The 172747-nt window shown below is 64.7% G+C and carries 177 protein-coding genes, 1 tRNA gene and 6 pseudogenes; 122 read left to right on the top strand and 62 right to left on the bottom strand.

Translation table 11 applies throughout. The annotated features are described in order from the left end of the window. On the top strand, nucleotides 1-862 hold an 862-nt coding region (locus tag BME24068_RS22620), incomplete at its 5' end, for a lipase secretion chaperone (protein ID WP_174927441.1). 9 nt (nucleotides 863-871) lie between these two features. Here BME24068_RS22620 and pdxR read toward each other — a convergent pair. Continuing rightward, nucleotides 872-2395: a MocR-like pyridoxine biosynthesis transcription factor PdxR gene (pdxR, locus tag BME24068_RS22625; protein ID WP_096504021.1), complete on the bottom strand. Its 1524-nt coding sequence runs from the start codon at nucleotides 2393-2395 to the stop codon at nucleotides 872-874. 109 nt (nucleotides 2396-2504) lie between these two features. Between pdxR and BME24068_RS22630 the strand changes: the two genes are divergently transcribed. From BME24068_RS22630 to BME24068_RS22650, 5 genes are all read left to right on the top strand, one after another. After that, nucleotides 2505-3602, top strand: a complete 1098-nt coding sequence (locus BME24068_RS22630; RefSeq protein WP_174927442.1) for an ABC transporter ATP-binding protein — start codon at nucleotides 2505-2507, stop codon at nucleotides 3600-3602. A gap of 78 nt (nucleotides 3603-3680) precedes the next feature. Beyond that, on the top strand, nucleotides 3681-4727 hold the full coding sequence (locus BME24068_RS22635; RefSeq protein ID WP_096504017.1) for an ABC transporter substrate-binding protein: 1047 nt from the start codon (nucleotides 3681-3683) through the stop codon (nucleotides 4725-4727). A 99-nt stretch (nucleotides 4728-4826) separates the two neighbouring features. Further along, entirely contained in the window at nucleotides 4827-6092 is a 1266-nt protein-coding gene (locus tag BME24068_RS22640; protein ID WP_174927559.1) for an ABC transporter permease, read from the top strand. 61 nt (nucleotides 6093-6153) lie between these two features. After that, nucleotides 6154-6990, top strand: a complete 837-nt coding sequence (locus BME24068_RS22645) for an ABC transporter permease (protein WP_096504013.1) — start codon at nucleotides 6154-6156, stop codon at nucleotides 6988-6990. A gap of 240 nt (nucleotides 6991-7230) precedes the next feature. Next, nucleotides 7231-8649, top strand: coding sequence for an MFS transporter (locus tag BME24068_RS22650; RefSeq protein WP_096504011.1), 1419 nt, complete (start codon nucleotides 7231-7233; stop codon nucleotides 8647-8649). A gap of 54 nt (nucleotides 8650-8703) precedes the next feature. On the opposite strand, the gene BME24068_RS22655 is transcribed toward BME24068_RS22650, so the two are convergent. Next, nucleotides 8704-10443, bottom strand: coding sequence for a S53 family peptidase (locus BME24068_RS22655; RefSeq protein WP_174927443.1), 1740 nt, complete (start codon nucleotides 10441-10443; stop codon nucleotides 8704-8706). A gap of 702 nt (nucleotides 10444-11145) precedes the next feature. Here BME24068_RS22655 and BME24068_RS22660 point away from each other — a divergent pair. From BME24068_RS22660 to BME24068_RS22670, 3 genes are read left to right on the top strand one after another with little or no spacing between them, the layout of a single operon-like run. Further along, nucleotides 11146-11469 (top strand): ArsR/SmtB family transcription factor, encoded by a 324-nt coding sequence (locus tag BME24068_RS22660; protein WP_039319058.1) that lies wholly within the window; start codon nucleotides 11146-11148, stop codon nucleotides 11467-11469. Then, complete coding sequence (locus BME24068_RS22665; protein ID WP_174927444.1) at nucleotides 11466-11897, top strand: SRPBCC family protein; 432 nt, start codon at nucleotides 11466-11468, stop codon at nucleotides 11895-11897. The genes BME24068_RS22660 and BME24068_RS22665 overlap by 4 nt, the downstream gene beginning before the upstream one ends. Next, a complete protein-coding gene (locus BME24068_RS22670) occupies nucleotides 11894-12328 on the top strand; it encodes a DUF1801 domain-containing protein (protein WP_174927445.1) in 435 nt (144 codons plus the stop codon). The genes BME24068_RS22665 and BME24068_RS22670 overlap by 4 nt, the downstream gene beginning before the upstream one ends. 136 nt (nucleotides 12329-12464) lie before the next feature. On the opposite strand, the gene acnA is transcribed toward BME24068_RS22670, so the two are convergent. The 5 genes from acnA to BME24068_RS22695 all read right to left on the bottom strand — a co-directional run bounded on the left by acnA (nucleotide 12465) and on the right by BME24068_RS22695 (nucleotide 19606). Continuing rightward, nucleotides 12465-15182 (bottom strand): aconitate hydratase AcnA, encoded by a 2718-nt coding sequence (gene acnA, locus BME24068_RS22675; protein WP_174927446.1) that lies wholly within the window; start codon nucleotides 15180-15182, stop codon nucleotides 12465-12467. Between the two features lie 52 nt (nucleotides 15183-15234). Then, entirely contained in the window at nucleotides 15235-16686 is a 1452-nt protein-coding gene (locus BME24068_RS22680) for a bifunctional 2-methylcitrate dehydratase/aconitate hydratase (RefSeq protein ID WP_096504001.1), read from the bottom strand. Between the two features lie 19 nt (nucleotides 16687-16705). Continuing rightward, nucleotides 16706-17209, bottom strand: a complete 504-nt coding sequence (locus BME24068_RS22685) for a hypothetical protein (RefSeq protein ID WP_096503999.1) — start codon at nucleotides 17207-17209, stop codon at nucleotides 16706-16708. A 215-nt stretch (nucleotides 17210-17424) separates the two neighbouring features. Beyond that, a complete protein-coding gene (locus tag BME24068_RS22690; protein WP_174927447.1) occupies nucleotides 17425-18432 on the bottom strand; it encodes an HpcH/HpaI aldolase/citrate lyase family protein in 1008 nt (335 codons plus the stop codon). 187 nt (nucleotides 18433-18619) lie between these two features. Continuing rightward, complete coding sequence (locus BME24068_RS22695; protein WP_014899969.1) at nucleotides 18620-19606, bottom strand: malate dehydrogenase; 987 nt, start codon at nucleotides 19604-19606, stop codon at nucleotides 18620-18622. A gap of 298 nt (nucleotides 19607-19904) precedes the next feature. Between BME24068_RS22695 and BME24068_RS22700 the strand changes: the two genes are divergently transcribed. The 7 genes from BME24068_RS22700 (at nucleotide 19905) to gltA (ending at nucleotide 25829) form a co-directional block, all read left to right on the top strand. Then, the gene (locus tag BME24068_RS22700; protein ID WP_172441897.1) at nucleotides 19905-20720 is read left to right on the top strand and encodes a GntR family transcriptional regulator; all 816 of its coding nucleotides are present in this window, start codon (nucleotides 19905-19907) and stop codon (nucleotides 20718-20720) included. A 170-nt stretch (nucleotides 20721-20890) separates the two neighbouring features. Next, entirely contained in the window at nucleotides 20891-21307 is a 417-nt protein-coding gene (gene sdhC / locus BME24068_RS22705) for a succinate dehydrogenase, cytochrome b556 subunit (protein ID WP_096503993.1), read from the top strand. Between the two features lie 4 nt (nucleotides 21308-21311). Then, nucleotides 21312-21680 (top strand): succinate dehydrogenase, hydrophobic membrane anchor protein, encoded by a 369-nt coding sequence (gene sdhD, locus BME24068_RS22710; protein ID WP_096503991.1) that lies wholly within the window; start codon nucleotides 21312-21314, stop codon nucleotides 21678-21680. Nucleotides 21681-21683: 3 nt separating this feature from the next. Next, complete coding sequence (gene sdhA / locus BME24068_RS22715; protein ID WP_096503989.1) at nucleotides 21684-23459, top strand: succinate dehydrogenase flavoprotein subunit; 1776 nt, start codon at nucleotides 21684-21686, stop codon at nucleotides 23457-23459. 21 nt (nucleotides 23460-23480) lie between these two features. Next, the gene (locus BME24068_RS22720) at nucleotides 23481-24182 is read left to right on the top strand and encodes a succinate dehydrogenase iron-sulfur subunit (protein ID WP_038570896.1); all 702 of its coding nucleotides are present in this window, start codon (nucleotides 23481-23483) and stop codon (nucleotides 24180-24182) included. Nucleotides 24183-24188: 6 nt separating this feature from the next. Continuing rightward, nucleotides 24189-24461: an FAD assembly factor SdhE gene (locus tag BME24068_RS22725; RefSeq protein WP_011548107.1), complete on the top strand. Its 273-nt coding sequence runs from the start codon at nucleotides 24189-24191 to the stop codon at nucleotides 24459-24461. A 66-nt stretch (nucleotides 24462-24527) separates the two neighbouring features. After that, nucleotides 24528-25829, top strand: a complete 1302-nt coding sequence (gene gltA, locus BME24068_RS22730) for a citrate synthase (RefSeq protein ID WP_096503987.1) — start codon at nucleotides 24528-24530, stop codon at nucleotides 25827-25829. An 89-nt stretch (nucleotides 25830-25918) separates the two neighbouring features. Here the strand turns inward: gltA and BME24068_RS22735 are convergent, their stop codons facing one another. Beyond that, on the bottom strand, nucleotides 25919-26899 hold the full coding sequence (locus tag BME24068_RS22735; protein ID WP_174927448.1) for a helix-turn-helix domain-containing protein: 981 nt from the start codon (nucleotides 26897-26899) through the stop codon (nucleotides 25919-25921). Between the two features lie 71 nt (nucleotides 26900-26970). Here BME24068_RS22735 and BME24068_RS22740 point away from each other — a divergent pair, with 71 nt between their 5' ends. From BME24068_RS22740 to BME24068_RS22765, 6 genes are all read left to right on the top strand, one after another. Continuing rightward, entirely contained in the window at nucleotides 26971-27360 is a 390-nt protein-coding gene (locus BME24068_RS22740; protein ID WP_174927449.1) for a VOC family protein, read from the top strand. A 108-nt stretch (nucleotides 27361-27468) separates the two neighbouring features. Further along, nucleotides 27469-28719, top strand: coding sequence for a DUF1479 domain-containing protein (locus BME24068_RS22745; protein ID WP_174927450.1), 1251 nt, complete (start codon nucleotides 27469-27471; stop codon nucleotides 28717-28719). Between the two features lie 219 nt (nucleotides 28720-28938). After that, nucleotides 28939-29697 carry a dimethylarginine dimethylaminohydrolase family protein gene (locus tag BME24068_RS22750; protein ID WP_174927451.1) on the top strand — a complete coding sequence of 253 codons (759 nt, stop codon included), beginning with the start codon at nucleotides 28939-28941 and terminating at the stop codon, nucleotides 29695-29697. A gap of 101 nt (nucleotides 29698-29798) precedes the next feature. Further along, nucleotides 29799-30263, top strand: a complete 465-nt coding sequence (locus tag BME24068_RS22755) for an Lrp/AsnC family transcriptional regulator (RefSeq protein WP_174927452.1) — start codon at nucleotides 29799-29801, stop codon at nucleotides 30261-30263. Between the two features lie 138 nt (nucleotides 30264-30401). Then, complete coding sequence (locus BME24068_RS22760; protein WP_096503977.1) at nucleotides 30402-31934, top strand: amino acid permease; 1533 nt, start codon at nucleotides 30402-30404, stop codon at nucleotides 31932-31934. Between the two features lie 44 nt (nucleotides 31935-31978). After that, a complete protein-coding gene (locus BME24068_RS22765; protein WP_174927453.1) occupies nucleotides 31979-32377 on the top strand; it encodes a DUF4440 domain-containing protein in 399 nt (132 codons plus the stop codon). Nucleotides 32378-32433: 56 nt separating this feature from the next. Here the strand turns inward: BME24068_RS22765 and BME24068_RS22770 are convergent, their stop codons facing one another. Further along, on the bottom strand, nucleotides 32434-33159 hold the full coding sequence (locus BME24068_RS22770; RefSeq protein ID WP_174927454.1) for a glutathione S-transferase: 726 nt from the start codon (nucleotides 33157-33159) through the stop codon (nucleotides 32434-32436). Nucleotides 33160-33689: 530 nt separating this feature from the next. Here BME24068_RS22770 and BME24068_RS22775 point away from each other — a divergent pair. Continuing rightward, nucleotides 33690-34700, top strand: coding sequence for an ABC transporter substrate-binding protein (locus tag BME24068_RS22775; RefSeq protein WP_096503971.1), 1011 nt, complete (start codon nucleotides 33690-33692; stop codon nucleotides 34698-34700). Between the two features lie 9 nt (nucleotides 34701-34709). Next, nucleotides 34710-36470: a GMC family oxidoreductase gene (locus tag BME24068_RS22780; protein ID WP_174927455.1), complete on the top strand. Its 1761-nt coding sequence runs from the start codon at nucleotides 34710-34712 to the stop codon at nucleotides 36468-36470. Between the two features lie 190 nt (nucleotides 36471-36660). Here the strand turns inward: BME24068_RS22780 and BME24068_RS22785 are convergent, their stop codons facing one another. Genes BME24068_RS22785 through BME24068_RS22810 form a run of 6 tightly spaced genes read right to left on the bottom strand, consistent with a single transcriptional unit; the run spans nucleotide 36661 to nucleotide 42969 of the window. Then, nucleotides 36661-38088, bottom strand: coding sequence for an aldehyde dehydrogenase family protein (locus BME24068_RS22785; protein ID WP_174927456.1), 1428 nt, complete (start codon nucleotides 38086-38088; stop codon nucleotides 36661-36663). A gap of 7 nt (nucleotides 38089-38095) precedes the next feature. Then, nucleotides 38096-38893: an ABC transporter permease gene (locus tag BME24068_RS22790; protein ID WP_096503965.1), complete on the bottom strand. Its 798-nt coding sequence runs from the start codon at nucleotides 38891-38893 to the stop codon at nucleotides 38096-38098. Beyond that, nucleotides 38890-39759 (bottom strand): ABC transporter permease, encoded by an 870-nt coding sequence (locus BME24068_RS22795; RefSeq protein WP_174927457.1) that lies wholly within the window; start codon nucleotides 39757-39759, stop codon nucleotides 38890-38892. The genes BME24068_RS22790 and BME24068_RS22795 overlap by 4 nt, the downstream gene beginning before the upstream one ends. A gap of 47 nt (nucleotides 39760-39806) precedes the next feature. Next, nucleotides 39807-41120, bottom strand: a complete 1314-nt coding sequence (locus BME24068_RS22800) for an NAD(P)/FAD-dependent oxidoreductase (protein WP_174927458.1) — start codon at nucleotides 41118-41120, stop codon at nucleotides 39807-39809. 16 nt (nucleotides 41121-41136) lie between these two features. Then, entirely contained in the window at nucleotides 41137-41850 is a 714-nt protein-coding gene (locus tag BME24068_RS22805; protein ID WP_174927459.1) for an HAD-IA family hydrolase, read from the bottom strand. 42 nt (nucleotides 41851-41892) lie between these two features. Beyond that, nucleotides 41893-42969: an ABC transporter ATP-binding protein gene (locus tag BME24068_RS22810; RefSeq protein WP_096503959.1), complete on the bottom strand. Its 1077-nt coding sequence runs from the start codon at nucleotides 42967-42969 to the stop codon at nucleotides 41893-41895. Nucleotides 42970-43070: 101 nt separating this feature from the next. On the opposite strand from BME24068_RS22810, the gene BME24068_RS22815 reads away from it, so the two are divergent. Next, nucleotides 43071-44027, top strand: coding sequence for a LysR family transcriptional regulator (locus BME24068_RS22815; RefSeq protein WP_174927460.1), 957 nt, complete (start codon nucleotides 43071-43073; stop codon nucleotides 44025-44027). 212 nt (nucleotides 44028-44239) lie between these two features. Here the strand turns inward: BME24068_RS22815 and BME24068_RS22820 are convergent, their stop codons facing one another. Next, on the bottom strand, nucleotides 44240-44572 hold the full coding sequence (locus BME24068_RS22820) for a cupin domain-containing protein (protein WP_174927461.1): 333 nt from the start codon (nucleotides 44570-44572) through the stop codon (nucleotides 44240-44242). Between the two features lie 407 nt (nucleotides 44573-44979). Between BME24068_RS22820 and BME24068_RS22825 the strand changes: the two genes are divergently transcribed. The 20 genes from BME24068_RS22825 to BME24068_RS22920 all read left to right on the top strand — a co-directional run bounded on the left by BME24068_RS22825 (nucleotide 44980) and on the right by BME24068_RS22920 (nucleotide 65315). After that, nucleotides 44980-45801 carry a hypothetical protein gene (locus BME24068_RS22825; RefSeq protein WP_174927462.1) on the top strand — a complete coding sequence of 274 codons (822 nt, stop codon included), beginning with the start codon at nucleotides 44980-44982 and terminating at the stop codon, nucleotides 45799-45801. 32 nt (nucleotides 45802-45833) lie between these two features. After that, on the top strand, nucleotides 45834-46592 hold the full coding sequence (locus BME24068_RS22830; protein WP_174927560.1) for a Tat pathway signal protein: 759 nt from the start codon (nucleotides 45834-45836) through the stop codon (nucleotides 46590-46592). A gap of 161 nt (nucleotides 46593-46753) precedes the next feature. Next, a complete protein-coding gene (leuC, locus tag BME24068_RS22835) occupies nucleotides 46754-48163 on the top strand; it encodes a 3-isopropylmalate dehydratase large subunit (protein ID WP_096503953.1) in 1410 nt (469 codons plus the stop codon). 3 nt (nucleotides 48164-48166) lie between these two features. Continuing rightward, complete coding sequence (locus BME24068_RS22840) at nucleotides 48167-48313, top strand: entericidin A/B family lipoprotein (protein WP_124826391.1); 147 nt, start codon at nucleotides 48167-48169, stop codon at nucleotides 48311-48313. 65 nt (nucleotides 48314-48378) lie between these two features. Continuing rightward, on the top strand, nucleotides 48379-49029 hold the full coding sequence (gene leuD / locus BME24068_RS22845; protein WP_174927463.1) for a 3-isopropylmalate dehydratase small subunit: 651 nt from the start codon (nucleotides 48379-48381) through the stop codon (nucleotides 49027-49029). Nucleotides 49030-49108: 79 nt separating this feature from the next. Continuing rightward, nucleotides 49109-50176 (top strand): 3-isopropylmalate dehydrogenase, encoded by a 1068-nt coding sequence (gene leuB, locus BME24068_RS22850; RefSeq protein ID WP_174927464.1) that lies wholly within the window; start codon nucleotides 49109-49111, stop codon nucleotides 50174-50176. 105 nt (nucleotides 50177-50281) lie between these two features. Beyond that, complete coding sequence (locus BME24068_RS35105) at nucleotides 50282-50401, top strand: hypothetical protein (RefSeq protein ID WP_047901343.1); 120 nt, start codon at nucleotides 50282-50284, stop codon at nucleotides 50399-50401. Between the two features lie 82 nt (nucleotides 50402-50483). Continuing rightward, nucleotides 50484-51605, top strand: a complete 1122-nt coding sequence (gene asd, locus BME24068_RS22860) for an aspartate-semialdehyde dehydrogenase (RefSeq protein ID WP_096503945.1) — start codon at nucleotides 50484-50486, stop codon at nucleotides 51603-51605. 387 nt (nucleotides 51606-51992) lie between these two features. Further along, nucleotides 51993-54026 (top strand): FimV/HubP family polar landmark protein, encoded by a 2034-nt coding sequence (locus tag BME24068_RS22865; RefSeq protein WP_174927465.1) that lies wholly within the window; start codon nucleotides 51993-51995, stop codon nucleotides 54024-54026. After that, nucleotides 54026-54838 carry a tRNA pseudouridine(38-40) synthase TruA gene (truA, locus tag BME24068_RS22870; protein WP_162826172.1) on the top strand — a complete coding sequence of 271 codons (813 nt, stop codon included), beginning with the start codon at nucleotides 54026-54028 and terminating at the stop codon, nucleotides 54836-54838. Before BME24068_RS22865 ends, truA begins: the two co-directional genes overlap by 1 nt. Beyond that, entirely contained in the window at nucleotides 54835-55536 is a 702-nt protein-coding gene (locus BME24068_RS22875) for a phosphoribosylanthranilate isomerase (RefSeq protein ID WP_096503939.1), read from the top strand. Before truA ends, BME24068_RS22875 begins: the two co-directional genes overlap by 4 nt. A 54-nt stretch (nucleotides 55537-55590) precedes the next feature. Continuing rightward, nucleotides 55591-56784 (top strand): tryptophan synthase subunit beta, encoded by a 1194-nt coding sequence (gene trpB, locus BME24068_RS22880; protein ID WP_174927466.1) that lies wholly within the window; start codon nucleotides 55591-55593, stop codon nucleotides 56782-56784. 9 nt (nucleotides 56785-56793) lie between these two features. Next, a complete protein-coding gene (locus BME24068_RS22885; RefSeq protein WP_174927467.1) occupies nucleotides 56794-57645 on the top strand; it encodes a DNA-methyltransferase in 852 nt (283 codons plus the stop codon). 89 nt (nucleotides 57646-57734) lie between these two features. Then, complete coding sequence (gene trpA, locus BME24068_RS22890; RefSeq protein WP_096503933.1) at nucleotides 57735-58550, top strand: tryptophan synthase subunit alpha; 816 nt, start codon at nucleotides 57735-57737, stop codon at nucleotides 58548-58550. A gap of 64 nt (nucleotides 58551-58614) precedes the next feature. After that, the gene (gene accD / locus BME24068_RS22895) at nucleotides 58615-59487 is read left to right on the top strand and encodes an acetyl-CoA carboxylase, carboxyltransferase subunit beta (RefSeq protein ID WP_009691548.1); all 873 of its coding nucleotides are present in this window, start codon (nucleotides 58615-58617) and stop codon (nucleotides 59485-59487) included. A gap of 100 nt (nucleotides 59488-59587) precedes the next feature. Further along, the gene (gene folC, locus BME24068_RS22900) at nucleotides 59588-60898 is read left to right on the top strand and encodes a bifunctional tetrahydrofolate synthase/dihydrofolate synthase (protein WP_096503931.1); all 1311 of its coding nucleotides are present in this window, start codon (nucleotides 59588-59590) and stop codon (nucleotides 60896-60898) included. 29 nt (nucleotides 60899-60927) lie between these two features. Further along, nucleotides 60928-61779: an SPOR domain-containing protein gene (locus tag BME24068_RS22905; RefSeq protein ID WP_174927468.1), complete on the top strand. Its 852-nt coding sequence runs from the start codon at nucleotides 60928-60930 to the stop codon at nucleotides 61777-61779. Nucleotides 61780-61785: 6 nt separating this feature from the next. Further along, nucleotides 61786-62280 carry a CvpA family protein gene (locus tag BME24068_RS22910; protein WP_096503927.1) on the top strand — a complete coding sequence of 165 codons (495 nt, stop codon included), beginning with the start codon at nucleotides 61786-61788 and terminating at the stop codon, nucleotides 62278-62280. Nucleotides 62281-62331: 51 nt separating this feature from the next. Continuing rightward, nucleotides 62332-63864 (top strand): amidophosphoribosyltransferase, encoded by a 1533-nt coding sequence (gene purF / locus BME24068_RS22915; RefSeq protein ID WP_096503925.1) that lies wholly within the window; start codon nucleotides 62332-62334, stop codon nucleotides 63862-63864. A 257-nt stretch (nucleotides 63865-64121) separates the two neighbouring features. Further along, nucleotides 64122-65315 carry an O-succinylhomoserine sulfhydrylase gene (locus BME24068_RS22920; protein WP_096503923.1) on the top strand — a complete coding sequence of 398 codons (1194 nt, stop codon included), beginning with the start codon at nucleotides 64122-64124 and terminating at the stop codon, nucleotides 65313-65315. Nucleotides 65316-65409: 94 nt separating this feature from the next. On the opposite strand, the gene BME24068_RS22925 is transcribed toward BME24068_RS22920, so the two are convergent. Genes BME24068_RS22925 through BME24068_RS22935 form a run of 3 tightly spaced genes read right to left on the bottom strand, consistent with a single transcriptional unit; the run spans nucleotide 65410 to nucleotide 68517 of the window. Continuing rightward, nucleotides 65410-66384 (bottom strand): NAD-dependent epimerase/dehydratase family protein, encoded by a 975-nt coding sequence (locus tag BME24068_RS22925; RefSeq protein ID WP_174927469.1) that lies wholly within the window; start codon nucleotides 66382-66384, stop codon nucleotides 65410-65412. Continuing rightward, on the bottom strand, nucleotides 66371-67417 hold the full coding sequence (gene gmd / locus BME24068_RS22930; protein WP_096503919.1) for a GDP-mannose 4,6-dehydratase: 1047 nt from the start codon (nucleotides 67415-67417) through the stop codon (nucleotides 66371-66373). The genes BME24068_RS22925 and gmd overlap by 14 nt, the downstream gene beginning before the upstream one ends. 35 nt (nucleotides 67418-67452) lie before the next feature. After that, a complete protein-coding gene (locus BME24068_RS22935) occupies nucleotides 67453-68517 on the bottom strand; it encodes an acyltransferase family protein (protein ID WP_174927470.1) in 1065 nt (354 codons plus the stop codon). A gap of 493 nt (nucleotides 68518-69010) precedes the next feature. Here BME24068_RS22935 and BME24068_RS22940 point away from each other — a divergent pair, with 493 nt between their 5' ends. From BME24068_RS22940 to BME24068_RS22950, 3 genes are read left to right on the top strand one after another with little or no spacing between them, the layout of a single operon-like run. Next, a complete protein-coding gene (locus BME24068_RS22940) occupies nucleotides 69011-71203 on the top strand; it encodes an NHL repeat-containing protein (RefSeq protein ID WP_174927561.1) in 2193 nt (730 codons plus the stop codon). A gap of 19 nt (nucleotides 71204-71222) precedes the next feature. Next, nucleotides 71223-72689, top strand: a complete 1467-nt coding sequence (locus BME24068_RS22945) for a flippase (RefSeq protein ID WP_174927471.1) — start codon at nucleotides 71223-71225, stop codon at nucleotides 72687-72689. Continuing rightward, nucleotides 72686-75151 (top strand): glycosyltransferase family 4 protein, encoded by a 2466-nt coding sequence (locus BME24068_RS22950; protein WP_174927472.1) that lies wholly within the window; start codon nucleotides 72686-72688, stop codon nucleotides 75149-75151. The genes BME24068_RS22945 and BME24068_RS22950 overlap by 4 nt, the downstream gene beginning before the upstream one ends. 413 nt (nucleotides 75152-75564) lie before the next feature. On the opposite strand, the gene BME24068_RS22955 is transcribed toward BME24068_RS22950, so the two are convergent. Further along, the gene (locus tag BME24068_RS22955) at nucleotides 75565-76740 is read right to left on the bottom strand and encodes an acyltransferase family protein (protein WP_174927473.1); all 1176 of its coding nucleotides are present in this window, start codon (nucleotides 76738-76740) and stop codon (nucleotides 75565-75567) included. Nucleotides 76741-76954: 214 nt separating this feature from the next. On the opposite strand from BME24068_RS22955, the gene BME24068_RS22960 reads away from it, so the two are divergent. Continuing rightward, a complete protein-coding gene (locus BME24068_RS22960) occupies nucleotides 76955-77098 on the top strand; it encodes a hypothetical protein (RefSeq protein ID WP_172441895.1) in 144 nt (47 codons plus the stop codon). A 229-nt stretch (nucleotides 77099-77327) separates the two neighbouring features. Next, a complete protein-coding gene (gene galU / locus BME24068_RS22965) occupies nucleotides 77328-78215 on the top strand; it encodes a UTP--glucose-1-phosphate uridylyltransferase GalU (protein ID WP_096503905.1) in 888 nt (295 codons plus the stop codon). 479 nt (nucleotides 78216-78694) lie between these two features. On the opposite strand, the gene BME24068_RS22970 is transcribed toward galU, so the two are convergent. Then, nucleotides 78695-79813 (bottom strand): acyltransferase family protein, encoded by a 1119-nt coding sequence (locus tag BME24068_RS22970; RefSeq protein WP_174927474.1) that lies wholly within the window; start codon nucleotides 79811-79813, stop codon nucleotides 78695-78697. Nucleotides 79814-80071: 258 nt separating this feature from the next. Between BME24068_RS22970 and BME24068_RS22975 the strand changes: the two genes are divergently transcribed. The 3 genes from BME24068_RS22975 to BME24068_RS22985 all read left to right on the top strand — a co-directional run bounded on the left by BME24068_RS22975 (nucleotide 80072) and on the right by BME24068_RS22985 (nucleotide 81551). After that, nucleotides 80072-80521 carry an HU family DNA-binding protein gene (locus BME24068_RS22975; RefSeq protein WP_011548077.1) on the top strand — a complete coding sequence of 150 codons (450 nt, stop codon included), beginning with the start codon at nucleotides 80072-80074 and terminating at the stop codon, nucleotides 80519-80521. Nucleotides 80522-80819: 298 nt separating this feature from the next. Further along, nucleotides 80820-80975, top strand: coding sequence for a hypothetical protein (locus tag BME24068_RS22980; RefSeq protein ID WP_162826175.1), 156 nt, complete (start codon nucleotides 80820-80822; stop codon nucleotides 80973-80975). A gap of 264 nt (nucleotides 80976-81239) precedes the next feature. Then, nucleotides 81240-81551 (top strand): hypothetical protein, encoded by a 312-nt coding sequence (locus BME24068_RS22985; protein WP_096503898.1) that lies wholly within the window; start codon nucleotides 81240-81242, stop codon nucleotides 81549-81551. A 180-nt stretch (nucleotides 81552-81731) separates the two neighbouring features. Here the strand turns inward: BME24068_RS22985 and BME24068_RS22990 are convergent, their stop codons facing one another. Together BME24068_RS22990 and BME24068_RS22995 are read right to left on the bottom strand one after the other, a co-directional pair. Beyond that, on the bottom strand, nucleotides 81732-82205 hold the full coding sequence (locus BME24068_RS22990; RefSeq protein WP_096503896.1) for a VOC family protein: 474 nt from the start codon (nucleotides 82203-82205) through the stop codon (nucleotides 81732-81734). Between the two features lie 379 nt (nucleotides 82206-82584). Continuing rightward, a complete protein-coding gene (locus tag BME24068_RS22995; protein WP_096503894.1) occupies nucleotides 82585-83745 on the bottom strand; it encodes a porin in 1161 nt (386 codons plus the stop codon). A gap of 203 nt (nucleotides 83746-83948) precedes the next feature. On the opposite strand from BME24068_RS22995, the gene BME24068_RS23000 reads away from it, so the two are divergent. Then, entirely contained in the window at nucleotides 83949-84119 is a 171-nt protein-coding gene (locus BME24068_RS23000; RefSeq protein ID WP_174927475.1) for a hypothetical protein, read from the top strand. A 64-nt stretch (nucleotides 84120-84183) separates the two neighbouring features. Here BME24068_RS23000 and BME24068_RS23005 read toward each other — a convergent pair whose 3' ends face one another. Then, a complete protein-coding gene (locus BME24068_RS23005; protein ID WP_096503892.1) occupies nucleotides 84184-85128 on the bottom strand; it encodes a YihY/virulence factor BrkB family protein in 945 nt (314 codons plus the stop codon). A gap of 138 nt (nucleotides 85129-85266) precedes the next feature. On the opposite strand from BME24068_RS23005, the gene fdnG reads away from it, so the two are divergent. From fdnG to BME24068_RS23040, 7 genes are all read left to right on the top strand, one after another. Next, nucleotides 85267-88338 carry a formate dehydrogenase-N subunit alpha gene (fdnG, locus tag BME24068_RS23010; protein ID WP_174927476.1) on the top strand — a complete coding sequence of 1024 codons (3072 nt, stop codon included), beginning with the start codon at nucleotides 85267-85269 and terminating at the stop codon, nucleotides 88336-88338. A 10-nt stretch (nucleotides 88339-88348) separates the two neighbouring features. Next, complete coding sequence (gene fdxH / locus BME24068_RS23015; RefSeq protein WP_096503888.1) at nucleotides 88349-89263, top strand: formate dehydrogenase subunit beta; 915 nt, start codon at nucleotides 88349-88351, stop codon at nucleotides 89261-89263. Further along, a complete protein-coding gene (locus tag BME24068_RS23020) occupies nucleotides 89260-89886 on the top strand; it encodes a formate dehydrogenase subunit gamma (protein WP_096503886.1) in 627 nt (208 codons plus the stop codon). The genes fdxH and BME24068_RS23020 overlap by 4 nt, the downstream gene beginning before the upstream one ends. A 107-nt stretch (nucleotides 89887-89993) precedes the next feature. Beyond that, on the top strand, nucleotides 89994-90929 hold the full coding sequence (fdhE, locus tag BME24068_RS23025; protein ID WP_174927477.1) for a formate dehydrogenase accessory protein FdhE: 936 nt from the start codon (nucleotides 89994-89996) through the stop codon (nucleotides 90927-90929). 75 nt (nucleotides 90930-91004) lie between these two features. Beyond that, nucleotides 91005-92444 carry an L-seryl-tRNA(Sec) selenium transferase gene (gene selA, locus BME24068_RS23030; protein ID WP_174927478.1) on the top strand — a complete coding sequence of 480 codons (1440 nt, stop codon included), beginning with the start codon at nucleotides 91005-91007 and terminating at the stop codon, nucleotides 92442-92444. Continuing rightward, nucleotides 92441-94366 (top strand): selenocysteine-specific translation elongation factor, encoded by a 1926-nt coding sequence (gene selB / locus BME24068_RS23035; protein WP_174927479.1) that lies wholly within the window; start codon nucleotides 92441-92443, stop codon nucleotides 94364-94366. The genes selA and selB overlap by 4 nt, the downstream gene beginning before the upstream one ends. A 38-nt stretch (nucleotides 94367-94404) precedes the next feature. After that, a tRNA-Sec gene (locus tag BME24068_RS23040) sits at nucleotides 94405-94500 on the top strand. Nucleotides 94501-94587: 87 nt separating this feature from the next. Here BME24068_RS23040 and BME24068_RS23045 read toward each other — a convergent pair. After that, the gene (locus BME24068_RS23045) at nucleotides 94588-95577 is read right to left on the bottom strand and encodes a tyrosine-type recombinase/integrase (RefSeq protein WP_174927480.1); all 990 of its coding nucleotides are present in this window, start codon (nucleotides 95575-95577) and stop codon (nucleotides 94588-94590) included. A 210-nt stretch (nucleotides 95578-95787) separates the two neighbouring features. Between BME24068_RS23045 and BME24068_RS23050 the strand changes: the two genes are divergently transcribed. Continuing rightward, nucleotides 95788-95997, top strand: coding sequence for a hypothetical protein (locus tag BME24068_RS23050; RefSeq protein ID WP_174927562.1), 210 nt, complete (start codon nucleotides 95788-95790; stop codon nucleotides 95995-95997). Here BME24068_RS23050 and BME24068_RS23055 read toward each other — a convergent pair. The 28 genes from BME24068_RS23055 to BME24068_RS23185 all read right to left on the bottom strand — a co-directional run bounded on the left by BME24068_RS23055 (nucleotide 95981) and on the right by BME24068_RS23185 (nucleotide 111955). Then, nucleotides 95981-96631 carry a hypothetical protein gene (locus BME24068_RS23055; RefSeq protein ID WP_174927481.1) on the bottom strand — a complete coding sequence of 217 codons (651 nt, stop codon included), beginning with the start codon at nucleotides 96629-96631 and terminating at the stop codon, nucleotides 95981-95983. The genes BME24068_RS23050 and BME24068_RS23055 overlap by 17 nt on opposite strands. Beyond that, nucleotides 96628-96960 (bottom strand): DNA-binding protein, encoded by a 333-nt coding sequence (locus BME24068_RS23060; RefSeq protein WP_174927482.1) that lies wholly within the window; start codon nucleotides 96958-96960, stop codon nucleotides 96628-96630. The genes BME24068_RS23055 and BME24068_RS23060 overlap by 4 nt, the downstream gene beginning before the upstream one ends. A gap of 1 nt (nucleotide 96961) precedes the next feature. After that, nucleotides 96962-97351 carry a Lar family restriction alleviation protein gene (locus BME24068_RS23065; RefSeq protein ID WP_174927483.1) on the bottom strand — a complete coding sequence of 130 codons (390 nt, stop codon included), beginning with the start codon at nucleotides 97349-97351 and terminating at the stop codon, nucleotides 96962-96964. Next, a complete protein-coding gene (locus tag BME24068_RS23070) occupies nucleotides 97348-97539 on the bottom strand; it encodes a hypothetical protein (RefSeq protein WP_174927484.1) in 192 nt (63 codons plus the stop codon). The genes BME24068_RS23065 and BME24068_RS23070 overlap by 4 nt, the downstream gene beginning before the upstream one ends. Next, nucleotides 97536-97844 carry a hypothetical protein gene (locus BME24068_RS23075; protein WP_174927485.1) on the bottom strand — a complete coding sequence of 103 codons (309 nt, stop codon included), beginning with the start codon at nucleotides 97842-97844 and terminating at the stop codon, nucleotides 97536-97538. Before BME24068_RS23075 ends, BME24068_RS23070 begins: the two co-directional genes overlap by 4 nt. Beyond that, nucleotides 97841-98077, bottom strand: a complete 237-nt coding sequence (locus BME24068_RS23080) for a hypothetical protein (protein ID WP_174927439.1) — start codon at nucleotides 98075-98077, stop codon at nucleotides 97841-97843. The genes BME24068_RS23075 and BME24068_RS23080 overlap by 4 nt, the downstream gene beginning before the upstream one ends. Further along, nucleotides 98074-98589: a hypothetical protein gene (locus BME24068_RS23085; RefSeq protein WP_174927486.1), complete on the bottom strand. Its 516-nt coding sequence runs from the start codon at nucleotides 98587-98589 to the stop codon at nucleotides 98074-98076. The genes BME24068_RS23080 and BME24068_RS23085 overlap by 4 nt, the downstream gene beginning before the upstream one ends. Further along, nucleotides 98582-98872: a hypothetical protein gene (locus tag BME24068_RS23090; RefSeq protein WP_174927487.1), complete on the bottom strand. Its 291-nt coding sequence runs from the start codon at nucleotides 98870-98872 to the stop codon at nucleotides 98582-98584. Before BME24068_RS23090 ends, BME24068_RS23085 begins: the two co-directional genes overlap by 8 nt. Beyond that, a complete protein-coding gene (locus BME24068_RS23095; RefSeq protein ID WP_174927488.1) occupies nucleotides 98865-99107 on the bottom strand; it encodes a hypothetical protein in 243 nt (80 codons plus the stop codon). Before BME24068_RS23095 ends, BME24068_RS23090 begins: the two co-directional genes overlap by 8 nt. Continuing rightward, entirely contained in the window at nucleotides 99097-99885 is a 789-nt protein-coding gene (locus BME24068_RS23100; RefSeq protein ID WP_174927489.1) for a hypothetical protein, read from the bottom strand. Before BME24068_RS23100 ends, BME24068_RS23095 begins: the two co-directional genes overlap by 11 nt. After that, nucleotides 99875-100645, bottom strand: a complete 771-nt coding sequence (locus BME24068_RS23105) for a hypothetical protein (RefSeq protein WP_174927490.1) — start codon at nucleotides 100643-100645, stop codon at nucleotides 99875-99877. The genes BME24068_RS23100 and BME24068_RS23105 overlap by 11 nt, the downstream gene beginning before the upstream one ends. Then, on the bottom strand, nucleotides 100642-101421 hold the full coding sequence (locus BME24068_RS23110; protein ID WP_174927491.1) for a Lar family restriction alleviation protein: 780 nt from the start codon (nucleotides 101419-101421) through the stop codon (nucleotides 100642-100644). The genes BME24068_RS23105 and BME24068_RS23110 overlap by 4 nt, the downstream gene beginning before the upstream one ends. Next, nucleotides 101418-102356 (bottom strand): hypothetical protein, encoded by a 939-nt coding sequence (locus BME24068_RS23115; protein ID WP_174927492.1) that lies wholly within the window; start codon nucleotides 102354-102356, stop codon nucleotides 101418-101420. Before BME24068_RS23115 ends, BME24068_RS23110 begins: the two co-directional genes overlap by 4 nt. Beyond that, nucleotides 102346-102732: a Lar family restriction alleviation protein gene (locus tag BME24068_RS23120; protein WP_174927493.1), complete on the bottom strand. Its 387-nt coding sequence runs from the start codon at nucleotides 102730-102732 to the stop codon at nucleotides 102346-102348. Before BME24068_RS23120 ends, BME24068_RS23115 begins: the two co-directional genes overlap by 11 nt. Continuing rightward, nucleotides 102729-103217 carry a hypothetical protein gene (locus BME24068_RS23125; protein ID WP_239008007.1) on the bottom strand — a complete coding sequence of 163 codons (489 nt, stop codon included), beginning with the start codon at nucleotides 103215-103217 and terminating at the stop codon, nucleotides 102729-102731. Before BME24068_RS23125 ends, BME24068_RS23120 begins: the two co-directional genes overlap by 4 nt. Continuing rightward, the gene (locus BME24068_RS23130; RefSeq protein ID WP_174927494.1) at nucleotides 103214-104014 is read right to left on the bottom strand and encodes a hypothetical protein; all 801 of its coding nucleotides are present in this window, start codon (nucleotides 104012-104014) and stop codon (nucleotides 103214-103216) included. Before BME24068_RS23130 ends, BME24068_RS23125 begins: the two co-directional genes overlap by 4 nt. A 9-nt stretch (nucleotides 104015-104023) precedes the next feature. Further along, entirely contained in the window at nucleotides 104024-104830 is an 807-nt protein-coding gene (locus tag BME24068_RS23135) for a DNA cytosine methyltransferase (RefSeq protein WP_174927495.1), read from the bottom strand. Beyond that, complete coding sequence (locus BME24068_RS23140) at nucleotides 104827-105945, bottom strand: DNA-methyltransferase (RefSeq protein ID WP_174927496.1); 1119 nt, start codon at nucleotides 105943-105945, stop codon at nucleotides 104827-104829. The genes BME24068_RS23135 and BME24068_RS23140 overlap by 4 nt, the downstream gene beginning before the upstream one ends. A 175-nt stretch (nucleotides 105946-106120) precedes the next feature. Further along, nucleotides 106121-106816: a hypothetical protein gene (locus BME24068_RS23145; RefSeq protein WP_174927497.1), complete on the bottom strand. Its 696-nt coding sequence runs from the start codon at nucleotides 106814-106816 to the stop codon at nucleotides 106121-106123. Between the two features lie 50 nt (nucleotides 106817-106866). Next, nucleotides 106867-106989, bottom strand: a complete 123-nt coding sequence (locus BME24068_RS35315; protein ID WP_275405003.1) for a hypothetical protein — start codon at nucleotides 106987-106989, stop codon at nucleotides 106867-106869. 293 nt (nucleotides 106990-107282) lie between these two features. Continuing rightward, a complete protein-coding gene (locus BME24068_RS23150; protein WP_174927498.1) occupies nucleotides 107283-107459 on the bottom strand; it encodes a hypothetical protein in 177 nt (58 codons plus the stop codon). Nucleotides 107460-107485: 26 nt separating this feature from the next. Continuing rightward, nucleotides 107486-107779, bottom strand: a complete 294-nt coding sequence (locus tag BME24068_RS23155) for a hypothetical protein (RefSeq protein WP_174927499.1) — start codon at nucleotides 107777-107779, stop codon at nucleotides 107486-107488. Between the two features lie 90 nt (nucleotides 107780-107869). Then, complete coding sequence (locus BME24068_RS23160) at nucleotides 107870-108664, bottom strand: DNA adenine methylase (RefSeq protein WP_174927500.1); 795 nt, start codon at nucleotides 108662-108664, stop codon at nucleotides 107870-107872. A 202-nt stretch (nucleotides 108665-108866) separates the two neighbouring features. Continuing rightward, nucleotides 108867-109031, bottom strand: coding sequence for a hypothetical protein (locus tag BME24068_RS23165; protein WP_174927501.1), 165 nt, complete (start codon nucleotides 109029-109031; stop codon nucleotides 108867-108869). A 33-nt stretch (nucleotides 109032-109064) separates the two neighbouring features. Continuing rightward, entirely contained in the window at nucleotides 109065-109223 is a 159-nt protein-coding gene (locus BME24068_RS23170; protein ID WP_174927502.1) for a hypothetical protein, read from the bottom strand. 28 nt (nucleotides 109224-109251) lie between these two features. Continuing rightward, nucleotides 109252-109488: a hypothetical protein gene (locus BME24068_RS23175; protein ID WP_174927503.1), complete on the bottom strand. Its 237-nt coding sequence runs from the start codon at nucleotides 109486-109488 to the stop codon at nucleotides 109252-109254. Between the two features lie 1088 nt (nucleotides 109489-110576). Then, a complete protein-coding gene (locus BME24068_RS23180; protein ID WP_174927504.1) occupies nucleotides 110577-111215 on the bottom strand; it encodes a hypothetical protein in 639 nt (212 codons plus the stop codon). A gap of 26 nt (nucleotides 111216-111241) precedes the next feature. Continuing rightward, nucleotides 111242-111955, bottom strand: coding sequence for a S24 family peptidase (locus BME24068_RS23185; RefSeq protein ID WP_174927505.1), 714 nt, complete (start codon nucleotides 111953-111955; stop codon nucleotides 111242-111244). Between the two features lie 85 nt (nucleotides 111956-112040). On the opposite strand from BME24068_RS23185, the gene BME24068_RS23190 reads away from it, so the two are divergent. From BME24068_RS23190 to BME24068_RS23425, 49 genes and pseudogenes are all read left to right on the top strand, one after another. Further along, entirely contained in the window at nucleotides 112041-112283 is a 243-nt protein-coding gene (locus BME24068_RS23190; protein ID WP_239008008.1) for a transcriptional regulator, read from the top strand. Between the two features lie 312 nt (nucleotides 112284-112595). Further along, nucleotides 112596-112973, top strand: a complete 378-nt coding sequence (locus BME24068_RS23195; RefSeq protein WP_174927506.1) for a helix-turn-helix domain-containing protein — start codon at nucleotides 112596-112598, stop codon at nucleotides 112971-112973. Nucleotides 112974-113253: 280 nt separating this feature from the next. Continuing rightward, on the top strand, nucleotides 113254-113427 hold the full coding sequence (locus tag BME24068_RS23200; RefSeq protein WP_174927440.1) for a hypothetical protein: 174 nt from the start codon (nucleotides 113254-113256) through the stop codon (nucleotides 113425-113427). Between the two features lie 108 nt (nucleotides 113428-113535). Then, on the top strand, nucleotides 113536-114405 hold the full coding sequence (locus BME24068_RS23205; protein WP_174927507.1) for a ParB/RepB/Spo0J family partition protein: 870 nt from the start codon (nucleotides 113536-113538) through the stop codon (nucleotides 114403-114405). Nucleotides 114406-114413: 8 nt separating this feature from the next. Further along, a complete protein-coding gene (locus BME24068_RS23210) occupies nucleotides 114414-115688 on the top strand; it encodes a replication protein (RefSeq protein WP_174927508.1) in 1275 nt (424 codons plus the stop codon). Nucleotides 115689-115699: 11 nt separating this feature from the next. Next, nucleotides 115700-116365: a RusA family crossover junction endodeoxyribonuclease gene (locus BME24068_RS23220; protein ID WP_239008009.1), complete on the top strand. Its 666-nt coding sequence runs from the start codon at nucleotides 115700-115702 to the stop codon at nucleotides 116363-116365. 337 nt (nucleotides 116366-116702) lie between these two features. Continuing rightward, nucleotides 116703-117104 carry a winged helix-turn-helix domain-containing protein gene (locus BME24068_RS23225; protein ID WP_174927509.1) on the top strand — a complete coding sequence of 134 codons (402 nt, stop codon included), beginning with the start codon at nucleotides 116703-116705 and terminating at the stop codon, nucleotides 117102-117104. Further along, nucleotides 117101-117544, top strand: coding sequence for a nuclease domain-containing protein (locus BME24068_RS23230; protein ID WP_174927510.1), 444 nt, complete (start codon nucleotides 117101-117103; stop codon nucleotides 117542-117544). The genes BME24068_RS23225 and BME24068_RS23230 overlap by 4 nt, the downstream gene beginning before the upstream one ends. A gap of 62 nt (nucleotides 117545-117606) precedes the next feature. Further along, nucleotides 117607-117879: a hypothetical protein gene (locus BME24068_RS23235; protein WP_420887564.1), complete on the top strand. Its 273-nt coding sequence runs from the start codon at nucleotides 117607-117609 to the stop codon at nucleotides 117877-117879. Next, nucleotides 117876-118385 carry a hypothetical protein gene (locus BME24068_RS23240; protein ID WP_174927511.1) on the top strand — a complete coding sequence of 170 codons (510 nt, stop codon included), beginning with the start codon at nucleotides 117876-117878 and terminating at the stop codon, nucleotides 118383-118385. Before BME24068_RS23235 ends, BME24068_RS23240 begins: the two co-directional genes overlap by 4 nt. Next, nucleotides 118382-118630 (top strand): hypothetical protein, encoded by a 249-nt coding sequence (locus BME24068_RS23245; RefSeq protein ID WP_174927512.1) that lies wholly within the window; start codon nucleotides 118382-118384, stop codon nucleotides 118628-118630. The genes BME24068_RS23240 and BME24068_RS23245 overlap by 4 nt, the downstream gene beginning before the upstream one ends. Then, on the top strand, nucleotides 118627-118875 hold the full coding sequence (locus BME24068_RS23250) for a phage portal protein (protein ID WP_174927513.1): 249 nt from the start codon (nucleotides 118627-118629) through the stop codon (nucleotides 118873-118875). Before BME24068_RS23245 ends, BME24068_RS23250 begins: the two co-directional genes overlap by 4 nt. A gap of 44 nt (nucleotides 118876-118919) precedes the next feature. After that, nucleotides 118920-119345, top strand: a complete 426-nt coding sequence (locus tag BME24068_RS23255) for a hypothetical protein (RefSeq protein WP_174927514.1) — start codon at nucleotides 118920-118922, stop codon at nucleotides 119343-119345. Between the two features lie 49 nt (nucleotides 119346-119394). Further along, nucleotides 119395-119664, top strand: a complete 270-nt coding sequence (locus BME24068_RS23260) for a BrnT family toxin (protein ID WP_174927515.1) — start codon at nucleotides 119395-119397, stop codon at nucleotides 119662-119664. After that, the gene (locus BME24068_RS23265; protein ID WP_174927516.1) at nucleotides 119648-119932 is read left to right on the top strand and encodes a BrnA antitoxin family protein; all 285 of its coding nucleotides are present in this window, start codon (nucleotides 119648-119650) and stop codon (nucleotides 119930-119932) included. Before BME24068_RS23260 ends, BME24068_RS23265 begins: the two co-directional genes overlap by 17 nt. Nucleotides 119933-120517: 585 nt before the next feature. Beyond that, on the top strand, nucleotides 120518-120874 hold the full coding sequence (locus tag BME24068_RS23270) for an HNH endonuclease (RefSeq protein WP_174927517.1): 357 nt from the start codon (nucleotides 120518-120520) through the stop codon (nucleotides 120872-120874). 147 nt (nucleotides 120875-121021) lie between these two features. Next, the gene (locus BME24068_RS23275) at nucleotides 121022-121507 is read left to right on the top strand and encodes a phage terminase small subunit P27 family (protein ID WP_174927518.1); all 486 of its coding nucleotides are present in this window, start codon (nucleotides 121022-121024) and stop codon (nucleotides 121505-121507) included. A gap of 9 nt (nucleotides 121508-121516) precedes the next feature. Beyond that, the gene (locus BME24068_RS23280; protein WP_174927519.1) at nucleotides 121517-123229 is read left to right on the top strand and encodes a terminase large subunit; all 1713 of its coding nucleotides are present in this window, start codon (nucleotides 121517-121519) and stop codon (nucleotides 123227-123229) included. After that, complete coding sequence (locus BME24068_RS23285; RefSeq protein WP_174911720.1) at nucleotides 123226-123411, top strand: hypothetical protein; 186 nt, start codon at nucleotides 123226-123228, stop codon at nucleotides 123409-123411. Before BME24068_RS23280 ends, BME24068_RS23285 begins: the two co-directional genes overlap by 4 nt. A gap of 4 nt (nucleotides 123412-123415) precedes the next feature. Beyond that, a complete protein-coding gene (locus tag BME24068_RS23290; RefSeq protein ID WP_174927520.1) occupies nucleotides 123416-124675 on the top strand; it encodes a phage portal protein in 1260 nt (419 codons plus the stop codon). After that, a complete protein-coding gene (locus BME24068_RS23295; protein WP_174927521.1) occupies nucleotides 124672-125640 on the top strand; it encodes a S49 family peptidase in 969 nt (322 codons plus the stop codon). The genes BME24068_RS23290 and BME24068_RS23295 overlap by 4 nt, the downstream gene beginning before the upstream one ends. 103 nt (nucleotides 125641-125743) lie before the next feature. Then, nucleotides 125744-127051 carry a phage major capsid protein gene (locus BME24068_RS23300; RefSeq protein ID WP_174927522.1) on the top strand — a complete coding sequence of 436 codons (1308 nt, stop codon included), beginning with the start codon at nucleotides 125744-125746 and terminating at the stop codon, nucleotides 127049-127051. 59 nt (nucleotides 127052-127110) lie between these two features. After that, nucleotides 127111-127293 carry a hypothetical protein gene (locus tag BME24068_RS23305; protein ID WP_174927523.1) on the top strand — a complete coding sequence of 61 codons (183 nt, stop codon included), beginning with the start codon at nucleotides 127111-127113 and terminating at the stop codon, nucleotides 127291-127293. A gap of 6 nt (nucleotides 127294-127299) precedes the next feature. Continuing rightward, nucleotides 127300-127866, top strand: a complete 567-nt coding sequence (locus BME24068_RS23310; RefSeq protein ID WP_174927524.1) for a head-tail connector protein — start codon at nucleotides 127300-127302, stop codon at nucleotides 127864-127866. Further along, a complete protein-coding gene (locus BME24068_RS23315) occupies nucleotides 127866-128192 on the top strand; it encodes a phage head closure protein (RefSeq protein WP_174927525.1) in 327 nt (108 codons plus the stop codon). Before BME24068_RS23310 ends, BME24068_RS23315 begins: the two co-directional genes overlap by 1 nt. Continuing rightward, nucleotides 128185-128607 carry an HK97-gp10 family putative phage morphogenesis protein gene (locus BME24068_RS23320; protein WP_174927526.1) on the top strand — a complete coding sequence of 141 codons (423 nt, stop codon included), beginning with the start codon at nucleotides 128185-128187 and terminating at the stop codon, nucleotides 128605-128607. Before BME24068_RS23315 ends, BME24068_RS23320 begins: the two co-directional genes overlap by 8 nt. Further along, complete coding sequence (locus tag BME24068_RS23325; RefSeq protein WP_174927527.1) at nucleotides 128604-128948, top strand: hypothetical protein; 345 nt, start codon at nucleotides 128604-128606, stop codon at nucleotides 128946-128948. The genes BME24068_RS23320 and BME24068_RS23325 overlap by 4 nt, the downstream gene beginning before the upstream one ends. Nucleotides 128949-129005: 57 nt before the next feature. Then, the gene (locus BME24068_RS23330; protein ID WP_174927528.1) at nucleotides 129006-129470 is read left to right on the top strand and encodes a phage tail tube protein; all 465 of its coding nucleotides are present in this window, start codon (nucleotides 129006-129008) and stop codon (nucleotides 129468-129470) included. A gap of 30 nt (nucleotides 129471-129500) precedes the next feature. Further along, a complete protein-coding gene (locus BME24068_RS23335) occupies nucleotides 129501-129965 on the top strand; it encodes a phage tail assembly chaperone (RefSeq protein ID WP_174927529.1) in 465 nt (154 codons plus the stop codon). Next, complete coding sequence (locus BME24068_RS23340) at nucleotides 129962-130240, top strand: phage tail assembly protein T (protein ID WP_174927530.1); 279 nt, start codon at nucleotides 129962-129964, stop codon at nucleotides 130238-130240. Before BME24068_RS23335 ends, BME24068_RS23340 begins: the two co-directional genes overlap by 4 nt. 13 nt (nucleotides 130241-130253) lie before the next feature. Then, nucleotides 130254-134357, top strand: coding sequence for a phage tail tape measure protein (locus BME24068_RS23345; protein WP_174927531.1), 4104 nt, complete (start codon nucleotides 130254-130256; stop codon nucleotides 134355-134357). Then, nucleotides 134357-134695 (top strand): phage tail protein, encoded by a 339-nt coding sequence (locus BME24068_RS23350; RefSeq protein WP_174927532.1) that lies wholly within the window; start codon nucleotides 134357-134359, stop codon nucleotides 134693-134695. Before BME24068_RS23345 ends, BME24068_RS23350 begins: the two co-directional genes overlap by 1 nt. 8 nt (nucleotides 134696-134703) lie before the next feature. Next, the gene (locus BME24068_RS23355) at nucleotides 134704-135921 is read left to right on the top strand and encodes a phage tail fiber protein (RefSeq protein ID WP_174927533.1); all 1218 of its coding nucleotides are present in this window, start codon (nucleotides 134704-134706) and stop codon (nucleotides 135919-135921) included. Beyond that, nucleotides 135918-136253 (top strand): annotated as a pseudogene (locus BME24068_RS23360) (phage minor tail protein L); the annotation flags it as partial. The gene BME24068_RS23355 and the pseudogene BME24068_RS23360, both read left to right, overlap by 4 nt. Before the next feature lie 9 nt (nucleotides 136254-136262). Further along, nucleotides 136263-136976: pseudogene (locus BME24068_RS35555) on the top strand (phage head spike fiber domain-containing protein); the annotation flags it as partial. A 114-nt stretch (nucleotides 136977-137090) separates the two neighbouring features. Beyond that, nucleotides 137091-137438 (top strand): annotated as a pseudogene (locus tag BME24068_RS23365) (phage minor tail protein L); the annotation flags it as partial. A gap of 41 nt (nucleotides 137439-137479) precedes the next feature. Further along, complete coding sequence (locus BME24068_RS23370; protein ID WP_174927534.1) at nucleotides 137480-137809, top strand: hypothetical protein; 330 nt, start codon at nucleotides 137480-137482, stop codon at nucleotides 137807-137809. A gap of 89 nt (nucleotides 137810-137898) precedes the next feature. Further along, the gene (locus BME24068_RS23375; protein ID WP_174927535.1) at nucleotides 137899-138651 is read left to right on the top strand and encodes a C40 family peptidase; all 753 of its coding nucleotides are present in this window, start codon (nucleotides 137899-137901) and stop codon (nucleotides 138649-138651) included. After that, entirely contained in the window at nucleotides 138648-139211 is a 564-nt protein-coding gene (locus BME24068_RS23380; RefSeq protein WP_174927536.1) for a tail assembly protein, read from the top strand. Before BME24068_RS23375 ends, BME24068_RS23380 begins: the two co-directional genes overlap by 4 nt. Further along, a pseudogene (locus BME24068_RS35415) lies at nucleotides 139208-141775 on the top strand (TipJ family phage tail tip protein); the annotation flags it as partial. The gene BME24068_RS23380 and the pseudogene BME24068_RS35415, both read left to right, overlap by 4 nt. 1821 nt (nucleotides 141776-143596) lie before the next feature. Then, nucleotides 143597-145423, top strand: a pseudogene (locus BME24068_RS35560) (phage head spike fiber domain-containing protein); the annotation flags it as partial. A 654-nt stretch (nucleotides 145424-146077) separates the two neighbouring features. Further along, nucleotides 146078-146815 (top strand): annotated as a pseudogene (locus tag BME24068_RS35420) (DUF1983 domain-containing protein); the annotation flags it as partial. Beyond that, a complete protein-coding gene (locus tag BME24068_RS23395; protein WP_174927537.1) occupies nucleotides 146815-147120 on the top strand; it encodes a hypothetical protein in 306 nt (101 codons plus the stop codon). The pseudogene BME24068_RS35420 and the gene BME24068_RS23395, both read left to right, overlap by 1 nt. Next, nucleotides 147120-147848, top strand: a complete 729-nt coding sequence (locus BME24068_RS23400) for a hypothetical protein (RefSeq protein ID WP_174927538.1) — start codon at nucleotides 147120-147122, stop codon at nucleotides 147846-147848. Before BME24068_RS23395 ends, BME24068_RS23400 begins: the two co-directional genes overlap by 1 nt. Before the next feature lie 46 nt (nucleotides 147849-147894). Beyond that, the gene (locus BME24068_RS23405; RefSeq protein WP_174927539.1) at nucleotides 147895-148107 is read left to right on the top strand and encodes a phage holin family protein; all 213 of its coding nucleotides are present in this window, start codon (nucleotides 147895-147897) and stop codon (nucleotides 148105-148107) included. Continuing rightward, nucleotides 148100-148597: a lysozyme gene (locus tag BME24068_RS23410; protein WP_174927540.1), complete on the top strand. Its 498-nt coding sequence runs from the start codon at nucleotides 148100-148102 to the stop codon at nucleotides 148595-148597. Before BME24068_RS23405 ends, BME24068_RS23410 begins: the two co-directional genes overlap by 8 nt. Next, nucleotides 148594-149085 (top strand): DUF2514 family protein, encoded by a 492-nt coding sequence (locus tag BME24068_RS23415; protein WP_174927541.1) that lies wholly within the window; start codon nucleotides 148594-148596, stop codon nucleotides 149083-149085. The genes BME24068_RS23410 and BME24068_RS23415 overlap by 4 nt, the downstream gene beginning before the upstream one ends. Nucleotides 149086-149142: 57 nt before the next feature. Continuing rightward, nucleotides 149143-149991 carry a hypothetical protein gene (locus BME24068_RS23420; protein WP_174927542.1) on the top strand — a complete coding sequence of 283 codons (849 nt, stop codon included), beginning with the start codon at nucleotides 149143-149145 and terminating at the stop codon, nucleotides 149989-149991. Nucleotides 149992-150069: 78 nt separating this feature from the next. After that, on the top strand, nucleotides 150070-150270 hold the full coding sequence (locus tag BME24068_RS23425; protein ID WP_174927543.1) for a hypothetical protein: 201 nt from the start codon (nucleotides 150070-150072) through the stop codon (nucleotides 150268-150270). Nucleotides 150271-150286: 16 nt separating this feature from the next. Here BME24068_RS23425 and BME24068_RS23430 read toward each other — a convergent pair whose 3' ends face one another. After that, on the bottom strand, nucleotides 150287-150778 hold the full coding sequence (locus tag BME24068_RS23430; RefSeq protein ID WP_174927544.1) for an aldose epimerase family protein: 492 nt from the start codon (nucleotides 150776-150778) through the stop codon (nucleotides 150287-150289). 54 nt (nucleotides 150779-150832) lie between these two features. Between BME24068_RS23430 and BME24068_RS23435 the strand changes: the two genes are divergently transcribed. Further along, complete coding sequence (locus tag BME24068_RS23435) at nucleotides 150833-151513, top strand: SOS response-associated peptidase family protein (protein WP_174927545.1); 681 nt, start codon at nucleotides 150833-150835, stop codon at nucleotides 151511-151513. A gap of 396 nt (nucleotides 151514-151909) precedes the next feature. After that, on the top strand, nucleotides 151910-152122 hold the full coding sequence (locus BME24068_RS23440) for a hypothetical protein (protein WP_174927546.1): 213 nt from the start codon (nucleotides 151910-151912) through the stop codon (nucleotides 152120-152122). Between the two features lie 48 nt (nucleotides 152123-152170). Here the strand turns inward: BME24068_RS23440 and BME24068_RS23445 are convergent, their stop codons facing one another. The 4 genes from BME24068_RS23445 to BME24068_RS23460 all read right to left on the bottom strand — a co-directional run bounded on the left by BME24068_RS23445 (nucleotide 152171) and on the right by BME24068_RS23460 (nucleotide 155361). Beyond that, entirely contained in the window at nucleotides 152171-152470 is a 300-nt protein-coding gene (locus BME24068_RS23445; protein WP_096503878.1) for a hydrogenase maturation factor, read from the bottom strand. Nucleotides 152471-152556: 86 nt separating this feature from the next. Beyond that, nucleotides 152557-152979, bottom strand: a complete 423-nt coding sequence (locus BME24068_RS23450) for an NUDIX hydrolase (protein ID WP_174927547.1) — start codon at nucleotides 152977-152979, stop codon at nucleotides 152557-152559. A 93-nt stretch (nucleotides 152980-153072) separates the two neighbouring features. After that, entirely contained in the window at nucleotides 153073-154461 is a 1389-nt protein-coding gene (locus BME24068_RS23455) for a nucleobase:cation symporter-2 family protein (protein ID WP_096503874.1), read from the bottom strand. Nucleotides 154462-154572: 111 nt separating this feature from the next. Then, the gene (locus BME24068_RS23460) at nucleotides 154573-155361 is read right to left on the bottom strand and encodes an AraC family transcriptional regulator (RefSeq protein WP_174927548.1); all 789 of its coding nucleotides are present in this window, start codon (nucleotides 155359-155361) and stop codon (nucleotides 154573-154575) included. Nucleotides 155362-155581: 220 nt separating this feature from the next. On the opposite strand from BME24068_RS23460, the gene BME24068_RS23465 reads away from it, so the two are divergent. From BME24068_RS23465 to BME24068_RS23485, 5 genes are all read left to right on the top strand, one after another. Next, nucleotides 155582-157726 (top strand): TonB-dependent siderophore receptor, encoded by a 2145-nt coding sequence (locus tag BME24068_RS23465; protein WP_420887565.1) that lies wholly within the window; start codon nucleotides 155582-155584, stop codon nucleotides 157724-157726. Beyond that, nucleotides 157720-158697, top strand: a complete 978-nt coding sequence (locus BME24068_RS23470) for an ABC transporter substrate-binding protein (RefSeq protein ID WP_174927550.1) — start codon at nucleotides 157720-157722, stop codon at nucleotides 158695-158697. The genes BME24068_RS23465 and BME24068_RS23470 overlap by 7 nt, the downstream gene beginning before the upstream one ends. After that, nucleotides 158697-160685, top strand: a complete 1989-nt coding sequence (fhuB, locus tag BME24068_RS23475; RefSeq protein ID WP_174927551.1) for a Fe(3+)-hydroxamate ABC transporter permease FhuB — start codon at nucleotides 158697-158699, stop codon at nucleotides 160683-160685. Before BME24068_RS23470 ends, fhuB begins: the two co-directional genes overlap by 1 nt. 94 nt (nucleotides 160686-160779) lie before the next feature. Then, nucleotides 160780-162411 (top strand): cyclic peptide export ABC transporter, encoded by a 1632-nt coding sequence (locus tag BME24068_RS23480; protein WP_174927552.1) that lies wholly within the window; start codon nucleotides 160780-160782, stop codon nucleotides 162409-162411. After that, complete coding sequence (locus BME24068_RS23485) at nucleotides 162408-163250, top strand: ATP-binding cassette domain-containing protein (protein WP_174927553.1); 843 nt, start codon at nucleotides 162408-162410, stop codon at nucleotides 163248-163250. The genes BME24068_RS23480 and BME24068_RS23485 overlap by 4 nt, the downstream gene beginning before the upstream one ends. A 300-nt stretch (nucleotides 163251-163550) precedes the next feature. Here BME24068_RS23485 and BME24068_RS23490 read toward each other — a convergent pair whose 3' ends face one another. Further along, nucleotides 163551-164528, bottom strand: a complete 978-nt coding sequence (locus tag BME24068_RS23490; RefSeq protein WP_174927568.1) for a LysR family transcriptional regulator — start codon at nucleotides 164526-164528, stop codon at nucleotides 163551-163553. A gap of 132 nt (nucleotides 164529-164660) precedes the next feature. Between BME24068_RS23490 and BME24068_RS23495 the strand changes: the two genes are divergently transcribed. From BME24068_RS23495 to BME24068_RS23505, 3 genes are all read left to right on the top strand, one after another. Beyond that, nucleotides 164661-165377 carry an SDR family oxidoreductase gene (locus BME24068_RS23495; RefSeq protein WP_174927554.1) on the top strand — a complete coding sequence of 239 codons (717 nt, stop codon included), beginning with the start codon at nucleotides 164661-164663 and terminating at the stop codon, nucleotides 165375-165377. Between the two features lie 207 nt (nucleotides 165378-165584). Further along, nucleotides 165585-165920 (top strand): putative quinol monooxygenase, encoded by a 336-nt coding sequence (locus tag BME24068_RS23500; protein WP_174927555.1) that lies wholly within the window; start codon nucleotides 165585-165587, stop codon nucleotides 165918-165920. Further along, on the top strand, nucleotides 165917-167074 hold the full coding sequence (locus BME24068_RS23505) for an iron-containing alcohol dehydrogenase (protein ID WP_174927556.1): 1158 nt from the start codon (nucleotides 165917-165919) through the stop codon (nucleotides 167072-167074). The genes BME24068_RS23500 and BME24068_RS23505 overlap by 4 nt, the downstream gene beginning before the upstream one ends. 55 nt (nucleotides 167075-167129) lie before the next feature. Here BME24068_RS23505 and BME24068_RS23510 read toward each other — a convergent pair whose 3' ends face one another. The 3 genes from BME24068_RS23510 to BME24068_RS23520 all read right to left on the bottom strand — a co-directional run bounded on the left by BME24068_RS23510 (nucleotide 167130) and on the right by BME24068_RS23520 (nucleotide 169973). Then, the gene (locus BME24068_RS23510) at nucleotides 167130-167660 is read right to left on the bottom strand and encodes a hypothetical protein (protein WP_174927557.1); all 531 of its coding nucleotides are present in this window, start codon (nucleotides 167658-167660) and stop codon (nucleotides 167130-167132) included. Nucleotides 167661-167712: 52 nt separating this feature from the next. After that, nucleotides 167713-168900 carry an MFS transporter gene (locus BME24068_RS23515; protein WP_174927558.1) on the bottom strand — a complete coding sequence of 396 codons (1188 nt, stop codon included), beginning with the start codon at nucleotides 168898-168900 and terminating at the stop codon, nucleotides 167713-167715. 167 nt (nucleotides 168901-169067) lie between these two features. Continuing rightward, the gene (locus BME24068_RS23520) at nucleotides 169068-169973 is read right to left on the bottom strand and encodes a LysR family transcriptional regulator (protein ID WP_096503850.1); all 906 of its coding nucleotides are present in this window, start codon (nucleotides 169971-169973) and stop codon (nucleotides 169068-169070) included. 579 nt (nucleotides 169974-170552) lie between these two features. On the opposite strand from BME24068_RS23520, the gene BME24068_RS23525 reads away from it, so the two are divergent. After that, nucleotides 170553-172747 (top strand): beta strand repeat-containing protein (locus BME24068_RS23525; RefSeq protein WP_280528424.1); only part of this gene is annotated, 2195 nt, incomplete at its 3' end.

The raw sequence follows: 172747 nt of genomic DNA on the forward strand, positions 1-172747 counted from the left end.
CGCGCCGCAGGCCGCGGTGCCGGCGAGCGCGGGCCTGCCGGCGCCGCTTGCCGGTTCGAGTGCGCCGCGGCTGCCGCTCGATGCCGGCGGCCATCTTGCGAAGTCGCGCGCGGTGCGCGATTTCTTCGACTACTGCCTGACCGCGCAGAGCGACCTGAGCGCGGCCGCGCTCGATGCGCTCGTCGTGCGCGAGATCGCCGCGCAGCTCGACGGCACGGTCGCGCAGCTCGAAGCGCTCGACGTCTGGCACCGATACCGCGCGTATCTCGATGCGCTCGCGAAACTGCCGGATGCGGGCGCGGTCGACAAGTCCGATCTCGGTGCGCTGCAGCTCGCACTCGACCAGCGCGCGTCGATCGCCTACCGGACGCTCGGCGACTGGAGCGCGCCGTTCTTCGGTGCGGAGCAGTGGCGGCAGCGCTACGATCTCGCGCGGCTGAAGATCATGCAGGACCGCACGCTGACGGATGCGCAGAAGGCCGAACGGCTCGCGGCGCTTGCGCAGCAGATCCCGGCGGACGAGCGGGCGGCGCAGCAGCGGATCGACCAGCAGCGCGCCGCAATCGACCAGATCACGCAGTTGCGGAAAAGCGGGGCGACGCCGGACGCGATGCGCGCGCAACTCACGCAGACGCTGGGCCCGGAGGCCGCCGCACGCGTCGCGCAGATGCAGCAGGACGATGCGTCGTGGCAGAGCCGCTACGCCGACTATGCGGCGCAGCGTGCGCAGATCGATGCAGCCGGGCTGTCGCCGCAGGACCGCGACGCGCAGATTGCCGCGCTGCGGCAGCGCGTGTTCACCCAGCCCGGTGAAGCGGTGCGCGCGGCCTCGCTCGACCGCGGCGCGGCCGGCGCGAACTGACGCGCACGGTCATGCCGCGCGGGTGAAGCGCCGCGGCAGATGCTGCTCGATGGTTTGCGCGAGCGTGTCGAACGCGGGGCCGATTCCTTCGTGCGCGACGCATGCATAGCCGAGCAGCAGCCCGCGCCGTGCGGTGTCCATGCGGCTGTAGTAGCTCGTGAGCGGGCGCACGATCACGCCCGCGTCGAACGCGCTCTGCGTGACGACGCGATCGTCGCACGCGTCGGGCAGGCCGAGCACCAGATGCAGGCCGGCTTCGTCGCCCATCACGGGCAGCGCGTCGCCGAAGCGGGTGCGGATCGCGTCGATCAGCAATTGCCGGCGCTCGCCGTACAGCGTGCGCATGCGCCTGACGTGCGAAGTCAGGTGGCCGTCCATGATGAATTCGGCGAGCACGGCCTGCTGCATCAGCTGGCCCTCGCGGTACAGCTCCGACAATCCGGTGCGGAACGTGTCGACCAGATGCTCGGGCACCACCATGTAGCCCATCCGCAGGCCCGGGAACAGCATCTTGCCGAGGCTGCCGACGTAGATCACGCGGCCGCCGTCGTCGAGCCCCTGCAGCGACGCGAGCGGCCGGCTGCCGTAGCGGAATTCGCTGTCGTAGTCGTCCTCGATGATCCAGCAGCGGTGCTGACGCGCGTATTCGAGCAGCATCCGGCGCCGCGCGAGACTCATCACCATGCCGAGCGGATATTGATGCGACGGCGTGACGAGCACGAGCCGCGGCGGATGCCGCATGTCGCTCGCGCGCGGATCGATCCCTTCGTCGTCGACCGGCACCGGTGCGAGCGTGAGGCCGGTCGCCTGCAGCACGCTGCGCACGCCCCAGTAGCACGGCTCCTCGACCCACGCGCGATCGCCGATGTCGGACAGCAGCCGCACCGCGAGGTCGATCGACTGGTGGATGCCGGTCGTGATGATCACCTGATCCGGCGAGCATTTGACCGAGCGCGCGACGCGCAGGTAGTCGGCCAGCGCGCGGCGCAGCGGCCGGTAGCCGCCGCCCGGCGCGTAGGTCAGCAGTTCCGGGTTCGCTTCCTTCCACAGTCGCGCCTGCAGGCGACTCCACGTGCGGCTCGGAAATTCCGATACGTCCGGCACGCCCGGCATGAACGCGCCCCACTGGCGCCGCGACACACCCGCGTGTTCGATCAACTGTCGGCCGCGCGTCGACAGCACGTCTTGCGCATCCGGCAGCGGCGGCGCACCGGCGGCCGGCGACGACGGCGCGGCGCCCGGCGTGGGAATCGCGGCGGTATCCGGACGCGTATCGGCGACATAGGTGCCGCTGCCGGTCGTCGTCAGCACGTAGCCTTCGGCCGTGAGCTGGTCGTACACGTGCAGCACGGTATTGCGGGCGATCGACAGGTCGGCCGCGAGCGTGCGTGAACTCGGCAGTTTTGTCCCTGGCCCCAATTCTCCGGTCAGGATGGCTTGCTGCATCAGTTGCAGCAATTGCCGGTACATCGGCTCGGGCGAGCTGCGGTCGATACGGGCGGAGAGCCAGTCGGCGACGATCACGGTGTCCAAAGTGGTCCCACTCGGAATATTGAAATGGTTCCCTATTGTAGAACCGTATGCGCCGTATAGTGGTTCGCATCTCAAAAATGATTGTCGCGCAGCAGGGGAGACAGCCACGATGAAGTCCGATGATGTGATCGTCAGTTTTCGCGGCGTGCGGAAGACCTACGATGGCGAGACGCTGGTCGTCAAATCGCTCGACCTCGATATCCACCGGGGGGAATTCCTGACGCTGCTCGGGCCGTCGGGCTCGGGCAAGACCACCTGCCTGATGATGCTGGCCGGCTTCGAATTTCCGACCGGCGGCGAGATCCGGCTCGACGGCGAACTGTTGAATACCGTGCCGCCGCACAAGCGCAACATCGGCATGGTGTTCCAGAACTACGCGCTGTTCCCGCACCTGACGGTCGAGCAGAACGTCGCGTATCCGCTGACGGTGCGCAAGCTGTCGGCGGCCGAGCGCACCGAGCGCGTCGCGCATGCGCTGAAGATGGTGCAGATGGAGCGCTTCGCGAAGCGCTATCCGGCGCAGCTGTCGGGCGGTCAGCAGCAGCGCATCGCGCTTGCCCGTGCGCTCGTGTTCGAGCCGAAGCTCGTGCTGATGGACGAGCCGCTCGGCGCGCTCGACAAGCAGTTGCGCGAACACATGCAATACGAACTGAAGGCGCTGCACGAGAAGCTCGGCGTCACGTTCGTCTACGTGACGCACGACCAGGGCGAGGCGCTGACGATGTCCGATCGTGTTGCCGTGTTCGACAAGGGCATCGTGCAGCAGCTCGACACCGTCGACCGCCTGTACGAGTCGCCGTGCAACGAATTCGTCGCGAACTTCATCGGCGACAGCAACCGGCTGCGCGGCACCATCGCGCGCGTCGACGGCGAATTCTGCGAGTTCCGGCTCGACGACGGCACGACGCTGCGTGGCCGCCGCATCGGCGATGCGGCCGAAGGCGCGTCGGCCATCGCCTGCATCCGCCCCGAGCGCATGAGCCTCGCGAACGGGCACGCACCCGTGAGCGATGCGGCCAACCGCATGGCCGGCGAAGCGCGCAGCCTCATCTATTTCGGCGATCACGTGCGCATGCGTTGCGCACTGCCGGGCCAGGACGAATGTTTCGTGAAGGTGCCGCTCGGCACGGGCGCGCTCGACGCGTTCTCGCCCGGTGCGCCGGTGTCGCTCGCATTCGCGCCCGAGCACCTGCGCGTGTTCGCGTAACACATGGTTTTCCCGATTTTCCGCAGCACGTCGTCAACAACAACTGCCCACTTCCACCACGAGAGGAGAGGAACCACCATGAACCGAGCAAGCTTTACCGCGCGTCGTACCGCGGTCGCACTGGCGCTCGCCGCTTTCGGCGTATCGGCCGCGGCGGCCGAACTCACGGTCGTTAACTTCGGCGGCGCGAACGGCGACGCGCAGAAGGTCGCGTTCAACCAGCCGTTCGAGAAGGCGACCGGCAACAAGGTCACGGCCGTCGAATACAACGGCGAGCAGGCCAAAGTAAAGGCGATGGTCGAGGCGAAGCACGTCAACTGGGACGTGGTCGAGGTCGAATCGGGCGACCTGAACCGCGGCTGCGACGAAGGGCTGTACGAGAAGCTCGACTGGTCGAAGATCGCGAAGAAGTCCGATCTGATTCCGGAGTCGCCGCAGGTGTGCGGTGTCGGCTTCTTTGTGTGGTCGACCGCGCTGTCGTACAACGCGGACAAGCTCAAAACGGCGCCCACCGGCTGGGCCGATTTCTGGAACGTGAAGAAATTCCCCGGCAAGCGCGGGATGCGCAAGGGCGCGCGCTACAACCTCGAGTTCGCGCTGATGGCCGACGGCGTCGCGCCGAAGGACGTGTACAAGGTGCTCGCCACGAAGGCCGGCCAGGACCGCGCGTTCAAGAAGCTCGACGAGTTGAAGCCGAACATCCAGTGGTGGGAGGCCGGCGCGCAGCCGCCGCAGTTCCTGGTCGCCGGCGACGTCGTGATGTCGACCGCGTACAACGGCCGCATCGACGCCGCGCAGAAGGAAGGGAAGAACCTGAAGGTCGTGTGGAACGGCAGCATCTACGACCTCGACTACTGGGCGATTCCGAAGGGTTCGCCGAACAAGGCGCTGGCCGAGCAGTACATCGCGTACACGCTGACGCCGAAGCCGCAGCAAGGGTATGCGCAGCACATCGCGTACGGCCCCGCGAACGTCGCGGCGATCAAGTCGCTCGACGCGAAGACGCTCGCGAACCTGCCGAACTCGCCGGCCAACGGCAAGAACGCAGTGCTGGAGGATATCGGCTTCTGGACCGACCACAGCGACGAGCTCGAGCAGCGCTTCGCCGCGTGGGCGACGAAGTAACCGTTCAGGGATCCTGATGCAACCGGCCGCGCGGCGCGCTGAACGCGTCGCGCGGCATTCCGCCGGATCGCGCCCGGCCGGAGAGAACCGTTGAACACGATGACGATCGCTCCTTCCTCGCCGTCGACAGCCGCGCTCAAGCGCGAACTGAAGGCTGCCGAGGCCCGCAAGCGCACGATGGCGCTGCTGCTGATCGCGCCGCTCGCGATCTTCCTGTTGCTCATCTTCGTCGTGCCGATCGGCACGCTGCTTACGCGCGCGGTGCAGAACCCCGAGATCGCGACCGCGCTGCCGAACACGATCGCCGCGCTGTCGGGCTGGGACCGCAAGACGCCGCCGTCCGACGCCGCGTATGCCGCACTCGCGGCCGACATGACGAAGGTCGCCGACAGCGAGGCGATGGGCGCGCTCGCGCGGCGCCTGAATACCGAGATTCCCGGCTATCGTTCGCTCGTCGCGAAGACGGCGCGCGCGATGCCGCTGAAGGACGACAACGATGCCGCCGCCGCGGCGCTCACGCCCGCACAGACGCGCGCGAAGTTGATCGACCTCGATTCCCGCTGGGGAGACGTCGCATACTGGCAGTCGATCGCGAAGAACGGCAGCCAGCTGTCGCCGTTCTACCTGCTTGCGTCGCTCGACCACAAGCAGGATGGCTTCGGCCACGTCGTGCAGGCCGATCCCGACCAGTCGATCTATCTCGCGATCTTCGGCCGCACGTTCGTGATCGGCGTCGCGGTCACGCTGTTCGCGCTGCTGCTCGGCTATCCGCTCGCGTACTGGATCTCGACGCTGTCGGAGCGCCGCGCGAACCTCGTGATGATTCTCGTGCTGATCCCGTTCTGGACCTCGGTGCTGGTGCGCGTCGCCGCGTGGATCGTGCTGCTGCAAAGCGAAGGGCTGATCAACAAGGCGCTGATCGGCAGCGGGTTGATCTCGCATCCGCTGACGCTGCTGTTCAACCGCGTCGGCGTCTACATCTCGATGACGCACATCCTGCTGCCGTTCATGATCCTGCCGCTCTACAGCGTGATGAAGTCGATTCCGCCGACTTACCAGCGCGCGGCCGTGTCGCTCGGCAGCCATCCGTTCGCCGCGTTCTGGCGCGTGTACGTGCCGCAGACCTATCCGGGCATCGGCGCGGGTGCGCTGCTCGTGTTCATCCTCGCGATCGGCTACTACATCACGCCCGCGCTGCTTGGCGGTCCGAACGACCAGATGGTCAGCTACTACGTCGCGTACTTCACGAACGTGACGATCAACTGGGGCATGGCGTGCGCGCTGGGCGGCCTGCTGCTCGCCGCGACGCTGGTGCTGTATGCGGTGTACGGGCGCTTCACGCGCACGAACGTGAGCCTCGGCTGAGCGTCGCGCCCGGCGCGATGCACGCAAAACGAATACGCAATACGAGAAGGGGATGCCGACCATGAAACTCGCCAGGCCGCTGTTCGCGCCGCACATGTCGTTCGTCGAGCGCGCGTGGTACGTCGCGTTGCGCGTGCTCGTCGTGCTCACGCTGCTGTACCTGATCCTGCCGGTGCTCGCGATCGTGCCGCTGTCGTTTTCGTCGAGCACGTTCCTCGTCTATCCGATTCCCGGCTTCTCCACGCGCTGGTACGAGAACCTGATCGCGTCCGACGACTGGCGGATGGCCGCGAAGAACAGCTTCATCGTCGCGCCGTCGGCGACCGTCGTCGCGACCGTGCTCGGCACGCTCGCCGCCATCGGGCTCACGAAGGCGAACTTCCGCGGCAAGGCGCTGCTGATGGCCGTGCTGCTGTCGCCGATGATCGTGCCGGTCGTCGTGGTCGGCGTCGGCATGTATTTGTTCTTTGCGCCGCTCGGGCTCGCGAATACGTACACGGGCTTGATCGCCGCGCACGCGGCGCTCGGCGTGCCGTTCGTCGTCACGACGGTTGCCGCCACGCTGCAGGGCTTCAATTACAACCTCGTGCGCGCCAGCCTGTCGCTCGGCGCGAATCCGGTGACGACGTTTTTCCGCGTGACGCTGCCGGTGATCGCGCCGGGCGTGATGTCGGGCGCGCTGTTCGCGTTCGCGACGTCGTTCGACGAAGTCGTCGTCACGCTGTTCCTCGCGGGCGCGGACCAGACAACGCTACCGCGCCAGATGTTCACCGGGATCCGCGAGAACATCAGCCCGACGATCGCCGCGCTCGCGACGATCCTGATCATTTTCTCGACCAGCCTGTTGCTCGCGCTTGAATGGTTGCGCGGGCGCAACGCGCGGCGCGCGGTGAGCTGACTGCTGCCCGGGCGCCATTCGGCGTCACCGGTGGTTGGGTACTCGACGCCGCCGCGGACGCCATGCGGCGCGCCGAAACTTTCATTTGTCTGACTGACGAAGCGGTTGCCTGCACGTTCCATGCGGCTCTGCAACAATACGGCTTCCGGCGACGCGCGTCCCGTTCCTGCTGCACGGATCGCCCGTTGCCGCGCCGCTCAACCCGCGACGCAGCGCGTCGCTCGTCAGCCGAGCCTCATCTTGTCCGAATTCGCTTCCCCCGCCGGCGCCCGCGAGCCGGCCGTCAACTGGCGCGCGATGTCCGCCGTGCTGCTGGCCGTCGCGCTCGCGACGCTCGACACCGCGATCGCGAACACCGCGCTGCCCGCGATCGCCGCCGACCTGCACGCGTCGCCTGCCGCGTCGGTGTGGATCATCAATGCCTATCAGCTTGCGATGGTCGCGACGCTGCTGCCGTTCGCCGCGCTTGGCGACATCGTCGGCCACAAGCGCGTGTATATCGCGGGCCTCGCGGTGTTTACGCTCGCGTCGCTCGGCTGCTCGCTCGCAACGACGCTGCCGCAGCTGACGGCCGCGCGGATCGTGCAGGGCTTCGGCGCGAGCGCGATCATGAGCGTGAACGTCGCGCTGATCCGCAACCTGTTTCCCGCGCACCGGCTCGGGCGCGGCGTCGGCTTCAACGCGCTCGTCGTCGGCGTGTCGTTCGCGGTGGGGCCGACGATCGCGTCGTTGATCCTGTCGGTCGCCGCATGGCCGTGGCTGTTCGCGGTCAACGTGCCGCTCGGCGTGGTCGCGCTTGCAGTGGCGATTCCGTCGCTGCCGCAGACGGCGCGCGGCAAGCATGCGTTCGATCCGCTCGCCGCGCTGTTCAACGTGATCACGTTCGCATCGCTGATCTTCGCGCTCGGCGAATTCGCGCAGCGCGGGCCGCTGTCCGTCGTGTTCGCGGCAGCGGCGGTCGCGCTTGCGTTCGGCTGGCTGCTGATCCGCCGCCAGGCAGGGCACCCGGCGCCGATGCTGCCGGTCGACCTGTTTCGCCGCCCCGTATTCACGCTGTCCGCGCTGACGGCCGTGTGCGCGTTTGCCGCGCAGGGCCTCGCGTTCGTCTCGCTGCCGTTCTACTTCGAAACCGTCCTGCATCGCAGCGCGGTCGAGACCGGATTCCTGATGACGCCGTGGTCGGCGGTCGTCGCGCTGGCCGCGCCGATCGCGGGCCGGCTGTCCGATCGCTATCCGCCCGGGTTGCTCGGCGCAATCGGGCTCGCGCTGTTGAGCGCGGGGATGGTATCGCTCGCCGCGCTGCCGGCGACGCCGGACGTATTCGACATCGGCTGGCGGATGATGCTGTGCGGTGCGGGCTTCGGCTTCTTCCAGTCGCCGAACCTGAAGGCGCTGATGTCGAGCGCACCGCCCGAGCGCAGCGGCGGCGCGAGCGGGATCATCGCGACCGCGCGGCTGATCGGGCAGGCGACGGGGGCGGCACTCGTCGCGCTGTCGTTCGGGATCGCAGGCCGGCACGGGCCGACGCTTGCGCTGATGCTCGGCGCGGGTTTTGCCGGCGCCGCGAGCGTCGCGAGCGGGCTGCGGCTGTTCGCGCCGTCGCATCGGGCCGGCGCGCCGGTTGCAACGGTGCCGGTGAAGGAGCAGGCGACGGAGTAGAGCGCCGGCGCCCGCAAACCCTTCGGCCGGCGCGCGCCGGCCTTCGCATCACGCTCAGAAGCCGCCCGTCTGGATCAGCTTGTTGAAGTTCGCGATGTTCAGGCTGCCGAAGCCGGTCGTATAGTCCCAGCCGGTGCCTGCGTTGTAGCCGTACCCCTGATAGCCGTTGTTGCCCGACACGACGTCATAGCGCACGAGCGACGGGTTCGACGGAATATCCGCATAGAACTTGCCGGCCGGGAAACCGAGATCCGTGCCGTTCGCCGCGAGCAGCCGTGCCCAGAAACCGGTGAAGATCGGTGCGGCGAGGCTCGTGCCGCCGATCTGCTGCAACTGGCCGTAGTTGTAGATATACGCGCCGGTGCTTTGCGCGGCGTCGAACGATATGTCGGGCAACTGACGATTGCCGCCCGACTGCCATGCCGGCGCCGGCAGGATCGTGCTGACGCCGCCGCCTGTCGCCCACAGCTTGCCGTTGCCGTCGAGGCCTTCGTTCCATACCGTTTCGTTCGAGAACGCACCCGCCGACGTCGTGTACAGCGTCGTGCCGCCGACCGCGACCACGTGCGGCGAAGCCGCTGGCCACGATACCGTGTAGTTCGCGCCGTCCGGGTAGCCGCGGTTGTTGCACTCGTACACGCCTTCGTCGCCTGACGACACGGAGAACGTCTGGCCTTGTGCGGCGGCCGTCGTGAAGATCTGTTCTTCGGCGTCGATCGTGCCGTCCGCGTTCGCGTCGGTCTCGCACCAGCCGAGCGACACGTTGATCACCTTCGCGGTGTTGTCCGATACCGCGCGGTTGAACGCCTGCGTGAGCCCCGTGTTGCCGGATGCGTTGAGGTCCGCCATGTAGAACACGAGCTTGCCGACCTGGCCGCCGGCCGAGCCGACGATCGACTGGCTGTCGAGATCCCATTCGCCCTGGCCGTCCTGGTCGTCGCTGTAGCTGCCGCTCGTGCCGGTGCCGTTGGTCTTGACGGCTTGCGTCGAGACCGTGCCGTAACCGTTGCTCGACGTGAACTGCTTCAGATCCTGCTGCGTTTGCGATACCCCGCCGATCGTGACGATGCCGACGGTCACGCCGGCCGCGGTCGGCACCCCCGTCGCGTTGTAGAGGCCCGGGAATTCCTTCGGATAGTGGCCGGTGGCCGTGCCGGCCGCGACGGCCTGCGGTTTCGCGACGTTGCCGATGCGCAGCATCGGCCGTGCACGCGCGACGTTCTGCAGCCCGAGCACCGAGCCGACGATGCCGCCGAGCGCACGCGGCACCTGTGCGCTCGATGCATTCGCGAAGCCCGAGCGTCCCGCATACTGGAAATGCACGAGCGACGTGTTGAACGCGGTCTTGACCGTGCCGGCCGTGCCGCGCGCGGAGACCAGCAGCCGGTTCGGCGCGACCTCGATGTTCACGAAACCGCTCTTGCGCAGATAGTCGACGACCGACTTCACTTGCGCTTCGGTCGGCGCGTAGCTGGCGAGGAACTGCTCGTGCGTGAGGTACTGGCGGTAATGCGCGTTGCCGGGCCGGTTCACGTCGTGCGCGAGCTGCTTGAGCTGCGCCGCGTTGCGCAGCTTCAGGCTGACGACGACGTCGGTCGTCTCGCCGGCCGCGAGTTCGAGCGACGGCGCCGCGCTGCGCGCCATCAGTTGCGGGCCGGTCAGAAAGGCCTTCGTGTGGGTGTCGACCCAGTCCGTCGTCGCATGCGCTGCGCCGGCGGCGAGCACGAGCGGCCACGCGCACGCGAGGCGGCGGGGCGACGGAAGGGGGAGGGCAAACCAGGCGTTCCTTTTCATCGGGAGTCCTTTTTAGGAGAGACGACGTTGCTGGAACCCCCGGCCCTTGTGGGGCCGCGAGCGGTGACGAGCGTAGGGTGTCGGTGCCGTTCCGGTAGCTGCCAGTTTCCACAGCTGTCAGTTCTGACATCGGCGTGCCCGCGCGTATCCGCTGCGTCGTTCATGCCGGCGGCAGCGTTCGCCAGCAGAGGGAACCGGTTCGCGACGCGATCGCACGACGGTCGACGACGTTTGCGCGCACGACTCGTCCGTTGCGGTATCGGAATGCGCGCGATGGCGGAACGAAGCGCCGTGCGCGTGCATTGCCTTCGACCGGCCGTGGGCGCGTCGCGCGTTGCACTATGTGGTCAAGTGCTGCCGCGGTGCCGGCGCGACGACGCCCGGATGCGCGGATGCACAAAAACGGGGCCGGTCGCTCGCGAGCGTTTCCCGAACTGTGGAACAGCGTATTGCCGAGTCTTGCAGCGTGCTTTCGGTTCGCGGCGCACGCGGGCGGATTAGAGTGAATGCTCGAATGCGGGCGGCAACCGGGACCCGAGGCACGGTGACGTCCGTCGTACGCCGGTTCGTCGATGTCCCGCCGGTTCCGGCGAACGCGGCATGCGGCGGGATCGAACAGCGTCCACCCGCGAGATTCCTCCTTGACGTGTGGCGATCTCGCGCTATCCTTCAATCCATAACCATTGGGTTATGAATTCAACCATGCAAAACGCTCACGACATGCTGTTCAGGACGCTTGCCGACCCGACGCGCCGCGCGCTCTTCGAGCGGCTGTGCGAGGAGGGCGAGCTGACGGTTGCCGCGCTGACTGCCCACGCGGGCGTGTCGCAGCCGGCTGTTTCGAAGCATCTGGGCGTACTCAAGCAGGCCGGGCTCGTGAGCGATCGCCACGAAGGCCGGCAGACGCACTACAGCGCACAGCCGCAAGCGCTGACTCCGTTGATCGACTGGACCAGCCAGATGGCCGGCTTCTGGCAGAACCGGTTCGATGCTCTCGAAGATCTGCTCAAAAGGATGGATCAATGAACCAGACCACCACCGAAACGCGTACCGTCGTCGTCGAACGGGAACTGTCGCATCCGCCGGAGAAGATCTGGCGCGCGCTCACGCAACCGCACCTGATCGAGGCGTGGCTGATGAAGAGCGACTTCGAGCCCGTCGCGGGCCGCGCATTCAGCTTTCGCGCCGACTGGGGGTCGGTCGACTGCAAGGTGCTGACGATCGAGCCGCAGCGCGCGTTGTCCTATACGTGGGCCGCCTACGGCCTCGAAAGCGTCGTCACGTGGACGCTCACGCCGACCGCTGGCGGCACGCTGCTGCGCATGGAGCAGGCCGGCTTTCGCACGGATCAGGAACAGGCATACCGCGGCGCTCAGCACGGGTGGACGCAATTCTTCGCATCGCTCGAGCAGGTGCTGGCGCGCCCCGATGACGGTCCGGAGGCTCACGCATGACTGCTGCGGACCCGAGCCCGTCCGGGCGTATCGACGCGATGATCGCGGGGCTCGTCGACTGGCGCGGCAAGACGCTCGCCGAGCTGCGCGAGACGATCCTCGCGGTCGACGACGGCATCGTCGAGGAATGGAAATGGATGGGCAGCCCCGTGTGGGAGTGCGACGGGATGATCGCGGTCGGCAACGCGCACAAGGGCAAGGTGAAGCTGACGTTCATGCATGGCGCGCACGTGCCCGATCCCGATCGGCTGTTCAACGACGGTCTCGACGGCAACGCGCGGCGTGCGATCGATTTTTTCGAGGGGGACAAGGTCGACAAGCGAGCGCTGAAGCGTCTCGTTCGCGCGGCGATCGACTACAACCGGGCGCACCTGAAGAAGAACGCACGGGCCGGCACGGGCACCCGGAAGCGTAGCGACAAGGCCGCATAACGCGCTGGCGTACCGGCACGCCGGCGCGATCCCCGGCCGTCCTCGATGAACCAAAAAAAAGCCCGACACGAGGTCGGGCATCCAAATCGGCCGCAACCGCCGCGAGGCGGCTGCGGCACCTGCAAAAGCCGCGCGCTTACGCTGCGAGCAGCGAGCGCAGCACGAACGGCAGGATCCCGCCGTGCTTGTAGTAGTCGACTTCGATCGGCGTATCGATGCGCAGCAGCACCGGCACGCGGGTCGTTTCGCCGTTCTTGCGGTTGATCACGAGCGTGACGTCCTGCTGCGGCTTGAAGTCGTCGCCGAGGCCTTCGATGTCGTACGTCTCTTCGCCGGTGATGCCGAGCGACTGGACGCTGTCCGAGCCCTTGAACTGCAGCGGCAGCACGCCCATGCCGACGAGGTTCGAGCGGTGGATCCGCTCGAAGCTGCGTGCGATCACGGCCTTCACGCCGAGCAGTTGCGTGCCCTTCGCGGCCCAGTCGCGCGACGAGCCCGTGCCGTACTCTTCGCCCGCGAACACGACGGTCGGCGTGTCGGCTGCGACGTACTGCATTGCCGCGTCGTAGATCGACTGCTGCTCGCCGCTCGGCTGGTGGATCGTCAGGCCGCCTTCGACGCGCGTGCCGTCCGCCTTCGCCGGGATCATCAGGTTCTTGATCCGGACGTTCGCGAACGTGCCGCGCATCATCACGTCGTGGTTGCCGCGGCGCGAGCCGTAGCTGTTGAAGTCGGCCTTCTGCACGCCGTTTTCCTTCAGCCACTTGCCTGCCGGCGAGTCTTCCTTGATCGAGCCTGCCGGGCTGATGTGGTCGGTCGTGACGGAGTCACCGAAGATGCCCAGTGCGCGTGCGCCCTTGACGGTCGGGATCGACGCGGCCGGTTCCATCGAGAAGTCGTTGCCGAAGAACGGCGGCTCCGCGATGTACGTCGACTTCGGCCAGTCGTAGACCTGGCCCGTTTCGCCCTCGATCTTGCTCCAGAGGTCGCCCTTCTTGGTCAGGTGCGCGTAGTTCTTCTCGAACTTTTCCGGATCGAGCGCGTACTTGAGCAGCGCATGGATTTCCTCGCTCGACGGCCAGATGTCGCCGAGGTAGATGTCGCGGCCGCCCTTGCCCTTGCCGACCGGCTCGGTCATCAGGTCGCGCGTGATGTTGCCGGCGATCGCGTACGCGACGACCAGCGGCGGCGACGCGAGGAAGTTCGCGCGGATGTTCGGGTGGATGCGCGCTTCGAAGTTACGGTTGCCCGACAGCACGGCTGCCGCGACGATGTCGTTCTTCGTGATCGCTTCGTTCAGCTCCGGCGTCAGGTCGCCCGCGTTGCCGATACAGGTCGTGCAGCCGTAGGCCGCGAGTTCGAAACCGAGCTTCGACAGGTAGGGCAGCAGGCCCGTCTTCGTCAGGTATTCGGTGACGATGCGCGATCCCGGCGCGAGCGAGGTCTTGATCTTCGGATCGACCGTGAGGCCGGCCTCGACCGCCTTCTTCGCGAGCAGGCCGGCAGCCAGCAGCACGCTCGGGTTCGACGTGTTCGTGCACGACGTGATCGCGGCGATCAGCACGTCGCCGTTCTTCACGTCGACGCCGTTGCTCGTCGTGTATTGCGTGCCCAGGTCGTCCGCCTTCTTCGCGAAGCCGTTTTCCGCGACCGGCTTCGAGAACAGGTCGGTGAACGTCGACTTGACGTGGCCGATCTCGATGCGGTCCTGCGGGCGCTTCGGGCCGGCCAGCGACGGTGCGACCGTCGCGAGATCCAGCGTCACCGTCTTCGTGTAGTCGATGTCGCCGGCCTTCGGGATGCCGAACAGCTTCTGCGCCTTGAAGTAGTTTTCGAACGCGGCAATTTCCGCCTTCGTGCGGCCCGTGCCTTCGAAGTAGTCGATCGTCTTTTCGTCGACCGGGAAGAAGCCCATCGTCGCGCCGTATTCTGGCGCCATGTTGCCGATCGTCGCGCGGTCCGGCAGCGACAGCGACTTCGTGCCCTCGCCGAAGAACTCGACGAACTTGCCGACGACCTTCTCCTTGCGCAGCATTTCGGTGATCGTGAGCACCAGGTCGGTGGCCGTCACGCCTTCGCGCAGCTTGCCCTTCAGCTCGACGCCGACGACGTCCGGCGTCAGGAAATACACCGGCTGGCCGAGCATGCCGGCTTCAGCCTCGATGCCGCCCACGCCCCAGCCGACCACGCCGATGCCGTTGATCATCGTCGTGTGGCTGTCCGTGCCGACCAGGGTGTCCGGGTAGTACACGGTGTCGCCGCCGTCCGCCTTCTTGTGGACGCCGCGTGCGAGATACTCGAGGTTCACCTGGTGGACGATGCCCACGCCCGGCGGCACGACCTTGAACGTGTCGAACGCCTGCATGCCCCACTTCATGAACTGGTAGCGCTCGTTGTTGCGCTGGAATTCCAGCTTCATGTTCAGGTCGAGCGCGTCCTTCTGGCGGAAGTAGTCGATCTGGACCGAGTGATCGACGACGAGATCGACCGGGACCAGCGGCTCGATCTTCTTCGGGTTCTTGCCCGTGCGCTCCGCGACGCCGCGCATGGCCGCGATGTCGGCGAGCAGCGGCACGCCCGTGAAGTCCTGCAGCACCACACGCGACACCACGAACGGAATCTCGTCGACGCGCTTGGCCGTCGGCTTCCAGTTCGCCAGTTGCTCGATGTGCTCTTCGGTGATCTTCTTGCCGTCGTAGTTGCGCAGCACGGACTCGAGCACGATGCGGATCGACACCGGCAGGCGTTCGATCTTCGTCTTCAGTTCCTTGCCGAGCTGCGGCAGCGAGTAGAACTTGCCTTTGCCGGAACCGCTGTCGAATTCCTTGAGGGTCTTGTGGAGATTGTGGGCCATGGTGATTTTCCTGGGTTTAAGGCTAGGAAACAAAGAGTCTCGTATTTGACGGCTATATCACATACAAGTCGACGTACTCATCGACCGGCATCGCTTCGAGCTTTGCCTGGTCCAGCGACACGTCGAGAATCGCTTGTTGCTGCTTTGCCGGGAAACGGCGGGCGAGGTTGGTCCTGAATTTCTCGACCAGGAGCGGGATGCCGTCCGCACGGCGTCGCTGATGGCCGATCGGGTATTCGACCGCCACTTCGGCAAGCTTCGATCCGTCCGCGAATTCGATCGTCAGCGCGTTCGCGATCGATCGCTTGGCCGGGTCATGGTAATCCTTCGTGAACCGCGGGTCCTCGACGCACACCGTTTTCGCGCGCAGCGCGTCGATGCGCGGGTCGGCGGCGACCGAATCCTCGTAGTCGGCCGCGGTCAGCCGGCCGAACAGCAGCGGCACGGCGACCATGTACTGGATGCAGTGGTCGCGGTCGGCCGGATTGGCGAGCGGGCCCTGCTTGTCGATGATGCGGATCGCGGCCGCGTGCGTGCGGATCGTGATCCGGCTGATCTCGTCGGTCGTGCGGCCCGCGGCGGCGAGCTGCGCGTGCAGCTGCAGCGCGGCCTCGGCGGCCGTCTGCGCATGGAATTCGGCGGGGAACGCGATCTTGAACAGCACGTTCTCCATCACGTAGGTGCCGTACGGACGCTGGAAGCGGAACGGCTTCCCGTCGAACAGCACGTCGTAGAAGCCCCAGGTTTTTGCGGTGAGCGCCGACGGGTAGCCCATTTCACCCGTTTTCGCGATCAGCGCGAGGCGCACCGCGCGGGACGTGGCGTCGCCGGCCGCCCACGACTTGCGCGAACCGGTGTTCGGCGCGTGGCGGTAGGTGCGCAGTGACTGGCCGTCGACGAACGCGTTGGACACCGCGTTGATCAGCTCGTCGCGCGTGAGCCCGAGCAGGCGCCCGACGACGGCCGTCGACGCGACCTTCACGAGCAGCACGTGGTCGAGCCCGACGGCATTGAATGAATTCTCGAGCGCGAGGCAGCCCTGGATTTCGTGGGCCTGGATCATCGCGACGAGCACGTCGCGCATGGCAAGCGGCTTCCTGCCGGCCGCGACGGCCGTGCGGGACAGCCAGTCGGCCGTCGCCAGGATTCCGCCGAGATTGTCGGACGGGTGGCCCCATTCGGCGGCGAGCCAGGTGTCGTTGAAGTCCAGCCAGCGGATCATCGCGCCGATGTCGAAAGCGGCCTGGACGGGATCGAGCTGGAAGGACGTGCCCGGCACCTTCGCGCCGTTCGGCACGATCGTGCCGGGCACGACGGGGCCGAGCAGCTTGGTGCAGGCAGGGTAGGACAGCGCCTCGAGTCCGCATCCGAGCGTGTCGATCAGGCAATGACGCGCCGTCTCCAGCGCGAGCGCGCTGTCGATGCCGGTGTTCAGCACGTAGTCGACGATATCGACGAGTACCGAATCCGGCGCAGGGCGGACGTTGGAGACCGGGGCGGACATCGAGGTCTGGGAGACGCGCTTAGTTCGTGGCCGGCTTCAGCTCGTTCGACTGCGTCGGCGCTGCGGCGCCTTGCGCCATTTCCGGCGTCACGCACTCGTCGGCGAGACGCTCGCCGCCGTTCGCGTCGGTGAACAGCATCGCCTTGCTCGGGATCACGATCAGCTTGAAGCCGTTGGCCGGATCGTAGAACGTATCGGCGCCCGTCGTCGTGGCCTGACGCGGCAGCTTGTAGTTCTTCTTCGCCCAGTGAACCGTGACGACCTGGTCGCGCTTCATGTCACCGGCGAGATCGAACGACAGACCGTCCTTGCACGACCACTTGACCGCGCCGTCCGGCACCGGATCGACCTTGGCCGCGGCGCGCGCCTGGGCCTTCTTGCTGCGCGGGATGATGCGCTTGGCCGGCGCCGGGCGCTTGGCCGTCTTCTTCGCGGTCGTACCCTGGGCGAACGCGCTCGGAGCCGACACCAGCATCGTGGCGGACAATGCGCCGATGGCGGTAGCGATCAGGAGTTTCTTCATGGAGTCAGAACCTTTCGATAATCAGTTGACAAGGGCCGGCATCCGCCGGCCGGTTTGAAACTGCACGCGCCCCGGAAGCGCGCAGCGGCCGCTATTTTCACCTATTTGGCTGCGCATATTTCAGGTTTTCGGGCTCCGTTACGTTTTTTGTCGTTTCGCAAACCTGTATCGGGTTCACGCTCCGGCGATTCGATGAAATCCGTGTGTCGGCACGCTTACCGGGCCGCGCCGGCCGCGCTCGGGCCGAACAGCGGCGCGGCCTCGGCCGGCACGGGCTGGCCGGTCGCCCGCGCGCGGCGCAGCACCGACCAGTAATAGCGGTAGCTCGCGCGGTCGTGCAAGGTATCGCCGTGGCGCGTCGGGCCCCAGTCGGCCGCCTGCGCGGCCAGCAGGATCCCGGCGGCCAGCGCGACTTCGTCGGTGCGCGGCGCGAACGCGTCGACGATCGGGCGAATCTGCGCCGGATGGATGCTCCACATCCGCGTGAACGCGAACGCGTCGCGTGCGCGGCGGGCATCGCCGGCCACGACGCTCATGTCGCGCACTTCGGTCGTTACGTTGTGCGACGGCGTCTTGCCGTGCGCGTGGCAGGCCGCGGCGATTTCCAGCTTCGCGCGGCGCACGAGCGGGTGGTCGAACTGGCCGGGCGAGCGCATCGCCGCGTCGGGGATCGCGCCATGGTGCGCGGACACGAAGTCCATCAGCCCGAAGCTCAGCGTGCCGACCAGCGGCAGCGCGGCGAGGGTGGCCGCCTGCGCGAGCGCGCCGTGCGTCTCGACCAGCACGTCGACCGGAATCGGTTGTGCGAGGCCGAGCTCGCGGCGCGTGCCTTCGATGAACGCGACCATCTCGGCCGCGTCGGCGGCGCTCGCGATCTTCGGCAGCGTGATGTAGGCCGGCGCGCGGGCGGCGCGCAGCACGATGCGCACGTCGTCGCGCCAGTGGGAATGGGAAAAATCGTGGATGCGTACGCCGACCCGCCCGAAGCGGTTTTCGGCGCTGCCGAGGCATTCGGCGACGAGCTGCGCGTGCGCGGCCTCCTGGCCGACGGCCGCGCCGTCCTCGCAGTCGAGCGTAATGTCGAATACGGGGCCGAGCTCGGCCTGGAGCGCGAGCGACTTGCGCATCAGCTTCTCGCTGCCCGCGTAGTGATCGCAGCAGGGCAGGATCGCGGGCGGGGACGCCCCGTCGTACAGCACTTGTGCAGGAGTGAGCGCGGACATCTCTTCTACGTCCAGGAAGCGGGCAACGTGGAGAAAATCGGATTCGGGCGCGTTCTGGGCCGGCGCGTGGAGCGCTTGGGGCGGCAAAACGTGCCCGGATCGGATCGGGCGGCGGCGCATGCATGCAGGTGCCGCCGTCCGTGCCGTGACCGGGCCGCCCGCAGGCGGCCCGGCAGTGCATCCTTGCTTAGTTCTTCAGCAGGTGAGCGACGCCGTCGCGCTCTTCGAGCAGCTCGGCCAGCGTGCCGTCCATCTTCTCGCGCGAGAACGCGTCGATTTCCAGGCCTTCGATACGCTTGTACTCGCCGTTTTCGCAAACGACCGGCACGCCGTAGATGATGTCTTCGGGGATGCCGTACGAGCCGTCCGACGGGATACCCATCGTGACCCACTTGCCGTTCGTGCCGAGCACCCAGTCACGGACGTGGTCGATCGCCGCGTTGGCTGCCGACGCTGCCGACGACAGGCCGCGCGCTTCGATGATCGCCGCGCCGCGCTTGCCGACGGTCGGGATGAACGTGTCGCGGTTCCACACGTCGTCGTTGATCAGCTTCAGCAGCGATTCGCCTTCGACGGTCGCGAAGCGGAAGTCCGGGTACATCGTCGGCGAGTGGTTGCCCCACACGGCGAGCTTCTCGATCGATGCGACCGGCTTGCCCGACTTGGCTGCCAGTTGCGACAGCGCACGGTTGTGGTCGAGGCGCAGCATGGCCGTGAAGTTCTTCTTCGGCAGATCCGGCGCCGACTTCATCGCGATGTATGCGTTGGTGTTCGCCGGGTTGCCGACGACCAGCACCTTGACGTCGCGGCTCGCGACTTCGTTCAGCGCGGCGCCCTGGACCGTGAAGATCTCGGCGTTTGCCGACAGCAGGTCCTTGCGCTCCATGCCCTTCGAGCGCGGACGTGCGCCGACCAGCAGTGCGACGTCAGCATCCTTGAATGCAACCTTCGGATCGTCGGTGATCACGACGCCCGCGAGCAGCGGGAACGCGCAATCGTCGAGTTCCATCACGACGCCTTTGACGGCGGCTTGGGCTTGCGGGAGGTCGAGCAGTTGCAGGATGACCGGCTGGTCCTTGCCGAGCAGGTCGCCGTTCGCGATGCGGAACAGCAGGGAGTAAGCGATTTGACCTGCGGCGCCGGTGACGGCAACGCGCTTTGCGGGCTTAGCCATTGAAAATCTCCAGGACGGGTGAAGCGGTGGACGCTAGGCAAAACGCCATTCTATGCGCGTTATGCGTAGCGTTGCATTGAAGCAGGGCTGAGGACTCGCGAAAGGCAGACGCGGTGAACCTGGAGACGGCCGTGGCACGTAGCCGGGGACGCGTATTTGCACCCGCGAACCCTTGCTCGCCCCGGAGTGTAGGAGCCGTCGGGCCCAAAGTCAAACGGTATCATATGTCTTATATAAGACAGATGTTTTGCGGAATTTGAGTGGACGAAAAAGCGCGGTTTGTGATGAAATGCGCGCCATGACATCGAACCAGGCGAACAACGCGAATCCGACCGGCGCAGGCGGCCCAGGGCAGCCGGGCGCGGGTGATTCCGTGCCGGCGCCTGCCGTTTCGGCGTCGCCGACATTCAGTCCGTTATACCAGCAGATCAAGTCATTGATCACGCAAAGTCTCGAAACCGGTGAATGGAAGCCGGGCGAGATCATCCCGAGCGAAGTGGAGCTCGCGGCCCGTTACAAGGTCAGCCAGGGCACCGTTCGCAAGGCGATCGACGAACTGGCCGCCGAAAACCTCGTGGTTCGCCGGCAGGGCAAGGGTACTTTTGTTGCAACGCACAACGAGGATCGCGCGCAGTTCCGCTTCCTTCGTTTGCTGGCCGACGACGGTGCCGAGCACCCGCACGTGAGCCGCCTGCTCGAATGCCGGCGCCTGCGCGCGCCGGCCGAGATCGCGCGGCAGCTCGACCTGAAGCCGGCGGATCCGGTCGTGCAGGTGCGGCGCCTGCTGGAATTTGACAGCGAAGTGACGGTGCTCGACGAGATCTGGCTGCCGGGCGCGATGTTCCGCGGGCTCACGTTCGAGCGGCTCAGCGAGTACAAGGGGCCGCTCTACGCGATGTTCGAGACGGAGTTCGGCACGCGGATGATCCGCGCGACGGAGAAGATCCGCGCCGTGGCGGCGGAGCCGGCCGTGGCCGACCTGCTGCACGTGCCGGCGGGTTTTCCGTTGCTTTCGGTCGAGCGCGTGTCCTATACATATGGCGACCGGCCAGTGGAAGTGCGACGCGGCTGGTATGTCACAACCGGGTATTACTATCAGAATGACTTGAGCTGACGACGTATCGGCACAAGCAGCGTGCATGCGCGTTTCCCACCTTCGCGTAGCACGTTTCGGGCCGCCTTTATTCTCGTTCGCGTAACGATCCAGAGCAGACTTTCGCTGCAGCGCGATATAAAAAGGCGCTAAAATTGCGGATTAGTGTGACAACATAGTAGGGGTCTAGCATGACTGATGCAGTAAGAAAGCCGAGGCCGGAATACCGGAACATCGGATTCGGCGATATCACGATGAAATACCGCATGCCGCTGGCGGCGATATTGTCGATCCTCCATCGAATCAGCGGCGCGCTGCTGTTCCTGTTCCTGCCGTTCCTGCTGTTCCTCTTCGACCAGAGCCTCACCTCCGAGCTGAGCTTCGAAGTCTTCAAGGCTTTCCTCTCCAACATCGTCGTCAAGCTGATCGTCCTCGCGCTGTCGTGGGCGTTCCTCCACCATTTCTGCGCCGGCATTCGCCACCTGCTGATGGACGTCAACCACGACGCCGTCACGAAGGAAGGCGGCAAGCGGACGGCAGTCGTCGTCTTTGTCGTCTCGATCGCCCTGACGATCGCCATGGCACTCAAACTGTTCGGAGCGTTCTAAGAAAATGGCAGCCAACAACCGAATCGGCTCGAAGCGCCTCGTCGTCGGCGCTCACTACGGCCTGCGCGACTGGCTCGCGCAACGCGTCACCGCCACGATCATGGCGGTCTACACGATCATCCTGCTCGCCCTGTTCTTCGGCGCGCACGACTTCTCGTACGAAGGCTGGGCATCGATCTTCTCCGCACAGTGGATGAAGCTCGCGACCTTCGTGACGCTGCTTTCCCTCTTCTACCACGCATGGGTCGGCGTGCGCGACATCTGGATGGACTACGTGAAGCCCGTCGGTGTGCGCCTGCTGCTGCAATCGCTGACCATCGTCTGGCTGCTCGCATGTGCGGGCTACGCCGCGCAGATTCTCTGGAGAGTGTAAAGAATGGCTGCAATCAAAACTTCCCTGCCGCGCCGCAAGTTCGACGTGGTGATCGTCGGCGCGGGCGGCTCGGGCTTGCGCGCAGCGTTGCAACTGTCGCGCGCGGGCCTGTCGGTCGGCGTGCTGTCGAAGGTGTTCCCGACGCGTTCGCACACGGTGGCGGCGCAGGGCGGCATCGGCGCATCGCTCGGCAACATGAGCGAAGACAACTGGCACTTCCACTTCTACGACACGATCAAGGGTTCCGACTGGCTCGGCGACCAGGACGCGATCGAGTTCATGTGCCGCGAAGCACCGAACGTCGTGTACGAACTGGAACACTTCGGCATGCCGTTCGACCGTAACGCCGACGGCACGATCTACCAGCGTCCGTTCGGCGGCCACACCGCGAACTACGGCGAGAAGCCCGTCCAGCGCGCTTGCGCGGCCGCCGACCGTACCGGTCACGCGCTGCTGCACACGCTGTACCAGCAGAACGTCGAAGCGAAGACGCAGTTCTTCGTCGAATGGATGGCGCTCGACCTGATCCGCGACGCCGACGGCGACGTGCTCGGCGTGACGGCCCTCGAGATGGAGACGGGCGACGTCTACATCATGGAAGGCAAGACGACGCTGTTCGCGACGGGCGGCGCAGGCCGGATCTTCGCGGCATCGACCAATGCGTTCATCAACACCGGCGACGGCCTCGGCATGGCGGCCCGTTCGGGCATCGCGCTGCAGGACATGGAGTTCTGGCAGTTCCACCCGACCGGCGTGGCCGGCGCGGGCGTGCTGATCACCGAAGGCGTGCGCGGCGAAGGCGGCATTCTGCGCAACGCGAACGGCGAGCGCTTCATGGAACGCTACGCACCGACGCTGAAGGATCTGGCGCCGCGTGACTTCGTGTCGCGTTCGATGGACCAGGAAATCAAGGAAGGCCGCGGCGTCGGTCCGAACAAGGACCACGTGCTGCTCGACCTGTCGCACATCGGCGCAGAGACGATCATGAAGCGTCTGCCGTCGATCCGCGAAATCGCGCTGAAGTTCGCGAACGTCGATGCGATCAAGGAACCGATCCCGGTCGTCCCGACGATCCACTACCAGATGGGCGGCATCCCGACCAACATCCACGGTCAGGTCGTCGGCACGTCGCGCGATCACAAGGAACCGGTCAACGGCTTCTACGCAGTGGGCGAATGCTCGTGCGTGTCCGTGCACGGCGCGAACCGCCTCGGCACGAACTCGCTGCTGGACCTCGTGGTGTTCGGCCGTGCGGCCGGCAACCACATCGTCGAGCACGTGAAGAACCAGAAGGAACACAAGCCGCTGCCGGCCGATGCAGGCGAATTCTCGCTGGCGCGCCTGGCGAAGCTCGAGAAGTCGAGCTCGGGCGAGTACACGCAGGACGTCGCGAACGACATCCGTTCGACGATGCAGAAGCATGCAGGCGTGTTCCGCACGTCGGCGCTGCTGAAGGAAGGCGTCGACGAGATGGCCGGCCTGAAGGCCCGCGTGGAAAACATCCACCTGAAGGACAAGTCGAAGGTGTTCAACACCGCGCGCGTCGAAGCGCTCGAGCTGGAGAACCTGATCGAAGTCGCCCGCGCGACGATGGTGTCGGCGGAAGCGCGCAAGGAAAGCCGTGGCGCGCACGCACACAGCGATTACGAACACCGTGACGACGAGAACTGGCTGCGCCACACGCTGTGGTACAGCGAAGGCGATCGCCTCGACTACAAGCCGGTTCAAATGAAGCCGCTGACGGTCGAATCCGTGCCGCCGAAGCCGCGCACGTTCTAAGCCGAGTCAAAGGAATCCGAAATGGCAAAACGCATTTTTGAAGTCTACCGCTACGATCCGGACAAGGACGCGGCACCGCGCATGCAGACGTACGAGCTCGAGATCAAGCATGAACGCATGCTGCTCGACGCACTGGTCAAGCTGAAGGCAGTGGACGAGACGCTGTCGTTCCGCCGCTCGTGCCGTGAAGGCGTGTGCGGTTCGGACGCGATGAACATCAACGGCAAGAACGGTCTCGCGTGCCTGACGAACCTGAACGACCTGCCGCAGAAGATCGTGCTGCGCCCGCTGCCGGGCCTGCCCGTCGTGCGCGACCTGATCGTCGACATGACGCACTTCTTCAACCAGTATCACTCGATCAAGCCGTACCTGATCAACGACGCGCCGCCGCCGGAGAAGGAACGCCTCCAGTCGCCGGAAGAGCGCGACGAGCTCGACGGCGTGTACGAGTGCATTCTGTGCGCGAGCTGCTCGACGTCGTGCCCGAGCTTCTGGTGGAACCCGGACAAATTCGTCGGCCCGGCCGGCCTGCTGCAGGCTTACCGCTTCATCGCGGATAGTCGCGACACCGCCACCGGCGAGCGTCTCGACAACCTGGAAGATCCGTACCGTCTGTTCCGTTGCCACACGATCATGAACTGCGTCGACGTTTGCCCGAAGGGCCTGAACCCGACGAAAGCGATCGGCAAGATCAAGGAACTGATGGTTCGCCGCGCGGTTTAAGGTTGTATGAGCGACGATTCGCATCAATCCGACCCGCACCGTCGCGCGCGCCTTCGCTGGCGCGCGCGGCGGGGTCTGCTGGAGAACGACATCGTTTTCGAACGGTTCTTCGGCAGATACGAGCATGACCTCACCGATGCAGACGTAGGCGCGTTGTCGCGCCTGCTCGATCTGAGCGACAACGACCTGATGGACTTGCTCCTCGCGCGCAAGGAACCAGAAGGCGACCTAGACAGCCCGGATATTCACCGGCTGTTGGAGATGCTGCGCAACGTGTAACGCCAAGGTGTAACGCGCTGTGCCCGTTATCGAATCCCGTTTCTTTATTTCGATTGAGGATGTGCCATGACTCCGTCTGATGTTAAAGCCACGCTATCGTTCAGCGACAACTCTCCGAGCGTCGAAATGCCGATCTACAAGGGCACGATGGGCCCGGACGTAATCGACATCCGCAAGCTGTACGGCCAGACCGGCAAGTTCACGTATGACCCGGGCTTCATGTCGACGGCAGCTTGTAATTCGGCGATCACGTACATCGACGGCGACAAGGGCGAACTGCTGTACCGCGGCTACCCGATCGACAACCTCGCGCAGAACGCGGACTTCCTCGAGTCCTGCTATCTGCTGCTGAAAGGTGAACTGCCGAACGCAGCGCAGAAGAAGGAATTCGTCGACACCGTCACGAAGCATACGATGGTGCACGAGCAGATGCACTTCTTCTTCCGTGGTTTCCGTCGCGATGCGCACCCGATGGCGGTGCTGGTGGCGGCCGTCGGCGCACTGTCGGCGTTCTATCACGACTCGCTCGACATCAACGACCCGCGTCACCGCGAAGTGTCGGCGATCCGCATGATCGCGAAGCTGCCGACGCTCGTCGCGATGGCGTACAAGTTCAGCATCGGCCAGCCGTTCGTGTATCCGAAGAACGAACTGTCGTACAGCGCGAACTTCATGCACATGATGTTCTCGAACCCGTGCGAAGAGTACAAGGTCAACGACGTGCTCGTCCGCGCACTCGACCGTATCCTGATCCTGCACGCCGATCACGAGCAGAACGCATCGACGTCGACCGTCCGTCTGGCCGGCTCGTCGGGCGCGAACCCGTTCGCATGTATCGCGGCCGGTATCGCCTGTCTGTGGGGCCCGGCGCACGGTGGTGCGAACGAAGCCGCGCTGAACATGCTCGAGCAGATCGGTTCGCCGGACAACATTCCCGAATTCATCAAGCAGGTGAAGGACAAGAATTCGGGCGTGAAGCTGATGGGCTTCGGTCACCGCGTGTACAAGAACTACGACCCGCGTGCGAAGCTGATGCGCGAAACGTGCTACGAAGTGCTGAACGAACTGGGCCTGCACGACGACCCGCTGTTCAAGCTCGCGATGCAGCTCGAGAAGATCGCGCTGGAAGACGAGTACTTCGTGTCGCGCAAGCTGTACCCGAACGTCGACTTCTACTCGGGTATCGTTCAGCGCGCGCTGGGCATCCCGACGTCGATGTTCACGTGTATCTTCGCGATGGCACGTACGGTCGGCTGGATCGCACAGTGGAACGAAATGATTGCCGATCCGGAGCAAAAGATCGGCCGTCCGCGTCAGCTGTTCATCGGCGACACGCCGCGCGAAGCGAAGCCGATCAGCGCACGTTAAGTCGTGCGTGGCGCGACGGCCGCGAGGCCGCTCGCGTCCGGCAGGCGCAACGCCTCGACACCCCGGTGGGTCATCCCGCCGGGGTGTTTTCATTTGTGCGGTCGAGGCCGGCCCGGTCCGGTGCGGCGCTCCAGCGACGGCGGCCGCGTATCGAGCGGCGCCGGCGCGTCGGCATCGGGCGCGTGGCCGTGCCGCGCGAAGAACTGCCGGTATGCGCCCGGCGTCATTCCGCGCGCGGCGAGGAACTGGCGGTTGAAGTTCGCCGCGTTCGGAATGCCGCAGCGCGCGGCCACCGTCGCGATCGGCCAGTCGGTGCCGACCAGGTGACGGCACGCATGCGCGAGCCGCAGCCGCTGCACGTAGCGGCCGACGCTTTCGCCGAGGTGCCGCACGAAGAGCCGCTGCAGCGTGCGTTCGGACATGTGGGCCGCCGCGGCGAGTGCGTCGACGCGCAGCGGTTCGTGAAAATGCCGGTCGATCGCGTCGAGCACGCGGTCGAGGCGTTCGGCCTCCGGCGCGGCGACGTCGGCGGCCGTGGCGGTTGCAGCGGGCCGGCCATACGCCTGCGCGGTGGCGAGCGGCTCGCCGCCGGCTTCCGCGAGATCGGCGAGCGTGTCGAGCGCGGCCGCGAGGCGGATGCGCGGCGACGCATCGAGCAACTGCGGCAGCCGTGCGCGCATCGCGCGAGCCGTGTCGGCTGCAAAGCTCAGCCCGGGCGCCGCGCGCCGCAGCAGCGAGCGCAGCGGCGCGTATTCGGGGCAGCAGTCGGCCACGCGTCGCGCCCAGTCGCCATCGAACCAGACGACGAGCGCGACTTCGGGCGCGTCGCGATCGATGCGCGCGTTCGACGACCACGTATGCGGCAGGTTGGGCGGCACGAGCACCAGGTCGTCGTCCGTGTAGCGGGCGACGTGATCGCCGACGAAGCGCCGGCCGCGGCTATTGAGCGTCAGCGTCAGTTCGTATTCGGGATGGCGGTGCCATTCGAACGGAATGCGCGCGAGCTGGCGGTGGTACACGCGGATCGAACAGCCGGGGGCGAACGTCACGTGTTCGTACTGCGGTTTCATCACGGCCTCCGGCAGGGGCAGGCAACGCGCCGTGGCATGATCGTGAGCATTCGTCACGACGGAGCGATGCCATGTTTTCACATGTTTGCGTGGGTGTCGGCGATACCGCGCGCGCGTACGATTTCTACGCGCCGCTGCTCGCGGAACTCGGGTTGCGTCTGAAGTTCAGCGAGCCGGACGGCTGGTCGGGCTGGATGCCGGCCGATACCGACCGTCCGCTGTTCTTCTTCGGCCGCCCGCTCGACGGCCGCGTGCCGGAACCAGGCAACGGCCATACGATCGCATTCGCCGCGCAGACGCGCGCGCAGGTCGATCGCTGCCATGCGCTCGCACTGCGGCAGGGCGGCACCTGCGAAGGGCCGCCGGGGCTGCGGCCGCACTATCACCCCGACTATTACGGCGCGTATTTCCGCGACCCGGACGGCAACAAGCTGTGCGTGGTGTGTCACCGGGCCGAATGAATCGGTTGTCAGGATTGTATCGATTGTTGGCCGGATAGTGTCGTTGCCGGGTGCACGGCGGCCGTACGCTGAGCACTCGTCACGACACGATTCAGCGAGGAGACAACGATGCACCTGACGATTGACGATCTGCCCGTCGCGATTGGCGCGGCGAAACGGGCGCTGCGCGCCGATCTGCCCGGCTACGCGGCCACGTTCCGCGAACTGGCGGGCGACATCGCGCGACAGGTCGACGCGATCCGCCGCGCGCACGCGCACGGCCACGACGTGATTCCGGTGCTGCGATTCGCGGATATCGCGAACGGCACCGTCGATCCGGGCGCGATTGCCGCGATCCGCACGCGCGGCGCGGCGGTGATCCGCGGGGTGTTCGACGCGCGGCAGGCGCGCGACTGGAACGACGAGATCGGCGCCTATCTGGAGTCGAACCGCTTCGCCGACCGTCTGCATGCGCGCGCGGAGGATCGCTATTTCGGCAACCTCGCGTCGGGCAAGCCGCAGATCTTCGGCGTCTACTGGTCGAAGCCGCAGGTGGCCGCGCGCCAGTCGCCGGCACTCACGCAGGCACGCGTGTTCCTGAACCGCCTGTGGCACCATGCGGACGGCGCGCGCACGCATTTCGATCCCGATCAGGTGCCGGCCTACGCGGACCGGATCCGCCGCCGGCCGCCCGGCTCGACGTCGCTCGGGCTGTCGCCGCACGTCGACGGCGGCTCCGTCGAACGCTGGCTCGGCGCGAATTTCCGGCAGGTCTATCGCCACGTGCTGGCCGGCCGGTGGCGCGATTACGACCCGTTCGACGCGGCGTTCCGCCCGGACGTCGAGGAGATTCCGTCGCCGGCCGTATGCTCGATGTTTCGCACGTTCCAGGGCTGGACCGCGCTGACGCCGCAAGGGCCGGGCGACGGCACGCTGCAGCTGATTCCGGTCGCGAACGCGATGGCGTATGTCGTGCTGCGCGCGCTGCAGGACGACGTCGCCGACGATGATCTGTGCGGCGCACGTCCGGGCCGCGCGTTGTCGATCCTGCCGGAATGGCATGCGCTGCTGCTCGACGCGCTGGTGCAGATCCCGCACATGGAGCCGGGCGATGCGGTGTTCTGGCACGGCGACGTCGTGCATGCGGTGGAGGATGCGCATCGCGGCAACGGCGACAGCAACGTGATGTACATCGCGGCCGCGCCCGGTTGCGCGAAGAACGATGCGTACCTGCAGCGCCAGCGGGTCGCGTTTCTGCGCGGCGACAGCCCGCCCGATTTCCCGGCAGACCATTTCGAGGTCGACTTCGACGGGCGGGCGGGGGCGGGCGATCTCACCGCACCCGGCCGCGCGCAGATGGGGTTCGAGCCGCTCGCGTAACGGCCGCGTCGCACCGCACAGGCAGCGCCGGCGACCGTTTGCGCCGCGGTCGGAGGCCGTCTGCCGAATCCGCTGCATCGCGCATGCAATTCGACGCGATCGGCTGCGGACACTCGTGAAATCGACGCGAATTGCGCAATTTGGCTTCCGATAATGGTCCGGACACAACGCAGCTGCCCCGTGCGCCGCACGGGGGAAGCGATGACCATGGAGAAGTCGATGCAATTCACGCAAGCGATCGTTCGCCGTCCCGCGCCGTCCTGTGGCGCGGGTCTCACCACCGCCGTGCTCGGTGCGCCGGACTACGACAAGACCCTCACGCAGTTCCACGCGTACTGCGATGCGCTGCGCGGGCTCGGCGTCGAGCTGACCGAGCTGCCGCTGCTGGACGCATTCCCCGATTCGCACTTCGTCGAGGACGTCGCCGTCGTGACGCCCGAGTTCGCGGTGATCACGCGCCCCGGCGCGCCCGCACGGCGCGGCGAGACGGTACACATCGAAGCGGCGCTGGGCGCGCATCGCGACCTGCTGCCGATGCAGGCCGGCCGTCTCGACGGCGGCGACGTGATGCTGGTCGGCAAGCGCTTCTTCATCGGCCTGACGAGCCGCACCGACGCCGAAGGCATCGCCGCGTTCGAATCGCTGGTGTCGCGCTACGGCTATTCGGTCGTCGCGGTGCCGGTCGGCGCCGGCCTGCACCTGAAGTCGGTCGTCAACGCGCTCGGCGACGACACGCTGCTCGTGACCGAGGCGCTGGCCGCACATCCGGCGTTCGCCGACTATCGCCGGATCGCGATTTCGGCCGCCGACGAATATGCGGGCAACACGCTGCGCGTGAACGGCACGCTGATCACGCCGGCCGGCTATCCGCGCGTGCACGACGCGATCGGCTCGCTCGGGCTGCCGCTGCACGTGATCGACACGAGCGAGTTCCGCAAGATGGACGGCGGCCTGACCTGCCTGTCGCTGCGGTTCTAGCCGATTGGCGCGCGGCCGCTTCGGCCGGATAATGTGGCCCCCGCGCGGAACTGGAGGAGACGCTCCGCGCACCAGCCACGACCCGACCGGAGCGAACGCGGATGACCGACAAGAAGATGCAGCTCGACAAGATCGATCTACGGATCCTCGACATCCTGCGCACCGACGGACGAATCTCGTACCGGAAGCTGTCGGAGCGCGTGAACCTCACGCCGCGCCCGTGCCAGGCGCGCGTGGAACGGCTCGAGGCGCTCGGCGTGATCGAAGGCTACCGCGCGGTGATCAAGGCGCCGCGCGCGACCAAGCCGATCGTCGTGATCGCGCAGATCGTGCTGGCCGATCACGGGCGTTCGCAGGCGCCGTTCGAGGACGAGATGCGGGTGAATCCGGCCGTGCTCGATTGCTGGCTCGTCAGCGGTACGTTCGATTTTCTCGTGCGGCTCGCGTGCGAGGATCTCGACGAATACCGGCGGATCGCGAACGCGTGGCTGGAAAGTTCGCGTTTCCGGATCGAGAAGATCGTGACGACGGCCGAGCTGCAGGCGATCAAGCGCAGCGTCGTCTGACGGGGCAGTGCGCGTACGGGCCGGTGGCAGCGGATGCGCGGCCCGTCGGGCAGCGCCGGTTTCGAGGCGAATAACCGGCGCGATCGATTGGTATTCCGAATCAAATCGATCGCGCCGAATCCAATCAGGGTGAACACTATGGATGCTTTGCAAGCGGCAGCTCAGACGGCCGCACCGTCCGGGACGGTGCTCAAGCGCCGGCTGCAGAGCCGCCACATCGCGATGATCGCGATCGGCGGCTCGATCGGCACGGGCTTGTTCGTCGCATCGGGCGCGTCGGTTGCGCAGGCCGGGCCCGGCGGTGCGATCGCCGCGTATATCGCGATCGGGCTGATGGTCTACTTCGTCGTCACCGGGCTGGGCGAGATGGCCGCGCTGATGCCGGTGTCGGGATCGTTCGCGGTCTACGGCGAGAAGTACGTCGACGAGGGCTTCGGCGTCGCGCTCGGCTGGACCTACTGGTACAGCTGGGCCGTGACGATCGCGATCGAGCTGGTCGCCGGGCAGATCGTGATGCGCTACTGGTTTCCGGAGATTCCGGGCGTGTGGTGGGGTGCCGGGTTCCTCGTGCTGATCTTCCTGTTGAATACGTTGTCCGTACGCGGCTTCGGCGAATCCGAATACTGGTTCTCGCTGATCAAGGTCGTCACCGTGATCGCGTTCATCGCGGCCGGGCTGCTGATCGCGGCCGGCCTGCTCGGCAACGGGCACCCAGTCGGCCTGCGCAACTTCAGGATCGGCGACGCGCCGTTCGTCGGCGGCGTGCACGCGATGATGAGCGTCGCGCTGATCGCGGGATTCTCGTTTCTCGGCACCGAGCTCGTCGGGATCACGGCCGGCGAATCGGAAAACCCGCGCAAGACGATCCCGCGCGCGGTGAAGCAGATCTTCTGGCGGATCATGCTGTTCTACGTGTTCGCGATTTTCGTGATCGGGCTGCTGGTGCCGTACACCGATCCGAACCTGCTGAAGAGCGACGTGACCGACATCGGCGTGAGCCCGTTCACGCTGGTATTCAGCCATGCGGGCTTCCGGCTTGCCGCCGGCGCGATGAACCTGGTGATCCTGACGGCCGTGCTGTCGGCCGGCAACTCCGGCACGTATGCGGCCACGCGGATGCTGTACAACCTCGCGGCCGAAGGCCGTGCGCCCGCGATGTTCGCGACGCTGTCGCCGGGCGGCGTGCCGCGCAACGCGCTGTACGCGACGATGGCGGTGGGCGGGCTGTGCTTTCTGACCTCGCTGACCAACAACCAGAGCATCTACCTGTGGCTGCTCAATACGGTCGGCATCACCGGCTTCATCGCATGGCTCGGCATCGCGGTCTGCCATTACCGGTTCCGCAAGGGTTTCCTGAAACAGGGCTACCGGCTCGACCAGTTGCCGTACCGCGCGAAGTGGTTCCCGTTCGGGCCGTTGTTCGCGATCGCGGTCTGCATCGTGATCTCGCTCGGGCAGGATTACCAGGCGTTCTTCGCGACCCGCATCGACTGGATGGAAGTGCTGTCGATCTACGTGTGGATTCCGCTGTTCGTCGCGATCTGGTGGGCGTATCGCCGCGCGCGCAAGAGCCGGCTCGTGCGGTACGAGGAGATGGATATCGGCCCGTGGTTGACGCGTTCGGTCGAGGCCGTCGATGCGGCGGCGACGCAGCACGGGCCATCGCACTGAGCGTTCATTCGCGCCGGCTGTTTCATCACGAACCTGAGAGAACCATGCATCTGCCGGATCCGTTTTTCAACGAAATCGTCGACGCGCACGTCGACATCGAATGCTGGCTGTCGGGCCGTGCGCAGCCCGACCGGTTTGCGCCGCTGCTCGCGCGTTTTTCGCCGGAGTTTTCGATGATCACGTTGCAGGGCGCGACGATCGGCCACGCGGGCGTTGCCGCGTTGTTCTCGCACGGGCACGGCGCCCGCCCGGGGCTCGCGATCGGCATCGACGAACTGCGCGGGATTGCCGTGTGGTCCGACGGTGCGGTGATCGGCTATCGCGAGACGCAGACCGACGGGCAAGGGCGACGCACGGTCCGGCGCTCGACCGCCGTGCTGCGACGCGAAGCGGACGGCCATATCGTATGGCTGCACCTGCACGAGACGCCGGTGACCGCCTGAACGAGCGCGGGTGCCGCCGCGCGCGACGGCGCGCGGCGCCGCGGCCGGTCGTGACGTTACCGATCCAGCTCCGGATAGTGCCGGAAGATGCCCATGTCGTTGAACGGGATGCGGCGCTCCGATTCGAGATAGCGCGCGATGGGCGGGTGCGCGGCAACGCGGTCATGCAGGCCGACGAGCCCCGCAACCTTGCGTTCCGCGCGCTTCATCGCTTTCGGGAACGCGTAACGCAGCCCTTCGATCAGCTGAAATATCGACAGGTCGACGTAACTGAGCGCGCTGCCCGCGATATAGCCGCCCTTGTGCGGATTCTGCGCGAGCACGCGATCGAAGTAGCCGAGGAACTTCGGTAGCCGGTTCTCGAGGAAATCGGCCGCGCGCTCGGCGGCCTCGGCCTTCTGGTCCTCGTAGTACAGGCCGCTGCTGATCGGGTGATGCGTGTCGTGGATCTCGGTGACGAAGTCGGCGACGGTCAACTGGAGTTGATGCACCCACAGCCGGCCGGCCTCGTCGTCGGGCGCGAGCCCGAGCCGCGCGCCGAGAAACAGCAGGATGTTCGCGGCCTGCCCGACGAGCACATCGCCGGCCTTCAGGAACGGCGGCGCGAACGGCACGTGTTCGGCCTTCGCGCTGTCCATCATGTGCATCATTGCCGACACGCCCATGCCGCGCCCCGATTCGCGCGCGACGTCGACATAGTCGGCCTCGGCCGCTTCCAGCGCGAGCCGGACATATTCGCCGCGGCCCTGGATTTCGGGCCAGTAATAGAGTTCGTATCGCATACAGTGCTCCTGTCCGGTCGATGCGTCAGGCGATGCCCGCATCGTGATGGCGGGGAGGGCGGCCGTGCGCCGCCCGTTGCGAATAGACAGTCTAGGTTGTTCACATACAAACGGCCATGCGAATGCCCGAAATCGGCCATCCGCCAGGGGATTACCTGCGGGGCACACGGAGAGGCGCAAGGCGCGCCGTTGGGCGAGCCAAACAAGCGGCGCACGACGTCGCCATGCAGTCGATTTCGGGTGTTCCCGAGGCGTTGCCCCGGTAAAGGGGCAACGCATGGTCGTTTGTATGTAGACAGATCCTGTTACCCTGACATAACTTCAGGTCATAGCCACTACAACAATTCCGGCGTTGCCCCCGTCTATTTGACTCAATATATTTTTATTCAAGCGCGCGCGGTAGCTGCTTCGTCAAAAGAGCGGCGCTGCGCGGCCTGCATGACTGCCACCGCTTAACCCCTTGTCAAGGAAACGCCGTGAAGAATATTGCCAGGTTCCGTCGTTCGTGCTTCTCGCTTCGCCCGCTTGCCATGACTTTGACGCTGAGCATCGCGGCCACCGCGCCTGCCTTCGCTGCCGGAAAAATCACGTTCGTCTCGCAGGGTGGCGCGTATCAGGAAGCGCAGACCAAGGCAATTCTCGATCCCGCCGCGAAGGCACTCGGCATCACCATCAATCAGGACAGCATTCCGGACGCGTATCCGTCGATCAAGGCGCAGGCCGCAGCCGGCAAGCCGATCTGGGACGTGATCGATACTCCGACCTCGAATTGTCTGCGCGGCGGCCGCGAAGGTCTGCTCGAAAAGCTCGATTTCTCGAAGATCCCCAACGCCGCCGCGATGCCGGAGAAATACCGCACGCCGTACTCGGCCGCCTATGAGTTCTATTCGACCGTCATCGGCTACAACAAGAAGACGCTCAAGAAAGTGCCGCAAAGCTGGAAGGATTTCTGGGACGTGAAGAATTTCCCCGGCACGCGCGCGCTGCGCAACGACCCCATGACCGTGCTCGAAGCCGCCCTGCTCGCAGACGGCGTGCCGCGCGACAAGCTCTATCCGCTCGACGTGGACCGTGCGTTCAAGAAGCTCGAACAGATCAAGCCGAACATCACGGTGTGGTGGACGTCGGGCGGCCAGTCGGCGCAATTGCTGCACGACGGCGAAGTGGATATGACGATGATCTGGAACGGCCGCGTCAGCGCCGTGATGAAGGACGATCCGGACGTCGGCTTCACGTTCAATGACGGCATCCTTCAAAACACCCAGCTTTGCGTGCTGAAGAACGCGCCGAATCTGAGCGATGCCATGCGCTTCATGAACGCGGCATTGTCACCGGAATTGCAGGCGAATCTGCCGCTGTATATCGATTACGGTCCGGGCAATCCAGCAGCGTTCAAGACCGGCAAGATCACCGACAAACGTGCGGCGGAACTGCCGTCGTCGCCGGCAAATGCGGCGAAGCAGGCGCTGATGTCGGAAGAGTGGTGGGCGTCGGAGCCGGGCATTCAGGCGAAGGCGCGCTGGCTCAAGTTCATGCAGTAACGCAGTGTCGTGATCGACTATCTGATCCTGGGCGGCGGCTCGGCGGGATGCGTGCTGGCCGCGCGCCTTTCTGAGGATGCGGGCGCGAACGTGTGCATCGTCGAAGCGGGGCGCAATATCTCCGCCCAGACCATGCCCGATGCGATCCGCAGCCGCTATCCGGGCCGCGCGTATCTCGACACGCACCATATCTGGCAGACGCTGAAGGCGCGCATGAGCGTCTCGAGGCACGCGCCGATGCGTCGCTACGAGCAGGCGCGCGTGCTCGGCGGCGGCTCGGCGATCAACGCGATGATGGCCAATCGCGGCGCGCCCGCCGATTACGACGAGTGGGAAGCGCTGGGCGCCGCCGGCTGGAACTGGCAGTCGTGTCTGCCGTATTTCCGCAAGCTCGAATCGGATTGCGATTTCAGCGGGCCATTACATGGCAGCGATGGACCCGTGCGTATCGAGCGCACCGAATGGTCGCGCATTTCGCCGTTCGTGCGTTCGGTGCTGCATACGCTCGGCAAGACCGGACACGCGTTGCATGACGATCAAAACGGGTCGTGGGAAGACGGCGCGTTTATCGGCTCGATTGCGGTAAGCGCCGGAGGCGAGCGCATTCCCACCTCGGTTTGCTATCTCGACGATACGGTTCGCGCCCGTCGCAATCTTTCGATTCGTACTGGCGAAATCGTCGAACGCGTGCTGTTCGATGGCAAGCGCGCGGTCGGTGCGCGCGTGCTGCGCGCCGATGGATCGCGCGAGGAAGTGCGGGCGCGCTGCGTGATCGTATCGTCGGGCGCGATTCATACGCCGGCGCTGTTGATGCGCAGCGGTATCGGTCCGGGCGATGAACTGGCGAAGCATGGAATCGACATCGTATGTGACCGTGCGGGCGTGGGACGCAATCTGATGGAGCATCCGTCGATCGCGGTATCGGCTTTTTTGCCGCGTGACGCGCGCACGCCGTTCCCCGACGAGCATCACGAACAGGCGATCGTGCGTTTCTCGTCGCACTTGCCGAACACGGTTCCCGGCGATATGCACGGCGCGATTTTGTCCCGTTCGGGCTGGCATTCGGTGGGATATCGGCTGGGGACGATTTTCTTTTGGGTCAACAAGTCGTATTCGCGTGGGCGCGTGACGCTGGCGTCTTCTTCCGCGTCCGATGAACCCAACGTCGATTTCGCGATGCTCTCTGATTCGCGCGATCTCGAGCGCTTGAAGCTGGCGTTGCGCTTCGGCGCGGCGACGCTGGCCTCGCCATTGATGGCAGACTCGCGCGATGTGGTTTTCCCGTCGAGCTATTCGCCGCGGGTGGCGGCGGTGGCCGTTCCCGGCACGTGGAACGCGATCCAGCGCGGTTTGCTGAGTGGCATGCTCGATATGGCCGGGCCGTTGCGCGCCGCGCTGATCAAAGGCGTGGTGACGCAAGGCGTGACCATCGACGAACTCCTTGCCGACGATGCCGCGATGACGCAGTTCGTCACGCGCTCGGTCGGCGGTACGTGGCACCCGTCCGGCACCTGCCGCATGGGCGCCGCCGACGATTCCCTCGCCGTTACCGATTCGCGCGGCGGGGTGTATGGCGTCGAAGGTCTGCATGTCTGCGATGCATCGCTGATGCCGTCGATTCCGTGCGCGAATACGAATGTGCCGACGGTGATGATGGCGGAGCGGGTGGCGGATGCGTTGCGCTACCGTTTGGCAAGCGATTCGCGGTCCGGCTCCGAAAGCAGTGAGGCCGCGATTGAAGCCGGAGCTCGGATTTCCCGTGCGCCCTGAACGATCGTCCAGCCGATACCAGGGGCAATGAAGCGAATAGCGATCGCCGCAATCCATGCGCCGGTCGGGGTAGCGCCGCCACGCCAGCTTCGAGTGCGCATCGGGTTTGCTAGCCGTGGGTATTGTGCGCGGAGTACGCTCACTTCCTTTTGCACCGTCGCGTCGTAAAGGCTATTAGCGCGGCCCGAGATCACGCCCCAAACCCCACAATCCCTTTCACTTCCAGAAACGCCTCCAATCCCCACTCACCATATTCGCGTCCATTTCCCGACTGCTTGTACCCGCCAAACGGCGAACCCGGGTCCCACGCCGGATAATTCACATACACGCTTCCCGCGCGCATCCGAAAGGCCACGCGCCGCGCCCGTTCCTGATTCGCCGATTGCACATAGGCCGCCAGACCAAACGGCGTATCGTTGGCAATCGCGATAGCTTCTTCTTCATCGCGATACGGCATGATCGCCAGCACCGGCCCGAAGATTTCCTCACGCGCGATGGTCATCGACGGATTCACGTCGGCGAAGATGGTGGGCTTGACGTAATAGCCGCGATCCAAACCATCGGGACGATCCAGACCACCCGCCACCAGCTTCGCCCCTTCGTCGATACCCACGCCGATCAACCGCTGCACGCGCTGATACTGAACATCGCTGACGACCGGCCCCATCGTCGTCGAAGCATCGTCAGCACGGCCGACGCGCACCGCGCCCGCCGCGCGCGATGCAATCGCCACCGCCTCATCGTGCCGCGATGCGGGCACCAGCATGCGCGTTGGCGCATTGCACGACTGACCGCTGTTGCCGAAGCACGCGTTCACGCCCGCCGTTACGGCCGCTTCGAAATCGACATCGTCGAGCAGAATGTTGGCGGATTTACCGCCCAGCTCCTGATGCACACGCTTGACCGTTGGCGCCGCGAGTCGTGCAATCTCGACGCCCGCGCGCGTCGATCCCGTGAACGACACCATGTCCACGTCCGGATGCGCGCACAGCGCGGCGCCAACCGTGGGGCCATCGCCGTTGATGAGGTTGAAGACGCCCGCAGGCACGCCCGCTGCTTCGAGAATTTCGGCGAAGAGAATCGCGTTCATCGGCGAGACTTCGCTGGGCTTGAGCACCACCGTGCAACCCGCGGCCAGCGCCGGCGCGACCTTGCAGACGATCTGATTGATCGGCCAGTTCCACGGCGTAATGAGCGCCGCCACGCCGACCGGTTCGTGATTGATGAGCGTCGTGCCCTTCCTGCGCTGCCACGGAAAATGTTCGATGGCGTACAGCGTTTCCTCGAGGTGCCGACGGCCCAATCCCGCCTGCCACGCGTGCGCGAGTTTCTTCGGCGCGCCGATCTCGCGCATGATGACATCGGCCATTTCGTCGTAGCGCGCCAGGTACGCTTCGAGCACGCTTTGCAACAACGCGACGCGCTTCGCCACGCTCGTTTGCGAGAATGTGACGAATGCGCGTTTCGCCGCCGCGACCGCCCGATCCACGTCGTGTTCATCGCCTAAAGCGACATCGCCCAAAGACGTTTCCGTCGATGGATCGATCACCGGCAGACGCTCGCTGCCCGAAGGCTCGACCCATTCGCCATCGATATAAAACTGCTGGAGATGTCGCATGTAATCCTCAGGCTCGTGCCGCGGCATTGGAACGGCGGCTGATAACGACGAACATCACCAGGCACAAGGTCAGTGCGGTCAGCATGGTGCTGATCGCGGCGATGGTCGGGTCGATTTCATCGCGCAAGGTGACGAACATGCGGCGCGTCAGCGTCTGATTCGGGCCGCCCGAAATGAACAGCGCCACGACGGTTTCATCGAGCGCCTGGATGAAGACGAACACCGCGCCGGAAATCACGCTCGCCTTGATCTGCGGCAGCGTCACCGCCATGAACGCGCGAAAGCGATTCATGCCGAGGCTGCGCGCGACCATCTCCTGCGTGCGGTCGAAGGTGCGCAAATCCGCGCCGACTGAAATCAGCACGTACGGCAGACCGAGCATGGTATCCGCGACGATCAGACCCGTCAGCGTATTCACATAACCCGCCTGCGAGAACACGAAGAACACGCCCACCGCGACGATGATGATCGGCACCATCAGCGGCAGCATGAGAATCGTGCGCAAGTACTTGAGCCACGGATGCGAGCCGTACTGAATGCCGTACGCCGCCATGATGCCGAGCGGCGTCGCGATCAGCGCGGCACACGTCGATGCGGCGAACGTCGTCTTGGCGGCTTCGATCCACGCGGGGTTATCGAAGAAAGCGTGATACCAGCGCAGCGAATACCCCGGCGGCGGGAAGGTGAGAAAGCGCGCGTCCGAGAACGACAAGGGCACGACGATGATCACCGGGATCATCAGAAACGCCAGAATCAGCATCACCGATGCGCCCAGCGTCACGCGTCCGAACGAGAGTGAGTTCATTTTGCCCCCAGCGTCTTTTCGAGCGGAATCACGCGGCTCACGGCATAGAAGATCGCGAACACGCAGACCAGCAGGGCCACGCTCACGGCGCTCGCCGCGCCCCAGCTGTTGTAGATCTCGACGTTGCGGCTGACGATCATGGAGACCATCATCGACTTGCCGCCGCCCATCAGTTCCGGCGTGATGTAGAAGCCCAGACACAGGATGAAAACGAGCGTCACGCCTGCAAGCACGCCGCTCATCGACAAAGGCAGGAACACGCGCAGGAACACATGCACGGGCGAGCCGCCGAGACTCGCGCCCGCCTGCGACAGGTTCGCGGGGATCTTCTGCATCGCCGAATACAGCGGCAAGACCATGAACGGCAGCAGAATGTGAACCATCGCGATCACGGTGCCGAACTGGTTATACGAAAGCTGCAAAGGCCGATCGATCAATCCCATGCCCAATAAGGCCTTGTTGATAAGACCGGTCCGTTGCAGCAGCACGAGCCACGCATACGTGCGCACGAGCACGCTGGTCCAGAACGGCAGCATCACCATGCCGAGCACCAGCGCGCTCCATCGCGGCGAGATCGATGCCGCGAAATACGCCACCGGATAACCGAGCAACAACGTGATGACCGTGACGATCAGACTGAGCTTGAAGGTCAGCAGAAACGTATCGAGATAAGCGCCGGTGAACACGCGCTTGTAGTTGGCGAGCGTGAAGCCGCCATCGTGATAGATCGATTCCCACGAAAGCCACGCCAGCGGCACCACCAGCAGCACAACGACCACGAGCAGCGCGGGCGCCATCAGAAGCAGCATCGCGCGGTCTTCGCGTTGCTGGTGGCGCACCGAAGGGTCGGTCGATACTGCGTGCATCGCGGTCGGGTCCTGAAAAATCCGTTGAGTCCGTTTGGCTGTCGTCATCATGCACCCACGGCGTCGAGAAACTGATACCACGCAGCGACGAGCCTGACGCCCGGCGCGCGCAGCGCGTGAAACGGCACGGGCCGCAAGCCATCCTGCGCAAGCAACGCCAGTTCGGGCTTTTCGCCCAGCGCGAGCGCCGCCGCGTGCTGCCCGATCAGACTGGCCATCGCCACGCCCGCGCCGTTGTAGCCCAGACAGAACACGGTGGCGTCGTCGCTGCGGCCGACGTGCGGCAGCGCATTGAAGGTCATGCCGACATAGCCCGACCAGCGATACGCCACCGGCACGCCCCCGAGCATCGGGAACAGCGCGATCATCGCGCGTTGCAGCGCATCGAAACCGGTCGGCGCGCCTTCCTTGCCGAATGCGTCGCGCCCGCCGAAGAGCATGCGGCCATCGACCTTGCGGAACCACTTCATCATGCGGCGCGTTTCGGTGTAGCTGCGTCGATTGACCATCAATTGCGCATCGAGCTCGGGCGATAGCTTCGCCGTTGCGATCATCGCGCTTCGGAAGGGGACGAGTTCGCGATGATAGGCCGATGTCGCATCGGTCAGGTTCGAGTACGCGTTCGTCGCGACGATCACCTGTTTCGCGCGCACCGTGCCGCCGGGCGCTTTCAGCTCGACGCGCTTGCCGTCGGCGCGCGACATGCCGGTCACCGGCGTGTTCTCGTAGATCGGTACGCCGCGCGATTCGACACCGGCCGCCAGGCCGCGTACGTATTCGAGCGGCAGAATGGTGCCCGCGTCCGCGCTCAGCACGCCGCCGACGAAGCCCTTCGATCCGGTTTCGTGCTCGATCTGCGCGCGCGATTGCACGCTCATCGACGTGTCGTTGAGCGTGGTTCGCACCCAGTCGGCTTCCGCCTTGATCGATTCGAGCGCGCGATCCGTATGCGCGCACCGCAAGCTGCCGGTATGTTCGAAGCGCGCCTTGTCGAGCTTGAATTCGTCGAGCAGTGCTTCGACCGCGCGCACGCCGTCATGCGCCAGCCGATGCATGCGCACGGCGACATCGACACCGAAGGTATGGGCGATGGCCGGAAACGACGGCCGGAATTTCGACGACACCACGCCGCCGTTGCGCCCGCTTGCGCCCCAGCCGACCGGATTCGCATCCAGCACCGCGCACGCGACGCCGCGTTTCTGCAATGCGTACGCGGCGGTCAGCCCCGAGTAGCCCGCGCCGATGATCGCCACCTCGACATCGAGATCGCGGGCGAGCGGCGCTCGCGGATCGGCGGGTGCGGCGAGCGCACGCCAGAGCGAATCGGCGTGCGGGCGTGGCGGTGTCGTCGGGGCGCGCATGGGCTTCGGCCTCGCCTTATGCGGCTGCGCGGACTTCGGCTTCGACGGCATCCGCGAGCGCGGCGAGCGTTGCGAACCTGAAGGTCGGCGTTGTCACGGATTCGGGCGTGGGCGTCGCACCGAAACCTTTCTGGCCCTGACGGCGTTCGATCCAGCACGTCGCATAACCCAGCTTCGTCGCCACGCCGATATCGTGATACTGGCTCTGCGCCGTGTGCAGAATCTCCTCGAACTTGTAGCCGAAGGCGGCCTGACGTCCGCGGTTGTACGCGAAGAATTGCGGATCGGGCTTGGGGACGCCGGTTTCGTCGCAGCAGACGGTGTCATCGAACGGATTGCCGAGGGTGTGCGCATACGCGGACAACGCGACGCGGTCGGCGTTGGTCATGGCGACGAGGCGGAAGTGCTTGCGCAGACGCTTCAGTGCAGCGACAGAGTCTTCGAATGCGGGCCAGTCGAGCACGTCGCGCTGGAAGGCGGCGGCGGTTTGCGCGTCATCGGGCAGGCCCAGTTCCCTGGCGAGATGCAGGTAGACGTTCGCCATCGCGTGGCTGGAGCGGCCGGGATATTTCGCGCGGCCATCCATGTACGGTCCGAAAATCTGGTCGTCGGTCAGGTCCTTCGCCTTTGCGCCGCCGAGACGGTGCACGGAATCGAGCACGCCCTTTTCGAAGTTGATCAGCGTGCCGACGACATCGAACGTCAGGACCTTGAAATCGAGGAGATTCATTGCTTCATCCTTTGCAGTTGCGTTTGCACGCGTGAGAGAGAGTCAGGCTGGAACGACGATGGTGTCCTGCGGATCGAGCGCCACCGTCATGGATGCGCCCGGTTCCGGAATGCGACGCCGTGCTTCATGGCTACCGGGTTGTCGAAGGCTGATGGCCGTGCCGTCGGCGAGCTCGGCGAACACGCGCAGGCTTTCGCCCTGGTACAGGATTTCGGTCACGCGGCAATTCAGGCGATTCGAGTCCGCGTGCCGATTGTCGGCATCGATGACGAGCTTTTCGGTTTGCACGGCGAGCAGCAGTTTTTCGCCGCGTGGCAGAGGATGCGCGGTGCGAAGCACCGTGTCGCCGAGACGCACGGCATCGTCGCCGGCCCGGGTCACGTCGAGCAACGTCGCTTCGCCGATGAAACTCGCGACGAAGGCATCGCACGGGCGGTCGTAGAGGCGCTCGGGGGTATCGATCTGCACGAGCTTGCCGTCCTTCAGCACGGCGACGCGGTCGCTCATGGTGAGCGCTTCTCGCTGATCGTGCGTCACGTTCACGATCGTCGCGCCCAGTTGCCGATGCAGCCTGCGCAATTCGATCTGCATGGTCTCGCGCAGTTGTTTGTCGAGCGCGGAGAGCGGTTCGTCCATCAGGATCAGTTGCGGCTGGAAGACCATCGCGCGCGCCAGCGCGACGCGTTGCTTCTGTCCGCCTGACAACTGATGGATGCCGCGATCTTCGTAGCCTTTGAGTTCGACCATGGCGAGCGCATCGGCGACGCGTTTGGGCCAGGTCGATTTCGGTTCACGCCGCGCACGCAGCGAAAACGCGACGTTCTCGCCAACGGTCATATGCGGAAACAGCGCGTAGTTTTGAAACACGATGCCGATATTGCGTTTGTGCGGCGGCGCAAATGTAATGTCCCGCTCACCGACCCAGACGCTGCCGGAACTCGGTTGCACGAAGCCGCCGAGAATGCCGAGCAGCGTGGTCTTGCCTGAACCCGACGGGCCGAGCAGCGACACGAACTCACCCGGCGCGATATCGAGCGATACGTCGTCCAGCGCCGTCACTGCGTCGTAGCGCTTGGTGGCCGACCGGATTGACACTCCCGTTTTTGCGCGTGCGTCCATGACATTCATTCCATATGACAAGCCGTGGTTGAGGAAAATACTAAGTCGCAACTTTATTGACAGCAATTCCAAAATTGTTGGATCGGGCATAACATGAAGTCATGCCAAACCTTCGCAAGAAACTCCCGAGCGCCAACGCGCTGTTCGTCTTCGAAGCCGCCGCGCGCTGCGGTAATTTCACGCGCGCGGCGCAGGAGCTTTACGTGAGCCAGCCTGCGGTGAGCCGCATGCTCGCGCGTATGGAGGAGCATCTCGGCGTGCGCTTGTTCGATCGCGTGCGCGGAGGAATCGAATTAACGGAGAACGGAAGGATTCTTTATCGCAAGATTTCGGAGGGCTTCAGCGGAATCGAAAGTGCGATACGGGAAATCGAAGCGCGTGCCACCGGTGTTGAAACCGTTACGCTGTCAGTCTCCACAGGGTTTACCACGCATTGGCTGATGCCGCGCATGAAGCGGTTGAATCAGGCGTTTCCTTCGGTGGATTTGCGGTTTCAGCTGATATCCGGCCGGATTGGCGGCCCGCTGGTCGATGTCGATCTAGGCATGCGTTTTCTGCATGACGAAGAAATCGACGAGCACGCGGTCTTGGTCATGCCCGAAATGCTGTTGCCCGTTTGCGATGCGCGTTACGACGAGACCAATCGCGTCGACGGCGACACGGTCATCATGATGGACGATGAGGAGCGCGGATGGCATGAGCGCTTTCATGCGTTTGCATCGCGCAATCGCCATGCCGCGGGGATGCTGAGCTTCAACGATTACGCGATTGTCGTGCAGGCGGCGCTGCTCGGGCAGGGGATTGCTTTAGGCTGGTTGAACGTTACGTCGCACTGGCTCGCGCAAGGAACGCTGGTGCCTGCGGAGCAGGAACTCCTTGTGTCCAGCAGGCGGTGCTGCTTGCTGACGCCGCAGAACAAACCCACGAGGCCCATCGTCGCCGATGTGCGGGATTGGCTGATTCAGGAAGCGTTAAGCGATTTGCGGGTGATCGAGGGGAAGTATCCGGGGTTGGGATTGCGGGGGGCGATGAAGCAGGTGGGGGTTGAGTTGGGGTGAGCGGGCGCTCGGTTGCACGAGATCTGCTTTACTTCGAATAACTGTCCGTTGCCTGCCGATTTGGCTTAAGGGTTTTCGCCGTTTCTCTCGAAGAGAAACGGCAATGCGACGCCGCCCGATCGAATCTCGCTCGGCGCTTCGGCGAACCGGCGAACCGGCAGCCTGCCAGGAGATCGTACGGACAGCGCGGTGCAAGCCGCGTCTCATGTGTCTCATGCGCCGCGCTCGTCGCGCTCGTCGCCTTCGGGGCCGTAGAAGAACACCCAGGTCGAGAAGTCGTCGGAGAAGCCGGCGAAACGGTGCGCGGCGAAGGCGGGCACGAACAGCACGTCGCCGGCCGCGACCCCGCATTCGCGTCCGTCGAGCACGAACCGCGACGTGCCGGCGGCGATCACGTAGACCTCGTCGCGCGTATGCGGCGTCTGCCGGTCCTCGCTGCGCGGCCGGTACAACTCGACGTCGAGCGTGCCGTGGCGAAACAGCGTGGTGAACAGCGTGCCTTCATCGTCGAGGCGCGCGAGCGATGCGTCGATGCCGAGCTTCATCGTCGTAGGCTCCGGGTCCGGATCGTGGGAACGTGGGCATGCGGATCGCGCCATCGTAGCGCGAAACACGACGATTGGCCCGCCGCGTGCGACGCCGCATGCGCATCACGTTGCGCACCATCGATGAAACGGCGACCGTCCGCGCTCGCCGCCGATGAAACGAACGTGTCCACCGGTGAAACGGCGCGATGAACGTCCGCATTCGTTCGACAGGTTCACCACGATTTAATAAACGCCTACTACGATCGCGCATCGTCAATCGACGGAGCGTCGCGTCGAGGCTCGCGCTTCGATCCTGCCGCCCCTCGCCGAACCGCGCGACTCGCCCGATTGTCATTTCCCGTGAACCCGCGATGTGCGACGCCGTGGCATGCAGACGGCGCGCTTCGCATCATTTCGTATTTCTGATGAAATTGAATCCGTCGACTGCTACACGCAGAAAATTCCTGGCTGCCGCGCCGGCCGTTGCAGCAGCGCCGCTGTTGAGCGCATGCGGTGGCGACGATGTCGTATCGGCGCCGGTCACCGATGCGGCGCTGGCCGCGCAGATGTCCGCGAAGTTGAACGCGCAGCTCGGCGATGCGGCGACCGTCGACGCGATCGTGCCGGCGCTGACCGATGTCGGCTTCACGTGGGATCTGCCGACGGTGCCGGCCGCGCAGATCGGCGCGATCGTTGCGTACAGCTTCGGCAATCGCCCGAACGCGGCGAGCGGCAACACGTCGAGCACGGGCGGCAACCAGTCCGCGCTGCCCGATCCGGGGCCCGTCAACGAAGCATTGGCGGACGCCGTGTACCGGATCCGCCAGTTGAAACCCGTCAAGGTCTACGCGCAGTGGGAAATCGCGCGCTTTCTCGTGTCGAAGTACGGGATGGGCGGCGACGTGCTGTCGTCGGTCGAGCCGGTGATCGCAAGCGACGGCACGATCGTGTATCTGAGCACGGCCGGCGTTGCGGCCGAGGCCGTCACGCGCGCGGGCGGCGCGGCCGCGATGGGCACCGTGGCGGTGGTCGGCCATCGCGATCATGCGAAGCGCTGCATCCAGACCTCGCAGCAGGCGGGCATGACGGCGGCTGCCGTCGCCGAGGTGTCGCTCCCGACCGTGTACGACCCGCAATCGGGCCAGCCGTGGACGCGCAACCGCAGCCTCTACCTCGTGCACGACATGTATGCGCAGATGCTGACCCGCGCGATCGCCGCGACGATGCAGGCGTTTCCGAAGGGCTGATGCCTTCCGCTTTCCATTCGACTCCGATGACCATGACGACCCGCCGCCATTTCCTGACTTCCTCTTCGTTGCTTGCCGTATCGTGTGCCGCCGCGGTGCCCGCGCGCGCGGGCGATGCGCCCGTGTCCGATGCCGAGCTTCGGCGCCAGATGCTCGGCAAGCTGACGAACGAACTGAACGACTCCACGGTTGCCACCGACGAGACTGGCTACCTCCTCGACACGTTTTTCTCATGGTCGCCGCCGACCCTTGACCCTGCAGGCATCGACACGATCGCCGCGTTCAGCTTCGGCAATCGCGCGGGCGCGTCCGGCGCGGCACCCGTACCGGGCCCGGTGAACGAGTCGATTGCCGATGCGGTGTTCCTGCTTCGGCAGAAGGTCGCGGCGCCGATTTACGCGCAGCAGGAAGTCGCGGGCGTGCTCGCCTCGAAATACGGGCTGACGGCCGGCGTGACGTCGATCGCGACGCCGGCCGTGGCCGCCGGCAGCCCGATCCCGACGCCCGATGGCGTCGCCGCCGCGATCGTCCGGCAGGCCGGCTCGGCCGCGGCGCTCGGCAAGGTCGGGATCGTCACGCATCTGGACCAGGCGTCGCTGGCCGTGCGCGCGGCGACGGCCGCGGGGCTGCAGGCGGCGGTGCCGGCCGGGCTGACGCTGCCGGTGTTCTACGACACTTCCGCGCAGATGCCCGCATTGCGTCGTCGCGATCTCTACCTGCTGAGCAACGCGGGCGTACAGCTCGGCATGCTGCGGCTCGACCTGATCAGCCGCGAATACCCGAACGGCTGATGCCCCAATTTGGCTGGTAATGCCGATACAGGTATTGGCACTACCAGACAAACCACTGTTTTTAATGGGTTTTTTCTCGTCCGCGCTGCGCCGTGGCGCATTCTGCGTGGCATAATCGATCGCACCAGTAAGGCTTGTAGTCACAACGACCCCGCATACCCATGGCACAGACTCTCTACGACAAACTGTGGAACACCCACGTCGTCCACACCGAGGACGACGGCACGGCATTGCTCTATATCGACCGTCAACTGCTGCACGAAGTCACGAGCCCGCAGGCATTCGAAGGGCTGAACGTCGCGCACCGTCCGGTGTGGCGCATCAGCGCGAACCTGGCCGTGTCGGACCACAACGTCCCGACCACCGATCGCAGCCACGGCATCGCCGATCCCGTCTCGAAGCTGCAGGTCGACACGCTGGATGCGAACTGCGATGCGTTCGGCATCACGCAGTTCAAGATGAACGACGTGCGCCAGGGCATCGTGCACATCATCGGGCCGGAGCAGGGCGCGACGCTGCCGGGCATGACGATCGTGTGCGGCGATTCGCACACGTCGACGCACGGCGCGTTCGGCGCGCTCGCGCACGGCATCGGCACGTCGGAAGTCGAGCACGTGCTCGCGACGCAAACGCTGCTGCAGAAAAAGAGCAAGAACATGCTCGTGAAGGTCGAGGGCACGCTGCCGCGCGGCTGTACCGCGAAGGACATCGTGCTCGCGATCATCGGCAAGATCGGCACGGCAGGCGGCACGGGCTACGCGATCGAATTCGGCGGCTCGACGATCCGCGCGCTGACGATGGAAGGCCGGATGACCGTCTGCAACATGGCGATCGAAGCCGGCGCGCGCGCGGGCATGGTCGCCGTCGACGATACGACGATCGACTACCTGAAGGGCCGTCCGTTCGTGCCGACCGGCGCGGAATGGAACCAGGCCGTCGAATACTGGCGCGAGTTCAAGTCCGACGAAGGCGCGCAGTTCGACCGCGTCGTCGAGCTGAACGCCGCCGAGATCGTCCCGCAGGTCACGTGGGGCACGTCGCCGGAAATGGTCACGTCGATCGACGGTCGCGTGCCGGACCCGGAGCGCGAGAAGGATCCGGTCAAGCGCGACGCGATGGAGCGCGCGCTGGCCTACATGGCGCTCGAGCCGAACACGCCGATCGAGTCGATCAAGGTCGACAAGATCTTCATCGGTTCGTGCACGAACGCGCGCATCGAGGATATCCGCGCGGCCGCGTACGTCGTGAAGAAGCTGAACCGTCGCGTCGCGTCGAACGTGCGCCTCGCGATGGTCGTGCCGGGCTCGGGCCTCGTGAAGGCGCAGGCCGAGCGCGAAGGGCTCGACAAGGTGTTCACCGACGCCGGCTTCGAATGGCGCGAGCCGGGCTGCTCGATGTGCCTCGCGATGAACGCCGACCGGCTCGATCCGGGCGAGCGCTGCGCGTCGACGTCGAACCGCAACTTCGAAGGCCGGCAGGGCGCGGGCGGCCGTACGCACCTCGTGAGCCCCGCGATGGCGGCGGCAGCGGCGATCGAAGGTCACTTCGTCGATATTCGCAAGCTGGGGTAACGCGTGACGGCATCGAAGGTCATCGCGCGGCTGGTTGCCGCGCTGGCGCTCGCGGGGCTGGGCTTCGGCCTGGCCGGTTGCAATACCGTCCGAGGCTTCGGCGAGGACGTCAATGCCGCCGGCAACGCGCTCCAGCGCGCCGCGGACTGATGCCCGCCGAGAATTTGTCGATGTGCGCCGGCTGATTGCCGGCCCTTCAACCGGATAGACGGATCATGGAAAAATTCACTGTACATACCGGCGTCGTGGCGCCGCTCGATCGCGAGAACGTCGACACCGACGCGATCATCCCGAAGCAGTTCCTGAAGTCGATCAAGCGCACGGGCTTCGGTCCGAACGCGTTCGACGAATGGCGCTACCTTGACCACGGCGAGCCGGGCCAGGACAACTCGACGCGCCCGCTGAACCCGGACTTCGTGCTGAACCAGCCGCGCTACCAGGGCGCATCGGTGCTGCTCGCACGCAAGAACTTCGGCTGCGGCAGCTCGCGCGAGCACGCACCGTGGGCGCTGCAGCAGTATGGTTTCCGCGCGATCATCGCGCCGAGCTTCGCGGACATCTTCTTCAACAACTGCTACAAGAACGGGCTGCTGCCGATCGTGCTGACCGAGCAGCAGGTCGATCACCTGTTCAACGATACGTACGCGTTCACCGGTTATCAGCTGACGATCGATCTCGACGCGCAAGTCGTGCGCACGGGCGACGGCCGCGAGTATTCGTTCGATATCACCGCGTTCCGCAAGTACTGCCTGCTGAACGGCTTCGACGACATCGGCCTGACGCTGCGTCACGCCGACAAGATTCGTCAGTTCGAAGCGGAGCGGCTCGCGAAGCAGCCGTGGCTCAACAACAAGCTGGTCGGCTGAGATCGTCTTTCGGTTGGGCGCGCCAGGGGCGCGCTTGCCCGCCTGCCTCCATAAAAATCTACCCAGTCAGGAATAACGCATGAAGATTGCAGTGCTGCCCGGCGACGGCATCGGTCCGGAAATCGTCAACGAAGCGGTCAAGGTGCTGAACGCACTCGACGAAAAATTCGAGCTCGAGCAGGCGCCGGTCGGCGGCGCGGGCTACGAGGCGAGCGGTCATCCGCTGCCCGACGCGACGCTGAAGCTCGCAAAGGAAGCCGACGCGATCCTGTTCGGCGCGGTCGGCGACTGGAAGTACGACTCGCTCGAGCGCGCGCTGCGCCCCGAGCAGGCGATCCTCGGGCTGCGCAAGCACCTCGAGCTGTTCGCGAACTTCCGCCCGGCGATCTGCTATCCGCAGCTCGTCGATGCGTCGCCGCTGAAGCCGGAGCTCGTCGCGGGCCTCGACATCCTGATCGTGCGCGAATTGAACGGCGACATCTACTTTGGCCAGCCGCGCGGCGTGCGCGCAGCGCCGGACGGCCCGTTCGCCGGCGAGCGCGAAGGCTTCGACACGATGCGCTACTCGGAACCGGAAGTGCGCCGCATCGCGCACGTCGCGTTCCAGGCCGCGCAAAAACGCGCGAAGAAGCTGCTGTCGGTCGACAAGTCGAACGTGCTGGAGACGTCGCAGTTCTGGCGCGACGTTATGATCGACGTGTCGAAGGAATATGCGGACGTCGAGCTGTCGCACATGTACGTCGACAACGCGGCGATGCAGCTCGCGAAGGCGCCGAAGCAGTTCGACGTGATCGTGACCGGCAACATGTTCGGCGACATCCTGTCGGATGAAGCGTCGATGCTGACGGGTTCGATCGGCATGCTGCCGTCGGCGTCGCTCGACAAGAACAACAAGGGTCTGTACGAACCGTCGCACGGTTCGGCGCCGGACATCGCGGGCAAGGGCATCGCGAATCCGCTCGCGACGATCCTGTCGGCCGCGATGCTGCTGCGCTATTCGCTGAATCGCGCGGAGCAGGCCGATCGCATTGAGCGCGCGGTGAAAACGGTGCTCGAACAAGGCTATCGCACGGGCGACATCGCGACGCCGGGCTGCAAGCAGGTCGGCACGGCGGCGATGGGCGATGCCGTGGTCGCCGCGCTGTAACGCGTCGGCAGTGAATGTAGAAAGGGCGCGAACGGGCCGGAAAATCGGCCGGTTCGCGCACGGTTGACCGTTGTGCGGGCAACCGGCTTTGTGTAGACTCGAACGATGGCGCTGATTTCCCTGATCTCCCCGGTCTTGAAACTCCACGGCAACATTGCCCGTGCGGGTGCGCGCGCCATCGTCATCACGAAAACCATTACCACGAAAACGATCATTAAACGCTGATCGTCCGTCGTGCCCGCCTGTTTCCCCGCGCGGTCACGCCGGGGACGGAAATGGCGGGGAAGCTCCATTCAAAGGGTTAGTCATGAACGTAGGTCTCGTAGGTTGGCGCGGCATGGTCGGCAGCGTGCTGATGCAGCGCATGCAGGAAGAGGGCGATTTCGACCTGATCGAACCGGTGTTTTTCAGCACCAGCAACACGGGCGGCAAGGCGCCATCGTTCGCGAAAAACGAGACTACGCTCAAGGACGCGACCAACGTCGACGAGCTGAAGAAGTGCGACGTGATCATCACGTGCCAGGGCGGCGACTACACGAACGACGTGTTCCCGAAGCTGCGCGCGGCCGGCTGGAACGGCTACTGGATCGACGCGGCATCGTCGCTGCGGATGCAGGACGACGCGGTCATCATTCTCGATCCGGTCAACCTCGACGTGATCAAGGATGCGCTCGTCAAGGGCACGAAGAACTTCGTCGGCGGCAACTGCACGGTCAGCCTGATGCTGATGGCGCTCGGCGGCCTGTTCCGCGAGAACCTCGTCGACTGGATGACGGCGATGACGTATCAGGCCGCATCGGGCGCGGGCGCGCAGAACATGCGCGAACTGCTGTCGCAGATGGGCGCGCTGCACGGCGCGGTGCAGGAACAGCTCGCCGATCCGGCTTCCGCGATCCTCGACATCGACCGCCGCGTGCTCGCGACGATGAACAGCGACGCGATGCCGACGAGCCACTTCGGCGTGCCGCTTGCCGGCTCGCTGATTCCGTGGATCGACAAGGATCTCGGCAACGGGATGTCGAAGGAAGAGTGGAAGGGCGGCGCGGAAACCAACAAGATCCTCGGCAAGCCCGCGATGGGCGAGCCGGGCTCGATCCCCGTCGACGGCCTGTGCGTGCGGATCGGCGCGATGCGCTGCCACTCGCAGGCGCTGACGATCAAGCTGAAGAAGGACGTGCCGCTCGACGAGATCAACGGCATCCTCGCGTCGGCGAACGACTGGGTGAAGGTCGTGCCGAACGAGCGTGAAGCGTCGATGCGCGATCTGTCGCCGGCCAGGATCACCGGCACGCTGACGGTGCCGGTCGGCCGCCTGCGCAAGCTCGCGATGGGCGGCGAATACCTGTCGGCATTCACGGTCGGCGATCAACTGTTGTGGGGCGCGGCCGAGCCGCTGCGCCGCATGCTGCGCATCCTGCTCGACAAGTAAGTATCGGGCCGCACCGCGCGCCATCGGCGCGCGAAGCGATACGCCTGCCTGCCCTTTGCGGGGCGGCAGGCGTTTTTCGTTGGTGGCCCGCGTGCGCAGGGGCGGTATCGATCGGTGCCCCCGTTTTCGACAAGACCATTGCACGCGATTCGTGCGCCGGCGGCCCGCGTGGGCGCCGTTGCAACGATGCACGGCCACGGCCGGCCGCGCCCGCCGGCGACGAATTCGGCCCGAACCCGATCGTGTGAAGTAAACTACGCGGTTACGACGCGCAGAGTCGCCGAAAGCGTCGCGTTCTGCGCGACGCTTTTGCATTTCTGCGGCGACTTTGTTGACGCTTTCAAACGCGAATCCGAGCCGCGCCCGCGCGCGGCGATAGAGCCTACGATGTCCCGAATTTCCTTGTTTCCGCGTCAGTCTCGTCTGTCGCGCGCCGTGCGTGGCGCGCTGGCGATCCTGGCGCTCGGTGCGGCCGCATCGGCCTGGGCGGCCGGCACCGGCGAACTGCCGGCGTCCGGTGCCGGCGCCGCCGCGCCGCTCATCGTGACGGTCCAGCCCGGCCAGTCGTTGAACGACATCGCGAAAGCGGCCACGCAGTCGCACGATCCGGCCGTGCTCGCACGCGCCGGCCGCGCGCTGTTCGACGCGAATCCGCAGGCGTTCATGAAGCATGACGCGAGCCGCCTGAAGGTGGGCGCGACGCTGACGGTACCCGCGCTCGACGCGACGGGCGCGGTGCTCGCGCCGGCCGGTGCGTCCGCGGCAACGGCAGCCTCCGCTGCAGTCGCCGGGGCGAGCGACGCGGCAGCCGCGCAGCATGGCGCGTCCGCGTCGCATCCGGGCTCGGCCGTGCAAGCCGCGCCGAGCGCATCGGTCGCGCATGCTGCACCGGTGAGCGGTGCGAGCCCGGCAGCGGTAGCCGATGCATCGGCTTCGGTCGGTGCTTCCGCCGCGCATGGCGCGTCGACGGTCGAAACCGTTCAGCCGGCAGCACCCGTTGCCGGCGCAAGCGGGCCGCACGTCTGGAGCGGGACGATCCAGTCCGCACCGTCGTCGGCGAGCGAGACGGCCGCCCAGCCTGCACCGGGCGCTCCGAGCGAAGGCGCGCATGAACCGGCCGGCGCGGCGCCCGCCGCGGTCGCATCGCAGCCGCGGCCGTCGAGCCTGCAGCAACTGCTTGCGCTGAAAAATCGCGTGCTGATGGAACTGCAGAAACACGGGATCGGCAAGCCGGCCGCAACGAACGGCGCAGCCCCCGCGCCGGCGCCTGCCGTACCGCGCCCGGCCGCGAACGATGCCGGTGCGCCGGCCGCTGCATCGGCCGGCGCGGCGCCGGCGAGTGAAGCGGCGTCCGGCGTGGCCGCCAGTGCCGCGCAGCCGGCATCGGCGCCGGTGCAGCCGGCCGTGCCGGTAGCAAGCGCAGCGCCTGCGAGCGGTGGCGAGCAGGTGGACTGGCGTCCGGCCGCGGTGGCCGGCGCCGGTGTGGTCGTTCTCGCAGCCGGGTTCGCGTGGCGCCGGCGCCGGAAAATCCGGCTGGCGAACGCGATCGCGGCGGGTGCCGGTGATGCAGCGGCTGCCGATGCCGGCGTGTCGCCGTCCGTCGAGCCGCTGCCGCCGGCACTTCCCGAAACGCCGCTTGCCCGCGATGCAGCCACCGACGCGGGCCTCGTCGCGGCCGACGCGGTAGCCGCCGAGGCGTTCGAGGCGCGCGATGCCGACGTGTCGCCGCAGTCGGAAGTGGCGAAGCCGCATGATGATCGAGCGGAAGCGACTGCCACGCACGCCGAGCCTGAGCACGACTCGGCTGTGGTTCCGCACGACGTGAAACCTGGAGCGGAAGCGGTTGCCGATCCGTCCGACGCACGTCCGGCGAACGACGCGCAGCACGCCGCGCTGATGCAGAACGCGATCGCCGCGCTCAACAGTCTCGACATGCCGCTGCCGCCGCGTATTGCGGATGAGCCGGCCACGCGGGAAGGGCAGGTGGCAAGCGATCAAATTGCAACTAACGGTCAATCCGTGCCGCACCCGCCGGTTGGCGCGAACGATCCGTCTCCGGAACGCGCGTTCGGCCAGGACGACGACTTCGATTGGGATCCGGACGCGGCATCGCCTGCCCCCCACGCGGGCGGGGCGTCCACGTCGTCGTCGCTGCCGCCGCTCGGCGGCGCGCAGTTCGGCGCATTGAAGCTCGATTTCGATCTCGACCTGCCGTCCACGCCGGGCGCCGTATTGCCCGCGCTGACGCCTGACGAGCTCGCGCGCATCGCGCGCAACAAGCTCGACCTCGCGTCGGAGTACGTCGAGCTCGGCGACCTGTCCGGCGCGCGCACGCTGCTGCAGGAAGTGATTGCCGCGAACGACGCCGCGACGCGCGACGACGCGCGCGCGCTGCTCGCGAAGCTGGCGGACCAGGCGTGATGCGGATCGCGCTGGGGATTCAATACGACGGGGCAGCGTTCTGCGGCTGGCAGGCGCAGCCGCACGGCAAGACCGTGCAGGACGCGCTCGAACATGCGCTCGGCGAGTTCGCGTGCGTGCCGCTGCATACTACGGTCGCCGGGCGGACCGACACGGGCGTGCACGGGCTCGGGCAGGTCGTGCATTTCGACACCGAGCTCGATCGCGCGGAATTCTCATGGGTGCGCGGCACCAACGCGTTTCTGCCGCCGACCGTGTCCGTGCAGTGGGCGAAGGTGATGCCGGACACGTTCCACGCGCGTTTCTCGGCGTTCGAGCGCACCTATTACTACGCGCTGTATGTGCAGCCCGTGCGCTCGCCGATGCTGGCCGGCCGCGCGGGCTGGATCCACACGCCGCTCGACGACGATGCGATGCGCGCCGCCGCCGCACACCTGATCGGCGAGCACGACTTCTCGTCGTTCCGGTCGTCGGAATGCCAGTCGAAGACGCCGGTCAAACACCTGTACCGGATCGACGTGCGGCGCGCGGGCCACTTCATCCATTTCCGCTTCCGCGCGAACGCGTTCCTGCATCACATGGTGCGCAACCTGATGGGCTGCCTCGTCGCGGTCGGCCGCGGCCGCTACCCGGCGGACTGGGTTGCCGATGTGCTGGCCGGGCGCGACCGCTCGCTCGCCGCACCCACGTTCATGGCCGACGGGCTGTATCTCGCTCACGTCGGCTACCCGGCGGAATTCGCCGTCCCGCCCGCGCAGCTCGGCAGCGTGCCGTGGAGCAGTGTCTGGGCCGATCTGGACCCGCAATCATGACGGAGCACGCCGTGTCTTCTTCGACTTCCGCCGCGGCCGGCCTCGCGCCGCGCACGCGCATCAAGCTGTGCGGGCTGTCGCGCCCCGAGGACGTGCTGCACGCAGCCGCGCTCGGCGCCGACGCGATCGGCCTCGTGTTCTACCCGAAGAGCCCGCGCGCGGTATCGATCGCGCAGGCGGCCGAGCTCGCGAGCTTGGCGCCGCCGTTCGTATCGGTGGTCGGCCTGTTCGTGAACGCGACCGAAGCCGAGATCGAGGCCGTCGTGCGCGACGTGCCGCTGACGGTGCTGCAGTTCCACGGCGACGAAACGCCCGGGCAGTGCGACGCGCTCGGCCGCGCGGCCCGGCTGCCGTGGTTGCGTGCCGTGCGTGTCGGCCCCTCGACGCAGCCGGCCGATTTGGTAGAATCGGCTCTTCATTATTCGAAAGCGCGCGGCCTCCTGTTCGACACTCTCGTGCCGGACTACGGCGGTAGCGGCAAGGTCTTCGATTGGTCTCTTATTCCCGCAGAGCTCGCGCATCGGGCCGTTTTGAGTGGTGGCTTGAACGCGCAAAACGTCGGTGATGCGATCCGCCAGTTGCGTCCGTTTGCTGTCGATGTCTCCAGTGGCATCGAAGTGGAGGGCGCAAAGGGTGTGAAGGATCACGCCCGGATGGCGGCGTTCGTGCGCGCGGTGCGCGAAGCGGACGCCGGGTGATGCAAACGGTGCGGCCCCAAAAGCCGGGCGCACCGACCGATCGAGAGTGACACCATGTACAACCTTCCTGATGATCGCGGCCACTTCGGCCCGTATGGCGGCGTGTTCGTCGCCGAAACGCTCATTCACGCGCTGGACGAACTGCGCACCGCGTACGAGAAATTCCGGAACGACCCCGAATTCGTCGCCGAATACGAGCGCGAACTGAAGTATTTCGTCGGCCGTCCGTCGCCGATCTATCACGCGCAGCGCTGGAGCGAGACGCTCGGCGGCGCGCAGATCTACCTGAAGCGCGAGGACCTGAACCACACCGGCGCACACAAGATCAACAACGTGATCGGCCAGGCGCTGCTCGCGAAGCGCATGGGCAAGAAGCGCGTGATCGCCGAGACGGGCGCCGGCCAGCACGGCGTCGCGACCGCGACGATCTGCGCGCGCTTCGGGATGGAGTGCATCGTCTACATGGGTTCGGAAGACGTTCGCCGTCAGGCCGCGAACGTGTACCGGATGAAGCTGCTCGGCGCGACGGTCGTGCCGGTCGAATCGGGTTCGCGCACGCTGAAGGATGCGCTGAACGAAGCGATGCGCGACTGGGTCACGAACATCGAAAGCACGTTCTACATCATCGGCACGGTCGCGGGCCCGCATCCGTATCCGGCGATGGTGCGCGACTTCCAGCGCGTGATCGGCGACGAGTGCAAGGTGCAGATGCCCGAACTCGCCGGCCGGCAGCCGGACGCGGTGATCGCTTGCGTCGGCGGCGGTTCGAACGCGATGGGCATCTTCTATCCGTACATCGACGACACATCGGTGCAGCTGATCGGCGTCGAAGCAGCCGGCGACGGCCTCGATACGGGCCGTCACGCGGCGTCGCTGATCGCCGGCAGCCCCGGCGTGCTGCACGGCAACCGCACCTACCTGCTGCAGGACGACAACGGCCAGATCATCGAGACGCATTCGGTGTCGGCGGGCCTCGACTATCCGGGCGTCGGCCCCGAGCACGCCTGGCTGAAGGACAGCGGCCGCGCGCAGTACGTGCCGATCACCGACGACGAAGCGTTGAAGGCGTTCCACGACTGCTGCCGGATCGAGGGGATCATTCCCGCGCTCGAGTCGAGCCACGCGATCGCGTATGGCGTGAAGCTCGCCCCGACGTTGCCGAAGGACAAGATCCTGCTCGTCAACCTGTCGGGCCGCGGCGACAAGGACATGCACACGGTCGCCGAGCGATCGGGCCTCGCGCTCTGACCCCCGCCGATGCGTGACTTGATCGAACAGCCGGGCGGCGGCGCCGCGAGCGAAGCGGAGGCGGGGCAGCCCGTCGTCGCCGTGCCGCGCGCGCTGCCGTCCGGGATCGAACTGCATAACCGCGATTTCATGACCGAAGCCGCGCGCCTGCCGGATGCGTCGATCGACCTGATCGTCGCCGATCCGCCATACGGGCTCGGCAAGGACTACGGCAACGACTCGGACAAGCGTTCGGGCGACGATTTCCTCGCGTGGACGCGCGAGTGGCTCGAACTCGCGATTCCGAAGCTCAAGCCGAGCGGGTCGATGTACATCTTCTGCACGTGGCAGTACGCGCCGGAAATCTTCAGCTTCCTGAAGACGAAGCTCACGATGGTCAACGAGATCATCTGGGACCGGCGCGTACCGAGCATGGGCGGCACGACGCGCCGTTTCACGTCGGTGCACGACAACATCGGCTTTTTCGCGGTTTCCAAAGCGTATTACTTCGATCTCGATCCGGTCCGCATCCCGTACGACGCCGACACGAAGAAGGCCCGCTCGCGCAAGCTGTTCGAAGGCAGCAAGTGGCTGGAGATGGGCTACAACCCGAAGGACGTCTGGTCGGTCTCGCGCCTGCATCGGCAGCACGCGGAGCGCGTCGATCATCCGACCCAGAAGCCGCTGGAAATCATCGAGCGGATGGTGCTCGCAAGCTGCCCGCCGGGCGGCCGCGTGCTCGATCCGTTCATGGGCAGCGGCACGACCGCGGTGGCCTGCGCACGGCAGGGGCGCGACTTCGTCGGCTACGAGATCAACGAAAGTTATTGCGCGATCGCGCACGAGCGCGTGAACGCGCTCGCCGCGCAGGCGTGCGCGTGAGTCGCGCCGCCGCAGTGCCGATCGCTGCTTTGCATTGGGACCGGAGTAAGCGCTAAAGCGCTCACTCCGGTCGACAAAGGAAAATTGCCATGAATCGTATCCAGCAGACCTTCGCCGCACTCGCCGAACAAGGCCGCAAGGGCCTGATCCCGTTCATCACGGCCGGCGATCCCGATCCCGCGAAGACCGTCGAATTCATGCACGCGCTCGCCGAAGGCGGCGCCGACGTGATCGAGCTCGGCGTGCCGTTCTCGGACCCGATGGCCGACGGCCCGGTGATCCAGCGCTCGTCGGAACGCGCGCTCGCGCGCGGCGTCACGCTCAAGAGCGTGCTCGCCGACGTGAAGCGCTTTCGCGAGACCGACCCGAAAACCCCCGTCGTGCTGATGGGCTATGCGAACCCGATCGAACGGATGGGGGTCGATACGTTCGCTGCCGAAGCCCAGGCGGCCGGCGTCGACGGCGTGCTCGTCGTCGACTATCCGCCGGAAGAAGCGGGCGTGTTCGCCGAGAAAATGCGCGCCGCGCAGATCGATCCGATCTTCCTGCTCGCGCCGACGTCGACCGACGAACGCATCGCCGACGTGGGCAAGATCGCGAGCGGCTACGTGTATTACGTGTCGCTCAAGGGCGTGACCGGCGCCGGAAATCTGGATGTTTCGAGCATTGCGGGTAAAATCCCGGCCATCAAGTCGCGCGTGCCGGTTCCGGTGGGCGTCGGCTTCGGCATTCGCGACGCCGAAACGGCGCGCGCGGTGGCCGAAGTGTCGGACGCCGTCGTGATCGGCAGCCGTCTGGTGCAATTGCTCGAGAGCGCCGCACCGGAAGGCGCTGCCGCCGAGCTGAAGACGTTCATCGCCGAGCTGCGCGCCGCTTTGGACGGCGCCGGCAAGACGGCGCGATAAACACAACACAGGAAGCGGGAACGGGCCGGCTGGCCCGCCCCGCCACGGAACAGGAAACCATACGATGAGCTGGCTCGACAAACTGTTGCCGCCGAAGATCAAGCAGACCGACCCGAAAAGCCGCAAGGGCATTCCGGAAGGGCTGTGGGTCAAGTGCCCGTCCTGCGAGGCCGTGCTGTACCGCAATGACGTGGACGCGAACCTGCACGTATGCCCGAAGTGCGATCACCACATGCGCATCGGCGCACGCGAACGCCTCGACGGGCTGCTCGATCCGGAAGGTCGCTATGAAATCGGCCAGGAAATCGTGCCGGTCGACTCGCTGAAGTTCAAGGACAGCCGCAAGTACCCCGATCGTCTGAAGGAAGCAATGGACGAGACGGGCGAGACCGACGCGATGGTCGTGATGGGCGGCGCGATCCACACGCTGCCCGTCGTCGCGGCCTGCTTCGAGTTCTCGTTCATGGGCGGCTCGATGGGCTCGGTCGTCGGCGAGCGCTTCGCGCGCGGCGCGCAGAACGCACTGGAACAGCACGTGCCGTTCATCTGCTTCACGGCATCGGGCGGTGCGCGGATGCAGGAAAGCCTGCTGTCGCTGATGCAGATGGCCAAGACCACCGCGATGCTGACCAAGCTGGCCGAAGCCAAGCTGCCGTTCATCTCGGTGCTGACCGACCCGACGATGGGCGGCGTGTCGGCGAGCTTCGCGTTCCTCGGCGACGTCGTGATCGCCGAGCCGAAGGCGCTGATCGGCTTTGCCGGCCCGCGCGTGATCGAGCAGACGGTGCGCGAGAAGCTGCCGGAAGGCTTCCAGCGCGCGGAATTCCTGCTGAAGACGGGCGCGATCGACATGATCGTCGACCGACGCAAGATGCGCGACGAGATCGCGCAACTGCTCGCGCTGCTGCAGCGTCAGCCGGCCGACGCGCTGGCCTGATTGGCGCGGCGTTGTGAACTGCGCGCGTCGCCCGGCTGAACCGCCGGGCGGCGCGTTTCGTTTTTTGGCGTAGTGGCGGTACTGATTCAGATTTGATCCGATGAGCACTTTTCCCACTCTCGACGCGTGGCTTTCGCATCTCGAACGCGCGCACCCGGTCGGCATCGACATGGGCCTGACCCGCATCGGGCAGGTCAAGGCGGCGCTGCCGCTCGACTTCGCGTGCCCCGTGATCACGGTCGGCGGCACGAACGGCAAAGGCTCGACCTGCGCGTTTCTCGAGGCGATTCTCGTTCATGCGGGCTACAAGGTCGGCTGCCACACGTCGCCGCACCTGCTCGAATTCGGTGAGCGTGCACGCGTGAACGGGCAGCAGGTCAGCGACGCCGAACTGCTGCCGCACTTCGAAGCCGTCGAAGCCGCACGCACGTCGCTGCCGGAGCCGGTGTCGCTCACGTACTTCGAATTCACGACGCTCGCGATCCTGCACCTGTTCGCGTCGCGCGGCCTCGATGCGGTGATTCTCGAAGTCGGCCTCGGCGGCCGGCTCGACGCGGTCAACATCATCGACACCGATTGCGCGATCGTCACGAGCATCGACATCGATCACACCGAATACCTCGGCGACACGCGCGAGAAGATCGCGTTCGAGAAGGCGGGGATCTTCCGTTCGGGCAAGCCGGCGATCTGCGGCGATCCCGCGGCGCCGCAGACGCTGATCGATCATGCTGGCGCGATCGGCGCCGACCTGTGGCTGGTCGGCCGCGACTTCCGCTACGAGGCGCAGCCGGGTGCGGAACGTCAGCAGTGGAGCTACCTCGGCCGCGACAAGCGCTATCCGGCGCTTGCGTACCCGGCGCTGCGCGGCGCGAACCAGCTGATCAATGCGTCGGCCGCGCTGGCCGCGCTCGAGGCGCTGCGCCCGGTGCTGCCGGTGTCCGCGCAGGACATCCGGCTCGGCCTCGCGAACGTCGAGCTGCCGGGGCGCTTCCAGGTGCTGCCCGGCAAGCCGGCGATCGTGCTGGACGTCGCGCACAACCCGCATGCGGCGGCCGTGCTCGAGCAGAACCTCGGCAACATGGGCTTCTTCCCGTACACGTACGCAGTGTTCGGCGCGATGCACGACAAGGACATCGACGGCGTGCTGCGCCATCTGAAGGGCGAGATCGACCACTGGTGCGTGACCGACCTGCCGCTGCCGCGCGCGGCGAGTGCGGAGCAGCTCGAAGCCGCGCTGCGCAAGGCTGGCGTGGAAGAGGGGGCCGATTCGAGCGTCACGCGTTTCGCGTCGCCGGCCGAAGCGTTTCGCGATGCACTAAAAAGAGCATCCGAGAATGATAGAATCGTGGTTTTCGGCAGTTTCCATACGGTGGCAGGTGTGATGGCCTACCGGAAATCGCAGCATCACTGACTGACGGGCAGTTTCGGACTCAGCCATTCATGGGAATTTTCTCGTTCGGCAAGAAAGACGACGACGCGCCCACCCGGCGCGGCGGTCGTACCGGGGCCTCCCGGAACGTGCGCACGGAGCGCACTGAACGCGTCGAGCGACGCACGCGCCGTACGGAGCGTCCGGAGTCGGATGCTCTGCTCCTCGATCCGACCCTTCCAGAAAAGCAACGCGCACGCCGTCGCCTCGTCGGTGCGATCGCGCTCGTCGTCGCAGCTGTGATCGTGCTGCCGATGGTGCTCGATTCGCACCCGAAGCCGGTGACGGACGACATCGCGATCGATATCCCGAACCGGCCCGCGCATCAGGCGGCCGCGGCGGGCGATGACGATGCGTCCGACGTGCAGGCGGGTGTCGCGCACGACGAACCGCCGGCATCCGACGCTGCCGCCGTGGCGGCCGCTCCCGCGCCTGCCGCGAAGGAGACGGCCAAGCCGGCTGCGAAGCCCGACGCGTCGACCACCACCACCACGGCCAGCGTGACGCCGCCGAAGCCTGCCGCGAAGCCGGCCGCCCCCGCGGCGAAACCGGTCGCGCCGAAGCCGGCGCCCGCGGCCGTCGCGAACGCCGACACCGATGCCGCGGCCGACAGCGGCGACGCATCGTCGCCGGCGTCGCCGGCCGGCGCACGCTTCGCGGTGCAGCTCGGGTCGTTCAAGGACGACGCAACGGCCCGCTCGTGGGCGACCAAGTTGAAATCGGCGGGCGTGCCCGCATATGTCGAACATCGCAAGCAGGCCGACGGCAGCACGGCTACACTGCTGCGTGCCGGCCCGTTCGCGGATCGTGCGGCGGCATCGGCCGCGATCGCGAAGGTGCGCGAAGCCGGACTGACGCAGTAACGTGCGATGCTGACGGCTTTCGACTACGCTGTATTGGCGGTGATCGCGTTGTCTGCGCTGCGTGGTGCGTGGCGCGGCTTCGTCTCCGAGATTTTCGGGCTGATCGGCTGGATCGCGGCGATCGTGATCGCGGGCCGTTATGTCGGACTCGTCGTGCCGTATATTCCGGCGAACTGGCCGGGCGGCGCGCTGACGCAGTGGGTGATCGCGTTCGCGCTGATCGTGATCGGCGTGGTGTTCGTCGCAGGGGTCGCGAACGCGCTGTTGTCGCGCATCGCGCAGGCGACGGGCCTCGGCGGTGTCGACCGCTCGCTGGGCATGATGTTCGGGCTCGTCCGCGGCTGCGTGCTGGTGGTGCTGCTGGTCGCGGCGGCCGGGCTGACCGACTTGCCCAAACAGGATTTCTGGCGCAATGCGCTATTGCGTCCTATCGCCGAACAGGGCGTGCACGAGCTGAAGCAGCTCCTGCCCGACGGCATGGCCCAGTACATACGCGTGTGACGACGCGGCCGGGCAGGACGGAACCGATTTTGTCATCTTGAAGGACATGCCATGTGCGGCATCGTAGGTGTTATTTCCCAATCCCCGGTCAATCAGCTGATCTATGACAGCCTGCTGCTGCTGCAGCATCGCGGTCAGGACGCAGCCGGCATCGCGACGGCGGATGGCAGCAATTTCCACATGTACAAGGCGAACGGGATGGTGCGCGACGTGTTCCGCACGCGCAACATGCGCAGCCTGCCCGGCACCTTCGGCATCGGCCAGGTCCGCTATCCGACGGCCGGCTCGGCATCGAGCGAAGCCGAGGCGCAGCCGTTCTACGTGAACGCGCCGTTCGGGATCATCCTCGCGCACAACGGCAACCTGACGAACTGGGAACAACTGAAGGACGAGATGTTCCGGATCGATCGCCGGCACATCAACACCAATTCCGACAGCGAAGTGCTGCTCAACGTGTTCGCGCACGAGCTGCAACTGTCGACGACGGGCCTCGAGCTCGATCCGGCCGCGGTGTTCAAGGCGGTCTCCGGCGTGCACCGCCGCCTGCAGGGTTCGTATGCGATCGTGTCGCTGATCGCCGGCTACGGCCTGCTCGCGTTCCGCGATCCGTTCGGCATCCGTCCGCTCTGCCTCGGCAAGCTCGAAACCGAACACGGCACCGAATGGATGGTCGCGTCGGAGTCGGTGGCGGTCGAGGGCATCGGCTTCGAATTCGTGCGCGACGTGCAGCCGGGCGAAGCGATCTTCATCGACAAGGCCGGCAACTTCCACAGCCAGCAGTGCGCGGAGCAGCCCACGCTCAATCCGTGCATGTTCGAATACGTGTATCTCGCCCGTCCGGATTCGTGCCTCGACGGCGTGCCGGTCTACAACGTGCGCCTGCGCATGGGCGACTACCTCGCCGAGAAGATCAAGCGCGAGCTGCCGAACGTGCCGATCGACGTCGTGATGCCGATCCCCGATTCGTCGCGTCCGGCCGCGATGCAGGTTGCCGCGAAGCTCGGCGTCGAGTATCGCGAAGGCTTCTTCAAGAACCGCTACGTCGGCCGCACCTTCATCATGCCGGGCCAGGCCGTGCGCAAGAAGTCGGTGCGCCAGAAGCTCAATGCGATGAGCATCGAGTTCAAGGACAAGCACGTGCTGATCGTCGACGACTCGATCGTGCGCGGCACGACTTCGCACGAGATCGTGCAGATGGCGCGCGATGCGGGCGCGAAGTCGGTGATCTTCGCGTCGGCGGCGCCGCCCGTGAAGTTCCCGAACGTGTACGGCATCGACATGCCGACGCGCGGCGAGCTGGTCGCACACGGTCGCACCGACGAAGAAGTCGCGAAGATCATCGGCGCCGACCACCTGATCTATCAGGACGTCGACGATCTGCGCCGCGCGGTGCGCGACATCAACCCGAAGCTCGAGCACTTCGAGGCGTCGTGCTTCGACGGCAACTACATCACCGGCGCGGTGACGCCCGAGTACCTCGATGCGATCGAGCGCGCACGCCTCGCACCGGCGTCGCAGGCCGATCGCGACGCGGCCAGCGACACCGCGGTGTCGCAGATGAACCTGCAGCTGTCGGTCGAGTGATGCCGACGCACGCTTCGAATGAAGCGTGATAGGATGTGGCCTTGCGTCGATTTGATTCAGCTTGCGGACGCGGGGCGACTTCCCAAAACAGCTAAAGCGAAGGCCGGCGGCAGCCGGCCCGAGTCGATCGCTGTCGTACCGCACCGAAGCCCGCTGATGCCGACGCATAGCGGGCTTTTTGTTTTGGCCTGGTTTTTGGCTGGGCTCGCGCGTCATGCATGACCTTCGGCGCGACCCTCGAATACGGAAAACGGAACATGGACGACTCCCTCAATTTCGACACGCTCGCCGTGCGCGCGGGCACGCTGCGTAGCAGCGACTTCAACGAGCACTCGGAAGCGCTGTTCCTCACGTCGAGCTTCTGCTTTACAAGCGCGGCCGAGGCCGCCGAGCGCTTCGCGAATTCGGAAGACTATTTCACCTATTCGCGCTTCACGAACCCGACGGTCACCATGTTCCAGGATCGTCTCGCCGCGCTCGAAGGCGGGGAAGCCTGCATCGCGACGGCGTCAGGCATGGCCGCGATCATGTCGGTCGTGATGTCCGCCCTGCAGGCGGGCGATCACCTCGTCAGCTCGCGCAGCCTGTTCGGCTCGACGCTCGGGATGTTCTCGCAGATCTTCAGCAAGTTCGGGATCACGACGACCTTCGTCGACCCGACCGACCTGAACGCCTGGCAGGAAGCCGTGCGGCCGGAAACGAAGATGTTCTTCCTGGAAACGCCGTCGAACCCGCTGACCGAGCTCGCGGACATCGAGGCGATCGGCAAGATCGCGAAGGCCGCGAACGCGCTGTTCGTCGTCGACAACTGTTTCTGCAGCCCGGTGCTGCAGCAGCCGCTGAAACTCGGCGCGGACGTCGTGATGCACTCGGCGACCAAGTTCCTCGACGGGCAGGGCCGCGTGCTCGGCGGCGCGCTGGTGGGTTCGAAGGAATTCATCATGGGCAAGGTGTTCCCGTTCGTGCGCAGCGCGGGCCCGACGCTGTCGGCGTTCAACGCGTGGGTGCTGCTGAAGGGGATGGAGACGCTGTCGCTGCGCGTCGAGAAGCAGTCGGCGAATGCGCTGGAAATCGCGCGCTGGCTCGATTCGCATCCGGCCGTTGCGCGGGTGTTCTATCCGGGGCTCGCATCGCATCCGCAGCATGAACTCGCGAAGCGCCAGCAGAAGGCGGGCGGCGCGATCGTGTCGTTCGAGCTGAAAGGCGACACGCCGGAGCAGCAGCGCGCGAACGCCTGGCGCGTGATCGACGGCACGAAGCTGATCTCGATCACCGGCAACCTCGGCGACACGCGCACGACGATCACGCATCCGGCCACGACGACGCATGCGCGCATCACGCCGGAAGCGCGTGCGGCCGCCGGCATCAGCGAAGGGTTGATCCGCCTCGCGGTCGGCCTGGAGAACGCCGGCGACCTGCGCAACGATCTCGCGCGCGGTCTCGAAGGCTGAGCGTAGCGGCCGGTTTCACGGCTGCATGAAAGACGGGCCGCTCAAACTCGAGCGGCCCGTTTCGTTTCGATGGGCAACGTGCGCGTTGCCGGATTCAGCCGGCGCGCGCGGCCTGCCCGGGCTGCGGCGCGTCGCGCATCGCGTTCACCATCCAGCGCAGCGTTTCGTCGAGCGGCGTCGCGGGCAATTCGCCCACCGCGCGCCGCAGCTTGTCGCGCGACCCGCTCAGGCGCTTTACTTCGTTCTGCCGCACGAAACGCGGATCGATCGTCACGTCGATCACGTAACCGGCGATGCGCGACAGCATCGCCAGCACTTCCTTCAGCGAATACGCGCGCTCCGAGCAGACGTTGAACGTCTCGCCGGCCGGCGCCGTTTCGAGCAGCTTCAGATACGCGGCCGTCACGTCGCGCACGTCGGAGAAATCGCGGCTCACGTCGAGATTGCCGAGCGAGATGCGCGGCGCGTTGCGTGCATAGTGCGACACGAGCTTCGGCAGCAGATAGGCGTCGTCCTGGCCGACGCCGGTGTAGTTGAACGGCCGCGCGATCACGATCGGCAACCGGTCGGCCCACAGCTTCGCCGCGTATTCCATCGCGAGCTTGCTGACCGCGTAGTCGTTCGCGGGCGCGGGCGCGATGCGCTCGTCGAGCACGCCGGCCGTCGAATTGCCGTAAATGTTAGCGCTGCTGGCGAGCAGCACGGCCGACGGGCGGCGGTCGAGGCCCGCGAGCGCGGCCAGCAGGTTGCGCGTGCCGGCGATGTTGACCGCGTAGGTCTGCGACGGCTCGTCCCGCGCGACGTGCGCGCGTGCGGCGAGATGCACGACCGCATCGGGGCGCGCATCGGCCGCCGCCGCACGCATTGCGTTCGGATCGAGCAGATCGACCGGCAGCAGCGTGCAGTTCGCGAATGCCGGGTCGTCGGGCCGCGTCGCGCCGGGCGTCACGGTGCCCCACACGTCGTAGCCGGCCGCTGCGAGGCGCTGCGCCATGTAGCGGCCGGTGAAGCCCGTCAGGCCCGTGACGAACGCACGGCGCGACGGGCGTCCGGCGTCAGTACGTGTCATGGTGGCGATTTCGCGTCAGGTCCGCTTCGACCATCATCTGGCAAAGCTGCTCGAGCGTCGTCTCGGGCGCCCAGCCGAGCTTGGATCTGGCCTTGTCCGCGCAGCCGATCAGCAGGTCGACTTCGGCGGGGCGGTAGAACTTCGGGTTCACTTCGACGAGCACGTTGCCGGTCGACGCGTCGAGGCCGCGCTCCTGCTCACCCTTGCCGGTCCATTCGATCTGGTAGCCGGCGGCCGCGAACGCCATCCGCACGAAGTCGCGCACGGTTTCGGTGCGGTTGGTGGCGAGCACGTAGGTGTCGGGCTCGTCGACCTGCAGCATCCGCCACATCCCTTCGACGTATTCGAGCGCGAAACCCCAGTCGCGTTTGGCATCGAGGTTGCCGAGTTCGAGCTTGGTCGCCTTGCCGAGCTTGATCTTCGCGACGGTGTCGGTGATCTTGCGCGTGACGAACTCGCGCCCGCGCAGCGGCGACTCGTGATTGAACAGGATGCCGCTGCAGCCGAACAGGCCGTACGACTCGCGGTAGTTCACGGTCATCCAGTGCGCGTACAGCTTCGCGACGCCGTACGGGCTGCGCGGGTAGAACGCGGTCGCTTCCGTTTGCGGGATCGACTGCACCTTGCCGAACATCTCGGACGTCGACGCCTGGTAGAAGCGCGTCTTCGGGCTCACCACGCGGATCGCCTCGAGCAGGTTGAGCGGGCCGATGCCCGTCACTTCGGCGGTGGTCGCCGGCTGGTCGAACGACACGCCGACGAAACTTTGCGCGGCCAGGTTGTACAGCTCGTCGGGCTGCGTGCGTTCGAGCAGCCGCAGGCTGGAGCCCGCATCCGTCAGGTCGTGCTCGACGAGCGTCAGGTTCGGATGCGTGTCGACGCCGAGTTCGGCGATGCGCCAGAAGTTCACCGAACTGGTGCGGCGATAGGTGCCCGTGACCTCGTAGCCCTTGTCGAGCAGCAGTCGGGTCAGGTAGGCGCCGTCCTGCCCGGTGATCCCCGTGATGATGGCCTTCTTGCGAGTTTGGCTCATGGCAATGTCCTGGTCGAAACGTTGAATTGAGAAAGTCAGGCGGTCGTGCTGGCGGCGGCCGGCAGCGTGCGGCGCGCGGGGCCGCGCGTGAGGCGCCGCTCGAAGCCGTACCAGCTCAGCGTGGCGTACGCGAGCGTGATCGCGAGCGCGAGCACGGCCGTCACGAAGCGGTTCAGGTGCAGCGGCCACAGTGCGTACAGCACGCTCAGGTGAATCAGGTACACGGTGTAGCTGACGGTGCCGACGTAGACGAGCAGCGGGTTCGTCAGCACGCGTTGCACGAGGCCGCGTCCGCGCAGCGCGATCACGACGATCGACGTGCACAGCAGCAGCGAGATGCTGTAGAGCGCGGCGTTCGACACCGGCGTGTTCGCCGCGCGGAACCGCGGGAACGACAGGTGCAGCCACGCGAGGATCGCGAGCGACACGAGCGCGCCGACGATCGCGAGCGGATAGAACGGCTCCAGCGCGCGGCGGTCGCGGCGCAGCACGATCGCGAGCAGCGCGCCGGCGGCGAGCAGATCCATCCGGAACGGCGTCAGGTAGTAGATCGGCCAGAACGAATCGAACCACGGCGTCGCGATCGCGCGCAGCACGGGCGCCGCGACGATCAGCGCGGCGGCGACCCACAGCAGCGCGCGCTCCGAACACCACAGCACGACGAACGGCCAGAAGATGTAGAACTGCTCCTCGACGGCGAGCGACCACAGCACGTTCAGGCTGTCATGGCCGATGCTGCCGAGCGACAGCCCGATATTGGTCGAGAAGAACGCGAACCATGGCCAGTGCGGCAGCCAGCTCGCCCCGAACAGCAGCGTCGACACGACGAGCAGCAGCACGTACGGCGGCAGGATCCGGCGCACGCGGCGCGCGTAGAAGTGGCTGAAGTACGATTGCCCGCGCGCCTTGCGATCGAGCAGGATGCCGGTGATCAGCAGGCCGCTCAGCACGAAGAACAGGTCGACGCCCATCCACAGCGGCGCCTTCAGCGCGTGTTGCAGGAACACGGCGCCCACGGCGATCGCGCGCAGTCCGTCGAGCTGCACGATACGGCCGTGTTGCGGCGGGGCGAGGTTGGCGGTTTGCGCGCTGCCCGTCATCGCGCCGCTCCTTCGCGACGCGCGGCCGAAGCCGTGGCGCGCCGCGCATTCGATGCGTGAACGTAATGCATGCCTTTTAAATGAAATATTGAGTCGAAATCGATTCTAGGGAAAAGAAATCGGCAAAAAAACGCATGTCATTTATCCGGCTGAAAACGTGCGAATGACGGCGGTTTCAATCGCGACATGAAAGGTTTGCAGGCTGGGCGCCACACGGGGCGTGCCGGAGTGGCATTTTCTACGGATCGGTGCGTGAAGGGTGGTCGTTATTTCCGCATTGCCGGCCATTTTCCCATTTGTTCCGGATCGATATTTCAGGCGGAAACATCCTCAAATATTTCCAAATTTCTTGTGATTATTTTTGCTTGTAACCTGCATCGCGACGTTTGAAACCTATTTAGCGACAGGTCATCCGGGCATGCAGCACGCCGCGGCGCCGGTCGCTTCCGCATCAAGTCTGGAGAGCGCATTGCGACGTCTGATTCTGGTTGGCATGACGGTGTGCGCGGTGGTGACGGCGAGCGCCGCACCGGCCGAAACGGTGTTGCCCGCCACGACCTCGTGGATCGGCAACACGTTCGGCTATGGCGACGGCAGCTGGACGCAGATCGACATCCGTGCGATCGCGGTGACGCCCGACGGCAAGGTGTATACGAATGCGCCGTGGGACGAGAGCGGCGCCGAGGCGAGCGTCTACCAGGACGGGAAGATGCTCGGCTTCGCCGGCGGCACGCACGGCTGGGGCAATCTCGGCGGCAGTGCGATCGCGGTGAACGGCAAATACGCGTATGTCGCGATCGGCGTCGGCAACGAGCGCGGCCATCTGCAGTCGCCGGGCATCTGGCCGGACAAGGGCAAGCAGTGGTTCGGCATCTCGCGGCGCACGATCGGCGACATGAAGCAGCCGGCGCCGTTTCGCGCCGCGCCGCAGGTCGCGCCCGGCGGGCGCGCCGATGCCGGCCGCGCGCGAATGGCCGCGAGCTTCATGATGGTCAACGAGGTGCCGGCCCCGGCCCGGTCGGAAGTGGGCGGGCTGAAAGCGGAGGTGGGCGGCCTCGCGGCGGACGACAAGACGCTGTTCGCGACGAATCCGTCGCATGACGCGGTGGACGTGTACGACGCCGAGACGATGCAGAAGAAGGCTACCTGGAGCGCGCACGAGCCGGGCCGCATCGCGCTCGCGGGCGACGGCACGCTGTGGCTGCTCACCGATACGGTCAGCGGGCCCGCGCACCTCGTGCACGTGCGCGCCGACGGCCGCAAGCTCGACGACGCGCCCGCGCTGCCCGACGGCACCGACGCGGTGGACGTGGCGGTCGACGCGAAAGGGCGCGTGCTGGTCGCGGACAACGGCCCGCGCCAGCAAATCCTGATTTTTTCGAAAGGCGGCAAGGGCTACGCGGCGTCCGGCACGCTCGGCGAGCGCGGCGGCATCTTCGCGGGCCCGGTGCCGGGTCGCCCCGGGCCGCAGCGCTTCAACGGGCTGACGGGCGTGGGCGTCGATCGCGAGGGCAACATCTATGTGTCGACGAACGGGATCGGCCCGCACCACGACACGATCGGCGCGGGGCTCGGCGCGGTGCTCGAAAGCTACACGCCGGACGGCAAGCTGCGCTGGCAGGTACAGGGCTTGCTGTTCGTCGACGGCGCGTGGCTCGACCCCGCGCGGCCGAACAGCGTGTACACGGGCAACAAGCGCTTCGAGCTCGACCTGTCGAAGCCGCCCGGCCAGGACTGGAAATACGTCGGCTTCCTGTCGAACCGCTTCAAGTATCCGGACGATCCCGTGTTCCACACGGATCAGTATCCCGGCATGCCGTTCGCGCGGCGCGTCGACGGCCGTACGTTCCTGTACCTGACCGACATGTATGCCGATCACCTGAAGATCTACCGCTTCGACGCGAAGCGCGACGGCGAGGTCGCGATTCCGTCGGGCCTGATCGCGGGCCGCGCGCGGCCGGTCGACCAGGTGCCGAACAAGCCGCCGGGCGGCGACTGGATCTGGCGCGACGCGAACGGCAATGGCCGCATCGACGCGGACGAGTTCGAGATCAACACGACCGGCAAGGCGAAGGCGGGCGGCTGGGGCTGGTGGGTCGACACGAAGGGCGACATCTGGCGCACGAGCGACGTGCGCGGCATCCACCGCTTCCGCTACGGCGGCGTCGACAAGGCCGGCAACCCGATCTACGCGTACGACAAGGTCACGACCTATCCGATGCCGCAGCCGTTCACGCAGCTGCGCCGCGCGATCTACGAGCCGCAGACGGACACGCTGTACGTGACGGGCTATACGGCCGATGCGCCGCCGCAACCGGGCATCAACAAGGAAGTCGGCCGCGTGCTGGTGCGCTTCGACAAGTGGTCGACCGGCTCGCCGGTCGTGCGCTACACGGTCGCGCTGCCGTGGCAGCTCGATGCGAAGCCGATCTTCGACCTGATCGGGATCACGGTCGAGGGCCGCTACATCTTCACGGTGGAGCCGGTCGGCAAGATCCACGTGTACGACAAGGAAACCGGCAAGGAAGTCGGCGTGATGAGTCCGGGCGCGGCGGTCGGCAAGGCGTCGGGCTGGGTCGACGTGCCGTTCGGCATCAGCGCGTTCCGGCGCGAGAACGGCGAATACCTGGTGTTCGTCGAGGAAGACGCACGCGGCAAGGTGCTCATGTACCGCTGGAAACTGTAACGGGCCCATGGGCTAAAGCATGGACAAAGGCATACTCAAGAACGTTTCGATCAACTTCATCGGGCTGATCCTGCCGACCTTCGTGTCGCTGGTGACGGTGCCCGCCTATATTCACGCGCTCGGCGTCGAACGCTACGGCGTCGTGAGCCTCGTGTGGACGCTGATCGGCTATTTCGGGATCCTCGATCTCGGGATGAGCATGGCCGCGCAGAACCACATCTCGAAGGCGCTCGCGAGCGGCAACGAGGACGAAAGCGCACGCGTGTTCTGGAGCGCGTTCTGGCTGAACCTCGGCACCGGCATCGCGGGCGGGCTGCTCATCTACTTCGGCGCGTTCGTCTACACCGCGTATTTCACGAAGGTGTCGGCGGCGATGCAGCACGAGGTGTATCTCGCGCTGCCGTGGCTCGCGCTCGCGATTCCGCTCGCGAACGTGTCGTGGGTGTTCGCCGGCGCGATCAACGGCGCCGAGCGGTTCGGCGTGTTCAACACGAACCAGACGATCGGCACGTTCCTGTTCCAGCTGCTGCCGCTCGGCGCCGCGTGGTGGATCGCGCCCAACCTGCAGACGGTGCTGGCCGCGGCGGTCGTCGCGCGGCTGATCGCGGCGGTGATGCTCGGTCACGCGAGCATCAAGGTGCTCGGGATCCGGCGCATCGATCCGCCGCAGTGGGGCACCGCGAAAGGGCTGTTCAACTTCGGCGGCTGGATGCTGATCGCGAGCACGGCCAGCATGATCGCCGACACGCTCGATCGCGTGATGCTCGGCGCCGGCATGGGCGCGAAGTTCGTCACGTACTACACGGTGCCGCAGAACCTCGTCACGCGGCTGAACATGCTGCCGAACGCGCTGGTGCGCACGCTGTTTCCGCGCCTGTCGGCGGTCGGCCGCGATCACGCCGACACGCTCGCGCGCCAGTCGCTCGAATTCCTGAACGGGGTATTCACGCCGGTCGGCATCGTCGCGATCTTCGCGCTCGCGCCGTTCCTCACGCTGTGGGTCGGCGCCGATCTCGCCGCGCATTCGGCGCCGGTCGGCCGCGTGCTGGTGATCAGCGTGTGGCTCGTCGGTCAGGCGAGCGTCACGCGGATCCTGATCCAGTCGCAGGTCAACCCGGCGCGCGCCGCGTTCGCGGGCCTCATCGAGATGCCGTTCTTCGTCGGCGGCCTGTGGTTCGGCATTCATCACTTCGGGCTGATCGGGGCGGCGGTCGTCGTCGCCACGCGCGCGCTGGTCGACTACGGCGTGCTGCTGTACCTGTCGGCGATCCGGATGCGCGCGATCGTGCTCGACATGCTCGCGCATCTCGCCTTCCTGCTCGCGAGCCTGTTTCTCGCGCAGGCGTGGTCGGGGCTCGGCGAGTCGATCGGCATGTGCGCGGTCGTGCTGGTGCTCAACCTTGCGTGGTCGCTCACGATGACGCCGGGCCTGCGCGCGCTCGTGCGCGACCTGTTCGTCCGTCTCAATGCGAGGAAAACAACATGAATCGCGATCTGGCGGAACACGCCATCCTGAACATCGCCACGGCCGACGGCGCCGTGGCCGAAGCCGGCGCCGCCGCGCGGCGCCGTGCCGAATCGGCCGGGCAGGCGGGCGCACGCCATGCGTCCCGCCCGCTGCGCGTGGCGATCGTCCACGACTGGCTCGTCACGTATGCGGGCGCCGAGCGCGTGCTCGAACAGATCGTCGCGTGCTTTCCCGACGCGGACCTGTTCAGCCTCGTCGACTTTCTCGACGATCGCGCGTTCGTGCGCGGCAAGCGGGTGACGACGTCGTTCATCCAGAAGCTGCCGTTCGCGCGCACCAAGTACCGCAGCTACCTGCCGCTGATGCCGCTCGCGATCGAGCAGCTCGACGTGTCCGGGTACGACCTCGTGATCTCGAGCAGCCATGCGGTCGCGAAGGGCGTGCTGACGGGGCCGGACCAGGTGCACATCAGCTACGTGCATTCGCCGATCCGCTATGCGTGGGACCTGCAGCACCAGTATCTGGAGCAGTCGAATCTCACGCACGGGCCGAAGTCGCTGCTGGCGCGGATGATCCTGCACTACATCCGCAACTGGGACACGCGCACGGCGAACGCGGTCGACGGCTTCGTCGCGAATTCCGCGTTCATCGCGCGCCGGATCCGCAAGGTGTATCACCGCGACGCGGCCGTGATCTTCCCGCCGGTCGACGTCGACAGCTTCTCGCTGAACGAGACGAAGGACGACTTCTACCTGACCGCGTCGCGGATGGTGCCGTACAAGAAGATCGACCTGATCGTCGACGCGTTCTCGCGCACGCCGGAGCGCAAGCTCGTCGTGATCGGCGACGGCCCGGAGATGCAGAAGATTCGCGCGAAGGCCGGCCCGAACGTCGAAATCATGGGCTATCAGCCGTTCGCGGTGCTGCACGACCGGATGCGTCGCGCGAAGGCGTTCGTGTTCGCGGCCGAGGAGGATTTCGGCATCTCGGTCGTCGAGGCGCAGGCATGCGGCACGCCCGTGATCGCATACGGCAAGGGCGGTGCGCTCGAAACCGTGCTGGAGCCGCAGTCGCACGGGAATCCGACCGGGCTGTTCTTCGACGAGCAGACACCGCATGCGATCGTCGCGGCAGTGGACGATTTCGAGCGCGCGCCGCAACGCTTCACGCCGACGGCGTGCCGCGCCAACGCGGAGCGCTTCTCCGCCGACACGTTCCGGCGGCGCTTTCTCGACTACGTGGAGGCGGCGCTGCCCGGCTCGACCGCGCAGCGCGGCCCGGCCGCAGCGCCGATGCCGGCCGCGCGCGGCCCGGCGACGCTCGTGCTCGACCAGAGCGGCGTGCTCGGCGGCGCCGAGCTGTCGCTGCTCGAAATCATGAAGCACATGCGCGCGAATGCGGACGTGCTGCTGTTCGACGACGGCCCGTTTCGCGCGGCGCTCGACGAGGTCGGCGCACGCGTCGACGTGCTCGACCAGGGCGCGCTCGCCGGCGTGCGCAAGCAGGGCGGCGTGTCGGCCGGCGCGGTGAAGCAGCTCGTCGGGATGGTGCGCGACGTCGCGCGGCGCGCGCGCCGCGCCGAGGTGATCTACGCGAACACGCAGCGCGCGATGGTGGTCGCCGCGCTGGCCGGGCGGCTCGCGCGCAAGCCGGTGGTCTGGCACCTGCGCGACATCGTCAGCGACGACCATTTCGGCGGCAAGCAGCTGATGGCGATCAAATACTGCGCGCGCCTGGGCGTCACGCGCGTGATCGCGAACTCCGATGCGTCCGCGCAGGCGTTTCGCACGCTGACGGGCTTCACGCCGCAGCATGTCGACGTCGTGTTCAACGGGATTTCCGCCGAACCGTTCGACGCGCTGGACGACGTCAGCCAGGCCGCGCTGCGCGCGCGCTTCGGGCTGCCCGAGCATGCATGGCTGGTCGGCTCGTTCAGCCGCCTCGCGCGCTGGAAGGGGCAGCATCTGCTGCTCGAGGCCGCTGCGCGGCATCCGGACATGCACGTGGTGTTGGTCGGCGCGCCGCTGTTCGGCGAGGACGAATACGCCGCGCAACTGCACGAGACCGTCGCGCGTCACGGCATGGACGAACGCGTGCATTTCCTCGGTTTCCAGCGCGACGTGGCCGCGTGCATGAAGGCGGTGGATGTGGTCGCGCATACGTCGATCACGCCCGAGCCGTTCGGGCGCGTGATCGTCGAGGGCATGCTCGCGCGCCGGCCGGTGGTCGCGGCCCGCGCGGGCGGGGTCGTCGAGATCATCGAGGACGGCGAAAACGGCTTGCTGTGCGAGCCGGGCGACGCGGGTGCGCTGGCCGATGCGCTCGGCAAGCTGCAGCACGACGCCGCGTTGCGCGCGCGGCTCGTCGCGAGCGGGCGTGCGACGGCGGTGCGCCGGTTCGGCACCGAGACCTATGTGGAGCGGGTCGAGAAGATTCTCGCGGATACCGCGAAGGCTGCGAAGGCGAAGAAGAAGCAGTAAGCATGCGTGCCGGCGCGAGTCGGCGGAAAAACGAGCCCTCATGCGGTATTGCGCCGCATGGGGGCTTTGTTTTGCTTTGCGGGCGGGCGGGCGCTTGCTGCGCGGCACGCATGGTTTTCTTGTCGGGGCCGGTAGATGCTCGTTCGGCGGGTGTGCGGCCGGCAGCCGCCTCGACCGGAATCGCCTTTCGGGACGCGAGCGGTGTCGCCGTACGGCCCCGCGGTCGAGGGCGAGGCCGACGGGCTGGGCAGCCGACAAGCGGCCGAAGCGGCCGTTATGCGCCGGTCGGGTGCGTTGCTACGTGGCGCGCGTCACGCCTTGGCGCGGGAACGCATTCTCGCGCCGCTACGCGCCATGAAAAACCCCCGCGCAGCCGGAAGCCGCACGGGGGCCGGAGCGCCGTCACGACGCGCTCAGGCGGCCTGCTCGGGCACCGATGCGACGACCCGGGCCGCGCGCGTCGGCTTCAGGCTCGCCGACCACGCCATCGCCGGCCGTTCGAACAGCCGGTAGAACAGGTACGCGACCGGAATCGCCGCGGCCATGAACGCGAGCGACGGCCAGATCGACAGCTGCAGCTCGGAATGGAACAGCACCGAGCCGAGGCAGACGAACAGCGGCAGGTGAATCAGGTACAGCGAGTAGCTGAAGTCGCCGAACCGGCCGAGCACGCGCAGCAGCGGCGTCGGGCGCGGCGGGCACGCGAGCGCGCGGTACAGGAAGCACGCGAAGCCGGCCGCCCACAGCTGGAACGCGCCGTACTGGCCGAAATGGAACGCACCGCAGCCCGCGGCGAGCAGCACGGCGGCCGCGCCGTACCACGCGCGCGACGGCACGGCGGGCGTACCGCGCGCCGGCTGCGCGCGCACGTCGGCGATCCACGCGCCGATCGTCCACGACAGCCAGTACGACGTGAAGAACTGCAGGTCGTGGCGCTCCAGCAGCAGCGCCGACGCGACGTTGACGAGCGCGACGCCCGCGACAATGGCGGGCATCCCGACGCGCCGGCGCAGCGCGAACAGCAGCGGATAGACCACGTAGAACTGCACTTCGAGCGACAGCGTCCACAGCGCGCCGTTCGACCCGTACGTATAGCCGGCGACGCCCTGCAGCGAGAACAGGTTCACGAGGAATGCGGTGATGCCGATGTCGCGGATCTTGTGGCTGACCGGCGCGATCTGCAGGCTGATCGCGTCGAGCGCGAGCGTGAACAGCAGCGCGGCGAGCAGCACCGGATAGATGCGCGCGAAGCGGCGCGCCCAGAAATTCGGCGCGTCGAGCCGGTACGCCGGGTTGGCCGCGAACTTCAGCGCCGCGTTGCGGTGAATGCAGTAGCCGCTGATCACGAAGAAGATCGGCACGCCGGCCGAGCCCCACGCGAACGGGAACGTCAGGTAGCCGACGATCACGCTCGGGTCCAGCGCGTGACCGTAAGCGCGATGGAAGCTCTGCATGCCGACCCAGACGACCTGGCGGCAATGGAAATAGGCGACGAGCAGCGCCGCGAATCCGCGCATCGCGTCGATCACGTGTTCCTTGTGGTCGGCGACGGGCGGCGCAGTCAAAGACGATCCGCTGAAAGCTTGCATGCGATTCGATTCCTTGCGACGGATGAAGGGGATGGTCCAATCGTAATGCGCAAGAATTCGATCGAATGAATAAAAAAATCGCGACGGGAAATAATGGTATTTCGCATAATGGTTTTATTCCCGTTCTGAATGCGGTTTCGAAGCCGCTGCAATTATTTGCCGATTTTTTTCTGTTAGTTTGAAGCTCCGGTTGATTGATGCAAGGAGCGGCAAGATGGACATGCATTGGATCGCGAGCGCGGCAGTACTGCTGGTCATGGCCGTGCTGTCGGCGTATCGCGAGGCGCTGAAGAACGAGCCGATTCGCTCCGGTCTCGAACGGGGTAGCGTCCCGTATATCGAGGAATTCGAATCGTAAGCATTTGTATCCGGAAAATCGGTAATTTGTTTCTGCTTCGGCAATGGGTGCGGCAATATCGACCGGGTCGGCTGATTATCTCTTTTTCGGAAATGGTGGGCAATCGGTCCATATCGAAAATGAGCGGAGTGAAATTGGCCGCGCCGTCGATTCTCGATATGCCGTTCGGAAAACAACCGCGCCGGGTCGCAGGTCGACGCGGCGCAGTCAACGCAATCAGGATGCGAACATGTTGAAAGTCACCAAGGCCGTGTTCCCCGTCGCCGGTCTCGGCACGCGGTTCCTCCCGGCAACGAAGGCGAGCCCGAAGGAAATGCTGCCCGTCGTCGACAAGCCGCTGATCCAGTACGCGGTCGAGGAAGCGATCAACGCCGGTATCACCGAGATGATCTTCGTGACCGGGCGCAGCAAGCGCGCGATCGAGGATCACTTCGACAAGTCGTACGAGATCGAGGCCGAACTCGAGGCGCGCGGCAAGGAAAAGCTGCTCGAACTCGTGCGCGGCATCAAGCCGAGCAACGTGAACTGTTTCTACGTGCGCCAGCCGGAAGCGCTCGGCCTCGGCCACGCGGTGCTGTGCGCGGAAAAGCTCGTGCATGGCGAGCCGTTCGCGGTGATTCTCGCCGACGATCTGCTGCACGGCGAGCAGCCGGTGCTCAAGCAGCTCGTCGACGTGTTCGACCACTATCACAGCTCGGTGATCGGAGTCGAGACGATCCCGCGCGAGGACAGCCGCTCGTACGGCGTCGTCGAAGGCCGCGAATGGGAAGAGGACATCATCAAGCTGTCCGGCATCATCGAGAAGCCGGCGCCGGAAGATGCACCGTCGAACCTCGGCGTGGTCGGCCGCTACGTGTTCATGCCGACGATCTTCGATCACCTGCGCCGGCTCAAGCCGGGCGCGGGCGGCGAACTGCAGCTCACCGACGCCGTCCAGTCGCTGCTCGCGCACGAACAGGTGCTCGCGTATCGCTACTTCGGCACGCGTTTCGATTGCGGCAGCAAGATCGGTTACCTGAAGGCGACCGTCGAGCTCGCCCTCCAGCATCCGGAAGTGAGCCGCGAATTCGAGGCGTATCTGCGTACCTGCCTGCCCGCGCTGGCTGCTGTCGCATAAGCAGCCGCGCTGCTCCGTTGTTTCAGGTGGTGGTTGTTCCGTTGGCCCCGGCTGCCTTGCGCGTCGGGGCTTTTTTGCGTCCGGGCGAAGCGGGGCGGATGGCGGGCGGCGGACGATCGGCCGGGCTGGAGCCGGGCGGATGCGGGGCGAGCGATAACGGGTGCGCCCCTGGCGTACCGGCGCGCGGCTCGGCTTGCGGTGCGTGCCGCGTTCGTCAGGATTTCCGGTTCGACTGAAACCGGTGCCGGCGCGCTGACTGCCCGCCGTTTGATCGACGTTCGCGTGGTGCAACGGCTGCCCGCGTTCACTGCGATGTCGATGCGGGATCGCTGCCGGCGCGGCGTATTGAAACCTGGAGCCGCCGGTGCAACGCGTTTCCGGTGCCGTTCCCGCGTTCTGCGCCGCGCCGTTTCCGCGTACCCGCCGCGCGCGTCGCGCCACGCGTTTCCCGCTCGACGTTCTCGACGCCGGCTTCCCGCTCAGCGCGGCGACGTGCTCGGCCGCGCGACGAAGTACCGTGCCAGCATCGCGGCGACCGGTTTCTTGAAATCGAGCAGGCGCTTTTCCAGGTAGCGCCACGACAGATGCGCGAGCAGCACGGCGAGCGCGAACTGCAGCATTTCAGGCAGGACGTCCCGGACGAGCGCCGGGATCGGCACGTGCGCGAACGTTGCCGGCAGCACGCCGAAGCGCGCCGGAATCAGGTTGTGGAACAGGTAGAAGCCGTAGCTGATCGTGCCGAGATAGACGAGCGGCGCCCGGTCGAGCAGCGACACGGCCGGATGATCGGGTTCGGTGACGATCCACAGCATCAGCGAGCCGAGCGATGCGGACAGGCCGAGATCCGCGAGCCCCGTCACGAGGTCGGGCAGCGTCGTGAGCGCGGGCAGCACGAGGAAGAACATGACGCCGGCGGCGCCGAGCCAGCCGGGCGGAATGCGGCGTGCGACGGCCGGACCGCGATCGGCGAGCGCCATCGCGCCGATGCCGCCGAGCGCGATCAGCGCGAAATTCCACGGGGAAAACGCGTAGATCAGCACCGGCGACGCGTCGACCGCATAGAGCGCGAGATGCGCGAGCGCGCATGCCGCGACGGCCGCGATGCCGAGCCGGACGTGTCGCGCCGCCGGCACGGCGAGCAGCGTCAGCGGCGCAATCAGATAGAACTGCTGCTCAACCGCGAGGCTCCAGAAGTGCGACGTGGAGCCCGGCCAGCCGTCCTTGACGACGCCGATCCAGTAGTTCGACAGGAACGTCGCGTGCCACGCGAGCCCGAGATTGACGCCGCGCTGGTAGAACAGCGCATGCGCGATCGCGAGCGCGGCGAGCAGCAGGTAGTAGACGGGAAAGATCCGCAGCGCGCGCTTCGCGAGGAACAGCGCGAGTGCATGGCGGCGCGTCATCGTGCCGCGCTCGATCGCCTGACGGTTGCGATGAAGCTCGCCGACGATCAGGAATCCGCTGATGAAGAAAAACGTCCACACGCCGAGCTTGCCCACGTCGACAGCGAGGACGTGGCCCTTGTGGGACAGGAAAACGAGGATGACGGCGATGGCTCGCAGGCCGTCGAGTCCTTTGACGTATCTGACTTCGCGCATGAAGGCATCCGGGGCACTGAGCGAGGTCAGTATAGGTGCGCAAATATCGAACGTAATTCCGGTTCGGACGTATACGTGACGACGTTTTTCGATGCTCGAGCGTCGGCGAAGTCGGTCGGGCGCAACAAAACCTGCGGGAAACCCCGCGAAAACGCATAAAAGTACTGCACGAAGCGTCAAGGCGCTTGTAGAATCCGGCGTTGAAGCGCGCGCGTTGCACGCTTCGTGTATCCAACGACCACACCTGGTAGGAGAAACATGGCGACTTCCGCAAAAAAGGTGGCCAAGAAGGCTGCCGCACCGGCCACCAAGAAAGTGGCTGCCAAAAAGGCTGCGCCCGCGAAGAAAGTAGTAGCCAAGAAGGCTGTCGCGAAGGCAGCACCGGCTGCTCCGACGCCGCTGAAGGACAAGTTCACGAAGGCATCGCTCGCAACGCACATCGCCGAGCGCGCGGCTGTCGAAGTGAAGGCGGTCAAGGCAGTGCTCGTCGCACTCGAAAACGTCGTGCTGGGCTCGGTTCACAAGAAGGGCGCGGGCGAGTTCACGCTGCCGGGCCTGCTGAAGATCACGGCGCAAGTCGTGCCGGCGAAGAAGAAGCGCTTCGGCAAGGATCCGTTCACGGGTGAAGAGCGCTGGTTCCCGGCAAAGCCGGCCAGCGTGCGCGTGAAGGCACGTGCGCTGAAGAAGCTGAAGGACGCGGCTGCGTAATGCAGCGTAACGGTTGTCGACCGCAGGTCGGCGATCGTTGCGATGTCCGACGATCCCCGTACGCGAAAGCGTGCGGGGATTTTTATTGCGCTGCGCAAATCGGGGGGTGGTCGAGGCGCGGTGTGCGACCTCGTGTCGCGCGATGCGTATTCTCGGCTGCGTGCCGTATGTGCGGATGGTGGATGCGGCGCATGCGCTCGCGGGTTGTTTTGCCGCGCAGTCTGTTGTTCATGCGTAGCCGTGCGAGCCTCGTTTTACGAGTCGGGACGCTGCTGTTGCCGTCGAGTTCGCCGGCAGCTTGACTGCCGCGCGCGTCGCGATCGGGCGGCATGTCGGCGCGGCGCTGTATGCGATTCGCGCGATTGGCGCGGTGCGCGATGGCAAGCGGAAATCGCACGGCGACATCGACGTTGCGGCATCGCGCAGTGAACTTGTGCGCGTTGCTCGCCGATGATCGACGTCGCCGGATGTGCCGGTGCCGGAGGACGAGCGGGCGCAGCGTATGGGTACGCCGGACGGAAGTAACCGTCACCGTGCGCGGCAATGCAGTGGCGAGGCATCGTTCGGCGCGGCGCGCATTTCAATTCGGGGGGGTCGTCGCGCCGCGATTCGTGTTGTGTTGCCGGTATCGCCGGGTTGGCATGCGGCGATCGCGATCTGGCGATTCTGTCGATGAAGGGATGCTCCGCGCGTCGCCGCCTCGTTCGAGCCGATACCCGTGTGCGAGACGGTCGCCTTGCTTCTCGCTACCGTCGCGCAGCGGGATGTGAAACCAGGCCGGTGCGGCAACGAATGCGACGTCGTGCTCGCATTTGCACAGGTGTTCGGCACAGCGAGCACCGCGCTCTGCGGAATCATCGATCGAGAACGTCGCCGCCGCGAGCGGAGTGGAGCGCCTCGCTCCGATGCGTACGCGCCGGTCGTCACGGTCGCGCGCGCCGACTGGTTGCGCAGCGACGGCGATGACGCGATCGCTGTCCGGCGAACCGGCTGCGGCATTCGTTCGCGACGCGCGATGCGCGACGTGTGACGAATGGACCGTCGAACCGAAGCTGTCGGCATGGCGCGCAACCATTGTCCGGGATTGCATCGCCACGCGACGCAACGCCTCGGCAGAGGCGATCTGCGCCGACGGTCATGAACGAATCGACCCGCGCGGCACGAACGTCCCCGCGCCTCGCGACGCACGCGTCGCACCGATGGTTCGATGTCAGCCCGCCGAGCCCTCATACGCCGCCTTCAACGCGGCGACATCGAACTTCGTCATCTGCATCATCGCGGCGGCCACGCGTGCGGCCTTGACCTCGTCGCGGTCGGCCATCATCGGGATCAGCGCGTCCGGAACGATCTGCCACGAGACGCCGTAGCGGTCCCGCAACCAGCCGCAGTTGTCGGCCGTGCCGCCGTTCTCGAGCAGCGCGCTCCAGTAGCGGTCGAGTTCCGCCTGGTCGGCGCAACTGATCATCAGCGAGATCGCGTGGTTGAACGTCTCCGTGCGCGGGTGGCTCATCGCGATGAACGGTTGGCCGAACAGCTCGAATTCGACCATCCGCGTGCCGCCGGCGCCCGACACCGTCGTGACGCGCACGACGCGCGAGTTCGGGAAAATGCCTGCATAGAAGGCCGCGGCTTCCTCGGCTTCCGTCGAGTACCAGAGGAACGGCGTGATCTTCTGAATCGTCATGGTGTGTCTCCTGTCAACGGTCGATAGGGCTGCGGCAGCCTGCGTGCATGCCGCCATCGATACGACGGATGAAGCCTGCCGAAATCGACACGTCGAAGGATAGTCGCTCGGATCGTGCAACGCGCACGGCGATCGAATGGAGGGAGGGGCAACGGGCGACGTGCCCGGATGCGCGCAGGCACGCCTCCGGCGCGTCACAGACGGGCCAGGAACCGCCTGCGGCCCGTTGTCGCTCCCGATGGGCCGGCGCGTCGCGGCAGCCCGCCACGGGGCCGCTGGCGACGGACGAAAAAAAACCAGCCATGGCCGAAACCGATGACTGGTTTTGCAGTTCGGCGGCATGGCGTCGGAGACGCCATGCACACCGGAAACGTACTTCTTAGAACTTGTGGCGCAGGCCGAGAGCGACCATTTCCTGCGACTTCGTGCCGGCGATGCCGTACGAGCCGATCGAAGCTTGCGCTGCCGACGTCGTGCCATCGGCGTTCAGCTGCGTACCGCTTGCGTGCTGGTATGCGCCGACCAGGTAGATGTCCGTGCGCTTCGACAGCGAGTAGTCGCCGCCCAGCGAAACCTGATGGTACTTGGCGTCCGTGTTGCCGCTTGCCTTCGTGTACGAGTAGCCAAGGCCCAGCAGCAGCGGCGGCGTAACCTGGTACGTCACGAAGCCACGGCCCGTGTTGTACTTCTGGCTCGAGCCGAAGGCCGAGAATGCGTCCGGCTTGTATTGCGCGTTGCTGTAGCCGAGGCCGACCGTCACCGGGCCGATTGCATACTGACCTGCGACCTGTGCGATCGCGATCGACTTCGCCGTCACGTAACCTGCGTTGATCGGGCCGTCGATGATGTTGTCCGACGTCGTCGAGCCCCAGCCCGTGCGCACGCCAGCGACCGTCGGCGACGGGTTGGCTGCGTAGAAGTAGCCTGCGGCAACGCCGACCGGGCCGTTGTTGTATGCCGCTGCGACCGACCACGTCTGGCCCGAACCCGTCTTGCCCGCGACGCCGCCGAGAGCGTACATGCCTTCGAGCTGGAAGCCTGCCCAGACCGGCGACGTGTACTTGATCGCGTTGCTGACGCGCAGCGAGTTGTCGTTGTTGTCGACGTCGCCCGGCGTTGCGAACGTGCTGCCGAAGTAGTTGTCAGCTGTGACTGCCTGGACCAGATCGACGATCGGGTCGTATTGGCGGCCCAGCGTCAGCGTGCCGTACTGGTTGCTTTGCAGGCCGACGAATGCCTGACGGCCGAACATGCGGCCGCCTTGGCCCAAGCGGCCCGAGCCCGGATCAAAACCGTTTTCCAATTGGAAAATCGCCTTCAGGCCACCGCCGAGGTCTTCTGCGCCCTTCAGGCCGAAGCGGCTGCCTTGCAGGTTGCCCGACAGCATTTGCCACGAGTTGTTGGCTTGGCCGTCATTGCCGTGAACGTAAGCAATCGACGTATCGATCACGCCGTACAGCGTCACGCTCGATTGAGCGTGAGCAGCGCCAGCGGCGCCCAACAGGGCGAGCGAGAGGGTCGAGAGAGCGAGTTTCTTCATCGTTGAGTATCTCCACGCAAATGATTCGTCATTCGTTATTTGTTGCGGATTGGAGAATAGCTCAGTGCCATACCGGCAAGAAAGCTTAAAAAATAAAGTGTCTCGAAAAGGTAACAGCGAGAAAAAGTCCATATATATCAAGCACATCAAGGACTATTCCTCTTTTTGAAATAGTTGACAATTGCTGCGCTGCGATTGTTGCAATGATCGATGCGCCCGGCAACAGACGGGCGAATTTCGCCGGTTGGCGCATGGAAATCGAGGCGAGCAAACGTTTGCCGTTGCAGCGCGCATCGCGTGCCGAGCACGGACGCATCGACATGCAGGCGCACACGGTGGGCAGGATGGTTGCGAAAAGAAAAGCGGCGGCGTAGGGCGAGCAGGGCGACGCGTGCGGCACGCGCGAGGCGCGGCCGCGGGCGACGCGGGCGGGCGGAATCAGCTGTCGCGTGCGCGATCGGTGGCGCGACCCGTTGACGCCGATGTCGATAGGGATGCGGCTGCGACGTTGCCTGCGCCGCGGTGCGCCGCGCCGCGCGCGGCCGCGAATTCCGCGCCGAGCAGCAGCACGGCGGCGGAGAAGTACAGCCACATCAGCAACACCGCGAACGATCCGGCCGCGCCGAACGCACTCGCCGTGCCCGCATGCGCGAGATACAGCGCGAACAGCTTCTTGCCGCCGGAGAACAGGATCGCCGACACGATCCCGCCGACTGCCGCGTCGCGCCATGCGACGCGCGCGTCGGGCAGGAACTTCATCAGCGCGGCGAACGCGCCCGCGAGCACCGCGATGCCGACGAAGAACTGCAGCAGATTGGTGACGACCACATACGGCGAATTGCCGAGCAGCCAGGTGCCGACGAACGTGATCGCGGTGTCGAGCACGAGCGACACGATCAGCAGGAACGCGACGCCGAGCACGAGCCCGAACGAAACCAGCCGCACGCGCACGAGCCCGAGCATGCTCGACCAGCGGTTTTCGGTGCTCGGCCAGATCACGCTCAGCGCCGTGTTCAGCGACGCGAACGTTGCCGACGCACCGATCGCGAGCGCGGCGAACGAGATCAGCGTCGCGATGCCGCCGCGCTCGCCTGCGCGATGCGCGTTCTGCACGATGGTCTGGATGCTGGCCGCGGCATCGTCGCCGATCAATTGATGGGCCTGCTCGAACACCTGGCCGCGCGCGGCATCGTCGCCGTAGAACCAGCCGGCCACCGCGATCACCATCACGAGCGTCGGTGCGAGCGAGAACGCGGAGAAGAATGCGATGCTCGCGGCCATCGCCGAGCAGCGGTCGGAGGAGAAACGCTTGAATGCGTTGAGTGCCCAGTTGGCCTGTTGTTGCGCGAGACGGGTGGCTTCCGAGGTGATCTGTCGTTTCATGACGGTTCGGTGGTGTGCTGACCGCGGATATCGGCGGATCAGACAAATCAGTATTGATCCGAAGATTCCATCATAGTTGCGCTGACTGTCTATAATCCTTTCAGTTTCTCCCTACCCCACAAAACCGCCGAGACCATCATGCTACAAATGTCCCGGCGCCAGTTCCTGAAGGTGACGGCCACGTCGCTTGCCGGATCGAGTCTTGCCCTGATGGGCTTTTCTCCGACGGAAGCGCTTGCCGAAGTCCGACAGTACAAGCTGGCGCGCACCACCGAAACGCGCAACACCTGTCCATACTGTTCAGTGGGTTGCGGCATTCTGATGTACGGCCTTGGCGACGGCGCGAAGAATGCGCAGCCGAGCATCATCCACATCGAAGGCGATCCCGATCACCCGGTCAATCGCGGCACGCTGTGCCCGAAGGGCGCGAGCCTGATCGACTTCATCCACAGCCCGAACCGCCTGACGCACCCCGAGTATCGCGCGCCCGGCTCGGACAAGTGGGAACCGATCTCGTGGCATGACGCGCTCGACCGGATCGCGAAGCTGATGAAGGCCGACCGCGACGCGAACTTCGTCGAGACGGCCGAAGACGGCGCGAAGGTCAATCGCTGGCTCACGACCGGCATGCTGGCCGCGTCGGCGGGCAGCAACGAAGTCGGTTACCTGACGCACAAGGCTGTCCGCAGCCTCGGGATGCTCGCATTCGACAATCAGGCGCGTGTCTGACATGGCCCGACGGTGGCAGGTCTTGCCCCGACGTTTGGCCGTGGAGCGATGACGAACCATTGGGTCGACATCAAGAACGCGGACGTGATTCTCGTGATGGGCGGCAATGCAGCCGAGGCCCATCCGTGCGGTTTCAAGTGGGTGACGGAGGCGAAGGCGCACCGCAAGGCGCGGCTGATCGTCGTCGACCCGCGCTTTACGCGTACGGCCTCGGTGGCCGACTATTACGCGCCGATTCGCACCGGCACCGACATCGTCTTCCTGGGCGGCGTCATCAACTATCTGCTGACGAACGACAAGATCCAGCATGAGTACGTGAAGCACTACACGGACTTCTCGTTCATCGTGCGCGAGGATTTCGCGTTCAACGACGGCATCTATTCCGGCTACGACGCGGAGAAACACGCGTATCCGGACAAATCGAGCTGGGACTACGAGCTCGGCGACGACGGCTTCGCGAAGGTCGACCCGACGCTGCAGCATCCGCGCTGCGTCTACAACCTGCTCAAGCAGCACTACGCGCGCTATACGCCGGACCTGGTCCAGCAAGTCTGCGGCACGCCGAACGAGAAATTCCTGAAGGTCTGCGAGATGCTCGCGACGACGGCCGTACCCGGCCGCGCCGGCACGGTGCTGTACGCGCTCGGCTGGACCCACCACTCGATCGGCGCGCAGATCATCCGCACCGGCGCGATGGTGCAGCTGCTGCTCGGCAACATCGGCATCGCCGGCGGCGGGATGAACGCGCTGCGCGGCCACTCGAACATCCAGGGGCTGACCGACCTCGGGCTGATGTCGAACCTGCTGCCGGGCTACATGACGCTGCCGATGCAGGCCGAGCAGGACTTCGACGCATACATCAAGAAGCGCGTGCAGCAGCCGCTGCGGCCCAATCAGCTGAGCTACTGGAAGAACTACAAGGCGTTCCACGTCAGCTTCATGAAGTCGTGGTGGGGCGATGCGGCGACCGCCGAGAACAACTGGGGCTACGACTACCTGCCGAAGCTGGACAAGCAGTACGACCTGCTGCAGGCGATCGAGCTGATGAATGCCGGCAAGATGAACGGCTACATCTGCCAGGGCTTCAACCCGCTCGCGGCGGCGCCGTCGAAGGTGAAGACGGCCGCGGGCCTCGCGAAGCTGAAGTGGCTCGTGATCATGGATCCGCTCGCGACCGAGACGTCCGAGTTCTGGAAGCATCACGGCGACTTCAACGACGTCGATGCGTCGAAGATCCAGACCGAGGTGTTCCGCCTGCCGACCACGTGTTTCGCGGAGGAGAACGGCTCGCTCGTGAGTTCGAGCCGCGTGCTGCAATGGCACTGGAAGGGCACGGAGCCGCCGGGCGAGGCGAGGAGCGATCTCGAGATCATGTCGGGGCTGTTCCTGCGCATGCGCAAGATGTATCAGACCGACGGCGGCAAGTATCCGGATCCGATCCTGAACCTGACGTGGCCGTACGCGAACCCGGAAAGCCCGACGCCCGAAGAGCTCGCGATGGAGTTCAACGGGCGTGCGCTCGCCGACCTGACCGATCCGAAGGATCCGGCCAAGGTGCTCGTGAAGAAGGGCGAGCAGCTCGCCGCGTTCGCGCAACTGAAGGACGACGGCACGACCGCGAGCGGCTGCTGGATCTTCTGCGGGGCGTGGACGCAGGCCGGCAACCAGATGGGGCGGCGCGACAACGCCGACCCGACCGGCATCGGCCAGACGCTGAACTGGGCGTGGGCGTGGCCCGCGAACCGGCGGATCCTGTACAACCGCGCGTCGTGCGACGTGAGCGGCAAGCCGTTCGACCCGACCCGCAAGCTGATCGGCTGGAACGGCAGCGCGTGGAAGGGGGCCGACGTACCGGACTTCAAGATCGACGAACCGCCCGAGAACGGGATGAATCCGTTCATCATGAACCCGGAAGGCGTCGCGCGCTTCTTCGCGCGCGCGGGGATGAACGAAGGTCCGTTCCCCGAGCACTACGAGCCGTTCGAGACGCCGCTCGCCGCGAACCCGCTGCACCCTGACAACCCGCTGGCGCTGAACAACCCGGCCGCCCGCGTGTTCGCGGACGATCGCGCGTCGTTCGGCAAGGTGTCCGAGTTCCCGCACGTCGCGACGACCTACCGGCTCACCGAGCATTTCCACTACTGGACCAAGCATGCGCGGCTGAACGCGATCATCCAGCCCGAGCAATTCGTCGAGATCGGCGAAGACCTCGCGAAGGAAGTCGGCGTCGCGCACGGCGAGCGCGTGAAGGTGTCGTCCAAGCGCGGCTACATCGTCGCGGTCGCCCTCGTCACGAAGCGGATCAAGCCGCTGACGATCGAAGGCAAGAAGGTCCAGACGGTCGGCGTCCCGTTGCACTGGGGCTTCAAGGGTCTCGCGAAGCCCGGCTATCTCGCCAATACCCTGACTCCGTCCGTCGGCGACGGCAACTCGTACACACCGGAATTCAAGTCGTTCCTGGTGAAGGTCGAAAAGGCGTAAGGGGGAAGAGATGGCATTGCAATCGCTGGATATCAAGCGCGTCTCGGCCACCACGACGCCGCCGCCCACGGTGCGCGAACCGGTGACCGGGAGCGTCGCGAAGCTGATCGACGTATCGAAGTGCATCGGCTGCAAGGCATGCCAGACGGCATGCATGGAGTGGAACGACCTGCGCGACGAGATCGGCACGAACGTCGGCGTGTACGACAACCCGGCCGACCTGACCGAGCACTCGTGGACGGTGATGCGGTTCGCCGAATACGAGAACCCGGCCGGGGACCTCGAATGGCTGATCCGCAAGGACGGCTGCATGCACTGCGAGGATCCGGGCTGCCTGAAGGCATGCCCGTCGCCGGGCGCGATCGTGCAGTACAACAACGGGATCGTGGATTTCCACGAGGAGAACTGCATCGGTTGCGGCTATTGCGTGACCGGCTGCCCGTTCAACGTGCCGCGGATCTCGAAGAAGGATCATCGCGCTTACAAGTGCACGCTCTGTTCCGACCGCGTCGCGGTCGGCCAGGAACCAGCCTGCGTGAAGACCTGCCCGACGGGCGCGATCGTGTTCGGCACCAAGGAGGACATGAAGCAGCACGCGGCCGAGCGGATCGAGGACCTGAAGGAGCGCGGTTTCGAGCATGCAGGGCTGTACGACCCGCAGGGCGTCGGCGGCACGCACGTGATGTACGTGCTGCACCACGCGGACAAGCCGTCGCTGTATCACGGCCTGCCCGACAATCCGTCGATCAGCCCGATGGTGAAGCTGTGGAAGGGGATCGCGAAGCCGCTGGCGGTCGCCGGTCTCGCGCTGACCGCGCTGGCCGGGTTCTTCCACTACACGCGGGTCGGTCCGAACGAAGTCAGCGACGAGGAAGAAGCCGCCGCCCGCGACGAGGCGCGACGCATCAAGGAGGACGCAAAATGAAGCACGACGACCCCAATCTGATCGTCCGCTACACGCCGAACGAGCGCACGAACCACTGGATCACCGCGATCACGTTCGTGCTGCTCGCGTTGTCCGGGCTCGCGCTGTTCCATCCGTCGATGTTCTGGCTCACCGCGCTGTTCGGCGGCGGCCAGTGGACGCGGATCCTGCATCCGTTCGTCGGTCTCGTGATGTTCGTGTCGTTCGCGATTCTCGTGGTGCGGTTCTGGCACCACAACGCGCTCGACGCGGACGATCGTCAATGGCTGAAGCAGATCGGCGACGTGCTGACCAACCAGGAAGACAAGCTGCCGCCGGTCGGGCGCTATAACGCCGGACAGAAGCTGCTATTCTTCACGTTGGTGGCATGTCTGCTGCTGCTCCTGCTGTCCGGGATCGTGATCTGGCGGCGCTACTTCTCGTTCTATTTCCCGATCGAGGTGATCCGCGCGGCGGCCGTCGTGCATGCAGTGGCGGCGTTCGTGCTGATCGCGAGCATCATCGTGCACATTTACGCGGCGTTGTGGGTGAAGGGCTCGATCGGCGCGATGGTGCGCGGCACCGTCACGCTGGGCTGGGCACGCAAGCATCACCCGAAGTGGTTCCGTGAAAGCGTGAAGTAGCGCACCGGAGCGGGGCGGCTCGCCATCGCGGCGTACCGTTCCGCCACCGTCGGAACCGCCTGAAAAGCGCCGATTCGTCGGCGCTTGTTCTTTTGGAAGACATATTTGTGACACAACGCATTCTCGAACCGACCGAGATCTCGGCGCTCGATCATTCGGCCATTCCCCGCTTTCGCCTGCCGGAGCGCGGCACCGCATTCGCGGCGCGTGCCACGCGGCTGCGCAAGCTCGCCGACCTGAACCCGATCAGCGGCTACCTGCGGCTGATGGCCACCGTCGCCGACGCGCAGCACGCGACGCTGCAGCAGCTGAACCTGCCGCTGCCGTCGCCGGAAGCGATCGCACGCGCGCAGCAGCATTCGATGCCGCTCGTGCCGGCGCTCGACGGCGAGCGCAATCCGCAGTGGCGGGCCGTGCTGTATGAACTGCTCGATCGCGTCGACAGCGCCGGGCTCGTCAATCCGTCGCTCGCGAAGCTGCTCGACCGGCTGCGCTTGATGTCGCCCGCCGAACTCGACGCGCAGGCCGACGCGATCCTCGCGCTGCGCTTCGCCGAAGTCGACCCGGCCACCGCGCCGTTCCTGATGGCCGCGTTGCAGGTCGTGTGGACCGATCTCGCCGGCCGCGTCGCGCCGGCCGACATTCCGTATCTCGACCAGCCGGGGCTGTGCCCGGTATGCGGCTCGCATCCGGTCGCGAGCGTCGTGCGCGTCGGCGGCCAGTTCCAGGGCTACCGTTTCCTGCAGTGCGGGCTCTGCACGACCGAGTGGCACATGGTGCGCACGAAATGTTCGCACTGCGACTCGACGAAAGGCATTGCATACCACGGGATCGAGGGCGGCAGCGAAGCCGTCAAGGCCGAGTCGTGCGACGAGTGCAAGACGTATCGCAAGATCGGCTACCAGGAAAAGGACTACGAGTTCGAGCCGCTGGCGGACGATCTCGCGAGCCTCACGCTCGACCTGCTGATGAACGAGGCCGGCTACCAGCGCAGTTCGCCGAACCCGCTGCTGTGGCCGGACATGTCGCGCGAAGCGGACTGACGGCGGGCAGCCGGGGCGGGCGCGTAGGCGCCGGCCCCGTTTGCCTGCCGCGCATTGAAATGGAGCCACGACTACGTGACCGAACCGGGTTTGAATGAACTGAATGCCGTCCTCGCGCGCGTGCCGTCGGTCGAGCGCGTGCTGTCGTCGGCGCCGCTGCAACCGCTGCTCGCCGACTACGGCCGCACCCGCGTGCTGAACGCGGTGCGCGCCGAACTCGAGCGCTGGCGTACCGCCGCGCAGCATGATCCGTCGTCGGCCGAACTGCTCGACGAGCCGCACATCGCGGCGGCCGTCGCCCGCACGCTGGCCGCGCAGAGCGCGGGCGCCGTGCGCGCGGTGTTCAACCTGACCGGCACCGTGCTGCATACCAACCTCGGGCGCGCGCTGCTGCCCGACGATGCGGTGAGCGCGGTGGTCGCCGCGCTCACGCAACCCGTGAACCTCGAATTCGATCTCGGCACCGGCCGCCGCGGCGACCGCGACGACCTGATCGACGATCTGCTGTGCGAACTGACGGGCGCGGAAGCCGCGACCGTCGTCAACAACAATGCGGCGGCCGTGTTTTTGACCCTCTCCGCGCTTGCGCCGAAACGCGAAGTGATCGTGTCGCGCGGCGAACTCGTCGAGATCGGCGGCGCGTTCCGCATTCCCGACATCATGAGCCGCGCGGGCGCGAAGCTGCATGAAGTCGGCACGACCAACCGCACGCATCTGCGCGACTATGCGGATGTGATCGGCCCGCGTACGGCGCTGCTGATGAAGGTGCACTGCAGCAACTACGCGATCAGCGGTTTCACGAAGGAGGTGACGCTCGCCGAACTCGCGCCGCTCGCGCGCGAGCACGGGCTGCCGGTGGCGGTCGACCTCGGCAGCGGCACGCTCGCCGACCTGTCGCAATGGGGCTTGCCGCACGAGACGACCGTGCAGGAAACCGTCGCGGCCGGCGCGAACCTCGTCACGTTCAGCGGCGACAAGCTGCTCGGCGGCCCGCAGGCCGGCCTGATCGCCGGCGATCGCGCGCTCATCGCGAAAATCAAGAAGCATCCGCTCAAGCGCGCGCTGCGCGTCGGCAAGCTGACGCTCGCCGCGCTCGAACCCGTGCTGCGGCTCTATCAGGCACCGGAATTCCTGCGCGAACGGCTCACGACGCTGCGGCTGCTGACGCGGCCGCGGCACGACATCGCCGAAGCGGCCGAGCGCGTGCGCCCGGCATTGCAGGCCGCGCTCGGCAGCGGCTTCGACGTGCGCATCGAGCCGATGTTCAGCCAGATCGGCAGCGGCGCGCTGCCGGTCGACCAGTTGCCGAGCGCCGGGCTCGTCGTGCGCACGCCGGACGGCAAGCGCAGCGGCCGCGCGCTCGCGCAGCTCGAGAAGCGGCTGCGCGAATGGCCGCACCCGGTGATCGGCCGCGTCGCCGACAACGCACTGCGGCTCGATTTGCGCTGCCTCGAGGCAGCGGACGAAGCGGCATTCGTCGCGCAATGCGCGCTGATCGCGGGGCCGGCTGCATGATCGTCGGTACGGCAGGACATATCGACCACGGCAAGACGACGCTCGTGCGGGCGCTGACGGGCGTCGACACCGACCGGTTGAAGGAAGAGAAGGCACGCGGCATCTCGATCGAGCTCGGTTATGCGTATACGCCGCTCGAGAACGGCGACGTGCTGGGCCTGATCGACGTGCCGGGCCACGAGAAGCTGATTCATACGATGGCGGCCGGCGCGTGCGGAATCGACTTCGCGCTGCTCGTGATCGCCGCCGACGACGGCGTGATGCCGCAAACGCGCGAGCATCTCGCGATTCTGCAACTGCTCGGCGTCACGCACGGCGTGGTCGCGCTGACGAAGTGCGATCGCGTCGATGCCGCACGCCTGTCGGCCGCGCGCGACGAGATCGCGACGTGGCTGCACGGCTCGACGCTCGATGGTGCACCGATCTTCGAAACCTGCGCGACGCGCGCGGACGATCCTGGCGTTGCCGCGTTGAAGCGATGCCTCGCCGATGCGGCGCTCGCGTGGCGCGCGCGCCGCGACGACGGCCTGTTCCGGCTCGCGGTCGATCGCGTGTTCACGCTCGCGGGGCAGGGGACCGTCGTGACGGGCACCGCGTTCGCGGGCCGCGTGGCGACCGGCGACACGCTCGCGGTCGTCCGCACCGGCGGCGCGGCACGCGTGCGCAGCATCCATGCACAGAACCGGCCGGTCGAAGGGGGCCGCGCGGGCGAGCGTTGCGCGCTGAACCTGGCCGGCGTCGACAAGGCGGACGTCGAGCGCGGCGATACCGTCGCGGATGCGCGGCTCGTCGCGACGTCGCCGCGGCTGGACGTCGAACTGACGCTGCTGGCCGATGCCGGGCTGACGCTGACGCACTGGGCGCCGCTGCACGTGCATCTCGGCACGCTGCATCGCGTCGCGCACGTCGCGCTGCTCGACGGCGATACGCTCGCGGCCGGCCAGAAGATGCGTGTGCAACTCGTGTTCGACGAACCGGTATTCGCGCTGCCGGGCGATCGCTTCATCGCGCGCAACCCGCAAGCGACGCGCACCGTCGGCGGCGGCCGCGTGCTCGACCCGTTCGGGCCGGCGCGCAAGCGGCGCACGCCTGCGCGCCGCGCATGGCTCGACGCGCTGGCCGTGTGGCTCGACGAAGGGCGGCTCGATGCGCTGCTCGCGCAGGCGCCGCTCGGCATAGCCCGCACGATGCTCACGCATCTGACGGGGTTCGCGCCGGACGTGCTCGGGCTGCCGGACGATGCGCTGGCGATCGGCCAGCGCGATGCGGCGTCGAACGACGGCACGGTGATGGCGCGCACGCACTGGCATGCGTTGCAGGCGCGGGCGATCGACACGCTGCGCGTGTATCACGAGCGGATGCCGGACGAGCAGGGGCTCGATGCGGCACGTCTGCGACGGATGGCGGCGCCGGTCGTCGACGATGCGCTGTGGCGCGCGCTCGTCGATGCGCTGGTGTCGGGCGGGGACGTCGCGCGAAGCGGGCCGTGGCTGCATCTGCCGTCGCATTCGGTGAGCTTCGACGCACGCGAGGAGGCGCTGGCGCGGCAACTGCTGCCGCTGATTCATGCGGGGCGTTTCGATCCGTCGTGGGTGCGCGATCTGGCGCGCGACACGGGCGCAGCCGAGGACGCCGTGCGCGCGCTGCTGCGCAAGCTCGCGCGGCGCGGCGACGTGCATCAGATCGTGCGCGACCTGTTCTATCACGCGGATGTCGTGCGCGAGCTGGCCGGGCTGGTTGCGCATCTCGCGCCGACGTGCGGCGGCGGGCTCGATGCCGCGACGTTTCGCGACGCGACCGGGCTCGGCCGCAAGCGGGCGATCCAGATTCTCGAGTTCTTCGATCGGGTTGGGTATACTCGCTTCCACCGCGATCTTCACTTCCTGCGGCCTGACAGCGGTTGGGTGGGTATTCAGGCGTAGGCGCTCGTCGTGCTTCTCGCTCTTTTGGTTTTTCCCACGGAAGGCATTCGTATCCGGTGGTACGGCCGGACTTCAAACCCGGTTGGGGGTGTCAGACGCTCCCGGGTAGGTTCGACTCCTGCTGCCTTCCGCCACAAGGGTTTCAAGCGATTTTGACGTTCCGCGTGGAATGTCATTTGCGCCTGAGGTGTGGGTTTTTCTGCCTGATTCGTGTTTGTGGGTTATGAGCGGCCGATTTTCTTGACGGCCTCGGCAAGCCGATCCGTCACAAGGTGCGCGTATCGCTTGGTCGACGTGGTCGTCTTGTGGCCGAGCACGCCGGCTACCGTGTAGAGGTCAATCCCACCGTTGATCATTTCCGAAGCAGCGCTGTGCCGGAGGTCGTGAAACCGGACGTCGATGTGGCCCGATTTCCTCCGGGCTTTTATCCACTCGTCCTTTACTTTCCACGGTGGAACGTCGAATTTCACGCGCCGAGCGACGACGGCAATGCGCGGGTGAATGGGGATCAGTCTGGGGCGCCCATTTTTTGTCCTGCCGAGGGAGAATCCATCTCTCGTCGGGATGGCCCGCAGAATTTCGCTCATTCTCATTCCGGAGTAGAACGCGACGCGGATTGCAGCACGGGTTTGTCGGTGCGTGCATGCCTTGGCGATCTGTAGCATTTCGCGACGGCCTTTGTAAAGGTGACGCTCCTCCGACTGTTTCGGTATGACCATTTTGGCAGTTTGATCGTATTCGAGCTTGCCAATCTTGTGGGCGTATTTGATCGCGGCCCGGAGATAGCCGAGCGTGTTGTGAATCGTTCCATCGGCACTCGGCTTCTTCTGATGCCCCTGACGATCAACGCTCGAGCGCATGAATCCTGCAAATTGAATCGACCAATCGTACAGGTCGAGAGCATCTTGATCTTCGTATTCGGCCGCGTACTTCGTCAGAATTTGCAGGCGAGCCTTCCGATCCTTCCATTCGGCGCCTTTGTCAGTGACGTGAATCCGGACGCACTCGCCAATTGTGACGACGGGCTTACGCGCCCCGCTTGCGACCGCATAGACCTCTACGTCCCATTGGCGGCCTAATTCGTCAGCTTCGCGCGCAGAAAGTCCCGCAGGGATGAGTTTTGTTTTACGGATGCGCGAGCCTTCAATGACGCGTTCGAACGTCCAGCGGAAGCGCCTGCGGCCATTTTTTGTGATGGTTTCGATAGGCATGATGCGAGGTACCTGTATAGCGAATCGAGATCGTAGACGTGGGTTTTGTGCCCCAACTTGAATCGTTGTATAACCGTACAGCTTCGGTCGATGCGGCTGATGTTCTGGTAGGGGACGCCGAGGACCGCTGCGGCCTCCTTAGCGCTCACGCGCTTGCCTTTGGATAGGTCCATGCTGCGATCCTCTGGTCTAAAAAGGGGTTTTGAACTGATGCAGAAGAAATTCTTGATGCGCGGGTACGAGATGAACTGCGAGCCGCGCGTGACGGAGGACGGCAAGTACGCCGCCCAGGTAGAGGTAACGAAGTTGGGATTCAGCCGGGAGGCTGCTTTCCGGAAGCTCGGCGAGTTCGACACAGAGGCCGAAGCGGTCGCCTACGCGAAGAATTTTTCGGAAGAGTGGCTTAGTCGATACGCTTGAATTCGATCACCCATACCCACGGGTTTGCATCCCAGCCGTGCCCGCGCGCGGCGTTGAGGCCGTCCCACAGGTAATGAAAGGCGCGGATGCTGGGCGGCCGGTAGGCGCCGGCGCAGTAACCGCGCATGTGGTGTTCTTCGATCATCACGCCTTCAGCGCGCGCGTCGGCCTCGCTGATCGACTGCAGGCGCTCAGCGCGCACGCCAGTGATCTCGAGCGTGATGCGGGCCATCGAGCGGGGCATGTGGATGGCGGGGCGCCTGCGTAGCTCGTACGGCTCTATGTAGTCGGGATCATCCGATTCTCCCCAGCCCCATGCCGAAGCGTGAGCGCCTTCATCTGATTCGACGTACACCGGGCCAACCCAGCCATTACGCTCGACGTCGTACGTGGTCTCGCGCACCCACAGACGGTCACCGAGCTGGCCGTGCGGGCAGAACTGCAGCATGTCGCGGATGCACCATTGGTCAGCCGGCTGCATGCCGCGCGCCGGCTTGCGCTCCCAATAGGCACCACCGACCCAACCGCTTTGTTCGATTGGTTGCGGCTTCATCACGCGGCGCGTCTGCGTCTTCCGGCCTTCGAGGATGGCGCGCACCATCGGGGCGTTAAATAGAATAGGGCGTTCCTTCATTTTCCCCTCGTGGTCATAGCGAACTTGACGCGGCGGCTGATCTCGCGATCGTAGCCGGCGAGCGTGGATTGCAGGTTGGGTGCGAGCCGCGGCCCGGCGGCCGGCGTGTCGAGTGGTGCGCGCGGTGCGGCGATCGGCGTCAGCTCATACGCGGTGTCGGTCGTGACGCGCCGATCAATCCGGATGCGGCCGGCATAGAACAGCGTATCGAGGAAGCTCTGCACGAACGCCGTCGACGTCTGGAGTTCGGCTGCGATCTGCCGCGCGGTGTGCGTGCCCTTCGCGAGAACGCCGACCACCTCTGTGCTGTTGATGCGGCGGCTAGACATGTCAGTCTCCCTTCCCACCATTGGGGGTGGCCTTGAGTGCGAGATACAGCGCGCGGATCGGATCGCAAAGACCATTCGCTCGGACATCATCGTTATGTTCATCGCAGGGGTGAACACGCACATCGTCAAGAGCATTACGAACTACGACGCGCGCTGCGGAGATGATCGCCTCCCTGTCGGGAGTGGTGCGGCGGTTCCATGCTGCAATAACCCACGCGCGGCCTTCTGGCGTGTGTGGCGCCTGAAGCATGTGGTCGGCATCAAGCGCACATTCATCGTCGTGGAGCGCCTTCAGTCTCCACCAATCCAGCCCGATTTTTTCGACCGTGGCCTTGGCTCCGCAGAACGGGCACGGCAGCAGTTCCGTCAGCATGTCATCGGTGATATTCATGATGGGTCTCCGGAGGCTTCTGCATGCACATGCCACATTCCAGCGCTACGCGGCTTTCCATCGCGAGAAACGTGAAACGCCAATTGCGCGGCGACGACATTGCGGATTTGTCGAATGTCTTCGGCGTCGCCACGCCAAAACACGCTGTCACCGAGAATTTCGTTTTTTACTTCCACGATGATCTTCATGATTTGCTCCGGTTGAGGGCGTAGAGCTTGGTGTCGTAAGGCAGCTTCTGGATTGCCGCCTGCTTGAGCAAGACTTCACGCTCCCCGAACGCTTCCGGATCGCCGTATGCGCTAACGACGACAGCCACCGGCTCCCCGCAAGCCTTTGCCAGTACGGCGGATTCGATGGCTCGGGCGAACTGTTCGAGCGTCAACATTCCGAACGTATATCGCCGCATGCACGGACTTTGCGCATGGACGTACGTCATGCAGATGCGGTGTGCGAGTTCTTCAACTTCCTCGCGCGACAGAATAGGTTCGGTCATGATGGGTCTCCAGCGCGAATCCAGCCCTTGCCGGTCGCCTTGATGTGACCGGCCTTGCGCAGCGCCTGGAGACGACGATCGAGAATGCGTTTCGCCATGTCATAGAGCGGTTGAGCGGTTGCAATACGCTCTGCTTCGATGCGCGTGTATCCCGTGGCGATCGAACCGGAAGAATGACGGCCGCTATCAATCGAAGCCAGAATCAGCGCGTCGAGTTTTTCGTATTTGGTCATTGGCCTTCTCCTGCGCGGGCGGCGTCGTACTTGGCCCTGGCCTTGCGATAGTGTTCCTCGCAGCAGAAGCCTTGTCCCATCCACAGCGATGACGAAGGATTTCCGCAGAAGCACGTCGGCAACGGGTTCGCCTGATTGGCGTTGAACCAGAACTGAGCATGCTTGCCGTGCGGCGCGTCGAAGTCCGGCAGATGACCGGGGCCTTCAAGGGTGTTGACGATCCAGCTCAGGGCCGCCTTGGCGCCCTTACCATGCTGCCACTCGATGATCGCGGACTGCATCGCGACGGTCTGGTCGTGGATGATGTCCGACAGCGTTTTGATGAGCCGCTTCGTCTTGTCGTCCACCACCTCGGCGCGCGGCTCCGGCTGCTGATCGGCGAGGAGGGCGCGAGCGAATGCAATTACGTCGGCACGGTCGCGAAATTCCCACCATTCATCGACGCCGGGGTGCGAAGCGTGATGCTTCTCTGCGATGGAGAGGATCTGCTCATCCGTCAGCGTCTTATTCATGCTTGGCTCCATCCAATTCGAGGCTGCGCACGATTCGCGAGCGAAGGTCGCGGAAATAGGTGCGACGTGCGGTGCGGCGTTGCTTGGCATTGCCGCTGTGCCACGTATCGTCCGCGTGATATTCGACGAATTCGTCGAGGTTGCAGGCCGGGCACGGAATGTCTCCACCGTTGTAAAGCGGACCGCCCGGCTCATCGCAACTATCCTCGTCCCACAGGTAGCCGTCGATGCAACAAGCGTCCGAGTATCGTGCACCGAAGTGCGAACCCGAGTAGTTACACATGGTTGGCCCCTTTGTTGAGCTTGTACTTCCGGTTCTTGCTGATCGTGCAATGCTCCCCCGAGAAGTAGTCGAGCAAGTCAGCCTCGCAATGAATCGGACACTCGATGAGATACCGGTTCTTCAGTTCGGAGAGCACGCGGGCCTCGGGAACGCATTCCTTCAAATCGCTGATCATGCTGGCGTTCCACGAGTCGGCAGCATCGTGCACGATGACGACGTATTGTTCAGTCGGCATGCTTGTCTCCCTCGAGAAGGGCGATCACGCCATATCCACGATCCTGCAATTCCTTCAACAGGCTGAGTCCGTGATCAATGGGATCGCCGCCGGCCTTTGCCGCGCGACAAGCCTCGCCGAGTCGCCACGCTCCGACGTTATCGGGCTGATTCACGTACGTCAGGACGCCGCGCTGCTCGTCCGTCAGCCCCTGCCGAGTGGCGACCTGCGCGGGCGGGGCGGTGTAGAGCGCGATGGTTCGCGTCGGCTTCATTCCGTTCCACGAGCGCGGCGAAAACTCGCGATGCAGGCCGAAGTGGCTGTCGTATTCGTACACGTAGAGATACGGCATAGTCGCCGCCTCTTGCCCCGCTGCCGCTGCTGGCTGCGATGCTGCCGCGCGCGAACCCCGAGCGGGCGGGACGTCGAGTGCGGTGAGCACATCTTCCAGTGCGGTGTTGTAGCCGAATCGATACTGAGATTCGGGTTCGTCGGTGGGGCCAAGCTCGTCTTTCGGCCATGCCTCGAACATTCCAAGCACGCGCTCGACCAGAGCCGCCCGCTCGTCTGCCGGCGCTGCCGCTGCATCTGCGGAGGGTTCGTCGCCGCCCCATACCGGGAATTCGCCGGCCTTCAGCCGATAGACGCCCTTGAAGTCCGGGCGCATGCGTTCAGCCGGGCCAAGGTCGCACCAGAAGGTGCCGCCCTCGTAGCGGTATTCGATGGACGGCTGCACCGCTCCCGCCACATCAGTGCGAGGGGCGCGGGAAAAGGCGTCCCGGGATTTATCATTCGACATGGCTTTCTCCTTCTAGGACGAATTCGGCTTGAATCGGCGCGATTTTTCGCACCCAAAATGTCGGTGCTTGATGCGCCTCAATCCGCTCACGCATCACCTGCGCGCGAGCCTCTTTTGTTGCCGGCGTGTACGGCCCGCGCCACTTGCTGTCGATGCCGACGTTCTGGCCGATGTTCGTACTGTCTGCGCTCGCGAACGGGAAACGCGTGAACACGTCAGGATTGAGCATTCGCAGTCCATGGATCTTGCAGATCGGGCGCCCATGCTTATCGCAAAGGACATCCATCGCCTCGGCCATACGCCGATACCAAAGCGGGGTGCCGACGGTCGCGTACTCGCCAGAGCTGCCGAGGCATATCCGAGGCCATGCAAATGCCAGGCGTTCGAGACGCTCCAGGCTTTCGTGCAGGTGCCATACCGGCGCGCCGACCCAGGGGGCGGTTTCGTGCCATGGCCATTCGTTCAGCAATGCATCGTTTGCATGTTCATCGCCGTCGATCACGTCGGGGATGACTGCGAAGTCGAAGGACGGATAGCGATTCAGTTCGCCTACCCATGCGTAGTACGGCTTCCAGTTTGTGACCGGCGCACCACTGCGCCATGCCGAGAACGCGCCGTTATCGACCGCGAATGTCTGGGCCACTTCAAGCGCTAGGCCGAGTTGTTCCGGATGCTGAAACGATACGAAAGCATGTCCGCCAGAGATGGCTCGCGCGGCGGCCGTCGCGGGCGTGATCGGTGTGCCGTGGTAATGGATCATCGTTCAAGCGCCGCAAGCACGTACTTCATCTCGACGCCTTTCTCGAAGACCGTCGAACCTACGATAATGCGTTGCGTGATGCGGGTATTGAACATAGCCCGTTCATCCGCCCCATTGCCCGTGCCTTCGAGCGGGGCGGAGGGTGCGGGCCGCTCGAAGGCTGCCAGATCAACATCTGCAATGCTTCCTTGCTCGGCCGTCCATGTGTCCTCTTTTCCGCGGGTTTCGATGGACGCGACGCCAATCGTCGCGACATCGGCCGGACGCCAACTGCAATAGCAGGCATGGCACCGATGCGAACGATGCGGCGGATTCGTCCAGCTAACCTCCATGCGTGTCGATAAGCCCGCGTCATACTCGTGCTCTTCCGGCGCATCGATGTGCTGCTCACCGCAACGTGGGCAGAACAGCAGCATCGGGATCGGCGCTGCTTCGTGCTGCTCGACAGGTGCGGCTATCGCGTCTGCGGCGATTTTCCGCATGTTGAGCGCATCCATGTTGGCCGGATCGGTAATCGGAAATTCGGCGATCGTTTTCAGCGCATCAGCGCTCATCGTCTCGACAGGTGCGCGGGCGTTCCACGCAGCGATTGCGCCGCGCTTGGACGCTTCATGATTGCCAGTCGGAGACTGCAAGCGAGGCCCTTCGCCGGAGCATGTATCGCACAGCACGAAGTAGTCGATGTGGTCGCTATTGAGCGAAGCTGCCGACCCGCAGAATGGGCACGGCAGCAGGTCCGTCAGCGCATCAGCGCGGCTCTTGTCGGTGGTGGTCATTGGTCCCGGCCCTCCATGTCTGCCGGCGCTGCCGCTGCATCTGCGGCTTGCGCCCGGTAAAGGTCAAGTTCGAGGCGAAGTTTCGCGGCTTCCTTGGGTAGCTTCTGGAGCGTTTCAGCGGCAGGGCGGTCAGCTTCCTCACCGAGCAGCGCCACTGCGACATTCGCGAGCACCGTGCTCAGGCGCTCGATGACGTACTTGTCCTCTGCCGCTGCATCTGCGGAGGGAGGCGTCGTGACTTGATCGAGCATTGCCCGATAGACGGCGGCGGCCGTCCAAGGACCGCCGGCTCCGACCGGAAGCGCCCAATGCCCCGCATCTTTCATGACGCCAGTCGGCTTGATCGGCACCAGCTTCCACCCCTCCGGCACCGCTCCTGCCACCCCAGTGCGAGGGGCGAGGGAGAGAACGTTAGCCGATGCGATAAGTCGATATTGCGCGCTGCATTTCGGGCACGCGGCCGACATGATGTATTTCTCTCCGCAGCCTGGGCATTCGTCAGCTTCGGGCTCCGGGCCGCGCCAGCCACACGAATATCCACATGCTGCATGGAAAGGATGCTCGTCGTTGATCCCGACATGGCCGCATTCGACGCACTGCCGCGCCTCGACATGGATCGCTTGTTCCGCCCCATTGCCCGTACCTTCGAGCGGGGCGGAGGGTGCGGGTTGCGTGTTCGCATACTGCGGGTCGCGGAGCATCGCGCCGAGCCACGCCTGCACGTTTTCCTCGGTGACCATCTCGCCTTCGCGCTTGTCGATCAGGTAACAAGCGAAATTCTCTGCTTCGTGCTGATTGACAGGATGCAATACCTCGGCCTCGATTGCCTTGGACACGGCGAGATACAGCACGTCGTTGTCCTTCCTGCCCCATGCCTGAGTCGCCTCGTTGATGATCTCGATGCGGCGCCCGTCGGTGAGTTTGCTATTCGACATTTATGATCTCCTTCGATGCAGCCAGGACGCGGCGAGCCTTCTCGATCGCGGGGTGATATTTCTTGTGCCAGAAGTGGAAATCGTCTGAGCCCGCAAATGCTTGCAAAGCCTCGATAGCCAAATTCAGCACGGAGCGCTCGTCGGCCGGCGCTGCTTCGTGCTGCTCGACAGGGGATGCGGAGACCCGACGGTTCCACTGTCGTACGGCGACAGCTTGGTCGTACCAGAACGTCGCGATCCGGCACGATCCGCATTCGACCTGCACACGGCCAAAGAAGGGGCCGTCGCCCGTCATGATTTGTGCAGCATGACCGCAATGCGGGCACGGCAGCAGGTCCGTCAGCGCATTAGTGCGGCTATGGTTGGTGGTGGTCATTGGTCCCGGCCCTCCATGTCTGCCGCTGTGATGATGTGTTCGCGAACGTTGATGACGCTGTAGAACGTCGGTTTCGCGTGTTTTTCGATCCAGCGGGCCAGCAGCGCGTTGAGTTCTGCCTTCGCTTCCGACGTGACGTCCGGATACCCATCGGCGTACTCGCCGACTTCGTCGTATGCGCGTTCGCCCATCAAGTCGATTACGTCGTCTGCGTCGCAGAGGTGCTTGGTCGGAATCGGCGCGACTTCGCCGACGAACACGATGGCACCGATGGTGAGGTCGTCGTGCATGTCGAGCAGTTCGTCGAGCTCATCACACGTGAAGTCCTCGTTGTTGCTGCTCCAAACGGTTCGAACTTTCGAACTCGTCCCATTGCTGCCCGCAGCGTTCGCGTCGACAATAGCTTCGCGGACAGGGCCAGCACCACTGTTCGCTGCCTCGCTCGCCTGTTTGGGAGTGGGGCTCTTTTCGTTTTGGGTGGTCATGATGTAGCCCTCCGGCGTTCATGAGCAGGCCGGCGCGCGCCGGGGAACTGCGGTTCGATTCGATATTCGGGGCGCGCGATCACGTTCGCGATCAACTTCTTCCAGTTCGCGCGCGTGTTGAGCAGCGCCGGGCCGTCCGGGCCGTCGAGACGGTCTGCTGGCGTCGTCATGACAGTCAGCGGATCGATCACATCGACGGGGACCGCGATGTTTGCGCAGCCGCTGTTGTAGTAGCCGAGATGTGCGCGGATGTCAGCAGACGGATATTTGCCAGCGCGAGTTGTGCGGTAGCAATACCCTGAGTTGTCCGGACACCATAGCGTGATGTACCGGTGCTCGCGCATCGTGTGGTGCACGCTGATAACGTAGTAGTCGCGCGGCGTGTCGCTCGGACACGGCGCCGGCGCAATGATCGGCAATGCAAACGCTGCCTCGCGGACGGCGGCCGCAGCATTGCGTTCATAGCCCCAAACGTTGGTGCCTGCGTCGCCTCCCATGTACGGAGGTGCGATCACGCCGCGCGGCAACTGCCACCCGGCTGTGATGTAGTCGCGCATGCGTTCGACCAGGCTGCGCAGCGTGCCGCCGTGCGTAAAGCCGCGCCAGCGGCCCCGCGAATCGTGCGTATAGACACGTTTGCCGGTGTAATCGTCGACGAACCATACGCGTCCTCGGCTATCGAGCTCGATCCGCGCGTAGCAGTCGTGCTGCGCGTTATAGAAGAATCGCCGCCCGGTCGATCCGATGGCCCTGATTAACTGGTTGGCGTGCTCGGCGCGTTCGGCCTTGGTGGTCATGTGTGGTCCTCAGATGGTCAGGATGTCTTGCGCGGCGAGGATGAATTGCGTTGCCGCTTCGGCGTTGATCGCGTTGCCGTAGGCGCGCAGTCGTCCCACATGGCTGGGAGCGCCATCAACGAGCGGCTCAATTCCGGATTCAAGCAACCGACGATTTCCGTCGGCGCCGACAACATCGCGCCAGTCAAGCAATGCAGCCGAGCTGCATCCACCAACGTGACTCCGTCGTGATGCGCACTGCGCGGATTCGAGCGCACGGCGGTACGGTTCCGTCCGCCGCGGCTGTCGTTGACCGTTGGCGTGGGCCATAAAGAAAAGGCGCGGCCGTCGAATCGGAAATGCGATGCGGCGAGCGCATAGATCGACCGCCCCGCAGGCGTAGTTCGCGTTTTCAAGGTCGGCAAAAACTCGATCGAGCCAGCTGAGCCCGGCAGCACTTGCAACTTGCTCCCCAAGCACGTCGACAGGCCGGCACTGCCCAATGAGCCAGAACCAATCGGGCCACAGGTGCCGCTCGTCATCAAACCCAGCTCCTTTGCCTGCCGCGGAGAAAGGTTGGCACGGACAGGAACCGGTCCAAACAGGTCGATCGTCGGACCAGCCGGCGCGGCGAAGGGCATACGACCACACGCCGATTCCGGCGAAGAAATGGCACTGGTCGTAGGCTCGCAGGTCATCAGGTCGGACATCCTCAATACTCCGTTCGTCGACATCGCCAGGAGCGATGTGCCCCGCGGCGATCAGGTTGCGCAGCCAGTGCGCGGCATACGGATCGATCTCGTTGTAGTACGCGGCCACGTAGTTCTCGGTGATCATGCGAGCGCGAGCCCCGGCTGGCGCAACCGGTCGCGTTGCAGGGGTTCGTAATCGGGATTGAGTTCGCAGCCGAGGAAGCGGCGGCCGAGCCGCTGCGCGACCTGGCCCGTCGTGCCGCTGCCGAAGAACGGATCGAACACGACGTCGCCCGGCCGGCTGCCGGCGAGCACGCACGGCTCGACGAGCGCTTCGGGGAACGTGGCGAAGTGCGCGCCGCTGTAGGATTGCGTCGGGATAGTCCACACCGACCGGCGATTGCGCTCGGTCGGCATAATCGCCATGGCTTCGTCGAAGCTGCCGTTGTTCTTCGTGCCGCTGCCGTCTTCGGCCAGTTTGCGCGTCACGCGCCCGCGGTCACGCTCGGTGGCGTCAGTGCCATAGCCCCAGCCAACGCCGCGGCCGACAGCCTTCATGGTCCCGTTCGTCTTCGCCCCGCCATTCGCGCGCGCGCTGCCAATCTGCGCTTGCACGTTCTGCGATAGACGCGCGTGCGTGTTCGGGCTGACCGGCTCGAGAATCGCGTCCTGGTCGAAGTAGTACTTCGGGCTCTTGCTCAGCAGGAACAGGTATTCGTGCGCCTTCGTACACCGGTCGCGCATGCTCTCCGGCATCGGGTTCGGCTTGTGCCAGATGATGTCCTGTCGGAGATACCAGCCGGCGTCCTGCAGCGCGAACGCGAGGCGCCACGGCTGGCCCATCAAGTCTTTTGGCTTCAGGCCGGTGCGCTCGCGCGAGCCGGTACCGCTAGCCCGATGCTGAGCGGCGGCGATCTGCTGCGCGCTGATCACCGAGCGATCCGACATTTGCCCCGTGCGGCCTTGCGCGCCCCACGATCCGGCGTACGCGTCGCCCATGTTCAGCCAGAGCGTGCCGTCATCCGCGAGCAGCTCGCGCGCGAGCTCGAACACGCCGACCATGGTCTCGATGAACTCGCGCAGCGTCGGCTCTTGCCCGATCTCGCGATGCTTGTAGCGATGCCCGGCCGGCAGATACGAGCGAAGGCCCCAATATGGCGGCGACGTAACGATCGTATGCACGCGCACGCCGTCGGCGATCATCGCGCGCATCAGGTCGCGGCAGTCGCCGCGGTGAGACTTGTCGAGCCAATCGCTCATCGTCATCCTCAATCAGTGTTTCAGCCTCAATGGCGGATGCTCGACTGCACTGAGTAGCCGAGCGTCTGCCGTTGAAGCCGGGAAGGAAAAAAGAAGGGCGCCGAACAGGCCGCCCACAAGAAGAAACCGCGCATCCGAGGCAACGGAATTTGCGCGGCTTGAGGTAGCGGGGGAGTTAGTAATCTCCGCGGCCCGGATACGACGTATCGATGTCGTCGACGTCGCAATCAATGACCAGCTTCGTACCGGCTGCGTAGAGTTGGAACAGCTTCCGTTCGAAACCGTAAATCGGCCCGATGAAGAGCGCATTCTTCGGGTCGATCTCGTTGATCCTGACGCTGTACACGCGCCCGTCCATCGTGTCGATTCGCCACGGGCACCGATACCGGTCGATTCCGGCTTCCTTGTCGAGCCCGATATGGGTGAATGATCCCTCGGTATCCACCGTCAACGTGATTCGGTCGGGCAAGTCGCATGAGCAGGAGTACGACTGCTTCTCGGCTTGGAATTTGATGAACTCCGCCACCAGCTCGGACAACTTGATCTCTTCAGGCGCGGGAGCGAGAAGTTCGTCGAGCTGCGTCGCCACGTGCCTTTCGATCTGCTCATTCAGACCTGCTTCGACACGCTTCCGAATGATCTTGAGGATCAGGTCGTTGTATCCGGGGAGGCCGAGCTTCGTGAAATCGACCTGGACAGCTTTCTTGACGTGTTCGCTCAGTTGCTTGCCGAATTCCGAATAGCTTTGCAGCTCGTCGTTGACGATCGACGTGATAGTTTTCGTCAGCTTCTCTTCGATGGCTTTCTCGATGGTGCCGGAGGTGACGATGTTTGAAAATGCGTTCGAGACGGCTTGTTCAAGCTCTTTCATGGGCTTTCCCGTAAGTGTGTGATGCCGAAGTAGTAGCGATGCGCCGCGCGTTAAGTGCGCTGCGCGACTGGTGCGAGCTCGATGCGATCGGAGTCTTGTTGCAGAATGGATTGCAGGCAGAGGAATACGATGATGGCCGCGAGCGCACCGAGCCAGATTTTCACCAGGGCCACGTGAGAATCCCCGCACGGTACGCGACACAGAGGAACCAGACACAGCCGATAGCGACACCGCATGCCATTGCAACGGCGCTTCCCTTGGCGACGTATCCGTGAAGGTCGTTGCAGGATGCGAGCAGGGCGTTATCGCTCGGTGCTTGCGTCACAAGCGATCGTTTGTTTCGCGTAAATACAGGCTGAAGGCTGTTCATTGGTCCCTCGAAATTCTTGTTTGGTCTCGTCAGTGCGCGCCTAACGCGCAGAGAACCGGGCGACTGTGTTGCTTGGCCGCCCGTCCTTTCGACCTGTTACGCGAGCGCGCTTTCGCTCCACCAGCATTCCATCGCGCGGCCATCGGCGGACCGGTAGCGAACGAGGTAGCTGTTTTCGCTGGCTGCGTATTCAGCGCGGCCGACGACCTCGCCGCTTTCGCTGCTCGCGGTGATCGTTACGTGACTGCCGATTGCATATTTAAAATGGGCCATGCTTTTCTCCGGGTGGTTGTCTTCAGTTACAGGATGGCGGTCAGCGTCTTGCTGCCGTTGCCGTGATCGACTCGAAGCATCAGCGGCGTCCCGGCAAACAGTTCGGGCCGCAGCACGCGCAGGGCATTGATGAAGTTGACCGGTGCCTCGAACCCGTTGCCGAGCAGCGCGGTCGTAACCGCGAGCTCGGGATCGTCTTCACCAGGTGTGAAGAACGACGCGAGAATCGGAATTTTGTGTTCTTTGCAGATAGCGATGACCTGCGTCATGAGCGGCGAGATTTGCTCGTCGTAAATCTGTTCCTTGGTGACGGTTGTCATCGTGGGTTCCTCAAGGGATGGTCAATCGAGGCCGGTTTCGGCGAGTGCATCGCGGACCGGAAAGGAGCGTGTTCGAACGCTGCAGGTGGGTTAGAACAGACCGCCTATTACCCCAGGCGTCCAGTTCGTGATCACCAGCTCGCCGCTTGCATCCGGTCGACCGTGGCGATTCGCGACGGAATAGCGAATGTCGAGCTCGAGCATGTGGAAACCATCGAAGGCGCGGCGGATGTCCGGATGTTCGTTGATCGACACCATGACCTTGCCGCGTGCATTGCGCATCAGCGCTGCCATTGCCTCGTATTCTTCAAAGCCGAATGGGACGCCGTATCCCTCGGTTTGCCAGTACGGTGGATCGAGGTAAATGAACGTGTGCGGTCGGTCATACCGCTCGACGCACTCTCGCCACGGAAGGTTTTCGACGTGAGTACCGGCTAGGCGTAGGTGTGCCGCCGAAAGCTGTTCTTCGATCCGCAGCAGGTTGACCGAAGGTGCGGTCGTGGCGGTGCCGAAAGTCTGTCCTGAGACCTTCCCGCCAAACGCATGATGCTGAAGGTAGAAGAAACGGGCCGCTCGCTGAATGTCGGTCAGTGTCTCGGGCCGCGTGATCTGCTGCCATTTGAAGACTTGCCGGCTGCTGATCGCCCATTTGAACTGGCGGACGAACTCTTCCAGGTGGTTTTGCACAACCCGGTAGAGATTGACCAGTTCGCCGTTGACGTCGTTGATGACCTCGACGGGTGCCGGCACTGGTCGCAGGAAGTAGAGTGCAGCGCCACCGCAGAACGCCTCGACGTAGCATTCGTGCGGAGGGAAAAGTGGGATCAGCTTGTCGGCAAGGCGGCGTTTGCCGCCGAGCCAAGGAATGATTGGTGTTGGTTGCATCTATTGGCCAAGTGAGTCCATCCGTGATAGCCTTCGTCCGCCTCTGCAGGGGTGACGTGGCCTTGCCGGATTCGCAGTGCGCACTGCGGGTGCGGGGCGTGCCGGGTGCTCTAACACCAGGTACGTCGCCGCGTCCTTTCCTACTGCTGCTGGTCGATCGCGACCAGCCTTATCGATGCGTTGCCATTCGCGTCCGATCTCGTTATGCGCTGTCTCGCTCGCGGGCTTGTTGATTCAAATCGCTGACGGCCCGCGCTGACAGCAAAATGCGGATGTCCGTATTGCCGATGACGACGAAATCGTCGTCAATCTCGGTCGCCCCTGCTTCGCGCAGAAGCAGGAGCGCGGCTTGTGAGAGCTTTGCCATGCGTTCTCCAAGGCCCGCCGTAGCGGGCGCGGGTTATGTGGTCGCCGGTTCTAGTTCCGTGCGTTGGTTCGGGCGATTGGCGATCGCGGCGATCAGTTCGAGCCCGCGGTCCCGAGTCACGGGCCGCTTCGTCTTGCGAACCCGATGCCCCGTGCGCTCATACACGAGGACGACGTGGTAGAGCTTTTCCATCGTCTTTCTCCTGTAGCGGGAGCAGTGGTTAGACGGGGTTCAACCGCGAAACGAGCGGATGGGCGTGGCTGCCGGAGTCGAGCCGAACGCGGACGCGATGAACGCATGGCACGTTCAGGCGCTCTTCGTTCCATTGGCCGTGAAACCATTCCTTGTGGCCCTCGACCGTGGCCGATTTGACGCGGCCCGACATGGTGGTCCAGGTGACGCGCTGTCCTTGCTGTGGCATCGCGCGATAAGCCTTGCGGCGCTGACGTGCGTTCATCGGCGTTTCCCCTTCGTGTTGCGTTGGTCACTGTTTCCGCTGTCGGCGTGGCCCTTGCCGAAGATCAAACACGACGACGAGCAGAAGGGCTGAAGCGAAAACACCGAGACCGACACCAACAAGTAATGTGGTCATAGATTAGTCATCCGAAATATATTGAGGCCGGTTAGATTTCTGGCGGCCTGACCGCGCTCAAGGAATGGCACTGAAGGTCAATGCGATTCGATCAGCGCGGTCGACGTGCCGGTTACGTTGTCCGGCGCCGGTTAGCATCCCGGCCGTTCTCTTGACCGTCCGTCGGCTTGCCAAGCCCTATTTCTGAGGTGACGGGTCCACTTCGTTTATCTCTCGCAGGACTGGCGAGTCGCGCTCACCGATGGAGTGTGCTGTCCATCTACCCGGGCGCAATTTCGAAACTCTCAAGGGCGCGCACTCGACGTCCTGTTTGCGCTGCAGGTCGGTTGATTGGTGCGGAGGATCCGCGTCCGAATGCGCGCTCTTGAGAGCTTGGATCGCAACAGCGTTCAGGGAGGGCGCCTCTGTCCTACTACGGGGTGAGCGTGGCTACGGGCTATTTAGAGCCGCCGCGACGGCTTGAGGCACCCTCACTGAACGTTGTTGCATCACTCGCGCGCCCGACTACTCCCGGTCGTGCCGGCTCCGGGCCGCGCGAGGTTTGTGCCGATTACAACGCCATCGGACACGTGTTGCTGGCTGTCTTGCATCAGGCTCGCTCGGCGCGCTGCGGTTTTCCGCTGTGTCCGTCCTGACTCACGACGCAGATCGCGCCGGCCTGTCGCCTGCTTTCGCAAGCTCGGCTTACCTTCGATTGTCTGGACGATGCCGGCCTGGCTGCTGCCGATCCGTCTAAGGAGCAATCCCCAGAGGGGAGGCGCAGCGTTCTGTGCTGCGTTGAGATGAATTACACCAAATGGTGAAGTCTATGTCAACACCAAACGGTGAATTTTTGGGTTTGACGTGATGAAGTGGTGGTGTGACGAGCTATCCGAGCAATAGCCGGGTGTGTTTGGGAATGAAAAAAGCCCGCGCGCGGCGGGCTTTTGTCACTTGCTACTTGATATCTGATATTAGAGCTGATCGGCTCCGGATTTTGCTGCCTGATCTTGCTCGCTTTGTCTGGCGTCCCAGTAAGCGCGGTCTGAGATGAAAACCTTGGACTGGTCGACGGTGCCGCTCCGCATTTCGGCGTTGATTGTCACCTTTTTTCCAATCCACTTGAGGGATTGATTGTCAAAAGTCGCGCCTGCACCGTTCTGGACAGTGCCTGTTTTAGATTGGCTGGGTGGGCCGTAGCGCTGGATCAGAACGTCGGCGAGTTGAGAGAAATTCTCCGGTTTCGTCGCGAGGACAAACGTGACGGGCTTTCCGTCTGAAATCATTACGTTGACTTCATAGCCAAAACCGAGTTTCGGTGTGTTCCAGATGGTCCCGTAGCTACTCCGGCCATATCCGTCGAAGCACATGCTGCTCATCTTGAATACTGCAGAGTAGTCCGTGTGAGACCCGTCCTTCGGGCAGTCTGGCAAAGTGCCGGAATCCGGGAACGGCTCGCCAAACTTGAAGCCTAGAAAACCGTCCGGCTCCTTGGTCCAAGTCCGCTCATGGCCTTTCTGGGGTTTCTTCGCCTTAGCCGGCCCCGCGGCGAGTGCGGCGGCACAAAGAAGTGCGAACGACACCCGTGCAATTGATTTTGATACTTTTCCCATGGTCCCCGATTACTGTTGGTCTGTTGTTACATTCGAATTTTTATCTTCCGGGCCGGCACTTGATGGGCGACGTAGTACATCCAAGTAATTTCTTCGGGTCTGTACGTGTATGTCGCGTGTTCCGAGTAGCTACCCAGTCGGATCAGCCCATCGCGGCGCGACAGAAGGCGTTTGAGCATTGTTTCGCCCGTAGCCAGGCGAACCAGCACGTCATCTTCGATTTCCGGGTCGGTGCTGGGCTCAACCAATGCGAATTCGCCAGGGTTGAACCGCGGCGCCATCGAAGTGCCGACAACTGGAGATAAAAATGCGTGGGGGTCCGCCGTTGCGATTTCTGCGTATTCGTCTGTTACTCCCACCGGATAATCCCCGTCCGTCCAAATTCTCTCAGGCAATCCACCTTGCGCTCGCCCTACAACGAACACGCAGCGAAAGTTCTTTGTATTAATAGGATACTTCAAAAGAACCGGATGGTGTCCCCCTCGTGATGCATCGCGGGCATCGGACTCGGCTGCACCACAGGGTGAGTTGCTCACGGAGTCAAGCCAACCAGGCGGCTTAGAAGGATCCCATGAAGTCTCGATAGCCCGCGCGACCTTTTCGCCAAATGACTTTCGGCCGGCCAGCATGTCATTTATTTGACTGGCCGGCTTCTTCGTGCGGCGACTGACTTCGGCAAGGCTATTGTCGTCGACGAGCTGTTGAAGGTTTTGCCGGCGGATGTCGGTGAGATCGTTCATGAGGCGATTAGAGCATGGTGAAACCATTTGGTGAATTCACCGAATGGTGTTGTAAGACTTCACCGAATGGTGTAGCCTTCCGGGCATGGATCAGCTCAAAAAATTCTTGATGGATATGCCCGTGGCGGATCGCCAAGCCTTCGCGAAGCGGTGCGGCACGAGCTACGCGTTCCTTCGGAATGTCATTTATGGTCAGCGCATGCCTGGCGAGAAGCTGTGCGTTGCGATTTGGCGGGAATCAGGTGGTGTTGTTACTCGCCAAGTGCTACGCCCGGATGACTGGCAGGACATCTGGCCCGAGCTCGCTCAACCAAAGGCGATCGAATGAAGCTTCTGTACGCTCGTCTGCGCCGGTAGCTTGCTCGCCGATCGCGCATGGCCGGGCCGAACGGTGACGGATCGATCAAGTTTGTCGCGACGGAGGTTTCGGGCGTTGATCCGGCGACTGGGCGAGTCATCTGGCGAATCACGAAGGACGGCGTTGTCGTCGTTCCGACCGATCCCGAGTAGTCAGCACAAGGCTTCGATTCTTGCATGGCGACGGTTCGCATCCAGTAAGGCAGTTGATGCAAAAAATTTTGCGCCAGGCATGAGTCGTAATTCCAGTCGTAACTCGTTTGATTTTCACTATGGAGGGTAGATGCAAGCTCAGGGGTATCCCCAAGCGCAGCGCGGTTCCGAGGCGGCTCAGGCCGATCGATTCATTGCGCCCGAATCGATTGCGGAATGCGCGACTTTCCGTGATGCCGTGTGCCTCGCATGGGATATGCGAGCGGTGCGCGGCATGACGCAAAGGACGCTGGCGGAGCGGCTGGAGGTTCCTGCGTCGCACCTTTCCAACATGCTCAACCGTGATCCGGTTGACCGTCACGGGAAGCCGCGGCAGGACTTGCCCGCGAAGCTGATCGCGGACTTTGAACGGGTCGTCGGCAACCGTGCCGTGTCGCAGTATCTCGCGCGCATGGCGATGCTGACGTTGATGGAGGAAGTGATTCAGCAGAGGGCAGCCATGAAATGACCGAGGAAGATGCGCTTCGGAAGGGCTGCAAGGCCGTAGAGGACGCCCGAGTACGGGTAGGTGACAACCGAAACGCACTGATGAAGGAGCTGGAAAGGGTTGCTGTTGAAGATCCGGAAGTCGCCGAAGCATTCAGGGTAGCCGGATTTTTGTTCCTCGAGGCGCAGCAGGAAACGAAGCAGTAAGGCGCGCCGGCTCCGGCCGGCGTTCTGAAGCCAGTCGCAAACGCCCGAGTTCGAGCCTTTGCGTCCGGGTTTAGTAATCCTAAAAATTCGAATTTATGGAAGCCAATCAGAAAAACGAACATGCCGAGCCGTGCCAGCGGAACCCGGCCACCACCGAAGAAGTGAAGCGCATCACGCGCGACACCAGTCAACACCCGACGTATCCGCGCAGGTGCCTGTCGTGCGGCGCGAAAGAATCCCTCGACGGCTCCGTGCCGTGCGGCCACTGAAGCAACTAAGCGGGGCCGGCAATCCAGCAATCGAAATGATTTCTGCATTTCTAGGTCTGCTGGGAACATCACTGCGCCTGACCCGCAAATCCCATTTCTGGAGGAAACGTGGCAAAAAGCTCCGTTGAAGCATATGGCGCGCAGAGCAAGGTAACTGCGCTCGCGATGGACCCGAACGACCTCGAACTGGTCACGGACCCGTCGCACCCGCTGTACGACCGGCGCGTTCATCAAGAGCCGAACCCGAAGACGGTGTTGAACTACCGCGCGATCGGCGTGCGCAAGCCGGTGCTGTTCTACAAGGATCCGGAGACCGGCAAGAATCTGGTCATCGACGGCCGCACACGGGTGATCAATGCCCGCGAGCTCAACCGGCAACTGATCGCCGCGGGTGAGCCGCCGATCACGATCCCGGCAATCCCGCAGAAGGTCATCAACGACGGCGGTCGGTCGTTCTCGGCGGTCATGGTCAGCACGAACGAAATCCGAAAAGAGGATTCGCCGATCAACCGCGCCGAGAAGATGGCGCGAATGCTGGACGTCGGCCACACGGAAGAAACCGTCGCAACCATGTTCGGCGTCGAGGTGCCGACGGTCCGCCAGCAGTTGAAGTTGCTCGATTGCACGGCTGCCGTGCGTGATGCGCTCGAGGCTGACCAGATCACCGTATCGAACGCGCTGAAGCTCGCGAAACTGACTCCGGATCAACAGCGCGAGAAGGTGCGGGCCGTCGTCGCTGCGGCTGAGGGCAAGGAAGGGCATGCGAAGGCGCGCGCGCAGAAAGAGGCCGTGACCGGAGACGCGGCTCCGCGCATGCGCACCCGCAAGCAGATTGCGGCCGAGCTGGAGAGGGCTGCGGGCGAGCGCGCTGAAGCGTTGCGGTGGGTTCTCAATCTGGAAGGTGATGTCGGCGCACAGGATGCGGCCGATCCGCGTCAGGCGACGATTGATGATGCCGTTTCAGCTACGCAGGGATGAGTGCGTGTATGGCGCTCGCGCACGTCATTCCTATGCCGGAGCGGCCGCGCTCCGCCCAAGCTGAAGAGAGGTACACCCGCGTGCCGCATAGCGTTCTGGAGGCCCTTGCGCTGGCTGATTTTGGCAAGCGGCACTACAAGATTTTGATGGTGTTGATGCGTCAGACATACGGCTATGACAAGGCCGCTGACGAAATCAGTCTGACGCAGTTCCATGACAAGACCGGTGTCTTGCCGCCGCACATCTCTGCCGCGATCGGCGAGTTGATTGACATGCAGGTTCTTGTGAAGTCGCCGGGACGATACGCCGCGAGTCTGTCGATCAACAAGGACTTTGATCAGTGGATAGGCAAAGCGCGGATCGATACGTCGAAGATTTTGGGTTACCAAAACGGTAACGAAGGGGTTACCGAAACGGTAATAGAGGGTTACCAAAACAGTCATTTGGGGTTACCGAAACAGTCATTTGGGGTTACCGAAACAGTAACCACAAGAGACAACTCCAAGAGAAAGAACCAAGAGACAACTCCAAGAGAAACCCTTTCGCGCTCGCTTCGCGAACGCTTTGAGAATTTCTGGGAGTGCTACCCGCGTAAGCGATCGAAGAAAGCAGCGGAAAAGGCGTTTGCCAAGGTCAACCCGGACGAGCAGCTCTTCAAGGACCTGATGTCAGGTCTGGAGCGGGCCAAGACTTCGGAGCAGTGGCAGAACCCGAAATTCCAGCCGCACGCAGCAACGTGGCTGAACGACGGCGGATGGATGGACGAATTCCAGACTGCGTACAGCGATGCCGAAACGGCCGTGATCCGAGCCTTCAACGAGGCGCTTGGGGAGCGTATCGGCACCGTGGACGAAGCGGTATTCGTCGAGGCCCGTGCTGGCTCGATCCGTGCCTTCCTTGCGCACCTGAAGAACGACCCGGAAGCAGCGGGCCGGTATTTCCCGGCGGTTCGCGACAAGGTCGAGCTGCCGCCGCATGCAGGATTCGACTACCTGATCAGCCCGAAGGGATTCGGCGACACGACGGGCCGCATGCGTGTCGCGAAGCCGGCCGGCACAGCACCAGGTGTGCGTGGCGACTGGCATGCGACGGGACCTGGCATCGCGGCACGCGGCGCGGAGCTGGGCATCACCAAGGGAGACGAAGAGAACGTCGTCACGTACCGCCGGCGCGTGTTCAAGGCGGCCGGACCCGGCGTCTGGCGCGATCAGGATCTCGCGGCCGAGGCGAAGTATGGCGACGAAGCATACGAGCGTCTCTGGCGCTTCTACAACGAAGAGTGACGAGCATTCACATGACGAAACGAACCACATGGCCGATGCGCGTCGACGAGGGTACGACGAAGGTCGGTACGGCACGCGTGCGCGACGACTCGCGGCCGAAGATGACGTCGGCGCAGAAGGCCGTTTTCGATGCAACGGGCAACCGGCCGCAGGTCGACGCAGGTTTCGACGACATTGGCGACGGGATCGATGCTCCGCCGGTGCTGACGCCGGCATACAGAAAGGTCGCGCAGCAGATGGCGGCCAGGTCCGTAGGGTTCACGGTCGACTGCAATCCGGTTGCAAAAGGGCGGCCCCGCGCAAGCTCGACTCCCCGCGGCATCCGGATGCACACGCCGAAGGCAACGAAGCGATACGAGGCAGAGGTACAAGCTGCTGCGCGGGCGGCAATGCTGCGGGAGCTGCCGTTCGGGCGCCCGGTTGCACTCACGGTGTCGATCGTCCTGCCGGTCCCGGCGAGCTGGTCGAAGCGCCGTAAGCGGCTGGCATACATGGGCGAGATCGCGGCGACCAAGAAGCCGGATGCCGACAACGTGCTGAAGGCGATCAAAGACGGGATGAACGGCATCGTGTACTGGGACGACTCGCAGGTCGTGTCGATCGTTCTGACGAAGGCGTACGGGGAGCACCCGCGTGCTGATTTGGTGGTGACTGAGCTGGATAAGGAGGCTGCGTGAAGGCAACTGGGAAATACAAGCTTGACGGGATTTTGGCGGTGATGAAGGCCGGTCGGTGGTACACGGCAAGTGACCTTGCCACGCAGGCGCGGATACCCGTCACAACGGCGCGGCTTCTGTTGGGCGGCGTTCGTGCAGTTACCGCAATTGATTCGAGGAAGGGGCGAAAGCGCAGTCGGGAGTTCTGTCTTGCTGGAACTGGGGTGGGTCCGAGACATGTTGACACCCGAATCCGTCCGGACTTTACGAGCCATCTGAAGGGGTATCAGGGTTGGCTAAACGGACATCGGGCGCTGGCGATGGTGGCGCGGGGCGTCGTCGGAATCAGGGAGGTCTGATGGCAGGCAGAAAGGCGGGGAAGGTCGGGCCGGTTTCGAAAAAGATGATCGAGTGCGTGAAGGCGAATCCGGGAATCCATGCTGCTGAAGTCGCGCGGGTCTTGGGACTCAACCAAGGGGGCGGTATGCGAGGGATGGTCCGAAAGCTGATTTCGGACGGCTATCTCACCCGGATTGCGGTGGAGGGCGTTCCGAACGGTGTGTTTCATACGGCTTCGCCGCTCAAATACACCGGCAAGCCCTTCGAGGGGTTCAACGAAGGCGGCATCTCGAAGCGTTCGCAGCAGATCCAAGAGCGTATCGCAGCTCAGATCGAGAGAGAGCGGCGATTGGCCGAATCGGCTGCGTGGGCCGGAATCGCAATTCGAGCGATGGTGGACGTCGGTCGAGCAGCAGCATGAAGCGATCCGGATTCAAGCCGCGCACGAAGCCGATGTCGCGCGGGTCGTGGTCCCGGAAAAGCTCACCGTTACCGGAACAGGCGCCGGGAAAGGTCGCGATGAAGCGCCGGGCCAAGCGGCCGACAGTTGCCGAGGGCTCGAAGTATCTGGCGGCCTGTCGCGGCGAGCCGTGTTACCTGCGTGTTCCCGGTCTGTGCCGACTGAATCCGATGGACGACACGGTGGTGCCGTGTCACTCGAATCAAGGGCGTCACGGGAAAGCCGGTGGACTGAAGGCGAAAAACGAATTCACGGTTCCGGGCTGCAACCTGTGTCACGCGTGGATCGATCAGAACCGAGTCGGCACGCCTATGCAGGTCAAGTTCGATGTGTGGGATTCGGCGTACGAGGAATGGGCGCCGGTGCGCGCCCGAAAGATGGGAGAAGCAAATTGCCAGTGAGGCTGTGGGTCGAGATCCCGGACGGGACATACAGCGCCCCGAGACGGCGCGGGGCCGGTGGGATGGTCATCTACGAACGGACGCGCGAAATCGATGCAACCGTGTTCCGTATCGCCCGAATCGCGACAGTCAAGCGCCAGTTGATCGCATCCGTCGAGGTTGATGCGTTTATTCCGGAAATGTACCGGACGCGTATTCCGCAGGTCGATGCGCGGTGGGTGGAGCCGGGTGTGTTCCGGACAAAGGCATACGTCCACCGCAATCGAAAGTCGCGCGAGATGGGGCAGTTTCTGGAGAGCGGTGCGTTGGTCTTGGACTTGAGGGAGGCGCAATGACACCGGCAGCACAGAGAAAGCGCCTGGAAGGACAGGCAACGATCGCGAAGAAGGTGTTTGAGGTAGTTCCGATCCGCGACGCGTGGTCGATCCACCAGATGATGTCGCACCTCACGAAGATCACCAAGAGCCACATCGACTACCGGGTAATGCAGGGCTGCTTGAGCGCCTTGAAGGATTCCGGGCTGGTCAGGGAGCCGCAGCGGGGATTCTTCCAGCGAGTCGAGGTGCGCGAAGAAACAGTGAAAACCGAAGTGCAAGGAGAAATCGACGTGCCGAACCTGAAGACTGAATCGAAACCGGCCGCGCCGGCATCGCCGATCGATGTGCTGGACGGGATTGCCGGGCGCTTGCGCCGGTTGCGAGACGACGCGGACACGCTCGCGTCTGACATCGAGACGGCAGCGCTCGTCATCGCCGAGCAGGGCTCGGAAACGCAGGCTGCCGTGATGAAGGCCCGCCAGCTTCAACAGCTCTTGCAGGAACTGGGGGGTATCCGGGTATGAGCGACATCAAAATCAATGTTGCGCGCACAAACGTGACGGTGCATCGGGCGGTGCTGGCGGCAGATGCGATTGAGCGAATTCTCGCGCAGCGCGTATGCGAGTCGGCAGGGTTGGAGCGATCGGGAGCCGGTGTCAGCGTCGATGTGCGGCTTTCGAGCCGAATGGGTAGCTACGGATCGGAATTCGAGGCGATCGTCACCGTGACCATCGACCACGCAAAGCAGCCGGGCGCGGAAGGCGTATGAGCGCAGCCGCATGCATCTTGTACAGCGACGTGCCCGAGCGTCTGCTCATATCGTCGATTCGTCATCGCGACGGAGTGACCGAGGCGGATCTCATCGCATTCGACGAATGCCCGTTCAGCGGCGAGATCACGGAGACGGAACACGGCATGCAGATCGCGTTCCCGTGGCCGCGCAACCGGACGATGCGCCATGCGATAGGCGACTGGCTTACGCACCACGGCATCAACTTCACGGTCGTCATGTAACGACGAATCACCGACCTCTCAAGCAAATCGAAAACAGGAAGAACATGACGCTCGACGAAAGCAACCAGATCGAAGAACTGCTCGGCGAATGGTACGACTGGCAGGCTGGCTACGTGCCGAGTCTTGGTTATGGGCGCGTCGATCCGTCGTGCCGTGGCTTCTCCGAAGACGAACGGACGGTCACGGCCGACGAGCGCTCGGAAGAGGCAGACCGGAAGGCAGCGAAGAAGCGTGCGGAACAGGTCGACGTGTGCGTTGACGCTCTGGCGTGGCAGGAGCGCGCTGCTATCCAGCGACACATGAAGACGAAGCGTATCGGGGCGATGAACCGGGAGTGCGGCGCAAACGTCTGGAGCAACCCGCGCGCGTTCAATCTGTCGGAGGCGCACGCGAACTACCAAGATGCGAAAGCGGCTCTGTATCCGCGCTTGATGGCACGCGGCCTGTTGCGTCAGGCTGTCTGCGCGTAGCTACAAAAAATACTTGCGCTCTTTATTATTCGTAGCTACAATTATTCACATGGACATCACCTTTGACCCCGCTAAGAACGAATCCAACATCGCCAAGCACGGCGTGTCGCTTGAACTGGCGGCAGAGTTGGATTGGCCGGAAGTAATGGCCTGCGTTGATTCCCGGCACGACTACAAGGAAGTGCGCGAAATCGGATTCGGCGTCATCGGTGATCGTCTCTACTGCGTCGTGTTCACGCAACGCGGTAATGTCATGCACATCATCAGCATGCGTAAGGCGAACAAGCGCGAGGTAAAGAGCTATGTCGAACAAACGTAAGATCGTCATGCCGACGGACGAAGAAGACGCGGCAATCAACCGCGGCATTGCTGCGGATCCTGACACCTTCGAAGTGACCGAAGGTGATTTCAAGAAAATGAAGCGGCTGGGTGCGCGTGGCCGGCCGCGTGCTGCGAATCCAAAGGTGCTGCTGTCGGTTCGCTACGATGCCGACATCGTCGAGGCGTTTAAGTCGTCGGGCGATGGCTGGCAAACACGTATGAACGATGCGCTTCGCGATTGGCTGAAAGATCACCAGCCCGCATAAAGGGGTTGTAAACCCGTCCGCATTTCGCTATATTGACGACGTCGGGCGCGAGGTGCGCCCGAAGCAAAGCCCACCCGGAAAGCCGCGTGGGCTTTTTATCGAGAGGTGGCTTAGGGCGTGGGCTCGCATGTGGCCCTGTGCAGCGAGCATCTGTCCCGGCACGAATACGCGTCTGATGAAGGCTGAAGCCAGAAACCGCCTAGGCGGTCGCGCGGAGTCCTCACAGCCGGGGAATAACTGAGGACCAGGGGCCACGCCCTAAACCACTATTCGAGTTATACATGAAGCCCGCAAGGTGAAAGCCTCGCGGGCTTTTTCCGTTTACGCGCCTCGAGTTGATATGTCCGTCTTGACGTTTCGTCGTCGCCCGCGCTGGGTGCGCGCGGTCGTGGCGGTTATCGCATTCATGCGTTTGCACTACGCAGACCGGCGACAAGAGCGCCAGAGTCAGACGGTGCGCAGAGCCTACTACGAACCGAAGCAATCCCGTCTGCATCGCGGACAGAAGGAAGCCCCATGAAGGAACTCTATGCGAGGCGCGTGCGGTTGCGCCACATGTCGGCGGATCAGTGACGAGGGTTGAATATGGCGCGTCGCCCAATGAAGCCTTGCAAGCACCGGGGATGCAGCGCGCTCGTCGCGGACGGTAAGACGCACTGCGACCAGCACGCGCACGAGGCAGTGAAGTGGAAGCCCGATGCGGTGCGTGGTAATCGGCATGCGCGGGGCTACGGCAGCGCATGGGAAAAGATCCGGCAGCGCATTCTGAGACGCGATAGCGGCCTGTGCCAGCCCTGTCTGCAAACAGGGCGCGTGACAGCCGCCACTGCTGTTGACCACGTCATCGCGAAGGCGCGCGGTGGAACCGACCGCGACGAGAACTTGCAAGCAATCTGTCGCGACTGCCACGCGGCGAAGACGGCGCGCGAGCGGTTGCGGTGACGTGGGAGCGGCCGTGCCGGTCGTTGCCCGCCCGGCGGATGGCCGGGCGGGGAGGGGGGGTGAAAAAGTCTGGAAGGCGTCGCCTCTGGGACCGCCCGCTTCGTCGAATTTTTACGCCCGCGAAATTAAAAATTCAGGAGTTGGCCGGTGGGAGGTATCGCGTCAGTGCCGGGTCGGGGCAGAAAACCCAAGCCGACCGCACGGAAGGTCGCTGCTGGAAATCCCGGCAAACGTGCGCTGAATAAGGACGAGCCGGATTTCGGCTTGGTCACGAATATCGAGCCTCCGGAGTGGATCTCCGGCGAGGCGCGGGACATGTGGGAGCGCGTTGTTCCGCTGCTTTGCGGGCAAAAAATCTTGCAAGTGACCGACCTGCACATTGTTGAAATCTTCTGTGCCGCGTATGGCAACTGGCGCACTGCGCAGGACGATCTGACTCGCAACGGTCCTGTCGTCGACAGCTCGCAAGGCAGTCCAATGAAAAATCCAGCCGCGACCGTAGTGAAGGAGGCCGCGGCACAAATGGCGAGCTTCGGCGCAATGCTCGGACTCGACCCGGCTAGCCGGCAGCGCCTGGTCGGCGCGAAGCCGAAAACGCCCGATAACCCTTTCGCGAAGCTGCTCGGCAAATGATTGGAAGACATGGCGACGAAATTCCCGCGCGTAGAGCAGGGGCTCAAGTTCGCGCGAGACGTCGTTCGTGGCAAGCGTCCAGCTTGCCGGTATGTGCAACTTGCTTGCAAGCGCCACCTTGACGACCTTGCGGCGAGTCGAAAGAAGGATTTCCGATGGAAGTTCGATCCGGAAGCCGCTGAGCGAAAGCTCGAGCTCATTGAACTGCTGCCGCACACGAAAGGCGAGTGGGCGTTCAAGGGGCAACTGGTAACGCTTGAGCCCTGGCAGAAGTTCGGCCTGATGGCGACCTTCGGATGGGTCAACAAGCGCACCGGCAAGCGCCGGTTTCGCGAGAGCTACTGGGAGGTGCCCAGAAAGAACGGCAAATCGGTGATCGCGGCCGGCGTCGGCATCGGGATGTTCGTGCTTGATGACGAGTTTGGCGCGGAGGTGTATTCCGGCGCGACGTCTGAAAAGCAGGCATGGGAAGTTTTTCGGCCTGCGCAGTTGATGGTGAAGCGCTCGCCGATGCTCATCGACTCGGCTGGAATCGAGGTCAATGCCTCGAATATGAACAAGCCGGCCGACGGGAGTCGATTCGAGCCGATCATCGGCAACCCCGGCGATGGCGCGTCGCCTTCATGCGCAATCGTGGACGAGTATCACGAGCACGATAGCGCCGCACTGTACGAAACCATGCTGACCGGCATGGGCGCGCGTCGGCAGCCGCTCATGTTCATCATTACGACGGCCGGCGCGAACATCGAGGGTCCGTGCTTCGACAAGCGCCGGCAGGTGATCGAAATGCTCGAAGGGACGGTTCCCGACGACGAGCTTTTCGGATGGATCTGGACCATCGACGAAGGGGACGATTGGACCGATCCGCTCGTTCTCGCGAAGGCCAATCCGAATATCGGAATTTCGGTCTATCAGGAGTATCTGGAGAGCCAGCAGCAGCGTGCGATCAAGTCGGCGCGCTTCACAAACACGTTCAAGACGAAGCATCTGAACGTCTGGACGTCTGCGAAGACGGGCTATTTCAACCTCGAAGACTGGAAGGCTTGCGAAGACCGCGCGCTGACCATTGAGCAGTTCGAGGGTCAAGACTGCGTGCTCGCGCTCGACATGGCGCGCAAGCTCGACTTGAACAGCATGGCTCGACTTCTCTGGCGCGACATCGAAGGGCGGCGGCACTACTTTTGCGTTGCGCCGCGATTCTGGGTGCCGGAGGACACGGTGACTAATACCGACAACCGTCGGATGGCGGAGCGCTATCAGGCATGGGTCAATCAGGGTTACTTGCTCGAAACGGATGGCGCGGAGATCGACTATCGCGACATTCTCGAGGAGGCGAAGGACGCAAACCGGTTGTGCCCGGTGCAGTGCACGCCGCTGGACCCGCACGGCGCGACGAACCTCTCGCATCAGCTCGAAGATGAGGGGCTGACGCCGGTCACGATCGTGCAGAACTACACGAACATGTCCGACCCGATGAAGGAGCTTGAGGCCGCGATTACCGCAGGTCGATTCCATCACGACGGCAATCCGATCATGACGTGGTGTGTCAGCAACGTCATCGGAAAGAACCTGCCGGGAAATGACGACGTGGTGCGTCCGATCAAGCAGGGCAACGACAACAAAATCGATGGCGCCGTGGCGCTCATCATGGCGATGGGGCGCGCAATGCTTGCCGATCGCGTCGATTCAGAGTCGATCTACGATCAAGGAGTGGGGGTTTGAATTCAATTGCTATTGCGGCCTGGGTGGCCGGCCTGCTCGGGTTTGCGCTGCTGGTTACGGGTGTGGTGCTGATCAGCCTGCCGATTGGGCTGATTGTCGCGGGTGTCCTGCTTCTGTTGTGGGCGCTCTTGGCGGATATGGCGGCGGCTCGTGCACAGCGAGTCGGGCAACCGAAGGAGTAGCCCGATGTTTTTCAGTAGGCAATTGCTGTCCAATCTCGGCCAAACCCAAATGGGTTCCGGAGGTTGGGTGTCGGCGCTATTGGGAAGTGCGCGATCCGAATCGGGCCAGGTCGTGACTCCCGCGAGCGCGCTTTCGCTGACGGTCCTGCAAAACTGCGTCACGCTGCTGTCGGAGAGCATCGCACAACTTCCGATCGAGCTCTATGAGCGCTCTGGCGACGACAGGAAGCCTGCGGCTGACCATCCGCTGTACTCGATCCTGAAATACGAGCCTAACCCGTGGCAGACGCCGTTTGAGTATCAGGATCAGTCGCAGGTTGCTGTCGGCCTTCGCGGCAACAGCTACAGCTTCATCGATCGTGATCAGGATGGGGTCATTCGGGGCCTGTATCCGCTCGATAACGAGGCTGTTACGGTCATGAAGGGCTCGGACCTCATGCCCGTCTATCGGGTCTACGGCGCCGACCCGATGCCGCAGCGGTTGGTGCATCACGTTCGCTGGATGTCGATCAACGGCTATACCGGCCTGTCGCCCGTCATGCTGCACGCGAACGCAATCGGGCACGCGCAGGCGATCCAGCAGTACGCCGGCAAGTCGTTCATGAACGGCACGGCGCTGTCGGGCGTAATCGAGCGGCCAACAGATGCGCCTGCGCTCAAGGATCAGGCCAGCGTGGACCGCATCACGGACGGCTGGAATGCGAAATTTGGCGGGTCCGGCAACGCAAAGAAAGTCGCGCTGTTGCAAGAAGGCATGACCTTCAAGCCGTTGTCGATGACGAACGTTGACGCAGCGCTGATTGATGCGCTGCGTCTTTCGTCGCTCGACATCGCGCGGATCTACAAGATTCCGGCTCATATGGTGAACGAACTGGAGCGGGCGACGTTCAGCAACATCGAGCACCAGTCGCTCCAGTTCGTCATCTATACGTTGTTGCCATGGGTCAAGAGGCACGAGCAGGCGAAGACGCGCGATTTGCTGCTGCCGTCCGAACGCAAGCAGTACTTCATCGAATACAACCTTTCCGGGCTGCTTCGCGGCGATCAGGCATCGCGTTACGCCGCTTATGCGGTCGGGCGCCAGTGGGGATGGCTGTCGATCAACGACATTCGGCGACTCGAAAACATGCCGCCGGTCAAAGGGGGCGATATCTATCTGAGTCCGATGAACATGGTCGACGCGTCGAAGCCGCAGCAAGCAGCTGCCGGGAAGACCGAGCCGACGAAAGCACAAATCGGCGAAATTGAGAGGATCCTATCTTGAAACCGCACCTCAGACTTGCAAGTCTGATTTTCAACCAGCCGCAGCTCGTTACGGACCCGATGATGTCGCTCGCGGTGCAATGGGCGAATCAGGCGCTCAACCTGAACATCGTCAACCTGACCGTGCACGGCGCGCAGCCGAAGATCATGGAGGACGATGAGTTCGACAGTGGCGCACAGATGGCCGCGGCGTCGGAGCGTCGGCGAGCGCTCGTTGCCGATACCGGCATGGACATCATTCCTGTCTCGGGGATCCTGGTGTCGCGTTCGGCGCACATGAACCCGTGCGAGCCTATGACCAGCTACGAGGGGCTGCGTTCCTCCGTGAATCAGGCGGTTGCGGATCCGGCTGTCGAACATATCGTTCTCGATATCGACAGCAACGGTGGTAGCGCGACCGGTGCGTTCGAGCTGGCTGACGACATTCGCGCTGCATCGCTGGTCAAGCCGATCACGGCCATCGTCAACTTTTCGGCCTTTTCGGGTGGTTATCTCATCGCCGCCGCGGCTTCGAAGGTGATCGTCAGCCGCACGTCGGGCGTCGGGTCCATTGGCGTGATCGCCAACCATCTCGACGTCTCGCAGCGTGACGAGCAGCAAGGGATCAAGGTGACGTCGGTATTTGCCGGCGACCACAAGAACGACCTGACGCCGCATGAGCCGCTGAGTGATCAGTCGCTATCGTTCCTTACCAGCATGGTGCAAAACAGCTACAAGCAGTTTGTCGACGCGATCGCGAACTTCCGTGGCTTGAGCACGCAGGCGGTGAAGGACACGCAGGCGGGCATCTTCTTCGGACAGCAAGGCGTCGACGCCGGGCTTGCGGACAGCATCGAGACGCCGCAGGCAGCGATCAACCGGATTGCGGCGGAAGTGCGCGCATCGCGAGCCGAGCGTCAGAGCGGGAGCGCTCGACGTAGTGTGTCGGCCCGTGCGGCGGCGATGAATATGCAATCCATGATGTAACCAGTCGCAGAAAATCAGAATTTCACGATCAACATCAGAGCGCGTTCGCGTCTCAGTTGAGCACTGCCACCTTCGGGTGGCATTTTTTTTAGGAGAAGGGTAAGTGAACATCAATGAACTTCGCCGCGAACGTGCTGCCATCAATCAGCGTGTTCAGGCGCTGGCCCAGATCGAGTTGGGCGGCACCGCTCTGTCCGTCGAACAGCAAGCCGAATTCGACCAGCTCAGTTCGAAATTCAACGATCTCACCGCGCAAATCGAGCGCGCGGAAGTCGCCGAGCGCATGGCCGCAGCAGCAGCAGTGCCGGTCGATCCGACGCCGGCCGCAGTTGCTGCGCCGGGCGCAGCGTCCGTGGCCGCACAGCCGAAGGCACCGGAAGTGAAGGGCGCGAAGATGGCGCGTATGGTCCGCGCTCTCGCGGCGGCGCGTGGCGACGCGCAGCTCGCTTCGAAACTCGCGATCGAGCGCGGCTTCGGCGAGGAAGTCGCGATGTCGCTCAATACGCTCTCGTCGAGCGCGGGCGGCGTGCTCGTTCCGGAAAACCTGTCGAGCGAAGTGATCGAACTGCTGCGTCCGAAGTCCGTCGTTCGCAGGCTCGGTGCTCGCTCGCTGCCGTTCGAGAACGGCAATGTCACGATGCCGCGCCTGAAGGGCGGCGCAATCGTCGGCTACATCGGAGCCGATAGCGACATGCCGGCGACGGAGCAAAAGTTCGACGACCTGAAGCTGTCGGCGAAGAAGATGGCCGCGTTGGTGCCGATCGCGAACGATCTGATCAAGTACGCGGGCGTGAATCCGAACGTCGATCAAATCGTGGTCGGCGACCTCACTGCCGCGATCGGAGCGCGAGAAGACAAGGCGTTCATCCGCGACGATGGTACGGCGAATACTCCGAAGGGGTTGCGCTTCTGGGCTCTCGCCAGCAACGTCATCACCGCGAGCGACGGCTCGACGCTGCAAAAGATCGAGACGGATCTCGGCAAGGCCATTCTCGCGCTCGAAAACGCCGACGCGAATCTGACGCAACCCGGATGGATCATGGCTCCCCGCACGTTCCGCTTCCTCGAAGGCCTGCGCGACGGGAACGGTAACAAGGTCTATCCGGAGCTCGCCAGCGGAATGCTCAAGGGCTACCCGGTCGGCAAAACGACGCAGGTGCCGATCAATCTCGGGGGTGCCGGCAATGAGTCGGAAATCTACTTCGCCGACTTCGGCGACGTATTCATCGGCGAAGCGGAAACACTCGAGATCGACTACAGCAAGGAAGCGACCTACAAGGATGCTGGCGGCGAAGTGGTCAGCGCGTTCCAGCGCGACCAAACGCTGATCCGCGTGATCGCGAAAAACGACTTCGGCCCGCGTCACGTCGAGTCGATCGCAGTGCTGGCCGGCGTGACCTGGGGCGCGTAAGCGTACTCGCAACCGTGCGGCTCGATCCGTCGTGATCGAGCCGCCGTTCGGAGAAAAACATGAAGGTGGTCAAGTTCAAGCGGCATTACGCGCAATACACGCCCGGCGATATCGCGGGTTTCGAGGACGCGCACGCCGACCGGCTCGTCGATGCGGAAATCGCGGAGGCATCCGTGCCGGAACCGAAGGAGGTGAAAGCCTCGCAGAAGGCCGACACGGGTAAGCCCGCGGCAAAGGGGTAATCCCAGATGGCTGCTGTTCTCGTCGAATACCTGGACGACACGGAGCCGCTTACCTTCGAGGACGTTGCGATTCAGTGTCGAATCGATGACGACGAAGAACGGGATTTCATCGAGCGCACGGTGATTCCCGGTGCGCGCCAGGCGGCCGAACGGAAGTCGGGGGCCGCAATTCGAAAAGCTCGCTACTTCGAGCGGCTGGCGGGCTTCCCGGTCGGTGACTTTCCGCTATCGGTCGGTCAAGTGCTGCGTGTCGACAGCATCGAAATTCGCGACGGCACCGGCACGGCGTCGACACTCGACCCGAAAGGGTATGAGCTTGTCCAGCTCGGGCGCGAAACGTTGTGCGCGCTGCTTGGCGCTACTCACTGGCCGAACGCGCGGGCAGTGACGATCACGTATCAGGCTGGTGTCGATATCGACCAGCATCCGTCGGTGCGGTCGTGGATGCTGCTGGCGGCTGCATGGGCCTACGATCATCGCGAGCTGTTCTCGGAGGGGCAAGCAATCGCACAGATGCCTGACGGTTATGCGGATCTCCTGCTCGATTCAATCACCGTTCCGCCGAGGTTCTGATGAAAGCCGGAAAGCTGAAAGAGCGAATCGTCATCGAACGGCCTAGCGGGGAAGAAAACGAGAACGGCGAACCGTTGCCCGGCGCGTGGGTCGTGCATTCGAAGCCGTGGGCCGACGTGCTGTTCGTGAACGGAAAGGAACACGTCATCTCCGGCGCGATTCGTGGCTCGACCGTCGCCAGCATGCGCATTCGCTATCGAGCAGGGATCGACGAGCAGATGCGGGTGCGTTACGACGGCAGGCTGTACGACATCACGGCGGTGCTGCCCGCTCGGACGCGCGGCTATCTCGACCTGTCGGTCAAAGTGGGAGAGAAGTATGTCTAGTGTCCAGATTCTCGGGCTGGCTGATCTGCAGGCCGACTTCGCGAAGCTGGCGAAGTCGCAGTCGACGAAGGCGCTCCGACGCGCAACTTTGGCCGGTGCCAAGGTCATTCGTGACGAGGCCCGAGCCCGTGCGCCGAAGAAAACGGGGAAGCTCAAGCGAAACATCGTTTCCGCATCGCTGCGACAGAAGGAGTCGCCCGGTGTGGCGACTGCCGGCGTTCGCGTTCGAGCGAAGGGGAAGGAGGATTCGCCGACCAATGCGTTTTACTGGCGATTCCTCGAACTCGGCACGCAGAACATGAAGGCCGAGCCATTCATGCGTCCGGCGTTCGACGCGTCGATCGCTCAAGCCGAAGGTGCGATTCGAACGGAGATCGCGCGTGCAATCGATACGGTGATCGGAGGTGGGGCATGAGCGCGCTCGTCGTCCGTGATGCGATCGGAACTGTAGGTGTCGCAAAGGGCTACGTCAGGGTCGCCGGCGCGAAGGCGAAATCGCCGTATTTCGTCGTGTCTCGCGTGAGCGGCGAGCGTGATATCGCGCTCGGCGGGGCGACCGGTGGAAAGTCGGGCATGTTTCAGATCGACGTGTACGCGAACACCTACACGGAGGCTGATGCGTTGGCCGATCAGGTTATCGACCGCGCGTCGTCGAGCGGGAAGTTCGCCGTCGGCGGCGTCAGTGAGTTGCCCGATGATTTTTCGAACGATACCGGGGATTTTCGGGTGAGCCTGGAAATATCCGTGCAGTTCTGATCGATTCATTTACTGTTTGGCCCGCCAAGTGCGGGCCTTTTTCATTTAGAGGGGCTTATGGCCGAGAAAAGCAAGCGCATCAAGGCGCAAGGCACGAAGGTCGAGGTTTCGAAGACCGTATCGACGAACCTCGACGACAAGACGCTCGTTTTCGTCGATCTCAACACGACGAGCAAGACGGTCCAGTGGCAGGGCGGTCAATCGTCGGAAATCGACGCGACGACACTCGCCAGCGAAGAAAAGGAATCCGAGATGGGCCTGCCCGATCCCGGCGAATTTTCCGTTGACGGCAACTATTCGTCCGACGACGAAGGCCAAGGGATTCTCCGTGGTGCTCGCGCGACCGGCGAGAAGCGCGTATTCCGCGTGACGTTTCGGGACGGCTCGCAGTTCCTGTTCATCGGCATGGTGCGTCAGTACACGTGGTCGGCCGGTGTGGACGGCATCGTGGCTTCGACGTACAGCGTGCGGCTCAGCGGATCGCCCAAGGTCGTTCCGCCGTCTGCACCGCCGGCCGGCTAATCGATCTCGCGAACCAACAAGGAATTGAAGATGACAACCAAAGCAAAAGCCGGCGTGCTGCGCGCCGCAATTCTCAATCCGCTCGCGGGCTGGAAGCACGAATTTCTGCCGATGCCGGAATGGGACGGTGAAACCGTTGCGGTGCGCGAGCCGCTGCTCGGCGATCGAGCGTTCTGGCTCGAGCCGCTTCGCCTGGCCGCCGGCGTCGAGGTGGACGACGACGAAGAAACGGCGCGCGCGAAGTACGGGAAGCTGAGCCCGGAAGTGCATCAGATGGCCTACGCACGCTTGTTCGTCCGTGTGCTGTTCACCGAGGCAGATACGGGCTGGAGTCGCGAGTTCGAGGACGGTGACGCCGAGGCGGTGGCCGCCGTGTATGGCGTCGCACACGATCGCGTCGTCAGCAAGGCGATCGAACTCGGCAAGCTCGACGTCGACCCGGAGGCAGAAGGAAAAAAGCCTTCCGCCGAAATCCCGATCTCCGACTCGAATTGACGTTGGCGCTGCGGCTCGGCAAGACGCTTGCCGAACTGCGCGCGCAGATGTCGACGGCTGAGTTTGCGCTGTGGCAGGCGCTGGATGCGGAATCGCCGATCAGCGATGACCGGTACGACCTGCATGCCGCGATGGTCGCGTCGGCCGTGTTCCAGGCACAGGGTGCGAAGGTGAAAGTCGCCGACATGATGCCGAACTGGGGTGGCGATTCGGTAGACGTTGAGGAGGTCGCGGACGATCCGTTCTTCGCGGGCCTGATGAGATTGGTAGAGTAGGCGGGAAATAAAAATGGCAACGAGTCTGCGCGAGTTGATCGTCAGCGTAACCGCGAATACCACGCAGTACGACCGGCGCCTGAGCCGGATGGGGTCGGAAACCGCCGGGTATTTTAATTCGGTCCGGGACGGAGGCCGGATCGCAGATGCGGCATTTGCGTCGAATGCTGCGAGCGTACAGGTGACGGTACGCGCAATCGAGGCCGCGCGTGGATCGATCCGAGGATATGCCGAGGCTGCAGCCGCGGCGTTCGGTGTGCACCAGCTCATCGAATACGCGGACGAGTGGACGAACCTGAGCAACCGCCTCAAGATCGTCACGCGCGACCAGACCGATTTCGCGATTGCGCAAAACGATGTGCTGCGCATCGCGCAGGCGACGCGTCAGCCGCTCGATGCGACGGCCGAGCTTTATCAACGTATCGCCAACAACACGGGCCATCTCGGCCTGTCGATCAAGCAAGTTGGCCCGCTGGTCGAGACGATCAGCAAGGCGGTAGCGCTCTCCGGCGTGTCGGCTGACACCGCGAAGATGGGTATCGTGCAGCTCGGCCAGGCGTTCGCTGCTGGCCAACTTCGCGGTCAGGATCTGAAAAGCGTCCTTGAGGAATTGCCCGGTGTCGCGGACGCGATCGCGCGCGGAATGGGCAAGGGGCCATCCGAGCTGAAGGCCCTTGCCGAGGATGGCAAGCTGACGGTCGAAAATCTGATCGATGCACTGGTTCGCGCCGGTCAGAGTACCGATGACTTGTTCACCAAGATGCAGGTGACCGTCGGGCAGGCGATGACTCGTCTTCAGACGGAAATCGTCGCGTACATCGGAAAGACCGATCAAGCAACAGGAGCGAGCGCGAAGCTCGCGCAGGGAATCGAAGTTGTCGCTTCCCACTTCGACCAGATCGTAGCGATCAGCGCGTCGCTTGTAGCCGGTCGGGTTGGGCTCTATTTCGCGATGACCGCGGCGGCCGCCGGCAAGTCGGCGATTGCATGGAATGCCGAGCGGCAGGCGTTGCTCGCGAAGGCGCAGGCGGAAAACGCGGCTGCGCTCGTCACGATTACGAAGGCGCAAAGTGATCGCGACGCTGCTGCGGCGAAGCTGCAGAGCGCGCAGGCGTCTGAGGTTGCGGCGGCGGCCGAACTGGCGGGCATGCGCGCGATGCGTGAAAGCCTCGCGATGCAATCTGCCCTGACGGCTGGTTCAATTCAGTACACGCAGGCGAAGCTCGCCGAGGCTCGCGCGATCGAGGCGAGCGCGGCTGCGCACGTCGCGGTCGCGCGAACGAATTTGGCGAATAGCCAGGAGATCGGCAGGCGAATCGCCGGCACGCCGTACGCGGCGGTGATCGCGCGCGAGACGGCGGCGGCGCAGCGCGAGTTGACGGGGGCAGAGGCATCGCTTGCGCTGGCGCAGCAGCGTCGCGTGGCGCTGGAGGCTGCGGCGACCAAGGGCACGGCCGACCAGACGCGTTATGCGGCAGCTCTTGCCGAGACCGAACGAGGGCTCGCTGTCGCCGAACGGCAGGTCGCGGCGGCGACTCAGGCCCGCGAGCGGGCCGAGCGCGCAGCGACGGCGGCGACAGCGGGCCTCGCTGCCGCGACCGAGCGCGCCGCGGTGGCGCAGACTACCGCCGCGCGCGCCGGCTCACTGATGCGCACGGTAGGTTCTGGATTGCTGTCGGCGATTGGCGGCCTGCCGGGCATCATCGCGACGGTCGGCACGGTGGCACTCGGTGCCGCCGTCAACTGGCTGGTATTCCGGGATCACGCGAGCAGTGCGACGTCAAGCCTGATCGACATGCAGGCTCCACTCGATCAACTGATCGAGAAATATCGTCAGTTGACGACGCTGCAGCAGGAGACGGCGCGGCAGAGCGTCAAGCAGGCGCAGGCAGCGGCGAAGGACGACATTGCGTCCGCTTACAGCAGCCTTGCGGCGCGGGCGTCGCAGAGCGTCATCGTTCCGGGGTTTGGCGATGGCGCGCCGATTATCACAGACGAAAACCAGGTAGCACTGGATCGATTCCTTGACGGTCTGAAACGGATCAAGTCGGAGAATCTCGGTGTCGACGAGAAGTCGCGTGAGCTTTCGCGGCTGGTCGGTGTGTTTGTCGACGCAACGAAGGGTGGCGACGACCTTCGGGCCGAACTGGTGCAGGCGGCGGCGTCGATCGATACGGCGGGCGCGGCGGCTGACAAGAGCACGCGCACGCTTGCAGCAATGGACGCTGCAGCTCGCGGTGCGGCGGACGGTGTCAGGTTGCTCACGGAGGAAAACAATTTCTTCGCGGGCGGCATGGCGTCCGAGGCGTGGACCAAATATGTCGACAAGCTGAAAGAGGCATCCGATGTTATCGGCATGACCACGCAGCAGCGGGCCGAATACGAAGCGAAGACGAAGGGCGCGAACGCAGCCGAGGCACGGCAGGCGGGTTTGATCGCCGGTCGCGCGGATGCATATAAATCGCTCGAGAAGGCGATCCAGGACAAGGATGTAAAAGCCGAGGCTGGCGCACGTCGGAATATCGACAACCTGACGCGCGAGCTTGCGCTGATGAATCAGCAGATGGTCGTCGCCGGCGCGTTGGCTGAATTCCAAGCTGATCTGGTCAGCAAGAAATTCGAGAAGTTCGGATTTAACGCCGATGCGGCGCGTGCGGCCGCCGCGGCTCGCGGCAAGCAGGCGTTCGACGACACGGTATCGGAGTCGGCGGCTCAGGTCGCGCGCATCGGCGTGAATGCCCCTGGGCTCGGGCACAAGACTCGGTCGGGAGGATCCCGGGCGGATCCGGAAAGCCAGCGATTGATCGGCAACATCGAGCAACGGATCGCGCAGCTGCGTGTCGAGGCAGTCGCGACAGACAAGCTCACGCAGTCTGAGAAGGATCGGATCGGCTTCGACCAGAAGCTGACCGATCTGCTCGGCAAGCGTACGAAGCTGTCCGACGGCGACAAGAGCTTGGTTCGTGATCAGGCGTCGATCCGGGCTGCATACGACAGGGCGGTGCAGCTCGAAAAGGAGGTCAGATATCACGACGCGATCAACAAGCTGAAAGAGCGCAGCGCGCAAATCGACGCCGAGCTTGCCGACTACGCGTCGGAACGTCAGCGCGACGTCGAGCGCGAGCTCGCCGCGATGTCGATGGGCGACAACGCGCGCGAGCTCAATCAGGCAACGAATCGTGTAGGGGACGAATTTCGGCGCAGGCGCGACGATTTCACGAAGGGCGCGCGGAAGGACGGCACGCTCGGGTCGCCGGAGTACCAGGCGGAAATCGAGCGCATCAACCGTGCCGAGGCCGAGCAGGTTGAGCGTGAGCGCGGCTATCTGGATCAGCGACTCGCGTTGCAGCGTGATTGGCGCGTCGGTGCGAGCCGGGCGGTAGCGCTCTATCAAGAATCTGCGGAGAACGCTGCCGGCCGCGCCGAGGAAGCCTTTACCAGTTCGTTCCGCAGCCTTGAGGATGCAGTCGCGTCGTTTGCGTCGACCGGCAAGCTGGATTTCCGCGGGCTCGTCGACAGCATGATCGCCGACCTTGCGCGGTTTGCCGCTCGCGCTGCACTCGCGCCAGTGTTCGGCTGGCTCGGGAATGCGATCGGCCTGGGTGCGTCCGGGGCATCCGGGTTCAGTTCGTCATCGCTGCTCGGCGGTTTGGCCGGTGGTCTGAGCAACGCGGTCTCGGGCGGTGGTGGCAATACATACGGCTTCCACCTGGCAACCGGCGGTCGCGTGACGGGGCCGGGTACGTCGACGAGCGACAGCATTCCTGCGTGGCTTTCGAACGATGAATTCGTGGTGCGTGCTGCTGCCGTACGAAAACCCGGTGTGCTCCGGTTGCTGGAAGCGATCAACAGCGGGCGTGACGTCGGATTTCCGAAGTTTGCGAGCGGCGGTTTGGTTGGTGGTGGCCGGGCTGGCGATGGCGGATCGTTCGGGAGTCAGGATGGGGGCGTCATGCTGAATATCCCAGTCACGATCGAAGGCGGATCGGGGGATCCGTCGCAAATGATGGCGAGCGCTGAATTCGTGAAGAAGCTCAAACAGATGATGCAGGCGCTCATCGCGACGGAAAGCCGGCAAGGCGGGTCGCTATGGAAACTCAAGAACGGGATGGCGTAATGACCGACACGTTTAACTGGTCACCGACGGTGGAAGGGTTTGGCGGTGATGCAACGCTGAAGGTTGCCAAAGCGTCATTCGGCGACGGTTATACGCAGCGCTCGGCCGATGGGCTGAACAACCGGAAGTCGACGTACAACCTTCGGTTCGTGGGGAATGCCGACAAGATTTCCGCAATTCTCGCTTTCCTCGACGGTCATGCCGGAGCGGCGTCGTTCTTCTGGACGCCACCGCTTCGATCACAGGGCCGATTCGTTTGCGAGAAATACACGGAGCCGGTGAAGAACGGCCACTTTTACACGATCACCGCTCAGTTTGAGCAGACTTTCGCACCATAGGGCTTGGCATGGCAGCACTTCAAAAAGCAAATCTCGGAACGGTGCCGGCCGGTGCCGGCGGCGATGATCAGCGCACAGCGAACACGAAGTTCAACGCAAATGTCGATGTTCTGAGCGCACAGGCGGCGCTTACGACTGCGGGTTCGATTTCGGCTTCGCAAGCTCTGACGGCGGCCCATATCGGGAAGCGTATCGGTGTCAACATCACAGGTGGCGGCACGATCAACCTGCCGCCCGCATCTACATGCCCGGCGGACGGCGTGATGCTCATTCGCAACGTGAGCGGCGGGGTGCTCACGCTCGCGGTGGCCGTAGGCTCTGGCGATTCTCTGGCGCTTGCTCGACTCAATTCGGGCGAGAGCGTGCTGTTAGACACTGACGGGGTGAAGTCGTGGCGAATTCTCATGCGGGGCCGATCGTACACCCCGGACGAAACCGTCGTCGGCAATCAGTCCGTTGGTGGTAGTGCGTCGATCGGCACGGACGCGAGCATTGGGCGAAACGTGACCGTCGGCGGAAAGGTCGCCGTGACTGGTGAGGTTCAAACGACGTCGACAAACTCCTTCCGCATGGCGAATGGAGACGTCGGGACGTTCTGGCGGAAAGACAGCACCGCGCTCTACCTGATGCGGACAGCCGTCGGCGATCAGTTCGGGAACTGGGATCCTCCGCGTCCGTTCATCTACAGCCTGAAGGACGACAAGGTGACGATCGACGGAACGGGGGCGGGCTGCTCGATCGGCTCGCGTCCGACCTTCGCGGGGAAAACACCGTGGGACAACGGAAATCTGGCGAGTCCATGGCATGCCGGGAATATGACCCGGCCGGCCGTGTTCAGTGCCAACGGCGGAACGGAAACGGACCTCAACCCGAATGCCTTTGAAACCCGTCTATCGGTAGACGTTGTAGTCGGTGCGGGCGGGACCATCATGGCGACTGCAACAGCCGCGCTGAATCTAGCGGCTGGTGTCGGGGGGGCGACGGACGTGATGATGCGGTTCCGTATCGCGGACGGCGCGACCGTTGTGTTCGACGGGCAGGACGACGTTTCGACCGTCGCGGCGGTGGATGCGGGCTTGGGCGGACGCGAAAAACTTGTGGCTACTCTCGCTAAGGACGGGCTGACGCCGGGCAAGAAGTACACGCTGCAGCTCTTGCTTATGAAGAATCGGCCGGTTGGGCCGCTCTATCCGCGGTGTATGAGGATCGCGGGGATTACATCGTGACGATCACAGCAGATATTCAGTCGCTCGAGCCAGGCCATCGACTCAGCTTTCTCGAGGTGAACTGCTCGGAAATCGGGGGTGACGTTCTTCGATTCCATGGTCATTTGCAATCCGCGTCGATCATTTGGCAGGGGCTTGAATACAAGGCATGGCCTATTCAGTTGGCCGGTTTTGAGCGAACGTCGGACGCACGGCAGCCGTCGCCGACGCTGACGGTCGGCGACATCAACGGCACGATCACGGCGCTGTGTATAGCGCTCGATGATCTGGTCGGCGCGAAGGTGTTCCGGCGGCGCACGCTGGCGAAGTACCTGGATGCGATCAACTTCCCTGTCGATCAGGTGGCATCGAATCAGCGGTTCGCGACTGGCGACGGCGCAACACAAGCGTACCAGCTCGTCGGACCGGATAGCTTGCCGGTCGTGCGCGATGTGAACGTGAGTGCGATTCGTCGAAGCGACTGGCAGGGTGACCGGTTGCTTTATCCGACGCCGAGAACGAACCAGTTCATCAACTCGCAGAATTTCTCGGCGTCGGGCTGGCAGCGTTCGCTGTTGAGCGTGTCGAGTGATCCCAGCATGGCGTCGCCGAATCCCGACGATGCGGGCGGCGTCCAGCGGTTGATTCCGTCGACAGCGAGCGGCGCGCACTACCTCGATCAGCACGCCACTTACGACGCAGGGCGGAAGGCTACTCGATACGGCTTCTTCAAAGCGGGTTCGCTCAATCTGATCGAATTGCGCGTCTACGGCACGCCGACGAATTCCTACTCTGGAATTCTGGTTGACCTTAAAACGGGGCAATACAAGACGATCGGTAACGGGACGTACGAGCGAACGTACTGGGTCACTGGCCTGCGCGATGGATGGTGGGAAATCGGGCAGACGGTCGCATTTCCCGCTGACACCGGGACGGATCACATTTTCCGGGCGATCGTTTGGACCGGGACGCTCGATGCCCCGACGCAGATGTATGCGGGCGACGGCGTCGGCTACCTGTACCACTGGGCGCAACACTGCGAGCTTGGTGACGTTGCGGGGGCATACATTCCGACGGCGGGCGCGGCGAAGGCTGTAACGGACTATGCGCTGGCATCGGATGGGGTCGTGCAGTTTGCGTCAGCACCGGCAAGGTCTTCGGCGCTCACGTGGTCAGGGTCCGGTGTCGCAGGCAATAACCCGACTGCTGACCCGAATGAGAAGTGGCCCGACGAACAGTGGCGAATCGAACAGAAAAGCGACGAGCAGCCTGGCGTACAGGTCGAGTTCACGCTGTCGTCGCCGCTCGACTTTGGTGGACAACAGGTGCCGGCAAGACAGATGGTCGGCATGTGTCAGGCGCGCTATCGCGGCCCCGAATGTGGATACACCGCAATGGTGTTTTTCGACAAGAACGATAAGCCAGTGAGCGATCCAGCTTTGGATCGTTGCAGTCAGAAAATCAGCGGTTGCGAATGCCGATTTGGCGTCAATAACCCGCTGCCGTGGGGCGGCTTTTTGTGCGACACGCTGTCCTGACGGCGCGATCATGGAAGAACGCAAATCATTATGGTGGTGCCATGAAGTGGATGAATGAGCGACCGATGGTTGAAGGGTTCTACTGGATCGCTGAAGCTGGGCGTGCGCCGGAACCAGTTGAAGTTGCGAACAAGTCATGGGGCCCGTGCGCGCAGTACATTGGCGACGAGTGCAGCCATGACATTTCCGAGGCGTGGGCCGACAACGTGCGTTGGTGCGGTCCGATTGCCGCGCCGAGCGACGATCCGGCGAAGATGGGCCGCGAGGCGCTGACAGCCGAGCAGATCGCGCTCGTGCTCGAAATTTGGGAGCAACACCCAGGCGCTGAGTTTGCCGACCAACTCCGCGCCATGCTGGGCACCCGCGCGTAGGCGCACCGAAGAGAACCCCTCGAACCCCGCCAAGTGCGGGGTTTTTTATTTCCCGCTCACTTATAGGACCCGCTTCGGCGGGTTTTTTTATGGACGAACGAATCAAGCAAGCGATCGCGCAGCACGCGATTGCGGAGTACCCGCGCGAGTGCTGCGGCCTGATCGTCAGGGGCGAGACGGCAGACGGGTATGTGCCTTGCCAGAACGTCGCGAAGTCGCCGGCCGAGCAATTTGTGCTCGCACCCGAAGACTATGCGGCGGCCGAAGACGTCGGCGAGATTGTCGCGATTGTGCACTCGCACCCGAACGCGACAGCCCAGCCGAGCATGGGAGATCTCGCGATGTGTGAAGTCGCAGGCATCGCATCGTGGGTGATCGTCTCGCTCGGTGTGCAGGCCGACGGGACGATCGGAGTCGACGACTGGTGCGAGTTCGCGCCGAGCGGCTACGTCGCGCCGCTGTACGGCCGCGAGTACGTGCATGGCGTACTCGACTGCTATGCGCTGGTGCGGGACTGGTATCTCGCCGAGCGCGGGACCGTGCTCCCGGACTTCGAGCGCAAGGATGGCTGGTGGGACGACGGCTACTCGAATCTGTACATCGCGCACTACCAGGACGCGGGATTTCTCGACGTAGGCCGTGACGCCGTGCTCGAGCCGGGCGACGTGCTTCTGATGCAGGTGCGGAGCAAAAACGGCGTGCCGAACCATTCGGGCGTGTATCTCGGCGACGGCATGTTCGCGCATCACATGTATGGGCGACTGTCCTGTCGCGCGGTGTGGGGCTCGATGTGGCGCGACTCCTGCACGACGGTCCTCCGGTATGTCGGAGGTGCGCGATGAGCGAGCGATTGCGGGAGGTACGGCTCTACGGGATCGCGGGTGCGCGATTCGGACGAGTGCATCGCCTGGCCGTGTCGTCGACTGCGGAGGCGGTGCGCGCGCTGTCGGTACTGATTCCGGGCTTTCGGAAATTTCTGTTGGAGGCACGCGGAAAGGGGCTGACGTTCGCGGTGTTCAACGGGCGCCGAAACCTGAGCAAAGACGATCTCGATGCACCCGTCGGGAGTGACGCGATTCGAATCGCGCCCGTAATTATCGGCAGCAAGGCCGGCGGTTTGTTTCAAACGATTCTGGGTGCCGCGTTGATGGTGGTCGGGTTTGTGTTCGAGCAGCCGTCGTTGATCGGGATGGGCGCCTCACTGGCGCTTGGTGGCGTTGCGCAGATGTTGAGTCCGCAACAGGCAGGGCTCGCAGGCGTGGCCGACAACGGGACGTCCTACTACTTCAATGGACCAATGAATAGCCCGGCGCAAGGCGAGCCGGTGTCGCTCGTCTACGGCGAGCTGATCGTGGGTTCAAAGGTCGCGAGTTCGGGCATCTACACAGAGGACCAGGTGTGAAAAAGCTATATGCAGAGTCCGGCCCGAAACGTATCAGCGGCGCAAAGGGTGGTGGTGGCGGAGGTGGTGGCAGCGAGTCGCCCGACAGCCTGCATTCCATCGCACGCGCGAAGGCGCTCGACATTGTCTCGGAAGGCCAGATCGAAGGTCTCATCAACGGCCTGCAGTCGGTGTATCTCGACGGTACACCGATCCAGAACGCGGACGGCTCGGTCAACTTCCAGAACTACAGTGTCGACGTCCGAACTGGTACGGTCGATCAGGACTTCATAGCAGGTTTTCCTGCGGTCGAGCGTGAATCGGCTGTCGGCGTACCGCTGACGTCTGATGCGCCGTGGGTGCGTCAGGTGCAGAACACGCAGCTCACGGCGGTGCGTATTCGATTCGGTCTGCCGGCCCTGCAGAAAAACGACCCGTCGGCCGGCGCGGTCGGTTATCGCGTGGAATATGCGATCGATCTGTCGGTCGACGGCGGTTCATATGCGCAGGTCTTGAAAGGCGCGTTCGACGGCAAGACGACGTCGCTCTACGAGCGGTCGCATCGGATCGAATTGCCGCGCGCAAAAACCGGGTGGCTGGTGCGCGTGCGTCGTATCACGCCGAACGCGCATAGCGCGCTGATCGCCGACACGGTGAACATCGAAGCGATCGCGGAAGTCATCGATCGCAAGCTGCGCTATCCGATGACGGCACTCGTCGGCATGACGTTCGACGCGCGATCGTTCTCGCAGGTGCCGGTGCGCTCGTACGGCGTGCGCGGCTTGATTATCCGTGTGCCGTCGAACTACGACCCGACGACGCGGACGTATTCGGCGGTGTGGGACGGTACGTTCAAGATGGCGTGGTCGAACAACCCGGCATGGGTGTTCTATGACCTGCTGCTGAATGCGCGCTACGGTCTCGGCAAAAACGTCGACGCATCGATGGTCGACAAGTGGGGGTTGTACGAGATCGCGCGGTATTGCGACGTGATGGTGTCGGACGGCCGTGGCGGTGTTGAGCCACGATTTACGTGTAACTGCGTGATCCAGTCGGCGGCCGACGCGTTCAAGGTATTGCAGGATCTGGCGAGCGTGTTTCGCGGGATCGCGTATTGGGGGCCGGGCGCGGTTGTCGCGTCAGCCGACATGCCGTCCGATCCGGTGTACGTGTACACCGCCGCCAACGTGATCGACGGCGCGTTTCGGTATGTTGGCAGCGAGCGCAAGACGCGGTACACGGTCGCGCTCGTGAGCTACAACGACCCGACGAACCAGTACAAGCAGGCAGTCGAGTACGTGCCGGACGACGATGGTATCGCACGCTACGGCGTCGTCAAGACGCAGGTGACGGCGTTCGGTTGCACGTCGCAGGCGCAGGCCCATCGCCTTGGACTGTGGATCCTGCTGACGTCGCGATACGAGTCCGGCTCGGTGTCGTTCCAGGTCGGTATGGACGGCGTGCTGGTCGGACCGGGGCAAGTGATCGCGATTGCCGATCCGAAGAAGGCCGGCGCACGCATGGGCGGCCGAGTTCGTTCGGCGGTCGGAAATGTGATCACGCTGGACAAGGCGCCTACGGTTGCGGCGGGTGATCGCTTCACGGCAATTCTGCCGTCGGGGCTCGCACAAACTCGTGCGGTGAAGTCTGTCGATGGCGATGTGCTGACCTTGGTTGATCGGTTCGATGCAGATCCGATTCCGGGTGCGGTGTGGATGCTGGAAAGCGATAAGCTCGCCGCGCAGCTCTATCGCGTCGTCAGTGTGCAGGAGAGCGACGACGAAGGGCAGATTGCATACACGATCACCGCGACGAAGCACGAACCGGGCAAGTACGCGGCGATCGACGACGGCGCACAGATTCAGCAGCGTCCGATTACGGTCGTTCCGCCATCGGTACAGGGGCCGCCGACCAATGTCCGGATCACGACGTATTCGGTGATCGACCAAGGCATCGCGAAAACCAACATGGTGATCGCGTGGGATGCCGCCGACAAGGCTGTGACGTATTTGCCGGAATGGCGGAAGGATAACGGCGACTGGGTCAGCGTGGCCCAGACCGGCGGCCTGCAAGTCGAAATCCCGGGCATTTATCAAGGGCGGTACGTGGCGCGCGTGCGCGCACAGAACGTGATGAACGTGACGTCGCTGCCGGCCGTCAGTGCGGAAACGACGCTGAACGGGAAAACGACACCGCCGCCGGCTGTCGCTTCGTTGAAGGCGGCCGGCGTGGTCTACGGGATCAATCTTGATTGGGCGTTCCCGGCAGACGGCACGGCAGCCGATACGCAGCGCACGGAGATTTGGCAGAGCCGCACGACGAATCGCGCCGATGCAATCAAGCTGTCGGATTTTGCGTATCCGCAGGCTTCGACGTCGATGCAAGGTCTCGCACCTGGTCAGGTGTTCTATTTCTGGGCGCGGCTCGTAGACCGGTCGGGCAACGTTGGATCGTGGTTCCCGGCGAGCGGGCCGGGCGTGCAGGGGCAGCCGACGACGGATGAAGAGGCGTACGACGAGTATTTCAAAGGAAAGATTTCGCACTCTTCGCTGAACGAGGATCTGCAAAAGCCGATCGATGCGATTCCGAGCATACAGAAGGACGTATCGAGCAACGCAACGGCAATCGCGAAGGAGGTATCAGATCGCACCAGCGCGATCACGGCAGAGGCAACCGCGCGTGCGAATGCGGACAACGCGGAGGCGGCAACTCGCGCGAAAGCGCTGGCAGACGAAGTGCTCGCACGAAACGCTGCGATCGCTGCAGAGGCGACGGTTCGCTCGGCGCAGATTGAGCAGGAGGTCGCTGACCGTATTGCGGCCATCAAGAAGGAGGCGGAGGAGCGACAGGCGGCGCTGGCGGCCGAGACATCGGCTCGGACGACGGCGATCGCCGGTGAGGCATCCGCACGTGACGCGGCCATCAAGGCAGCGTCGGATGTGCAGGCGCGCGAACTGGCCGATCAGGCCGCGAAGCTCGGCGCGTCGATCGCGTCGGAACAATCCGCGCGGCAATCGGCGGACTCGTCGCTGTCGAGTCGGATCGATACGAATACCGCGGCGATTGGCAAGAATACGTCCGCGATTCAGTCCGAGCAGGTTGCGCGCGCGTCCGCAGTCGACGCGGAGGCGAACCAACGTGAGTTGCTGGCTACACAGCTTCGCGGCGGATACGACGGTGCCGATCTCAGCAAGGTAACGAGCGGCCTGATCGGGCAGGAACGTGATGCACGGGTGACGCAATACGAGTCGGTCGTGCAGCAGATCACGCAGCTGCAGGCGGGTGTCGGTGAGCAGTTCGACTACGCCCAAATCTGGTACTTCACGAACGGGGTTGATGGTTGGACCGCGCAATCCGGTACGCCGACCGTAACGGCGTCCTGGATGAAGCCGCCGGCGGTCGCGAAGGGCTACGTGCAATCGCCGGCATCGCTCGACATCAACGGCGACGAGTACCGACAGGTCCGTCTACGTATTCGCAAGACAGGTAATCCGGGTTGGTATGGATTCGTCGGTCGCAACATCGCGGGTACGTGGTCGAATCTGGCGATCCCGGAACCGGATTACGACGAGAGCGGTATTGCGGTTGTGATGCTCAACGAGGCGTGGAGCGGGAGTGTCAGCCAGCTTCGGGTGTACCTGGCGCTGGAGCCGACGGCGAAGGATTTTTTCGAAATTGATTGGGTCGCGGTCGGGCGTCCTGCACCGGGCGCAAGTAGTGCCGCGCTGACCAGCGAAGCGATGGCGCGGGCGACTGCCGACACGGCAGAGACGACCGCGCGCCAGCAGTTGTCGGTGAAGCTCACGGGGCTGCAGGATCCGGCCAACGGGAAGTTGGAGTCTCTGCCGAGCGGTTTGCTTGTCGACGAGCGAAACGCACGCGTTGCGGCGGATTCGGCGAACGCCTCGGCGATTACTTCGTTGCAAGTGTCGGTCGGTCAAAACGCGGGTGCGATTCAAACGGAATCGAATACGCGTGCGACTGCGGATGCGGCGTTGTCGACTCGGATCGATACCGTGTCAGCGACGACGAACGCAAACAAGGCCGATATCAGCAGTGAAGTGACGGCCCGAACGAACGCTGATACGGCGCTCGGGAAGCGCATCGACACGGTGACGGCAGATGTCGGCGCGAACAAGGCGTCGATCACTGCTGAACAGCAGGCGCGGGCAGATGCAGATACCGCGCTCGGCAAGCGTGTCGACGCGGTTACGGCGACGGCCGCCGCGAATGCAGCGGCCATTACGCAGGAGCAATCTGCGCGTGCCGATGGCGACACGGCAAACGCCAACAGCATCGCGGCGGTGCAGGCTCAAACCGACGCGAAGAATACGACGTTCCGGCAGTCGGTGACGCCGATTGCCAAGGCGATCAATGACGTTTGGATCGACCTTGGCAGCACGAACCTGTTGCGCAGTTCACAGGATTTCACGACGGGTTCATGGTCGAAGCAGCGCGCGTCCGTGGTGGCCGCCGCGATCGCTGCGCCGGATGGAACGCAGACGGCGCAGCGGTTGGTGGAAGCCACCAATACGGATTCCAGCGCGCACTATTTCGACCAGACGCCGGCCGGGCTCGATACGACTGGCACGTACACGCGTTCGGTCTTCGTCAAGGCGGCCGAGCGATCATGTGTATTTCTCGCGGTGTATTGCGCCCATAACACGGGTTCTTACGCGCGCGTCATCTTCAGTGCGGAAACGGGGAAGTTCTCCGGTGCCGCGGCTACCAACGGAGTTCAGTCATTCGCCGCGTTCCCGCTGGCAGATGGCTGGTGGAGGATTTCTCAGACACTCAAATTCACTACGGCCGACACGGCCTTTATCGTTCGCACCGGTGTAGCCCTGAACGCCACAGAATTCAATTACAACGGCGACGGCGCGAGCGGTGTCTACGTGTGGGGCGCGCAGCTCGAGGCGCTGGCCGGCGCCGGGCGTTATGTCCCGACGGCCGCCAACATCGTCAGCACGGTCGGTAACAACAGTCTGTTGGTCTGGGATGGCACAGATTGGGTGCTGTCGCAGGATGCCGGGTTGGCCAACAACGCAGCGGCGATCGCGACCGAGGCCGATGCGCGTGTGTCCGCGGACAGTGCGCTGGCGACTCGAATCGATAGCGTGACGGCGTCCGCAGCGGCGAATTCCGCCGCGATTACCGGGGAGCAAAAGGCGAGGGCGGACGCGGATGGTGCGCTGTCTACCCGAATCGACGCGGTGACGGCCACGGCGAACGGCAACAAGGCCGCGATCAGCAGCGAGACGTCGGCGCGCGCATCGGCCGATACGGCTTTGTCGACGCGTATCGATTCGCTCGGTTCGACAGTGGCAGGCAATACCGCTGCGATTTCGGCCGAGCAATCGGCGCGGGCCGACGCCGACTCGGCGCTCGGCAAGCGTGTCGACTCGGTGACGGCGGACGTCGGTGCGAACAAGTCGGCGATCGCGACGGAGCAGCAAGCCCGAGCGGACGCCGACACAGCGCTCGGAAAGCGCGTCGACACGGTCGCAGCGACGGCCGCTGCGAACGGCGCCGCGATTACGCAGGAAAAGACTGCGCGTGCCGACGGAGACGCGGCAAACGCAGAAAGCATCGCCTTGGTGCAGGCACAGACCAATGCGAAAAACACGACGTTCCGACAGTCGATCACGCCAGTCGCCAAGGCAGTGAATGACGTATGGATCGATCTCGGCAGCACGAACCTGATTCGGTATTCGGAGGACTACACGAACGGGGCGTGGTCGAAGGTCCGGTGCTCGATCGTGAAGGATGCGATCGCGGCGCCGGCGGGTTCCGGGAAGGCACAGAAGCTGGTGGAGTCGACGGACGACGGTGAGCACTACGTCGATCAATATCCGAACATCGATCCGACGCGACCGTTTACGCGCTCGCTGTACGTGAAGGCGGGCGAGCGCGCCAAGCTGCAAATTAAGGTGTTTTGCCGCAACAACACGGGCACGTTTGGCGGTGTCGTATTCGATGCGACCAGCGGGGCGTTTTCTGCGCCAGGCTTGTCCAAGGGCTCGCATTCGTATGAAGCGACGCCGCTTTCGGCGGGCTGGTGGCGTGTGACCTACACGGCGCAGTTCACCACGTCGGACACGTCGATCATTCTGCGCACGCAGGTGTACAACGGGTCTACGACGTATGTGGGAGACGGCACCAGCGGTATCTACGTTTGGGGGCAGCAGCTCGAAGCGCTTGCGGGCGCGGGGCGGTATATCCCCACTGGGAACGATGCCGTTAGCACGGTGGGGAACAACAACCTGTTGGTGTGGGATGGGGGTGCCTGGGCGTTGTCGCAGGATATCGGACTCGCCAACAACTCGGCGGCGATCTCGACGGAATCGAGTGCGCGGGCGACTGCCGATGATGCATTGTCGGGTCGTATCGATACCGTCAGCGCATCCGCGGCTGCGAACTCGGCTGCACTCGTCGCTGAGCAAAAAGCCCGTGCCGACGCAGACAGTGCGCTGTCGTCTCGCGTTGATGCAGTAACGGCGACGGCGAACAGCAACAAGTCGGCGATCGCATCGGAGCAAACGGCACGCACGGATGCCGATTCAGCACTGGGCAAGCGGATCGACACGGTCACGGCGACGGCGAGCGGTAACACGGCGGCGATCGCCGCCGAGCAGAAAGCGCGCGCCGACGGAGACTCGGCCAACGCGAGCGCGATCTCGTCGCTGTCGAGCAAGGTCGCTGACGCTAACGCGGCGATTTCCAGTGAGGCAAGTGCGCGTGCCAGCGCCGATGGCGCTTTGTCCGGTCGCATCGACACAATCAATGCGGCCGTGGGCCAGAACACCGCCAACATCGGGGCGGAGCAGAAGGCTCGGGCGGATGCCGACAGCGCGTTGTCGAATCGTATCGAAAGCGTGTCGGCACAGATCAACGTGCCGATGGCCGGCGACACGGGGCAGTTGGCTGGCTCGACGCAGGTCATGGCCGGTGTCTATTCGGAGCAGTCGGCGCGAGCCGAGGCCGATATGGCGCTCGCACAACGGATCGATACCGTTACCGCGCAGCTGCAGTCGGATCAGGCGGATCTGTTCGCCGGTATCCAAGTCGAGACTCAGGCTCGAGTGGATGCCGACAGCGCGCAGGCGTCGCAAATTGCAACGATCAGTGCGAAAGCGAACGACAACGAAGCGGCGGTACAGACGGTCGCGCAGTCGTACGCGGATCTGAATGGACGTGTCGCAGCGTCCTACCAGATCAAGACGCAGGTTACGACGGACGGCAAGACGTACATCGCAGGGATCGGCATCGGGATCGACAACAACGATGGTGTTGTCGAGTCGCAGGTGCTGGTGTCGGCGAGCCGGTTTGCGGTGGTCGATCCGAACAACGGCGGATCGTCGATGGTGCCGTTCGTCGTGCAGGGCGGCCAGGTGTTTCTCCGTCAGGCAATGATCGGGACCGGCTGGATTACGAACGCGATGATCGGCAGTTACATCCAGTCGGATAACTACATCGCGGGGCGGCAGGGCTGGCGGCTCGATAAGAGCGGTCTGTTCGAAATCAACGCCTCGGACGGAAGCGGAAATCGCCTGGTGGTCGACGGGAGCAGTGTTCGGGTTTATGACGGTAACGGCGTGCTTCGCGTGCGCATGGGGATGTGGTGATGACGGCAGGGCTTCAGATTTTCGACGGCTCTGGCCGTCCCATGCTCGATGCGCGAACGCGTGCGGGGCGCATCGTCGGCATTCAGTGGATTGCGAACGACGGGAGTATCGCAGCGGATCTGTCGAGTGGAGAGCCGTTCTGGGCGTTCGCGCCTGAATGGATCTTCAAACGCGTTGGTGGCGAAGAACCGAAGCCGCTCATTTCGATCGACTCTCGGGGAATCAGTTGGCGCTACAGCGCGAATGCTAGCGGCTCTACACGTTACAACCATGTCCCTGGCTGGCTGATTTACGGGGTGTTTTGATGGCAGCAGGATTCCAGGCGTTCGCGGATACCGGGCGATATCAAATTGATGGTCAAACGCCTAACTATCAATTGGTGTCGTCCATGTCTGGCACATCGGTTACAGGAGGACTTCCGCTTGCCGTGAATGATGCGGGCATTGCGTTCTATGCGAATCTTCCATACGTGAAGTTTACGTTCCCGATCAGTTCGACAACGATGCCAATGTATGGCGTCTATGCGTCGAACGGAATCGGGGTATCGATGTGGAGTACGGAATACAACAGTAATACTCGGCTGTTCACGATGACCTTTGTCACGGAGCAACCATGCCCGGTCAATTTGTATTTGTTCGATCGTGTCCCGCCAGCGGCCGGCAATTTCGGGTTGCAGGTGTTCGACTCAAGCGGAGCGTTAATCGCGGATGCTTCGCGGCCGTTTCTTCGGGTGCTGGACGTGATCTATGAAGAATACATGCCGGGAGATGGGTTCGTTTCAGTCGGACCGCCGAATCCATCATGGAAGCAGAGGTCATACGGCGTGCCGGTGGTGATATCCGGAATATATCCAGTGCACTTTGCTTGGAGCTATGACCCGGCGGGCCTTGAGCTTGGCTCCATTCGAGTGAGTGGCGACACGGTGTATTGGGGCACTACGATGTTCGGGGGAGGGAGGAAGCCAAACTTCTCAGGATTCAAAGAGCAATGGCATCTTCGTTTCATGGTGCTGGATGCAACGGGGATTGTTTGATGGGCCGCCGAAATGAGGGCGGCCTTTTTTTCGTTATGGGGAAAAGATGCGAGCGAGTCCAACTGAAGTCGCGAGCTACGTCGGGAGTGTTACTGCAGTGGCGTCGTCGCTTACGTTGACGGACATCGGGGTGATTGTCGGCATTTTGACTGCGATGGCGACATTCGGACTCAACTTCTTTTTTATGTGGCGGAAGGATCGCCGCGAGCAGCGCGAGTCGGACATGCGCATCATGGAGATGGAGAAGCACGATGGCTGAAGTGCCGAAGAAGACGCTTGTCGGTGTTGTGGGGGCTGCTGCGGCAGCCCTTCTTTTTTCTGTGGTCCCGAAGTTCGAAGGGGAGGTGCTGGTCGCCAAGCCGGACCCGATCGGGATTGTCACGGGATGCTTCGGGGATACGAAGGACGTGAAGCTCAACCAACGCTTCACGCACGACGAATGCCTCGCCCGGCTGGAACAACGCCTCATTGAACATGCGGAGCCTGTGCTGAAGTGCACACCGGGTCTCAAAGGGCATCCGAGTCAGGTCGCAGCCGCGGTGAGCTTTGCATACAACATCGGGGTAGGGGCGTACTGCGGTAGCACGACTGCGAAGCGCTTCAACTCGGGCAATTGGAAAGGCGCATGCCGCGCAATGAACGAGTCGGATAGCGGCAAGCCGCAGTGGGTCTATGGCGGCCGCCGCGTGCTGCCTGGACTGGTGAAGCGACGTGCGTTCGAGCGCTCACTGTGCGAACGGGGGTTGTGATGCTGCTCGACCCTCGATTCTGGCTCGCCGTGATCGTCGCGGTCTTTACTGGTTCGGCGGCCGGCTATCTCAAAGGACATCGCGACGCCGACCAATCTCACGCGGTCGAAACTCAGGCGCAGCGAATTCGGGATCTCGTCGTCGAGCGCGACGAGAGCGATCGTATTGCTCATCAACAACAGGGGAATGCTGAAGATGCTTCGAAAAAACGTGATCAGGCGCGCGCTGATGCTGCTTCCGCCGCTTCTGCTGCTGACGGCTTGCGCAAGCAAGTCGCCGTGCTCGTCGAGCGGGCCCGTCATCCCACCGCTTCGACCGGAGGCCCGTCAACCGGTGATCCCCTCGATCTGCTTGCCGACGTGTTCAGCCGGGCTGACGAGCGCGCGGGAGAACTGGCGAAAATCGCTGACGAGCGGGGTATCGCCGGCCAGCAGTGTCAGCGCGACTACGACGCCTTGAAGGTCACAGGTGACAAAGGTGAGAATTAATATGTAAACTTACATATCGAAAAATGAAAGCTACCAACTAGCGCCTGAGACCAATTAATGAAAAGAATCCTCACAACACTTGCTTTTCCCCTTTGCCTGTCCCTTTCCGCATGCGGTGGCGGCGATGACGCTAGCGCGCCGGCCGCGCCGAGCAAGTTTGCCGTCAAGGTGACGTATTCCGGCCTGCCGCTTGTCAAGTCGAGACAGGCGTCGAAAATGGCCGCGGCTGATGTAGTGTCCGGTGCCAGTTCGACAGTGGTCGAATCGGACGGACAGGCGACTGTCGATACCCTTCAGAAGAGATTCGCTGATGCAGCAACGGGGATCACGGTCTATCCGGGTGTCATCGACGGCACGACCCTCCATCAGATCGTTATGTCGGTCAACAATGGAGTCGGGCCTACTCAAGAGGAGCTGTGGCAGTACGACCAGAATCGGACGAAAATCGTGATGGACGATTGGGTTGTATTGAATTTCCAACTCGATGATATGCGAACAGGGCGCAACGATCCGGCACAGGTTGCGGCGCTGGACCAATTCAAAAAGGATCTTATCGTTTTTCAGAATCGACTCTATCTTGAAGGGAAGCATGTCTACAAGATCGTTCCGATTCGGACATGCGAATTGCCGTCGGGCCAAACGGCCGCAGATGGTCTGGCTGATGTTCTTGCTGACGTGCCGGGGAGTGGATATCTGATGGGATTGCGGGATGCCCCGGACAGATCGCATATGGGGGACGACTGCCGGACTCCCGACGCTGAAACCCAGGAAGCTCATCTGCGCGCTATCGTTGACCCGATTGTGGCGAGTTATAACGCGGTCAACTCGCTAGTGAACGATTGCCGGACGAATCCTTCAAGTCGCACCGAACGGGAGTGCTCGGGTATTGAACCTGTGAAGAAGTAACAGCCGACTGCGTCGACGGGCGGCCTGTGCAATATGCCGGGTCGCCCGTTAGACTTCCGCTATTGCTACGGAGGCCACATGGACAAACCGGAGATCGATTGGAAGAAGGCTCCGAGAAACGCTCGCTGGTGGGCGATGGATGCCAACGGGTGTGCGCACTGGTTCCTAGCCCCTAACGTTGCCGCCTACACCGATTTCTGGTTCTCGGAGCCGAAGCCAGCCCCGACGTTTGGATTTGTCGGTGATTGGCGCATCAGTTTGATTGAGCGGCCCGAGTAATTCGCGCCGGGGAGGCTTACCGCATCCCAGCGCGTCGCATCTCTTCACGCAAGAGGTGCATGAATCGATGCAACTGTCCCTGCGCGCCGGCTAGGTCGCCTTTATTTGTGACGTTCTTGTCCGTATACACATACCATTCCTCAAGCCGCTCAAGTGACTTGCGAAGCGCGCGAATTTCCAAGATGAGCCAACGCACCTGAAGGTCGGTGTAATCGCGCCACAATGAGCGAAGCTCTGCGTCGGTAGGCGCGTCGAACTCCGGTAGTGACGGTTTCATCTTGAATCGAGGATCCGTGAGCGGCACGCGATTTCGATCGATCCTGGTCGCTTCGATCGGTCTGCACTCCTCAAAAAATATGGCTCTTTCGTCTTCATCAATCCAGAACTCGAATTCACGTTTCGTGAGCTCGATCGGGGTCCGCAGGCGCGTCTTTTCGCCCATGAACCCGTATTCCCAGATGTAGGCCCACTGAGGCTTGATCACGTCGGAATCACTGTATAAAAACACAGTGTATCGCGAGGTAAGATGGATGCGTCAAGTCTCAAAAATGGGGCGTGGTCGATGTGTACCAACTACGTTGCTCCCGGCGAAGATCCGGGCCTGAATGAGCTGAAGATCGACAACTTCCGTGACCTATACCGATGGACGCCGTGGAAGCCGGAGATCTACCAGGACTATGATGCCCCCATCGTCGCGAGCGTTGACGGGCAGTTCAAGCCGCTGATCGCCGGCTTCGGCTTCTGGCCGCGGGCGCTGCAGAAGGCGAACGCCGAGAAGGCGAAGGAGCAGGGCAGGAAGCCGCCGATCATCCGCAGTACGATGAACGCTCGCGACGACAACCTCGGGAAGTCGCCTCTGTACGGCCCGGCGTGGCGCGGTGGTCAGCGCTGCTTGATTCCGGCACGGTGGGTCTACGAGCCGAACTGGGAAACCGGAAAGCACGTGCGATATCGGATCGGGCTAGCCGGTTGGCGCCCGCTGTGCGTCGCCGGCATCTGGCGAACGCTGAAGGGGCAGGACGGTAGCGTGCGGCACACCATGGCGATGATCACGGTCAACGGCGACGAGCACCCGGTTATGAAGCGCATGCACCGGCCCGGAGACGAGAAGCGCTCGGTCGTGATCCTGCGGCCGGACGACTGGGAAGAGTGGCTTACGACGCCGAACATTGAGGCTGCGAGGGCGATGCTGCAGCTGTACCCGGCCGACGATATGGCGGCCGAGCCGGCAGCCGACAAATAAGTTTCCGGGGTGTGGGTTTTTCTGCCTTCGCATGACGCATCACTGTGCGCATATACAGCATTGACGAACCCGCGAACCCGCATGCCGTCGCGGGTTCGCGGCCTGTCAACTGATCTTGCGTACAGTGAAATCGGCCTTCAAATCCGGTTGGGGGTGTCAGACACTCCCGGGTAGGTTCGACTCCTGCTGCCTTCCGCCATTCAGGCTTTCTTTCCCGATTCCCGAACGCAGCCTTTTCGCAGCGACACTCCGCACAGCGACCGCCAAGCCGTAATCCTGATCGGTAAAAGCACCGAATTCGCGCCGATTATTTCCTCGCTATAGTCGAAGCACGGGCGGTCGACGCATGCACCATGCGCCGATACCGTCCGGGCAATGACTGTAGACAGGTGCTGTATGAAAAACATAATCGAAAAGACCGCGGGGCCGGTCTGGGGTGTGGCGGCAGGCGTGCTCCTCGCCGTCGCAGGACTGGGTCTCGGCCTCTTCCCGAAATCGCTGCACGGCTCGGGAAGCGCGAACGACTTCATGGCATCCGGCGTCGCGATGCTGGGTATCTTCCTCGTCGTCTATTCCACACACGAATTGCGAAGAAGGCGCTCGCACTGAGCGCACGCGCATCGTTGCTCGGGAAAACGCACCGGGCCGGCCGACGGCTCAGGAGTGCGTGCGTCCTTCGGCCGAACCCGAATCGACGAGCAGATCGTCGACGATGATTTCGCCGGCCGCGCGGCCGGCGCGCAACGCGTTGCGGGTGTTGCGGAACAGGCGGCCGCCATCGTCGCCGAGCCGGATCGGCGCCAGCAGGCGCGGCGCGACGCCGGCTGCCCGCACCTGCACGATCGCGACGAACCCGAACCGCAGCGTGTCGGGCGGCGCGGGGTCGCGCGGCGGGTCGAGCCGGAATTCGCAGCGGACATCGATCGTATATCCGCGGTAGGTGTACGCACTGTTCATCTGCAGCTCGCTCGGAAGGGAACGCGGCAACGGACCGTGGGCGCATCATATCGGCTCGGGCGAGCCGGCGGGGTTGGGGTGTCTACCTACTGGCGCAGCTCGTGCCGGTAAACGAGTTCGACGATCCGCTTCGTCGGAATGCTCGCGCGCAACGCGTCGACGTTGTCGATGGGAAACCACCGGCACCGCTCGATCTCGTTGCTCGCCTGCGGAATCTGGTCGGGGCCGACTTCCGCGAAGAACACGTGATGGATCTTCGCGAGCCCGGTGAACTGCATCGAGTAGACGAGCGCCTGGCCCATGATGCCGGTTTCTTCCAGCAGCTCGCGATGCGCGGCTTCGAGCGGCGTTTCTTTACGCTTGATCGTGCCGCCGGGCAGCGCCCATCGCGACGATGCGCGGGCGACGAGCAATACCCGTTCGTCGCGGTAGCAGACCACGGTGGCACGTTCCCTGACCGGAACGACGTCGGCTTCAGGGGTATTCGCGGAGACGAGGGCTTGAGGCATGAACCGATTCTAACCAGTGTCGGGCAGCCGGCCAAGTTGGCGTAGCGCGATGCGGCCCGTCGATCGGGCCGCATCGTCATGGCGTGCGTCGCGTTACTTCTGTTCCGGGAGGAACCAGTTCATCACGAGCGCGCAGATGCCGCCCGTTGCGACACCCGATTCGAGCACGTTCTTCAGCGCGTGCGGCAGGCTGTTCAGGATGTCCGGCACCTGCGACACGCCGAGGCCGAGCGCGAGCGACACCGCGATGATCAGCAGTGCGCGACGATCGAGCTGGATGCCCGAAAGAATGTTGATGCCCGATGCGGCCACCGCACCGAACATCACCATCGCCGCGCCGCCCAGCACGGGCTCCGGCACCGCCTGCAGCACGCCGGCGACGACCGGGAACAGGCCGAGCACCACGAGCATCGCCGCGATCCAGATGCCGACGTAGCGGCTCGCGACGCCGGTGATCTGGATCACGCCGTTGTTCTGCGCGAACACCGAACTCGGGAACGTATTGAACACGCCGGCCAGCAGCGAGTTCGCGCCGTTGACGAGCACGCCGCCCTTGATCCGTTGCATCCACACCGGCCCTTCGACCGGCTCCTTCGAGATCTTGCTGGTGGCCGTCACGTCGCCGATCGCCTCGAGCGACGTGACGAGGTAGATGATCAGCATCGGGATGAACAGCGCCCACGAGAAGCCGATGCCGAAGTGCAGCGGCGTCGGCACCTGGAACAGCGCGGCCTGGTGCACGCCGGTGAAGTCGAGACGGCCGAGCACCGCGGCGGCGATATAGCCGATCACGAGCGCGATGACGAGCGCGGTGCTGCGCACCCACACGATCGGCACGCGGTTCAGCAGGATGATCGTGCCGAGCACGAGGCATGACAGCGTCAGGTTGCCGGCGCTCGCGAACGTGCCGTTGGCCATCGCGCCGTAGCCGCCGCCCATGCTGATGAGGCCGACCTTGATCAGCGTGAGACCGATCAGCAGCACGACGATGCCGGTGACGAGCGGCGTGATCAGGCGCTTCACGAACGGCAGGATGCGCGACACGCTCATCTCGACGAACGAGCCGGCGATCACGACGCCGAAGATCGCGGCCATCACGGTCTCGACCGGCGTGCCCTGCTTGACCATCACGCTGCCGCCGGCGATCAGCGGGCCGACGAAGTTGAAGCTCGTTCCCTGCACGATCAGCAGCCCGGCGCCCAGCGGGCCGAAGCGCTTGCACTGCACGAAGGTGGCGATGCCGGAAATCACGAGCGACATCGACACGATGAGGGTCGTATCGCGGCTCGATACGCCGAGCGCCTGGCAGATCAGCAGGCCGGGCGTGACGATCGGCACGATGATCGCGAGGAGGTGCTGCAGCGCGGCGACGAACGCGACCATCGGCGCGGGCCGGTCATTGGGGCCATAGACGAGGTCGTGCGACGGGTCGGTATCGTCGACGCCGTGGGAGGCGGATCGGGCGGGGGAAGCGGGTTGCATGGCGAGCGGGCCGGACAAAAGGGAAAGTGCGGCATTTTAGCCGAAGGGCCCGCCCGTGCCGCCCGCGCGCGCTGCAATAGCCGGGATTCGGCGGCGCGGCCGCGCGCCGGATCAGCCGCCGGTCGACAGGTATTGCTGCGGGGCCTGGCCGAACAGCCGCCGGAACATCACGGTAAACGCGCTCGGCGTGCTGTAGCCGAGATCGAGCGCGACGGACGCGACGCTCGCGCCGTGCGCGAGCCGCGTCATCGCTTCGGCCGCGCGCATGTGCTGCCGCCAGTGGCCGAAGCTCATGCCGGTTTCGTCGCGAAAATGCCGGGCGAGCGTGCGGCTGCTGGTGCCGATCTCGTCGGCCCAGCGATCGAGCGTGTAGTCGTTCGCCGGGTCGGTCATCATGTGCTCGCAGATCGCGAGCAGGCGCGGGTCGTGCGGCAGCGGCAACCCGCCTTCGCCGAGCGGCGGCGCTTCTTCCAGCAGCTTCAGCAGCAGCGGCACCGCGAGCGCGGTGCTGCCGTCGGGCGGGTAGTCGCCGCCATCGCGCAGCATGTTCGTGACGAGCTCGCGGATCAGCGAGTCGATCGCGATCACGCGGCCGGTCGGCCAGCGCCACGGGGTGGCATCGGGCTCGACGCTGACCGTGCATAGCGTGAGGCGTCCGACCGCATGCAACTCGTGGTCGATGTTGGGCGGCAGCCACACGCCGCGCGACGGCGGCAACGTCCACGTGCGGTTCGGCGTCAGCACGCGCACGACGCCCCTCAGCGCGAGGATCACGTGGCCGAACTCGTGCTGGTGCCACGGCTCGTGCTGGCCGTTCTCGTAAGCGATGGCCCGCACGATCACGGGCCGCGGCAGGCGGCGCCGTTCATGCGGGTAGCGGTTGAGCAGGAATTCCTTCATCCGGAGCCGGGGTGGTTGATGCGGACTGTTCAGCACCGGACAGAATCTGGCCGAAACTGAACATTTGTTGTCTACCTGCGAAATAAGGTAGTCGCTATGCTTGTCGTGTGTCAACTGAACGAAAACGATAGTGCGACTGAAAATAGTAATGAGTCGCATTAACTATGACGAAAATCGGCGACAGCCATACGCAAGGGCGACAGGAATGAGGTTCGGGGAAATGAAGGGGCCGTTGAAGCTGGGTATCGCGGCGACGCTGCTCGGCGGGACGGTGCTGCGGGCCAGCGCGGCGGACGACGGCACGACGCCGGCGCCGGCACGGGACGGCACGCTGCCGACGCTGGAGGTGCGGGCGGCGTCGATGCAGGACCCGGCGGGGCCGGGCGTCGGCTACGTCGCGACGCGCTCGACGACCGGGACGAAGACGGATTCGGACCGGCTCACGCAGCCGCAGAGCGTGTCGGTCGTGACGCGCGGCCAGATGGACGATCTCGGCGTGCAGACGGTCGACCAGGCACTGCGTTATACGCCGGGCGTCTATTCGCAGGACGGCACCGACATTCGCTTCGACCAGTTGTCGGGGCGCGGCTTCTCGCTCGACTCGTATCTCGACGGCCTGCACCTGTACCAGTCGCCGCGCTTCGCGACGCCGCGCATCGATCCCTATTTCCTCGAGCGGATGGAAGTGCTGCACGGGCCCGCGTCGGTGCTGTACGGGCAGGGCAGCCCGGGCGGCCTCGTCAACTACGTGAGCAAGCTGCCGACCGCCGAGCCGTATCACGAGGTGATGCTGCAGGCCGGCAATCACGACAACTACCAGCTCGGCTTCGACTTCAGCGGCCCGGTCGACAAGGCGGGCACGGTGTCGTATCGCGTGGTCGGCCTCGGGCGCACGGCCGACACGCAGGTCGGCCAGATCAAGGACCAGCGGATCGCGATCGCGCCGTCCGTCACGTTGCGTCCGGATCGCGACACGACCTTCACGCTGCAGGGCGGCTTCCAGCGCGATCCGAACGGCGGCCTGTTCAACCCGGTGCCCGCGAGCGGCACGCTGTTCGTGAGCCCGAACGGGCGGCTCGGCCCCGACCGCTATTTCGGCGATCCCGACCGGGACGGGATGCATCGCACGCAATACTGGTTCGGCTATCAGTTCGATCATGCATTCGACGATCGCTTCAGCGTGTCGCAGACGCTGCGCTATCTGCATATCGACCAGCACTACTACCAGACGTCGGTGACGAGCCCGTTCTCCGCCGACGGCAAGACGGTCTCGATGTGGGGCAACGTCGACAACGAGCATTACACGCAGTTCGAGGTCGACACGCATGCGCAGGCGCGTTTCTCGACGGGCCCGGTCGAACATGTCGCGCTGTTCGGCGTCGACTACCAGCGCTCGATGCTCGGCGACAACGAGGGCAATTCGGTGGTCGGCACGGTCGACCTGTTCCAGCCGAACTATGCGGCGCTGGGGACCCAGCCCGTCGACACGCGGCTCGACTATGCGCTCAGCACGTTCGGCGTCTATGCGCAGGACGAGGCGCGCTACCGGAACTGGGTGCTCACGCTCGGCGTGCGCCAGGACTGGGCGGGCGGCAACCAGCAGACGACGTCGCTCGCGTCCGGGGCAGGGACGATCTACCACTCGAACGACCACGCGTTCACGTGGCGCGCGGGCCTTGCGTACCGCTTCGACAACGGGATCGCGCCGTACGTCAGCTATGCGCGCTCGTTCCAGCCGCTGCTCGGCGCCGCGTATGGCGGCGTGCCGTATTCGCCGACCCGGGGCAAACAGCTCGAGGCGGGCGTCCGGTATCAGCCGAAGGGCTTCGACGGATTCTTCTCGGTCGCGGCGTTCACGCTCACGCAGGACAACGTGCAGGTGACGGACCCCGTCCATCCGCAGTTCGCGATCCAGACGGGGCAGGTCCGCTCGCGCGGCATCGAGGCCGAGGCGCACGCAAACGTCACGCCGAACCTGAAGCTGATCGCGTCGTATTCGTACCTGAATCAATCGGTGACCGAGAGCACGATGGCGAACCTCGGCAAGCGGCCGACGATCGCGCCGCGTCATACGGCGGCCGCCTGGGCCGACTACACGTTCCTGACCGGGCCGCTGCGCCACTTCGGCATCGGTTCCGGCGTGCGCTACACGAGCAGTTCGGCGGGCGACAGCGCGAACACGTTCGACGTGCCGGCGCGCGTGCTGGTCGATCTGGGCGTGCACTACGACCTGCAGAACTGGCGGCTCGCGCTGAACGTGAACAACCTGTTCGATCGCGAATACATTTCGTACTGCTCGTCGTCGTCGCTGTGCTACTGGGGCGCGACGCGGACGATCCTCGGCACGGCGCGCTATCAATGGTGACCACGGTGCTTCACGATGCGGGCGGTATCGATGCGGGGCCGGCCAGCGTGACGCGGCGCCGCGCGCTGGCGTGGTGTGCCGCGGCCGCAATCGGCAGCGTGGGCAGCGTGGCGCATGCGGCCGTTGCCGCGTCGCCGCTTTCGGCTTCGCCCGTGACGGCGGCTTCCGCGCACGGGGCGCCGAGAGTCGTCGTGCTCGACTGGCCGCTGACCGAGATCGTGCTGTCGCTGGGCGTCGTGCCGGTCGGCGTGGCGCGTCCGCCGTGGTACATGCGCGTCGACGGGGATCCGCCGCTGCCGTCAGGCGTGACCGATACAGGGCTGCTGTTCCAGCCGAACTTCGAAGTGCTCGATGCGCTGAAGCCGGATCTCGTCGTCATCACGCCGTTGCATGCGCCGCTGCGCGCAATGCTCGAACGGATCGCGCCGACTCTGACCGTCGGGCTGTTCGGGCGCGGGGTCGATGTCTATGCGGCCGTTCGCGACGCGACCCGGCACCTCGCGCAGCGCTTCGACCGTCGCGCGGCGGCCGATGCGCTGCTGGCGCGGGCCGACGCGCAGCTCGCCGATGCGACGCAACGGCTGGCGGCTTTCCGCGCGGCGGGGCGGCCGGTCTATCTGCTGTATCCGATCGACGACCGGCACATGTCGGTGCTCGGCGCGAACAGCCTGTACGGCGGCGTGCTGTCGCGCGTCGGGATCGCGAACGCGTGGCGCGGCGACGCCGATCCGCAGGGCGCGACGCAAACCGGGCTCGCGGCGCTCGCGCGGCAGCCCGATGCGCACGCGCTGCTGCTCGATGTTCCGGCCGGGGTCGACGCGCAACTGGCGCGCGGCCCGCTGTGGAATGCGCTGCCGTTCGTGCAGGCGCGTCGCGTGCACGGGCTCGGCGCGCTGCCGTCGCTGGGCGGCGTCGTCGCGTCGATGCGCTTCGCGCACGGCATGGCGCTGGCATTGCAGGAGGGTTCGTGATGAAGGCGCATACGATGCCGGCCGATGCCGGCGCACGCGCATGGGCGCTGCCCGCGCTGCTCGCGGCGGCGACGATCTGGGCCGTCGTTCACACGCTGTCCGCGCAGCTTCCGGCCGCGCAATGGTCCGGTGTACTGACGGGCGGTGCGCACGCGTCGCTGACGCAGCTCGTCGTGCGCTATGCGTGGTTGCCGCGGGTCGTCGTGTCGCTGACCACGGGCGCCGCGCTCGCGCTGGCCGGCGTCGTGTTCCAGCAGGTGCTGCGCAATCCGCTGGCGGAACCGCTGACGCTCGGCGTGTCGTCGGGGGCGTCGCTGGCGTTGTCGGCCGCGTCGATCATGGCGCCCGCGCTGGTGGCGGGCGAACGTTTCGCGGTCGCGCTCGGCGGTGCGACGCTCGCGATCGCGGCCACGCTGGCGCTGACGTGGCGCAAGGGTTTCGCGCCCGTGTCGGTGACGCTCGCCGGCATGGTCGTGAGCCTGTACGCCGGCGCGCTCGCGGTGCTGCTCGCGATCGTGAACGAGCGCTCGCTGGTCGCGGTGTTCATCTGGGGCGCGGGTTCGCTCGTGCAGAACGGCTGGGACGTCGCTGCGTGGCTCGTGCCGCGCGTGGCCGGCTGCATGGTGGCCGCGTGGCTGCTTGCGCGGCCGCTCGCGCTGTTCGCGCTCGACGATCGCGGTGCGCGCCAGCTCGGGTTGTCGGTCGTGGCGGTGCGCCTCGCCGCGCTGGCGGTCGCCGTGTGTTTGAGCGCGCTGGCGACGAGCGCGGTCGGCGTGATCGGCTTCATCGGGCTCGGCGCTCCCGCGCTCGCGCGGCTCGCCGGGGCGCGCCGGCTGCGCGACCGGTTCGTGTGGGCGCCGTGCATCGGCGCGCTGCTGCTCACGCTCGCGGACCAGGCCGTGCAATGCCTGCCCGGCGCGCTTGGCGAAGCGTTGCCGACCGGCGCCGCGCTGGCGCTGCTCGGCGGGCCGCTGCTGCTCGCGATGCTGCGGCGCGTCCATACGGGCGCGGTACGGCCGGCGATGGATACGCACGACGTACGGCGCCGCTCGGTCGCCCGGTTCGCGTTGCCGGGCGTCGTCGTGCTCGCGCTGGCCGTGTGGGCGTCGCTGCATTTCGCGGTGACGACGGACGGCTGGCAATGGACGCATGCCGCGCAGTGGCCGGCCGTCGCGTTCTGGCGGGTGCCGCGCGTGGCTGCGTCGCTCGGCGCGGGCGTGATGGTCGCGCTGGCCGGCACGGTACTGCAGCGCCTGACCGGCAATCCGATGGCGAGCCCCGACCTGCTGGGCGTGAGCGGCGGCGCGATGCTCGGGCTGCTGGTCGCCGCGCTCGGCGCGGGCGTGCCGTCCGCGCCGGTGCTGCTGGGCGGCGCATCGGCGGGCGCGCTCGCGTGCCTGGCGGCGATGGTCGGGTTCGGCCGTCGCGGCGGTTTCGCGCCCGACCGGATGCTGCTCGTCGGCATGGCGATCAGTGCGTTCTCGCAGGCCGTGATCGTGCTCGCGACCGCGCGCGGCGGCCTGCAGGCCGAACTGCTGCGCGCGCTGCTGTTCGGCTCGACCTACGTGGTCCTGCCGCAGACGGCGATCGCGGTCTGGATCTGCACCGTGGCGGCCGGCGTGCTCGCGTGGCTCGCGTTGCGCTGGCTCGACATCCTGCCGCTCGGCGCGGATGTCGCGAATGCGCTCGGCGTGCGCGCAAGCCAGGCGCGCGCGGCGTTGTTCGCGGTGGCCGCGATCCTGACGGCGGGCGCGACGATCGTGATCGGACCGATGTCGTTCGTCGGGCTGATGGCGCCGCATTTCGCGCGGCTGCTGGGCTTCACGCGCGCACGCTCGCAATTGCCGATCGCGGCGCTCGTCGGCGGGTTGCTGATGGTGGCGGCCGACTGGCTCGGCCGCAACCTGCTGTTTCCGCAGCAACTGCCGGCCGGCATTCTCGCGACGCTGGTCGGCGGACCGTATCTGCTCTGGCTGTTGCGGCGATGACGTCGACGCAACGCCGCATCTCCACTACAACTGATGGCGGCACGCCGCCCGTCGCGCGAGCGGCAGGGCGGCGTCGCACGTGCAAGGATTCCCCATGTCGCTGTTTCGTTTCCTGACCGGCAGTTTTCGCTGGACCTTGCCGCTCGCGTTGCTGACGAGCCTCGCGAGCGGGATCGGCAATGCCGTGCTGATCGCGCTGATCAACCAGGCGCTCGGTGCATCGGCCGAACGCCTCGTGGCGCTCGGCTGGCGCTTCGCGGCGGTCGTCGTCGCGGTGCTCGCCGCGCGCGCGGTGTCGCAGATGCTGTTCATGTCGCTCGGGCAGCGCGCGAAGGCGATGCTGCGCATGCGGACGATCCGCCGCATCGGCGATGCGGCGTACCCCGATCTCGAACGGCTCGGCAGCGCGAAATCGCTGTCGGTGCTCACGCAGGATCTCGACACGATCGTCGTGTTTTTCGTCAACCTGCCGACGATCGCGATGCAGGGTGCGGTGATCGCCGGCTGTCTCGCGTACCTCGGCTATCTGTCGTGGCAGATCCTGCTGTTCGCGGCCGTCACGATCGGGGTCGCGATGCTCGGCTTTCGCGTGGTCCAGGGGCGCGCGCTGACCGACCTGCGCGATTCGCGCCGGCGTGAGGACGATCTCGTGCGCCACTTCCGCGCGCTGTTCGACGGCGCGAAGGAGCTGAAGCTGCATCGCGCACGCCGCGACGCATTCGTCGACGAGATGCTCGCCCCGGGCGTCGAAGCCGTGCGCGTGCAGCGCACGCGCGGCTACATGCTGTACGCGGCCGCGGCGAGCTGGGGCAACCTGGTCCTGTTCGCATTCATCGGCCTCACGCTGTTCGTGCTTGCGCGCTGGTTCGAGATCGATGCGCGCGTCGCGTCGGGCTACGCGATGGTGTTCCTGTACATGATCATGCCGATCGAGGGGCTGCTCGCCGCGATTCCGTCGGTCAGCATCGCGCGCGTCGCGTTCGAGCGCATCGAGCAGCTCGATGCGGAACTGCCGCGCGAGCCGGTGGGCGGCGCGCGGCCCGTGCACGCGTTCGGGCGGATCGCGCTCGACGGCGTCACGCATCGCTATGTGCGCGACGGCGAAGCGTTCACGCTGGGGCCGATCGACCTGTCGTTCGCGCCGGGCGAAACGGTGTTCCTGATCGGCGGCAACGGCAGCGGCAAGACGACGCTCGCGAAACTGATCACGGGCCTGTACGCGCCCGAAGGCGGGCGAATCCTGCTCGACGGCGAGCCGGTCGATGCGGCGTCGCGCGAGCGTTACCGGCACCTGTTCTCGGCCGTGTTCAGTGATTTCTTCCTGTTCGAACGGCTGTTCGGCATCGACATGGCGTCGCGCCAGCGGGCGCGCGCACTGCTCGACGCGCTGCAGCTGTCGCACAAGGTGGCGGTCGATGGCGGCGCGTTTTCCACGCTCGAGCTGTCGCAGGGGCAGCGCAAGCGGCTCGCGCTGCTGGTCGCGTATCTGGAAGACCGGCCGTTCTACGTGTTCGACGAATGGGCGGCCGACCAGGATCCGCTGTTCAAGGATGTGTTCTACCGGCAATTGCTGCCGGAACTCAAGGCGCGCGGCAAGACGGTGCTGGTGATCTCGCACGACGACCGCTATTTCGCGCTGGCGGATCGCAGCGTGAAGCTCGACTACGGGCAGATCGTCGCGCAGTCCGCTACCGTGGCGCCGCATTCGACGGTATCTCCGACATGAATCCGATTGCTTCCGTACCGGCGCCTGCTCTCGCGCCGGATGTCTCCGCGGCCGTCGCGTCGCCGGCCCCGTTTTTCGCGCTCGAACGCGTGTCGTTCGAAGCGGCCGGTCGTGTGCTGCTGCATCCGGCCGATCTCGCGTTCGCGCGCGGCAGCGTGGTCGGCCTGCTCGGTCACAACGGCTCGGGCAAGTCGACGCTGGTGAAGCTGCTCGCGCGGCAGCAGCGGCCGTCGGCAGGCACGATTCGTCTGCAGGATCGCCCGCTCGATACGTGGGCCAACCGGGCGCTGGCGCGTGCGATCGCGTATCTGCCGCAGCATCTGCCCGCGACCGACGGGCTGACCGTGCGCGAGCTCGTCGCGCTGGGCCGCTATCCATGGCATGGCGCACTGGGCCGGTTCGGCGACGAGGATCGCGCGATGGTCGACGATGCGTTGCGCGCGACGGACGTCGCAGCATTCGCGGATCGGGCGGCGGACAGCCTGTCGGGCGGCGAGCGACAGCGCGCGTGGCTCGCGATGCTCGTCGCGCAGCGCAGCGAATGCCTGCTGCTCGACGAGCCGATTTCCGCGCTCGACGTGCGGCACCAGATCGAGGTGCTCGCGCTCGTGCGCGCGCTGGCGCTCGAACGCGGGCTCTGCGTGGTCGTCGTGCTGCACGACGTGAATCTCGCCGCGCGCTATTGCGACCGGCTCGTCGCGTTGCGACAGGGGCGCATCGTGGTCGAAGGGACGCCGGATGCGTTCATGCGCGATCACGTGCTGACCGACGTCTACGACATTCCGATGGGCACGGTCGCGCATCCGGTGGGGCAGGGGCGGATCGGGTTCGCGTATTAGGGGCCGTTATCGACGTACTCGTTGCGACGACGCCTGCGGCACGTGGAATCCGGGGAGTTCGGGAAGCCGCTGCTCGATGAACTGCAGGAACGTGCGGGTCCTGAACGATGACGCGGGTCGATCACCTGGTCGTCACGGCGGGGCGCTTCATCGTCGGCAAGCTGGCCGACACCGATCCCGATCAACTGTTCGCCGCGATGCACGAGCGCATCGCCGGGCCGGCTTATGCGATAGATCCTGCCCGTCGACGGCGGCGGCCGGCTGGTGTGACGCCGGCGCGTTTCGCACGAACCGGGTGCCTCAGCCGGTCGCGCGCGAACCCGTGCCGCGTGCCGACGCGCGCGGCGGGCGGGAATCCGGATACGCGCGCTTGCACGTGTCGATGACGGTATCGCGCAGGCGGCGATGTACCGGGTCGCCGTGCATGCGCGGATGCCACAGCGCCGAAACGAGGATCCCGGGCAGTCGAACCGGGATGTCGAAGCTGCGCAGCCCCAGCGCTTGTGCGAGCCCCGGCGTGAATGCATTGCCGAGGCTCGAGCGCGGCACGAGCGCAATCAGGTCGGTGCCGGCCGCGACGCGCATCGCATCGGGGTAGCCGGGCACGACGACATGTACGTCATGGGCGGGCGCGCGCGGGCCTGTCGCATCGTCGGCCGGTCCGCCGAAATCGCCCAGCTGCGACGCGATCACGTGACGGCACGCCGCGTAGCGCGCGGGCGTGATCTTGCCGGACGCGAACAGCGGATGCCCGGCGCGCGCCACCGCGACGTGCCAGTCGTGAAAGAGCGGACGCGTATGCAGCTCGGGCGCGTCGTCGCCGCGTTTGCCGATCTCCAGATCGACCGTGCCGTCGCGCAGCGGCCCCGGATCGCGATCGGGCTTCGAGACGAAACGCACGCGCACGCCGGGCGCGATGTCGCCGATCGCGGCGACCACCGGGCCGGCGAGCATGTCCATGAACGACGCCGCCGCGCGCAGGGTGAAGGTGGCCGCGAGCGTCGACATGTCCACGTCGGCCGTGGCCGGCCGCAGCACCGCACGGGCGTCGTTCGCGATCGCATGCACGCGATCGCGCAAAGCGGTTGCGTGCGGCGTCGGCACGAGCTTGCGTCCGGCGCGCACGAGCAGTTGATCGCCGGTGGCGGCACGCAGCCGCGTAAGCGTGCGGCTCATCGCCGACGTGCTCAGCCCGAGCCGGCGCGCGGCGGCGGTCACGCTGTTTTCGGTCAGCAGCACGTCGAGCGCGGCCACGAGGTTCAGGTCGATGTCTTCCATCCGGACAGCATACGGCATTGCGCGGCTTGGCATGGCGTTCGATGCAACTATTCATTGAGTTCGGTGCGTCTGGCGCTCATTGATGCACGCACCTATAGTGGCTGCATGACGGATTTCCACACAGGCATAGCCATGCAATCGACTGTATCGAACCCGGGCGCACCCTCGATTCTGCTCGTCGCCGCGTCACGAGGGCTCGGCCTCGCGATGGCGGAGCAATTCCTGAACAAGGGCTGGCGTGTCACGGGCACGGTCCGTGAAGGGGCGGCGCGAACGAAACTGCACGAACTCGCCGGACGCTTCGACGGCAGGCTCGAGATCGAGACGCTCGACATCTGCGAGCCGGAACAACTGGCCGCGCTGCGCGAGCGTGTGTCGGGCAGGCGCTTCGACATGCTGTTCGTGAACGCCGGAACGACCAACGACCCGAACGAAACGATCGGCGAAGTGACGACCGGCGAATTCGTGCGCGTGATGATCACGAATGCGCTGGCGCCGATGCGCGTGATCGAGACGCTGCAGGATCTCGTGACCGACGATGGCCTGATCGGCGCGATGTCGTCGGGGCAAGGCAGTGTCGCGAACAACGTCACCGGGATGCGCGAGGTCTATCGCGGCAGCAAGGCCGCGCTGAACCAGTTCATGCGCAGTTTCGCGGCACGCCAGGCCGGCACGTCGCGTGCGATGGTGCTGATGGCGCCCGGCTGGGTTCGCACGGAACTCGGCGGCCCCGACGCGCGACTGACCATCGAGGAAAGCGTGCCGAGCCTCGTGGACGTGCTGATCGGAAAACAGGCGCGGGCGGGGCTGGAATACCTCGATTACCTGGGGCGCACGGTGCCGTGGTAGCGGCCGGTGCATCGGTGACGACCACCGCGCGAGAGACGACCGGCATCGGTGCGGCCGGCATTCGACAGGCGCGCGGCGCGCTGCGAATGCCGCGCCGATTCAATACAATGCGACGTCGGGCCGTCTGCTCGATATCCGTGCGGACGATCGCCGCCTTCCTGAACGTCGGCCCGTCGTGACGGGCCCCTGTCGAACCCGGAGCGCAGCATGAACGAGCCTTACCTGCAGGTCATCGCCCATTACTTCGCGAAACCCGGCAACGGCGACCGCGTGATCGAACTGCTGACCGAACTCGCACCGGCCACGCGCGCCGAACCGAAGAACCTCGACTACGCGTACTTCCGGTCGCCGGTCGACCCCGACCACATCGTGATTCTCGAGCGCTACCGCGACGCCGACGGGCTCGACGCGCATCGGGAAACGCCGCATTTCCAGCGAATCGGTGTCGGAGCGATCATTCCGTTGCTCGATCGCCGCGACGTGACGCGCTACATGGTGCAGCCGGACACCGGCACGGCGACGCCACCGGGAGACAGCCGATGAACCCGTTTCAATTCCGTACCGTTCCGACGCAGATCGTCGAATTCGGCGCCGCGCGCCGGCTCGGCGCGCTGTTGCGCGAACGCTTTCCGGCGCTTGCGCGGTTATGCGTCGTCACCGACGCGTTCCTGCATCGCAGCGGCGTGCTCGCGCCCGCGCTGGAGAGCCTCGTCGCGCACGGCTGGCAGGTGAGCGTGATCGACGACGTGATTGCCGACCCGCCCGAGCACGTAGTGCTCGAAGCGACCGAGCGGGCGGTGGCGGCCGATGCCGAGATCGTGCTCGGCATCGGCGGCGGTTCGTCGATGGACGTCGCGAAGCTGATCGCGGTGCTCGCGCCGGGCCGGCAGGCGCTGGCGGACATGTACGGCGTCGACAAGGTTGCGACGTCGCGGCTGCCGCTCGTGCAGATGCCGACCACGGCCGGCACGGGCTCCGAAGTGACGGCCGTGTCGATCGTCACGGTCGGCGAGGCGCGCAAGATGGGGGTCGTGTCGCCGCACCTGTTCGCGGACGTCGCGATCCTCGATGCCGAACTGACGCTCGGGCTGCCGCGCGCGGCGACGGCGGCCACGGGCATCGACGCGATGGTGCATGCGATCGAGGCTTATACGTCGTCGCGGCTGAAGAACCCGGTGTCCGACATGCTGGCCGTGCAGGCATTGACGCTGCTGTCGCGCAATCTGCTGAAGGCCTGCGACGACGGCACCGATCGCCACGCGCGCGAAGCGATGCTGGTCGGCGCGATGTTCGCGGGGCAGGCGTTCGCGAACGCGCCGGTCGCGGCCGTGCATGCGCTGGCCTATCCTGTCGGCGGCATTTTCCACGTGCCGCACGGGCTGTCGAACGCGCTCGTGCTGCCGCACGTATTGCGCTTCAACGCGCCGGCCGCCGCGCCGCTGTATGCGGAACTGGCGGCGATCGTCGCACCGTCGGCGACGGGCAGCGACGATGCGAAGGCGCAGGCGCTGATCGGCGAGATCGATCGCCTGATCGTGGCGACGGGTATTCCGAACACGTTGCGCGAAGTCGGGATCGGCGAGGGCGACCTGCCGAGGATGGCGTCGGACGCGATGCTGCAGACGCGCCTGCTCGTGAACAATCCGCGCGAAGTGACGGAAGCCGACGCGCTGGCGATCTATCGGCAGGCGTGGTGATGCGCCGGGCGTGAAGGCGCGGCGGTCGACGGCGCGACGCCGCCGGCCGGCCCAACTATTTCAGCTCGGCATCCCGGCAGGTCGATTCGAGCTCGCCGTCGAAGTACTGGTACAGGTGCACGAGCAACGTGTTGCTGCCGACCTTGCGGCCGAGGTAATGCACCCCTTCGGTCGACGTGCAGATCGAGAATGCGAGCGGCAGGCCGCCGTCGAGCACGGCTTGCGGATGCGCGCCCTGATGCACGAAGCGCGCGTTGCCGGCCACACCGAAGCCGGTCGTATCCGCCGGAACCGACTTCGGCAGCGACAGCGCATACGCGGCGATCGCGCGGTCGTCGTGCAGCGCGTCGAGAGTCGGGTTGCCGGGCTTCGCGGCCGGCCCGGTGATCGTCGCGCAGCAGTGCGCGATACCCTTGCCGTCGTCGGGCAGAATCTGCAGCGACGTGCCGGCGGCCAGATGCGTGTTCGGCGTGTAGTAGACGCCATCCGCGACCACGCCGACCTGCTGCGCGCGCGATGCGACGGGAGCGGCGAGCGTTGCGAGTGCGGCGGCGATCAGGAGCGGACGAAGCGGTCGGATGGGCATGATGGCGGCGATGATACACGCCGCCATCATGCGCGGCGAGGGCCGGCTGCGATCACGACGATGCACGCACCGCCTGCCGCATCGGCCATGCCGATACGCACGCACATCCCAGCGCGATCGCAACGAGCGCGCACCCGGCCCACGGCGTGACGAGCAGCGCGCCGCGTTCGACGAGCATGCCGCCGAGCACCGAACCGAGCGCGACACCCGCATGCATGGCCGACACGTTGATGCCGACGCTGGCATCGGCGAGCGACGGGGCGGCGTGGATCAGCGCGTTCTGCACGATCGGCGAGATCGACCAGCTGATGCAGCCCCACAGCATCATCGCCGGCACGAACGCGAACGGCGACGCACCGGTCATCGGCAACGCGGCCATCGCGACGACGAACACGGCCGGGCAGGCGCAGAGCGCGCGCGATGCGCCGAGCCGGTCGGACAGCAGCCCGCCGAGCCATGCGCCGCTCACGCCGGCGACGCCGAACGCCACGTACAGGCCTTCGAGCGCGGCGGCGTCCGGCGACAGCACGGCCTGCAGATACGGCGTCAGATACGCAAACAGCGTGAAATGCCCGCCGATCATCGCGATCGACACGAGTTGCGCGGCCAGCAGCCGACGGCGGCCGAGTGCCGCGCGGTACGACGGCGATGCGGGCGCATCGGTTGCGCTAGCGCGTGCCGATGCACGTGCGGGCGTCGGGCGCGGCAGGCGCCGGCCGAGCAACAGCGCCAGCGGCAGCGCGGGCACGGCGATCGACACGAATACCGCCCGCCAGCCGGCCCAGTCGGCGATTCGCATTCCGATCGGCACGCCGAGCACGAGCGACGCGCTGATGCCCATGAACACGATGCCGATCGCGCGGCCGCGTTGCGACGCCGGCGCGAGTTCGGCCGCGAAGCGCGTCGCGACGAGGATCAGCGTCGCGCAGCTCGCGGCCATCAGCACGCGTGCGGCGAACAGGCTCGCATAGCCGGGGCTGGCCGCGGCGAACAGGTTCGCGGCCGCGAACGCGCCGAGCGACGCAACGAGCGCGGTGCGCCGTTCGACACGCCCGACGAACGCGGCCGCGACGAGTGCGGCGAGCGCGAACACGGCGGAGAAGATCGTGGTGAGCTGGCCGGCGGCCGCGATCGAAACGCGAAGGCCGGCGGAGAGGGCCGGCAGGATGCCGACGCAGATGTTTTCGGCGATGCCGGCCAGAAACACGGCGGCGGCCAGCAGGTATACGCGAACGTCCACACCCGAACCCTCCTGTACGTACGACGCGGCGGCGCCGGCAAGGGCGGGGCCGCATCGGATCGAATCGACGGATGGGTTTCGAGGCGAGGCTTCGGTTATCCCGGAAAGCAGGACGGTACCGCACGCTCAGCCGGCGTGCAAGCGTCGTGCGGGCCGGCGCGCGGCGCTTACGGCGCGTGCTGCGTCAGCAGCGCGGGGATTTCCTGCTTCAGCAGATCGACGATGACCCGCACGCGCGGCGGCAGCGGCCGTTGCGCGACGAGCACGTTGAGCGCGTAGCCGGGAATCGTGTACTGCGGCAGGATCCTGACGAGTTCGCCGCGCGCGAGCGCATTCACGCAGGCCGGCTGCTGCACCACGCCGATGCCGCCGCCGGCCAGGATCGTGTCGAACATCGGGCGCCAGTGGCTCGTCGTCATCGTCGTCTGGATCCGTGCGTACTCGAGCGTCTTGTCCTCGCCTTGCAGCGGCAACTGCTCGTTCGCGAAGATGCCCTTGACGCGGATGAACGGGTGGTTCATCAGATCGGCTTTCGTTGCGATCGGGCCGTGGCGGTCGAGATAGGCGGGGGCGGCCACGAGCACGCGGCCGACCGCGCCGAGCGAGTGGGCGACGAAGCCGCCGTCGCCGAGCTGACCGACGCGGATCGAGATGTCGACCCCTTCGGTGACCGGATCGACGATGTTGTCGTTCAGCACCAGGTCGACGTGCAGTCGCGGATACGCGGTGCGGATATGCATCAGCGTCTTCGGAACCACGACCTCGCCGAAGCATTGCGGCGCCGCGATCCGGATCGTGCCGCTGAGCGTGTTTTCCGTCTTCGATACCGATGCGATCGTATCTTCCGCCGCATCGAGCAGTTCCTTGCTGCGTTCGTAGAAGATCCGGCCTTCTTCCGTGCACGTGAGCGTGCGTGCGCTGCGCATCAGGAGGCGTGTGCCGAGAAACTTCTCGAGCTTTTCGATACGCTCGCTGACGGCCGGCTGGCCCATGTCCAGATCCCGGGCCGCGCCCGACATCGTGCCGCGCTCGACGACCCTGACGTAGATGCGCATCGTCGCCAACAAATCCATGAAGTCGCGCCTCTTGTCTGATGAGTGTTGGTTTGTAATCGGTGCAAGGATGCGGAGATTGATTGCCGAGTGACGCGTAATCCGTTGCCACTCGATGCATCTTCCGGAAAATAAAACGAATTCACAACTGCCCGGAAATTGTTTCGCATCTCGATCCGATTTCTCAATCGGAAGAGATAGTACTAAAGACCCTTGCCCGGAAAGATGCGCGCAAGGCCGATACTGGATATCGGCGGCGCCGACTACCGCCCAACCCCGAAGCACCGTAACCTTCGCCGCGACCTGCTTGTCCCGACGGGGCGGGGTTGGCACATGCGTACCCGAAGGGCCGGTTGCCAGGCAACGCCATGCGGCAACCGCGGCGATGCGCACGGGCCAGGCGGTTTTCGCCGCCGCGATCGCTTCGTCTTTATTTCCCGAGCCAGGCTTCCCCGTTTTAGCGCCGATTCCGGCGACGTTTTCGCAGGTTTTCCCGGGCTTTGATCCGGCCCGGGCGCCGCCTCCTTTTCCGATTTTTCGCTCCGGCAACGACAGATAGATTCGCACAACTGATCGATTGTACGGGAGCGTTTGACTTCTATGAACAGAATATACAAGACCATCTGGAATGAATCGATCCGCGCGTGGGTCGCGGTTCACGAAAACGCCGCGGCATGCGGCAAGTCGACGCGCAGCACGCGCCGGCGCGTGGCGCGCCGATTGCTCGCGCTCGGTGTGGCCGCGACGGGTTTCACGGCAGTGACGCCAGGCGCGCATGCGCAGACGGTCGTGTCGGGCGGGGCCAACAATGCATCGTCCGGCAAGGCGGCATCCGTGGATCAGAGCTGCGGACAGAGTTTTGTCGATCGAAGCAATCCGGGCAATACGTCGAACGGCAACACCTACATGCTGACCAACGGCTGTTCGACAGCGGTCGGCAACAACGCGTCCGCGCAGACGGCCGGCGTGGCGCTCGGCGACCGTGCCAGCGCCGCACAGGGCGGCGTGGCGCTGGGTGTCGGAGCGAGGGCGGTCCAGGGTAACTCGGGCGTCGCGATCGGCCCCGTCGCACTGTCGAGCGGCAATACGAGTATCGCGATCGGCCGGCAGTCGGCGGCCAACGGCGACTACTCGATGGCGCTTGGCAACGTGGCCTACGCGAAGGGCGAAAGCGGCATCGCACTCGGGCATTCCGCGCTTGCGGACGGCTACCGGTCGATTGCGATCGGCGCATCCGATTCGCGCGCGGCCGGTAACGACGGCGTGTCGAACGGGGCGAACTACCACCCGGCCACGCAGACCCGAGCGAGCGGCACGAATGCCGTCTCGCTGGGTGCGGGCGCGGTGACGAGCGTCGACGACAGCGTCGCGATTGGCTCGAATAGCGTCGGTGCGGGGAATGCGACCGGTCTCGCGAAGTTCAGCGGCGATGCGATCGCGTCGACCGGCGCGGTGTCGGTGGGCAAGGCCGGTAGCGAACGGCAGATCCGGAACGTCGCTGGCGGCACGGCTGGTACTGACGCAGTCAACGTGAATCAGCTGACGGCGGTGTCGGACAGCGCAGTGAAGTACGACACGAATCCGGATGGCTCGGTCAACTACGGCAGCGTGACGTTGAATCCGGGTGGCTCGCCGGCGAAGCTCGGCAACGTGGCGGCAGGCGACGTATCGGCGACCAGCACGGACGCGGTGAACGGCTCGCAGTTGCACCAGACGAACCAGACCGTGAACAACGTGGGCGACAGCACGGCCTCGGTGATTGGCGGCGGTGCATCGTACGACCCGGCAACCGGCAAGGTCACGGGCCCGACATACAACATCGCAGGCGGCCAGCAGACGACGATCAGTGATGCGATCAATACGTTGAATCAAGGCTGGAACGTGACGACGAGCGGCAACGCGAGCGGCACGTCGATGACGGCGATCAAGCCGGGCGACACGATGACGGTCGACGGCGGCAAGAACATTTCCCTGACGCAGGACGGTTCGAAGATCTCGATTGCGACGAGCGACACGCCGACGTTCACGAGCGTAGGAATCGACAATGGTGGCCCGATGCTGTCGGGTTCGGGTCTCGACATGGCGAACCAGAAGATCACGAACGTGGCGGCAGGCGATGTATCAGCGACGAGCACGGACGTGGTGAACGGTTCGCAGTTGCACCAGACGAACCAGACGGTGAGCAACCAAGGCAACAGCACGGCCTCGGTGATCGGCGGCGGCGCATCGTATGACCCGGCAACCGGCAAGGTCACGGGCCCGACATACAACATCGCAGGCGGCCAGCAGACGACGATCAGCGATGCGATCAACGCGTTGAATCAAGGCTGGAACGTCACAACGAGCGGCAATGCAAGCGGCACGTCGGTGACGGCGATCAAGCCGGGCGACGCGATGACGGTCGACGGCGACAAGAACATTTCCCTGACGCAGGACGGTTCGAAGATCTCGATCGCAACGAGCGACACGCCGACGTTCGCGAGTGTGGGAATCGACAATGGTGGTCCGGTGCTGTCGGGTTCGGGTCTCGACATGGCGAACCAGAAGATCACGAACGTGGCGGCAGGCGACGTATCGGCGACCAGCACGGATGCGGTGAACGGTTCGCAGTTGTACCAGACGAACCAGACGGTGAACAACCAAGGCGATAGCATGGCCTCGGTGATTGGCGGCGGTGCATCGTACGACCCGGCAACCGGCAAGGTCACGGGGCCGACGTACAACATCGCAGGCGGCCAGCAGACGACGATCAGCGATGCGATCAATACGTTGAATCAAGGCTGGAACGTGACGAC

Origin of the sequence: Burkholderia anthina (assembly GCF_902498995.1) — a bacterium.
Classification (GTDB): domain Bacteria; phylum Pseudomonadota; class Gammaproteobacteria; order Burkholderiales; family Burkholderiaceae; genus Burkholderia; species Burkholderia anthina.

Coding starts and splice junctions, on each gene's coding strand:
- BME24068_RS22630 (WP_174927442.1), top strand. CDS start 2,505: ATGAAGTCCGATGATGTGATCGTCAGTTTTCGCGGCGTGCGGAAGACC.
- BME24068_RS22635 (WP_096504017.1), top strand. CDS start 3,681: ATGAACCGAGCAAGCTTTACCGCGCGTCGTACCGCGGTCGCACTGGCG.
- BME24068_RS22640 (WP_174927559.1), top strand. CDS start 4,827: ATGACGATCGCTCCTTCCTCGCCGTCGACAGCCGCGCTCAAGCGCGAA.
- BME24068_RS22645 (WP_096504013.1), top strand. CDS start 6,154: ATGAAACTCGCCAGGCCGCTGTTCGCGCCGCACATGTCGTTCGTCGAG.
- BME24068_RS22655 (WP_174927443.1), bottom strand. CDS start 10,443: ATGAAAAGGAACGCCTGGTTTGCCCTCCCCCTTCCGTCGCCCCGCCGC.
- BME24068_RS22660 (WP_039319058.1), top strand. CDS start 11,146: ATGCAAAACGCTCACGACATGCTGTTCAGGACGCTTGCCGACCCGACG.
- BME24068_RS22665 (WP_174927444.1), top strand. CDS start 11,466: ATGAACCAGACCACCACCGAAACGCGTACCGTCGTCGTCGAACGGGAA.
- BME24068_RS22670 (WP_174927445.1), top strand. CDS start 11,894: ATGACTGCTGCGGACCCGAGCCCGTCCGGGCGTATCGACGCGATGATC.
- acnA (WP_174927446.1), bottom strand. CDS start 15,182: ATGGCCCACAATCTCCACAAGACCCTCAAGGAATTCGACAGCGGTTCC.
- BME24068_RS22680 (WP_096504001.1), bottom strand. CDS start 16,686: ATGTCCGCCCCGGTCTCCAACGTCCGCCCTGCGCCGGATTCGGTACTC.
- BME24068_RS22685 (WP_096503999.1), bottom strand. CDS start 17,209: ATGAAGAAACTCCTGATCGCTACCGCCATCGGCGCATTGTCCGCCACG.
- BME24068_RS22690 (WP_174927447.1), bottom strand. CDS start 18,432: ATGTCCGCGCTCACTCCTGCACAAGTGCTGTACGACGGGGCGTCCCCG.
- BME24068_RS22695 (WP_014899969.1), bottom strand. CDS start 19,606: ATGGCTAAGCCCGCAAAGCGCGTTGCCGTCACCGGCGCCGCAGGTCAA.
- BME24068_RS22700 (WP_172441897.1), top strand. CDS start 19,905: ATGACATCGAACCAGGCGAACAACGCGAATCCGACCGGCGCAGGCGGC.
- sdhC (WP_096503993.1), top strand. CDS start 20,891: ATGACTGATGCAGTAAGAAAGCCGAGGCCGGAATACCGGAACATCGGA.
- sdhD (WP_096503991.1), top strand. CDS start 21,312: ATGGCAGCCAACAACCGAATCGGCTCGAAGCGCCTCGTCGTCGGCGCT.
- sdhA (WP_096503989.1), top strand. CDS start 21,684: ATGGCTGCAATCAAAACTTCCCTGCCGCGCCGCAAGTTCGACGTGGTG.
- BME24068_RS22720 (WP_038570896.1), top strand. CDS start 23,481: ATGGCAAAACGCATTTTTGAAGTCTACCGCTACGATCCGGACAAGGAC.
- BME24068_RS22725 (WP_011548107.1), top strand. CDS start 24,189: ATGAGCGACGATTCGCATCAATCCGACCCGCACCGTCGCGCGCGCCTT.
- gltA (WP_096503987.1), top strand. CDS start 24,528: ATGACTCCGTCTGATGTTAAAGCCACGCTATCGTTCAGCGACAACTCT.
- BME24068_RS22735 (WP_174927448.1), bottom strand. CDS start 26,899: ATGAAACCGCAGTACGAACACGTGACGTTCGCCCCCGGCTGTTCGATC.
- BME24068_RS22740 (WP_174927449.1), top strand. CDS start 26,971: ATGTTTTCACATGTTTGCGTGGGTGTCGGCGATACCGCGCGCGCGTAC.
- BME24068_RS22745 (WP_174927450.1), top strand. CDS start 27,469: ATGCACCTGACGATTGACGATCTGCCCGTCGCGATTGGCGCGGCGAAA.
- BME24068_RS22750 (WP_174927451.1), top strand. CDS start 28,939: ATGCAATTCACGCAAGCGATCGTTCGCCGTCCCGCGCCGTCCTGTGGC.
- BME24068_RS22755 (WP_174927452.1), top strand. CDS start 29,799: ATGACCGACAAGAAGATGCAGCTCGACAAGATCGATCTACGGATCCTC.
- BME24068_RS22760 (WP_096503977.1), top strand. CDS start 30,402: ATGGATGCTTTGCAAGCGGCAGCTCAGACGGCCGCACCGTCCGGGACG.
- BME24068_RS22765 (WP_174927453.1), top strand. CDS start 31,979: ATGCATCTGCCGGATCCGTTTTTCAACGAAATCGTCGACGCGCACGTC.
- BME24068_RS22770 (WP_174927454.1), bottom strand. CDS start 33,159: ATGCGATACGAACTCTATTACTGGCCCGAAATCCAGGGCCGCGGCGAA.
- BME24068_RS22775 (WP_096503971.1), top strand. CDS start 33,690: ATGACTTTGACGCTGAGCATCGCGGCCACCGCGCCTGCCTTCGCTGCC.
- BME24068_RS22785 (WP_174927456.1), bottom strand. CDS start 38,088: ATGCGACATCTCCAGCAGTTTTATATCGATGGCGAATGGGTCGAGCCT.
- BME24068_RS22790 (WP_096503965.1), bottom strand. CDS start 38,893: ATGAACTCACTCTCGTTCGGACGCGTGACGCTGGGCGCATCGGTGATG.
- BME24068_RS22795 (WP_174927457.1), bottom strand. CDS start 39,759: ATGCACGCAGTATCGACCGACCCTTCGGTGCGCCACCAGCAACGCGAA.
- BME24068_RS22800 (WP_174927458.1), bottom strand. CDS start 41,120: ATGCGCGCCCCGACGACACCGCCACGCCCGCACGCCGATTCGCTCTGG.
- BME24068_RS22805 (WP_174927459.1), bottom strand. CDS start 41,850: ATGAATCTCCTCGATTTCAAGGTCCTGACGTTCGATGTCGTCGGCACG.
- BME24068_RS22810 (WP_096503959.1), bottom strand. CDS start 42,969: ATGGACGCACGCGCAAAAACGGGAGTGTCAATCCGGTCGGCCACCAAG.
- BME24068_RS22815 (WP_174927460.1), top strand. CDS start 43,071: ATGCCAAACCTTCGCAAGAAACTCCCGAGCGCCAACGCGCTGTTCGTC.
- BME24068_RS22820 (WP_174927461.1), bottom strand. CDS start 44,572: ATGAAGCTCGGCATCGACGCATCGCTCGCGCGCCTCGACGATGAAGGC.
- BME24068_RS22825 (WP_174927462.1), top strand. CDS start 44,980: ATGAAATTGAATCCGTCGACTGCTACACGCAGAAAATTCCTGGCTGCC.
- BME24068_RS22830 (WP_174927560.1), top strand. CDS start 45,834: ATGACGACCCGCCGCCATTTCCTGACTTCCTCTTCGTTGCTTGCCGTA.
- leuC (WP_096503953.1), top strand. CDS start 46,754: ATGGCACAGACTCTCTACGACAAACTGTGGAACACCCACGTCGTCCAC.
- leuD (WP_174927463.1), top strand. CDS start 48,379: ATGGAAAAATTCACTGTACATACCGGCGTCGTGGCGCCGCTCGATCGC.
- leuB (WP_174927464.1), top strand. CDS start 49,109: ATGAAGATTGCAGTGCTGCCCGGCGACGGCATCGGTCCGGAAATCGTC.
- BME24068_RS35105 (WP_047901343.1), top strand. CDS start 50,282: ATGGCGCTGATTTCCCTGATCTCCCCGGTCTTGAAACTCCACGGCAAC.
- asd (WP_096503945.1), top strand. CDS start 50,484: ATGAACGTAGGTCTCGTAGGTTGGCGCGGCATGGTCGGCAGCGTGCTG.
- BME24068_RS22865 (WP_174927465.1), top strand. CDS start 51,993: ATGTCCCGAATTTCCTTGTTTCCGCGTCAGTCTCGTCTGTCGCGCGCC.
- truA (WP_162826172.1), top strand. CDS start 54,026: ATGCGGATCGCGCTGGGGATTCAATACGACGGGGCAGCGTTCTGCGGC.
- BME24068_RS22875 (WP_096503939.1), top strand. CDS start 54,835: ATGACGGAGCACGCCGTGTCTTCTTCGACTTCCGCCGCGGCCGGCCTC.
- trpB (WP_174927466.1), top strand. CDS start 55,591: ATGTACAACCTTCCTGATGATCGCGGCCACTTCGGCCCGTATGGCGGC.
- BME24068_RS22885 (WP_174927467.1), top strand. CDS start 56,794: ATGCGTGACTTGATCGAACAGCCGGGCGGCGGCGCCGCGAGCGAAGCG.
- trpA (WP_096503933.1), top strand. CDS start 57,735: ATGAATCGTATCCAGCAGACCTTCGCCGCACTCGCCGAACAAGGCCGC.
- accD (WP_009691548.1), top strand. CDS start 58,615: ATGAGCTGGCTCGACAAACTGTTGCCGCCGAAGATCAAGCAGACCGAC.
- folC (WP_096503931.1), top strand. CDS start 59,588: ATGAGCACTTTTCCCACTCTCGACGCGTGGCTTTCGCATCTCGAACGC.
- BME24068_RS22905 (WP_174927468.1), top strand. CDS start 60,928: ATGGGAATTTTCTCGTTCGGCAAGAAAGACGACGACGCGCCCACCCGG.
- BME24068_RS22910 (WP_096503927.1), top strand. CDS start 61,786: ATGCTGACGGCTTTCGACTACGCTGTATTGGCGGTGATCGCGTTGTCT.
- purF (WP_096503925.1), top strand. CDS start 62,332: ATGTGCGGCATCGTAGGTGTTATTTCCCAATCCCCGGTCAATCAGCTG.
- BME24068_RS22920 (WP_096503923.1), top strand. CDS start 64,122: ATGGACGACTCCCTCAATTTCGACACGCTCGCCGTGCGCGCGGGCACG.
- BME24068_RS22925 (WP_174927469.1), bottom strand. CDS start 66,384: ATGACACGTACTGACGCCGGACGCCCGTCGCGCCGTGCGTTCGTCACG.
- gmd (WP_096503919.1), bottom strand. CDS start 67,417: ATGAGCCAAACTCGCAAGAAGGCCATCATCACGGGGATCACCGGGCAG.
- BME24068_RS22935 (WP_174927470.1), bottom strand. CDS start 68,517: ATGACGGGCAGCGCGCAAACCGCCAACCTCGCCCCGCCGCAACACGGC.
- BME24068_RS22940 (WP_174927561.1), top strand. CDS start 69,011: ATGACGGTGTGCGCGGTGGTGACGGCGAGCGCCGCACCGGCCGAAACG.
- BME24068_RS22945 (WP_174927471.1), top strand. CDS start 71,223: ATGGACAAAGGCATACTCAAGAACGTTTCGATCAACTTCATCGGGCTG.
- BME24068_RS22950 (WP_174927472.1), top strand. CDS start 72,686: ATGAATCGCGATCTGGCGGAACACGCCATCCTGAACATCGCCACGGCC.
- BME24068_RS22955 (WP_174927473.1), bottom strand. CDS start 76,740: ATGCAAGCTTTCAGCGGATCGTCTTTGACTGCGCCGCCCGTCGCCGAC.
- BME24068_RS22960 (WP_172441895.1), top strand. CDS start 76,955: ATGGACATGCATTGGATCGCGAGCGCGGCAGTACTGCTGGTCATGGCC.
- galU (WP_096503905.1), top strand. CDS start 77,328: ATGTTGAAAGTCACCAAGGCCGTGTTCCCCGTCGCCGGTCTCGGCACG.
- BME24068_RS22970 (WP_174927474.1), bottom strand. CDS start 79,813: ATGCGCGAAGTCAGATACGTCAAAGGACTCGACGGCCTGCGAGCCATC.
- BME24068_RS22975 (WP_011548077.1), top strand. CDS start 80,072: ATGGCGACTTCCGCAAAAAAGGTGGCCAAGAAGGCTGCCGCACCGGCC.
- BME24068_RS22990 (WP_096503896.1), bottom strand. CDS start 82,205: ATGACGATTCAGAAGATCACGCCGTTCCTCTGGTACTCGACGGAAGCC.
- BME24068_RS22995 (WP_096503894.1), bottom strand. CDS start 83,745: ATGAAGAAACTCGCTCTCTCGACCCTCTCGCTCGCCCTGTTGGGCGCC.
- BME24068_RS23000 (WP_174927475.1), top strand. CDS start 83,949: ATGATCGATGCGCCCGGCAACAGACGGGCGAATTTCGCCGGTTGGCGC.
- BME24068_RS23005 (WP_096503892.1), bottom strand. CDS start 85,128: ATGAAACGACAGATCACCTCGGAAGCCACCCGTCTCGCGCAACAACAG.
- fdxH (WP_096503888.1), top strand. CDS start 88,349: ATGGCATTGCAATCGCTGGATATCAAGCGCGTCTCGGCCACCACGACG.
- BME24068_RS23020 (WP_096503886.1), top strand. CDS start 89,260: ATGAAGCACGACGACCCCAATCTGATCGTCCGCTACACGCCGAACGAG.
- selB (WP_174927479.1), top strand. CDS start 92,441: ATGATCGTCGGTACGGCAGGACATATCGACCACGGCAAGACGACGCTC.
- BME24068_RS23045 (WP_174927480.1), bottom strand. CDS start 95,577: ATGCCTATCGAAACCATCACAAAAAATGGCCGCAGGCGCTTCCGCTGG.
- BME24068_RS23050 (WP_174927562.1), top strand. CDS start 95,788: ATGCAGAAGAAATTCTTGATGCGCGGGTACGAGATGAACTGCGAGCCG.
- BME24068_RS23055 (WP_174927481.1), bottom strand. CDS start 96,631: ATGAAGGAACGCCCTATTCTATTTAACGCCCCGATGGTGCGCGCCATC.
- BME24068_RS23060 (WP_174927482.1), bottom strand. CDS start 96,960: ATGTCTAGCCGCCGCATCAACAGCACAGAGGTGGTCGGCGTTCTCGCG.
- BME24068_RS23065 (WP_174927483.1), bottom strand. CDS start 97,351: ATGAATATCACCGATGACATGCTGACGGAACTGCTGCCGTGCCCGTTC.
- BME24068_RS23070 (WP_174927484.1), bottom strand. CDS start 97,539: ATGAAGATCATCGTGGAAGTAAAAAACGAAATTCTCGGTGACAGCGTG.
- BME24068_RS23075 (WP_174927485.1), bottom strand. CDS start 97,844: ATGACCGAACCTATTCTGTCGCGCGAGGAAGTTGAAGAACTCGCACAC.
- BME24068_RS23080 (WP_174927439.1), bottom strand. CDS start 98,077: ATGACCAAATACGAAAAACTCGACGCGCTGATTCTGGCTTCGATTGAT.
- BME24068_RS23085 (WP_174927486.1), bottom strand. CDS start 98,589: ATGAATAAGACGCTGACGGATGAGCAGATCCTCTCCATCGCAGAGAAG.
- BME24068_RS23090 (WP_174927487.1), bottom strand. CDS start 98,872: ATGTGTAACTACTCGGGTTCGCACTTCGGTGCACGATACTCGGACGCT.
- BME24068_RS23095 (WP_174927488.1), bottom strand. CDS start 99,107: ATGCCGACTGAACAATACGTCGTCATCGTGCACGATGCTGCCGACTCG.
- BME24068_RS23100 (WP_174927489.1), bottom strand. CDS start 99,885: ATGTCGAATGATAAATCCCGGGACGCCTTTTCCCGCGCCCCTCGCACT.
- BME24068_RS23105 (WP_174927490.1), bottom strand. CDS start 100,645: ATGATCCATTACCACGGCACACCGATCACGCCCGCGACGGCCGCCGCG.
- BME24068_RS23110 (WP_174927491.1), bottom strand. CDS start 101,421: ATGACCACCACCGACAAGAGCCGCGCTGATGCGCTGACGGACCTGCTG.
- BME24068_RS23115 (WP_174927492.1), bottom strand. CDS start 102,356: ATGTCGAATAGCAAACTCACCGACGGGCGCCGCATCGAGATCATCAAC.
- BME24068_RS23120 (WP_174927493.1), bottom strand. CDS start 102,732: ATGACCACCACCAACCATAGCCGCACTAATGCGCTGACGGACCTGCTG.
- BME24068_RS23125 (WP_239008007.1), bottom strand. CDS start 103,217: ATGACCACCCAAAACGAAAAGAGCCCCACTCCCAAACAGGCGAGCGAG.
- BME24068_RS23130 (WP_174927494.1), bottom strand. CDS start 104,014: ATGACCACCAAGGCCGAACGCGCCGAGCACGCCAACCAGTTAATCAGG.
- BME24068_RS23135 (WP_174927495.1), bottom strand. CDS start 104,830: ATGATCACCGAGAACTACGTGGCCGCGTACTACAACGAGATCGATCCG.
- BME24068_RS23140 (WP_174927496.1), bottom strand. CDS start 105,945: ATGAGCGATTGGCTCGACAAGTCTCACCGCGGCGACTGCCGCGACCTG.
- BME24068_RS23145 (WP_174927497.1), bottom strand. CDS start 106,816: ATGAAAGAGCTTGAACAAGCCGTCTCGAACGCATTTTCAAACATCGTC.
- BME24068_RS23150 (WP_174927498.1), bottom strand. CDS start 107,459: ATGGCCCATTTTAAATATGCAATCGGCAGTCACGTAACGATCACCGCG.
- BME24068_RS23155 (WP_174927499.1), bottom strand. CDS start 107,779: ATGACAACCGTCACCAAGGAACAGATTTACGACGAGCAAATCTCGCCG.
- BME24068_RS23160 (WP_174927500.1), bottom strand. CDS start 108,664: ATGCAACCAACACCAATCATTCCTTGGCTCGGCGGCAAACGCCGCCTT.
- BME24068_RS23165 (WP_174927501.1), bottom strand. CDS start 109,031: ATGGCAAAGCTCTCACAAGCCGCGCTCCTGCTTCTGCGCGAAGCAGGG.
- BME24068_RS23170 (WP_174927502.1), bottom strand. CDS start 109,223: ATGGAAAAGCTCTACCACGTCGTCCTCGTGTATGAGCGCACGGGGCAT.
- BME24068_RS23175 (WP_174927503.1), bottom strand. CDS start 109,488: ATGAACGCACGTCAGCGCCGCAAGGCTTATCGCGCGATGCCACAGCAA.
- BME24068_RS23180 (WP_174927504.1), bottom strand. CDS start 111,215: ATGGGAAAAGTATCAAAATCAATTGCACGGGTGTCGTTCGCACTTCTT.
- BME24068_RS23185 (WP_174927505.1), bottom strand. CDS start 111,955: ATGAACGATCTCACCGACATCCGCCGGCAAAACCTTCAACAGCTCGTC.
- BME24068_RS23190 (WP_239008008.1), top strand. CDS start 112,041: ATGGATCAGCTCAAAAAATTCTTGATGGATATGCCCGTGGCGGATCGC.
- BME24068_RS23195 (WP_174927506.1), top strand. CDS start 112,596: ATGCAAGCTCAGGGGTATCCCCAAGCGCAGCGCGGTTCCGAGGCGGCT.
- BME24068_RS23200 (WP_174927440.1), top strand. CDS start 113,254: ATGGAAGCCAATCAGAAAAACGAACATGCCGAGCCGTGCCAGCGGAAC.
- BME24068_RS23210 (WP_174927508.1), top strand. CDS start 114,414: ATGGCGCTCGCGCACGTCATTCCTATGCCGGAGCGGCCGCGCTCCGCC.
- BME24068_RS23220 (WP_239008009.1), top strand. CDS start 115,700: ATGACGAAACGAACCACATGGCCGATGCGCGTCGACGAGGGTACGACG.
- BME24068_RS23225 (WP_174927509.1), top strand. CDS start 116,703: ATGGCAGGCAGAAAGGCGGGGAAGGTCGGGCCGGTTTCGAAAAAGATG.
- BME24068_RS23230 (WP_174927510.1), top strand. CDS start 117,101: ATGAAGCGATCCGGATTCAAGCCGCGCACGAAGCCGATGTCGCGCGGG.
- BME24068_RS23235 (WP_420887564.1), top strand. CDS start 117,607: ATGGTCATCTACGAACGGACGCGCGAAATCGATGCAACCGTGTTCCGT.
- BME24068_RS23240 (WP_174927511.1), top strand. CDS start 117,876: ATGACACCGGCAGCACAGAGAAAGCGCCTGGAAGGACAGGCAACGATC.
- BME24068_RS23245 (WP_174927512.1), top strand. CDS start 118,382: ATGAGCGACATCAAAATCAATGTTGCGCGCACAAACGTGACGGTGCAT.
- BME24068_RS23250 (WP_174927513.1), top strand. CDS start 118,627: ATGAGCGCAGCCGCATGCATCTTGTACAGCGACGTGCCCGAGCGTCTG.
- BME24068_RS23255 (WP_174927514.1), top strand. CDS start 118,920: ATGACGCTCGACGAAAGCAACCAGATCGAAGAACTGCTCGGCGAATGG.
- BME24068_RS23260 (WP_174927515.1), top strand. CDS start 119,395: ATGGACATCACCTTTGACCCCGCTAAGAACGAATCCAACATCGCCAAG.
- BME24068_RS23265 (WP_174927516.1), top strand. CDS start 119,648: ATGTCGAACAAACGTAAGATCGTCATGCCGACGGACGAAGAAGACGCG.
- BME24068_RS23270 (WP_174927517.1), top strand. CDS start 120,518: ATGGCGCGTCGCCCAATGAAGCCTTGCAAGCACCGGGGATGCAGCGCG.
- BME24068_RS23280 (WP_174927519.1), top strand. CDS start 121,517: ATGGCGACGAAATTCCCGCGCGTAGAGCAGGGGCTCAAGTTCGCGCGA.
- BME24068_RS23290 (WP_174927520.1), top strand. CDS start 123,416: ATGTTTTTCAGTAGGCAATTGCTGTCCAATCTCGGCCAAACCCAAATG.
- BME24068_RS23305 (WP_174927523.1), top strand. CDS start 127,111: ATGAAGGTGGTCAAGTTCAAGCGGCATTACGCGCAATACACGCCCGGC.
- BME24068_RS23310 (WP_174927524.1), top strand. CDS start 127,300: ATGGCTGCTGTTCTCGTCGAATACCTGGACGACACGGAGCCGCTTACC.
- BME24068_RS23315 (WP_174927525.1), top strand. CDS start 127,866: ATGAAAGCCGGAAAGCTGAAAGAGCGAATCGTCATCGAACGGCCTAGC.
- BME24068_RS23320 (WP_174927526.1), top strand. CDS start 128,185: ATGTCTAGTGTCCAGATTCTCGGGCTGGCTGATCTGCAGGCCGACTTC.
- BME24068_RS23325 (WP_174927527.1), top strand. CDS start 128,604: ATGAGCGCGCTCGTCGTCCGTGATGCGATCGGAACTGTAGGTGTCGCA.
- BME24068_RS23330 (WP_174927528.1), top strand. CDS start 129,006: ATGGCCGAGAAAAGCAAGCGCATCAAGGCGCAAGGCACGAAGGTCGAG.
- BME24068_RS23335 (WP_174927529.1), top strand. CDS start 129,501: ATGACAACCAAAGCAAAAGCCGGCGTGCTGCGCGCCGCAATTCTCAAT.
- BME24068_RS23345 (WP_174927531.1), top strand. CDS start 130,254: ATGGCAACGAGTCTGCGCGAGTTGATCGTCAGCGTAACCGCGAATACC.
- BME24068_RS23350 (WP_174927532.1), top strand. CDS start 134,357: ATGACCGACACGTTTAACTGGTCACCGACGGTGGAAGGGTTTGGCGGT.
- BME24068_RS23355 (WP_174927533.1), top strand. CDS start 134,704: ATGGCAGCACTTCAAAAAGCAAATCTCGGAACGGTGCCGGCCGGTGCC.
- BME24068_RS23370 (WP_174927534.1), top strand. CDS start 137,480: ATGAAGTGGATGAATGAGCGACCGATGGTTGAAGGGTTCTACTGGATC.
- BME24068_RS23375 (WP_174927535.1), top strand. CDS start 137,899: ATGGACGAACGAATCAAGCAAGCGATCGCGCAGCACGCGATTGCGGAG.
- BME24068_RS23380 (WP_174927536.1), top strand. CDS start 138,648: ATGAGCGAGCGATTGCGGGAGGTACGGCTCTACGGGATCGCGGGTGCG.
- BME24068_RS23395 (WP_174927537.1), top strand. CDS start 146,815: ATGACGGCAGGGCTTCAGATTTTCGACGGCTCTGGCCGTCCCATGCTC.
- BME24068_RS23400 (WP_174927538.1), top strand. CDS start 147,120: ATGGCAGCAGGATTCCAGGCGTTCGCGGATACCGGGCGATATCAAATT.
- BME24068_RS23405 (WP_174927539.1), top strand. CDS start 147,895: ATGCGAGCGAGTCCAACTGAAGTCGCGAGCTACGTCGGGAGTGTTACT.
- BME24068_RS23410 (WP_174927540.1), top strand. CDS start 148,100: ATGGCTGAAGTGCCGAAGAAGACGCTTGTCGGTGTTGTGGGGGCTGCT.
- BME24068_RS23420 (WP_174927542.1), top strand. CDS start 149,143: ATGAAAAGAATCCTCACAACACTTGCTTTTCCCCTTTGCCTGTCCCTT.
- BME24068_RS23425 (WP_174927543.1), top strand. CDS start 150,070: ATGGACAAACCGGAGATCGATTGGAAGAAGGCTCCGAGAAACGCTCGC.
- BME24068_RS23435 (WP_174927545.1), top strand. CDS start 150,833: ATGTGTACCAACTACGTTGCTCCCGGCGAAGATCCGGGCCTGAATGAG.
- BME24068_RS23440 (WP_174927546.1), top strand. CDS start 151,910: ATGAAAAACATAATCGAAAAGACCGCGGGGCCGGTCTGGGGTGTGGCG.
- BME24068_RS23445 (WP_096503878.1), bottom strand. CDS start 152,470: ATGAACAGTGCGTACACCTACCGCGGATATACGATCGATGTCCGCTGC.
- BME24068_RS23450 (WP_174927547.1), bottom strand. CDS start 152,979: ATGCCTCAAGCCCTCGTCTCCGCGAATACCCCTGAAGCCGACGTCGTT.
- BME24068_RS23455 (WP_096503874.1), bottom strand. CDS start 154,461: ATGCAACCCGCTTCCCCCGCCCGATCCGCCTCCCACGGCGTCGACGAT.
- BME24068_RS23460 (WP_174927548.1), bottom strand. CDS start 155,361: ATGAAGGAATTCCTGCTCAACCGCTACCCGCATGAACGGCGCCGCCTG.
- BME24068_RS23465 (WP_420887565.1), top strand. CDS start 155,582: ATGAAGGGGCCGTTGAAGCTGGGTATCGCGGCGACGCTGCTCGGCGGG.
- BME24068_RS23470 (WP_174927550.1), top strand. CDS start 157,720: ATGGTGACCACGGTGCTTCACGATGCGGGCGGTATCGATGCGGGGCCG.
- fhuB (WP_174927551.1), top strand. CDS start 158,697: ATGAAGGCGCATACGATGCCGGCCGATGCCGGCGCACGCGCATGGGCG.
- BME24068_RS23480 (WP_174927552.1), top strand. CDS start 160,780: ATGTCGCTGTTTCGTTTCCTGACCGGCAGTTTTCGCTGGACCTTGCCG.
- BME24068_RS23485 (WP_174927553.1), top strand. CDS start 162,408: ATGAATCCGATTGCTTCCGTACCGGCGCCTGCTCTCGCGCCGGATGTC.
- BME24068_RS23490 (WP_174927568.1), bottom strand. CDS start 164,528: ATGGAAGACATCGACCTGAACCTCGTGGCCGCGCTCGACGTGCTGCTG.
- BME24068_RS23495 (WP_174927554.1), top strand. CDS start 164,661: ATGCAATCGACTGTATCGAACCCGGGCGCACCCTCGATTCTGCTCGTC.
- BME24068_RS23500 (WP_174927555.1), top strand. CDS start 165,585: ATGAACGAGCCTTACCTGCAGGTCATCGCCCATTACTTCGCGAAACCC.
- BME24068_RS23505 (WP_174927556.1), top strand. CDS start 165,917: ATGAACCCGTTTCAATTCCGTACCGTTCCGACGCAGATCGTCGAATTC.
- BME24068_RS23510 (WP_174927557.1), bottom strand. CDS start 167,660: ATGCCCATCCGACCGCTTCGTCCGCTCCTGATCGCCGCCGCACTCGCA.
- BME24068_RS23520 (WP_096503850.1), bottom strand. CDS start 169,973: ATGGATTTGTTGGCGACGATGCGCATCTACGTCAGGGTCGTCGAGCGC.